Raw genomic sequence first — 230,217 nt, 5'->3', positions numbered from 1 at the left:
CACCACATGGTCGGCGCCGGCGTCGAGGTGTGCGGTCACCGAGGCGGCGGCCTGCTCGACCGATCCCATGCCGACGATCGCGCGGGCCAATCGATCCGAGCCGCCGCGCACCAGATCCGATTCGTCGAATCCCTGACGCAACCAGGAATTCCGGTAGTTCGGCAGCCCGCTGTATACGTCGAGGTGTTGGTGCGCGCGACGCAGCTGGTCGGCGTCGTCGCCGCCGATCGCGACCGCCTGCTCGGAGACGATCCACTTGTCCGGCCCGAGGATCTGACGTGTGGTGCGGGTCTGCCCGGGCGTGACGAGGTACGGATGGGCACCGTCGGCGTAGGTCCCGGACAGCTCGATCATCTTCGGGCCCAAGGCCGCGAGCAGCCGGACCGGCCGCGGCGCACCGGGTTCGATCGCCTCGGACACCGCGGCCATCCGCTCGAGATAGGTGCGCATGGTCGCGAGCGGTTTCGCGTACGTCCCGCCCATCGCGTGTTCGACCAGCGGAGCGTGGCTCACTCCGAGCCCGAGCACGAAGCGGTTCGGGTGCAGCGCGCCCAGCGTGCGCCCCCCGGTCTCCGCCGCCGAGGGCAGCCGAACGTGGATGTTGGCGATGCCGGTACCGACTACCAGCCGGTCGGTGGCCGCCAGGAACGCCGCCGACTGCGTCAGGCACTCCTTGCCCGCCACCTCGGGGATGAACAGTGAGCCGAAGCCGAGCGCCTCGATCTCCCTTGCGACGTCCTGCGCGTCGGTGATCGACCACGTCTCACTGGCCCACCAGACACCGATGCGGGCGGGGAATTCGACGATCGACTTGCTGGGATCACCCACTGCCCCAACCGTACGGTGCGGGCTCAGGTGGTCGGGTGGGCGGCGAACCACTCCAGCAGCAGGCCCGCGAGTTCGTCGGGCCGTTCCTCGGGGATCCAGTGCGAGGCCCCGGACATGATCTCGAACCGGTACTTCCCCGACACGTAGCGCGCGGTGTCGTAGGCGCCCTTGGCCAGCAGCGCGGGATCCTCGTCGCTCCACACGAACATCGTCGGCACGGTGATCTTGCCGCCGGTGGCGCGCGGATCCATCAACGGCATCCCGCGGTACCAGTTGATGCCTGCGGTCAGGGCTCCCGGTTCCAGCATGGCGGCGACGTCGCGCTCGGCGGCGGCTTGGGTCTGTCCCATGCGGCGCAGCGCCCCCGTCGCCAACGCGCCCCGTCGCCGGGTCAGCAGTAGTTCGGGCACATAGGGCAGCTGGAAGAAATACATGTACCAGGACGCCAGGCCCTGCCTGCTGGTCGCGAGCGCCTTGAGGAACGCTCCCGGATGCGGCACCGACACCGGGACCACCGTGGCGAGCCGCTCGGGCATCTCCGCGGCGACGCTCCACGCGACCGCCGCACCCCAGTCGTGGCCGACGACGTGCACGCGCTGCGCGCCGCTGGCGTCGATCAGCGCGCCGACGTCGGCGACCAGTTCCGCCATGCGGTAGTCACGGCGGCGCCGCGGCCGCGCGCCGGGCGAATATCCCCGCTGGTTCGGCGCCAGGCAGCGGTAGCCCTGCGCGGTGAGCCGCTCGATGATCGCGTCCCAGCTGCTGTTGCGCTGGGGGAATCCGTGCAGCAGCACCACAACCGGGCCGTCCGCCGGTCCCTCGTCACGCACATCGAACACCAGGCCGTCGCGCCGGTACTGATCCATACCGCTCAGCATGGCACCTCGGGAAAGTTCACGGAACGGGTGTCCAGCACATCTCTCACGCTCGCCAAACCAGGCGTCCTGAGCGGACGCTCAGTGCGGTGGTCGGCCGGCCTCCAGCGCGCGGATCAGGCTGGCCGCATCCCACGGCCCCTTGTGGCGCTTCCCGTTGACGAAGAACGTGGGCGTGGAGTTGAGGTCCATCACCTCGGCGTCCTGCGCGTCGTCGCGCACCCGGTGCAGCACCTTCGAGGGGTGGACCCGGACATCCTGGTCGAACTGTTCGATGTCCAGCCCGATCGCGACCGCGTAGCGGTACATGTCCGACCAGTCCAGGTCGTCCTGGTGGGCGAACAACTCGCGGCCCATGTCGAAGAACTTGCCCTGCAGCGCGGCGCCTTCGCTGGCGCGGGCGGCGTCGAACGACCGCGGGTGCGCACGTTGCAGCGGGAAGTGGCGCCACACGTACAGCAGGTCGTCGCCGAAGTGAGCGCGCACCTCGTCGATGGCGCCGGTCGCGCGGCCGCAGAACGGGCATTCGTAGTCGCCGTACTCGACGAGGATGAGCGGCGCGTCCGGATGGCCCCGGATGTGGTCGCGCTGCGGGTCGACGGCACGCACCAGGGTCAGGCCGACGGGTTCGGGTGGGCTGACCCGGTCGGTGAGCCGGAACAGCGCCCAGCTCAACGTGAACGCCAGCAGCGAAGCGATCAACACGCCGACGCGGGCCAGGTCCTGACGGGCCGGGTCCTCGATCGCGACGTCGACGATGAACAGCGAGATCGTGAAACCGATCCCCGACAGGGCCGCTCCGCCCGCCACCCGCCGCAGCGAGAGCCCGGGCGCCAGTCGGCCCCACCCGGTGGCACTCATCAGTGCGGTGGCCGCGGTGATCCCGACGAACTTCCCGATCACCAACCCGGCCACCACGCCCCAGGTCAGCGTCGAACTCATGGCGGCGGCGACGGTCTCCTCGTCGAGGTGCACACCGGCGTTGGCGAGGGCGAAGATGGGCAGCACCAGGAACGACACATACGGACCGACGGCCGTCTGCAGCCGCTCGTTGATCGAGACCGATTCGCGCAAGCCGCGTGTCACCGCCCTGGCGTACTGCGGATTGGGTGACTGACGGAACGCCCGCACGAGGCCGAGGGTCTGCTCGACCTGCTTGCGGTCCGGAGTGAATACCGGGATCAGCACGGCCACAGCCACACCCGCCAGTGTCGGGTGCACGTGCGCGAGGTACAGCGCGATCCACAGGGCGAAACCGAGTACGGCGTAGGCGGGTCCGCGAAGAGAGGGCAGTTTGCGCACGCCCGCCAGCGCGGCGATGAGCAGTGCCGCGACCGCCAGCGGTGCCGGGATCAGATCGTCTGTGTAGAACAGCGCGATCGCGCCCAGTGCGCCGACATCGTCGACGACGGCCAGCGTCAACAGGAAGATCCGCAGGCGGGCCGGGAATTTGGGTTTGATCACCGCCAGGGCGCCGACCAGGAATGCCGTGTCGGTGGAGATCACCACACCCCAGGCCTGTGCGTCCTGTCCCGAGGGGTTGAACACGAGGAAGATGACGGCGGGCACGATCAGCCCGGCGACGGCGGCGACGACGGGCACCGCAGCCCGCGACCGGTCGGTCAATTCACCGATCACGAACTCGGCCTTGACTTCCAGCCCGACGATGAAGAAGAAGAAGGCCATCAGGCCGTCGTTGACGAGGTGTTTGACCGACAACTCGGCGCGGTACTCACCGAAGCTCACCGCGACGTCGGTGTCCCAGAACGTCGAATAGGTTTGCGCCCAGGGCGAGTTGGCCCACAGCACCGCCAGCACGGTGAAGGCAAGCAGCAGTGCGGCGGCTCGGTTGTCGGTCGAGCTCGGGGTCTTCGGATCCCGGTTGAAACGGCTCGGCAGCGATCTGAGCGTGCGGGCGGACGCCTCGGTCATGTTCCGGCGGGACCTGGTTCGGTGGGCCGTGACTCGGTGGATCCCGCGCCGGAGGGCTGAGCGCTCACCGCGTGTGCGGCCTCCATGAGCGTCCATCCCGACAGTTGCACCGACAGATCCCGTTCCGGGATCTCCGAGGCGTTGACCGCACCCTCGACGGATTCAGCCTGCCGGCCGGCGGCGGTGGGCAGTTCGGCGGCGCGTTCCCAGAACGCCCCGAAGAGCGGGAGCCCGCCCCCGTCAACGCCGACGGTCTGCCGGTTCTCCCAGGCCGCCTCGGCGGAGTCGAGTACGAGCCGTCGCGCGGTGTCGCGGGCAGCGATGTCCTCGGCGGTGTCTCCCGGAAGCGTGGTGGCGACCACGGCGAGGTAGCGCGCGAGGATGCCGTTGAACAGGCCGCCGTCGCCGCCGCCGGCTCCTTTGATGACGCCGTCAGGGGCCATGTGTTCGGCGACGGCCCGAACCAGTCGGTGCACCCGCAGGGCGTGCTCACCGGCGCCGATGCGCACGGCCAGTTCGGTTTCCAGCCCGAGCACCACGCCCTGGCAGTAGGTGTACTGCGCGCGCACCAGCGATCCGCCCTTGACCCCGTCGAACACCAGCTTGGTGTCCGGGTCGATCAGCACCTCGTCGATCCAGTCGGCCATCTGCTGAGCCCGTCGCAGCCGGTCGTCATAACGGACCAGGAAGATCCCGGCCGGGCCGTTGGCCGGTGCGTTGAAGAACTGGTCCTGTTTGCGCCATGGGATGCCGCCACCGTCCTCCGGCACCCAGGCGTTGACAAGCTGTTCACACAGTGTGTGGAGCGCGCGGGGCTTCGCCACACCGGTGAGCCGGCCGGCGCGTTCCAGGGCGAGCGCCAGCCACGCCATGTCGTCGTAGTAGTCGTTGGTCCACCGGCCTATGTTGCGGAGGAGATGTGCTCGGATCTGCCGAGCAATGCGTCGCTGACGCTCCGGATCCGGCTCGCGCAACTGCGCGTCGACGAGGCAGTCCAGCAGGTGGGCCTGCCACCAGTAGTGCCAGGTGCGCAAACGCTTGTGCGGTCCGGCCGCCGGCCAGGCCACCACGCCGAGCTGTGTACCCGGCAACCCCCACAGGCGTCGAAGGTGCCGTTGGGTGATCGCCGCCTCGGCGCTTGCCGCCCGGTTGGCCCACAGCTGATCCATGGGTCGATCCTGCCTCACCGGCCGGGCCGCTGATACCGTTCCCGGGCTGCGGGCGGCTCGTTGATGGCGGCCCTCGACGACCTGGCGATCTCCGAACTACTACCAGGCCTTGCTGAGGTCGGCATGCTGGACGATCCAGGTGTGCATGGCGATGCCGGCGGCGACGGCCGCGTTGATGCTCCGTGTCGAGCCGAACGAGGCAATTGACACCGTCAGCCGTGCACCGGCTTTCGCGTCGTCGGTGATACCGGGGCCCTCCTGACCGAAGATCAGCAGGCAGTCCCGCGGGAGATCGGTGTGTTCCAGCGGCACCGCACCGGGGATGTTGTCGACTGCGACGGCGGTCAGGCCCGCTGTGGCCGCGAAGTCGAGCAGTTCGGCGGTGCCGTCGTGATGGCGGAGGCGCTGGTAGCGGTCGGTGACCATGGCGCCGCGGCGATTCCAGCGGCGCCGGCCGACGATGTGCACGGTGTCGACCGCGAAGGCGTTGGCGGTGCGCACCACCGCGCCGATGTTGGCGTCGTTGCCGAAGTTCTCGATCGCGATGTGCAGCGGGTGTCTGCGCCCGTCGATGTCGGCGACGATCGCCTCGCGGGCCCAGTAGCGGTAGCCGTCGACGACGTTGCGGGTGTCGCCGTCACGCAGCAGGTCCGGATCGTAGCGCGGATCGTCGGGCGGGTCACCGGCTCTCTCTACGGACCACGGCCCGACGCCAGGGCCCTCACCCCATTCGGTGGGACCCGGTTCCTCAGTCATCGGTGCTCCACAGCGCGCGTCGGCGCGGCGTAGGTGTCGGTCGATCCTCGGCAGTCCGAGCAGCCGGTGACCGCGACGAGCGGAACCGTCACGGCGACGGCGGTGAGCGCGCCCACGGCGATCAGGTTCGGCCGCGACCGCGGCCAACGGTCCTGGTCATGGCGCGGACGAGGTGCCGCGGGACCAGCCGGCTGACGGTCGTCATGACCTTGTACTGCACACCGGGCACGATGACGACCTTGTCCTTGGCGACGTCGGAGAGGCAGTCGCCGACGACGTCGTCGACGTCGAGCCACATCCACGAAGGCGTACCGGACATCTCGATGCCGGCCCGCTGGTGGAATTCGGTGCGGACGAAGCCGGGACACAGGGCGTGCACCCCGACCCCGGTCCCACCGAGCCCGTTGGCCAGCCCTTCGGAGAACGCGATCACCCACGCCTTGGACGCCGAGTACGTCGACCCGCGACCGGGAAGCAGACCCGACACGCTCGCGACGTTGATGACGGTGCCGGCGTGCGCGTCGAGCATCGGGGGGAGAGCTGCGTGGGTGAGCTGCATGACCGCGGTGACGTTGACGTCCAGCTGGGATTGCAGTAGCGGGTAGTCGGCGGTCCAGAACTCTCCGGAGGTGCCGAATCCGGCGTTGTTGACCAGCACCCGGACGCCTTGGGACAACCGCTCGGCGACTTTTGTGCGGTCGTCGGCCTCGGCCAGGTCGGCGGGCAGCAGCTCGACGCCGGCGCCGGCCTTGCGGAGCTCCCCCGCGAGCGCGCCGAGACGGGCTTGGTCACGGGCGACGAGGACGAGGTCGTAGCCGTCGGCGGCGTAGCGACGCGCAAAGCCCTCACCGAGGCCGGAAGTCGGTCCGGTGATCAGCGCAACGGGGCGGGGCATTGCGGGTGGGCGCGCTCAGCGCTGGAAGTTGGGCGACTGGTGCCCGTTGCGCGCCGGCGGGGTCCGGGGCGCGGTGTCCGGCCGCGCTGCGGGCGGACGGTCGGGACGGCCGGCGTCGGGACGTTGCCCATACGGACGGGCCGGGGCGGCCAAGCCGGGACGGCCGGCGTCGGGGCGGCCCTGCGGCGGTTCGGGCTGCCGATGCGGCGCGGGAGTGGTGGGCCGGCTGGGTGAACCGCTACGCCGGGCCACCGCTTGCACGGAGTCGGTCTGCGGGATCGGCGGCAGCACGCGCAGCAGGTCGTTGAACTGCCGCACGGTACGAAGACCCTCGTCCCACTGGGCCCGCGTGCTGTTGACCGGCATGCTGATCAGCGTCCAATGCTGCTCGTTCCACATGATCTCGGCGCAGTCTGGGGCGGTGTGGGCGAAGGTGACCATGCGCCGGTCACAGGCGCGGCGGGCCGCGTCGAGGTTGGTGGAGTACACCATGCGGGGACCGATCGCCCCGAGCAGCCAGATGTCGTTCTCGCGGGGCTCTTTGATGCCCTTGAGCCGCATGTCCACGACGACGTTGGTGCCGACCTTGCGGTGCAGCGCGATCACGGTGGCGACATCCTCGAGGTCGAAGATGAACACCGCCTCGCCGCGGATCTGACCGAGCACGACGTTCTTGGCGGTGACGTCGCCGACAGTGGACATCACGCCGCGTTTCCAGCGTTTGAGGATGTCGGCGGATTCGTGTTCGTAGTCGAAGCCGTGCGACTTGGCCCACGACTTCCGGCGTCGGCCGAGCCCGCGTCGACGGTCGATGTCGACGTAGAGAAGCACGGCTGCGCCCACGAAGCAGAGCGCAGACAGCGTGAACCAGAGCGGGACCATCGGACCCAGCCTACTTGCTGGTACCGCTTTCGCCCGAACTCAAGTTGGTCACAACCCCGTTTCGGGCGTTGTCCGCGCCTCTCGAGTCACACACGCCACTGCACTGACGTTGACTCTGCGAAGAGGGCGAGGAAGTGCGTGTGCGCACCGCCCTCCGCGCAGAGTCAACGGTCAGCTGCAACTCATCCCGCGCAAGCGCTCATCCCAGCACTAGGGTCTTCGCGCAAGCGCTCATCCCAGCACTAGGGTCTCGCCGTCCGGGGTGACATTGACCGCTACGACGTCGCCGTCGTGGACCTCGCCGGCCAACAGCATCTTGGCCAACTGGTCGCCGATGGCCTGCTGAACCAACCGGCGCAGCGGCCGGGCGCCGTATTGCGGGTCGAACCCGCGCTGAGCCAGCCACTTCTTCGCCGGCAGCGACACCTCCAGCGTCAACCGGCGCTGCGCGAGCCGCTTGGCCAGCTGCTGCAGCTGGATGTCGACGATGTGGACCAGCTCCTCGGGATTGAGCCCGTCGAAGACGATGACGTCATCGAGCCGGTTGATGAATTCCGGCTTGAACGCCGAGCGCACCGCAGCCATCACCATCTCCTCGGTACCGCCGGCGCCCAGGTTGGACGTCAGGATGAGGATGGTGTTGCGGAAGTCGACCGTGCGGCCCTGACCGTCGGTCAACCGGCCCTCGTCGAGCACCTGCAGCAGCACGTCGAACACGTCCGGGTGGGCCTTCTCGATCTCGTCGAACAGCACCACCGTGTACGGCCGACGGCGCACCGCCTCGGTCAGCTGACCACCCTGGTCATACCCGACGTATCCCGGAGGTGCACCGACCAGTCGAGCGACGGAGTGCTTCTCGCCGTACTCGCTCATGTCGATGCGGACCATCGCTCGCTCGTCGTCGAAGAGGAACTCCGCCAGAGCCTTGGCCAGCTCCGTCTTACCCACACCGGTCGGGCCCAGGAACATGAAGGATCCGGTCGGCCGGTTCGGGTCGGCGACCCCGGCGCGGGAGCGCCGCACCGCATCGGACACGGCCACCACGGCCTTGCGCTGGCCGACGACGCGCTTGCCCAGCTCGTCTTCCATGCGCAGCAGTTTGGCGGTCTCACCCTCGAGCATGCGGCCCGCCGGGATACCGGTCCACGCCGACACCACTTCGGCGATGTCGTCGGGTCCGACCTCCTCCTTGAGCATGACGTCCTCGCGCGCCTCGGCCTGTGGCACCGCCGCGTCGAGCTTCTTCTCGACTTCGGGGATGCGGCCGTAGCGCAGCTCGGCAGCCTTCTCCAGATTGCCGTCGCGTTCGGCCCGGTCGGCCTCGCCACGCAGCGCCTCCAGCTGCTCCTTCAGTTCCCGCACGGTGTCGATGGCGTTCTTCTCGTTCTGCCACCTGGTGGTGAGCTCCGCGAGCTTCTCCTTGTAGTCGGCCAGCTCACCGCGCAGCTTCTCCAGCCTGTCGACGGACGCTTCATCTGTTTCTTTGGCCAGCGCCATCTCCTCGATCTCGAGGCGACGGACCAGCCGCTCTACCTCGTCGATCTCGACGGGCCGGGAGTCGATTTCCATGCGCAGCCGGGAGGCCGCCTCGTCGACCAGGTCGATGGCCTTGTCCGGCAGGAAGCGGGCGGTGATGTAGCGATCAGAGAGTGTCGCAGCGGAGACGAGTGCGGAGTCGGTGATGCGCACGCCGTGGTGCACCTCGTAACGCTCCTTGAGGCCACGCAGGATGCCGATGGTGTCCTCCACCGAGGGTTCGCCGACGTAGACCTGCTGGAATCGGCGCTCTAGCGCGGCGTCCTTCTCGATGTACTTGCGGTACTCGTCGAGCGTGGTGGCACCGACCAGCCGCAACTCGCCGCGCGCGAGCATCGGCTTGATCATGTTGCCGGCGTCCATGGAGGAATCGCCGGTCGAACCGGCGCCGACGATGGTGTGCAGCTCGTCGATGAAGGTGATGATCTGACCTGCCGAGTTCTTGATGTCGTCCAGGACGGCCTTGAGCCGTTCCTCGAACTCACCTCGGTACTTGGAGCCGGCCACCATCGAGCCCAGGTCCAAGGAGACGACCGTCTTGTCGCGCAGGCTCTCGGGCACGTCACCGGCCACGATCCGCTGGGCCAGGCCCTCGACGATCGCGGTCTTGCCGACGCCCGGCTCGCCGATCAGCACCGGGTTGTTCTTGGTACGACGGGAGAGCACCTGCACGACGCGGCGGATCTCGGTGTCCCGGCCGATTACCGGGTCGAGCTTGCCTTCACGTGCGCGCGCGGTGAGGTCGGTGGAGTACTTCTCCAGCGCCTGGTAGCTGCCCTCGGGATCGGGGCTGGTGACCCGGGCGCTGCCACGGACCTTGACGAACGCCTCGCGCAGGGCCTGCGGCGATGCGCCGTGGCCGGTCAGCAACTTGGCGACGTCCGCGTCGCCGGTGGCCAGGCCGACCATCAGGTGCTCGGTGGAGACGTACTCGTCGTCCATCTCGGTCGCGAGCTGCTGAGCGGCGGTGATCGCCGCCAGCGACTCCCGGGACAGCTGCGGCTGGCTGCTGGCGCCGCTGGCGCTGGGCAGCCGGTCGATGAGGCGCTGCGTCTCGGTGCGAACGGTCGCGGGTTCGACGCCGACGGCCTCGAGCAGGGGTGCGGCAATGCCGTCGTTCTGGGTCAGCAATGCCATCAACAAATGGGCGGGCGCGACCTGCGGATTGCCGGCGGCACTGGCCGCCTGCAACGCCGAAGTCAGCGCCGCCTGGGTTTTGGTCGTCGGGTTGAACGAGTCCACGACACCTCCGATCGTCTGGTTGGAATGCTTCTCGCCTTACTCAACGCGGTCAATATTGAGTCTGTTCCGCTCAAGTATGACAAATTCCGGGGAGTTGCGGAACGGAGCGAAGGCTCAGGACTCCCAGGTCGGCCGCGAAAGCCAGCGCCCTACGGCGCCGAGGAATCCCCCGCCGGCCAGCCTGTCATAGAGCGAGTAGGTGAAAGCGGTGGTCAACAGCAGTGTGGGCAGCGGCTCACCAGTCGGTTGTAGGCAATCCAACTTGTACACGAACGAGCTGTCTGCCCTGCCGGTGTATCGCCCCTGTCGCTCGACCGTGGCGATCACAGATCCAGCGGCGTCGCGGATCGGCGTCCGGACGTCTGCATACCGGTTACGCGAAGGATCAATAGTCAGATCTGCACCGGCGAATATTCTTTGGCCGGATTCGAGCACGATCGCCATCCGGGCTGTCCGGAACGCCTGTCCGGAGGCGTTCGTCTGACGCACCTGACCGATGATGACGCCCGCGGGATCGCAAACCTCCAGTCGGTGGTGTGGTTCAGCGAAACGCGTAACGGACAGTATCGGCGCACCGTCGGGGCCGATCATCTGGAAATGGAGAGTGCGGGGCGACCTGCCGACGCGAGTTGCAACGGCCGAGCGCGACACGAGCAGAGCGACCTGATTCCCAACCTCATCGCCAACCCACCAGGACACATGCTGTTCACGACGGTCGTCCGAGGACCGCAGAAAAAGCGCGGGCCGGCCCAGCGGGAAGCCACCGTGCGCTGCGCCGAACGCGGCCGCCATCTGCGCCGATCCATCGGCGGTATCGCCGGTCCACTGCCGACCATCGAAGAATCTGAATTGCGATGGATCCCAGGGATCGGCGAACCACCCGGGCGGTGTGCCCGGATGCGCGTCATCTCCGATGACTCACCTCCATCGAGCGGGACGCCGTAGCGTCGGCCGTTGGATCGTACCGAGCAAAGGCGAAATTGGCGCGTACCGTACCCATAGCGCACTGCTACGGTGGATTCGGGCGGAGAGGCGGTACCGATTCGATGGGGCTGTTCGACGACTACGGCGAAGTGCTGCAGAAGGTCGGAAGTGCGATGAGAACGTTCGACCCCTTCGGCCCGATAGGTGCTGCGGGCGAGATGCTTTCGGGAGTATCCGAGACTGCCCGGCTCATCGATCAGAACGGCGTCGACACGCTGTGGAATCTAGCTGGAAACGCAGCGGAGATGGCCAGCGTCGCGCAGAGCATGCTGCCGCTGGCGAAGCAAACCCTGATCATTCAAGGGGGCCTGAAAGCCGTACTGGCAATGCAGTACGAATGCGGGTTCACCAATGAACCGAATCGAGGAGATGGCTACAGCACGGGCGCGCAACGCTTCAATGACATCGCCGATACACTGTCGGTCGCGGCTCCCGACGAAAGATGGACCGGTGCGGCGGCCGAAGCGTACGCCGCCGCGAACGACCGTCAGAAGCTGCGCGCCAAGAAGATGGTCGATGCCGATCTCGACGTACGGATGGCGTTATCAGCGGAGGCCGGCGAGGTTGAGACAACGCGACGCATCCTCAACAACGCTGCGATGATGATGGGCAATGCGATCGCGCCTGCCCTCGCAGCGCGAGCGCTAGGCAAGCACGGCAAAGCGCTCTCCCTGTCGATCGAGACCTCGGTGGTCGGCACATCGATACCCACCTGCATCTGGTACATGAACCAGCTGGCAGACGTCTCCTCCAGATCCGCAGCGAGTATCGAAGCAGCCACCCGCCTGTACCAGGAAGTGGCAGATGATTGTTATCCGACGAGGATGTAGGGATTCTCTGAAATGACCGAAGGCCCGGGTCAGCTGCGACTGTCTCCCGCCCATCTACGGGAGCTGTCGGACAAACAGAACCATGCGGCGAATCAGATCTCCGCGGCGGCCACACTGACTGTGGGAGTCGCCGCCGACGTCGAACGCACACACGGCCAGGTCTGCGCACCCGCATTCGCGGCGGCGGCAGCCGCCGAAGAGGCACGCGCCGAGGCATGTGCCGCAGTGCAGTCGGTGTCAGAGGCGTTCGCGGGCAACCTCGAGCGCGCGCTGATGCACTACAAGAAGACTGACATGGATGGGCGCGCAGAACTCGACGGCGCCATGCGACCCGGACCATGACGGACAGTGACGAACTCGGTGACGACGAGTTAGCCGCTCTCGGATCCTCCTCACCGCGATACGACGACGACACCGACAGCGACCTCGACGCTCTGGGTCTTTACAGTCCGACCGATCCCGGCAACGGTGGCGGCGACCCCGCGGAGGATCTGGTGTTCACCGCGGCCAACCCCCCGGGGACCGTCGCGGTGACCGCCCTCTTGAGTGGCGAATGCAAACGAATCGACCTGGCGCCCGCGGTGGCAGCGCTTACCGAGACGGACCTGGCTGCGGAGATCGTGGCCGTCGCGAAAGTGGCGGCACATAAGGCAGGTGCGGGGGCATATGAACTTATCTCCGAGTTGTTCCGGAGACAGGGTCAGAACCCTGCTTCGGTCCACGATTTACTGCAACACCAGCTGCACCTTCCCACCCCGGGACAGGCGGTGTCCTCCGCAGCCGAACTAGCCGCCCGCTACTGGTAGTCGCAGACTGCGACCAGGTCTCGGCGGCGAATACGACGAAAGTCATGACGTAAAGCGCTGCCACCACCGACGTCACCCAGTTCTCCGCCGCCCGCTGACTCCCCGCTCGGAGGTCGAGCACCCGATTACTCCGGCGACGCGCTGAGGCGCCGCATAGCCGGACCCCGGCCGTGTGGCGACTACGTTTAGTGCGACAACCGAATCGGAGGTGCGCACATGTCGGGCAGTTGGGGCTCTGTGTTGACAGAACTGATCCCGTTGGCGCTGGTGATCACCTTGTCGCCGCTGTCCATCATCCCCGCTGTGTTGATGCTGCAGACGCCGCAGCCGCGCCCAACCGCGCTGGCCTTCATGGCGGGCTGGCTGCTCGGCCTCGGCGTGCTGACGGCGGTGTTCGTGGCGGTCTCCGGCACGATCGGAGGTTTCGAGAAGCCGCCGAGCTGGGCGTCCTGGCTGCGGATCGTGATCGGCGCTGCGCTGATCGTGTTCGGCGTCGTTCGGTTCGTGCGCCGGAAATCCTCAGGACACCAACCGGAGTGGTTGCGCAACCTGACCACCCTGAGCCCGCCGAAGGCAGCCGTCACCGCCGCCGCGCTGACCGTCGTCAACCTGAAGGTGCTGTTCCTCTGCGTCGCAGCAGGTCTGGTGATCGGCTCGGCCGGCCTGGGCACCGCGGTGTGGGCCGCGGTGGTGTACTTCGCCGCGATCGCGGGGTGCAGCGTCGCACTGCCGATCCTCGCCTATGCGGTATCCGGCGATCGACTGGACGATCCGCTCGCGCGGCTCAAGGATTGGATGGAGCGCAACCACGCCACCTTGATGGCGGCGATTCTCGTCGTCATCGGACTTCTGGTGTTTTACAAAGGGGTTCACGGACTCTGAGCGGGCAGCCCTAGCTCTCCGGCGTCGGCGGTGAGGTAGCGGGTCACGGTCAGGGCGAGCAGGGCGATCGGTTCGTCGCCCGACAGCGTCGTCAGCGGCGCGATCTGCATGACGTAGCGCAGCATCGCGGTGCCGACCAACGTGGTGGCGGCCAGCATCGCTGTTGCGGGTGGCCGACTGCGGCATCACGACCATGCTGAACCCCTCTCGGGCGATTCCCACCACCTCCCGCGATACCGGTTGCGCGACGCCATCGCCGACCAGCGGGTCTACGGGGGCCTGTCCCTTCGGTCCGGACGGCCGCAAACTGCTCATCGCCAGCGGCTCCAACCCGGCGGTCGCGCAGGTGCTGACCCAACTCGGTACGGGCATGGCCGCGCTGCTGTACTACGTCCTCCGCTCGTTCGACCAGAGTTTCTGGAGTGTGACGGCCGGGTCTGACGCTCGGGCTGCTGGGTTGCGGCCTGCCCCATCCTCGGGCTGGGTTCCCTGTTCGGCAAGGTCGGTATGGGCTGTAGGGCGGTGTTGGCCCTGCTGGTCGGCAATCCGCTGTCCGGACTGCGCAGGGCACCTGAGATGCTGCCCGGTGGGTGCGCTGCGGCAACGGGCTCGCACAGCGGACTGACTTACACTGGCACGACGTGGGACTCGACGACCGTGACGCGCTGACAGTACTGCGCGACGCGGTCGATCCCCGGCGCGGTTCCGATCCGCTGATCGGCGACTTCTACACCCGCTGGTTCGCCGCCGACCTCTCGGTGCGCGACCTGTTTCCGCCGGACATGGCTAGGCAGCGGACCGCCTTCGCCGAAGCGATGACCTGGCTGTTCGGCGAGCTGATCGCCCAGCGCGCTGAGGAACCCGTGGCGTTCCTCGCCCAGCTCGGCCGCGACCACCGCAAATACGGCGTGACGCAACAGCATTACGACACCATGGGTCAGGCCCTGTACGCCGCGCTGCGCAATCGTCTCGCCGATCAGTGGTCGGACCGGCTCGCCCAGACCGCCCGCGACGCCGTCGCCCTGACCACCGGGGTAATGCGGGGAGCGGCCGAGGCCGAAGAAGGCCCGCCGTTCTGTGACGGCACGGTCATCGAACACGTCCGCGCCACCCGCGACGTGTCCGTGGTGCGGTTGAAACTGGACCAGCCGCTCGCCTACCACCCGGGCCAGTACGTCACCGTCCAGGTGCCCCAGTGGCCGCGGCGCTGGCGGTACCTGAGCCCGGCGATCCCCGCAGATCCGGACGGGTACGTCGAGTTCCACATCCGATCGGTGCCCGGCGGCATGGTGAGCACCGCGATCGTCAACGAGACCCGCGTCGGCGACCGATGGCGGATATCCAATCCGCACGGCGGACTGGCCGTCGACCGCGACGGCGGCGACGTTCTGATGGTGGCCGGCAGCACCGGCCTGGCGCCGTTGCGGACGCTGATCATGGACATGACCCGATTCGGGGCCAACCCGCGTGTCCACCTGTTCTTCGGGGGACGGTTCCCGTGCGATCTGTACGACCTCCTGACGCTGTGGCAGATCGCCTCGACCAACCCGTGGCTGTCGGTGACGCCGGTGTCGGAGTACAGCAGCGACCCACCGTGGGCGGCCGAGTATCCCGATCCGTCACCGCCGCGGGGGCTGCACGTCCGCCAGACCGGTCGGTTGGACGAGGTGGTCACCCGGTACGGCAACTGGGGCGACCGGCAGATCCTGATCTGTGGCGGGGTGGCGATGACCGCGGCCACCAAGGCCGCACTCACCGCCAAAGGTGCTCCCCAGGAACGCATCCAGCACGACCCGCTCACCACCTGAGCGGGCGTGCCACACTGGCGCCATGGCCGAACCCCAACCTGTCACTCTGCGCGACCCGTCGTCGTCGATGACGGCGACGTATGTGCCGTCCGCGGGGATGATCTGCACGTCGCTAGCCGATGACGGGGTCGAGTTCCTCGGCCAGCGCCGCGGCGTGCAGGCCTACATCACCAGCGGTAAGACGATGGGCATCCCGATCCTCTACCCGTGGGCGAACCGGCTGAGCGCCGCGAAGTACGCCATCGACGGTGGCGTGGTGACGCTGACCCCCGGTGTCGCCGGCGTGCGCACCGACGAGCACGGCGTGCCGATTCACGGGGTGCTGGGTGCGTATCCGGGGTGGCGGGTCACCGAGCAGTCCGCCAACACATTGGTGGCCGAGGTGAACTGGTCCGACAAACCGCGGCTGTTGGCGACGTTCCCGTTCCCGCATATCCTCACCATGGCGGTGACGCTGGCCGAGCGCACGCTGACTGTGGAGACCACGGTGACGCCGTCGGCCGCGGCTCCGGTTCCGCTCTGCTACGGCTATCACCCGTATCTCCAGATCCCGGGCGTCCCGCGGGCGCAGTGGCAGCTGCAGAGCCCACCGATGCGCCACCTCCCCGTCGACACATGGGGTCTGCCGACGGGGGCCACCGAGGAGTGGGCGGGCGGCAACATCACACTCGGCGACACCGAACTCGACCACGGGTTCGACGAGGTCGAGGAGGGCTCGGTGTTCACCCTCACCGATGGTGACCGGCGAGTGGAGTTGACGTTCGAAAAAGGTTACCGGGCAGCGCAACTCTTCGCGCCGCCGACCGACGAGCTCGTCGCCGTCGAACCGATGGCCGCGCCCACCGACGCGCTGCGCCGCGACAACCACCGGGTCGCGGCGGCTGGTGCACCCGATACCAGTCGGTTCTCCATCAGGGTCGGCTAGCGGCTGCGGCCCCGCCGCGGCTGCCAGACGACCAGCGCGGTGCTCTTCACCGGGACCGCGAGGTCGCGGCGCTGGCTGCTCCGCAAGTCCTCGACCTCACGGACCAGCTCCTTGACACGGGACTGCAACGCCTCCACCTGATTGGTCAGCTCGATGATGCGCTTGATCCCCGCCAGGTTGACGCCTTCGTCCTGTGACAGCCGTTGCACCTCGCGCAGCAGGTCGACGTCGCGCTCGGAGTACCGTCGGCCACCACCGGAACTGCGTTGTGGGCTGACCAGGCCGAGCCGGTCGTAGGTGCGCAGAGTCTGCGCATGCATACCGGCCAACTCGGCGGCCACCGAGATCAGGAAGGTCCGGGCTTCCTCGTTTCGTTCGGCCGCCATGATCAGTGCCCCCGGTTCTTCGCGCAAGCGCTCATCACGCCCCCGCCCAGCCGGCCCGCGGATCGAATCCGCTCGCGCGCTCAGCCTTGGCGTAGGCCTCGAGCGCCTCGGCGGCCTCGCCCTCGAGGTTGGGCGGAACCGCCACCTTCACGGTGACCAGCAGATCGCCGTGTCCGCCACCACGTTTGGGCACACCTCGCCCGCGCACCCGCAGGATGCGACCGTCCGAGGTGCCCTTGGGCACCCGCACACCCACCTTGCCTTCCAGCGTCGGGACGGAAAGTGTTGTGCCAAGCGCTAGCTCGTGGAAGCTGACCGGCACCGACACGGTGAGGTCGTCACCGTCGCGGCCGAACACTTTGTCGGGGCGCACGTGCACGGTCACGTACAGGTCGCCCGAGGGCGCCCCGCGTAATCCCGCCTCACCCTGACCGGCCAACCTAATCCGCTGACCGTCCTCCACACCAGGGGGGATCCGCACGTTGATGGTGCGGGTCCTGGTGGTCACGCCGGTGCCTCTGCACTCGGCACAGGGGTGTTCGATGATCGAGCCGCTGCCCTTGCATTCGGTGCACGGTTCGGAGAATCCGAACGCGCCCTGGTTGCGGTTGACGACTCCGGCGCCGTTGCAGTTCGGACACACCTTGGGGCTGGTGCCCGGACGTGCCCCGCTGCCATGGCAATTAGTGCACGGTGCGGGGCTGGTCAGCCGCAACGGCATCGCCACACCCTTGGTGGCCTCCAGGAACGACAGCTCAGTCTGGGTCTCGAGGTCGTTGCCGCGACGCGGCCGGCTGGGCCGCGGCGAGGCACCCCGCCCGAACAGTCCGCCGAACAGGTCGCCGATGTTGGCGCCGCCGGTCTGCCCGGCGGCGTCGAACAGATCGTTGAGGTTGAACTCGGCGCCCTCGGAACCGTAAGCGCCGCCGCCACCGAAACCGCCGCCGAATCCCCCACCGCCGCCGTTGAAGCGGCCACGGCCGAAACCGCCGCCGGCGAACAGCCGGCGGGTCTCGTCGTACTCCTTGCGCTTCGCCGGGTCCGACAGCACGCTGTGCGCCTCGGACACGGCCTTGAACCGCTCGGCGGCCGTGGGGTCCGGGTTGGTGTCGGGGTGGAGATCGCGGGCCAGCTTCCGGTAGGCCTTCTTGATCTCGTCCGCGTTGGCGTCAGAGGAGACGCCGAGCTCGGAGTAGAAGTCCTTCTCGACCCACTCGCGTTGGGCCATGCCGCGTCACCTCCTCACCTTTCTCTGGGTTTCTAGTTGTCTGATTCTGCGGCCTGGTGCGCCGCGGCGCTGGTGTTATCGGCCGTGTCGGCGGGTCCGGATCCTGGCGGCACGGTGTCCACGACGCCGACGAGTGCGTGGCGCACCACCTGTTCACCGACCTTGTAGCCACGGCGCATCACGGTGCCCACCACGGGGTGGGTGCCCTCGCCCTCGTGCTGGACGGCCTCGTGCAGTGCGGGGTCGAACTCGTCCCCCTCCGCGCCGAACGGCGTCAACCCGAGGTTCTCCAGTGCACCGGCCAGCTTGTCGGCTACCGACTTCAGTGGGCCGGACTCCAGGTCACCGTGGCTGCGGGCGCGGTCGAGGTCGTCGAGCACCCCCAGCAACTGGCTGACCACCGAGACTTTCGCGCGGTCGGCGATCATCTGCTGGTCGCGCAGCATGCGCTTGCGGTAGTTGTCGTACTCCGCCTTCACCCGCTGCAACGTGCTCTTGAGCTCGGCTACCTCATCGGTGTCCCCGCCCTCCGTGGGGCCGGCGGCCTGTCGGGCCGCCGGCGCGGCGTCCGGCGCCGGCCCACTGTGGCTGGACGTCGCCGCCTGAGCGGCTCCGGGGGCCGGGCCGGACGGATCGCGAACCTCACCGGTCACGGGATCGATGCGCCGTTTGTCGGTGACGGTCACCGGCTCGTGCGGATCGGTGTTGCTCACTTGTTCTCCCGGTCATCGTCGACGACCTCGGCATCCACGACGTCGTCATCGCTGCTGCTGGAGGCGCCGGCGGCGCCGGCGCTTGCGGCCTGTTCGGCCTGGGTGGCCTCGTAGATGGCCTGGCCGAGCCCCTGGCTCTCGGTGCCCAGCTTCTCCATCGCCGCCTTGATCGCGCCGATGTCGGTGCCGGCCAGCGCCGTCTTGGCCTCGGAGATCGCGCCGTCGACCTTGGTCAGCACATCCTCGGGGACCTTGCTGCCGCCCTCGGCTTCGCGCTGCTCGGAGACGAACTTCTCCGTCTGGTAGACCAGGGTCTCGGCCTGGTTGCGGACGTCGGCTTCCTCGCGCCGCTTGCGGTCCTCGTCGGCGTGCGCCTCGGCGTCCTTGATCATCCGGTCGATCTCTTCCTTGGACAGGCCGGAGCCTTCCTGGATACGGATCGTGTTCTCCTTGCCGGTGCCCTTGTCCTTGGCGGTGACGTGGACGATGCCGTTGGCGTCGATGTCGAAGGTCACCTCGATCTGGGGCACACCGCGCGGAGCCGGCGGGATACCGGTCAGCTCGAAGCTGCCGAGCAGCTTGTTGTGCGCGGCGATCTCGCGCTCGCCCTGGAACACCTGAATCTGCACCGACGGCTGGTTGTCGTCGGCGGTGGTGAACGTCTCCGACCGCTTCGTCGGGATCGTGGTGTTGCGCTCGATCAGCTTGGTCATCACGCCGCCCTTGGTCTCGATGCCGAGCGACAGCGGGGTGACGTCGAGCAGGAGGACGTCCTTCACCTCACCCTTGAGCACACCGGCCTGCAGGGCGGCGCCGACGGCGACGACCTCGTCCGGGTTGACGCCCTTATTGGGCTCCTTGCCGCCGGTCATCTCCTTGACCAGGTCGGACACCGCGGGCATACGGGTGGAGCCACCGACCAGCACGACGTGGTCGATGTCGGCGACCGAGATGCCGGCGTCCTTGATCACCTGCTGGAACGGCTTGCGGGTGCGGTCCAGCAGATCCTGGGTGATGCGCTGGAATTCGGCGCGGGTCAGCTGCTCGTCGAGGAACAGCGGGTTCTTGTCCGCGTCGACGGTGATGTAGGGCAGGTTGATCGAGGTGCTCTGGCTCGAACTCAGCTCGATCTTGGCCTTCTCGGCGGCCTCACGCAGCCGCTGCATGGCCATCTTGTCCTTGGTCAGGTCGATGCCGCTGGTGCCCTTGAACTTCTCGACCAGCCAGTCGACGATCCGCTGGTCCCAGTCGTCGCCACCGAGGTGGTTGTCACCGGAGGTGGCCCGCACCTCGACGACGCCCTCGCCGATCTCGAGCAGCGAGACGTCGAAGGTGCCGCCACCGAGGTCGAAGACCAGGATGGTCTGTTCCTTCTCACCCTTGTCGAGGCCGTAGGCCAGCGCCGCCGCCGTCGGTTCGTTGACGATGCGTAGCACGTTGAGGCCGGCGATCTGGCCGGCTTCCTTGGTGGCCTGTCGCTGGGCGTCGTTGAAGTAGGCGGGCACCGTGATGACCGCGTCGGTGATGTCCTCGCCGAGGTAGCTCTCCGCGTCGCGCTTCAGCTTCATGAGCGTGCGCGCGCTGATCTCCTGGGCGGTGTACTTCTTGCCGTCGATCTCGGTGCTCCAGTCAGTGCCCATGTGCCGCTTGACCGAACGAATGGTCCGGTCGACGTTGGTCACCGCCTGGTTCTTGGCGGGCTGTCCGACCAGCACCTCACCGTTGCGCGCGAACGCGACGACGGACGGCGTCGTTCGCGAGCCCTCGGAGTTGGCGACGACGACGGGGTCGCCACCTTCCAGCACTGCGACGACGGAGTTGGTGGTCCCGAGGTCGATTCCGACCGCACGAGCCATGGTGTGTCCTCCTTGTTACCGACTACTACGTTTGTGGGGTCTGAGCGGACCGCACTCAAGACTGCTCCGCCGGACACCCGGCTGTCAACCTCATACTTGAGCGAGCCATACTCAACTGTCGAAAGGCTCAACGGGCCGCCCGGCGGATTTGTTCCCCGGTGTCCATGTTGCCGTCCCGCAGGTCGTAGGGTTTGGCAATGCGGTCAGGGGTGGTGGTGGGTGCGCTCGCCGTCGGGGTGCTGCTCACCGGCTGCCAGAGCGACACGACCGGCACCGCAGTCCGCGGCCCCGACTCGCCGACCGAGCCGACAGTCCCGACGCCTCGGCCGTCGCGTACGTCGACCCCCGCGTCGCCGCCGCGCACGATCACCCCCGCTCCGCCCAGCGCAGTGCCGCCCGCAGCGGCCGAGGTTCTCGCACCACAGAACGGTTACGTGTTCGTCCAGACCCGATCCGGCAAGACGCGCTGCCAGCTCAGCGCCGAGGAGGTCGGCTGCGAGGCGCAGTTCGCCGACGCCCCCGATGTCGGCGGCCTGCCGGCCAACGGCGTGCGCCTGTCGGCGGACGGGCAGGTCGAGTGGGTCGTGGGCAACCTCGGCGACATCCCAGCCGTCACCCTGGACTACCGGCGGTACTCTGCGGTGGGCTGGACCATCGACGCCGGGAGCGACGGCACCCGCTTCAGCAACGACCGCACCCACCGCGGCATGTTCGTCTCCGTCGAACGGGTGGCGACTTTCTGACTCCGAAGCCGCCGGGGTCGCAGGAGCGGCCGACGGCGGTGCGGTTTCGTCGCAGCCCCGTATCGGGCGGTGGTCCCACGGGTACCGGTCGTCATGATCGTCAAACGACTCACTGTGATGTTGGGTTTGGTCGCGCTGGTGGTCGGTGTGGTGGGGCTGATGACACCCGTGTCCGTGTCTCCCGAGCGCCAGGTGGTCGACTGTGGGAGCGCCTTTGCCCCGGATCTGTCCACGGCCGAAGCACTCGATGACGGCAACGCGGCCAACATTCCGGCCGACGGCGGCCTCCTCGTCGACGTCGACTACACAGAGGTCTGCCGCGCGCAACTGCACGACCGCCGGGTCTGGACGGTCAGCCTGGGTGTCGCCGGGCTGGCCGTGATCGCGGTCGTGGCGCTCCTCGGTGTCCGGTCACGTCGACGCGACCGGCAGGACCGTTGACGTCGGGCCGGAACCGCGGGCGCGGCCAGGGCGCAGTGCGTAGCGAACTCGGCGCCGGGGTACTTCTGGGCCTGAGCCGACGTGCTCTCTCGACGGACCAGATGGAGGAACACCATGACCGCCGCCCAGCGGGAACGCGCCGCACTCGTCGACGCCATGCGCGCCATGGGGCCGGACGCCCCGACCCTGTGCGAGGGATGGAAGACCCGTGACCTGGCCGCTCACCTCTACATCCGGGAGTACCGGCCGGACGCGACGGCGGGGATCGCCGTCCCGGCACTGGCGAGGTACACCGAGAAAGTGCAGAACCGCGCCGCCGAGACGACCGAATGGAACGCGATGCTGGACAAGATCGCCGGCGGTCCGCCGCTGTACTCGCCGTTCAGGCTGCTCGACCCCATCGCCAACCTGGCCGAGATGTTCATCCACTGCGAAGACGTGCGACGGGCGCAGCCGGGCTGGGAACCTCGCACCCTCGACGACGCGACGGTCAAGGGGCTGACCCGCACGCTGTCGCTGATGGCGCGGCTCACGCTGGCGAAGGCGCCGGCGCGCACGGCCCTGCGCACACCGGAGGGCAAGACGCTGGTGACCGCAGGTAAGGGGGATTCGGTCATCGTGACGGGACGGCCCGAGGAGCTGTTGCTCTTCGCTGTCGGTCGCGAGGCACGCGTCGGGTTCGACGGTGACCCCGCCGCCGTGCAGGCACTGCGCGACGCACCCAAGGCTCTGTAGGTTGGCCGCCGTGGATTTTCGTGTTTTCGTCGAACCGCAGCAGGGTGCCCGCTACGCCGACCAGCTCGCCGTCGCCCGCGCCGCCGAGGACATGGCGTTCTCCGGGTTTTTTCGGTCCGACCACTACCTGGCGATGAGCGGTGACGGCCTGCCCGGGCCGACGGACTCATGGGTGACGCTCGCCGGCATCGCGCGAGAGACGTCGTCGATCCGGCTGGGCACCATGGTTACCTCGGCGACCTTCCGCCATCCCGGCCCGCTGGCCATCTCGGTGGCGCAGGTCGACGAGATGAGCGGTGGGCGCGTCGAGCTCGGACTGGGCGCAGGCTGGTTCGAAGCCGAACACAAGGCGTACGCAATCCCGTTCCCGCCGCTGGGTGAACGGTTCGACCGGTTGACCGAGCAGCTCGACATCCTCACCGGCATGTGGGCCACCCCGGTCGGCGAGACGTTCGACTACAGCGGCACCCACTACACCGTCGCGGATTCTCCCGCCCTGCCCAAACCGGTGCAGGCGGTCCCGCCGATTGTCATCGGCGGGACGGGAGCCAAGCGCACCCCTGCGCTGGCGGCGAAGTACGCCGGCGAGTTCAACGTGCCGTTCGTCCCGCTGGACACGGTGAACACCCAGTTCGACCGGGTGAGGGCGGCGGTCGCCGACGCCGGGCGCGAACCGGATTCCATGGTGTACTCGGCGGCCTTCGTGCTGTGCGCCGGGGCCGACGACACCGAGATCGCCCGACGCGCCGACGCCATCGGCCGCGAGGTCGACGAACTCCGCAGCAATTCGCCGATGGCCGGTACGCCCGCGGAGATCGTCGACAAGCTGGGGCCGTTCGCCCATGCCGGGGTGCAGCGGGTTTATCTCCAGATGCTGGACATGTCCGACCTCGACCACCTGGCGCTGGTCGCCGGTCAGGTCCTGCCCCAGCTGCGCTGACCCGACCCGCCGCCTGGTCGGGCTAGGATCGGTGCCCGTGACGGGCGCCCCCGACGACGACGAGCATTCCGGTCGACAGCCGGATGCGTCGACGCCTTGGCATCACTCGACCGGCAAAGTGCTCGGGGCCAGCATCGCCGGTATCGCCGCAATCGGGCTGGTCGTGGCCGGGGTGATGTACGCGTCGCGAGCCGGGGACTCCCCGCAGGCGCCGACGAACTTCGTCGACCCGAGCTTCTCGTCGATGACCTCCCGGTCCACCTCGGCGACTGCCTCCACCACCACCACACGCATCAGCCCGCCCCTGACCACGGACCTGGACCTCCCGCCGGAGTCGGCGCCTGCGCCACCTCCCCCGGTGTCGGAGACCTCGACCACGCGGGGGCGGTCCAGGACCCAGGAAGAGGAGTCGGAGGAGAGCGGGCAGGAGTCGTCGCCGCGAACGACGACGCGCAACCGGCCACGACTCAACGAGACACGCACGCTTTACCCACGTCCCTGAGCAAAGGACGCCTACTATCGGAGCCCGTGGCGCGACCTCCTGAAGATCCGAACCAGTCGGACGACGAGCCGACCCAGTACTCGAACGCCTACAGCGCCGAGCCGACCCAGTACGGCGATTACACCGGCGCGTACGACCAGCCGCCGCCCGAGGAACCCCAGCCGTGGTATCGCAAACCCGGCGCCCTGATCGGACTCGGGGCGCTTGCGGCCCTGCTGGTGGCGCTGATCATCTGGCTCATCGTGCAGTTGATGTCGGATGAATCCTCGTCCGAATCCACCACGACCACGACGACCACGACCACGACGGCGGAGGCGCCCGCGGTGGTTCCGCCGCAGACGGTGACCGAGTCGCCAGCGGAGACCACCGTAGCGCCGGAGGCGACCTCTGCGCCGGAGACCACCACGGCGCCGACTACCACGACGACAACCACGACGACGCCGAGCACCACGACCACCACCACGACGCCTCCGCCCACCACCGTGGAGACGAGCACCAGCACGGTGACGATCACGGTGCCGAGACTGGATCGGCCGGGCCGCTGACCTGCTAGCAGACGGTTCCGGCCTCCGGCATGCATTCCGGCTGCGGTTCGGCCGACGACGCCGGCTGCGCCTCGGCTGCCGGTTCCGGCGCGGGCGGGGGTTGCTGCGTCGGCGCAGGATCTTGCACCCGCGGAGGCGTGGCTTGCGGCTCGGATTCCGGCTCGGGCATCGGTGACGGGGCTGGCCGCGATGGCGGCGGTGACGGCTGTGTCGGTGACGGCTGTGTCGGTGACGGCTGTGTCGGTGACGGCTGTGTCGGGGCCGGCGTCGAGGCCGGCGGCGGAGTGGGCCGCGGCAACGTGAACGCAGGCACCGGAATCCGGGGCAGACCCATCGACGGCGCAGCGGCAGGTGCGGCGGCGGGGGCAGGCGCGAAGGCGGGGGCAGGCGCGGCGGCGGGGGCAGGCGCGGCGGCGGGCGCAGGCGCGGGTGCTACCCGACCCGGTGCCACCTGTTTCGACGCCACCCGCCGCTCGGCCGGGGTGTTCGGTCGCTGCTGCGCCGGCGCTTGAACGGCCCTCGGCGCAGGTGCGGGTGCGCCGGCCACCGCCCGCTCGCTGACGACCGGGGCCGGCGCCGCCTCGGGAGCTGGGTCGGGTTGCTCCATCGGCTGCGTCGCGACCGGAGCGGTGATCGCCGACGAGCCCGCCTGCACTGCATCCGCGTCGCCGGTGTGCGAGGCGAGGATCAGACCCGTCGCCGCCAAGGCCGCCAGACAGGCGGCGCCGGCGAACATCGCCCCCCGCTTGCGGTACCACGGCGAGCCGCCCGCACAATCCCCGACCGGCACCTGGTCGAAGCGGATCCCGGGCCGCGCCATCGCGGCGTCGTAGACGGGCAACGCATACTGTGTCGCCGCGTCGGAGTCCACCGTCTCGGCGGACCAGGCCAGTGGTACCGCGGCCTCGGTCGCCGGCGCGTCGCTCACCGAGGAGGCGGACACCGGGGTGATCGTGGTGACCGCATCCAGTTCTCCGCCACGGGACGCGATCAGGTCCGCACCGGCCGCCGCGGCGACCTGCGCATAGGGGCCGGTGACCACCGGCATCCGCAGCGCCTCCGAAATGCCTTGCGTGACAAGCGGTATCCGTGCCCCACCACCGACTGTCGCGACCGCGGCGAGCTGCGCGGGGGCCACCCGGTTGCGCTGCAGCACGTCGACGAGGGTGTCGACAAGCCCGGCGAGCGGCCCGGCGAGCAGTGACTCGAGTTCGGGCCGGGTCAGCCGCACGCTGGTGTGCGAGCTATTCGGCCCGGTCAGCGCCGTCGCGGTGTGCACCGACAGTCGCTCCTTGGCAGCCCGCGACTCATCGCGCAACACGGCCAGCGACGCCACCGCCGACGTACCACTCGGATCGGCCTCGAGATCGGCGAGCACATGGCGCAGCACCACCTGGTCGATCAGGTCTCCGGAGAAGTCTTCGTAGCGCACCGTCTCACCGATCACACGGAACCCGTCGCCCGCATCGGCGAGCGTGATACTGGTTCCGGTCGCCCCGAAGTCACACAGCACGACGACTCCCCGCGCGGGCAGCCCGGGATTGGCCTGCAGCGCGGTGAGCGCCGCGACGGCATCCGAGACGACGGTCAACTGCGGCACAACCGCGCGCAACGCCGCCACCGCCGTCGGCGACCAGTGCGCGGGCACGGCGACCGCCGCGGCATCGGGCCGTCGGTAGGGGTGGGCGGCGTGGGTCAGCGCCTCGATCGCGGCGGCGGCCAGCTGACCGCCGTAGTGTGCCGATCCGTCGGGCGCGACCAGCGGCACGGGGTCACCCACCCGGTCGACGAAACCGGTGATCCTCGCCCCGCCGAGCGTCAGTGCCGCGGGCCGGATGATCGGGCGTCCCTCGGCGACAGCGACCAGGTTGGCCGCGCCAAGGGATACGCCCACAGAATTGCGCATACCTGTTTGTCGTCGCCGCGCGCTCAAACGTTAGGCGAACGTTAGCGGGATCCGCTGCCCTTCGCCGCATAGGCGGCGACCAGCGCTTCGGCACTGCGAACCGCCGCCCGGCAGGCCCTCGCGGTGAACGGATCGTTGAGCGGATGCTCGGCGCGCCGGCGCCACCGCTGAGCCGCGGCGAACGCCGCGCGCGGCCCGTCGCACGGGTCCTCGGGCTGCAGTCCCAGCCGGCTCGTCGCGTCGGTGCCGGAGCCGCCGATCAGCCGCCGCAGCGAGGCCATCTCGTCGTCGGTCAAGGTGGTCGGGCGCGAACGGAGTTGGCTCAGCAACCGCAGCTCCTCGAACGCGTGGGTGTCGGCGAGCAGCGGATCGATGTCGGCGATGATGTACGGCGTCGCGAAGATCGGATGGACCTGGACGAACTGCCGCAGCGACAGCAGCGCCGTATGTGCCTTCAACAGGTCCGATCGCTGTGCGAATTGCTGGTCGATCACATCGCGCAACACCACCAGCCCGCTGCGTTCGAGCAGTTCGTCGGCCAGTGCCACCGAATCCTTCACCCCGGCCCGCAGCAGGGCGATCGAGATGCGGACCCCGAACATGCCGAACCGGTCCAGCAGCGCGGCTCGGGCCGCCGCGTCGACGGGCAACGGGCTGTCCTCGCGTATGAACCGGTCCACCGAGAGCATGGCCTTGGCCAACTCGGCGGGATCCACGCCGGCGAGCTTCTCCAGCGCGACGAACTCGCTCTGCCGCAGGGTCCGCGCGGTCAGCGCGAGCAGGCCCGACACCGGTACGACCGCCTGGCAGATGCCGGTGCGGTCCATTTCCTCGGTGAATCGGGTGGCGACGTCCTTGGCCGACAACATTGCGTCGATGCGCCCGGCGCCGATCTCGTCGGCGCGCGAGGCCACCCCGATCACCCCGAGCGCCCCCGACGACCCGCCGACCAGCTCACCGATCTGCTTGAGCAGCGCGATGTCGGCGGCGTTGAGCGTGCGCAGCAGGAACACCACCGCGTCGACCCGGGGCACCCCGTCGTCGGGCACCAGCAGCCGCAGCGTGCGCGCCGACACGTCACGCGACAGTGACGACGTGCCGGGGGTGTCGATGATCGTCGCGTCGACCAGTTCGGTGGCCGGCCACTCCACGTCGAGGTCGAGCACGTCTTCGGGATCGAGCCTGGCGAGGTCGAAGGTCAGGCCCCGTTCGCGGGGGTCGCGGGCGATCGGCACGTTGGACCGTCGGCCCCCGCGGTGGTTGGCAGTCACCTTCGGGGTGGGTCCGTGGCGGAACCACGTGACGAGTCGGGTGGCCTCGGTCGCGTCGGTCGGGGCGATCTCTTCGCCCACCAACGCGTTGACCAGTGTCGACTTACCGGCCTTGAGCGTGCCGGCCAGCGCGATCCGGACCGGCTGGTTGAGCCGGGCACCGATGCGCTCGAGTTCGTTGTGCACGTCGGGGCGCTGGCGGTACGCCGGATCCTCCCGGTAGGCCGCGATGGTGCCGCCCAGGATCGCGCGCACTTGGTCGCTTGTGCTCAGTGTTTGCCCGGTCCGTTCCAGTTACCCGACTGCTGACCCCTTGAGCTTGCCAGACGGCGCCCGAGGATCAGGGCGCGGAGACCGGCGCAGCGGCCGTGGAGCCGAGTTTCTCGGCGTGTTCGACGACCTGCCGCAGGATGTTGAGCTGCCGTTGCAGCTCCTTGGTGCGGGCGTTGCGCTCGGACTCCTGGAGTTTCGCGGCGGCGATCGTGGCCTGCAGCGACTCGTTGAGTGAGCGGGTCGTCTGATTGGCGATCTCACGGTAGTGGTCGCGGAGTTGGCGCTGGATGCCCTTGAGCCGGTCGCGTGATTCCTTGCCGACCACGAACGCCACGTCGTCGACGAACCGGCGCACGTTGGTCTTAGCCTCACTGCGCACCCGCAGCATCCGGTTCTCCATGTCCTCCTTGTAGGCCTTGCGGCCGAGGACGAAGCCGGCACCCAGCGACAGCGGGTTGAACATGCCGAGCCCCGCGAACGAGGTCAGCATGCCGAACATCAGCACGCCGCCGTACGAGCCGCGCATCCCGGTCACGATCTTGTGACCGATCTTGAGCGGTTTGGCCTCGAGGTGAGCGAGGGAACGGAACTCGCCGAACTCCGCCCCCATCTCGCTGGCGTCGATCGCGGGCATCCGCACCGCGTCAAGACCGGCCTCCATGAACGTGCGGGCCACCTCGGCGGCCAGCGCCTCGGCCCGCTGGTAGGCCCACACGAAATTGTCGCCGACGGCGGTCGCCACGGCCTCTTCGAGTTCCGCGCCGATCTCGGCCCAGTGCAGCGTCGGGTCGCCGGAGTCGATGACCCGTTCGGTGTGGAAGGTGATGTTGCGGAAGCGCTGCCGCAGGTCGTGGTCGACGTCGGCGGTGAGGTCGGCGGTGCCGTCGTTGAGCACCTGCTGCCACAGCGCGGTCTGCTGCAGCGCCTCCTCCGCCTCCTTCCTGCGGCGCTGCAGGTCGGCGGTCAGGTTGGCACCCGACTGAGGGTCGTTGAGCGCGGACAGCTCCGACTGCACCGCCATCGTGAGATGTTCGGCCGCCGCGCGGACCTCACCGACCACTTGGTCGCGCACGCGGTCGTTGTTGCGGGAGAGCACCTGCTCGGAGAGGAACTTCACGATCGCCGGGAAGTTGGACTCGTCGTTGAGTTCCTTGTCGTTGAGCTGCACGGCGTGGCCGCGCAGCGTCGAGGAGGCGGGGATCATCGGGATGGTGATGCCGGCGCGGTGCAGGTGGGCGGCGTCGGTGTCGACCACCTGGCGCCAGTGCGGGTACAGGTCCGTCTTGGTCGCGACGATCGCGGCGACCGGGCAGATCTCCAGCGCCTGCCGGATGAACGTCATCTCCGGTTCGGTGAACTCCTGGCTGGTGTCGCTGATCATCAGCATCGCGTCGGCGTCGGGCAGCAGGCCCAGCGTCGCGGACAGATGGGGTTGTCCGTGACCGCCCACGCCCGGGGTGTCGACGAACGCCAGGCCGCCCTTGAGCAGCGGGCTGGGTACCGTCACCTCGACGCGCAACACCTCACGTCCGCCGGCCTGCGGCGCGCGCCGCAGATCCTTGCCAAGGTCGGTGGTCGGGATCTCGACGAGTTCGGGTTCCTCCCCGTCGGGCCGCGCCACCACCAGCCGCGCCGACGGCTGTTCGGCGTACGACACGACGGTGGCCAGGACCGTCGACTCGTCGTCGCCGACCCTGGCCACCGGCATGTTGAGCAGCGAGTTGAGCAGCAGGCTCTTGCCCTGTTTGAGCTGTCCGGCGATCACCACCCGGATCTGCGGGTCACCGATGCGTCTGCGGGCGCGCGCCAGCCGTGCCACCAGGTCGCCGCGGCCGTTGTCCTCGGCGATCTTGGTGGTGTGCTCGATGAGCTCGGTGACCACCTTGCGCGTGTCGGAGATCGACTTGGCGGGGCCACTCGGTTGGGTCATGTCGCCTCCTCTCACCCAGGATTGTCCTCACGGTAAGCGCGCGAACTGGCGGCGACCATGTCGGTCCCCGCCAGTTGCGTTGTTTCGATTCTCGATCAGAAGACGTCCAGCTCAGTCTTGGTGTTGTTGTTCGACGCGACGTCGGTCTCGATACCGGTATTGGTCTCGAATTCGGTGTCGTTGCCGGAGAACAGATCGGTGTCGGTCTGGTTGCCCGATCCGATCGCGGTGTCGTTGCCGGAGCCGATGTTCGACTCGTAGCTCGAGGAGTTGTCCTCGAACGAGCTCTCGGTCGAGGTGGAGGTGTTGGCCTCCACCGAGGTGTTGACCGAGTTGTCCTCGACATTGTCGCTGCCGTAGTCGCCGTCGATCTGCGTACCGGCGTTGACGTCGTTGTCGGTGATGATGATGCCGCCGCCGTCGCCGCCGTCGCCGCCGACCGCGTTGCCGCCGCCGATCCCGATCAGGCTGCCACCGCCGTCCGCACCGCCGCCGTTGCCGCCGCTGGTGTCGACGTCGTTGAGCACCGGAGCGTCGTTGTCGGCGATGAGGTCCCCGCCGGCGGTCTGCGAGTTGTCCTCGACCTCGTTGTCCTTGCCGACGACCACGTTGGAGCCGGAGCCGGCGAGGATGTCGCCGTTGTTCATCGTGTTGCCGTCGCCGAGCGCGGCGCCGTCACCGCTGACGATGTCGCCGTCGTTGTCACCGGCGACCACCACGCCGCCGTCGGTGGCGGTGTTGGAGGTCTTGTCGCCGAGGGTGATGTCACCGAATCCCAGGTTGAAGGCACCGTTCTGGGCGTTGGCGCCGGCGTCCTGGATCGGGCTGGCGACCGGGACATTGTTCCCGCTGAGCAGGTCGGTGTCGTTGCGGCTGGCGAACTCGGTCGTCGGCGCGAACGAGGTCTGCGGCGAGAACGGCGAGGCGAAGTTCGAGGCGAGCTGGTGGTGGTCGGCGACCGCCCGCTGCAGGCCGACGATCGGGTCGCCGCCGCCGAGCGCGTAGCCGGCGGGTGCGGCCGTGGCGGCCACCGACGCCAGCTGCGCGGCGGTCACGTTCGGCAGGCCCGCGTCGCGCAGTGCACCGTCCGGGTCGACGACGAAGTAGGCCGCCGAGCCCGGGTTGCGGAACAGGTCGAGGATGAAGTCGATGATGTTCATGTGACTGCCTTTCGTATCTTCCCGGTGTCCCGGGGAGGTTGTCTCGCCGGCCCTCCGGCGATCTGGACACCACGTTATGGAGTTCGCGACACCCGGCAAACGGGGTTGCCACCCCTGCCTCGGCGATCCGCATAGGGGGCGTGCGTTTAGGTCCGTTAGGGGATTAGGGGATCTACGGGGGAGCCGGGGGAAAGGCGGAATAGTCGCAGTTCACGCACCAAAAACCCGCGCGGGAAATCCGCGCGGGTTCGGTTATCGGGAGAGGTCAGTCGAACGGATCGAACCCGGGGGTGTGGTCGGCCGACCGGGCGTCGTCGAGGGCTTCTCCCCACACGTCGTCGAGATCGGTCCCGGCCGTCGTCGCGTCGTCGAGCGCCGGGTCCGCGAACTGCGGCGATGCCGTGTCCACCAACGCGTCCGGTGCCGTGAGCGCGTCGACGGACCGGTCGAACTCATCGGTGGTGTCGATAACGGCGGAGGCAGTGTCGATGACGGCGAATGTGGGCGCCGGGTCGGCGAACGCATCGAAGGCGGCGGTGGCGGCGCCGCTGGACCACACGTTGCTGGACCACACGTTGCCGGCGGCCTCGGCCCCGAAGGGGTCCGGGCCGATCGACGGCGCGGCCATCGGCATCGATTCCGTCACCACCGGGATGAGGTTGTCGACATCGACGCTGGTCACACCGGTCAGCTGAGCGTCGGCGATGGCAGCGGCCGGGTCGGCCGCGTAGCGTGCGGCGGCGTCGGGGTCCCGCACCAGCGACAGCACGAAGTCGAGTAGCGAGTTAGCCATCGGGCACCTTTCCCATTTACGATCCGAAGACGGTTCGTGTCCATGCGGGTCGGCACTCCAGTCCCCCGAACCGCTTGTCAGTCCCCCGATCCGCTTGTCACGATGCTATGCACGCCGGACGTCGGCCGGATCGGTGCGCAGCCCACATCCGGCCCCGCACTGTTAGGGGCTTTGCCGTTAGGGGCTTTGCGCCACTAGGGGGATTTCCCGAGGATGTGGGGATTCCGGCGTTATGGTGGTGGCCGGTCCAGACAGGAGACATGCCACCATGACCGAACCCTTGGGGTTGTCGATCGGGATGACGAACCTGGTGGCGGCCCGCGTTGGCCGGCCGCCGGTGATCCGACGAGCCATCCTCACCCTCTTCGCCGACCGGGCGCCCGAGGTCGGCGTACCCGCCGAGAATCCCAACCTCGACCGACCCGGCCTCGTGCTGCGCGGTTTCGTCGACCGGGTCGGTGACCCGGTTCCGCTCGTCGCCGCCGACGGTTCGGCGCACCGCGGTGAACTGGTGCTCGCCGAGGCGCTCGACGCGATGGCCCGCACGGTCGACGGCGGCTCGCCGATCGCCATCGCGGTGCCCTCGCACTGGGGTCCTGGCACGGTCGGGGCGCTTCGCGGCGCGCTGCGTGCCCGTCCGAATCTCGCCCCGCACGGCGTGCCCGCCGCGCTGATCCCCGATTCGACCGCCGCGTTCGCCGCGCTGCAGGCCGCCCCGGGACTGCCCGACCAGGGCGTGGTCGTCCTGGTCGACCTCGGCGGCAGCGGCAGCAGCATCTCGCTGGCCGACGCGGGCGCCAACCTCGACGCCGTCGGCCAGACCATGCGGTACCCGGAGTTCTCCGGCGACGGGATCGACCAGGCCCTGCTCAACCACGTGCTGGCCGGTATCGCCGATTCCGGGGCCGCTGATCCAGCGAGCACCGCCGCGGTCGGATCGCTCGCTCGCCTGCGCGAGGAATGCCGCCGGGCCAAGGAGCGCCTGTCCGCCGAGACCGCGACCGCGGTGCCGGTCGAACTGCCCGGTGTGCAGTCGGACATCCGGGTGACACGTCCCGAACTCGAACAGCTGATCTCCGGACCACTCGGCGGACTGCTGAACGCGATCGACGACACGTTGCGGCGCAACGAGATTCCGGTGGCGAACGTGACCGCGGTCGCCACGGTCGGCGGAGGGGCGGCCATTCCGCTGGTCACCCAGCGGTTCTCCGAGCAGCTGCGGGCCCCGGTTGTCACGACCCCGGAGTCTGGCCTCAACGTCGCGGCCGGCGCGGCGCTGGTGGCCAACCAGAGCGCGGACTCCGACGCTCCCACCGGCATGGCCGCGGCCGCCGACGCCGCGACGAGCATGGGGCCTGCGGCCTGGGCCGCGGGCGCGGCCGGCCTCGCCGCCGGGGCCGCTGCGGCGGACGGGGCCTCCTCGGCGACCTTCCGCGCGCTGGCCTGGTCGCAGGACGACGAGCCCGCCGGTGAACCCGTGCCGTACGCCGGTGAGGATTACGACCCGGCGGTGACCGGTGCGCGTTCGCCGATCGCGTTCGCACCCGACGACGCCGGTAACGCGGACGGTGACGAGCAGGAGCCTCGGCCGCTGCCCTGGTACAAACGCCCGCCGGTGCTGTTCGGTACCGCCGCCGCGGCGGCGCTGCTGGCGCTCGGCGGGTTGGCGGCCACGTTGACCGGCGCCGAAGGCGACTCGACACCGGTGACCGAGACCTCGACGAGGGTGTCGATGGAGCCGTCGCCTCAGGCCCCGCCGCCTCCGGTGACCACCGTCACGATCGGCCCCGACGGCGCGGCGACGACCAGCGTCAGCCAGCCGCCGCCACCTGGGCCCACGACGACGCAGGGCACGACGACCACCACGCAGCCGACCACCACGACCGCGACGACCACCACCGCGACGACCACGACCACCCAGCCGACCACGACCACCACCCGCCCGACCACCACGCAGCCGACCACCACGCAGCCGACCACGACGCAGCCACCGCCGACCACGACGGTCCAACCGCCGCCGACAACGGTCGATCCGCCGGACCCACCGACGACGGTGCCCGTCCCCGACGGCGGCGCCTGACCACCCACGATGGCAAACCCGGCGCCGCACCGTCAGTCGGAGTTCCCGGCCGCTGCGCGCGAGGCCGTCGCGGCGATCGAGGCGGATCCCGCCGCGCCCATGAAGATGCTGGTCACCGGCGGCATCGGGACAGGCAAATCGACCGTGCTCGCCGCGGTGCGCACGGTTCTGCGGTCGGGCGGCCGTCCGGTGCTGTCCCGCCCGCCGCGCCCCGAGGATCCCGCCGACGCCGCAGTCGTCGTCGACGATGCGCACCTACTGGAGATCGTCGACCTCGAACGGCTCACCGACCTGGTGGCCGATTCTGCGTCGACGGTCGTGATCGCCACCCAACCGCTGGCCCACCACGCCGCGCTGCGGGGACTGGTCACCGCGCTCGAGCGGGAGAACCCCGCTGTCGCAGTGGGGTCCGTCACGGCAGTGGAGGTGGGCCGTGCCATGGCCGCGACGCACGCCGCCGCCCCGGCACCCGAGGTGGTCCGGCTGCTGATGACAGTCACCGCCGGTCTGCCGTTCCTCCTGCGGCCCGCGCTCGCCGCGGTCGGTGACGGCGCGGCGGCGATACGGCAGACTGCGCGCATCGCGCTGATCGAACGGTTGCGCCGACTCGACGAACCGCTGCTCGACACACTTCTGGTGGCGTCGCTGAGCCCGGAAATGGGGCCCGATGACGTCGCCGCGGCGCTGCACATGCCGTCGGACGCCGCGCTGGCCGTGGTCGACCGCGCACGGGCCAGTGGGCTGCTCGAACCGAGCTATCACCACAGCTTCCTGCGCACGGTGCACGACGGGCTCGCCCAGATCGTCGGCGCCGCGCGCCACCACGACATCGAGGTGTCACTGCTCTGTTCGCAGCTCGAACTTTCCACTCTGACAGCCGACCTCGCGCTACGGATGGCTGAGCATGGCTTACGCGACGAGCGGCTTGCCGCCGCGCTTGCCGACCTGGCAGCCCACACCGGCAACGAAGCCGCCGGCGCGGCACGGCTGTACCGGGCTGCCGCCGACGCCGGCGCCACCGCATTGAGCGCGCAACTGGCCGACGCACTCGCGCTGACGGGAGACTGCGCGACAGCGGGCCGGATCGCCGATGAACTGCTCACCTCGCAGGACCCCGAGGAGCGGGCCGCGGCGGTGCGGATCTCGGCCAGCATCGCGATGCACGACGGCAGCGCCACGCAGGCACTCGACCTCTTCCGCTGGCTGGGCCCGTCGCCGGACGCGCTGCTGAGCGCAGCGGGTACCGTCGCCGCACTCGCCGCGGGCGACGGGAGCACCGCCAAGGCGCTCGGGCAGACCCCGGCCGCCGGGCCGCCGACGTCGATCGCGCGGGCGGCCCGCAGCCTCGCCGAAGGACTCCTGCTGTCCCTCGACGAGCCCTATCCGATCGCGGCGGCACGGCTGGGACAGTCGCTGAACACCGACCACGGCCGGGGCGGCGTCACCCCGGACACCCCGGCCGCGGTCGTGACACTGGCCGCCCTCCACGGCGGCGACCCGGTACGCGCCCGCAGTGTGGTCAGCCGGGCGGTCCGCGTCGGACGCGACAACGGATCCGGCGATGCGATCTTCGTGACGCACCGGCACCGGCTACTGCTGGGCTGGACGCATATGCAGGACGGGAAGTTACCGGCCGCGGCCGCCGCGGTTCCGGGGCCGGGCACCGACCTGCACCGCCGCGACGCGCTGTGGGCGGCCGCGCTCCAGACGGCGATCGCGCGTCGCAGCGGTGACAGCGGCGCGATGCAGATGCACTGGTACTCCGCGATGGAGGTGCTGGCCGAATACTCCGTCGACCTGTTCACGCTGCTCCCGCTCGGCGAGCTGTGGGTGGCCGCGGCGCGGTTGCGGCAGGTGGATCGGCTGAAGCACCCCCTCGACGAGGCGTTCTCCCTGCTCGCGGCGCTGGGCGATCCGGTGTTGTGGTCGGTGCCGCTGCACTGGGCCGGTGTGCACGCCGGCATCTTGGCGAATTCCCCGGAGGCCGTCGCGCCGCACGGGCAGGCGCTGACCGCCGCCAGCCGCGACGAGCAGGCTCAGAGCGCATTCGCGAAAGCGCTGGCCACGGCCGGTCGCACCTGGTTGCGGGTGCTCGCCAACCACATCGACGTCGGCGAGGTGACGACCGCTGCCCGCGGGCTGGCCCAGTTCGGCCACACCTGGGACGGCACACGGCTGGCCGGTCAGGCGGCTCTGCAGACCTCGGACGGCCGGGTGTCGCAGGCGATGCTGCAGCTCGCGCGCGACCTCAAGCAGAGCGTGGCCGGTGCCGAAGTCCCGGCGGAGACCGCCGCGCCGACTTCGACGTCAGCGCCGTGCCCCACGTCGGCGGCACGCCCCACCGCCTCGGCGCAGCTCTCGCAGCGCGAACGTGAGGTGGCCGAGCTCCTACTGCTGGGGATGCCGTACCGAGACATCGGCGCGCAACTGTTCATCTCAGCGAAGACGGTCGAACACCATGTGGCTCGGATCCGCCGCCGGCTCGGGGCGGAATCGCGGTCGGAAATGCTGTCGATGCTGCGCGCACTTGTGGCCCCGTCGAGTTAGCCGAACGGCGGGTTAGGGCAGCCTTCGTAGCGGCCTTCATGCCGGTGGTGTCACTATGAACAGGATCGAGCCTAAGTTACCGAGGGGTAACTTAGTCTAAGTTACTCTTGGGTAACTTCACACCGGGAGGCCGCGCGTGGATACGCAGATTATGATCCGACTCGTCGTCGGGTTGCTGATGACCGGCATCGTGGTCGCGCTCGCCGCAAAACGCGTGCTGTGGCTGACGAAGCTGATCCGGTCCGGCGCGCCGACCAGCGAGGCCAACAACCGCAAGGACAACCTCGGCAAGCGCATCACCACGCAATTCGAAGAGGTCTTCGGCCAGACCCGGCTGCTGCGCTGGTCGATCCCCGGCATCGCGCACTTCTTCACGATGTGGGGCTTCTTCATCCTCGCGACGGTCTACCTGGAGGCCTACGGCCTGCTGTTCGACCACGACTTCCACCTCCCGATCATCGGCACGTGGGACGCGCTCGGCTTTCTGCAGGACTTCTTCGCCGTCGCGGTCCTGCTCGGCATCATCACCTTCGCGATCATCCGGGTGAGGCAGGAGCCCAAGCAGCACGGCCGCGACTCGCGGTTCTACGGATCGCACACCGGCGGCGCCTGGCTGATCCTGTTCATGATCTTCAACGTCATCTGGACCTACGCCCTGGTCCGCGGCGCCGCCGCCGACCTCGGCAACCTTCCCTACGGCAACGGCGCGTTCTTCTCCCACTTCATGGGATGGGTGCTCAGCCCACTCGGTCACGACGTCAACGAGTGGGTCGAGACCATCGCGCTGCTGCTGCACATCGGGGTCATGCTGATCTTCCTGCTGATCGTGCTGCACTCCAAGCACCTGCACATCGGCCTTGCGCCCATCAACGTCACCTTCAAGCGGCTGCCCGACGCCCTCGGCCCGTTGCTGCCCATCGAGTACAAGGGCGAGCTGATCGACTTCGAGGATCCCCCCGAGGACGCACAACTGGGCCGCGGCAAGATCGAAGACTTCACCTGGAAGGCCTACCTCGACTTCACCACGTGCACCGAATGCGGGCGTTGCCAATCGCAGTGCCCGGCGTGGAACACCGGCAAGCCGCTGTCGCCCAAGCTCGTGATCATGAACCTGCGCGACCACCTGTTCGCCAAGGCGCCGTACATCCTCGGCGACAAGGAGTCGCCGCTGGAGAACACCCCCGCGGGCGGTCTCGGCGAAGAGGCCCGCGGCGAGAAGCACTCCGAAAAGCAGTCTCACGACCATGTCCCCGAATCGGGCTTCGAGCGCATCCTCGGCTCCGGCCCGGAGCAGGCCACCCGCCCGCTGGTGGGCACCGAAGAGCAAGGCGGTGTCATCGATCCCGACGTGCTGTGGTCGTGCACCACCTGCGGCGCCTGCGTCGAGCAATGCCCGGTGGACATCGAGCACATCGACCACATCGTCGACATGCGGCGCTACCAGGTGATGATGGAATCCGAGTTCCCCGGTGAGCTCGGCGTCCTGTTCAAGAACCTGGAGACCAAGGGCAACCCGTGGGGTCAGAACGCCAAGGACCGCACCAACTGGATCGACGAGGTGGACTTCGACGTTCCGGTGTTCGGCAAGGACGTCGAGTCCTTCGAGGGCTACGAGTACCTGTTCTGGGTGGGCTGCGCCGGCGCCTACGAGGACCGTGCGAAGAAGACCACGAAGGCGGTGGCCGAACTCTTGGCGATCGCCGGCGTCAAGTACCTGGTGCTCGGCGAGGGCGAGACCTGCAACGGCGACTCGGCCCGCCGCTCCGGCAACGAGTTCCTGTTCCAGCAGCTCGCCGCGCAGAATGTCGAGACGCTCAACGACCTATTCGAGGGTGTCGAGCGGGTCGATCGCAAGGTCGTCGTCACCTGCCCGCACTGTTTCAACACCCTGGGTCGCGAATACCCACAGGTGGGCGGCAACTACACCGTGCTGCACCACACCCAACTGCTCAACCGGCTGATCCGGGACAAGAAGTTGGTGCCGGTCACCCCCGTCGGCGGCGACGGCGCGAACGGGCCGGACATCACCTACCACGACCCCTGCTACCTGGGCCGGCACAACAAGGTCTACGAAGCTCCGCGCGAGCTGATCGGCGCCTCCGGAGCGACGCTGACCGAGATGCCGCGCCACGCCGACCGCGGCCTGTGCTGTGGTGCCGGCGGTGCACGGATGTGGATGGAAGAGCACATCGGCAAGCGCGTCAACACCGAACGCACCGAAGAGGCGATCGACACCGGCGCGTCACGGATCGCGACCGGCTGCCCGTTCTGCCGCGTGATGATGACCGACGGTGTCGACGAGGTCGCCGCCGCCAGGGACATCGAGAAGGTCGAGGTGCTCGACGTCGCGCAGCTGCTGCTCGGGTCGCTCGACACGAGCACCGTCACACTGCCCGAGAAGGGCACCGCAGCCAAGGAGGCCGAGGAACGCGCGGCCAAGGCCGCGGCGGCCGCACCGGCAACGGCGCCCGAGAAGGCGCCCGCCGAGGAGTCGAAAGCGCCGGCCCAGGCAGAATCGCCGGCCCAGCCGGCCCAGCCGGCACAGCCGGCCCAGGCAGAATCGCCGGCCCAGCCGGGCGCCAAACCCGTCACCGGACTGGGACTCGCGGGTGGCGCCAAGCGTCCCGGTGCGAAGAAGACCGCGGCAGCGCCGGCGCAAGCCAAGGCTGGGACCACCGAGGCCAAGGCCGAAACCACCGAGGCGCCCGCCGCAGCACCGGCGAAGGGACTGGGGATCGCCGCCGGCGCTCGACGTCCGGGCGCGAAGAAGGCACCCGCCGAGGCGTCGCCGAACGAGGGCGCTGGAACGGTCGTCCAGCCGCCGAACGTGGACCCGGACAAGGCAGCGGCCGGCACGGAGGCCGCGGACAGCGCCGATTCGGATCTGGGCCTGGCGAGCAAGCCGGAGCCAGAGGTCAAGGGATTGGGCATCGCCTCCGGCGCGCGCCGTCCGGGTGCGAAGAAGAAGGCGCCCGCACCGGCGGCGAAGCCAGCCGATGAGCCCACCACGGAATCAGCGCCCGAGGCCGAGGCCGAGCGGCCGGCACAGCCGGAGTCCGCAGCCGGCACCGGCGACGCCCGTGTCGTGGGCGACGAACCGCCGGTGAAGGGTCTGGGCATCGCCAAGGGCGCCCGCCGCCCAGGGAAGCGCTGACCCGGGGCGCCATGTCGAGATCGTGTTGAGCCCGACGATTTCGGCGACGAACGGCCCGAGCTCATGAACCTCTCGGTGAGTCGTGCGTAGCCGCTCCCTGCGTGGATTTCAAAATGAGTGGACGGCAATGCCACCATGGATGACGTGACCATGCCTCAGACCCCTGCCGAGCGGACTTGGCACGCCCAGAGCCATCAGCAGCGGCCCCGCACGTTCACGCAGTCGTCGAAACTGCAGGACGTCCTCTACGAGATCCGCGGCCCGGTACACGAGCACGCGTCCCGGCTGGAGGCCGAGGGCCACCGCATCCTCAAGCTGAACATCGGAAATCCGGCGCCGTTCGGCTTCGAGGCGCCCGACGTCATCATGCGCGACATCATCCAGGCGTTGCCGTATGCGCAGGGCTACTCCGACTCCAAGGGCATCATGCCCGCGCGCCGCGCGGTCTTCACCCGCTACGAACTCGTCGACGGCTTCCCGCGGTTCGACGTCGACGACGTGTACCTCGGCAACGGCGTCTCGGAACTGATCACGATGACGCTGCAGGCGCTGCTGGACAACGGCGATCAGGTGCTGATCCCGGCGCCGGACTATCCGCTGTGGACGGCGTCGTGCTCGCTGGCGGGCGGCACCCCGGTGCACTACCTGTGCGACGAGACGCAGGGGTGGCAGCCCGACATCGCCGACCTCGAGTCCAAGATCACCGACCGCACCAAGGCGCTGGTCGTGATCAACCCGAACAACCCGACGGGCGCCGTCTACAGCCGCGAGGTGCTCGAGCAGATTGCCGAGCTGGCGCGCAAGCACCAGCTGTTGCTGTTGGCCGACGAGATCTACGACAAGATCCTCTACGACGACGCCGAACACATCGCGATGGCCTCGGTCGCGCCCGACGTGCTCACGTTGACGTTCAACGGGCTGTCGAAGGCCTACCGGGTGGCGGGTTACCGGTCGGGCTGGCTGGTCATCACCGGCCCCAAGGAGCACGCGAGCAGTTTCATCGAGGGCATCAGCCTGCTGGCCAACATGCGGCTGTGCCCGAACGTCCCCGCGCAGCATGCCATTCAGGTCGCGCTCGGTGGACACCAGAGCATCGACGATCTGGTCCTGCCCGGCGGCCGGCTGCTCGAGCAGCGCGACGTGGCATGGGCGAAGCTCAACGAGATCCCCGGTGTCTCGTGCGTGAAACCGCAGGGCGCGCTGTACGCGTTCCCCCGGCTGGACCCCGAGGTCTACGACATCCACGACGACGAACAACTGGTGCTCGACCTGCTGCTGCAGGAGAAGATCCTGGTCACCCAGGGCACCGGCTTCAACTGGGCCACACCGGATCACCTGCGCATCGTGACGTTGCCGTGGGCCCGTGACCTGGCCAACGCCATCGAACGTCTCGGCAACTTCCTGGTCAGCTACCGGCAGTAGCGGGTGTCCCACTCCCACGCGCATTCACACTCGCTGAGCGGCCCGTCGCCGCTGGGCCCGCTCGCCGCCAGGATCGTCGTCGGGTTGCTGGTGCTGATCGGTATCGCGGTGTCGGTCGGCGCGGTGCTGCTGTGGCCCAGCCAGCAGAAGGCCGACATCCCGCTGCCGTTCCAGAACGCCGAGGGCGGTGCGGTGACGACCGAAGCCGGGCAGGTGCGCGCCACCAGCCTGGCGTCCTGCGGCAGTCCGTCGGCGGGCCAGGTGCTCACCGTCGACCCGGCGCCGACGCCCAGCGACGGGTCCCAATGTGTGCAGGTGCTGGTCGCGATCGACTCGGGGCCCAACAAGGGCGCCAACACGCTGCTGGAGTTCAGCGGCGGTCCCGGCCAGCCGCAGCTGGCCGCCGGTGACGACATCCGGCTCAGCCGTCAGGTGAGCCAGGGCGGTGCCACCACCTACACGTTCTACGACTACGCGCGCGGGTGGCCGCTTTCCCTGTTGGCCGCCGCCTTCGCGGTCGTGGTCGTGGCGGTTGCACGCTGGCGGGGTCTGCGGGCGCTGGTGGGGATCGTGGTCGCATTCGCGGTGCTGGTCGTGTTCCTGCTGCCCGCCCTGCGCGACGGCGCGTCGGCCGTCCCGGTCGCACTGGTGGCGTCCGCGATGATCCTCTACGCGGTGATCTATCTGGCGCACGGTGTCAGCCTGCGCACCAGCGCGGCCCTGCTCGGCACGCTGACCTCGCTGCTGCTGGCGGCCGTCCTGTCCTGGGGCTCGATCGGGATCGCCCATCTCACCGGGCTGTCGGAGGATCAGAACAACGAGGTCGCGGCGTATCTGGGTAACGTGTCGATCACCGGTCTACTGCTGGCCGGGTTCATCATCGGCTCGCTCGGTGTGCTCAACGACGTGACGGTCACGCAGGCCTCGACGGCGTTCGAACTGGCCGAACTCGAGGGCAGTTCGCGGCGGGCGGTGTTCGTCGGCGCGATGCGGGTGGGGCGGGACCACATCGCGAGCACGGTGTACACGCTGGTGCTCGCCTACGCCGGCAGCGCGTTGCCGCTGCTGCTGTTGTTCAGCGTCGCCAACCGCGCGCTGGTCGACGTGCTCACCAGTGAGAGCGTGGCCATCGAGATCGCGCGGTCTGCGGTCGGCGGTATCGCGCTGGCGCTGTCGGTTCCGCTGACGACGGGGATCGCTGCGGTGCTGGCGACGCCACGGGCCGACCGTCACTAGCCCACCGGTCATCGTGGCGACCTCTACCGGCGCCGCGGCGTACACCTTCGAGCAACCGGTCGACGATCCCGGTGCTCGCCGGGCTGCCCTGATCAGCGGTCGAGCAGTTCCAGCAGATACGCGCCGTACCCGGACTTGAGCAGCGTCTGCCCGCGGGCGGCCAACTGCGCGTCGTCGATGAACCCCACGCGCCAGGCCACCTCCTCGGGCACCGAGATCTTCAGCCCTTGGCGGCGTTCGATGGTGCGCACGTAGTCGCTGGCGTCGAGCAGCGAGTCGAACGTGCCGGTGTCGAGCCAGGCGGTCCCGCGCGCCAGGACCTCCACGCTGAGCCGTCCGCGGTCCAGGTAACGCTGGTTGATCTCGGTGATCTCGTACTCGCCACGCGCGGACTTCTGCAGCGACCGGGCGATCTCGACGACGTCGTTGTCGTAGAAGTACAGCCCGGGCACCGCGTAGTGCGATTTCGGTGTCGCGGGTTTCTCCTCGAGCGACAGGGCGGTGCCGTCGGCGCCGAAGTCCACCACCCCGTAGGCCGACGGGTTGGCCACCCAGTACGCGAAGATGGCGCCGCCGCTGACGTCGTGGAAGCGGCGCAGGCTGGTGCCGAGGCCGGGGCCGTAGAAGATGTTGTCCCCCAATACCAGTGCGACGGAGTCGGTGCCGATGTGGTCGGCGCCGATCACGAAAGCCTGCGCGAGCCCGTCGGGCTGGTCCTGGACGGCGTAGGTCAGGTTGACGCCGAAATGCGAACCGTCACCGAGCAATCGGTGAAACGCCGGGGCGTCGGCGGCGGTGGTGATCACCTGGATGTCTCGGATGCCGGCCATGATGAGCGTGGACAGCGGATAGTAGATGAGCGGTTTGTCGTACACGGGCAGCAGCTGCTTGCTGGCCCCGAGCGTGATCGGGTACAGCCGGGTCCCGGACCCGCCCGCCAGGATGATCCCCCGCATCAGCCGGTCAGGTCGTCTTCGCCGAGTTCGGTGGCGGCCAGCGCGGACGCCAGGTCGGAATGCCGAAACACCGACGTCACCTTGTCGTGGACGACACGGAAGGCGGAGGCGGCGGTACCGATCTCCCCGGTCACCGAGGTGATTTGCTGTTCGACGACGACCACCCCGTCACGGACGTACAGCCGGCCGGGTTCGGCGTTGACGTCGAGCGCGCGGGCCCAATCCTGCAGTGCCGCATGCCCTTGCGCCGCCCCGTGGGCGTCGCCGATCTCGATGTCGTCACTGGACAGTTCGAGCAGCGTGTCGAGGTCGCGGGCGTTGAGTGCGTCGTGCCAGGCGAGCACGGTCGCCTTCTCCGATGTGGTCATGTTCGTGAAGGTACGCCACTCTAAAAGGGAGTCTGTTCCAGCCACCGGTCCCAGATCTCGGTCGCCCCGAACGCCTCGAGACCGCTGTCGGCCAGCGCCCGGCGCCGCGTCACGGCCAGCAGCAGGTCCTTGACGGGGCCTCGGACGGCGACGTCTCCCTTGCCGTGTTCGTGGGTCCAGTCGATGCCCTCTTCGGTGCTGGTGATCATCCACTCCCCCACACCGCCGAGGCTGTCGTCGGTCGCGTGCAGGTGCAGGGTGCGGCCCCGTTCGATGGGCAGGCCATGTCGGCCGGCCTGCACGGCCGCCAGCTCGATCCATTCGCTGAGTGCGTCGGCGGCGAGTTCGGGCGGCAGGTCGAACGGCTGCCCGAGTGCCAGCGCCGCGTCCGCGCGGTGGAGGGCCATCTCGTGTACGCGGCGACGGACCCACCATCCGGCTGCGCGCGGGCCGAGGAACGTCCACACCTTGGTGCCCGCTCCCACCCCGTCCACGGCGTTGAGGAGCAACTGCGCGCCACCGCGCAACCAGTCCAGGGCGGCGGCCTGATCTTCGGGTGGCCGGCCGTCGCGCACCTCGCGCGGGTCGAGGGGTTCGTGACGCCGTTCGGCGACGATCTGGGCGGCCCAGCGGTTTCCGCGGCCGACGTGGCGGAACAGCTGTTTGAGGGTCCAGTCCCCGCATGTGGTCACCGGCGTGGCGGGATCTCCCGCCGCGATCAGTTCGCCGAAGCTGTTGGTCTGCTCGAGCAGCGCCGCCCGGAAGTCCACGTCACGAACCTAGCGCGGCGCGGGCCGTTCCGAGTGCGATCGGCAGAGTCGACCACCCGCGCAACACCCTGGTGTCGCGACGGCTGCCCGCCCCGGCCGGCGCGGCGTCGGGGAACCGGTCGAAGAAGGTGCGCAACCCCACTTCCCCTTCGGCGCGCGCGAGTGCGGCACCCAGGCAGAAGTGCCTGCCTGCGGAGAACGACAGGTGCTTGCCGGCGTTGTGGCGTTCGACGTCGAAGCGGTGCGGATCGTCGAATACCTTGGGGTCACGGTTGGCGCCCGCGAGGTGGATGATGATCAGCTCGCCGCGGCGCACCGGCATACCGGCCACCTCGACGTCCGCCTTGGCCACCCGGGCGGTCATCTGCACCGGGGAATCCAGCCGCAGGATCTCCTCGACGGCGGTGGGCCACAGTTCCGGGTGTTCACGCAGCTTCGCCAATTGTTCCGGGTGGTCGAGCAGCATCTTGATGCCGTTGCCGAGCAGGTTGACGGTGGTCTCGAAGCCGGCCGCCAGTACCAGACCCGCGGTCGCCTGCAGTTCCCGTTCGCTCAGACCGGCACCGTCTTCGGTGGCCGAGACCAGTTGGCTCAGCAGGTCGTCGCCGGGGTGGCGGCGCAGGGTCGCGAGGTGGTTGGTCAGCCAGGCGGTGAACCCGACGAGGCCGGTGTGCACCCGCAGGTACTGCGGCCAGCTCAAACCGATGTCGAGGCTGGGCGCGGCGAGTTCGCCGTAGCGCAGGATCTCGGCGCGGTCGGCGTCGGGCACCCCGAGCACGTCGCTGATCACCGACACCGGCAGCAGCGAGCAGTACCGCGCCACGATGTCGACGGGCGTGCTGCCAGTGACGTCGTGTTCGAGGTCGTCGAGCAGCTTCGCCGCGGTGGCCTCGACCCCGTCGCGCAATGCGGTGACGGCGCGGGTGGTGAACACCGACGACACCAGTTTGCGGCAGCGGGTGTGGTCCGGTGGCTCGATGGACAGCAGCGACGGCGGTTCGATCGGGTGCAGCAGGCCGGTGTCGGTGCGATCGATGACCCGGCGCAACCGTTTGGGCAGTTCACCGCCCAGCGACGACACCCGGAAGTCGTCCGAGCGCAGCAATTCGCCCGCGACGGCGTGGTCGAAGGTGATCAGGGCGACACGCCCGCGGATCAGCGGCCCCTTCGCGCGGTGTTCGTCGGCGAAGGCGGCCGGGTCCGCACGGACCGTCGGATCGGCGATGAGACGCGCCTGCGGGTCGCCCCGGCGCATCCCGATCCGGGACACACCGCGTACGAATCCGTGCAGCGCCAGCCACCGGACCCGCTGTCGAACCGTCGACCGCCAGGAGTCGTGCACCATCACTCGAGCTTAAGGAGGGGGCGTAGATCGTCCAAGCGGTCGAACAAATGCCAGACGTAGGCCGACGAACCGTCCTCGCGGTGCGGGTGCAGGTCGGCCAAGTCGGGGTCGTTGCGGTAGCTGTCGAACGCGTCCTTCGACTCCCACTCGACGAGGATCAGCACCTGACGGGGCTCGATGTCGCCGGTGACCGACTCGCGGAACTTGCCGAGGGCGACGACGCGACCGCCGTGGGCGGCTACCGCGGCGGGTGAGCGACGCGCATAGGCCAGGTATTCGTCGCGGTCGGCGACGTCGAACAGGTTGAGCGCATATACCGGCGACATAGCCGAAAACGCTACGCGGCCCGGACGCGTGGGCGCTCAGTCGCCGCGGCCGAAGGGCGGGACCGGCCACATCGAGTCCTCCGCGCCCGACGACGAGCCGCCGCCGTCGTAGGAGCCGCGGGAGCCGGACCCGTAGTCGCCGCTACTCGACCCCGCACCCGACCCGGACCCGGAACCACTCGAAGGCGGGTAGTACGGATTCGACGGCGCCTGCGGGACCGACGGCACGTAGGGCACCCGGGGTGGCTGCTGAACAGGAGGAACGTACGGACGCGTCGCCTGCGACGGTGCCTGAGGCACCACCGTGCGCGTCGGCTGCTGCGGCAGTGGCCACCCGCTGTCCGGCGGGTCCTGCTGCGGCTGGGGCTGCCAAGGATTGGGCCACGACTGGCGGTCGGGCTCGTCGTCGTCACGGAGGATCGACGGCAGTAGCGGACGCGGCAGCCGGATCACCGGAGGCGGCAACACCACCGGCGGCCGCAACGCCGGCGCCGGAAGGACCGGGACCGGCGCTGGCACGGGGACCGGTGCCGCCGGCACAGGCGCAGGGGGCACGGCGGGAACCGGCGCAGGGGGCACGGCGGGAACCGGCGCAGGGGGCGCCGCGGGCACGGGCGCCGGGGCGGGTCGCGCCGGCACGGGAGCTTTCTCGACGTACACCGTGCGCGGCGCCGCAGGGGCCGGCGCCTGCTTCACGACGGGCACCGGAGCCTTGATGGTCTCGGCCCGCGGGGCGGGCGGCGCCACCACCGGCTGAGCCTCCGGCACCGGCACCGGCGCCGGGCGGGGTGCCTGCACGCTCGGCACGATGGCCGCCTCGGCGGGGCTCGGCCGCTGGTCTGCGGTGGGACGGATGTTGACGGCCAACGAGATGACCAGGGCCACCACGCCGACCACGAAGATCGACGACAACGCGCTGCCCACCAACAGGAATGGCTTGCCGTTCTCGTCGTCGGCGGACGCGGGGACAGCTTCGGGCTCGGCGAACACCATCGCCGGGGCCGCCACGGGGCCGCCGACCGGGGCCATTTGCGTGGCGGCGGCACCAAAGGCGGCGTAGGCGCTGCCCGCGGTGGTTCCGTCGTCGGGATCCTGCGAGTAGGCCAGCCCGACGGTCGAGGCCTCGAAGGCCGGAGCGTGCGCGGACGCCAGCGCGGCCCCGCGGGCCAGCGCGAGTTCGGGATCTTCGGGCGCGCTGATCGGCAGCGACAGCAGACGCCCGAGATGCGCCTTCACCTCGCTGACGTCGACGCCGGAGCCGACGACGAACATGCCCTGCGACGGCGAGTCCTGCGCGTCGACGGCCGCGGCCATCTCGGTCAGCACAGCCATCGCGTCAGTGCTGTGCAGGCTGCGGGTGAGCACCTTGGTCACTGAGCCGTCGTCGGTCTGCACGACCGACAGGGTCGCGGTATCGCGGTCGATGAGCAACAGTGCCGTCGAGGTATATCCAACGGCGCGGCCGACCGCTTGGGCCAGCGATGCGGCGGCGTGCCCCTCCGACACGAGCATGACGTCTTCGATGCCACGTGCGGTGAGCGTGTCGCGCAGCGCGGACGCCGAGGCGTGATCACTCCACGCCACACCGACCGACTTGAGGTGGTGACCGCCGGCGGCGGCGCTCTCCTGCGTGCCGAGCACCGCGGCGACGACCTGATCTGCCGCGCTCGACGTTGCTGAACCTTCCACAGCGTTGATGTCGAAGACGTCGTGGTCGACAGTCACACCGTCGGCCTTCTCGCCTTCCGCCAGCACCATGCGGACCGTCGTCGGTGTCATCGAGACACCAAGTACGATGTCCACCAAGCCCTCCAACAATTTGCTATATCGATTAAATGGCCGCGGCGCGCCCGAACCGAACGAGCCCACAACTAGAAGCTTCATCGGCGTGACCTGCCGAGTCGTTACAGGCAACGGCGTTAGCTGGTCCCGTCTAAGAAAACCCTACTCCGGACAACGACAAGCGGCCCTCGTAGGTTCGATTTTCCTGCCCTCTTTCGGCGTCAGCTCAGCTTGATGAAGTTCTGATAAGACCGCGAGGGTGTCGGCCCGCGCTGGCCCTGGTACTTGGAGCCGACCTTGGCACTGCCGTAGGGATGCTCGGCCGGACTCGTGAGGCGCAGCAGGCACAGCTGGCCGATCTTCATGCCGGGCCACAGCGTGATCGGCAGGTTGGCCACGTTCGAGAGCTCGAGGGTGATGTGGCCAGTGAAACCCGGGTCGATGAAGCCGGCCGTGGAGTGGGTGAGCAGGCCAAGGCGCCCGAGCGACGACTTGCCTTCGAGCCGGCCGGCCAGGTCGTCGGGCAGGGTGCATGTCTCGAGGGTCGAGCCGAGGACGAACTCGCCGGGGTGCAGGACGAAAGGCTCGCCGGGTGGCGGTTCGACCAGGGACGTCAGCTCGTCCTGCTGCTTGGCCGGGTCGATGTGGGTGTAACGGGTGTTGTTGAAGACCCGGAACAGGGTGTCGAGGCGGACGTCGAGGCTCGACGGCTGCACCAAACTATCCTCGAACGGATCGATGCCCAGCCGCCCGGCGTCGATCTCGGCCCGGATGTCACGATCGGAGAGCAGCACCCGACGAGCGTATCGGCTCTGGGTGATAATCTGCGTGATCACCAGCGTCAGCTGGTAAGGCCGATGTAGTTCAATGGCAGAACATCAGCTTCCCAAGCTGAATACGCGGGTTCGATTCCCGTCATCGGCTCCACGTTGAAATGCGACAACGCAGTTCGATCTGTTCGAATCCCGCTCTCGGTGTCACGACGTTGTCACAACCCGGTTGAAAGTGTCACCGGCAGCCTTCAAAGCGTCGTCCTGAGAGTGGGCATAGAGGCGCATGGTCAGCGACGCGTCCTTATGGCCGATCCACGCCGCGATCACCGCGACCGGCACGCCGGCGAGGTGCATGGCCGTCGCCGCCGTATGTCGGGCCGCGTGCAACTTGATCGGCCGTAGGCCTGCCGCCTCCACCGCAGCACGCCAATACCGGGACAGGACCTGCGGGTGATAGGGCTCGCCTGCCTCGTTGCTCACGACGTAATCCCACGAGGCACCGTCGGAACCGAGGGCCAGCCGCTCGGCGGCCTGGCGAGCCCTCGCCGCACGCAGTACCGACACCAGCCGATCGGGCAGCGGAAGCGTTCGACGCGACATAGCCGACTTAGGGTCATTTTCCACTGCCGTACCGCCGGCGTCCACCCGGTTGTTCGTGACTGACAGCGCCTTGCCGCGGAGGTCGACGTCGGCCCACCGCAGACCGGCTATCTCGCCGCGCCGCAGACCACATAGCGCGAGCTCCCACGCGTGCCCGAGCCGATCATCAGCGATCGACGCCAACAGCGTCGCAACCTCCGTCTCGGTGTAGGTGTCGACGCTGCGATGCCCTCCGGCCACCGGATCGACATGCTCGGCGACGTTGCGCGGGACGAGGCCTTGGCGTTGCGCACCGGCCAAAACCATCGCAACGGTTTGCGTGAACTTGTTGACCGCGACCGCACTCCACGACCGACGAGTTCGACCCTTGCCTGTCTTGGTGCCGCCGGCCAGCAGATCGAACACCGACGCATCGACGTGCGCCTTGGTCAATCGCTGCACGGGCTCGTCGCCGTGCCGTTCGATCAACGGTTGTAAGTCATAACTCAGCTTCGCCTTCGAGGTGGCCCGCAGCCTGTGCCGGCCCGCGACGTAGTCGTCACACACCTCGCGCACAGTGATGGCCCGACGCGGCACAAACGTGCCCCGCACCGCGGCCTCGGTGACGTCTGCAAGCGCAGCACGTGCCTCACGTTCGGTCTCATATCGTCGCCGCACCTGCTGACGTTTGCCTGTCTCGGGATTGATCCCGGCGTCGACTGTGACCTGATAGCGCACAACGTTTTTGCCTGTCTTGCGCTCCGTCACCTCTATCTTCTTGATCTGCGGAGGAAGCTGCCGCCTACTCATCAGCAGGCCCTTTACTGTCGGTTTCGCCCCATAACTCGCGCTTCTTGCGCGCCACGTCGTCGCGGAGTGTCTGCACTGTGCGCTCTGAATACTTAATGTCGCTCGTCAATAGCTTGCGATGTTCCGACGTGGTGTCTGGCGAAGCCGCTATCTCCCTCAAATGGGACAACCGCCTCTCGCCCTCCTCGGCGAGCGCCTGCGCCTCGATGAGTTCGGCCCCCAAACCAGAGAACAACTTGACGGCCTGCCGGCTATCTACGGTATGCCCCGGCTGGGCTTCTACGTGGCCTTCGTTTGGAAAGCCCGGTGCCAGCAGCAGCACCGGCGCAATGTCGAGCGCAGCCGCGAGGATAAGAACCTCGGCGATGTCGAGCTTTCCGGCCCTGCTATTGCCCTCAATCTTGGAAATCGCAACGCGTGTAATCGGATAACCGAGCTCGGCGGTCCGTTCCGCGAGTTGTACTCCTGTCCATCCCAGGGCCTTGCGCCGCTTCTGGACCGCATCGCCGACAGTCTTGGCCAGAGTCAATTCCCACGCCTTCGCGCCCTTGTCAATTTTCGGCAATGCAACATCCTGCGACATGTTCGTACGCATGTACGAACATCTGTGTAAGGTTCATAGCAGCACTATAGACCATCCTTGTGTCGCATTCCAGAAACCATGGAGGACCAGTGGCGGATACCGCCGAACACACAGCCAGGCTTCACCCCGTCGAGACAGTCATGGAAAGGCTCGGAGTTGGCCGATCCACGGTTTTCGCGCTGATGGCGAGCGGCGCGCTACGAAGTTGCAAGGTCGGACGCCGGCGGCTCGTACCGGAGTCAGCGATCGTCGAGTTCATCGAGAACCTCGAACAGGCCACCCGCAACGGCGCATGACGCACCCGTATCGGCACCCCAAGAGCAGCGGGACCGACGGCGTTTTCGGCCAGGCGATGCGCTGATGGGCCACCCCATTCACGTAGTCGGCGGCCGCCCGCGGGACGGCTACTTCTACCTGTGCGATGACCTGGTGCGCACAGGAGTGCGCGAGCTCGGTTCCGACGGGTTTGTGTTGCTCGCGTATCTGCTCTCCCGTGCCGGGAACAGCAAGGGCAAGCCGTTCGAGACCTCGCCGGTTCGCGTCTCCGGTGACCTCGGGTGGGGCCGCAATCGGGAGCGAGTTCGGCGTGCCCTCGCGATCGCCGCCAAGGAACACCGCCTCGTGATCCGCCGGTTTGAGCGTGACGGCCGCGAGTTGGCGACGCGGTGGGCCTACGTGGTGGCGGCCGGCGGTCGCAAGTTCACCGACTGGGAGTTGACCGAGTACGGCCAGCCGATCGTGTTGCGTCCCAGGATGAGTCCCGAGGGCGGCTCCTGACCGCGCGCGCACTGCACGGTTTCCGTGCACCACAGCAGCTTTCACACTGCACGGAATCCGTGCATCTCGTCTGCTTCCAAACTGCACGGAATCGGTGCACGTTGCGAGTGCTTGAATTGCACGGTTTTTTGTGCAGTTTAACGGCTCTCAGACCGCACACCTGCCGTGCAGTTCGACTGCACCCCCGTTGGTGCACCAAAGGAAAACACACAAGTAAAACCCATTCCCGTCCTGCACTGACGTGCAGAACGGACGTGTCTCCCTGGTTGCTCCAAGCGGGTGGTTACCAACACCAAACCGGACCCGAAGGTGACCAACCGACCGCGCGCGCGGATCAGGAGGTGCAACCGTGATCGGCCGACCCATCACCGAGGCCTACCGCGACGCACTCAGTTCCCCGTGCCCGACGTGTGGCTGAGCCGGGCGAGTTCTGCCTCGTCGACGACGACCGCCGCGGCCCGCCTCTGCGGCACGTTCCATGCGTGCGGCGCTGCCCACCAACCCCCGCACCCGAACCGCCGCCGGATCACCCGGCCCGATCGTTTTCCGAGCCGCTACACAACCCGACCGACACCGAGGAGTGACCCCCATGACCGACGAGACCGCCGATGACCGACTCGCGGACGCGCGCCGCGACTACCACGCGTTGCTGTACGACGTCGCGTTGCTCACCGGCGACAAACGGCTTGAGGGTGACGTCTACCGGCGGCTCGTCGGCACCGGTGAACGCCACGTCGTCACCGCCCTGATCGTCCGCGCCTTGCACGTGCTCGTCGAAAACCTGACCGACGAGCAGCGCGAGCCCGTCGTCGACGTGCTGCGAGCGCGGGCCGCGCGGTTGGTCGCGCGGTTCGGCGAACGCCTCGACACCGACGACGGCCCGGCGCTCGACGATGATGAACTTGACGGCGCGCTTATGCGATTCCTCGACGACGACGCTGACGGTGCGCCGTGATTACGCCAGTGAGCGGCGTGCTGCTAGACGCCGAGGAGGCCGATTACGTCGCACGCGCCCTCGACCTGCTCGCCAGGCTGCTTGCCGGGCAGCGATCGCACCCGGCCGCGCGGCTCGCTGCGGTGACCGCGAAACTGCGGAAATCGACAGATAAAACTGGCGATTCGACGCAAAGCGTGAGTGAAAGCGCCAGAGAGTTTGCGGCACAACGCGACTCGATGCACGATCCCGCCTATGCGACCATGGGCACCGGCGACGCCGCGCGGATACTCGGCATCACGCCGAACGGGGCGCGTGACCTCGCCCGCCGCCGTCGGATACCGGCTCGGCGCACCGGAACGCGGTGGCTATTCGATGCGGCAGCCGTCATCGTCGAGGCCGAGCGACGTGCCTCGAAACAGGGGTGAGCGCCGTGCCCGTTGACGTTCGCACCATCCGCGGCGTGGAGCTCGTACATGCCGGCACCTGGCAGATCAGCAACGGAGACTGGACCGTGAGCGCCGATGACCTAGCGGCCGCCGTCGATGCACACCGCGCCAGGGTCCTGCGTAAGCCGGTGGTCAAGCTCGGTCACGTCGGACCGATGGGCGACGCATCACCGGCACTCGGCTACGTCGACAACCTGCGAATCGTCAACGGCGGCAGGACCTTGGTGGGCGACCTCGTGAACGTGCCCACTGCCGTCGCGACGCTCCTGCCGCACGCCTACCCCGACCGCAGCGTCGAGGCGCTCACGGACTACGAGGCCCCCGACGGCCGCGTGTGGCCCCTCGTGCTGACCGGCCTCGCGCTGCTCGGCGCATCCGCACCCGGCGTCGACACCCTCGCCTCGCTGCAAGACGTTGCCAACCTGTACGGCGTGGCGGCCGCGCGGCGAGTCACCGTCGCCGCCAGTACGTTTCACCCAGCCGGCCACGCCGCCGCCGAGCGGCGACGCGCCGTGCAAGTAGCCGCCGCCCGCCGGCGGCGAACCAACCGCATCACGATTGGAGTCTGACATGTCGACAACCATCGCCAGCCCGTCGGTGTACGACCCCGGTGCTGACCTCACCGCCGAGGCGACCGGGGCGGTAACCGCCAAGCGTTTCGTCAAGATCGCCGGTAATCGCACCAGCGGCGGCAACATCGCCGTGAGCCCGGCCGCCGCGGGTGAGCGTCCATGCGCCGTGGCCGGCAACGACGCCGCCGGCGGCGGGCTCGTGCGCGTGGTACGCGGAAACTCCCGCGTCGTGCGGGTGACCGCCTCGGGCGCGATCGCCGCCAACGCCGAGGTCCAGGTCGGCGCGAACGGCACCGCGCAAACCAAGGCCGCCGGTCTCGCCGTCGGCTACGCGGTCACCGACGCAGCAGACGCGACCGACGCCGAAATCAGCCTCTACTAGAGAAGGTTCGACGCTCATGCCCAACGCACTCATTCCCGAGCTCAACGGTCGCCGGCTCACCGTCGACGTCGCGCTCAAACAGCCCACAATCCTGCGCAGCCGCATCGCCGAACTCGCCGACGATCAGGTATTGCTGCCTAACCTATTTCATCCGCTCGGCGCGAAGGTCGAGGCCGGTGGCCTGCTCTACTCGGTCGTACAGGCGTCTGACTTCTTCACCACCAGCATCGAGAAGCGCACGCCCGGAGCGGAATACAAGGTCGTCGAGGGCGTCGACCCCGAGCCCAAGCTCGCCGTCGTCGAGGATTGGGGCGGCAAGTTCCAGATCACCGACGAGCAACGCGCCCGCAATGACGTGTCGTGGCTGGACCAGCAGACAACGCAGCTCGCAAACACCATCACACGCAAGCTCGACGTCGCGACGATGGCCGCGATTGCCGCCGCCGGCGTGGGCACCGTCATCCCGGCGGCCAACTGGGAAGAGCTCGTTTTCGTCGGCCCGCTCGACGCGATCACGCCCAGCGCCGACCGGCCCACCGCCCACATCGCAGAGGCGCAGGAACTCGCCGACCTCGAGGAGCTCGGCGTCACTCACGACCTGCTCATCGTTCACCCGACACAGGCCCGGCAGCTTCGCACCGCCTACGCCGAGGGCCTCGACGACATGCTCAAGTCGGCCGGCCTCGAAATGTTCGCCAACCCGCGCATCCCCGAGGGGGAAGCCTACGTCGTCGAAAAGGCCATGGTCGGCACAGTCGGATTCGAAGCACCGCTGACCGTCGAGGTGTACGACGACCGCTCAACTCGCTCGACATGGGTGCAGGCCTACGCCGTGCCGGCGTTCGCGGTCGACCGCCCGTATGCCGCCAAGCGCATCGTCCTACCCGCGTAAGAGGAGACAAACCGATGGCACTCACATTCGATGACGACCAGGCCGCTCCGCTGCTCGAATCGCTCGGCCTGCCCGCCGACGCGACCGACGTTGACCTGATACTCGACACCGCCAAGGACCTCGCCGCACAGGCCGCGGGCCTCAACCCCGAAAAGCCGTCCACAGTGGCCGCTGCCGCCAAGCGTGCGGGCCTTGAGGTCATCGACACAGAGACGCTCGCCACGCTGCGCCACGACGCGCAGGAGGGCCGAAAGATCGCGGCCGCCGCTGCACAGCAGAAGGTCGAGGCATCCGTCGACGACGCGATCACAAAGGGCAAGATCACGCCAGCGCGCCGCAAGCATTGGGTCACGCTGATCGCGGCCGATCCCGGCATGGCCGAGGTGCTCGCGTCGGTGCCCAACGAGACAGCCATCCCCTTAACGGAAATCGGGCACTCGGTGGAGGCAAGCACCGAGGACCTCGCCGAGGCCGGTCGCTGGTTCTACTAATCAACCGAGCACCCACGACCGTCGTAGCTGCGGCCCTGACACCGCAAGCGCGACCGCGGGTGGGCCGGGCGTGCTGGCATTCGCGGCCGGCTCAGCCGACTGAGGGCTGTTCCCGGTTGATAGCGGCAATCAATCCATTCTCGGCCTCGCCGATCGCGTCCCACGTTTCCTGTGTGAACGTCCCCACGTGCGCCAGGAGCGCATCGAACACAGCCTGCACCGCCTTACGGCCCGCTGGATCGAGCGCCATTCGCAGCGCGGAAAGCGTGCGGTTCACCTCGCGCGTCTCTTCCTGCGTGAGGTCCGAGTAGTCGGCACCGTCAGGGATAGCGTCGCGACTCTCGCCTCCGAGCACCCAGACGGCTGAAAGGAATTCGGCACCGAGCTTTCGGCGGAGATCAAGGAGCCGTGACTCGCGCTCGAACTCTCGGTTTGCCTTTGCGATACCGTCCTGTCGGGCGTCGGCCCGCCGCTGCGTGTAGATGACGCCGCCAACGCCAACGAGTGCGACTAGAAGCGAGGGGATACCGCCGATCAGCACACCGGCGAGGGTTACATCGGGCATGGGGACGATCGTCCCAGACCGCCCACCCCGCCCCTGCATTTCTTGAGGGGGTGGGGGTTACTGACTGCCAGCGGTAGTCAGGATTTTTTTTCGCGCACCCGAATGGCGAGAATCAGCAGCAAGGCAGCGCCCGAGCTGGACGGCGACAGACCGCAATCGCGTATCCCCCTGCGCTGTTGACCAGTGAGGGAAGACGCTCCGCGGCGCATACCGCGGTCAAGCCTCGATATCGACAAACTTCGGAAAATACCGATACAACTTGGCGTATGTATCGGCGTCATCGATCGGAATTCCAATCTCGTCGAGCCCTTCATATCCTCCGGCAGCGGGGAGCTGTGCGTCCAAGTGTCGCATTTCCTTCAATGTCAGTTTGGGAACCGTGATGGTGTACGGCTGATCGCCACTACGGTAAAAGTCAAAATCATTGAAGGCGCAGCCTGCATAAAGCCCCTCTTGGCCCGCGTCATAAAATACGCCTCCGACGGTCAGCATTCGAGCACCGTCCGAATAGTGAAAGTTAAATAGTTGTTGGTAATGGATCTGTGCAGCCGCCGACTGGCCAGCGTTGCGTTCACTAAGAGATACTTTCACTTGTTCACTAATAACCTCGCGGTACATAGTGGCAGTCCCCCAGGCGCCGAGGGACTCGTTTGAGGCTGTGCGAGGCACTGCATTACCCAAATCTTCTTTTGCCTTCTCGAGCCGCTTATCCAGATCGGCAGAGGGATGCGCATTGACCGACACAATCATGACGCTGCCGGTGGGCAGATTTCGTGCGAGGTAATCGATATCCTCCAATTTGACATCGTCGAGTCGACCGTCGTAATCGAGCCAGACGATCGAGCGTTGCGCCCATGTGAGTTCAGGCAGCACTTCGCTCGCCTCTCCAAATTGGAGATCAATGGTTGCGAACGGTGCATTGAAGCGAAACCGTGCCTCATGATCATTTGCATGCTCGATCGAGACCATATCGCCGATCCCGAGCGCGCGATGCATGAGTGCGAAGTCCGAGAAGTACGGCGATCCGAAGCCGACATAACGGTAATGCGAAAGCGCCGCGGATCGATCCAGTCGTCGAAGCAGATCAATCATCATCTTCCGCTCGATCGCCTTCGCCGGACGCAAGCTGTAGTCAATCTTTCTATAGCTCGGATCGCTAGTCATCGTTCGAGCATTCGCGCTTGTAGAAGTAGTCGAAGGTCCCCTCCCCGACCTGTCGCGCGGAAGTCGCTCTAAGCTTCCGTTTGACAGCGTTGATCTGCGCTTTCGGCCGTGCGTATTGAATAGATTGCGTCTCAGGCCGTTTGGGCGCCTGCTGCCGACGCGGCGACGTGAAGGTACTTGAGTCGGTGATGTCCCCGAGAGACGCCGGGGACTTTTCAGCCTCCGTTACGTAGGACTCAAGGGGCGCGCCCGACGACGGATTATCCCTCTCTGCATCGAGTGCGTTAAGAAATGCAATTACCGGCTTCATTGCGTCGGTCATCCGGGGTTGAAGTGCACGATATGCCCAGTGACCCATGTCCACACCCTGCTTCGTCGTGGTCCAAGGCAGTTTGTCAACACTCGCGCTTTCGAAGAAAAGATAGCCGCGAAATCGCGCGTACTGATTGTGATACTGAGGAACGCCTTTGGAGGTACCCCACCCCGTCACGGCGGTCCTATCCGGACCTAGAACCAAGCGCCCATTGCAGTACACATACCAACCGGCATCAGTGGGCGACGACTCAGATATACCCGTATACATCGTGACATAGACAGGTGCGTCCGTGGTCTCATCGAGTACGTCGTCGAGATGGCCGGGCCTGAGTTCTTCCGAGCTGAGCAGTGTCAAAATGTCGACGTTGACGGGTATGCCGTTCAGCGAAAGAGCTAGTCCTTCGTTCATGCTCTTTTGGTGCCGCATTGATAGCTCGTCCGAGAGTTCAGACTCGAAGCGGCTAAGCGCAAAAGACTCGCTAACCGATTCGTGGAGATCGGTTACACGGATAATCGTGCCAATCTCGTCATCCCCGTGCGAAGAAGAATTATGGCGGACATCCGTGAAATCCCATGACTCCGAATTCCGCCATTCGCGGACATTCACGGCGAGGTCGAAATCTTCTAGGGACGTGATTGACCGCACTGTAAACGCATTTCCGAGTTTGAACAGCGCGCGTTTCATGCCAATACCGAACTGGCCGATCGAGCCAGGTGTCGCCGGCGCACTAGGCGGACGACCGAAGCGAAACGCATATGACTTGGCCGTTTCCCAGGTAATACCACCGCAGTTGTCCGCGATCTCGAAAGCATCGGGAGAGATTCGGATGGCGACGTACAGGCCGTCGAAGCGCCTGGCTTGATCGGACACATCACCGTTCGTCGGACGAACGCGACGGGCGCCATCCACTGAGTTGTCAACCAAGTCAACGATGGCCGGAATCAGCCCGATGTCGCGGACGAGCATCGAGATGAAGAACTCCTTGGTTGGCTCACCCCTGACAACGAGTTCGTCGTCAACCTTTTCCGACATCGTCCCCCTCTATGACTTAGGCGCCCCGGGCCAGGCTATGCGTTGGGCACTTCGAGAGTATGAGACACACCGACGTTGTCAGGCCTGTTGTCGGTCGTGCCGGATATGGTGACTCGAAGGAGTCACGGGCGGTCGCAGACCGGGAGGACGGAGGCGTGGCTGTGCCGAGGAAAAGTCCGGTGGCAGCCTACCGCCCTATAGCAATCGATTTGTACGCTGGCGCGGGTGGTCTCTCGCTTGGAATGGAACAGGCCGGTTTCGATGTTGTCGCCGCCGTAGAGATGGATCCGATTCACGCGCTTACCCATCGATTCAATCTTCCCCATACGTCTGTAGTCACCCGCGACCTGAGTGAGGGCTCGGTCCGGGCGGTCGCGACACACGTGGTAGACGCAGCAAGAACGAATTGGCAGGCGCGGCATCCCCTAGGAGAGTTCCCAGGCGTCGACGCAGTGGTGGGCGGCCCTCCGTGCCAAGGGTTTTCAATTGGCGGCATACGCGATGCTCAGGACGAGCGCAACGGTCAGCTCCTGCGGTTCGTCGATCTTGTGGTTGAGATTCAGCCGAGGGTTTTCTGCTTGGAGAACGTTGCCGGATTGCTCCAACCTCGGTTCGAAGCCTTGCGCAAAGAGGTTTTAAGGAGGCTTGAGGTCGACGGTGGCTACGACGTAACCGGCTTGAACATGCCAGTTAATGCAGCGTCGTTCGGCGTGCCGCAGAATCGACGGCGAGTATTGATCTTGGGTTCCCGGGCAGGCGACGTACCAGTCCTCACACCTCCCGATGTCAGTCCAGTTACGGTGCGGGAAGCGCTGGAGGGATTGCCTGATCTCACAAGTTACCGACGGCTACTCTCCTCTGACGAGGTCGAGCTGACTTCCGAAGACCTCAGGCAGTTGCTGAGCGTTCGTTCCGAGTACGCTAGGCGACTCGTGGGCGTCGAATCTGACCCGAGCGACCGCAGTTGGCAACGAATCCATCACCCCGCCCGCCTGACAAACTCGCTTCGAACTGTTCACAGGCCCAAAACGGTCCAGCGTTTCTCGCGGACTCGTCACGGCAAAGTTGACGGGGTAAGTCACCTCTTCCGCCTAGATCCCGACGGACAATCTCGGACGCTTCGCGCTGGTACAGGCACCGACCGAGGTTCGCATACGTCACCCCGACCGATCCACCCGCATAAGAATCGGGTGATCACCGTCCGTGAAGCTGCGCGGCTGCATGGCTATCCCGATTGGTTCCGTTTCCATGGCACTAACTGGCATGGTCACCGTCAAGTGGGCAACAGCGTTCCCCCGCCGCTTGCCGCAGCCGCCGGCCGCGCGCTTTTGCAGGCCCTGCGTGTATCCGTTAGCAAACGGCCCATGAAACAAGTTGCGCTCGGCGACCCGGATTGGCTCTGGTACGGCCAGTTGGAGGCCTCTGAGGCCATGCGTAGTTAGTTCAACCCGAGGTGGTCCGAGAGTAGCGACCGGTGGACTTTCCATGCGATCCGCGAAATGGGACTCTTGGCGCATGCCCGAGACCACTTCGTGGGCGAGCAGCCCCACATCCCGGAAGGTGATGCAAGGGAATCGGTCTCGAGATACCAAACCCGAGCTGGCGGTCCGGAAGCTGCTCCACGCCATGGGCCTTCGCTACCGCGTCGGGATTCGGCCGGAGCCCGCGCTTAGGCGAACTGCCGACATCGTGTTCACCCGGCAGCGAATTGCGGTGTTCATCGATGGGTGCTTCTGGCACGGCTGCGTTCAGCATCGACCCACGCCGGCCAAGGCGAACTCGGAGTATTGGAGTAGGAAACTCGCCGGGAATATCCAGCGAGACGCAGACACAACTGCGCGTCTTGAGAGTTCGGGCTGGCGCGTAATGCGCTTCTGGGAGCATGATCCACCCGAGTCTGTGGCCGACCAGGTGATCGCGGCAGTCCGAGGTCATGAGCTTTCCAAAGCAGTCCCGAACCGGCGGTCAGACTAGTCCTCTTCCCCTGCCTGAGATCGGGGCGCCAGTGTCTCTCGTTGTCACGACGTTGTCACAACTCGCGGTCAACTTCTAGCGATCCGAGTGAGTCCACCCCGGTTCGCGTAGATCTATCCAGCTGGTCAGGGCTCCTATTACGTGCGCTGGTGGACGCACGTGGACCCGCGTATACGCAACGAATCGACTTCCCAAGCTGAATACGCGGGTTCGATTCCCGTCATCGGCTCGACCACCAGCGAGCGCCATCTGAGGGCAGCGCTTCGACGTACGGCCTCATCGACGGATGGTCGCTCTCGAACGCCGACTGCGCCCTGGCGGACGCCGGCTAATCCGCATACGCCAGTTCCCACGTTGCCCGACGCACCGGTCACCACTACTCGCGAAGGTCTTGATGGGCACGTGGATCGACGTCCGCCCAGATCGGTTGACGCCACTTACTTGTGTGGTTCAGCAGACCCTCGGGCGATAGACCGCGGAACCGCTGGCGGAGCCGTCACTGTCACCGTCGTCGTGCTGGTGACGGTGCTGGTCGACGGACTGGGCTCGACCGTCGTGGGAGGCGGCGGTGTGCTGGTCTCGGTGATCGTCACCGTCTCGGTCTGCGTCTCCACCGCCGGCGAACATCACCGCCGGTGAGCAGTACCACGGGACGGGCTCCGGCCGTGGGCCGTAGTTCGACATGGGACTCCGTTGCTGTTTCGGAGCGAAAGCTAGAATACGCGGATCCAGTCGACGAGCATATCCGCCGGATAGTTGCCTCCGGCGGGTTCGCGACCGCCGGAGCCGCCGACGGCGATGTTGAACACCGGCGCCATCGTGTAGCCCGGGTCGTTGAACGGCCACTCGGGCAGCGAATTCGACAGCACCGTGAAGAAGGGCTCCATTCCGGGCACGTAGTCCTTCCAGAAGTACATGCCTTCCGGCTTCCACGTCATGCGCCAGGTGTGCCAGTCACCGTCGACCGGGTGCTTGTATGTCTGGAACTGCGTGCCGTCCAACCGCGCGTGCACCGTGGTGCCCGACGGCCAGTCTCGGTTGCCGTACCACTCCACGAGGTCGACTTCACCGCCGCGAACCGGGTTGTCGTTGACCAACCAGAACGCCGGCCATGCGCCGTCGGTCAGGCAGTTGAGCTTGATGCGCGCCTCCCACGTCGTCCCCACGCCGCCGCGCCAGTTACCGATGATCTTGGCGCTGGCGTACCTCTCCTGGATGTTGGCGCCCGGACCGCGGGTGGCTCGGATGACCAGGTTGCCCATCCCGTCCTGGAAGACGTGTTCCTGGTCGGTGACGTAGCGGCCCATGTTGTAGGGCTTGTCCCATTCGACGGGATTTCGAATGGTCTCACGCACCGGAACGATGAACCAGGACGCGGGGTTCGGCGGCGAGCCGGCCGGCCCGTTGAACTCGTCGGCGAACAGTAGCCCCGGCCCTGGCGCGGCGGCGGCTACGGGAGCGCCCGGCCCGCCGGGTCCCGGAGGTGGACCGGGCGGCACATCGCCGATCACGGGTTGGGCCCCTGCCTTCGCAACCGGTAGTGCGGCAGCCGCCACACCGACCCCCAACATCAACATTGCGCTACGGCGATCCATATTCGGCACCCCCAAACCGTAAACGGAGTGCGTGTTTCTTCGGGCACCAACCCGCGATGTCCAGTGAATGGGCCAGTGGCCGTGTTCAGGATCGACCGGTCCGGCGCGAATTGCCGTCAGCGGAAGTATGTCTCCGAGCCGGTGGGATAGCCGCCACCGGTTGTCGTGATGTGCACGTGGTCGAAATGCCCGTTATCGAAGCCTCGCGGACCGTTGGGCGTGTAATAGACGCCCCGCCAGATGGCATCCTGCATACCGAACCGCTCGGCGTTCTTGATCACGTACGCGACGATCTGATTGCCCAGTGCGATACCCTCCGCGCTAGCCGGGTTGGGGATCATCACGTCCAGTGCCAGACCGTCGGGGTGCCATCTGAGGGCATCCGGGCGTACGCCGCCGATCTGCTGGATCTCGGGGAATACCGCACTGATCGCGCGGGCGGCCAGGATGGTCTTCACCTGCAACCCCTGCTCCGGCGCCACCCCGACCGGCAATGCGCGGTACGAGGCCCGATTGGCCACCTTCCAGTTCGCGACGGACACGGTCTCGTTCGGCGCGACCTTGAGGTCCACGGGGCCTCCGACCGCCCCCGCCGCCACGATCTCCAGGTCAATCTCCAGGTCGGACGGCGGCAGTTCGGCGGGCGGCAGTGGGGTGGGGGCGGGTGCGGCGACGGTTTCAGATTCTCGGTGCACATCGGCGCCGGCGGCGAGCACCACAGCCGCAGGGGCGGCGAGCATCGCCAACACAAGCGACGACGACGGAATCCGCCGATGCCCGCTGGGCTTCGAGTGCCTACCCACCCGAGCACTGTACGAAAAAACCTACGTCATGTCACGGGTCGGTCACGGAACGGTGACGAACCAGGCGTCACATGCCAGTCGAGCTCGAAAAGCGATCGCTCTACCGGCCGCAGTTCCCATGTGCCCATGTGCCCGGCGGGCCTACCCTCGGACCCATGCGGCCTACCACTGCGCTGGGCATCGTCTCGGTGATCCTCACCGTGAAGGCTGTGCTGATCGGGTGGGTCACCTGGGGACGCGCGCAGATGCTCGGCATCGAGTCGTCGGCGGGTCAGGCCGGGCTCACCGTCGCCACTGTCGCGCTGACGGTCGGCTTGCTGTGTGGCGTCGCCGGAGTGGTGCTGCGGCGCCGTGACCGCGGCGAGGACGCCTAGCTACGGGTACTGCGGTTGGTGGAAGCGGTTGATGATCGGCAGCCGGTCGATGATCCGGTCGCGTAACCGTGGCTGTTGCGGGGCGACGGGCGGAACGTATCCCGCCTGCGGCGGTGTGAACGCCGGAGCCACGGGTGCCGGCGGGACGTAGGCCGGTGCGGGCGGCGCGTACACCGGTGGGTCCGGCGGCACGTAGACCGGCGCCGGCGGCGGCGCCACCTCGGGTGCGGCGTACACCGGCTCGATGACCGGGGCGACCTCCGGTTCCGGGGCCGGCGCGGCGGGGGCCGTGTCCACCGCCGGGACGGCCGCCTCGGGCGGCGGTGCCGGCGGCGCCTGAGGTGGAGGCGGCGGCGCGGCCGGTTTCGGCGCCTTCTGGAGCGCCGCGGGACCGGGTGCGCTGATCGCGGCCTTGCCCTGATCGGAGGCACTGGCCACCTGGCGGGTCGCCGCGTCGTCGGACCGGATCTGCGGCGTCAACTCCAGGCCCAGCGCGACGGACACCGACACGACAAATGTGACGAGCGCTGCGCCCAGCACGGAGGTGAGTGCGGGGATCCGCCAGGCCAGCCACGGCCTCGGGTCGTAGGTGGTCACCTGAGCCAGCGGAAGCGGGGCGTGGGCGTGGACCCCGACAGACCCTTGAGCCGACGCCAAAGCCGCACCCCGCGCCAATGCTAGGTCGGCCTCTGCGGCAGACAGCACCGGAGCCGTAACCCGGCCGGCGAGCGCGGTGACCACCGCGTCGACATCGTCGGCCGAGCCCAGGACGTAGACCGCCTCGGGGTACCCCTCGGCCGAGTCGGCCGCCTCCTGCACCAGGCGAGCGAGCGGTCCGGCGCCGTCGCGGGCGACTTGGTCGACATGCACGGTGTCGGCGGTGACGAGCGCGACGAGCGCGACGTCGGGTTCGGCGACGCACACTGCGACTTCGGTGTGCGCGGCAAGGTCACCCAGTCCGGCGGCCAGCGCGGCGGCGGACTCCGCCGGAGAGAGCGCGACGACATTTTGCGCCCCTCTCGCGGTCAGGGCGGCCATCAGGGTGCTCGCCTGTTTGGCCATGCCGTCGGTCCAGGTCACCCCGACGGCCAACGGCAGCTGTCCCGGCGCCGCCGCGTACGGGCCCTCACCGGATACCGCCCTGACCAGTGCGTCGAGGCTGTCACCGGGAGCCGGCATGGCAAGCGTTCCACTGTCGACGGTGGCGCCGTCACCTGCCGCTCCTTCGACGAGCACGAAGCGAAGCGCCGCCGATGTCACCGACACGCCGAGTACTAGGTCCACTGATCGTTCCTCTGGTTGCACAATTGGGACTGACCATACCGCTGTGCGAGCGCGATTCAAGTTCGCCCCGGCAACGGTCCTGCGACCAGGGCTCAGCCGGCCTGCCAGAGACAGTTGCCGCTGAGATGGATCGTGAACATCACCGGCAGCACCTCGAATCGCAGCGGTTGTCCCGGCTCACCCTCGGCGACCTGCGGTTGCCCCACCTTCCCGGCGCTCACGACGGCAGCCTGCTCGGCACGGCACCGGGCGGCGGGATCCTGCGGGATCCCCGTCCACGGCCCCGACATCATCTCGGGGTGGCGCATCCCCTGCCCGTGCAGGTCGAGACCGTCGCCACCGGAGAACCAGCGGTTGCTCGACGGGTACGGTCCCCCTTGGACCTCCCAGCGGCTCGCGGTGCACTGCACGACGGTGTCGTCGGCGGTGTGCGACAACGCACCTTCCACCGCAGGTGGGCAGTCCGCTCCCGGCTGCGGGGTCGGCGGAGCGGCGTGCGCGGCGGCCGTGGCCGGCAGGCCCAGTACGGCAGCGCTGAGGGCCAGCGTGGCGAGCGTCCTTCGCTTCATCTCCCGATTGTCTCCGCGGCGGCCGTGGCGCTACACCTTCGTCAGATCGGTGCGCATGAGTTTGACCTGGTAGTCGCCCCACGTGGACAGGTTCCAGTAGAGGTACTTCTGGTCCTCGGCGCTGACGTTGTCCGTCGAGGACCACGGATGGATCATCGGCGCGTACAGCCCCGGCATCTTCGACGCCGACACCAGCGTGATCGGTGCCGACCACGGCCCCTCGGGTGAATCCGCCTTGCGCATCACGATGTTGTTGTTCTTGTCGCCGTACACCATGACGTACGTCGTCTCGTAGCTGTTGTACTGCACCGACATCTCACTGACCGTGGGATAGGTGGTGGTCTTGACCAGTCCGAAGAACCTCGTCGTGGTCGACGACGGCAGGATCGGCTTGGCGGCCGCCGGGTTGCCCGGCGTCCACGACGTCCCGTTCCAGTACTCGTATTTCGTCTTGTCGAGGATGTCGACTTCGGCGACCCGGGACACGTACGCCGTGCCCGCGCGTCCCGCCGGAGTGCCGTACGAGTAGATGTAGCCGTCGGTGATTTCCTGTCCCACCGTGTCTTTCAACGGCTTACCGGTGACGGGGTCCACCGTGTACTTGCGGACGTAGGCTCCCTGCTGGAAGTTCTGATCGCCGTTGACGAACGGCAGAACCGTGCGACCGGCGGCGGACGGACGTACCGACGACTCCGGCACCACGGTCCAGTTCTGGCCGTTGTCGTCGGAATACGCGATGGCCGAGTAATTGGTCGTCCAGCGGCCGGGCGTATCCCAGGACTTCACGGCCATGTAGTTGATGTACTGCCGCGTCGTGCCGTCCTTGCCGGCACCGGGCACCGAGATCGCCGCCGTCGGGATCATCGTCACTTCCGGTCCGACGCCGTAGTGGTAGTTTCCGATGATCTCGCGCGAGAAGTTCGGGTCAGTCATCGGGGAGCCGCTGTACATGCCGGGGTCGTGCGGTATGCCGTCGGGGATGTACATGCCGTTGGACAGCATCGTGTCGGTGCTGCGCAACAGCGCGTTCATCCGCCACACGCCGGTGCGGACCGGCGTTCGGTTGCTGAACGTGTCGCCGAACGCGATGAGCACCTGATGTTCGTTGACCGCGGTGGTCGGGTTGTCGGGAATCCCGTTGTCCCACATGATGCCCAGGTCCGTACCGCCGATCCCGAAGCGGGTGGTGGTGTTGTTCAGGCCGCCGGGACCGGTAACGTTCGTGATCCGCACGGTGTTCCCGCTGACGGTGACCGGGGTGACCTTGTAGTCCTTGGCCGGGTCGTACGGAGCCGTGGCGGCCAGGGACACGGTGGGGGCGCTCGTCGAGACGGAACTCGTCGCCAGTGACCGGTCGAGTTCGCGTCGCGAGCCCAGCGCCAGCAAGGCGCTCAGCGCCCATGCCGGGCTGGGTACTGACGGCAGGTTGCGCAACGAACCGAGGCCGAATGCGGCGAGCAACCGGTTGATGACCGGAGCGGGGTCGCGTGCCGCGGTGGGTGTGGTGATCGCCGTGATGGTCGCCGTGGCCTGCGGCACCACCGACTGCACCACCTCCTCGACGTTGTCGACGAGCACCGTCCGCGCCGCTGCGGCGGGATGTTCGGTGGCCTTCTGCGCCGCCGCATCGACGACGGTACGGTCGACACCCACTGTCTTGGAGAGGGTTACGGGCTCCTCGGGTTTTGACGACTTCGCGGCTTCCAGCGCGTCGCCCGCACGATCGCGCGACTGACGCTTCAGGGCGACTGGATCGACGGCCGCAAGTTTCGCGTCGGAATCCGTGCCCTTGGCCCCCTTCTCGTCCACGACCGGTTCCTCGCCGACCGGTTCCTCGCCGACCGGTTCCTCCACGACCGGTTCCTCGCCGTCGTCGTCACGCTTCTCCAGATCGGCGGGCCCGTCGTTCTCGGCCTCGTCGTTCTCGGCCTCGTCGTTCTCGGCCTCGTCGGTATCGGCCTCGTCGGTATCGGCGGCGTCCGACTGCTGCATCGAATCACCATGTTCCGCAGCAGGTTTCGGTCCGTCGTCGGATGGAGCCTGCGACGACGACTCTCCCCCGGTTCCGGCGATCGCCGTTCCCGGGGGCCCGATCATCACTGCGGCGCCCACCCCCAGTGCCACCGCCAAGCCGCCGACACGGCCTATGTACGCCGAAGCATCCATCGCTTTTCCCCTTGAAGATGCATCCCCCGACGCCATCCGAATCACCACGGCACTGCTTCCGTGGTCCACTGACGATAGCGGCAAATTTGCTTGAAGTCGCAATTTCCGCCAGAGATTTTCGTTTCCCCACTTGCGGATTGCTGATCACCGCTCGGACGCGCCAGGCGCGACACCCATTGATCGCTGTCCGCACAATGAAGCCGACCTGTCGCTGCGGCGCACAGATTCTGCCATCTGACCGCCTCCGGATAGTCCGACCACCACCTCACGCAGTGCGACTGCGGACCAGCGTCCAGTGGTTGCCCTCGCTATCACGGCGGTACGACAGCTCGTCGAGCACCCGGTGCGCGATGGCCAGGCCACGCCCACGATCGGACAACTCCTCGGGCATGCTGACCTCCTCGAGGTCGACCGGCGAGGGGTGGCCATCGTCGAAGAAGGTGGTGCGCACTGCGTCCACGTCGAGCGTCACCTCCATACGCATCCGGACGGGGTCACCCCCGCCTGAATGCTCGATGATGTTGGCCGCGATCTCGCCGACCGCGAGATCGACATGGATGCGCACCATGTCTTCTACGTCGTGTTCGGCCCACAGCGTGTCGAGTGTGCGCTGAACGGCGTCGAGGGTGTCCGGCCCCGTCGTGGTCTCAAGTACCACCGACGAATCAGGCGTCGCCATCGAAGGCGCCGTCAGCCGAATCATAGGTACTGAGAACGCGATTCAGATTGGTCAGTTCCAACACCGTGGTCACCTGCTTGGTCGGCGAGGCGATCCGGAGGTCGCCGCCGGCCTGCCTGGCTACCTTGAGGCCGGAGATCAGCGCGCCGAGGCCCGAGCTGTCGATGAATTCGGTCGTGCTGAGGTCGACGACGACACGGGTACTGCCGCCGTCGACGAGCTCGTGGATCTGCTTGCGCAGCGCCGGTGCGGCCACCATGTTCAAGCGCCCCTCCGGCCGGATCACCAGAACACCGGAATCGGTCGTCCGGGTCGCGTAGTTGCTCATCACACTCCTTGGTCCCGGCGCCCGCGGTAACGCACCGCCTGGAACACCACGCTCAGAATCAACAGGTCGAACAGCACCCAGAAGAGGTTCACTCCCACACCCAGTACGGAGATCGCGCCGAAGTACAGCTGCACGATGCCGATGACCGACGCGATCACCAGCATCGCTATGGCGGCCAGCTGCCACTTCACCAGATGCCACGGGATTGCCGTAGCCTCCTGCCGTGTCTTCGGGGTGACCGCGAAACCCAGCGGTCGACCGAACACCACGTTGAGGAAGGCCGTGTAACACGCCCGAATCCACACCGGGAACAGCGCGAGGCTGTACTGCTGACCCCGCCAGGTGGGTGTGCCGCGGCTGATGATGATGAACATCAACTGGTTGAGCACCAGGAACGGGATCAGCCGGCCGAAGAAGTCCCAACTGTAGGCGGTCACCGGCATGATGCCGAAGATCAGGTAGATCGCGGGCGCGGCGATGTAGGCCAGCGCGGCGAAGCCGGCCAGGTAGCTGTACATCGTCGCCCAGTACATGAGTTTCTGTCCGATGGAGAGCCCCTTCTGGACGAACGGGTTCTCCCGGAGCATCACCTGGACGGTTCCCTGTGCCCAGCGCAGCCGCTGCGTCAGCATGGTGCGCACGTCGTCGGGCGCCAGGCCGCGGGCGAGGACTTCGTGGTGGTAGACCGATTTCCAGCCCAGTGCGTGCAATCTCATACACGTCGCCATGTCCTCGGTGACCGAGATGGTCGCCATCGGCAGCATGGGTTGGGCCTCGTCGTCGCGCCCAACGTCGACGGCGCGGATCATCGCACCGATCGATTCGATGGCACCGAGCGGTGACCACTCCCGGCCGGCCAGCGACTCCAGCGCTTCGTCGTCGAACACCACTGTCGTCGCGGTATTCTGGGGGCTCGCGCTGAGCGCGGTGATGACCTCCAGATCGGCGCGGATGGCGGTGACGTCGGCGTCGACCACCGTGCGCGCCGCCGCGTCGACACGCTGCTGGAAGCCGAACGTGATGTCGGCCAGGGCACGCTTCTCGCGCAGCTGGCCGCGCGCGTCGCGTACCGCCTTTACCACCGACTCCAGCGCCTTCTGGACCTCGGGTTGGTCACCGCCGGGCTGTTTGCGCGCCGACTTGATCATCTTGCCGGCCGCGTAGAGCGTCCGACGGACACCTTCTTCGACGGCCCGAACATACCCGCGAACCCCAAGGCGCATCAACGCTTCCCGGCGCAGCACCGCGTTTGACCCGCAGAAGTAGGCGGCGTTCCATCCGTCCTTGCCCTGCTGAATCGGCCCGTAGAACAGCGGCGCCTGGCTTCCCAGCGGGTCACTGAACGGCACGTTGTGGAAATACTGCGGTGTCTGCACCAGCGCCATGTAGGGGTCGCGGAAATACCCGAGCGTCTTGTCGAGGATGTCCGGTTCGGGCACCTGATCGGCGTCGAGTACGAGGATGTACTCGCCGTGTGTCTGGAACAGCGCATTGTTGAGATTGCCGGCCTTGGCATGCCGCGGCTTGTCCGACGTCCAACTCGACGATCGGGTGAGGTAACCGATGCCGCGCTCGGCCGCCGCTTCGGCCAGGTCGTGGCGGTCGCCGTCGTCCAGGATCCACGTCGAGTGCGGGAAGCGGATCCGCTCGGCGGCCTCGGCCGTCTCCAGCACCATGTCGATCGGTTCGTTGTAGGTGGTGATGAAGACGTCGACGGTCGCGTCGTCGGGCGGCGGCGGCGGCGGGTTGCGATGCAACATCTTCCACATCGTCATCCCGAACAGCAGCGAGTCGATGACGCTGTAGGTCTCGGCGATCACCAGCGGCACCGCGATCCACCAGGCCGCCCAGTTGATCGACTCGAGCCAGCGCCAGACGATGTAGTTGACGCCCAGCAGCGCGGTGCAGAGGATCAGCAACCGCAACCATGGCGACGGGTACGTGCCGGTACGGGTGTCGGGCAGCTGGTGCCTCACGTGGTCGGCTCTCGGCGCACTGCCACGAGCGTGACGTCGTCCAGCGGTGATTTCTCGGCGACCAGCGCGCGGGCGCGGCCGCACAGGTCGGCGGGTTCGGCGTGGTGGGCGACGAAGCGCAGCGCCGGCAGCACATCGCTGCCGTCGCCGACCAGGTCGAGCACACCGTCGGATGCCACGATCAGGGTGTCGCCCTCGCCGAGTGTCGTCTCGCCGCACGCCCATGTCTCCTCGGGTAGCACACCGAGCGGGAGGCCGGCGCTGTCGAGTCCGTCGACGCGGCCGTCGGCGCGCACTACCACCGCGAACCCATGGCCGGCGTCGACGTAGCGCACAGTTCCGGTCGCGGTGTCGAGGTGGCAGTGGAACAGCGTGACGAAGGTGTCGGTGCTGCCGAGGTCTTCGGCCAACTGTAGGGCGACGGAGTTGACGACGTCGTCGGGAGACAGCGTGCATTCGGCGCGGTCGACCGCGCGGGCCGCGCCGCGCAGCGCGGAGCGGACACTGGCGGCCAGGATCGCGGCGCCCAGACCCTTGCCCATCACGTCGGCCACGGTGAACACCGCGCCGCCCTCGATCCGGTAGTGATCGTAGAAGTCACCGCCGACAGCGTTGGCGGGCAGGCACATTGCGCACACCGAATAGCCGGGCAGATCGCCGAGCGCGCGTGGCAGCAGGTGTCGCTGAACCTCGGCGGCGCGTTCGATGTCGTCGCCTTGTTCGATTTCGCTTTGCGCCCAGGAGGCGAGCCCGGTGAACGTCGACAGCTCCGCTTCGCTCAGCGCTCGCGGTTCGGTGTCGTAGATGCAGAAGGTGCCGACGGGGTGCCCGCCGGGTCCGTAGAGCGGGTAACCGGCGTAGAACCGGATGCCGCCCGGACCTCCGATTCCTGGAATCATCGCGAACTCCGGTCTGGCGGCGGCATCTTCGATGATCAGCGCCGGACTGTCCGGTTGCTCGTAGCTGCGGGCGATGGTCGCCTGACAGATCGTCCTGCCACGCGGCTTGGATCCCATGCCGAGGCCGTCGGCCTGTTTGAACCACTGCCGGTCCCGGTCGACGAGGGCGACAGCCGCCATCGGGATACCGAAGACGTAGCGCGCCATGCGGGTGATCCGGGCGAAGCGTTCCTCGGGCGGGGTGTCGAGCAGGTGCAACTGAGCCAGGGAGCGGACGCGTTCGTCCTCCACCTCCGGCGGCAGGGCATACGGCGACTCCACCGGCTCGACGGTCACGGCGTCACCACCCGCAGCGCGTCGGCCATCGCCCGCAAAGCGTCGGCCATCGCCGCCGTCGCCGCCGGTGTGCTGGTGATCCGCCAGTCGGTCTCCTTGTCGTGGTCGAACCAGACGACGGCGTCGATGTCGCGCTGTGCGCCAGCCCATTCGACGAACGCACAGATCCAGTCGGCCTTGTCGCCGCCGTCTTCAGCACAGCCGACCTCGGCGATCATCATGGGGCGGTCGGTCAGCGCACGGACCTCGGTGACAGCGGGTTCGAAGAGCTCGACAGGAGGCGTCCACCGACTCCATGGACGTGTCGTTCCCCAGTTGTAGCCGTCTATGCCGACGATGTCGACGTGGTCGTCGCCGGGGAACCATGCCCGCAGAGGCACATCACCGCGGGCGGTCGCATCCGGCGACCACACCCACTGCACGTTCGTCGCGCCGGCGCGGCAGAACAGGTCGTGAGTGTGCCGCCAGGCGGCCACATAGGTGTCCGGTGTCGTACCGTGGCGGGGCGTCCACGGGTACCAGTCGCCATTGAACTCGTGCGCGAACCGGAGATGCACCGGTGTGCCGATGCCGCCGAGTGCGGCCGCCCAGGCGAACAGGTAGTCGTCGTGCCGGCCCCCCGCGATCTCGGACACCGTTGGCGTACCGGACCCCGTCACGTCGGTACGCCACAGCCACGGCTCCCAGGTGATCACCGCGGTGGCGCCGGTGGCATCAACCTTCGCCACCCCGCTCACCGGCGGGGGGGCCGCGAAGTCCTCGTACCAGAGGACCAGATCCGCATGGCGGCCGACGGCGGCGCCGGTGGCGGCGACCTCGTCGAGACCGAACACTCCCGCAGGAGTGCTCAGCCCCAGCAGCACACGCGCATCCATACCCACCCCGCCGCTCACCGAACCCCGGTCAACCTTAAGCGAAATCGTGAACCGCTGTCGGACAATCGCCAGGAAGGTGGATCAGCGTTCGGTGGGTGCGCCGGGATGGTGGTCTGAACGGCCGGCGGCAGATGACCTGGCAACCTCAGACTCCCGGGCCGGCTTGTCGTTTTCGGCCAGGAGGCTGCCGGCGGGCGTCAGTTGCCGGGCACCCGGATCGGTATCGGGATCGGGAGGAACGGCACGGTCACATACGTCGTCGTCAACGTCGGCTCGGTGGTCCCGGGTCGCGCGGTGGTGGTCGTCCGCGGCCGGGTCGTCGTCGTGGTCGGGGTCGTTGTCGGCCGGGTCGTTGTCGGCCGGGTCGTCGTGGTCGGGGTCGTCGTGGTCTGGGTCGTCGTGGTCTGGGTCGCCGTGGTCTGGGTCGCCGCCGTCGTAGTGGTGGTCGTGGTCGTGGTGGTCGTGGTCGTGGGGGGCGGCGTGGTTGTGGTGGTGGTCGAAGTCTGGGATGGCGGCGGTGGCGCCGGCGCAACGGCCGACGGCGGTGGTGGTGGTGCTGGCGGCGCGGTGGTGACCGAGACAACGGGGGGTGGCGGCGCGGCCGACGCCTCCGGCAGGGGTGGGCTCGCGGGCAGGCGCTTGGTCTCGAACTCGGTGACCGGTGTGCTGTCGGTCGAGGTCCCGGTCAGTGCGTAGGCGACACCGCCGACGGCGATCGCCGCGACCACCGCCGCGGCGCCGAATGCCAACTGCGGTAGATGCCAACCGCGCCGGCGTTCCTCTGGCTCGGCGGCAGGCAGGTACTGCACGCCGGGCCGGGCGCCGGTGGCCACGGGCCCATAGGGGTTGTAGGGCTCGTAGGTGTCGTCACCGGTGTAGGGCACCGGTTCATCGGACGTCGTGTCGTCCTGCGACCAGGCCAGTGCGCCGAAGGTCCCCGACCCCGGTGCGTCGTTGATCATCGCGGTGACGGGTGCAGCGGCCGCCATCCCCGTCGGCGCCTCCGCCGCCGTTGTGTACACGGCGAACAACGCAGCACCGACCGCCGCGTCCAGGGCCGGCTGCCGCGTGCTCACCACGGGAACGCGGGTGTGCGCCGAGAGTTGCTGGGTGACCAGCGGGATACTCGCCCCGCCTCCGATGGTGACGACCGCCGACACGCCGGCCCATCCGATGCGGGTGCGCTCGAGTGCCGCGTCGAGCGCGGTCAGCACCCCGGCCAGCGGTTGCTGCAGCATCTCCTCGAGTTCGGTTCGGGTGATCCGGATCGTGGCGCGGAAGCCGGGCAGCTCGGCGGCCAGGTCGGCGGCGGTCACCGCCGACAGCCGCTCCTTGGCGTCGCGGCACTGTTCGCGCAGCCGGGTCAGCGATCCGACCGCCGCGGTGCGCGCCGGGTCCACACCGCCGGCGTCGGTGATCCCTGTCAGCACGTGGGTGAGCAGCGCCTGATCGATCAGGTCACCGGAGAACTCGGCGAACCGGGTGGTCTCGTCGACCGGCGCGAAACCCGCCGCGGCGTCCGCGAGCGTGATGCTGGTGCCGCTGCCGCCGAAGTCCAGCAGCGCCACCACACCGTCGGTCGGCAGTCCTGGGTTGGCGTGCAACGCGGTCAGCGAGGCGACCGCGTCGGAGACCAAGCGGGCGGGGCTGCCGTTCGGGGTGAAGACGGGATTGGTACGCAGAGCGTTGCGCAGTGCGTAGACCGTGGCGGTACCCCAGTGCGCGGGCACGGCGATGGCGATGTCACCGGTGCCCGTCACGCCGCTGGCCGTCGCATCGGCGGCCTCGGTCATCGCGTCGAGCGCCTCGACGAGCAGCGTCTCGGCGCGGTAGGAGGTGCCGTCGGCGGCCACCAGAGGCACCGGGTCGCCGACTCGCTCGACGAAGCCGTCGAGGACCACGCCCGGTCCGCCCGGCACGCCGACCTGCGGCGTGCGATCGCCGAACAGGCTCAGCGTCGAACGCCGTATGACGGGGGGGCTGCCGACTCGGGCCGCGACCAGGTTCGTGGTCCCGATCGACAAGCCCAACGGGTCGCTCATCAGGTCACCACCCTAGTGCCACCGACACCCCGTGACCGGCAACCCCTCGTTTCGGCCGGTTCGCCCGGGGGAAAACCGTCGCATGACGTCACTCTGGCTGGCGGGCCGTGCTGAACCGGCCCTTCCGCCCAACCCTCTCGACGAAACCAACCGCTCCGCCGACGTGGTGGTGGTCGGCGCCGGGCTCACCGGATTGATCACCGCCGTCCTGCTGGCCCGCGCCGGCCGCGACGTGATGGTGCTCGAAGCGTTCCGCCCCGGCGCGGGCGCGACGGGCAACACCACCGCGAAGATCAGCCTGCTGCAGGGCACGAAGATGTCGAAGATCGTCGGCAAGCACGGCGCGGGCATCGCGAGGAAGTACGTCGAGGGCAACCTCGAAGGCCAGGAGTGGCTGATCCATCGTTGCGAGGCGCACGGCATCTCGGTGCAACGCGAAGACGCCTTCACCTTTGCACAGTCGGAGAAGGGGCTGCCCGGGGCACGAGCGGAGCTGGAGGCTTGTCAGGCAGCCGGTCTGGGCGCCGAATGGGTCGACCACGCCGACGTGCCCTTCGCATTCAAAGGCGGTGTCCGGCTGGCCGATCAGGCTCAGTTCGACCCGATGCCGTTGTTGGACAGCCTGATCGTCGAACTCGACGAGCGGGGCGGCCGACTCGCCCAGGGCGCGCGGGTGCAGCGGGTCTCGGGTACCGATGACGGTCTCACGCTGCACGTGCGAACTTCTGAGGGCCACGAGTTCGACGTCGACTCACGGCAGTGCGTACTCACCACGGGCATCCCGATCCTCGACCGGGGCGGGTTCTTCGCCCGCCTCAAACCGTCTCGGTCCTACTGCATGGCCTACAAGGTCCCCGGCACCATCACCCGCGGCATGTACCTGTCCACCGACTCCCCCACCCGGTCGGTCCGTTACGCGCCGACCCCCGACGGTGATCGGCTGATCGTCGGCGGCGCCGGTCATCCGGTCGGCCGCGAGAAACATCCGTCGTCCTCGGTGCAGGAACTCGATTCGTGGGCCAAACAGCACTATCCGGGTGCGATGCAGACGAACTACTGGTCCGCACAGGATTACACGCCGGTCGACGAGTTGCCCTACGTCGGCCCGATTCTGCCGGGACAGGACAAGATCTACGTAGCAACGGGTTTCGACAAATGGGGCATGACCAACGGCACGGCCGCGGCGCTCGCCCTTGCCGGCAGTATCCTTGGCGGCCGGATGGACTGGGCCGATGCGTTCGCCAGTTGGAGCCCGCACGAGCTGTCGGGCATCCCGAAGGCGGTGCAGGCCAACGTCGAGGTGGGGATCAACCTGGCCAAGGGATGGATCACGCCGGTGACGCGGATCGTCAACCACACGCCCGACTCCGGTGGCGTGGTCAGCGGACCGCCGTGGGCGCTGGAGGCGCGCAGTGTCGTCGACGGGGTGGAACGCCGGCTCTCACCGGTGTGCCCGCACCTCGGCGGCATCGTCAACTGGAACGACTCCGACGAGTCATGGGAATGCCCGCTGCACGGGTCGCGTTTCGCGCCGGACGGGACCCTACTCGAGGGTCCCGCGACGCGTGACCTCACGAGATATCTCTGACTACGACGGCATGGCAACCTTCGCCAGTTCGTCGGGGAAACCTTGCCCCCCGGCGAATATCAGAGCGCCGATGGGCACGATGCACCTGAGCCAGGAGTCGTGGTTGCCACCAAGGATCGCAGCTGGCATCTGCTCAGGCTCTGAGCGTCACTTCGAGATCGCGATCAGTGCGCCGGGCCGCAACCACCGCATGAGCTCGACGAGCCTGCCGTCGTCGATAGCCACGCATCCGGCGGTCGGTCCACCGCCGGTGGTGTGCACGAAGAAGGCGCCGCCGTTGCCGGGGACGCGAGCCTTGTTCACGCCCATCACCACCGCGTGCCGGTACTGCGGGATGTCGAGGTTCTCGGTGCCTGCGCTCAGCGATGTGTCGAAGCGACACTGCTGCTTCTTGCACACCTGCATGGTGTTGTAGGTCGGGCTCTTCATGTCGCCGTCCCACCAATGGTCAGGCCCCACCTGGACGTAGGGCAGTCCGCCGCCCGGGTTGGGTTCGGTGCCGAATGCGAAGTCGAGCGTGAACACCCCCATCGGTGTCATCATCTCGCCGTCGTGGGTCTGCGGCGCCATCCCTTTGGCGCCGATGAATGCGGGGATTCCGACCGCGATCGGCTGCCAGCCCGCTGCTGTGCGCTGGTACACATCCATCTTGGCCGAGGAACCACCCACGCCGACAACAGAAATCACCTGAGTGGCCGCCCCGACGGACGAGGCGAACCACGGGGCAGCGGCAGGCGCTGCCGGCGCCCCGGCAACCAGGCACACCGCGGCAGCGCACAACAGGGTCAACAGGCGGCGCATCCACCCATCGTCGGCGGGCGGGCTTTCGGTCACGTCAACGTTCGGACACGATCGGGTCGCGACCGAGGACTGAGACCAGCCACCGCGACCACAATGCTGTCGCCACGCCAGGCCGTCGTCACCCTTGACAACGAAGTTTTGCCAAGGACGCGGACGGCTACGTTGGCTCGTATGGACCTGCGTACCCGACGCCGCGGTAGTGGCCTCCGACAGATCGGCAAGGGCCTCGGCAGCCTCGACCGGGAGGTCTTCGAAGCCGTCGCCGAGTCGCCCAGCCCGCTGCTCGATGCGACGATGCCGGGACTGACCAGGGCGGCCGACCACTCGATGCTCTGGTTCGCGATCGCCGCCGGCCTGCTCACCGTCGGCGGGCCGAGGACCCGCAGGGGCGTCACCCGAGGGTTGGTGAGTCTCGCCGTCACCAGCCTCGTCGCCAATCAGGGCGCCAAGCGGGTCTGGAAACGCGCCCGCCCCAGTTATCTGCCCGTGCCGCTGGCCCGGCGGAGCCGGCGCTTCCCGACGTCGAACTCACTGCCATCGGGCCATTCGGCAAGCGCTGCGGCCTTCGCGGTCGGTGTTGGATTGGAAAGCCCGCCGATCGGTTTGGGCTTGGCACTGCTGGCCGGGCTGGTCGGACTGTCCCGGGTGGCAACGGGCGCGCACTATCCCGGTGACGTGTTCGCCGGCTTCGGCCTCGGTGCGGGCGTCGCGGTACTCGGTGGCCGGGTGGTGCCCCCGACCACCCCGACGAAGTTGCCCACGGCCCGACCGCTGCGGGTTCCGACACCGCCCCGGCCCGACGGAGCCGGTGTGGTGTTGGTGATCAACCCGGCATCGGGAGGCGGTAAAGGCGCCCGCGTGGTGGACGAGGTGCGGGACGCGCTGCCTCGCACCGAGATCGTCGAACTGGGCGAAGGGGATGACCTGCGGGAGGTGCTGCGCGAGGCGGCCGGTCGCGCCGAGGTCCTGGCGGTCGGTGGTGGCGACGGCACGGTGGCGACCGCGGCAGGTATCGCCAAACAAGCCGGATTACCGCTCGCGGTGTTCCCCGGCGGGACGTTCAACCACTTCGCGAAAGACATCGGGTGCGACTCGGTCACCCGCACTGTCGATGCGATTCGCCGCGGCAGCGTGGCCTGCGTCGATCTGGTGTGCCTCAACGAGGAACACATGGTGATCAACACGGCAAGCATCGGTGCCTATCCGCAGTTCGTGCAGACAAGGGAGAAGCTGGAGCACAAGATCGGCAAACCGCTTGCCGGGCTGTACGCGATGTTTCACACGCTGCGCCGGGGTCAGCCGGTCCGCATCCGCTACGACAACCAGACGCTGCAGACGTCGCTGTTCTTCCTGGGCAATTCCACCTATCTGCCCTCGGGGTTCGCACCGGCGCAGCGTCACCGGATCGACGACGGTCTGCTCGATGTCCGGATACTCGAGACGGGGCGGCGGTTCAGTCGGACACGGATCCTGACCGCGCTGATGCTGGGGCGGTTGGAGCGCAGCCCGCTCTACCACGAGATGCGGGTGCCGCAGTTCGCCTTCACCGCAGTCGACGGGCCGACCGTGCTGGCGTGTGACGGGGAAGTGGGGATCGCCTGCCAGCACGCCAGTTTCAGCGCCGAGTACCGGGTACTGCCGGTGTTTCGTCCGTTGGACTGACCCGCGGCGGATACAGCAACCAGCACACCACGAAGTAGGCGTATCCGAGCGCCCAACCGGCCACTACGTCGGAGGGGTGATGGACGTTGAGCACCACACGGCCAGCTCCGATCGTCGCGATGAGGACCACGCCGAGCGCGATCGCCCAGCGCCGTGCCGCGGGACTCAGCTGCGGCAGGGCGACGGTCAGCGCCGCAAGCACGATGACCATCAGACCCAGCGCGTGGCCCGAGGGAAACGACGTCGACGGCGCGGTCACCAGTGCGGTGGCAGGACGCTGACGTCCGGCAACCGCCTTGGCGATCACCAGCAGCAGCCCCGACAACTCGACGGTGAGCACCAGAAACAGCGCGCATCGGAAACGGCGCCGGATCACCGCGACGGCGATGAGTACCACACCGGCGAGCCGCAGCACCGTCGGCCCCAGCACGATGCAGTAGATGTGCCACCCGGTCACCCAGGCGGGGTGGGCGGTACCGAAGCGGTCGAGCGGTTCGAGGGCGGCTGCATCCGCGGCGGCCAGCCACGGCCAGTGCTGCGCGTACCCGATCCACATCGACGCGAAGACCGCCACGGCAACCAAGGCCGAACCGATCAACCAGTTACGGTTGGGCATCACGCCTGTTTACCAGTCACGCCGATGCCCTTTAGGCTGCCTGCACATGGCCGTCTTTCTGCGCAAGTTGCTCCGGATCGGCAAGTTGCCCCACGAGATGCGCGCTGCTGCCGAGGCCGAGGGGATCCTGCGCCTCGCCGAGTTCGTGCCGGTGACCCGCCGATTCACCGGGTCGATTCCCGGCAAGCGGGTGTCGGGAAGCGTCTCCGGATACACCGGGGCACTGGTGCTGACCCGCGAGCGGGTCCTGGCCACCCTGACGACCGTGCCGGGTTTGGCCGGCCGGACCATCGACCAGCGCTGGGACGCCCCCGCCGACGGCCCAGTCAGCGCCGAAGTCGCACCGGACGGCCTGCACCTCGAGGTCGACGTCAGCCGGGTCGACCCGCGCTCACGCGGACAGCTGTCCCTGCACTACAAGAGCGACATCCCCGACGACGTGCTCGCCGAGCTGCCGACCCGGTCGCTGGCGTTCGGCGTTGCCCCCGAGTGGGTGTACCGCGCGGTGGGCGTGCCCTACCGTCCCTGATGTCCGGATCGTCAGCCGGTCGCGTCGGGTTTCCACGAATGCAGCTGCCGCAGAAGGGCGTTCTTCTTGTAGTGATGTTCGTCCATCCTGCCCAGGATGTCGTCGAGCACCGCGATCGCATCGGCGATATGCGGCCCTTTGTTGAGCATGACGCATTCAGCGCGCTCCGCCATCGCCGCATCGCTGATCTCGGCGCGCGAGGGGAGCCCACTCTTAGCCAACTGCTCGAGCACCTGGGTCGCCCAGATCACCGGTAGGTGCGCCGCCTCGCAGAGCCAGAGGATCTCCTCCTGCACCTCCGCCAACCGTTCGTAACCCACCTCGACGGCGAGATCACCGCGCGCAATCATCACACCGACACCGGGCCGCCGCATCGCGGTGAGCAGCAGTTGGGGCAACCGTTCGAACGCCCGCCTGGTCTCGATCTTCAGCACCACCCCCAACCCGTCACCACCGAGCCGGTGCAGCTCCTGATGCAGCCGCTCGATGTCGGAGGGCCGCTGCACGAACGACATCTGCACGATGTCGGCGATGTCGACGACCGTCGCAAGGTCGGCCACGTCCTTGTCGGTCAGGGCCGCCACCGGAAGATGGGTGTCGGGCACGTTGATGCCCTTGCCCTCACGGAGCTTCGAGCCGCCGAACCCAGCATGATCGATACGCACACGCAGGCTGTCGCGCTCCACCGCGATGACCTCACCGCCGATCCGGCCGTCGTCGAACCGGATTGCTTGGCCGACAAGGACGTTGTCGAAGACCTCCGGAAGCGTGCAACCGATCCATGGTGCGCCGCCGTAGTCGGCGGGCGCCGGCGAGAGGTCCCTCGTCACGGTCAACACGTCGCCCCGATTCAACACCAGGCTCTGCTCTCGAGCTGGCAGCAGACCGACCGGGCAGGGATCGTGGATGCCGTCGACGTGCAGAACGGTACCGCTGGTGAGGTAGGTCGTCTTGACACCGGTTGCCAGTACACCCTCGGCAGTCGCGGTGGGTTCGGTCAACACGAATGCGCGCTTGGCGCCACGGCTGTCGCGTAGCCGGACCACATCGCCGTCCTGTCGCCGCGCCAGCCACCCACCGTCGACGGGGACGGTGACCAGTCCGGGTTCCGGTACGGGTGAGGGGTTCTCAGCGCTCGTGAGCCAGGCCCGCGCAGGTGCCAGCACTTGGCCGAGCGCATCGCGAGTAGGGCGGATCTTGACGACCCGCGGCCCGGGCTGAAGCGGCCCAGTGCGCAGCTTCGGGCCGGCCAGATCCATCGCTATGAGGCATGGGAGGCCGGTGACCTCGCTCGCGCTGCGGACATGCGCGGCCATTGCCGACCACGCGGCGGGGCCGTCGTGGGCACAGTTGATGCGCGCCAGGTTCATGCCCCGTTCGACGAGTTCGCGGACCAGTCCGGAGTCCGTCGCCGCCGCCGATGGGAGAGTCACCATGATGCGGGTCCGGCGGTCCGCGGGTGGCGACCCCAGCAGTTCGACGGCGCGGGACCGCAACAGTTCCCGTCCTCGTTCGAGGTCGACGTCGCCGCTTTCCGGCCGGTGCCATGGATCACCGCCCATCGCGGCAGCCGCCGCGCGGACGAGCCGCAGCGTCCCCTCCACATGCGGTTCACTGCGCCCCAATGACGACAGGCCGAAGGATGCCAGCCGGGACTGCATTCGCCGGAGGTCGCGTTGCCGAAGGGCCCAGTAGTGGACCATGTTCCGCGCACTGAAACGGTATTCCGGACTCACCTCCTGCAGCCATTCCGACCATGCTGTCTCCGCGGGAAGCAAGTGGCCGATCAGCTCGTCCAACTCCTCGATCAGCACGCCGGGCGCGCCATCGGGGGACGTCCGGGATTCGGTCACTGGGGCCGGGTGAGACGACACGAATTGGCACTCCTGGTTCACTGTCGGACGGCTCCCACAGAGTATGGGCCGACGGTTACCTCGGGGTGAACAGAGCGCACCGACCGGACGAGGGGTCACCATGGCTGGAGTGCCGTCCACAGAGCGACGTAGCAGGCAAGCAGCGGCGAATCACCCACGGTGCCTCGTCGACGCAATGGGTTCCGCATGCACCGTGGCCACCGGAGGCGGTCCCCGAATTGGTGACGGCGCTCACACCTTGGTCGCGGTGACCAGTCGTATTGCGCTGGTCATCGCGCGGGCCTCGGGGTCGTCGAGGTCAGCCGGTCGCCCCAGACGCGGGAGATAGTCGGACAGCGTCGTGGGTTCTGCATTCCATCCCCGCTCGGCGAACCACTCTTCGGCCGGGGCATGCCGTTCGTTGTACACAAGTGTGAAGAAGGTCCCGTCGTCGCCGGCCGCCCGCTCCTCATCGCGCTTGAACCCGAACAGCTCGGCGGGCATCGGCACCGACTCCTCGACGGCAGCGCAGCTGTTCGCGGCCGACATCGCGTCGATCCCGCCAAACAGCGCCTCCTGCGCGGTGGCGGGTAGGTAGACCAGCAGCCCTTCGGCGAGCCACGCCGAGGGTCGGGCCGGGTCGAACCCGGCCGCGGTCAGCGCACCGGCCCAGTCGTCGCGCAGGTCGACCGCCACCTCGCGGCGCTGTGCCGCCGGCGTCTCACCGCGGTCGGCAAGCACCTCCCGCTTGAACTCGAGGACCCGCGGCTGGTCGAGTTCGTACACGACGGTGCCGTCGGGCCACGGCAGGCGGTAGGCACGCGAGTCCAGGCCCGCCGCCAGCAGCACGACCTGCTGCACACCCGCCGCCGACGCCGCAGCGAAGTAGGCGTCGAAGTACTTCGTGCGGGCGCCCTGGAAGTTGACGAACTGCTTGCCGAAAGGCGAATGCAGGATGTGGTCGGGCGCCGCGCCGTCGAACAGATCGGCCCATGCACCACCGACGGCTCGGCAGAAGACCTCCGCGTACGGGTCGACGGCGAGCGGGTCCGGCTTACGGGCCTCCAGGGCCCGCGACGCCGCTACGAACAGCGCCGTGGATCCGACGCCGGTGGTGATGTCCCATGAATCGTTGTCATTGCGCACGTCTCGGTTATACGCGTCAGATCAGTGGGCGCCCTGTGCGGATGCGACGGTCGAGATCCCTGAGCAGCACATTGAACGGGAACTGCCGGATGAACCTGGGCAGCGCGTGGTTGACGGTGCGCAGCACGCCGATGAGCCGGTCGAAACGTCGCTGCCGCTCGGCGTCCCACGGCAACCGCATCTCGTCGCGGAAGCGCTGCGGCAAGAAGCCGGTGGTGATGAGCAGCGCGAGTTCTTCGTTGCGCCGCTGCAGTGGCGGCGGCAGCCTCAGTCCGCGCAGACGCGACGCCGCGATCGGATAGAGGTAATCGCGGACGGTGTCGTCGATGTGCACCTTCTCCAGCGATTCCTGCCAGTACTCGTCGAACGCCGCCCGGTCGGCGGGCCACATCTGCGGCGGCACCTGAAGCGTGGTGCCCATCGTCATGCTGTCGCGGTAGTGCTCTTCGGCGGTCTGGTCGTCCATTTCGCCGACGAAGAGCCGGAACACCTCTACCGCGCCCTGGTAGAGACAGGCCGCGACCCACAACTGCAGGTCCTTGTCGAAGGCGTGGTACTTCACGGGGCTCTCGTCGGTGGAGTACACCTGCGCGTGCGCCTTGTTCACGGCCCGGCGAAACGCCGCCTTCTGCGCGGCACTCCCGCGGGTGGCGACGGCCAGGTACGTGAATGTGGTCCGGGCGCGTTTGATCGGATGCAGGTCCAGGCGGCCGCTCTCCACGCGGCTCTCCAGCACTCCGTAACCGACGCCGGGACGGGCCAACTGCATGATCACGTTCGCCGGTCCGGCCAGCAGCGCGACGCCCATCAGACCGTCCTGCATGCTGGCGGAGCGCCGGGCCGGCGCGGGAATCAGCGCGCCGGGTTGGGTCGGTGCATTGACCGAACGCTCGACCTCTGGAACCGGTTCGCTGACCATCATCGGCCACCCCCTGAATGCCGGAGAACGGATGCTCCTGATTCTGTCTGCCACATCGACGGGTGTCGAGATGGGTGCACCGGAGAGGTCCCGCCCGCCCGGGGCGCGGGGTAACCTAGCTCCCGACCAAGCGGTTAATAGGGAAGGCAACGAAGCTATGCCCATCGCCATCATCGAAGAGCACAACGACCTCGCCGACTCGGTGCGTTCCCTGGTCGCGCGGGTGGCGCCCTCGGAAGTGCTCCATGACGCACTCGAGAATCCGATCCCCAACCCTCCTGCGTTCTGGAAGGCGGCGGCGGAGCAGGGGCTCCACGGTGTGCACCTGCCCGAGTCCGCAGGCGGACAAGGCTTCGGCATCCTCGAACTCGCGATCGTGCTCGCGGAATTCGGTTACGGCGCGGTCCCCGGACCGTTCGTGCCGTCAGCCATCGCCAGCGCGCTGATCGCCGCCCACGATCCGGATGCCAAGATGCTCGGCGCCCTGGCCTCGGGTGAGGTCATCGCCGCCTACGCGATCGACTCTGGGCTGACCGCGACCCGGCATGCCGACGGGCTGGTGATCCGGGGCGAGGTGCGGGCCGTCCCCGCCGCCGCCCAGGCTTCCGTGCTCGTGCTGCCGGTCGCCGGTCTCGACGACGAGAGCAGCGGCGCCGAGTGGGTGGTCTTCGACGCCGACCAACTCGAGATCGAACCCGTGGCGGGCATCGACCCGCTGCGACCCGTCGCGCATGTGCGGGCGAACGCCGTGGAGATCGGTGACGACCGGGTGCTGCGCACCCTGACCCGCCCGATGGCGCGGGCCCTGATCGTCACGCTGCTGTCCGCCGAGGCCATCGGGGTGGCGCGGTGGGCGACCGACACCGCGTCCGGGTACGCGAAGATCCGCGAACAGTTCGGCAGGCCGATCGGTCAGTTCCAGGCCATCAAGCACAAGTGCGCCGACATGATCGCCCAGACCGAGCGGGCCACCGCCGCGGTGTGGGATGCCGCCCGCGCACTCGACGATGTTCGCTCAAACGCGACGGGAGAACCACACTTCGAATTCGCTGCCGCCGTCGCCGCCACATTGGCGCCGACCGCCGCGCAGCACTGCGTCCAGGAGTGCATCCAGGTGCACGGTGGGATCGGCTTCACCTGGGAGCATGACACCAACGTCTACTACCGCCGCGCGCTGGCGCTCGCCGCGGCGTTCGGCCGGCGCGCCGACTATCCGCAGTACGTCGTCGACACCGCCACCGCCACGGGGATGCGTCCGATCAACATCGACCTCGATCCCGACACCGAGAAGCTGCGCGAGGAAATCCGCGCCGAGGTCGCCGCGCTCAAGGCGCTACCGCGGCAGGAGCGGACCGTCGCGATCGCCGAGGGGGGTTGGGTGGTGCCGCACCTTCCCGCCCCGTGGGGTCGTGGGGCCGGCCCGGTCGAGCAGATCATCATCGCCCAGGAGTTCACCTCCGGCCGGGTCAAGCGCCCCCAGATGGGGATCGCCGCGTGGCTGATCCCGTCGATCGTCGCGTTCGGCACCGACGAACAGAAGCAGCGCTTCCTGCCGCCCACCTTCCGCGGCGAGATGATCTGGTGCCAGCTGTTCTCCGAACCGGGCGCCGGATCGGATCTGGCCAGCCTGACCACCAAGGCCACCAAGGTCGACGGCGGCTGGCGGATCACCGGCCAGAAAATCTGGACCACCGGGGCACAGTTCTCCCAGTGGGGCGCGCTGCTTGCCCGGACGGATCCGAGCGCGCCCAAACACAACGGCATCACCTACTTCCTGCTCGACATGAACAGCGAAGGCGTCGAGGTGAAACCGCTACGCGAACTGACCGGCAACGCGATGTTCAACACCGTGTTCATCGACGACGTGTTCGTCCCCGACGACCTGGTGCTCGGCGAGGTCAACCGCGGCTGGGAGGTCAGCCGCAACACCCTGACCAACGAGCGGGTGTCGATCGGCAGCAGTGAGCCGCCGTTCTTGGCCACGCTCGACGGTTTCGTCGAATTCATCCGCGACGGGCACTTCGACCAGGTCGGACAGAACAAAGCCGGCCAGCTGATCGCCGAAGGCCACGCCGCCAAACTGCTGAATCTTCGTTCGACGCTGCTGACGCTCGCCGGCGGCGACGCCATGCCGTCGGCCGCAATCTCCAAGCTGCTGTCGATGAAGACCGGTCAAGGGTACGCGGAGTTCGCGGTGTCGTCGTTCGGCACCGACGGCGTGCTCGCGGAACCGGGGTCGCTCGAGCTCAAATGGGCGGAATACCTGCTGGGCAGCCGCGCCACGACGATCTACGGCGGCACGTCGGAGGTCCAGCTCAACATCATCGCCGAACGGCTGCTCGGGTTGCCGCGCGATCCGTAACCAGCTGAAGTGTTTGGCGAGTCGGTGGACGGGAACATTGGGCGATCAGCGTCCGTTGAGTGCTCTGCAGTACCCGCCGACAACCTAAGAGGCAGCCATCATGACCGTTGACTACGACGCCCCTCGCCGTAAGCAAGACGACCTGGAATCCGACTCGCTCGACGAACTGCCAGTGGGGCGTGCCGACGCCCGCACGACGGTTCTCGACCTCGAGGATTCCGACCCGATCGACTCCATCGACCTGCCCGGCGCCGACCTCTCCGGTGAAGAGCTCACCGTGCGGGTCGTCCCCAAGCAGGCCGACGAGTTCACCTGCAGCAGCTGTTTCCTCGTGTTCCACCGCAGCCGGCTGGCTCGCGACACGAACGGAACGACGATCTGCGCCGACTGCGCCTGACGTGACGGGGCGGCGCCGGCCAGTGTCGGTTCGCTCAGCGCGGCGATCGGGCGTATATCGGTCACCAAAGGTTCGTGGTCAGGTCCGTGCCCGACCACCCGGCCGGTCAGTACCCACGGGAACCGGCCGGGTTCGTGTCATTGCGCGTACTGCCTGATGCGCCGGGCGATCCAGTCCTGCGCGGGCCGTGGCCATCACGGCTCCGGCGCGATGGCGCTGACCGACAGACCCGGCATCAGCACTTCGGCCTCGTAATCGCAGTCGCGGCCTGGTGTTGGCCGGTGCCGGGTCCGCTGAATACCGCAGGTAGACGTCGGGCTGTCGGATCACCAGATCCACGAGTTCGTCGAGTGAGTCGATCGGCAGCGGCTTCGGCGCAGTGTGCATCGTCATGGCGCCTCCACTCCGAAGTGATCCAAAAGTGGTGCGTTCATGATCTTTTCCTTCGGCGAGACGTTGCCCGGAGCCCGCCGCTCACCGGTGGACCAACCGCTCAAACATTCACCCAGTCTCAAACACTCACCCAGTGGGGTTTGCGCCGTGGGCTGCGGGGTAGTGCGGCCGCATCCACCCCAACGTAGGAAACCCAACGTAGAAAACCCAACGTAGAAAAGGAGACGACATGGCCACCGGAGAGACCGGCTTCGACGACGTGACATTTGACCTGATCTCGGTTCAGTACCACTCGCTCAAGGCCGGACACGACTACGGGCAGTACGTTCGCGACGCCCGCAACGCCGGACTCGACGACGTCGCGTCGTTCTTCGAACAGGTGATGTCCGAGGATTCCGAGCGTGCCCGGCGTTGCCATCAGTTCCTGGGCCGACTACAGGGATCGAAGGCAGCGGGGCCGGCCACCAACTGACTCACCCGGTCGACAACCGGAGTGCCGACAGCGCCCCACTGAGGCCGTCGAGTGTGGCGCTGTCGGGCAGTTCGGCGCGGTCAAGCCACGGGATGTCGGGGGCTCGCGGAGCGCGGCCGCCGAGGATCCCACCCACGATCGCCGCGGTGGTGTCGGTGTCGCCGCCCAGGGACACCGCATAGCGCAGTGCGTCGGCGGTCGGCAGTCGGCGCGTGAGGGCGTGCCGAACCGCGTGCACCACGGCGGCCACCGCATCGACGGCCTCCAGCGACACCCCGTTCACGCCCGGCCGCCACCGGCCCTCGACGGCGGCTCGTACGGGCCTCAGGTCCACCAGGGTGTATTTCCTGGTGGCCCAATCAATCTCGATGTCGGCCGCATCCAACGGTGACGCGCCGTCGACTGCCGCCGACGCCATGGCCGACGCGATGCACGCGACGGCGACGGCCGGCGCGGCGCCGTGGGTGGTTTGCGACAGGCCCGTGGTGACCGTGCGGCGCAGATCGTCGTCGGCGATCGCCCACCCGATCGGCAGCACACGCATCGCGGCACCGTTCGTGTCACCGGACTCGGCGCGCAGCGCCCCGCCGGCACGGAAACGCTCGACCGCCGCGGAGGTGCTGGGCCCGATCCCGCGAATGTGTGGTGCGGCGGCGGCCAGACGGGTCAGGAAGTCCGCCTCGTCCACCACCGGCCCGCGATCGCGCAGGTACTCGGCGACCAGCAGGGTCAACGCAGTGTCGTCAGAGGTGGCGCCGGGCGGCCAGTCCCCACGGCGCGGCAGTTCGTCGATGCCGGTGCGGGGAACCTCCGCGCAACCCTCCCACGGCACGCCGGCCGCATCCCCCGCCGCGTAGGACACCAGTGCTGCCCGGATCCGGGACTGTATCGCTGCGATCCCCACCTGTGGCTCCCTTCGCCGATGCCTCATCGCCGTTTCCCCGCGTGAGCGCCGGGAAACCGGTGCCCATGACCAATGATGTGGAGAAGCGGTGGCGCAACCCGCAGATGTTGCGCGCGGCCGTCAAGTACGTCATCGCGGTGGTCGCGGTCGCAGGGCTCTGCTTCGCGTTCTACGCGATCTCCGCCGACCATTCGCTCGTCGCCGCGGTCCTCGTCCCCCTGGTGTTCTTCGCCGGTGGTCTCGGCGCCTTCATCCAGCGCTGCTTCTGGGCGGTGGCGTGCTTCAACAAAGGGTGCCGACGGATAACGGCGGATCGCTATTGCGCCTTCGCTTGGCCGCCGCCCGAGTGGTCCACGAACATTTCGCGCAGTTGGCGTTTGAGGATCTTCCCGGTCGGGTTGCGGGGTAGCTCGTCGATGAACAGCACCTCGCGGGGCACCTTGTACCGCGCCAGGTGTTCCTTGACGTAGCGCTTGATGCCCTCCTCGTCGACCGACGCGTTCTCGGCCTTCACGACAAACGCCCGCAGCCGGTGGCCCCACTCCCTGTCCTCGACACCGAGCGCGGTGGCCTCCACCACCTCCGGGTGGCCGCTGATGAGGTCCTCCACCTCGGCGGGGAACACGTTCTCGCCGCCGGAGACGATCATCTCGTCGTCGCGGCCGGAGACGTAGAGCAATCCGTGCTCGTCGAAGTATCCGACGTCACCCGAAGACATCAACCCGTCGATGATCTGCTTGTGGCCGCCGCCGGTGTAGCCCTCGAACGGGAAGGTGGTCCCGACGAATATGCGGCCCACCTCACCGCGAGGCACCTCCTTGCCGTTCTCGTCGAACAGCTTGACGCGCACACCCTTGACGACTGGGCCCACCGTCGCCGGGTTCTTCTGCAGATCCTGCGGGCGGGCGATGCTGGCCAATGCGATCTCGGTCGAGCCGTACAGGTTGTAGACGACCGGGCCCAGGTACTTCGTCGCCCTGACCGCCAGTTCGGACCCCAACTGCGAACCCGAGACGAACACGATCCGCAGCGACGACAGATCCGGTTTGCTGTCCATCTTCTCGATGTGGTCGAGGATCCGCGACAGCATGACCGGCACGACCACGATCGCAGACGCCCTGTGCTTCTCGATGTCAGCGAGCACGGTGGCCGGTTTGAACCTGCGCCGCAGCACAAGTGTCGACCCGAGTACGAGGCCGATCGTGGCGTGCAGGTAGCCCAGCGCGTGGAACATCGGTGCGGGAAGCACGGTCACCTCACCGGATTTGAACGGGACATGCGACAGCACGCCACCGATCGGCGCCAGCGACAGCGGCGGTTTCCGTTTGGCACCCTTTGGCGTACCGGTGGTGCCACTGGTGAGGATGACGACCGACGAATGTCTGGCCGCCTTCGGCGCGGGTGTCTTGTCCCCTTTCGCGACGATGTCGGCGAGCGTCTCGGCGTCACTCTCCGACGGCTCGTCACTGTCGGGGTTGGTGCCGAGCGCCCGCAGGTACCCGCATTCGGGCTGTGCCCGCGACACCGCCTTGGAGTACTCGTCGTCGTGGATGATCAGTTTGGCGCCCTCGCGTTCGGACACCTCCTTGATCTGCGGGCCGGAGAACTCGCTGTTGAGCAGGATGATCCGCGCGCCCGTGCGGGCGGCGCCGTACACGGCGACCAGGAACCAGCGGTGGTTGCGCGCAAGGATGGCCACACCGTCGCCACCCTTGATTCCCTTGGCCAGCAGTGCGTGCGCGACGGCGTGCGCGGCCTGGTCGAGTTCGGCGTACGTCATCTCTCCTTCGTCGTCGATGACGGCACGACGCGCCGGGGTGCGACGGGCATTGAGCGCAGGGATCATCCCGAATTCACCCCAGCGGCGCATGTCGGCGACGACCGCAACCACGTTCTGTGGCGGCTCCAACTGTAATGCGCCTGCCTCCATCATCTTCCGGGCGTAGTGCAATTCGGCGGCGCCACGGTCCAGATACAGCTTGGTCTTTGTGGCAACCTGCGACGTCTTTGTGGCAACCTGCGACGTCTTTGTGGCAACCTGCGACGGAAGTTCAGTGAGGTTCGGCATGACACCACAATATGTGACCTATGTCATGTGACCTAGGTCGCAGCCGAGACGGGGACCAAACAGTCCCTACCATGGCTGACATGGCCGGATCCCGGGCGCCGGGTTTGACGCTGGACATCGCCGGTCGCTCGCTGAGCGTGACCCACCCCGACAAAGTCGTCTTCGAGGCGCACGACGGCCTGCCGGCGATCACCAAACTGGACCTGATCGAGTACTACCTCGCCGTGGCCGACGGCGCCCTGCGCGGTGTCGCAGACCGGCCGATGATCCTCAAACGCTTCGTCAAAGGAATCACCGAGGAGGCGGTGTTCCAGAAGCGCGCGCCGGCCAAGCGCCCACATTATGTCGATGTCGCGGAGTTGAAGTACGCGTCGGGCACCTCGGCGAAGGAGGCGGTGATCCATGACGCCGCGGGGCTGGCATGGGCGGTCAACATCGGCTGCGTCGACCTGAACCCGCACCCGACCCGCGCGGGCGACCTCGCCCATCCCGACGAACTACGGGTGGACCTCGATCCGATGCCCGGTGTCAACTGGGAGCAGATCGTCAGCGTTGCGTTGGTGGCGCGCGACGTGCTCGAGGACCACGGGCTCACGGCATGGCCCAAGACGTCGGGTTCGCGCGGCTTCCACATCTATGCCCGCATCGAACCGCGCTGGCCGTTCACGTTCGTCCGACTGGCCGCCCAGACGGTGGCGCGCGAGGTGGAGCGGCGCGCACCTGATCTGGCGACCAGCCGATGGTGGAAGGAGGAACGGGAAGGGGTGTTCGTCGACTTCAACCAGAACGCGTTCGACCGCACCGTCGCGTCGGCGTATTCGGTGCGCGCTACCCCCGACGCCCGGGTGTCCACACCGCTGCGCTGGGAGGAGGTGCCGGGATGCCGCCCGGAGGCGTTCACCGTCGCAACCGTGCCCGCCCGTTACGCCGAGACGGGTGATCCGTGGGAGTCGATGGACGACCATCCCGGCCGGTTGGACGCGCTGCTCGGACTCGCCGACCGGTTGGGGCCGGCGGAGAAGGCGCCCCGTGGCGCCAAACGCCCGGGCGGTGGCGGCACGGGCCGGCGACAGTCGGTGATGCCGCTCATCGAGATCGCCCGCACCAAAACCAAGGACGAGGCGCTGGCCGCGCTCGACATGTGGCGCCGGCGCCACCCGGCCGCGGCGGACCGCCTGCAGCCACCCGACGTGCTGGTCGACGGAATGCGCGGTCCGAGTTCCATCTGGTACCGGATCCGGATCAATCTCCAGCACGTTCCCGAGGAACAGCGTCCACCGCAGGAACCCCTACTGGCCGATTACAGCCCCTGGGAGAACTACACCGGGCCGCAGTCCGCCTCGCCGTGACGGCACCAGGCGGACACCGACCGATAACGATCGCATCACGACTCTCGCAAATAGCAACTCTTACCAAAGTATTAGCGGTAGCTCCCAGCCGCCTTAAATTCACCGCATAGCTTTGGGGTCACGTTGAGGTGGCAAAACAACGAAGCCATTGCAGCGAAACGCCGACGGGAGTCCGCTCATGACACTCACGAGCACATCCACTGGTTCGCACCCCGCCTTTCACTACGGCAACCCGTCGTTCGACCGCGACCGCGTCCGGATGCGGGCTCGTTGCCGTCAACTCGCAACGGTGGTCTCGATCACGGGCGACATCGACGGCGACAACCTGTCGTGCGTCGCGGAGTACGCAAGGCGCTTCGTCCTTGCCGAGAAGCCGTTCATCCTCGATCTCAGTAGTGTGAGTTCCTTTGGTGCAGAAGGCCTCTCACTGTTCTATGAAATCGACGGCCGGTGCGCCGATGCCGACGTCGAATGGTCGGTCATCGGGAGCCAGCCGGTTCTGCAGGTGCTGCGCGCCTCGGGCACTCTCGACGACATGCCGGTGACTGCATCGGTTCCGGAGGCTTTGCATCATTTCGGCGAAGGCATCCTCGCGCGGCGCCGCCTGCTCCCCCTCTTGACCAAGACAGCCTGACACCGAAAGGAACACCACATGCTCATCGACGTTCGTTGGCTGACATTCCTGCTCAAGCGCAGGCACCACATCCACCACGTGGATTCTGCCGCCTGACCCGACATCTTCCCGCCCGCGCCGCCGCCCGGTGACAACCGTGACGGCAGCGCGGGCCACGAGACTCCTCTGTCAGACAACTCCTCTGTCAGACAACGGGACATCCGCGCATACCCTGGGTTCTGCACCATAAGCGGCTGACTAACCGGCGGACTGCGCCATGCCGTTGCCCTTGATCCAGCGCCACTGGCCAGGCGTCCACTCGCCGGCGTCCGGCAGCCTGTCGCGGACCGCGGACACCACCCCCGGCCACCATTGCGGGTGGTAGTCGTCACCCGACAACCAGCCACCGGAACGGACTTTCGGCACCCACGCCGCAATGTCGGCGCACACGCTCTCATAGTCGTGCCGGGCATCGATGTGTACCCACGCCAGGGATTCGTCGTCGAACATCCGAGCCGCCGACACCGAGTCGGTGATCAGTAGAGTAACGGTGTCCGCGAAGCCACAGGCGATGACGTTGCGGTGCAGCAGCCCCGCGAACGTGCCTCCGCCGAATTCGACGGCGGGCCCGTGCGCGTTGATCTCACCGGTGCCCTCCGGACCGCTCCCCCGGCAGGTGTCGACGCCGACCACGTCGATCCGCCGACCAGACTGTTGCACCACCTCGGCCAGCGAGCAGAGGCTCCGGCCGAGATAGCTTCCCACCTCGACGAAACGGGGGGCGACGAAACTGGGGCCGTCGGTAAAGTGCGCGACGGCTTCCTCCTGGGCCTGCCGCCAGCCGAACCAGCCCGGAATGTCCTCCCACCGTCGGACGGGAGCGTCGAAGGAGGGCGGCGCCATGGTCACACCGGCCAAGCCTCGCGGCGGTGCGCCGCGTCGAAGAACATCCACTCATACCTCGACGTCGTGACGAAGTGAGCGCGGGCGACAGATTCCTCCACCGGTGTCAGCGTCGGACCCGTGCGATCGGTGAGTTCGACGACCTGCGCGACGGTGGCGGCGAACTCCTCACCCCCGTAACTGTCGATCCATCGTTGATAGCGGGCGTCGGGGGAGCCACGGCCGATCAACTCCTCACCCACCCGCGCATAGATCCAGTAGCACGGCAGGACCGCGGCGAGGCCGTCGGCGAAGCTGCCGCCGCAGACCGTGGCGAGCAGGTAGCTGGTATAGGCGCGGGTGGTGGGTGCCACCGGCACGCAATCCAATTCCGCAGCGTCCAAGCCCAGTTCGGGCAGCAGCGTGTGGTGCAACGACAACTCCACATCGAGGATGTCGGCGGCGTGGCGGGCGAACATCGCGGTCTGGGCCAGGGTCGGCGCCTTGGCGCCGACCGCCGCTAGCGCCCGCGCGTAGTCGCGCAGATAGTGGACGTCCTGGGCGACGTAGTGCGCGAAGGCCCCGGATTCCAGCGTGCCGTCGGTCAGGCCGGATATGAAGGGATGGGCCATGATCGCCGAGAAGATCGGCTCGATCTCGTTCCACAGCCGCAGCGACCAGGTATTCGTCGACTCCTCAGGCGTGTCCATCGCGGTCAACTTATCAGCAGCATGCGCTCCGGTCGTCGGGCCGGAAAGCCCGTCCGGGGTGTGGTCAACCGCCCCAACGTAGGAATTCCTGCGTGCACCATGGTCCATTCGCCGTGTACGGCGGTGCACCTTAGGGTCGTCACATGAATCGCCTCGATCGCTTCTTCGAGATCTCGGCACGCGGGTCCACACTCGGCGCCGAGGTCCGCGGCGGCCTCGTCACGTTCATCGCGATGGCCTACATCATCGTGCTCAACCCGATCATCCTGTCGAGTCCGGCCGACGTCGAGGGCAACTCACTGCAGTTCGCGCAGGTGTCGGCGACGACGGCGCTCGCTGCGGGTGTCATGACGATCGTGTTCGGTCTGATCGCGCGGCTGCCGTTCGCCTTCGCCGCCGGGTTGGGCATCAACTCCTTCCTGGCCACGACGGTGGTCGGTGAGGTCACGTGGCCCGAGGCGATGGGCCTGGTCGTCATCAACGGCTTCATCATCGTGCTGCTGGCGGTGAGCGGGCTGCGCAGACTGGTGTTCGACGCGGTGCCAATGCAGCTGAAGCTGGCCATCACCGCGGGCATCGGGTTGTTCATCCTGTTCATCGGTCTCGTCGACGCCGGATTCGTCAGCTCCACCGGATTGGCCTCGCCGCCGGTCGGTTTGGGTGCCGGCGGAATGGGCTCGATCAGCACCGTTCCGACGGTCGCCTTCGTGGTCACGCTGCTGCTCACCGGTGTGCTGGTGGCCCGGCGGGTCCGCGGCGGCATCCTGATCGGGCTGGTGGCCGGCACCGTCGTCGCGGTCGTCGTCGAGGCGATCTGGGATCTGGGGTCGGCTCAGGACAGGGCCGGGGGCTGGAGCTTGTCGGTGCCACAGTTTTCAGGTTCGCCGTTCGCATTCCCGGACCTCTCGCTGGTCGGCGAGTTCAGCCTGACCGGAAGCTTCTCCCGGATCGGAATCCTCGCGGCGGTGATGCTCGTATTCACGCTCGTTTTCGCGAACTTCTTCGACGCCATGGGCACCTTCACCGGGCTGTCGCGAGAGGCGGGCCTCTCCGACGAGAAGGGCACGTTCCCGCGGTTGCGCTCGGCGCTGATCGTCGAGGGTGCGGGCGCCGCGGTCGGCGGTGCGTCCTCGGCATCGTCCAACACGGTGTTCATCGAATCCGGTGCCGGCATCGAGGAGGGCGCGCGAACCGGGCTGGCGAACCTCGTCACCGGTGCTTTGTTCCTCGCGGCGATGTTTGTCTCCCCGCTGGCGTCGATCGTGCCGACCGAGGTGGCCGCGGCCGCCCTGGTCGTCGTCGGAGCGCTGATGGTGTCGCAAGTGCGGCACATCGAGCTGTCGGAGTTCTCAGTGGTGTTGCCGGTCGTCCTCACCGTGGCCACGATGCCGTTCACGTACTCCATCGCCAACGGGATCGGCGTCGGCTTCATCTCGTGGGTGGTGGTTCGCTCCGGCGCCGGTAAGGCCCGCGAGATCAGCCCGCTGCTGTGGATCGTCGCCGCCGGCTTTGTCGTCTACTTCGCCCGCAGCTGGATCGAGAACCTGATGGCCGTCTGAGCGGCCGGCTTGGAATGTCACCGCCACATGCTGGAAGCCCTTGACCCGCTCGGCTTTCGCCTTGCGGGCGTAGGTGCGGCGATCGGCGGGGGTAAGCCTCACCGAATCGGTGAACGGGGTGAGCAGGGCGCGCGGGTAGAGCCGGTCCACCCACACCACGTTGAGCTCCGCGCACAGCACCAGGCTGACCGAGACGAGGTAGAGGAATGCCAGCAGCCCCAGGACCAGCCCGAAAACGGTGTTGGTGGCACTGGCCGAACTGACCATCCGCGCGACGTAGCCGGCGCCGAACCACTGCAGGAACTGCCAGACCAACGCCCCGGCGAGGGCGCCTGGCAGCACCTGGCGGTAGGTCAGCTCGCGGCTCGTCGTCGTTCGGAACGCCACCAACAGAATGCCGGTGTTGATCGCGACGGTCACCACCAGGACGCCGGCCGTGCCGAGCACACCCAGATCGTCGACGGCCCGCCCCACGGCGGACAGCACGGTCGCCGCGATCGCCGCCGAGCCCAGCACCAGCAGGAGCAGCAGGCTGCGAATGCGCGAACGGATCGGATCCGGGCGGACGTTGCGGGGCACCGCCCACACCGAGTTCATCGCGTTCTGAACCGCCTGCCCGACACCGGACCCGCCGTAGAGCGCGCCCAGGATGCCGACCACCACGGCGACTGCGCCACCGCTGAGCTGCTCGGGTTGTGCCAGCTGCTCGCCGATGAGTGGGAACTGGCTGACGGTCGACTCCACGATCTGGCGCTGCAGATCCGGTCGGCCGACGAGGACCACCCCCAGGGCGGTGGTCAGCAGAAGCAGCAACGGGAACAACGAAACGAACGCGTAGTAGGTGATCAGCGCCGCGAGGTAACCGCCCTGGTCGTCGACGTACTTGTAGATCACCGCGATGACGTAGCCCATGGCGCGGCTGCGCTGTTGCAGCCTGTCGAGCCAACCGATCATCCCCGCCACCTTTCACGCAATGCGCCCGGGCATACCCCCGCCCAACGGTGAAAACACTCGAGGCGTCCGCGAACCGCCTAGCCGTCGGTGAACTGGGCGGCTTCCACGGTGGCCAATTGGTCGATGCCGCTGATCCGCAGCACCGGGATCAAGTACGGGTTGGCGACCAGACGCATCTGCGGCACCTGGTCGGCGTGCACGGACAGGGCGCCGATCGCGGCGCTGTCCAGGTATTCGACCGCGCTCAGATCCACCGTCACCGTTGCACCGACGCCGTCGGCCGCCGCGATCACCGTGGTCAGTGCCCGAGTGAAGGTGTCGACGTTGCTCAAATCGATCTCGCCGGAAGCGACCAGCAGCGGTGTGCCGTCCGCGTGGCGGTCGGCGTTGACGGTGAGCGGCGTGACCATCAGATGATCCTCGCGTCGAGGTGGACCGCGGTGCCGTCGTCTCCAGGATCGATCGACACGTCGTCCATCAGGCCCTCCATCAGGGCGACACCGCGGCCGCGGCGGCTGTCGACCTCAGTACGCGGCGTCTTCCACGAGCCCGTGTCGAGCACCGACACCTGCAGCCGGTCGACCAGCGCAGTCGCCCGCAGGGTGACGAATCCGTCGGGCCGGTCGCGGTGCCCGTGCTCGATCGCGTTCGCGACCGCCTCACCAGCCGCGATCAGCACGTTCATCACCTGGTCCGGTCCCACGCCGGCCTGTGTCAGCCAAGACCGGAGTGCGGTGCGGGAACTCGCGAGGTACTCGTTGCGCGCCGGGAAAACCATGTCGAGCGGGGCGGGTTGGCGGTAGAGCAGCAGCGCGACGTCGTCCTGGTAACCGTCGTCGGGTGCGAGGCGGGACATCAGCTGGTCGGCGACCGCGTCGAGGGCGTCGGATCGCCCTTCGGCGACCAGGGCCGCGGCGCGGCCGATGCCGGTCTCCAACGAGGCACGACGCCGCTCCACCAGCCCGTCGGTGTAGAGGAGCAGCGTGGTCCGCGCCGACAGCGTCACCCGGGCTTCCGGCCGGTCCTGGTGCGATCGCAGCGCCAGCGCGAAGCCGCGGGCATCGTCGAGCAGGCGGATGCCGCCGTCCGAGCCGACGAGTACGGGTGGCGGGTGACCGGCGCTGGAGTACACCAGCTCACCGGTATGAGGTGACAGCACGGCACACCACACGGTCGTGAAGCGTGCCCCCGGCAGCCGTGCCGCGAATCGGTCGAGGCTGGCCAGCGCGGCTCCGGGGCTCGGCTGGTCGAGCAGCAGCGCCCGACACGCGCTGCGCAGTTGGCCCATGACCGTGGCCGCCTCCAGGTCATGCCCGACACAGTCGCCCACGACGAGCCCGATGCATCCGCCGCCGAGGTCCACCACGTCGTACCAGTCGCCGCCGACCTGGAGGGGCCGAGACGCCGGGTGGTAACGGACCGCGAAGCCGCCGGGCAGGTTGGCCGGGCCCAGGATGGCGTGCTGCAGGGTCAGCGCGGTTTCCCGCTGCTGGTCGAGCCGGTGCACCCGCTGCAGCCCCTGGCCGAGGCGGCCGGCGAGAACGGTGAGCAGCGTGTGGTCCTCCGAGGTGAACGGGCGTTGTTCGAGCAGTTCGATCCACAGGACGAGCACGCCACGGGGATGTTGGAGGGTGATACCCGCCGTGCCGTACTCCTCGGTATCCGCGGTGAGCACGTCGGCGCTGCGCAGCGCCGTGATCGCAGCACGCTGCCGTTTCGCAAGATCCGACCACTGCACGGGTTCGCCGGCGCAGATCACGTCCGGGGCGGTGTCCCTTTCCACGCCGGGGAAGGTCACCGCCAGCACGCGCCGCGCCTGCCACAGCCGGTGCAGTTCCCCGACAGCGGCGCGCAGTGCCCCGTCGAGGGTGTCGGCTTCCGCCAGTTGGACGTTGAGCGCTGCCAACGCCGTCTCCCGCTGGACCCGGTAGTGCTCGGCGGTGACGTCCCGGAACGTGCCGACCGTGACGTGGGCGCCGGTGTCGGGATCACGGGCGGGGTTGATACTCGCGCTGACCCACAGCCGGTGCCCGTCGCGGTGCACGACCGGGAGGGTGAAGTCCCCGCAACTCTCACCCAGCACGCCACCGAAGACCTGGCTGGCCTGCCGGTAGCCGTCGGGATCGGTCTCCGGGTCGGGCCACCACGGCTGCACCGGCTCGTACGGCAGGCCTTCGGGCCCGTAGCCGAGGATGTCGGTGAACGCGGTGTTGGTCTCGACGATCGCCCCGTGTTCGTCACAGACGAAGAACGCCTCCTGCAGCGAGTCGATCAGCGCGGTACGCCAGCGGCTGTGGTGGCTGCGTAACCGCGCCAGCGCCACGTTGGCACGTACCCGAGCCATGAAGTCTGCTGCGACAAAGGGTTTCACCAGGTAGTCGTCGGCGCCGGCCTGAAGTCCCTCGATCGAGGACTCCTGCCCCGCCCGCGCCGACAACAGCAACACCGGAAGCGCGGCGGTGCGGGATTCCGACCGCAGCGCCGCCAGCAGCTCCAGCCCGTCGAGGCCGGGCATCATGACGTCGCTGACCACGAGGTCGGGCAGGTTCGCCCGGATGGACTCCAGCGCCTGACTGCCGTCGGACACCGCGGTGACCTGGTAGCCGGCACCTTGCAGCAGACCGGTGAGGTAGGACCGCATGTCGGCGTTGTCGTCGGCGACCAGGATCCGGGCCGGCACGGCAGTTCCGCCGGCCGACGGCACCGTCGCGGTGACCGCTTGCCCACCGTGCGGTTCGGTGTCCGACGCCGGTACCCAGCGCAGCGCCTCCTGCAGGTAGGGGTCTGCCGTGGTGGAGACGCCGGAGCTTCGCCCTGGCGGCGCGATGTCCTCCGACGAGAGATGCCCTGCACCGAACGGTATCCGGATGGTAAAGGTGGTGCCGCGACCCTCCTCGCTCTCGGCACTGATGGCGCCTCCGTGCAGGCCGATCAATTCCTTGACCAGTGCCAGGCCGATGCCGCTGCCCTCGGTCGAGCGGGCGTAACCCGACTCGACCCGATGGAACCGTTCGAACAGCCGGGGCATCTCCTCGGCGGCGATCCCCACTCCGGTGTCAGCCACGGTGACCACCGCGCCGCCGTCGTCGTGGGTGACCCGCACCGTGACGGCGCCGTCGAGGGTGAACTTCAGGGCGTTGGAGAGAAGGTTGAGCACCACCTTCTCCCACATGTCGCGGTCCACGTAGACCGGTTCGGTCAGCGGAGGGCAGTCGACGGCGAACTCCAGCCCCGCCCGTTCGACGGCGGAGCGGAACACGCTCGCCAGCTCGGCAGTGACGGTGGCCAGGTCGACGGGTTCGAACCTGGCCTTCATGCGGCCGGCCTGGATGCGCGAGAAGTCGAGCAATGTGTTGACCAACTTCGCCAGCCGTAACCCGTTGCGGTGCACCAACTCGAGCTCTTCACGCGTCCCCGCGTCGAGGTGGGCGTTGCGGCGCAGCTCGGCCAGCGGCCCGAGGATCAACGTGAGCGGTGTGCGAAACTCATGACTGATGTTGGAGAAGAAAGTGGTCTTGGCCAGGTCCAGCTCGGCCAGCTCCTCGGCACGCCGCTGCTGGGCCCGGTAGCTTCGGGCGCTGCCGATCCCTGCCGCGATGTGCCCGGCGACCAGCTCGACGAACCCACGGTAGGGCCCGTCCAGGCGACGGTGACAGTTCAGCGCCGCCACCAGGAGCCCGACCGGCTCCGCACCCTGCTGCAGCAGCGGGACCACCAGCGCCTGCGCGGGCGGGTCGGGCCAGACCCCGCGCGGCAGGTTCAGCGACTGGCCGTCGACGTCGATCAGTACGGTCTCCGCGTTGGCGGGCAGCTTCACCGGCCACACCGACATTCCGTCGGCCGACAGCACCTCCGGTGCCGCCGGATGTCCCGACGCGATCCCACTGGTCGCGGCGAGGTGCGCGTCACCGTCGTCGCTGAACAGATAGATGAGCGTGAACGGCAGGTCCTGGAGGTTGCGGCCGAGCTGCTCAACGGCGAAGTCCAGCATCTGCCGTTCGGTGCGGACGACACTCGGGTCAGAGCCCAGGTCGCGCAGCGTCGCCATCCGGCGCTCGGCGATCACTCGCTCGGTGTCTTCGCTGACCACGCACAGCATGCCGACGACCTGACCATCGTCGTCACGCAGCGGGCTGTAGGAGAAGGTGTGGTAGGTCTCCTCGGAGTAACCGGACCGTTCCAGGAAGAGCGGCAGCGCCGAATCCCAGGTGGCGCGGCCGGTCGACATCACGGAGTCGATTCGAGGACCGATGTCGGGCCAGATCTCCGCCCAGACCTCGCTGGCCGGCCGGCCCAACGCCCATGGGTACTTGCGGCCCAACGTGTCCCGGCGGTATGCGGCATTGCAGAAGAAGGTCAGTTCCGGACCCCACGCCATCCACATCGGGAACCGGGAGGACAGCAGGATGTTGACGGCGGTGCGCAGGCTCTGCGGCCAGGTGGCTGGCGGACCGAGTGCGGTGGCCTCCCAGTGGACCGAGGCAAGGTGTCGCCCGACGTCGGCGTCCGCGCCGAACAGTGAACCTGGAGGGGAGGTCAACGAAGCGTCCCCGACTTCCTCAACGCCCAACCGACATCCTCTCAGTGCCGCGGACCGACCCGCGAAGGCGTCGATCCGCCAAGCCGCACGGCCGCGCCCGACGTGACCTCGCCTCAGGGTCGAACGCCGCGGTCGCGGCGCCGTATGTCCCGGAGTCATCCGTGAAGTGCAGGCTGCCCAAAGCGGAGTGAAGTGAAACCTGATTGCCCTCCGCAGCGGACTACCGTCCCGGGGCAGCCCACGGGCGCGGCCCGACGCTTCCCCGAACACTCAATTCTTCGCGCCGAGCGTACGGTTGTTGCACGCATCGCCCGAGTAGCGCGTCAACAACCGTACTTTCGGCGCACGAGGAGAATCATGACGCTCACCAACGAGACCACCCTGCCCAACGGCCTGTCGATCGACGAGGCCCGGGCCCAAGCCGCCCGCGCCTACGAACTCGACCGCGCGCATGTCTTCCACTCCTGGTCGGCGCAGGCCGAGGTTTCGCCGATGACGATCACCGCTGCGCAGGGCAGCTACCTCTGGGACGGCGAGGGCCGGCGCCTGCTGGACTTCTCCTGCCAACTGGTCAACACCAACATCGGCCATCAACACCCGAAGGTCGTCACCGCCATCCAAGCGCAGGCCGCCAAGTTGTGCACCGTCGCGCCGCAGCATGCCAACGACGCCCGTTCGGAGGCCGCCCGGCTGATCGCCGAACGCACGCCCGGTGAGCTGAACCGGATCTTCTTCACCAACGGCGGCGCCGATGCCGTCGAACACGCGGTGCGGATGGCGCGGCTGCACACCGGTCGCTACAAGGTGCTGAGCCGCTACCGCGCCTACCACGGCGGCACCGAGACGGCGATCAACCTAACCGGCGACCCCCGCCGGTGGCCCAACGACCACGGCAACGCCGGCGTCGTGCACTTCTTCGGCCCATTCCTGTACCGGTCCCGGTTTCACGCCACCACAGAGGCCGAGGAGTCCGAGCGCGCGCTGGGCTACCTCGACGAGCTCGTCCGGCTCGAGGGCCCGACCACCATCGCCGCGATCATCCTGGAGTCGATCCCCGGCACCGCGGGCATCATGGTGCCGCCGCCCGGCTACCTGGCCGGCGTCCGCGAGATTTGCGACCGCTACGGCATCGTGATGATCGCCGACGAGGTGATGGCCGGCTTCGGCCGGAGCGGTAAGTGGTTCTCGGTCGACCACTTCGGCGTCACCCCCGATCTGCTGACCTTCGCCAAGGGCGTCAACTCCGGATACGTACCCCTCGGCGGCGTGGCGATCTGCCCTGCCGTCGCCGAGACATTCGCGCATCGCCCCTACCCCGGCGGGCTCACCTACTCCGGGCACCCGCTCGCGACGGCGGCGGCGGTCGCCACCATCACCGCGATGGAGGACGAGGACATCGTCGGCAACGCCGCCCGGATCGGTACCGAGGTGCTCGGTCCCGGCCTCGCCGACCTCGCGGCCCGCCATCCCAGCGTCGGGGAGATCCGCGGCACCGGTGTCTTCTGGGCCATCGAACTGGTCGCGAACCCGCAGACCCGGGAACCGCTGGCACCCTACGGCTCGAGCAGTGCGGCGATGAACGCCGTGGTGGCTGCCTGCAAGGAAAACGGTTTGCTGCCGTTCGCTAACTTCAACCGGATCCACGCCGTGCCGCCGTGCACGGTGACCGCCGATGAAGCTCGCGAAGGTCTCGCGATCCTCGACCAGGCCCTCGCCGTCGCCGACTCGCACCTGTAACGGTCGCCGACGACCCCTCACCCGAACGCGCCGGCGCCTCGACATCCGTAGGGTTGGTGTCGAAGACGTCCGGCACATGCGCAACGACGCGCCGTTTCGGCATTGCGGCGGCGTGGAACTATTTCCCGAACGTCGAACCACCGGCAACCAGTTCGTGAAGGGGATGCATGTCTGAGGCGCCAGAGTCGGATTTCGACGACCAGGCCGGGTCGGGCACCGACGATCAGACGAACGAACCCAGCGAGATCACCTACGACGAACATCTGCACCCGGCGCGTCCGCGGTCGTTGCGGTTCCGTCCCCGCGTGAAGTCGCCGTTCACCCGCCGCTCGGTGGCCCAGGACGGCCCGGCGCGCGCGGACAACCCGGCCTACATGTCGTGGCTGCTGTCGCAGTCGATGCTGGCCGACGCCAACGAGATCAGCCAGCAGTTCTCCGGGCAGGGCTCGATGTGGCAGAACCCGTTCGCCACCCCTAGCCCGCGCGGCGCGGTGGAGACCGCGTCGGTGTGGTTCACCGCTTATCCGCTGTCGCTGATCACGCGGCCCGATGAATCGTTCCTCAAGGCGCTCGCCGACGACGACATGTGGAAAGCGTTCGCAGACATCGGTATCGAGGCCATCCACACCGGTCCGGTCAAACGCGCCGGCGGCATCTCCGGGTGGCAGACGACGCCCAGCGTCGACGGCCACTTCGACCGCATCAGCACCGAGATCGATCCGGCGTTCGGCACCGAAGAGGAGTTCCGCAAGATGTGCGGGACGGCCAACTGGTACGGCGGCACCGTCATCGACGACATCGTTCCCGGCCACACCGGCAAGGGATCCGACTTCCGGCTGGCCGAGATGAAGTACGCCGACTACCCGGGCATCTACCACATGGTGGAGGTCGATCCCCGCGACTGGGAGCACCTGCCCCAGGTGCCCCACGGCGCCGACTCCGTCAACATCGACCCGGCCACCGAGGAGTGGCTCGACAAGGCCGGCTACATCATCGGCCGACTGCAGCGGGTGATCTTCTACGCCGAAGGCATCAAGGAGACCAACTGGAGCGTCACCCGGCCGGTGCTCGGCGTCGACGGTGTCGAGCGCCGCTGGGTGTACCTGCACTATTTCAAGGACGGTCAGCCGTCGATCAACTGGCTGGACCCGTCCTTCGCCGGGATGCGGCTCGTGATCGGCGACGCCCTACACTCGCTGGCGGATCTGGGCACCGGCGGACTCCGCTTGGACGCCAACGGGTTTCTCGGCGCCGAGAAGACCACCGCCGAAGACAGCGCCGGTTGGTCGGAGGGCCACCCCCTGTCGGAAGCGGCCAACCACCTGATCGCCAGCATGGTCCGCAAGGTCGGCGGCTTCACCTTCCAGGAACTCAACCTCACCATCGACGACATCCGTGAGATCGGTGAGGCGGGCGCCGACCTGTCCTACGACTTCATCAACCGGCCCGCCTACCACCATGCGCTCGCCACGGCGGACACCGAGTTCCTGCGGCTGACGCTGCGGACCACGCTGCAACTCGGCGTCGAACCGGCATCATTGATCCATGCCCTGCAGAACCACGACGAGTTGACCTACGAACTCGTGCACTGGTCGCACGGCCACCGCGACGACGTCTACACCTACAAGGGACAGGAGATTACCGGGGAGGTGCTCGGCGAGACGATCCGTCAGGACCTCACCGAACACCTCACGGGCGAAAATGCGCCCTACAACCTGGTTTTCACCACCAACGGGATCGCCTGCACCACCGCCACAGTCATCGCCGCCACCCTGGGCATCCAAGATCTGGATCAGATCGAGCCCGATTCGCCCGAACTCGACGAGATCCGCCGCGCACACCTGCTGCTGGCGATGTTCAACGCGCTCCAACCGGGCGTGTTCGCCCTGTCCGGGTGGGATCTGTGCGGCATGCTCACCCTTCCCGCCATCCAGGTCGCCGAACTGCTGCGTGGGGGTGACACGCGCTGGATTCATCGCGCCGCCCACGACCTGATGGGTGTGAATCCCGCTGCCACACAGTCGTCGGCGGGGATGCCGCGAGGACGCAGCCTCTACGGTTCGATCCCCGACCAGCTCGACGACGAGACCAGCTTCCTGCGCCAGCTACAGGCCATCCTGAGGGTGCGATCGCACTACGGCATCGCCACCAGCCGCCAGGTCGACATCCCGGAGGTGTCACACCGGGGGATGCTCGTGCTGGTGCACGAACTGGCCGAACCGGGCCGCTACCAGCTGACCGTGCTGAACTTCGCCAACGAGGAGGTGGCCGGCACCGTGCGCTCCGCGGTGCTGCCCCCCGGGGCCGAGGTCTCGGACATGTTCAGCGCACACGCCTTCGCCACGGTCGACGATCTACACAGTTTCACCGTGGAGATGCCCGCCCACTACGGGATGTCGCTGCTGGTCGAACTCACATCACGGCAGGTCGGATCCTTACCCCGCGCGGAGCACGAGCAGACATGACCGCTGCTGAGCCGAACCACGGGTGTCGACGTTGGCGTTCCAGCGGCTCACCGGTACGGCGGTCAGCCGGTCGCGTTGGGTTTCATCGGCGGGCAGATGCCGTCGGCGTCCGCGGTCAATTCGTAGTGCCACAGCTCGTTGGCGTACACCTGACACAGCCCGAACCGGGGACCGTTGCGCGACATCCACGCTGCGGCGTCCGGTCCGCCGACGTCGACTGCCCGTCCGACCACATGCATCGAGGTCTGCGGCGATGCGACAAACTGCCGGGCGATCTCCACGCTGCCGTAGGTGCGCACCCCGTCCTGGAACAGCCGCTCTTGGAACCCGATCGAACGCCATCCGGAGTTGATCCCAACCTCGACACCGTCCGCGGCCGCCGCCCGGGCGGCCTCCTGCACCGCCGTCAGCAACGCCGGATCGAGTCTGCCGACGATCGGGTTCTCGACGTCGAAGGCGGTCAGCGTTCCCGACTCGGGCAAGTATCCGCCGAACGTGTCCGTGGCCGCCGGACCGACGCCGAACGGTTCGCCAGAGGGCTGGGTCCCGGTAGCCGACGGCCCGACCAGGGTGCCGCCGCCGGGCTCGGCGGGGTCCGCGTGAGAGGGCGCGGCGCCGAACATCACACCACAGGCGCAGCCGAGGGCCACGCTGACCGTCCACACCGTCCGCCGCACACTCACCCCGCCACCATGCCAGCTCCTGGCCGCACCGCGCGACCCCATTACGATCTGTTCCATGCCGCCGGGACCACAGCAGATCGGTGCCGCCCGCTCACCGTCCACGGCGCTGTCCGCTCTCGCCTGCCTCATCGCCACCGCCGCGCTGGTCGTGTCGGTGTGGACGTGGTGGCAGGCCCGCCCGCCGAGGTATGACGAGGCCACGCAGGCGGCCGCCGCGGACGCGGCGTGTGCGGCGTACACCCAGGTGCGCGCGGGAGTCGAGACCAACACGCATCTGGCGCCGCCCGGCGGCGACAGTGACGTCACCGGAGTGCTCGCGGTGGCCGCCAACGCCAGGGTGGCCCTGACGGGCGGCGGCCAGTACCTGCTCGACATCCTGGACCCGGCCACGCCGCCCGAACTCGCCGCCCCGATACGGCAGTTCGGCACGAAGCTGATGCAGTTCGGGACCGCGGCCACCGCGGGCGCCCCGGACGGCGACCCCGGACAGCAGGCCCTCAAGCGTGACCTCGACGTGCTCGACGCCACCATCGACAGGCTCTGCCATTGAGTCACCGCCTGTTGCGGTGGGTGCTGCAATCGCTGCAGCCCAACGTCGAATTGCTCTGTGTCGCAGCGTTGGCCACCGTGGCGACCACCGTGGAGTCCCACACCTTCGATGGGATTCCGCACGACGGGCTCGTCGAGGCAATCGCCGAACTGCTCGAGCGCGACTGACGCGGAGGCGTTTGCGATCACCTTTGCGATCACCTTTGCGATCACCTTTGCGTCGCAAAGCTATTCGGGTTCGTCGTCGCCGTTGCCGTTGCCGTTGCCGTTGCCGTCGCCGTTGCCGTTGCTGAGGTAGCGGTGGGGATGGAAGTGGTGGTTGAGGCGGGGTTGGCCGGTGTCGTGGTGTTTTGGTGGGTTCCAGTGGGTGCGGCCGTTGCCGGGGCGGTGGGTGGTCCAGCCGGTTGGGCTGCCCTGCGTTTTCCGGACTGCGGATTTCGCATCCATTTACGCTGCGAGCTGTGAATTCATGTACTCGATGCGGACCTCGTGCGGTGTCCGATAGCCGAGTGCGGAATGAATTCTGCGTCGATTGTAGAACAATTCGATGTAGCGTGCAATATCTTCCTTCGCCGCCTTCCGGGTCGGGTACACCATGTGGTGGACCCGCTCATTCTTCAAACTCGCGAAAACGATTCCGCGAGCGCATTATCCCAACATACCCCGGTGCGGCCCACCGATTGCCGCAGCCCGAACTCCTTAAGCGTGGCGGAATACTCGGCAGACATATATTGGGTGCCGCGATCGGAATGCATAATGCAATCTTGCTCCAGCTGGTGGTTGCGGGCCGCCATATCCAGCGCGTCGGTGACCAGCTCAGTGCGCATGTGCTCGGCCATGGCATAGCCGATCACCTCTTTGTTGAAGCAGTCGATGACTGTCGCCACATACAGCCAGCCTTCCCACGTCTTGATGTAGGTGATGTCGCCGACGCACTTAACCCCCGGCTTATCGGCGGTGAAATCGCGGGCCACCAGGTCGGCCACCGCCTGCTCGGGCTTACCCGGGATTGTGGTGCGTTTGTACGGTTTCGGTTGCACCGCAACAAGGTTCAGCTCACGCATCAGCTTTCGCACCAACTCTTCCCCGACGTGTTCGCCGGCGCGGACCAACTCGGCGTGGATGCGCCGATACCCATAGGCGCCGTCGAATGAGTCGAACAACGTGGCGATCTTGATCTTGAGTTCCTCCCGGCGCTTCTCGGCCGTACTGGGCGGGCGCGCGGCCCTCGTAATAGCCGCTCTTGGACACGCCCAGCCAGCGGGTCATCTGGGCGACGGTGGGAGCCTCGGCGACGTGCGCGGCGGCGTGCTCCGCGGCGATGAGCGCGTATTTCTCGCTCACCGCTGCTCCCTCGCGAAGTACGCTGCCGCTTTTTTCAGGAAGGCGAGTTCCATCGCCATTTCCCGGTTCTCTCGTTCCAACTCGCGTAGCCGCGCGCGTTCTGACAATTGCAGCGGCGGCTCGTCCCCGGCGCGCTCCTCTCGGTATTTGCGCACCCAATTGCCGACAGTCGTCTCACTCAGCCCATGTTCACGAGCGACCTTAGCGATAGGCTGTTGCCCCTCCACCACGAGTTTGACGACTTCCTCACGAAACTCTGGAGAGAATTTCTGGTATTTCTTCGCCAATTCCCTTCATTCCTTTCCGGCTCGGACCCTATTTGGTCCGCAGTCCGGAAAGTGGGAGGCACGCCAGGTTTTGTCGATCATGAGGTTGGCGGGTTGGCAGGCCAGGGTGAGGTTGTCGATGTCGGTGCGCCCGCCGGTGCGGTAGTCGTGGGCGTGGTGGGCTTGGGTCCAGTAGAACGGCGCGGTGCAGTGCGGGTGGGTGCAGCCTTTGTCTCTGGCGAACAGGGCGAGGCGTTGGGCGGTGGTGGCGGTGCGTTTGGCGCGGCCGAGGTAGAGGATTTCTTCGGTGTGGTCGTCGAACACCGCCAGGTAGTGCCGGGAGGTGGCGGCCATGCGGATCAGGTCGCGGAGGGGCAGGCGGTTGCCGCCGCCGGTGTGGGCCCATCCGGCGGCGCGTTCGAGTTCGCCGAGGGTGGTGCTGGCGACGATGGTGGCGGGCACGCCGGCGACCTGACCGAGCCGGCCTGAGGCCACGGTGTCGCGCAGGACGGTTTTGATGGCGTCGTGGTGGCGTTGGCCGGCGGTGCGGTGGTCGCGGCCGGTGCGGGCGGCGTCGTGGGTGTCGTCGTGGGTGTCGTCGTGGGCGGCATCGTGGGTGTCGTGGTAGGTGTCGTGGTGGGGCAGGTTGGCGCCGGGGGCGGCGTGTTTGGCCAGCACCACATCGAGGAAGGCCCGGAATTCGGGGTCGATCCAGCCGTCGAGGTGGCTCATCCCGTCGGCCTGCTGGCGGCCTACCGTGACGGTGCGGCGGCGTTGTTGGGTGGGGTAGTCGGGTTCGGCGCCGTCCTGGTCGATGTGGGCCAGCAAGGTCTCGGCGACTTTGCGGAAGTCCTCGGGCACCAACGTCTGCGCGTGGGTGACGAGGTCGCGTTCGTAGTCGTCGCGGCGGGCGAACGACACCCATGTCGGCAGTCTTTTCACGAAGTCCTGGATGATCCGCACATGGGCGACGCCGATCACGCCGCGAGACAACGCGTCGGCAGTATGGGGCAGATCGGACTGCAGTCGTTCGCCGGTGAGGGTGTACTTCGGCCCCAATTGGCGGGCGTCGGTGAGGCGGTCACCGGCATCGGCGTCGGTGATTCGGAGCCGCTCGGTGAGCAGCTTCTTGATCGACGTGGCGCCCATCTCATGGGGATCGGCTTGGTCGATGAGGCGGGCGGTCAGGGCGTGGTCGATCGCCAGGTCGCGGCGATGCCCGCGTTCACGCATCTGCAAGACGGTCAGCGTCTGGGCGGCGGTCAGCGACTCCACGGATAAGCCGGCGAGCGCCTCGCGAGCTGCCTCGAATCCGGCAAACGCCGCGAGCACCGCTTCCCCATCCATACCTCGAACAGTAGTTCGATGGTACGACAAGTGGACAGTGCCGATGCATTCCACGAGAACAAGTCGACCGACGCCATGATCGCCCATGAACGATCGGTTCCTTCGCCCCCCTGATCGGTCGAACGGGGTGATAGAAGGGCGCCACGCCTTTCACGCTGCCGCACCGGCGGTGAAAGTGAAGGACGAATACCCCGGCTACCCACCACCGGTGACGAGGATCCGCCGCCCGTCGCGCGTCATCTCCACCGTCACCGTCGATCGGCTTCTGCGTCCTGCGCCCGCGTCACCATCACCGGAACCTGGCTGTGATGCAGCAGGTTCATGCTGGTCGATCCCAAAACCAGCCCAGCCAAGGCATTTCTTCCCCGGCTGCCGACCACTACCAGTTGCGCGTCGGCGGCGTGGAGCAGCAGCGCCCGAGCCGGGGACATCATCTCCACAACACATTCCGCGTCGACGCCCGGATGGCGCTCACGGCAGCCGTCCACGAGTTCCCTGAGCGCCGCCCACTCGGCGACTTCCAGTGCTTCCCAGTCGACCAAGAAGGGAATGGTGACGTCACCGGCTGGCGCACGGGCCGTCCAGGACCGCACGACGACGAGCTTTGCCTTCAGGGCATCCGCGAAGTCGAACGCCGTCGCCAGGACGCCGGCGCCGGCAGGGGTGCTGTCCACACCGACGACGATCGGCTTGTCGGACAAGCTGACCTCGTCGCCACGGAAGGCGACGACGGGGCACGCGGCGTGGGTCGCGACCCGCAGCGTCGTCGATCCCAGCACCACCGCAGCCGCCCCGGTGACGTCCTGACCGCCGAGCACGATCAGCCGGGCAGTACGGCTGGCGTCGATGATCGCCTCGTCCACCGGCGTCTCGCTGGCCTCGGTGGTGACAGTGAGGTTGGGGCGGTCCGCGTGGACCGCCTCCTCCGCCGCCCGCAGGAAGGTCAGCGCGGAGTCCCGCTGATAGGACATGATCGCGGCCTGAATGGCCACCGTTGTCTCGGTCAGATTGCGTCCGAGGCTTGGCATGGCGTGCAGGATGTGCAGTGGCGCACCGCTGGCAGCGGCCACCGCACCGGCCCACCGGGCGGCCTGCAGGGCGCTGTCACTGCCGTCGATCCCGACGACCACAGCACAGGTGTGCTCAGACATTGAGGTCCTCCCGCCGTCACCCGTGAAAGGATGGTTCCCACGATGCTCCCTCATCGCAGCGTCCTGCGGTAGCGGCCCTCCGGCCCCAGCCGAAGGACGGAAGTCCCTTCCGCTCAGCGATGACCCGGGTGATGTTTCGTGCGGCGGCGTGGATGTGAAGGAGGCTGCCCGCACGTCTATCTCGACACCGTCGTCCTGCTCGGGCCCTAGCCAACCAGCGCCGCGACGACCACTGGCTCTTCGGCATCGGGGCTGTCACGGCGAGCGCCGTGTGGTTCACCGGTCTCGGGTACGCCGCGCGACGCCTCGCCGGCTTGTTCTCGACACCGACGACGTGGCGGGTTCTCGACGCGTTGATCGCCGCCACGATGATCGTTCTGGGGATAGCGGTGGCACTCGGCTGAAGATGCCGACTCCCCGCTGACGATTCTCGGGAATCCGTTCGTCGGCGAATTTGGGGCGTAGCCTGGAAAGCGGCCTGGGGCTCTCCTGACGGTTGTTCTCCCTAGCGCCGCGAAAGGGGAGTTCCAGGCCATTCTTGCCCTTTTCGCGTGCACCGCGGCGCCCCCTGCGTCACATCAGTCACTTTTGCCCAGTCACTTTTGCCGTGGGTCGCGTCAGCTTACGGCAAATAATGACGCGCACAGTACCGCAGACGGCAAATCGGATTATGGCGCCTGCCAGTGGCGTCACGGTGAGCACGGCGGTGTTCAGCAGCTTCGAGGTGAGTCAGCGGTTACGCTCGCCGCGTGTCATCCGCCTGGTCGCGCCGCATGTTCCTGGCCATGACAGCCGCGCTCGCCGGTTCGACGGCACTCGCCGGCTGCGGAGATGACGAGCCTGGCACCGTCGCGAAGGACGGCTCCGTCACCGTCGCCCACGCCTTCGGCGAGACCCGCATCCCCGGGCCTCCCCACCGTGTCGTCAGCGCCGGACTCACCGAACAGGACGACCTGCTGGCCGTCGGCGTGGTGCCGATCGCCGTCACCGACTGGTTCGGCGGTGAACCGTTCGGCGTATGGCCCTGGGCGCGAAGCCATCTCGGTGCGTCACAGCCGACCGTGCTCAGCCTCGCCGACGGTATCCAGGTCGAGGCGATCCGCGGGCTGAACCCCGACCTGATCGTCGCCACCAACGCCGGCGTCGACGCCGACACGTACACGACGCTGTCGCAGATCGCCCCGACAGTGGCCCAGAGGGGGTCAGCCGCCTTCTTCGAACCGTGGAAGGAGCAGGCCACCGTGATCGGCCAGGCGGTGTTCAAGGCGGGCGAGATGCAGGCGCTCATCGCGCGCGTCGAGGAGCGGTTCACCGATGCCGCCACGGCCAACCCGCAGTTTGCCGGTAAGAAAGCGCTCCTACTGCGCGGCCCGCTCCACCGCGACAGCGTGCCGGCCGTGCTCCCCGGTTGGCGCACTGACTTCCTCAACCAGATGGGTTTCACCGTCGTCGATCCTGGGGGCCCGCTGATCCCGCGCAACCGGATAGCCGCCGTCCTCGACACCGCCGACGTCCTGATCTGGACCACCGAGAACGAACAGGAGCAGGGCGCGCTTCTCGCCGACCCGACCATCGCGGGGTTGAAGGCCGTCGCGGGTGGGCGCACCATCTTCACCGACAAGGAGCTGGCCGGGGCCATCGCGTTCGCCTCCCCGCTGTCCTACCCCCTGGTGGCCAACCGGCTGCCGCCCCTGCTCGCGCAGGTCCTGGCCTGAGTCGACCGGCCCGCAACAAGGGCTGCGAGAATGACGCGGTGACCGAGCCCGCCCACCGAGGTTCCGCAGCGGTGGGTTCCGCCTATTACCCGACTCTGGTCGCCGTCTTCACCGGCCTGGTGCTGATCTCGAACGTCGCAGCCACCAAGGGCGTGGCGTTCGGGCCACTGCTGACCGACGGCGGCTTCCTGGTCTTCCCGCTCACCTACGTCATCGGTGACGTGCTCAGCGAGGTGTACGGCTTCCGTGCCGCGCGACGGGCGGTATTCATCGGCTTCGCCATGCAGGCGCTGGCGGTGGTGGTGCTGTGGACGACGGTGCGCCTGCCCGGCGCCCCCGACTACGCCAACCAGGAGGCGCTGGCCACCACGGTGGCGGCGATCACCGGGCTGGCGATCGCGGGGCTGTCCGGCTTTCTCGTCGGCCAGCTCGTCAATGCCTGGGTGGTGGTGCGGATCAAACAGTGCACCAAGGAACAGCACCTGTGGGCGCGATTGCTCGGATCGACCGTGGTGGGGCAGTTCGCCGACACGCTGGTGTTCTGTGCGATAGCCGCACCGATCATCGGTTTCGGCAACATGGGCGCGTTCGCGCTGTACGCGGCACTCGGCTGGGTCTACAAGACGGTGATCGAAGCGGCGATGCTGCCGGTGACCTACCGGGTGATCGCCACGATCAAGCGTCGAGAACCGACCTACGAACCCGTGGGCTGAGCGCTCTGTGAAACCCGCTGTCAATACTTCCCAGGACGCTTCCCAGGACGCGGACGCCGACATTGCCGGCGGTAGCTTTGGGTATGACCGCAGCGCCGGATGTGGTGGGATGCCGGATGTGGTGGGATGCCGGGGCTGGCCGGCGAGTTCAGCGGGGTGTATCCCGGTGAATCGCCCGGTGGATGGCAGTTGATCGGGCGCACCGACGCCGTTCTGTGTGGGACGTGGAACCCGACAACCCGGCATTGCTCACCCCGGGTATGTGGGTCGAGTTCCGCGCCGTCGGGTGAGGAGGCGACGATGACGGCGCTGGAGATTCTCAGCAGCGGACCGCTGGCGCTTGTCGAAGATATCGGCCGTCCGGAGCTCGCGCACCTCGGCGTCGCCCGCTCGGGCGCGGCGGACCGCCGCGCGCACGGGCTGATGGTCCCCGGGCCGCGTGACGACTGGTTCGTCGACCCGGACATCCTGGTACGCACAAACCGGCAGGTCACCACCCGCAGCGACCGCGTCGGCACCCGCTTGGTCGGCATGCCGCTGGACTACCGGTGGCCCGACCGCCAGCTGCCCAGCGAAGGTGCGACTCGCGGCGCGATCCGCTGCCCCCCAACGGATTGCCGGTCATCCTGGGTCCGGGCCATCCGGCCACAGGAGGATATCGTCATCGGTGTCGTGGCCGACCACGACGTCGACAGGGCCTCACAGGCCCCGGCCAGAGTGTGCGGCTGCACTGGTCGAGGCCGCGCAGACGTTTCGGTTAGGGCCTTGGAGCCCTGCCACCGGTGGCGACGATGCGGCCGTTGATCGGATTCTGGTCGATCACGTGATTGGGCGTTGTGAGCGACGCACCGCGCTGGTACAACCAAGCTGTGCTGCCGCAGCTTGTCAATGACAATCGCGCTCACGGGGTGGTCCACACCGCGCGGCTCGTGCACACCGCGGATCTGGACAAGCAGACCCGCGAAGGCGCCCGGCGTATGGTCACCGACGCCTTCGGCGGTGAGTTCACCGACGACGACTGGGAGCACGCACTCGGCGGTATGCATGCGCTGATCTGCAGCCACAGCGCGCTGATCGCCCACGCCGCGGTGGTGCAGCGCCGGCTCCTCTACGGTGCCGCGGCACTGCGGTGCGGCTACATCGAAGCCGTGGCCGTGCGCGAAGACTGCCGCGGGCAAGGGCTGGGCAGCGCCGTGATGGACGCCTGCGAACAGGTGATCCGCGGCGCCTACCAACTGGGCGCGCTGTCGACCTCCACCATCGCCGAGCCGATGTACCGGGCGCGCGGGTGGAAACCGTGGCAGGGGCCGACATCGGTGCTGTCCCCCGGTGGACGCGCGCGGACCCCCGGTGACGACGGATCCGTGTTCGTCTACCCGGTCGCCTCGGCTCTGGAGTTCACCGACCTCGACACCACCGCCGAACTGACCTGCGACTGGCGCCACGGCGACGTCTGGTGATCTCACACCGCTTCGCCGACCGAGGTGAGCGGAATTTCACGGCGGGGTCATCGCCGGCAGCGCCGGGGTAACGAACGCTTCCTACCGTTGCTGCCATGTCGCACCGCATCACCGACTGGGACCCCGAGGACACGGCCGCCTGGGAAGCCGGCAACAAGCACATCGCCCGCCGCAACCTGATCTGGTCGGTGGCCGCCGAGCACGTCGGCTTCTCCGTGTGGTCGATCTGGTCGGTCATGGTGTTGTTCATGCCCGAGGCCGTCTACGGGTTCTCGGCGGGCGACAAGTTCCTGCTCGGCGCTACCGCCACCCTCGTCGGGGGCTGCCTTCGGATCCCCTACACGCTGGCCACCGCGAAGTTCGGCGGGCGAAACTGGACGGTCTTCTCCGCGTTCGTGCTGCTGATCCCGACGGTCGGCACGATGGTGTTGCTCGCCAATCCGGGTCTGCCCCTGTGGCCGTACCTGGTGTGCGCGGCGCTGGCCGGCTTCGGTGGCGGCAACTTCGCCTCCTCGATGACGAACATCAACGCCTTCTACCCGCAGCGCCTCAAGGGCTGGGCACTGGGCCTCAACGCCGGTGGCGGCAACATCGGGGTGCCGGCGATCCAGCTGGTCGGTCTCCTCGTCATCGCCACGGCGGGCAACCGGCAGCCGTACTGGGTGTGCGCGGTCTACCTGGTCGCCCTGGCCGTCGCCGGTATCGGCGCGGCGCTGTACATGGACAACCTCGAACAACACAAGATCGACTTCACCGCGATGAAAAACGTTCTGCGCGAACGCGACACGTGGGTGATCTCGCTCCTCTACATCGGCACGTTCGGCTCCTTCATCGGGTTCGCCTTCGCGTTCGGCCAGGTCCTGCAGATCAACTTCGCCGCCCGCGGGCAAAGCCCCGCCGAGGCGTCGCTGCACGCCGCGCAGATCGCGTTCGTCGGCCCGCTGCTGGGCTCGTTGTCGCGGGTGTACGGCGGCAAACTGGCCGACCGCACCGGCGGCGGCCGGGTCACCCTGGCGGTGTTCGCCGGCATGATCCTGGCAGCCGGGGTGCTGGTGACCGTCAGCACCTTCGACGACGGCAGCCCCGGTGCGGGCACCGCGGCCACGATGACCGGCTACATCGTCGGGTTCATCGCGCTGTTCCTGCTGTCGGGTATCGGCAACGGGTCGGTGTACAAGATGATCCCCTCGATCTTCGAGGTGCGCAGTCGGTCACTGGACGCGGATCCGGAGCAGCGCGCCGCGTGGTCACGTGCCATGTCCGGGGCGCTCATCGGCTTCGCCGGCGCCATCGGCGCGCTCGGCGGGGTAGGCATCAACCTCGCGCTCCGGCAGTCCTACCTGTCGAGCGGTTCGGCCACCGCCGCCTTCTGGGTCTTCGCGGTGTTCTACGTGGCGGCGTCCGCGGTCACCTGGGTGATGTACGTGCGCCGCCCGAGCGGCGACGCCTCGGTCGACCGCGCGTCGCGGCCAGCTCTGGCACGGACGTGACCACCGGATCCGTGGACAGGACGACAATGGTGTCGGCCTGTCCACACCGGCAGCGACGGCAATGGCCCGGAAATGGCTCGGCAATGGCTCGGCAATGGCTCGGCAATGGCTCGGAAACAGATGCGTAACACGACCTGCATACACAGGACCCATGAGTGAGCCTGAGTGGGCACCGCTCACCGGATTCCGGGTGGCGGTGACCTCTGCCCGCCGCGCCGAGGAGCTGAGCGCACTGCTGCGCCGCCGCGGTGCCACTGTCTCGAGCGCGGCGGCGATCGCGATGGTGCCGCTACCCGACGACGACGAATTGCGCGCCCACACCCAGTCGCTGATCGACACACCGCCCGACATCGTGATCGCGACCACCGGTATCGGGATGCGCGGCTGGATCGCCGCCGCGGACGGCTGGGGCGTGGCCGCCGAACTGACCGCGGCGCTGCAACGGGCCCGCATCGTCTCCCGCGGGCCGAAGGCGACGGGTGCGCTGCGAGCTGCCGGCCTGCCCGAAGAGTGGTCACCGGATTCCGAGTCGTCCCGGGAGGTGCTGCGGTACCTGCTCGACGGGGGCATCGCCGGGCAGCGGATCGCGGTACAGCTGCACGGCGCAACCGACGACTGGGACCCCTTCCCCGAGTTCCTCGACGAACTGCGCGCTGTGGGCGCCGAAGTTGTGCCGATCCGCGTGTACCGCTGGCGGCCGGCTCCCCGCAACGGTGAGTTCGACCAGTTGGTGGCCGGCATCGCCGACGAGAAGTTCGACGCCGTCAGCTTCACGTCGGCACCCGCGGTGGCGTCGGTGCTCATGCGGGCCTCCGAGTTGGGTGTGGCGGACCGCGTGCTGACTGCGCTGCGCACCAATGTCCACGCGATGTGCGTCGGCCCGGTCACCGCGCGTCCACTGGTCCGGGTCGGGGTTCCGACGTCGGCCCCGGAGCGGATGCGGTTGGGCGCGCTGGCCCGCCACATCACCGACGAACTCCCGCTGTTGCAGTCACGCACCGTGCGCGTCGCCGGGCACCTGCTCGAAATCCGCGGCACCTGCGTGCTGGTGGACGGTGTGGTGAAATCGCTGGCCCCGGCGGGGATGGCCACCATCCGTGCACTCGCCCACCGGCCGGGGGCGGTGGTGTCGCGCACCGACTTGCTCGGCGCCCTGCCCGGTAGCGGTACCGACACCCATGCCGTGGAGACCGCGGTGCTGCGACTGCGAACCACTTTGGGCGACAAGCAGATCGTGTCCACTGTCGTCAAGCGTGGCTACCGGCTCGCCGTCGACGAGGAGCCGGCAGACGCACTGTGAGGAGCCCTGTGAGACGCATTCTCGTCGCCCACGGCACCCGGAAACCCTGTGGCGTGGCGCTGATCGGTGAGATCGCCGACCGCGTCGGCGCCACCCTCGGGTCGCCGGTCGGCATCGCCTTCGTCGACGTGCTTGGCCCGACCCCCACCGATGTCCTCCGCGCGACGGGCGACCGCCCAACCGTCTTGGTGCCCGCGTTCCTCTCCCGCGGCTACCACGTCGGCAGCGATATCCCGGCCCATGTCGCCGCCAGCGGGCACCCGGACGTCACGGTGGCCGACCCGCTGGGGCCCGACCCGCAGCTGGTGCGGGTGCTGGGCGACCGACTTGTCCAATCCGGTTGGACACCGGGCGATTCGGTTGTTCTCGCCGCGGCGGGCACCTCGGATTCGCTCGCTCTGCGTGATCTGCACACGACCGCCGCATCGTTGTCGGCGCTCACCGGTGCCCGAGTCGACCTGGCGTTCGCCGCCACCGGCCGGCCGCGCATCGACGAAGCCGTCACCGTGGCCCGCCGGCGCGGCGCCCACCGTGTGGTGGTGGCGTCATACCTGTTGTCCGAAGGCCTGTTCCAGGACCGGCTACGGGCCAGCGGCGCCGACATCGTCACCGACCCGCTGGGCACTCACCCGGGACTCGTACGGCTTATCGCCAGCCGGTTCCGCCGGGCCCGGATCCCCGTCGCGGCCTAGGCTCTGCCCGACAGAAGTTCGCGGGCTACCGCCTCGATGGAATCGTTCTGCTGCTTGGCAAGCTTCACCAGCAGCGCGAAGGCCTGCGCAACGTCGATGCTGAACCGCCTCATCAGCAGGTTCTTCGCCTCGTTGATGGCGTCGGTGCGGGCGGAACGGACCGACTTGCCACGGCCCTGCCCCGCCGTCAGGGTCTCCGCGATCCGAGCAGCGATCATGGCACCGGCATCCTGCACGCGGGAATCGAACATCCCCGGGCGGTCGGCGTAGAGATTGAGCGCGGCGTAGGTGTCGCCGCGGTCGAAGACCGGGAATGCCAGCAGCGCACGCACCGGCGTGCTGGCGACCGCCTTGGCGGTGAATCGCGGCCACCGTCTCTCGGCCTGGAGGTCGGCGATACCGAAGATCTGCCGGCTGGTGGCCGCGTCCAGGCACGGGCCCTGACCGCAGCCACGCTGGATGTTGTCCAGCACGAGCGGGTGCCCGTCGGTGGCGGCCAGGCACCGGACGATGCCGCCCTCGGTCACCAGCGTCACGCCGGCGTGGTCGACGGCAGGCACCTGCTCCACGGCCAGCGCAGTCAGCGCCGCAAGGGCCGACGTCATATCCGCCCGCGCTCGGCGGGCATAGCGTCGGACGTACTCCTCGATCGCCTCCTCGAGACGGCCGTCGTGCACGATCATCTCGCCGCATTACCCCTGCACGCAGTCCCCAAACCCGGTTCGACCGACGCTCGGGGGGTATCTCACCCGCATGAACATCCATCGCATCCTCGCTCGAGTCGAAGAAGTGGAGTCGCTGGACGCACCGGCCGACGCCAGCGCACGCGTCGCGAGCCGTTTCGTCGACGGCGCCCGCCTCGGCCGCATCCTGCGGGGCTCCTGGCTGGGCCACCCCGTCCATCCGCTGTTGGTCACGTTGCCCATCGGCACGTGGATGACGTCGGTGGTCTTCGACGTCGTGTTCGACGACGTCGCCACCGCACGCAGGCTCGTCGGCGTCGGACTGGCGGCGACACCGCCCACCGTTTTGGCCGGATGGGCCGACTACGCGCTGCTCAACAAGCGTCAGCAGCGGGTCGGTCTGGTCCATGCGACGTCGAACGGGCTCGGCGCGACGTTCTTCGGCCTGGCCTACCGCGCCTACCGCAAGGACAGAGTCCGCGCCGCCCGGATGTACAGCCTGCTCGGTCTGGGTGCCATCAGCGTCGGCGGTGCGCTCGGCGGACACCTGTCCTATGCGCAGGGTGCCGGGATGTTCCGCTGGCAGCCCGTGCGGGCGGTCACCCACCGCAGCCCGGTGGAGTACCGGCGCGCCGCCTGAGCGCTACGTCTCGATCTCGACGAAACCGTCGACGGTTCGCCGCGTCCGGTACACCGGGAGCGACGCCGACGGATCGTCGAGGCAGCTGCCGTCGTCGAAGGCGAACGCCTGCTTCTTGATCGGTGACTGCACCATCGCCCGGCCGCCCCGGTCGCCGGTGATGCCGCGCGATATCACCGCCGCGCCGGAGAAGGGATCGATGTTGCCGACCGCGTGCAGGCTCCCGTCGTCGAGGCGGAACAACGCCACCTGGGTGCCGTCGGACAGCAGAACCCCGACGCCGCGGCACGGGATCAAGTGATCGTAGCGGCACGCGACGGTCCATCCCCTGGCCGGCGGCCCGTCGCGCTCGTCGCGGTCATCGAGCAGCGTCACAGTGTCTCCTCAATCGGGGTCTCCTCAATCGGGGTCTCCTCAATCGGGGCCTCCTCAATGGGGCGGACGGTGGGCATTCCCATCTGAACCGGCACCTTGCGGCCGGCGTGCTCGGTGAAGGCGACGGTGGGGTCGGGCACATCAGGCGCGTTGACGAAGGACACGAATCGCGACAGCTTGTCCGGGTCTTCGAGCACCCCCTTCCACTCGCACGCGTAGCCCTCGACGTGACTTGCCATCGCCGTCTCGAATTCTCTTGCCAGACCGAGGGAGTCCTCGCAGACGACTTCGCGCAGGTGGTCCAGTCCCAGTTGTTCCACCCACGGAGCGGTGCGCTGCAGGCGATCCGCGGTGCGGATGTAGAACATCAGGAACCGGTCGATGTAGCGGATCAGGGTCTCGTCGTCGAGGTTGCCGGCGAGCAGCTGAGCGTGCTTGGGGGTCATTCCGCCGTTGCCGCCTACGTACAGATTCCAGCCGTGCTCGGTGGCGATGACGCCGACGTCCTTGGCCCGCGCCTCCGCGCATTCGCGGGCGCACCCCGAGACACCCATCTTGATCTTGTGCGGGGCACGCAGGCCCCGGTAGCGCAGTTCCAGGTTGATCGCCATCTGGACCGAATCCTGTTGGCCGTACCGGCACCAGTCGCTGCCCACGCAGCTCTTCACGGTGCGCAGCGCCTTGCCGTAGGCGTGGCCCGACTCCATCCCACCCTCGACGAGCCGGCGCCAGATCTCCGGCAGCTGCTCCACACGGGCACCGAACAGGTCGATCCGCTGGCCGCCGGTGATCTTCGTGTACAGGTCGAAGTCGCGGGCGATCTCGCCGATCAGAATCAGTTGTTCGGCAGTGATGTCGCCGCCCGGCACCCGCGGCACCACCGAATAGCTGCCGTTGCGTTGGATATTGGCCAGGAAGTGGTCGTTGGAGTCCTGTAGCGCGGCCTGTTCGCCGTCGAGGATGTGCTCGGAGCTGGTCGATGCGAGGATCGATGCGACGGTGGGTTTACAGATGTCGCAACCCTTCCCGGTGCCGAAGCGCTCGAGTAGTCCGGAGAACGTGCGGATCGCCGTGGCAGAGACGATCTCGAACAGTTCCGCGCGCGAGTGAGCGAAGTGCTCGCACAACGCCTTCGACTGCTCGACGCCCTCGGCCTCGAGCAGTTGTTTGAGCAGCGGGACACACGATCCGCACGACGTGCCTGCCTTGGTGCACGCTTTGAGCCCGGCGACGTCGCAGCAGCCGTCGGCGATAGCGTCCGTGACGTCACCCTTGGTGACGTTGTTGCACGAGCAGATCTGCGCGGCCGCGGGCAGTGCGCCGACGCCCAGCCCGCCGTCGGTGCCGCCCGAACCGGCGGGCGCGATCAGCGCCATGGGGTCACCCGGCAGTTGCTCGCCGATCATCGGCCGTAGCACGCCGTACGCCGAAGCGTCGCCGACCAGCACTCCGCCGAGCAGCGTCTTGGCGTCGTCGGAGAGCACCAGCTTGGCGTACGTCTGGTTGACCGCGTCGTTGACCACCACCTCGAGGCAGTCCGGGGTCTGCCCCATCGCGTCGCCGAAGCTCGCCACGTCGACGCCGAGCAACTTGAGCTTGGTCGACATGTCGGGCTCGGGGAACTCCGCGGCCCCACCCAGCAGCCGGTCGGCCACCACTTCGGCGCTCGTGTAGCCCGGACCCACCAGCCCGTAGCAATGGCCCTCGATCGCGGCGACCTCGCCCACCGCATAGATGTTGGGATCGCTGGTGCGGCAGCCCAGGTCGGTGAGCACGCCGCCGCGCTCGGCGGTCTGCAGCCCCGCGTCACGGGCGAGCTCGTCGCGCGGTCTGACCCCGGCAGCGAAGACCACGACGCCCGCGTCGATGAACGACCCGTCGCCCAGAATCACCCGTAGCGAGTCGTCCTCTCGGGAACGCCGCAGTGGCCGGTTGCGCTGCGCCGGTGCGATCGCCTCGGTGCTGACGTCGAGGTGGACCTCGATGCCAAGATCGGCGATCATCCTGCTCAGCAGCGCACCGCCCGCGTCGTCGAGTTGTTGGCACATCAGGCGCGGCGACCGCTCCACGACATGGGCGGTAAGCCCGAACCCACGCAACGCGTTCGCGGCCTCCAGGCCGAGCAGACCACCACCGATGACGACGCCAACCGGTGCGCGGTTTCTCTCGTGTGCGCGGGCTGCGTCGGCACGGATCGCGTCGAGGTCGTCGAACGTGCGGTAGACGTGACAGGCGGGTAGGTCGCGCCCGGGCACCGGCGGCACGAAGGCGTACGAACCGGTCGCCAGCACCAGCGCGTCGTAGCCGACCGTCGTCCCGTCGGCAGTCGTCACGGTGCCGGCGTCTCGGTCGATCGAGGTGACCCGCTGCCCCAGGCGCAGGTCGACCAGGTCGTCGCCGGCGTAGTCGTTGCCGGCGAGCGCCAGCAGCGCGCGGTCCCAGTGCTCGGTGTACCCGGTCAGACCCACCCGGTCGTAGGCGGCGTCGGTTTCCTCGGCGAGCACGGTGACCCGCCAGGCACCCGCGTCGTCGCGCGCACGCAGCGCTTCGACGAACCGGTGCCCGACCATGCCGTGGCCGACGACCACGACGTTCTTCGTTGACAGCATGGGGACCAGGCTAGGAAGCGGATATTGCCGCGATGTCGCCTCGTGTGAAGGCCCCATCACGGTGTGCTCACCTGGCTGCCGACGTAGCTGTGAGACCGCTCCGGGTGTTCGCCGGAGGCGAACACGTCGCCGGAACATGAGCGGGGCCGACTCAAGTTCATACGGGCAGAAGACCGGCGCAGGGCCGGTCTCCACGAGTCGAGGAGAGCAGCATATGAGCAACGTGGCCTTGCGGGTGCGACCAGCGTGGGATCTGGATCGTTGGGTTCGTGACTTCTTCGGTCCGGCGGCGGCCGACGACTGGTTCGCCGGTGCGGCTGCGGGCTTCAATCCCGCCGCCGAGATTGCCCGGGACGGTGACGACGCGGTCGTCCGAGTGGAACTGCCCGGCGTCGACGTCGACAAGGACGTCACCGTGGAGGTCGACAGTGGCCAACTCGTCATCCACGGTGAGCGCCGCGACGAACGCAGCGAGGAGAATGACGGCCGGACGCTTCGCGAAATGCGGTACGGATCCTTCCGCAGGTCGTTCCGGCTTCCGCAGCACGTCACCGGCGACGCCATCTCGGCGTCGTATGACGCCGGTGTGCTGACCGTCCGAGTGGCCGGCGCCTACGCCGGGGCTCAGCCGCAGCGCATCGCGATCGAGAACAAGTAACCCCTCGGCGCAGCCCTCTGGCGCGCAGAACGAAGTCAGGGTCGTGAATCCTCGTGGTTCACGACCCTGACTGCTCTTTGGGCAACACTCGGTTCGGGCCTTGGTCAGCCATGCGCCTCGTACGTGATCTGTCTCACTCTCAACCGAGCGATATGACTAGCATCGGTTGCGTACTGTGATTCACGACACCCTTCAGCCCAAGGAGGTCACTTGTCCACCACGACCGGTTTCGCCGAACTGCACGAGCTCATCGGCGGCCTGCGACGCTGCGTCACCGCGCTGGCGTCCCAATACGGCGACTCCCCGGCGATGCGCCGCATCGTCAACGATGCCGAACGCATCGTCAACGACATCGACCGTCTCGACATCGATGCCGAAGAACTCGAACTCGGCCGCGGATTGAACAGACATCACCATGTCGGCGAGAAGATCCCGATCCCCGACACCCAGTACGACACCGAGTTCTGGCGCGGTGTCGACGACGAGGGCCTCGGCGGCACCCGCTGACCGCTAGCGAGCGGCCCGCCGCCCGCACCAACCGCCGGCGTGGAAGCGTCGGTTGAGGGTAACCGCATGTCCGCCGCACCGATTTCGAAAGGCAACCGTGAGCGCACCGACCGCAGACCGTGAGGGCACCGGCGTCTACTCCGCCGGGCGCGCCGAGATCGCGCAACGAACCTTGCGCACCGACCGCTGGTGGATGCCGTCGCTGTTGACCGACCTCGGGCTCGCCGCCTTCGTCCTCTACGCGACGGTCCGCGCGTTCTGGGGCAGCGCCTACTGGGTGGCCGACTACCACTACCTGACGCCGTTCTACTCACCGTGCGTGAGCAAGGGCTGCATCCCTGAGGCCAGCCACTTCGGCCAGGTCCTGCCCGACGTCTGGTGGTTGCCGTACGCGGCGTTCTCGCTGCCGTTCCTGCTGCTGTTCCGGCTCACCTGCTACTACTACCGCAAGGCCTACTACCGATCGGTGTGGCAATCCCCACCGGCATGCGCTGTGGCAGAACCGCATTCGAAGTACACCGGTGAGACCAAACTGCCCCTGATCATGCAGAACCTGCACCGCTACTTCTTCTACGTCGCGGTGCTCATCTCGTTGATCAACACCTGGGACGCGATCCTGGCGTTCCACTCCCCCAGCGGGTTCGGATTCGGCCTCGGGAACGTGATCCTCGTCGTCAACGTGGTCCTGCTGTGGGCCTACACGATCTCGTGCCACTCCTGCCGCCATGTCACCGGCGGCCGTCTCAAGCACTTCTCCAAACACCCCATCCGCTATTGGATGTGGACCCAGATCAGCAAGCTCAACACCCGGCACATGCAGTTCGCCTGGATCACGCTCGCAACACTGGTGCTGACCGACTTCTACATCATGCTGGTGGCCAGCGGCGCCATCTCCGACCTCAGATTCATCGGCTGACAAGACAACTCCAATACCGAACAGGTCCAATACCGAACAGGCAGTCCCATCCAGAACACGCAAGTGAGGACCCACATAGATGACTGAGCTCGATGCTCTTCGCGCAAGCGGCTCGTCGCCGCTCGAACGGCACCAGTACGACGTGGTCGTGATCGGTGCCGGCGGTGCGGGTCTGCGAGCGGTGATCGAGGCGCGTGAGCGGGGCCTGAAGGTCGCCGTGGTGTGCAAATCGCTGTTCGGCAAGGCGCACACGGTGATGGCCGAGGGGGGTTGCGCCGCGTCGATGGGCAACACCAACCCGAAGGACAGCTGGCAGGTGCACTTCGGCGACACCATGCGCGGCGGCAAGTTCCTCAACAACTGGCGGATGGCCGAGCTGCACGCCAAGGAGGCACCCGACCGGGTGTGGGAACTCGAGACCTACGGTGCACTGTTCGACCGCACGAAAGACGGCCGGATCAGCCAGCGCAACTTCGGTGGGCACACCTACTCGCGGCTGGCCCACGTCGGTGACCGCACCGGCCTGGAGCTCATCCGCACCATGCAGCAGAAGATCGTCTCACTGCAGCAGGAGGACAAGGAGGAGCTCGGCGACTACGAGGCCCGCATCAGGGTGTTCGCCGAGTGCACGGTCACCGACCTGATCTTGGATAAGGGGGCGAGCGGAGCGACGGGAGCAGGACCGGGGGCGAGCGGAGCGACGGGGGCAGGACCGGGGGCGAGCGGAGCGACGGGGGAAGGACCGGGTCGGATCGCGGGCGCGTTCGGCTACTGGCGCGAGAGCGGCAACTTCATCCTCTTCGACGCACCGGCGATCGTGCTCGCCACGGGCGGGATCGGCAAGGCGTACAAGGTCACGTCGAACTCGTGGGAGTACACCGGTGACGGGCACGCCCTGGCGTTGCGCGCCGGCGCCACGCTGATCAACATGGAGTTCATCCAGTTCCACCCCACCGGAATGGTGTGGCCGCCCAGCGTAAAAGGCATTCTCGTCACCGAGGGTGTGCGCGGTGACGGCGGGGTGCTGAAGAACTCCGACGGCAAGCGGTTCATGTTCGACTACATCCCCGACGTGTTCAAGGGCCAGTACGCCGAGTCCGAGGACGAGGCCGACCAGTGGCTCAAGGACAACGACTCCGCGCGCCGCACCCCTGACCTGCTGCCCCGCGACGAGGTGGCCCGCGCCATCAACACCGAGGTGAAGGAGGGTCGCGGCACCCCGCACGGTGGCGTCTACCTCGACATCGCGTCGCGGATGAGTTCCGAGGAGATCAAGCGCCGGCTGCCGTCGATGTACCACCAGTTCATGGAGCTCGCCGAGGTCGACATCACCACCGACGAGATGGAGGTCGGTCCCACCTGCCACTACGTGATGGGGGGGATCGAGGTGGACCCGGACACCGGCGCCGCCAAGACCCCCGGGTTGTTCGCCGCCGGCGAGTGCGCGGGCGGTATGCACGGGTCGAACCGGCTGGGTGGCAATTCGCTGTCGGACCTTCTGGTATTCGGTCGCCGCGCCGGGCTGGGCGCCTCGGACTACGTGCGGGCGCTCGGCGACCGGCCGGCGGTGTCGGACGAGGCGGTCGATGAGGCCAGGGGGCTCGCGCTGGCCCCGTTCGACGGGCCGAGCGACGGCGAACCGGAAAACCCCTACACGTTGCAGCTCGACCTGCAGGACACCATGAACGAGCTGGTCGGGATCATCCGCAAGGCCGACGAGATCACCGAGGCCCAGAGCAAACTCGATGAACTGCGGCAACGGTTCAAGCGTATGAAGGTCGAGGGCAACCGGCACTTCAACCCCGGCTGGCACCTGGCCATCGACCTGCGCAACATGCTGCTGGTCAGCGAGTGCGTGGCCAAGGCGGCGCTGGAGCGCACCGAAAGCCGCGGCGGCCACACCCGCGACGACTACCCGGCGATGGCGGCGGGCTGGCGCAAGACGCTGCTGGTGTGCCGGGCCGAGGACGACGACATAGTCATACCGAGCGTCACCGTCACCAAAGAAGACCAGGTCCCGATGCGAGACGACCTGCTCGAGCTGCTGGACATCGAAGAACTCGAAAAGTACTTCACCGACGAGGAGCTCGCCAACCACCCGGCAAGGAGGGGCTCGTGAGCTACCAGGCGAAGTTGCGGGTGTGGCGCGGCGACGAGGAGGGCGGCGCCCTGCAGGACTACACCGTCGACGTGAACGAGGGTGAGGTCGTCCTCGACATCATCCACCGTCTGCAGCAGACCCAGACCGGCGACCTGGCGGTGCGGTGGAACTGCAAGGCCGGGAAGTGCGGCTCCTGTTCGGCGGAGATCAACGGCCGCCCCCGCCTGCTGTGCATGACCCGGATGTCGACCTTCGGCGAGAGCGAGACCGTCACGGTGACGCCGCTGCGCGCGTTCCCGGTGATCCGAGATCTGGTCACCGACGTGTCGTTCAACTACGAGAAGGCCAGGGAGATTCCGTCATTCAGCCCGCCCAAGGACCTGCAGCCCGGTGAGTACCGGATGGCTCAGGAGGATGTGAACCGGTCGCAGGAGTTCCGCAAGTGCATCGAATGCTTCCTGTGCCAGAACGTCTGCCACGTCGTTCGTGACCACGAGGAGAACAAGAAGGCGTTCGCGGGTCCGCGCTACCTGATGCGGATGGCCGAACTGGACATGCACCCTCTTGACGTCCACGACCGCCGCGCCGAGGATGCACAGGAGGTTCACGGGCTCGGCTACTGCAACATCACCAAATGTTGCACCGAGGTGTGCCCGGAACACATCAAGATCACCGACAACGCGTTGATCCCCATGAAGGAGCGCGCCGCCGACCGCAAGTACGACCCGGTGGTGTGGTTGGGCAACAAGTTGTTCCGACGGAAGTGAGCCGCCTCGAACGTCGGGTACCCTCGGGTCAAGCAGCCAATCAACGACGAAAGGCGGCCTGATGACCCTCGGTCACACGCAGAGCCTAAACGACATCCGCACGGCGATCCGAGAGCTGTCCGTGCGCGCCGACCTGGCCCGAAAAGAGGGCCGAAGCAGTGATGCCGCCCAGATCGAGCGGCGGATCCAGGGTTATCGCGAGGAACTCGCAACGCGTCCCTGACCGCGTCGCGTCAGCCGTCGAGACGGCGGAATGTGCTGCGGTGGAATACGATCGGCGCGACGTCGGGGTGCACGGTGATGTCCTCGACCCGCAGGATGACGATGGTGTGATCACCGGCCTCGACGAGGTCGTGGATCGAGCTGTCCAACCACACGCTAGTGCCGTTGACGAACACGGCGCCTTCGGCGGTCGAGGTCGTCTCCAGCCCGGAGAACCGGTCACCGGCCTTGGCCGCCAGTGTGCGCGCGGCGGCGTCGTGTGACTCCCCCAGCACGCTGATGCCCAGGCGGGGCAGGTCCTTGAGCTTCGGCCACGTCGTCGAGGTGTTCTGCACACAGAACGACACCAGCGGCGGGTCGAGGGACACCGGGACGAACGTGCTGGCGGCCAAGCCGACGCGGACGCCGTCGACCTCCGCCGCGATCGCGATGACGCCCGTGGGGAAGTGTCCGAACGCCTCGCGCAGCGTGGCCGGGTTCAGATCAGTTGCGCTCATCACTGTCCATCTTCACACGGGCGGTGGATGGCAGCCACGGCCCCGATCCGGGTGAGGTGATGGCCGTCGCGGTCACCCTTTGGCAGTTCCGGTACGGACGACGGCCGGGCGGGGTCGCTACTCCTGCGGCGGGGTCCGGGTCAGCTCCTCGAGGACGCGGCGCGCGATGTGTCGAAGCTTCACGTTCTCGCGCTGCGACCGTTCGACCAAAAGCGCGAATGCCTTGTCGGCGGTGCACGCGTTCACCACCCGCAGCGCGCCCTTGGCTTGTTCGATGTCGGCACGTGCGGTCATCGCCTCCTCAAGCCGGGCGACGGTGTCCCGCATGTACTGCCAGCGGCGGGCACTGCTGATCGCCTGGCCGGCCGCGTCGGTGTAGAGGGCCAACAGCGCCTCGTCGACGAGATCGAATTCGCCGGTGGTGGTGCTGTACGCGTTGAGGGAACCGACCAGTTCGTGGTCGGGTCCGCCCGTCGGCGAGGCGATGATCAGTGGTATCGACAACGTGGCGCGCACACCTCCGTCACGGGCGGCAGCGACGAACTCGGGCCACCGCTGCTGGTGAGAGGCCATGGCGGCGCGCACGGCTTGCCGTGTGTCGGCCGCTTCCAGGCAAGGTCCTCGGCGTGAGGTGTACTGCTTCTCGTCCAGCGGAAGCAGTTTCTCGTCGGTGTAGGCGACGGTGCGGGCTACCGGAGGTTCCAGCACGGTGATCGACACCGCGTCCGCGTCCGCCACGGCGGCCACCGCGCCGTCGGCCACCCACGACAGGACCTTATCGAGCGACTCTTCAGCGGCCGAGATGGCTTTCAGCGACGCCACCGCGTCGAAAGCCGTGCTGATGCGCGCGACCACCTCCGGGGCTCCGCTCCCCGGTTGGTCGAGCGTGTTTCGTGCCGCCACGCTCTGAGTTTTGCCAGATCTGACGCGGACGAAACCCGACGGAGGTGGACCTCACCGAAGTCGACTCAACGTCTTTCCCAACCGGGCGCTCTTGCGTCGGGGCCCCTTGCACCGCGAAGTGATGAGCGTCACGTGCCGATATATAGCCAGCTCAGACGGCTAATTCGGCCGGGTGGCCGGCCTCGGCCAACCGCCCGGTTGATGAGCCGGTGGAAATTGCTCGGCACCGCTTGGCGTTGAAGTTACCGAGCGGTATAGTCGGTGCAGTTACTGGTGGGTAACTTAACCCAAGTACCCAACCGCAGGTGGCATTTCTCATCGAGGAGGCAACGTGAGCCACTACAAGAGCAACGTCCGTGATCAAGAGTTCGCCCTGTTCGAAGTCTTGGGAGTCGACAAGGCGCTCGGCACCGGCGAGTTCAGCGATCTGGACGCCGACACCGCTCGCGAGATGCTGTCCGAGATGGCCCGGCTGGCCGAGGGCCCGATCGCCGAAAGCTTCACCGACGGCGACCGCAATCCCCCGATCTTCGACCCCGCGACGCATTCGGTGACGCTGCCCGAGTCGTTCAAGAAGTCGGTGCGCGCATGCATCGAGGGCGGTTGGGACAAGGTGGGTCTCGACGAGGATCTCGGCGGCGTGCCGGCGCCGAAGGCGCTGCTGTGGGCGCTCAACGAGCACATCCTCGGAGCCAACCCCGCCGTGTGGATGTACGCGGGCGGCGCTGCGTTCGCCCAGATCTTCGCGCACAACGCGACCGAGGAGCAGAAGAAGTGGGCCGTGCTGGCCGCCGAGCGTGGTTGGGGCGCCACGATGGTGCTCACCGAGCCCGACGCCGGCTCCGACGTCGGCGCCGGCCGCACCAAGGCCGTCAAGCAGGAGGACGGCTCCTGGCACATCGACGGTGTGAAGCGATTCATCACCTCGGCGGACTCCGACGACCTGTTCGAGAACATCTTCCACCTGGTGCTGGCCCGTCCCCAGGGTGCAGTACCGGGCACCAAGGGTCTGTCGCTGTTCTTCGTGCCGAAATTCCTGTTCGACTTCGAGACCGGCGAGCTGGGCGAGCGCAACGGCGTATTCGTCACCAACGTGGAGCACAAGATGGGCCTCAAGGTCTCGGCCACCTGTGAGCTGTCGTTCGGTCAGCATGATGTGCCGGCCAAGGGCTGGCTGGTCGGCGAGGTGCACAACGGCATCGCGCAGATGTTCGACGTCATCGAGCAGGCCCGGATGATGGTCGGAACCAAGGCCATCGCCACCCTGTCGACCGGTTATCTCAACGCGCTGGAGTACGCCAAGAGCCGCGTACAGGGCGCCGACATGACCCAGATGACCGACAAGACTGCGCCGCGCGTGACCATCACACACCACCCAGACGTGCGTCGGTCGCTGATGACCCAGAAGGCCTACGCCGAGGGTCTGCGCGCGTTGTACCTCTACACCGCCACCTTCCAGGACTCGGCGGTCGCCGAGGCGGTGCACGGTGTCGACTCCACTCTCGCAGTCAAGGTCAACGACCTGCTGCTGCCGGTGGTCAAGGGTGTCGGCTCCGAGCAGGCGTACGCCAAGCTCACCGAGAGCCTGCAGACCTTGGGCGGATCGGGGTTCCTGCAGGACTACCCGATCGAGCAATACATTCGCGACGCCAAGATCGACTCGCTGTACGAGGGCACCACCGCGATCCAGGCGCAGGACTTCTTCTTCCGCAAGATCGTGCGGGACAAGGGCCAGGCGCTGACGTACCTTGCGGGTCAGATCGAGCAGTTCGTCAAGAGCGAGTCGGGTAACGGCCGGCTCAAGACCGAACGTGCGCTGCTGGCGACCGCGCTGGAGGATGTCCAGGCCATGGCCGCCTCGCTGACCGGCTACCTGATGGCGGCGCAGGAGGAGCCGACCGAGCTGTACAAGGTCGGCCTCGGCTCGGTGCGCTTCCTGATGAGCGTCGGCGATCTGGTTCTCGGTTGGCTGCTTCAGCAGCAGGCCGCGGTGGCCATCGGCGCGCTCGACCAGGGTGCCAGCGGTGACGACCGCGCATTCTACGAGGGCAAGGTCGTCGTCGCGTCGTTCTTTGCGAAGAACTTCCTGCCGCTGCTGACCAGCACCCGCCAGGTCGTCGAAAATCTCGACAACGAGATCATGGAGCTCGACGAAGCCGCGTTCTGATCGTTCCAACGCTGAAGGCCCTCGCCACGGCGAGGGCCTTCTGTGTTGGCGGGTCAGAGGAATCAGGGCGCCGGGAGGAGATCGAGGGCGTCTTCGCTGTGTCTCGCGTCGCGTCCGCTCGTACGCGTCTGGTTCCCCTCGTCGACCGGAGGTGCCAGCGGTCGACCGCAAGACAGTGGCCCCGTGTTGCCGTCGGGTCGGGGGGTCAGACGGCAACACGGAGCTATCAGGTGTATCGGCGCGGTCCGAGGCCGCGTTACACGGTTCCGGACAACCTTCTCAGGCCTCGAGGATCGCGGCCACACCCTGCCCACCCGCCGCGCAGATGGAGATGAGCCCGCGGACCGGCTGACCGGTCTGCTTGCGCTTCTCGGCGAGCTGCTTGGCCAACTGCGCCACGATGCGGCCACCGGTCGCGGCGAACGGATGCCCCGCGGCGATCGAGGAGCCGTTGACGTTGAGCTTCGACCGGTCGATCGGCCCAAGCGCACTGTCCAGGCCGAGACGTTCCTTGCAGTACTCCTCGGACTCCCACGCCTGCAGGTGCGCCAGCACCACCGACGCGAACGCCTCGTGGATCTCGTAGAAGTCGAAGTCCTGCAGCATCAGACCGTTGCGGGCGAGCAGGCGCGGCACCGCGTAAGTCGGCGCCATCAACAGCCCGTCGCGGCCGTTGACGTAGTCCACAGCCGCGGTCTCCCCGTCGACGTAGTACGCCAGCGGCTCGATGCCGTGCTGCTGCGCCCATTGCTCACCGGCCAGCAGCGCGACGGAGGCCCCGTCGGTCAACGGCGTGGAGTTGCCCGCCGTCATCGTGGCGTCGCCCTGCCGGATGCCGAACACCGGCTTGAGTTTGGCCAGCTTCTCGGCCGACGAATCCGCGCGCAGGTTGTTGTCCCGGTACACACCCAGGAACGGCGTGACGAGGTCGTCGAAGAAGCCCCGGTCGTAGGCCGCCACCATGTTGCGGTGGCTGGCCGCGGCCAGCTCGTCCTGGTCGACGCGCTTGACGCCCATCTCCTTGGCGGTGATGGCGGCGTGCTCACCCATGGACATGCCGGTCCGCGGTTCGCTGTTGACCGGGATCTCGATGCCTACGGCCGCAGGCAGCTTGCCGACGAGTTTGAGGCGGTCGACGTTCGACTTGGCGCGACGCAGCCCCAGCAGCGTCTTGCGCAGGTCGTCGCCGAAGGCGATCGGGGGGTCCGAGGTGGTGTCCACGCCACCTGCCGCGGCGGATTCGTACCGTCCGGCGGCGATACCGTCAGCCGCGGCGATGGCGGCTTGCAGGCCGGTGCCGCAGGCCTGCTGGATGTCGAAGGCGGGCGTGTACGACGACAGCGCGCTGCCGAGTACGCATTCCCGCATGAGATTGAAGTCGCGGCTGTGTTTGAGCACCGCGCCGCCGATGACTGCGCCGAGCTTCTCGCCCTGCAGCTGGTACCGCTCGACGAGCCCGCCCAGGGCCGCGGTAAACATGTCCCGGTTGGACGCGTTCGCGTAGGCGCCGTCGGAACGGGCGAACGGTATCCGGTTGCCACCGAGGACGGCGACCCGCCGCATGCTTCTGCTCTCGGCCACGTTTGCCTCCACTGTCGTTCCGGTTATCTACTCCCCGATGTTACCCCCGTACTTACTCTGAAGTAAGTTCGTGGTGGATCCCCACTCCGCAGACGAAAGGCAGCTGAAGTGGCCTCCGACATCTATACCCAAATCGTCCACTCGGGCCCTGGTTCGTTTCTGGCCAAACAACTGGGAATCCCCCAGCCCGAGACGCTGCGCCGTTACCGGCCGGGCGAACCGCCGTTGCCCGGTGCGCTGCTGATCGCCGGCGAGGGCCGCGTGGTCGAACCCCTGCGGGCCGCGCTGGCAGAGGACTACGACGTCGTCGCCAACAACATCGGAGGTCGCTGGGCCGACAAGTTCGGCGGCCTGGTGTACGACGCGACCGGCATCACCGAGCCGGAGGGGCTCAAGGGCCTTTACGAGTTCTTCACCCCGCTGCTGCGCAACCTGACGCCGAACGCGCGCCTGGTCGTCGTGGGCACCGCTCCCGATGAGACGTCGAGCCCGCATCAGCAAATCGTGCAGCGCGCGCTCGAGGGCTTCACCCGCTCGCTGGCCAAGGAGATGCGGCGCGGAGCGACGGTGTCGCTGGTATACCTGTCGGCCGATGCAAAACCGGCGGCGACCGGTCTGGAGTCGACGATGCGGTTCATCCTGTCCGGCAAGTCGGCCTACGTCGACGGTCAGGTCTACCGGGTGGGCGCCGACGACGCCGCACCGCCAGCGGACTGGGACAAGCCGCTGACGGGCAAGGTGGCCGTGGTGACCGGCGCCGCGCGCGGCATCGGCGCCACCATCGCCGAAGTGTTCGCCCGCGACGGCGCCTCCGTCGTCGCCGTCGACGTGCAAGGCGCCGCCGAGGATCTTGCCAAGGTAGCCGAGAAGGTCGGTGGCACCGCGCTGACCATCGACGTGACCGCCCCCGATGCCGTCGACCGCATCGCACAGCACGTCCGTGAGCATCACGGCGGCAAGCTCGACATCCTGGTCAACAACGCGGGCATCACCCGCGACAAGCTCCTGGCCAACATGGACGAGGACCGCTGGGACGCCGTGATTGCCGTCAACCTGCTGGCGCCGCTGCGGCTCACCGAGGGCCTGGTGGACCGCGGGGTCCTCGGCGAGGGCGGCCGGGTGATCGGCCTGTCGTCGATGGCCGGGATCGCCGGCAACCGCGGGCAGACCAATTACGCCACCACCAAGGCCGGGATGATCGGCCTCACCGACGCGCTGGCGGAGAAGCTGCACGACAAGGGCGTCACGATCAACGCCGTCGCGCCCGGGTTCATCGAAACGAAGATGACCGAGGCGATCCCGTTCGCCACCCGCGAGGTGGGCCGCCGGCTCAACTCGCTGTATCAGGGCGGCCAGCCGATCGACGTCGCCGAGACCATCGCCTACTTCGCCAACCCGGCGTCGAACGCCGTGACCGGCAACACCATTCGGGTGTGCGGCCAAGCCCTGCTGGGAGCCTGACATGAGCGGACAATTCAGCGGAGCACGAAACGTGCTACGGGCCGCAGCCGGTGCGTTGCCGTTCGTCCCGCGCGGTGAAACGCTGCCCGAACGCACACTGACCGCCGACGATTTGTCCATCGACCCGGCGAACGTCGCCGCGTACGCCGATGTGACTGGACTTCGGTTCGGCAACACCGTTCCGCTGACCTACCCGTTCACCCTGACGTTCCCCACCGTCATGGCGTTGCTGACCGGGTTCGACTTCCCCTTCGCCGCAATGGGTTCGGTGCACATCGAGAACCACATCACACAGCACCGGCCGATCTCGGTCAGCGACACGGTCTCCGCGGCGGTGCACGCCGAGAACCTGCGTGAGCACCGCCGGGGTCTGCTGGTCGACGTGGTGACCGACGTGAAGGTCGGCTACGAACTGGCGTGGCATCAGGTGACGACGTTCCTGCACCAGCAACGGACCAGCCTGTCCGATGAACCGAAGCCGCCGCCACAGAAGCAGCCGAAACTGCGCCCGCCGAACGCGTTGTTGAACATCACCGCCGGCCAGATCCGCCGGTACGCATCGGTCGGCGGCGATCACAACCCGATCCACACCAACCCCCTCGCGGCCAAACTGTTCGGCTTCCCGACCGTGATCGCCCACGGGATGTTCTCGGCCGCAGCCATATTGGCCAACATCGAGGGGCAACTGCCCCCAGCGGTGCAGTATTCGGTCCGCTTCGCCAAACCGGTGGTGCTGCCTGCCAAAGCAGGGCTCTACGTCGAACGCACCGCGGACGGCGGCTGGGACCTAGCGCTGCGCAACACGAAGGGTGAACCGCACCTGACGGCCACCATCCGAGCGCTGTAGCCGAACGTGCCGGATTTGTCCGGGGCGCGGGCTTTTTTGACCGCCCAGTCTGATCGAAGGCAAGGCGGTCTAGTTCGAGGCGACCGCAGCCTCCTTGGCCATCCCCGGATCGCTGCGCTCGTGGCCGCCGCCGTCGGATGGAGTGCCTTTCAGGCCGCGCCAGAACAGGTTGATCATCAGCTCGGCGGCCTCCTCGACGTCGGCGTCACCGGTGCTGACCCGGGCGGCGATCGCCTCGCCCGCGCCGACCAGCGCGACGGCCATCATCTCGAAATCGGTGTCCGGTTCGGGGTTGCGGGTACCCTCGCGCAGGAGTCTGCTGACCAGCTCGATGATCCGCTGGCGGCCCTCCCGGACCATGTGGGCGAATGCCTGCGAACTGGTCGCCTGGGTGTAGAGGACCATCCATGAGGCGCGATTGGTGTCGATGTAGGTCAGAAACGACAGCACCGCATTGCGCAGTAGGTCACGCGCACCCTGGCTGAAGTCAATCTTGCTGCGTACCTCGTCGACGAACCGGCTGAGCTCACGGTTCAGGCACGCGCCGAACAGCTCCTCTTTCGAGCCGTAGTACAGGTAGAGCATCGGCTTGGAGATCTGCGCCTCAGCGGCGATCGCGTCCATCGAGGTCTCGTGGTAGCCGTTCACCGAGAACATCTGCACGGCCGCGTCGAGCATCTGCTGCTCGCGCACCGCGCGGGGCAAACGCTTCGTTCCACCGGCCATCGTTCGAGGATAAGCAATCGTGCGCGCCGGAGCCGAGTCAGGACGCGGCCGCTGCTGCACAATCGCCTGAGAAGCCGAGGCCGGAGGGGGCACATGCGATGGCGGTAGGGGGACGCACGGACGTGTTCGCCGGCCTGCGGCCGGAGGTACCCGACGCCTTGGCCCGGCATCTGCACGACGTCGATCTGATCGACCACCACGTCCACGGTGCGTTCACCGTCGGGATCGACCGGGCCGGCTTCGAAGCTGCGCTCAACGAGGGGTCCACCGACCCTGTCCCGGCGTTCATGTCACAGTTCGACTCGCCGCTCGGGCTGGCCGTCCGCCGCTGGTGCGCTCCGGTGCTGGGCCTGCAGCCACTGGCGAGCGCCGACGAATACTGGTTACGGCGCGCTGAACTGCGGCCAGCCGACCTCTCCGAACGCTTCCTGCGTGCGGCCGGTGTGGCGCGCTGGGTCGTCGACACCGGATTCCTGGGCGACCGGATCACCACACCGGAGGAGATGACGTCGCTCAGCGGTGTCGCGTCGTCGTCGATCCTGCGGCTGGAACGCCTGACCGAGGACCTGATCGAGGCCGGCGCGTCGCCGAAGGACTATCCGGAGGCGTTGCGGGCAGCACTCGACGACGCCGTGGCGGACCCCCACACCGTCGGCGTGAAGACCATCGCGGCCTATCGCACCGGCTTCGACGTCGACTGGTCGCGACCGGCCGACACCGCTGTGGTCCAGTCCGCGGCCCGGCAGGGCCAGCGGCCCGCACGCGTCGACGATCCGGTGCTGATCGCGTTCGGGGTGCACGAGGCGACCGCGCGTGGGTTGCCCCTTCAGATCCATGTCGGCTTCGGCGACCGCGACTTGGACCTGCACCGCACCGATCCGCTGCTGTTGCTGCCGCTGCTGCGGGCGATGGCTCCCGTGCCCGTTCTACTGCTGCACTGCTATCCGTTTCAGCGGCAGGCCGGCTACCTCGCGCAGGCCTTCGACAACGTCAACTTCGATGTCGGGCTGGCGATCAACTTCCTGGGCCCTCGGTCGCCGTCGCTGGTCGCCGAGGCGCTCGAGACCGCGCCGTTCGCCAAGCAGCTGTATTCGTCGGACGCGTTCGGACCGCCGGAACTGCACCTGCTCGGCTCGGTGCTGTGGCGGCGCGCGATGGGCCTGGTGCTGGGCGAGTGGGTCCGCTGTGGCGACTGCACCGAAGCCGACGCGATCCGCATCGTCGACATGATCGGTGTACGCAACGCCGAACGGGTGTACGGGCTGTAGGACCCGCTCAGCCGCCGCAGCGCGGGTTCGGGCCCTTCATCGCCGCGACCCTCAGCACGGACTGGTCGACGCGCGGCATCGTCAGCTCACCGGCGCCGAGCGCCTGCTCCAAGCGGTCGAGCACCGCAGGCACCTCGGCCGTCGTCACCCACAGCGCGGTGTCGGCGCCGGCCTGCAGGGCGCGCAGCGCCGCGTCGGCCACCCCGTAGCGATCGGTGATCGCCCTCATGCCGGAGATGTCGTCGGTGAACACCGGGCCGTTGAAGCCCGGGCCGCCATAGCCACCCGACCGCAGCAGCTGGTACGCGGCGGGGCTCAGGCTCGCGGGATCGCTGCCGGTCAGCTCCGGCACCTCCATGTGCCCGACCATCACCCCGACCGGCGGCTGCGCGGTCAGCGTGCGGTACGGCACCAGGTCCGACGTCTGCAGCTCGGACAGCGGCGGGGTGCGGACACCCTCGGTGTGCGAGTCTCCGGAGGCATTGCCGTGGCCCGGGAAGTGTTTGAGCACCGGCAGCACACCGGCGTCGCGCAGGCCGCGGGCGTACGCCCCGGCGTATTCGGTGACCGTCGCCGGGTCGTCGCCGAAGGACCGGTCACCGATGGCGGCACTGGCCCCGGTGACGTCGACCACCGGCGCGAAGTTGATCGTGACGCCGAGCCCGCGCATCGCGCGGCCCCGCTCGAGCGCGATGCCGTAGACCTGCTCTGGGGTCGAGCTCTGTGCCAGCGCACGCGCCGACGGCTGGCTGCCGATCAGCGAGGCCAGCCTGGAGACACCGCCGCCTTCCTCGTCGACGCTGACGGCCAGCGGCAGCGGACCCGCCGAGGCGGCGATGTCGGCCAGCGGGGCACCCATCATCGACAGGTCGGTCCAGCTGCCGATCATGATGCCGCCGATGTGATGGTCGTCGACCACCGCGCGGGCGTCCGCGGCGTCGGAGACCCCCACCATCAGCAGCTGGGCCAGCTTGTCGCGGGTCGACATCTCCGAAATCACCGCGGCGCCCTGACTGCACGCCGGGGCCCCGGGCGCCAGCGGCACGGGTGCCTTCGCCGGAACCGCTGGGGCGGCCGAAACCGGTGCCGCGGTCACCGCCGGATCGGCCGGTGCGGCCGCGGACTGCTGCTTCGGCGACGAGCATGCCAGCAGCATCCCCGACGTCGCGACCAGTGCACATAGTCCTCGGATCCAAGCCATGAGCCCTGACACTAACGGCTCCGACGCGCGCGGGTCGATGCCGTCGGGTCGAGGGACACCACGGGAGGTGTGCTGACCGCCGAAGCCGACGCCTCGGCCACCGAACCGTGCACTACGCCGGGCGGGCGCTGCGTCACGGACACCGTCCGTGCTCAATCGTGCCGCCCGGCCGCTGAGCGGCCGCATGCTAGTTTTGGCGCCATGGATCGGTTCATCGTCCCCTCCGCGGCCAGCATCGTCGTGGGCCTGCTGCTCGGGGCGGCGGCCGTGTTCGGGGTGACGTTGATGGTGCAGGAGGACAGCAAACCTCCCCTGCAGGCGGGCGATCCGGCGTCATCGGTGCTCAACAGGGTCGAGTACGGCGACAGAAGTTAGTACCCGGGTCGCGGCTGACGCGTCCGTAGCCGCGCACGCCGCGCAACCGCTGTCGCGGCGGTGGATGTGGGTGGCCGCGGTTGCGGCGATCGTCCTGACTTTCGCCCAGTCGCCCGGACAGATCTCCCCCGACACCAAACTGGACCTCACCGCGAATCCACTGCGGTTCCTCGCGCGCGCGGCCAACCTGTGGAACAGCGACCTGCCGTTCGGCCAGGCCCAGAACCAGGCGTACGGCTACCTGTTCCCGCATGGCACCTTCTTCCTCGCCGGTGACCTGCTCGGCGTGCCGGGCTGGGTGACGCAGCGGCTGTGGTGGGCACTGCTGCTGACCGTCGGCTTCTGGGGTGTGGTGCGGGTCGCCGAGGCGCTCGGCATCGGCAGCCCTTCTTCCCGCGTCATCGGCGCCATCGCCTATACGCTGTCGCCTCGGGTGCTGACGACGCTGGGCGCACTGTCGTCGGAGACGCTGCCGATGATGCTGGCGCCGTGGGTGTTGCTGCCCGTGATCCTCGGGCTGCGCGGCCAAGGGTCGACCCGCGTCCTGGCGGCCCGGTCGGCGGGCGCGATCGCGTTGATGGGAGCGGTCAACGCGGCTGCCACGCTGACCGGCTGCCTGGCCGCGGTGCTGTGGTGGGCGTGTCACCGGCCCAACCGGCTATGGCTGAGGTTCACTGCGTGGTGGTTCGGCTGTGCGGCGCTCGCGGTGCTGTGGTGGGTGATCCCGCTGTTGCTGCTCGGACGAATCAGCCCCCCGTTCCTCGACTTCATCGAATCCTCCGGCGTCACCACGCAGTGGATGTCGCTGACGGAGATGCTGCGCGGCACCGGCAGTTGGACACCGTTCGTGGCGCCCGGCGCGACGGCCGGTTCCACGCTGGTCACCGGGAGCCTCGCCGTGCTGGCGACGACGCTGGTGGCCGCGGCGGGACTGGCCGGGCTGGCGCTGGGCTCGATGCCGGCCCGCGGCCGGTTGATCACCATGCTGCTCGTCGGGGTCGCGCTGCTCGCGGCGGGTTATGCGGGCGGGCTGGGCTCGCCGATCGCGACGGCGGTGCAGGCGTTCCTCGACGGCGCCGGCACCCCGCTGCGTAACCTGCAGAAGCTCGACCCGGTGCTGCGGTTGCCGCTGGCCCTGGGCGTGATCCACCTACTGGCCCGAATCCCGCTGCCCGGCAGCGCACCGCGGCCGGTGTGGCTGCGCGCGTTCGCCCATCCCGAACGGGACCGACGGGTGGCGGTGGGCATCGTCGTCCTCGCCGCGCTCACCGCAGGCACGTCACTGGCGTGGACGGGGCGCCTCACCCCGCCGGGAGCGTTCACCGCCATCCCCGACCACTGGCACGAGGCCGCGCAGTGGTTGGACGCCAACAACACCGGTGACCCGACGGCCGGTCGCGTGCTGGTCGCGCCCGGGGCGCCGTTCGCCACCCAGGTGTGGGGCACCAGCCGCGACGAACCCCTGCAGGTGCTCGGTGAGAGTCCTTGGGGGGTGCGCGATTCGATCCCGCTGACCCCGCCGGAGACGATCCGCGCCCTCGACTCGGTGCAGCGCCTCTTCGCGGCGGGCCGGCCCTCCGCCGGACTTGCCGACACCCTTGCCCGCCAAGGCATTTCATACGTGGTGGTGCGCAACGACCTGGACCCCGAATCGTCCCGTTCGGCGCGGCCGGTGCTGGTGCACCGCGCGATCGACGGGTCCGCCGGCCTGACCCGGGTCGCACAGTTCGGCGACCCGGTCGGCGCGGGCACCCTCGATGGCTTCGTCTCCGACAGCGGACTGCGGCCGCGTTATCCCGCCGTCGAGATCTACCGCGTCGAGCCGCATCAGAATCCGTCGGCGCCCTATCTGGTGGACGCCGATGCGATGGCACGGGTCGACGGCGGGCCCGAGGCGTTGCTTCGTCTCGACGAACGCCGCCGCCTGCTCGACCAGCCGGCGGCGGGCCCGATGCTGCTCACCTCGGACGCCGAACGCGCGGGGCTGGCCGCGCCGGTGGTGACCGTCACCGACACCCCGACGGCGCGCGAAACCGACTACGGCCGCGTCGACGACCACTCCTCGGCGATCCGCACCCCCGACGATCCGCGTAACACCTTCAACCGGGTGCCCGACTATCCGTCCGAGGGCGCCGACCTTGTCTACGGCCGGTGGATCGGCGGCCGGCTGTCGGCGTCGAGTTCGGCGGCCGATTCGACCGCGCTGCCCAACGTCGCCCCCGCAACCGGTCCGACGGCCGCCATCGACGCCGACACGTCGACGAGCTGGGTGTCCAACGCGCTGCAGGCCGCGCTCGGACAGTGGCTGCAGGTGGACTTCGACAAACCGGTCACCAACGCCACGATCACCGTCACACCCAGCGCCACCGCCGTCGGCGCGCAAGTGCGGCGGATCGAGGTCGCGACGGTCAACGGCACCAGTACGCTGCGCTTCGAGGAGGCCGGCAAACCGCTGACCGTCGCGCTGCCCTACGGGGAGACCCCGTGGGTGCGGATCACCGCGACCGGCACCGACGACGGGTCGGCCGGGGTGCAGTTCGGCATCACCGACCTGTCGGTGACCCAGTACGACGCCAACGGGTTCGCCACCCCGATCCGCTTGCGGCACACCGTGGAGGTCCCCGGCCCACCCGCCGGGTCCGCGGTCGGGCTCTGGGATCTGGGCTCCGAACTGCTGGGCCGGCCGGGGTGCGTGGACAGTCCCGACGGGGTCAAGTGTGCGGCCGCCATGGCAGTCTCACCCGAGGAGCCGGTGAACCTGAGCCGGACGCTGACGGTGCCCGAGCCGACGTCGGTCCAGCCGACAGTGTGGGTCCGGGCTCGGCAGGGTCCGCGGCTGGCCGAGCTGGTCCGCGAACCGGGCACCACCGTGGTCTCCGGCGACGCCGACGCCCCCGACGTACTCGGCTCGTCCTACGCCGCGGGCGACGGTGATCCGCGAACCGCGTGGACCGCACCGCAGCGCGTCGTCCAGCACCGCTCCCCGCCGACCTTGACGCTCACGCTGCCGGCTCCGGCGGAGGTCGCCGCCCTGCGGATCACGCCCAGCAACACCGAGCCACCCGCGCATCCGAGGATGGTGGCCGTGGACCTCGGCAACGGACCGCAGGCGCGCCGGCTCTCCGGCGGCGGCGACACCGAGACGATCGAGCTGGCACCGCACCGCACCGCCACCGTCGCGGTTTCCCTGCTCGACTGGAACGACATCATCGACCGCACATCGCTGGGGTTCGACCAGCTCAAACCGCCGGGCCTGGCAGAGGTGACCGCCCTGGACCGGCGGGGCAACCCCATCGGAGCCGCCGACGCAGGCGAGAACCACACCCGGACCATCGACGTCCCGTGCGGAGACGGGCCGATCATCGGCGTCGCCGGACAATTCGTGCCGACCACGGTCACCACCACCGTCGAGGCGCTGCTCGACGGTGACCCGGTGCCGGCACGCCCCTGCCGCCCCGGACCGATCGACCTACCCGCCGGTGAGCAGGAACTCCTGGTCAGTCCCGGCGCCACCTTCGTCGTCGACGGGGTGCAGCTGGCCGCCCCGACGGCTCGCGCCATCACCCCGGCGCCGACCACACCCGCCGACACCGGCGCGTGGAGCGCCAACCGCCGGGAGGTGACCGTCGAAACTGCGCAACGCAACCGTGTGCTCGTGGTGCCGGAGAGTGTCAACTCGGGCTGGCAGGCGCGTGGCCCCAGCGGTGACGTGCTGACCCCGGTCGTCGTCAACGGCTGGCAGCAGGGCTGGGTGGTGCCCGCGGACGCCGAGGGCACCGTCACGCTCTCATTCGGCTCGAACACGCTATACCGGGTGGGACTGATCGGCGGGCTCGCGTTGCTTCCGGTGCTCGCGCTGCTGGCCTGGCTACCAGTGCGGCGTCCTCGGGACGACGAGCCCGCACCGCCCTGGGGGGTGCCCGCCGCGCTGGCCGCGCTGGGCGCCCTCACAGTGGGGGCGGCCATCTCCGGGTGGGCCGGGATGGTCGTCGTCGGCGCTGCGCTCGCCATGCGCCACCTGCTACGGGATCGGCCGCGGCTACGCGACCGGCTCACCCTGGCCGTCGCCGCCGGCGGGCTGACCCTGGCCGGCGCCGTACTGTCGCAGCATCCGTGGCGTTCGGTGGACGGTTACGTCGGGCATTCGGCTCACGTGCAGCTGCTGACCCTGATGTCGGTGGCGGTGCTGGCCGCCTCCGCGGTGCCGTTCAGCGCTCGGTCCTCACGGCGATGAAGTGCCGCAACGTCGACTCGCCGTGGACGAACCGCGAGATTTCCTGCTCGAGCGCGTAGTCCAGGCCGGTCTGCCGGACCAGATGCTGGCGCAGGTGTTCGTCCCAGCTGCGCACGACGAAAAGCTCGACGAAGGTGTCCGCGGACTCACCGCTGCGGAAGATCCCCCACTGCATCGCCCCGGTCCGCTGCCGCGACCGCCGCACACGTTTCATCAAGCCAAGAAACCCGGCCTCGTCCTCGGGCGCCACCAGATAGGACTGCAGCACCACGACGGGTCCGTCCCGCGGGTCGGGTTCGAAGAGTAGCGCCGGTTCCCCCCAGTGCGCCGACGGCGTGACGTCGAGGGTCCCGGTGCCTGCGTGCAGCGGCCACCACAGCACCGAGGCGGCGCATCCGACCAGCAGCGCTGCGCTGATCAGCAACGCGGTCACAACGCTGGTGGCGCCCGCCACCAACCCCCACCCGAGCGAGCCGATGGCCTGCCCCCCCATGAAGACCAGCTGGTAGACCGACAGTCCACGTGCGCGCACCCAGGCAGGGAGACTCAGCTGCATCGACGCGTTGCACGTCGACAACGTCAACAGCCACGACACGCCGCCGAGCACCAGCGCACCCAGCACCACGGCGAGTACGTGAACCGTGGCCAGCACCGCCGTCGCGACGGCGAATCCGACGGCCGCCACGGCCAGCAGCTGGTTGAACCCGAAGGCCTTCTGCAGCCGGGAAAGCACCACCGCCCCGACCACCGCCCCGACACCCAGCGCGCCGAGCAACACCCCGTACCCCGACGACGACAGGTTCAGCTGATTCGCGGCGATCACCGCCAGCAGACCCCACAGCGCGCTGGCCGGCGCGATGAACAGCACCGACCGCAGCAGGATCCGCCGGATCACCGGTGAGCTGCGGATGAACCGCCCGCCGGCGCTCAGCGCCGACAATGGTCGCTCGACGGGCATCATCGATTCGGTGGGCGGCCGCCGCCACGCGAGCAGCACCGTCACGATCCCGATGAACGAGACGGCGTTGAGCGCGAACACCGTCGTGGGCCCCGACGCCGACACCAGGACGCCCGCGATCGCAGGGCCGATCGCCCTGGCACCGTTCATGCTCATGCTTGTCAGCGCCGCCGCGGCCGGGATCTGTTCGCGCGGGACGAGTTCGGGCTGAATGGCCTGCCAGGCGGGGGCCGTCAGCGCCTGACCGCAGCCGATCACGAACAGCAGGAGCAGCAGCACCGTGGGCGTCGCGAGCCCGAACCCGCTCAGCAGCGCCAGCGTGGCCACCCCGGATGCCATCGCGCCCTGGGTGGCGATCAGCAACCTGCGCCGGTCGACCAGATCGGCGATCACCCCGGACGGCAACGCGAGCAGCATGACGGGCAGGGTCGTCGCCGTCTGCACGAGTGGGACCAGCACCGCGGCACCGGGATCTCCGACCAGCATCCACTGCGCGCCCACGGTCTGCATCCACGTGCCGAGGTTCGAGATGGACTGTGCGATCCACAGCGCCCGGTAGATCGGAGACCTCAGCGGCGCCCACGAGGACACCGCCGGTGGCGGTTGCGGTGTGGCCATGTGGCGTTCCTCCCTGAGGTCGGTACCGGGTACCCACCGCGGCGACCGATAAGAAACCGCATCTCGGCGATCCCGTCAAACGCCGACACCCCGTCGACCGCAGCACTAGCATCGCGCTTGTGCCACAGTTGAATACCGCAGCGGGAGCCATCGATACCGGCGACCTCGGTGTCACGCTCATGCATGAGCACGTGTTCATCATGACCACGGAGATCCTGCTCAACTATCCGGAGGCGTGGGGTGACGAGGCCGAGCGCGAGGCGGATGCGATCGCCCGGCTCGACGAACTGAAGTCACGCGGGGTCGACACGATCGTCGACCTCACGGTGGTGGGGCTCGGTCGCTACATCCCCCGCATCGCCCGCATCGCGACGGCCACCGACCTCAACATCGTCGTGGCGACCGGTCTGTACACCTACAACGACGTGCCGTTCTTCTTCCACTACACGGGGCCGGGCACCCTGCTGGGAGGCCCCGAGGTGATGGTCGACATGTTCGTCCGCGACATCGAGCAGGGTATCGCCGACACCGGCGTGAAAGCCGCGATCCTCAAGTGCGCCACGGACGAACCCGGCGTCACCCCCGGTGTGGAGCGGGTGCTGCGTGCGGTCGCGCAGGCCCACCGCCAGACCGGGGCGCCCATCTCCACCCACACCCACGCCGCCACCCGCCGCGGGCTGGAACAGCAGCGCATCTTCGCCGAGGAGGGCGTCGACCTGTCGCGGGTGGTGATCGGGCACTCCGGCGACACCACCGACGTCGACTACCTCACAGAGCTGATGGACGCGGGTTCCTACATCGGCATGGACCGCTTCGGTGTCGACGCGTTCCTCGGATTCGAGGACCGGGTCGCGACCGTGGCAGCGCTGTGCGAGCGCGGCCACGCCGATCAGATGGTGCTGTCCCACGACGCGTCCTGCTACTTCGACGCGCTGCCGGAGGAGACGGTTCCCGCGGTCATGCCGAACTGGCACTATCTGCACATCCACAACGACGTACTGCCGGCGCTACGTGCCCGCGGGGTCACCGAGGCACAGCTCACCACCATGCTCGTCGACAATCCGCGGCGCGTCTTCGAGCACTCGGGCGGGTACTGAGTTGGTCGACGGCATGTCCGCGGCCGCAACGCGGTTCGCAGGTCTCCGCCGTGCGCGCCGACGTCATCGCGTGATCGGCTCGGGCAAGTCGCTGACCGCACTGTCCAGCGGCGGCACCTTATGCGCCCGAGTGACCTTGTGCGCCCGAGTGGCGCGGCGGAACTCCCAGCGCCGCAATGCTTCGCGGGCCGGGCTTTCGACCAGCGCGTAGCTCACCGCGGCGAGCGCGAAGCCGAACAGCAGGGTGAGCGCCAACACCAGCGGCATCTGCCCGTTGAACGCGAATTCCCCGACCATGGGGAAGACCATCGCCAGCGCGGCGAGATGCCAGACGAACAGCCCGTAGGACCAGCGGCCGAGCGCCACCATCACCCGGCTGCCCAGGATGCGGTGCCCGGTGTCCGGCCGGTCGAGCACCAGTGGCGCCAGCAGTGCCCCGGCCACCACCGCGCCCATCGCCGTCTTCAGGATGACCTGGCCGATGGTGCCCGGCTGCAGACCTTCCCGGCCGGCCAACGGCGAGGCGGCGACCGTGAAGGCAGCCACCGCGATCAGCGCCGTCAGCACGCGCCGGCGCGCCAACCGGTGGGCCCACCCGACCGGCTTGACGGCCAGCTCCGCGAGGACCATGCCGGCGGCGAACCACGAGAAGAAGGCCGGCGGCCAGTTCCACAGGTTGTGTCCGGAGTCGGGATCCGACGGAATGTAGACCCAGAACAAGCTCGCCACCGCGACGGCGACGATGACCGGGATACGCGCCCGGACAGTGACTCGTCGCGCCAGCAGCGCCAGCAGCGGCAGCACCAGATAGAAACTGACCTCGACCGACAGGCTCCACATCTGGGTCAGCCCCGCGCTGAGGGTGAGCGGGACGTAGATCTGCGTGAGGCTGAGGTTGGCCAGCCACACAGTGAGGTCCGGTTCGGTGTCGGGGAACAGCGTCAGGATGATCACCACCGCGACCAGGTAGCCGGGCATGATCCGCACGATGCGCGAGCGCAGGTAGTGAGCAGTCGGCGGGGTGGCCCGCAGTCCGCGCGCCGCGGCGGCGTGGCCGCGCCACAGCAGGAAGCCCGACAGCGCGAAGAACACCGCGACGGCGAGGTCGAACCGGCCGAAGAATCGGCCGTCGGCGCCGCTGGTGTGCCCGGTCTGAAACGCGACGTGGGTGACGACGACGCCGATGGCCGCGCAGGCGCGCATCCCTTCGACTGCGGGCAGGAACGAACGCGTCCCGCAGATCTGCTGGCTGCTCGTCACGGCGACCAGTGTGCCAGCGCGGCAAGGAGGTCAGGGCGGGACCGAGGGTCTCGTAGTAAGTTCCCGCCTTAATGTCTGCTGTTAGGGTCAGACGGGTTTTGCCGGCCCGAGCCGAAGGAGGCACGGTTTGAACCGCGCAGTGGCGTTGCGGATCGCGGCGTGCGGACTCATGGGGTTGGGCGCTGCCTTACTCATCGCCGCACTGTTGCTGTCCACCTATACCAAGGGCAAGATCTCGAAGGTCCCCCTTGACATCGACACCACGTTGGTCAGCGACGGAACCGGCACAGCGTTCGATCCCGCCTCGCTGCTGGGAGAGCGTTTCATCGTCGACCGTGACGTCCCGGTGGCCTTCCAGCAGCAGATCACCGTGGAGTCACCGTCGAACGCCGACGTGGTCACCCTGCAGGTCGGCAGTACGCTACGGCGCACCGACAAGCAGCAGGACAACGGTCTGCTGCTCGCGATGGTCGACACCGTGACCATGGACCGGTCGTCGGCGATGGCGGTGTCGAGCGAGAGCAACCCCGGTGGCGCGGTGCAGAAGCCGCGGGCCATCGAGGACGACCAGCCGCCGACGAACATCGCACTTCCGCACGACGGACTGACCTACCGGTTCCCGTTCGACACCGAGAAGAAGACCTACCCGCTGTTCGACCCGATCGCCCAGAAGGCCTACGACGCCAACTACGACGGCGAAGACGACGTCAACGGGCTGACCACCTTCAAGTTCAGCCAGAACGTCGGCTACGACTCCGAGGGCAAGCTCGTCGAACCGGTGAAGTATGCCTCGCTGTACGAAGACGACGCCGATGCGCAGGTCACCGCCCGCGCCGCCCTGTGGGGTGTGGAGGGCGACCCCGAAGAGCCGATCACGATGGGGCGCTACTACGCCGCCGAGCGCACCCTGTGGGTGGACCCGGTGTCCGGCACGATCGTCAAGTCGGACGAGCACGCGTACCACTACTACGCCCGGGACGCGCTCCGGCCAGAGGTGACGTTCGCGGACTACACGGTCACGACGAACGAGGAGTCGGTCGAGTCGCAGGTGGCCAGCGCCCGCAGTGAACGCGATCGCGTCGCGCTGTGGGGCCGCATCCTGCCGATCACGTTCACCGCGGTCGGTCTGGTGTTGCTCGTGGGCGGCGCCCTGCTCGGATCGTTCAGCCTGCGCGCGGAGTCGGCACTGATCGATCCCGGTCTCGACGAGGCCGACCACGGATTCTTCCAGCGCGACGACGCCGGTGAACCGGTGCCGGGCGCCGAAGCCAAGACCGAGAAGCTGCCGGCCCAGCGACCGACCGATCTACCGCCCGACAGACCGGTCTGATCTCCCGCTGTCTCCCGCCGGTCTACGCGCTGGCGCTGTCGCTGATCGTCACCGCGCCGCTGCTGCCGCCTGGTTATCTGCTCCTTCGCGACGCGGTGTCGACGCCGAGGTCATATCTGTCCGATGCGGCGCTGGGCCTCTCGGAGACCGCGCCGCGCGCGCTGCCGCAGGACTTCGCGCTGGCCCTGGCCTCACACGTGCTCGACGGCGGTGTGGCGGTCAAGGCGCTGCTGGTGACGGGTCTGTGGCTGGCTGGCTGGGGTGCGGCCCGATTGGCGGCGACGGTGGTGCCGGACGCAGGCGTTGCCGGGCAGTGTGTGGCGGTCACCGTGGCGGTGTGGAATCCGTACGTCGCCGAACGCCTGTTGCAGGGTCACTGGAGCCTGCTGGTCGGATACGGCTGCCTGCCCTGGGTCGCGGCCGCGGTGGTGCGGCTGCGCGACGGATCCGGCGGCTGGTGGCCGCTGCCGTTCTGGACAGCCCTCGCCGGGTTGACCCCGACCGGGTTGCTGCTGGCCGCATTGGTGGCGGTGGTTTCGGTGTGCGTGCCGGGCGAGGGCCGCCGTCGGGTTCCTGTGCTGGGAATGGCGGCCGGGGCGGCGGCGGTGTGTGCCCTGCCATGGCTGCTCGCCGCGGCGGTGTCGGGTTCGCTGGCCGTATCGCCGGCGGCGGGGCTGCCGGAGTTCGCGGCGCGGGCGGAGCCGGGTCTCGGGACCTTGGGCAGCCTGGCCGGGCTCGGCGGCATCTGGAACGCCGACGCGGTGCCGGCCTCGCGCACGACACTTTTCGCTGCCGTGGCGACGGCCGTGCTGCTCGTGGTGGTGCTGGCCGGGGTTGCGGTGGTGCGGCGGCAGGCTGCTGCCCTCCCTCTGCTGATCCTGGCCGCTACCGCTGTGGTCCTTCCCGCGGTGATGGCCACCGAGCCGGGGCTTGCGGCGCTCGAGCACACGGTAAGGGCGCTGCCGGGATTGGGTGTGCTGCGGGACGGGCAGAAGTGGGTGGCGCTGGCGCTGCCCGGTTATGCCGTCGCCGGTGCGGGTGCGGTGCTGGCGGTGCGGCGGGTGCCTCCGGTGGCTTTGGGCGCGGTGTGCTGCGCGGCATTGATCGCCGTGCTTCCGGATCTGGCGTTCGGAGTGGGCGGGCAGATGCGGGCCGTGCAGTATCCCCCGGGATGGGCGGCCGCCGCGGCGGTGGTCAACGCCGATCCTCGCCCGGTGGCGGTGCTGCCGCCGGACAGCATGCGTCAGTTCGACTGGGCAGGTGAGGCGCCGGTGCTCGATCCGCTGCCGCGCTGGGTGCGCGCCGACGTCCTCAGCACAGGTGATCTGGTGATCGGCGGGACGACGGTGCCCGGCGAGGGAGTGCGCGCGCGGGAGCTGCAGGCCCTGGTCACGCGGGGGGCGCCGGTGTCGGAGCTGAGCGATGCCGGGGTGGGGTGGGTGGTCGTCGAATCCGGCGGTTCGGTGCTGGATCTGCCGGTCGCGTATCGCGATGACGATCTCGCGGTGTACCGGGTCGGCGGCGACCGGCCGGGATCGCCGGACCGGGGCCTGCTGATCTGGGCGCACGCCGCGTGGTTGGCCGTGCTGTTCGGATCGTTGGCCGCAGGGGTGCTCGGCGTGCGCTCGCGGAACAGGGTGGACGCGCGACTTACGTAACGCTGCGGAGGTTCTCGGGCCGGATCACCGCAGTGGCGTTACCCGAGCGAGGCGAAAGCTCGACGACCCCGCTGACGTACCGGCCGCTGCGCATCGCATCGAAGACGCCGCGCATCGCCGCAGCGCTCTGCCGCCAGGAGAATTCGACGCTGCGCGCCTGGGCCTTCGCGCCGAGCTGCTCGCGCAGCACGCGATCGCCGAGCAGCTGCTTCAGCGCCTCGACGAGTTCATCGCGATCGTCCACCAGCAGACCCGTCACACCGTCGACGATCGAATCGGTCAGCCCGCCCGACGACCGGTAACCGATGGTGGGTACCGCGTGCTGTGCCGCCTCGGTCACTGCGAGCCCCCAACCTTCCTTGCGGGACGGCAACACGTGCACCCAACTCCGTTGGAGCACCTGGTGTTTGGTGAGGTCGTCGACATGCCCGTGGAAAGTGACCGCATCGGAGATCCCGGACAGCCGGGCATGGTCGACGAGCTTGCGCTGCCACCATCCGCCGCCGAGGACGTCGAGGTGCAGATCCGGCAGATGCGGGCGCAGCGCCGCAACCGCGTCGAGCGCGTCTTCGATCTGCTTGTGCGGTACCAGCCGCGACAGCACCGCGATCCGCGGCCTCTCCGAACGCGGCTCGGTGAGCGTCGACGCCGGCGCCTCGTCGAGCCCGTTGCGCACCACGGCGATCCGCCCGCCGTCGACCCCGAGTTCGGTCAGGTCGCGCGCGGACGGCAGCGACACCGTCACATACTGCGCCCGCCGGTGCACGCGGGGCGACACGACCGATTCGACGAACCATCCCAGCCGACTCAGCACCGGGCCGGCGACCGGCCACTGCTCGTGGTGGCAGTGGTGCACCAGCACTGCCACGCGGCTGCCGAAGATTAGCCTGGCCAGGAACGGCACCCCGTTCTGGGTGTCGACCACCACGTCGGGGCGCACTCCACGCAGCGGGCCGAAGCCGATACGAGCCAGTGCCATCACCAACAGCGCGCACGGATACACCGAGTACCTGCCGCCGCCACGGCTGACGTGCACACCGTCGAGCTCCTCATGCCGCGCGGCAGCGGCGTAGCGGGCGGTGCGCAGCGTGACCCGCACACCCGAGGCGGCCAGCTGCTCACCGATGCGCTGGAGGTACATCTCACTGCCGCCGCCCTGTGGGTGGCCGGTGTCCCGCCAGCACAGGAGCAGGACGGAACGAAGCGGGGGCGCAGGCGGCCGGGGACACATCGTCGGACAGCCTAATGGGAACCGGTCGGACAGCCTAACCGCTAACCGCTGCGTATGGTCGGTCGCGTGTCCGCTACCGAGCTGTTCGCCCGACACGCGACGCTGTGGCGATCGGTCCGGTTGCTCAGCGAATTCCGCTTCGAGCAGTCCGACCCGGCCCGATTCTACGGTGCGCTCGCCGAGGACACCGCCGCGATGGTGGCCGACCTGTGGCAGGGAGCGACCGCAACGACCCCGGGCCGCCGTACGGTGCTCGACGTCGGCGGCGGACCCGGTTTCTTCGGCACTGCCTTCACCCGCCGCGGCATGGACTACGTGGGCGTCGAACCGGACCCTCGCGAGATGCATGCGGGCCCGGCGGCCACCGCACACCCGGGCCGGTACGTGCGGGCTTCGGGCATGTCGTTGCCATTCGCTGATGGCTGCGTCGACGTCTGCTTGTCCTCCAACGTCGCCGAACACGTCCGCCATCCCTGGCGGCTGGGCAACGAGATGCTGCGCGTCACCCGGCCCGGCGGGCTCGCCGTGCTGTCGTACACCGTCTGGCTGGGCCCCTTCGGTGGGCACGAAATGGGGTTGACGCACTACCTCGGCGGCGCTCGGGCTGCCGAGCGGTACACCCGCAGACACGGACGTCGGCCGAAGAACGACTACGGTTCGTCACTGTTCGCGGTGTCCGTGCACGACGGCCTCCAGTGGGCGGAGAGCACCGGCGCTCTGATCGCCGCGTTCCCCCGCTACCACCCGCGGTGGGCATGGTGGACCAACACGGTGCCCGGTCTCCGGGAGTTCGTGGTGAGCAATCAGGTGCTGGTGCTGCAGCCTTGACTGCAACAGATTCTGGTTTGCCGTCCATCGGTGGTGTGAGTCCATGGCACAGACCGTGCTCACTACACTTCACCACCAGTGGGTGAATTCGAGGCGCTGTGCGCCAACGACGACGGCCTGGCGACGTTGCGGACGTCGATCCGGGAGTTCCTGGCCGCCGATCGCGCGGCGTACGGCTGGCAGCCGGCCGTCGACTGCTGGCTGGCGGCGTGGGATCCGGAGTTCAGCGTGCGGCTGGCCGAGGCCGGGTTCGTCGGCCTGACCATCCCCACCGAGTACGGCGGGCACGGGGTCGGGCATCTGCACCGCTACGTGGTGACCGAGGAACTGCTGGCACACGGCGCGCCCGTCGCCGCGCACTGGATCGCCGACCGGCAGGTGGCGCCCGGACTGCTGACGTACGGCAGCGAGGAACAGCGCCGTCGACTGCTGCCCCGCATCGCCGCGGGCCGGTTGTCCTCCGCGATCGGGATGAGCGAACACGGAGCCGGTTCGGACCTGGCGGCGGTTGCCACTCGCGCCACCGAGGTCCGCGGCGGCTGGCGGATCGACGGGACGAAGGTGTGGACCAGCGGAGCCCACGTCGCCGACCAGGTCGTGGTGCTGGCGCGCACGGCCCCCGTCGACCGTGACCACCGGCACGCCGGGTTGAGCCAATTCATCGTCCGGACCGACTCACCCGGGGTGACGATCAGCCCGATCGTGCTGATGAACGGCGAACACCACTTCAACGAGGTGCTGTTCGACGGGGTGTTCGTCCCGGACGCCGATGTGCTCGGTGAGATCGGGAACGGATGGCGCCAGGTGACGGCCGAACTTGGATTCGAGCGCAGCGGCCCGGAACGGATCCTGTCGACGGCGACGCTGGTGTTCGAGGCGCTGGCCGCCCTCGGGCGTGGCGACGTCGACGAGCGCACCACCGCCGAGGTGGGCGACCTGATGGCCCGAATGGTATCGCTGCGGCAGCTGTCGATCTCGGTGGCGCGTGAGCTCTCCGAAGGGCGTGACGCGAACACCAGGGCGGCGTTGGTGAAGGACCTGGGCACCAGATTCGAACAGGAGTCGGTGGAGATCGTCGCCGATCTGCTCACCTACCTCGACGAGCACGCGCCCGAGGCTGACCGGTTGCGCGGCTTGCTGGCCACGGGCCGCCTGCACTCCCCGTTGTTCACCCTGCGCGGCGGGACCAATGAGGTGTTACGAGACGTGGTGGCCCGCGGGCTGGGAGCGCGATGAGCGCTTGCGCGAAGAGCCGAGGGCACCGATGAGCGCTTGCGCGAACAGCCGACAACCCCGATGAGCGCTTGCGCGAAGAGCCGAGGGCACCGATGAGCGCTTGCGCGAAGAGCCGAGGACACCGATGAGCGCCGAATTACGCGTCCTGGTCGACAATCTGGCGCGCCGCTCGTATGACGCGCGGATGGGTCAGCGCACCCGCCCGGAAACCTTCGACGCCGCTCTGTGGCGCCACCTCGAGGAGACCGGTCTGAGCCGCTTGACCACCGGAGAGGGCGCCGGACCCGCCGAGTCGGCGGTCGTGCTGGCCGGCCTCGCGCGGCGCAGTGCCGCCGTGCCGGCGGCCGAGACCGATCTCCTGGCCGCATGGCTGGCCCGTCAGGCCGGCGTCGACGTACCCGCTTCCGGTCCGCTGACCGTGGCCGTGTGCGCGGGCACGGTCAGCGACGGGCGGGTCGTCGGTGCCGCACACCGGGTGCCGTGGCCGCGTGACGCGACGGTGGTGGCTGCCGTGCGCTCAGCCGAAGCCCTCTACGTTTCGGCGCTCGACGATCCGGTGATCGTCGACGGGATGGACCTGGCCGGTGAGCCACGGGGTGAGGTCACCGTCGACGTCGCCGAGAACGCCTGCGTCCGGCTAGATCCGGCGTTCACCGACGAGTTGATGCGGCGTGGCGCGTGGGCACGGTGCGTCCAGACCGTCGGCGCGTTCGACGCCGCCGCCGACCTGACCGCCACCCACACCCGTGATCGGGTCCAGTTCGGCCGGTCACTGAGCAAGTTCCAGGCCGTCCAGCATGCGCTCGCGGCCATGGCCGGCGAGGTCGAACGTGCACGCGCCACCACGGAGCTCGCCGTCGCGGCGGCCGCCCAGTACGGATTCGGCGCGCCCGCAACGCACTATGCGGTGACCGTTGCCAAAGTGACCGTCGGGCGCGCCGTCGAACCGGTCACCACGATCGCCCATCAGTTGCACGGGGCGATCGGCGTCACGGTCGAACACCCCCTGTGGCTGTCCACGATGCGAGCCCGCGGTTGGGTCGACGACTTCGGCCCCACCGCTCGGCACGCCCGCGAGCTGGGACGGCTCGCATTGTCCGCCGGCGACCCGTGGGATGTGCTTGTCGGGCCGTAGCTCCGCCGAGCACCTCGCTAGCTGTCGAGCACCTCGTCGATGCGCTGGGCGGCGGTGTCGAGCCGAATCTGCTCACTGCGCCCGGCGGCGGCGCACCGTGGGGAAGCGGCACCGTGGGGAGGGGCACCGTGGGGAGGGGCACCGTGGGGAGGGGCACCGTGGGGAGGCCGCACTGAGGTCGGCGATGCTGGTGAAGTCGACTCGGAACGGGTAGACCCCCTCTCGAGCGTCTCGACTACCGGGGCACCGAGATCCGAGGGTGATGACATGGGTGTCGGCGACAAGGCGAGGAACAAGATGCAGCAGATCCAGGGCCGCATGCGGGCTGCGACGGGCAGCGCGATCGACGACCCGAACATGCGGGCACGGGGTCGCAGTGACGAGCGGATCGCTCACCTCAAGCGAGCCGGCGAGAAGGTCAAGGACGCCTTCCGTTCCCGCCGGCGGCCCCGCGGGTACTGACCGGTCAACCCTCGGTGACAGATGAGACCGGCGCCGCCGGTGCGGTTCGCAGTGCGACGAACCAACGGGGCGCGCAGATCGCGGCCCGCGTCGGCTATCTGATCAACGGAATGCTGCATCTGCTGATCGCCTACATCATCTTTCGCATCGCGATCGGGTCGGGCAGCGGCGACGCGGACCAGTCCGGTGCACTGGCCACCCTCGCGCAGACCCACGGTGGGTTCCTGGCGCTGTGGGGGGTCGCGGTGGCGTTGGTGCCGCTGACGCTGTGGCGGCTGGCGGAAACCGTTCTCGGGCTGCATCCCACTGAGCACCACCAGCCCAACCCTAACCCCGACGACTTCCTGATGGTCAACCGGCTCAAGGCGCTCGGACTCGGGGTGCTGTACGCCGCGGTGGCGGCGATGGCCGTGCAGTTCGCGCTCGGCAGCCGCGATTCCAGCGCGCAGCGGACCGTCGGGCTGAGCACCTGGCTGATGCGCACGCCGGAGGGTAAGGCGGCGCTCGCCCTGATCGGCCTCGGCGTCACGGCGGTGGGCTGCTACTTCGCGTTCAAGGGTGCCTCGCGGCGGTTCCGCGACGACCTCAACATTTCCGGTGGGCGACTGCTCACGGTGCTCGGAGCCTCGGGTCACGTCGCGGAGGGTGTGGTGCTTGCGGTCGCCGGTGCGCTGGTGGTCGTCGCCTCTGTGCGGGCCGATCCGTCGAAGGCCACCGGGCTCGACGGCGCCGTCAAGGCGCTCGGGCAGATGCCGTTCGGACCGGTGCTGATAGGGATCGCCGCGGCGGGTTTCGCCGCCTACGGTCTGTACAGCTTCGCGCTCACCCGCTACGCGCGGATGTGAGCGCTCAACTCGGAACCATGCCCTGCCCGTCGTGTTCTGCGGCGGTCTCGACCCGATGCGCACCGGGCGACTCCGGCAGTTCGTGCCGTCCCCCGGCGGAACGCCTGCGCAGCAGCCACACCGCGCCGGCGACGGTGACCACCCCGGTGACGATCAGCGTCGGCCACATTGCGAGCTGCGCAAGCCACAGCCGCCTCTGCACCTTGAGGAGTCGCTGTTGGGCGTGCCGGAGCCGAGTCACCTTGTCCATGCCGACACTGTGCCCGCGAGCGGCGCTGGAAAAACATGTCGTCACGCGTCGATGATCATCGTGGTGAGCGCAACGAGCTACGGGTGGCCGCCGGGCCGCGACACCGGCGCTCACCGACGGTGGCCGAAATGGTTGCGGGGCGCCCAGATCCGTTTCCCGGTATCGGCCCGCCACCGCGGAGAGCCGGCGGGAGTCTTCCGCGGTTCCTCAGGGTTTCCCTCGCGTCGGCGTCTGGTACGCGACGCCGTGCCGCAGCGGCGTGTTCGACCGGGCCGCCGTCGACTCCTGGACCTGCGAGCCGCCCGGGGTCCCAGTCACGCCGGGGGCGTTGGACTGGTCACCGCCCGACGGCTCCGCACCGTCGTGCAGTTCCTGGAGCCGGGCGTGGAGGACCTCGAGCACCGGGATGCGGTTGCCGTGCTCGGTCTCGTGGTCGAACAGCGATCGCAACTGGGGTTCGTCGAGTGATCGGATGCGATGCCGCAGATCGGGCAGCGCCAGCTGGTCGTAGTCCCTCAGCGGGAGGTCGTCACGGTTAGCCATACGCCATGGGTGCCCACCGTGGCGGCACGGTAACCAGTCAGCGGTTGGTAAGCTCGGGCACGCTGGGTCGGGCCAGCGTTGCTTCGACCTCCTCGCCGATGCCGCCGCTGGCTCCGGTCACCAGTGCGGTGAATCCGGTGAGCTTCATCTTTCTTTCGTCATTGGTCCAACGTAACGACTTCGGGAAGCCGACCGTCGTATCGTCGGGCATATGGAAGGTCCCGAATTCCGGGTCCTCGACGCACACGGCTCAACGAGGAGCGCCACGGTGACCATCGACACGGAATCTCAGGCGACGCCAGCGCAGGCCGTCACGGCCTTCGACCAGGAGGTCGCCGACACTCAGCGCTATTTCGACAGCTCGCGCTTCGAGGGCATCACGCGGCTCTACACGGCCCGGCAGGTCGTCGAACAGCGCGGCACGATCCCCGTCGACTACACCGTGGCACGGGAGGCCGCGAAGGCGTTTTACCCGCGCCTTCGTGAACTGTTCGACCAGTCCAAGAGCATCACGACCTTCGGCCCCTACTCCCCCGGCCAGGCCGTGACCATGAAACGGGTCGGCATCGAGGGCATCTACCTCGGTGGTTGGGCCACCTCGGCCAAAGGGTCCACCGACGAGGATCCAGGTCCCGATCTGGCCAGCTACCCGCTGAGCCAGGTGCCCGACGAGGCCGCCGGTCTGGTGCGCGCACTGCTGACCGCCGACCGCAACCAGCACTACTTGCGATTGCGGATGAACAGCCAGCAACTGGCGGCAGCGGGGCCTCCCGTCGACTTCCGGCCGTTCATCATCGCCGACGCCGACACCGGTCACGGCGGTGATCCCCACATCCGCAACCTGATCCGGCGGTTCGTCGAGGCCGGGGTGCCCGGATACCACATCGAAGATCAGCGCCCGGGCACCAAGAAGTGCGGACATCAGGGCGGCAAGGTGCTGGTGCCGTCGGACGAACAGATCAAACGTCTCAACACCGCCCGGTTCCAGCTCGACATCATGGGCGTGCCGGGCATCGTCGTCGCCCGCACCGACGCCGAGGCCGCGAACCTGATCGACAGCCGCGCCGACGAACGCGACCAGCCGTTCCTGCTCGGCGCGACGAATCTGTCCATCCCGTCGTACAAGTCGTGCTTCCTGGCGATGATGCGCAGTTTCTACGACGCGGGAGTCTCCGCGCTCAACGGCCACCTGCTCTACTGGCTGCCCGACGGGGAATACGACACGGCGCGCGCCTGGCTGCAACGTCACGGCTTGGCCGACGTCATCGCCAAGGCGGCCGACCAGTGGCGGTCCGACGGCGACCCCGGCAACGACGCGCTCTACGACGACGTCGAATCGCAGTTCATCGCCGCGTGGGAAGAGGACGCCGGGCTCAAGACGTACGCCGAGGCGGTGGCCGCCCGGCTGCAGTTCGCCGAACGCGACGGCGAGGCGTACGGGATGGGCGTCGACGAGTGGCAGCATTTCGCCAAGCGGGCATCGCTGTACACCGCCGGGAAGAAGGCCCGCGAATTGGGAGTCGACGTCGAATGGGACTGTGAGCTCGCCAAGACGCCCGAGGGCTATTACCAACTCCGCGGGGGCATTCCGTACGCGATCGCCAAACAGCTGGCCGCCGCGCCGTTCGCCGACATCCTGTGGATGGAGACCAAGACCGCCGACCTCGCCGACGCCAGGGAGTTCGCCGAGGCGATCCACGCCGAGTTCCCCGACAAGATGCTGGCCTACAACCTGTCCCCGTCGTTCAACTGGGACACCACCGGTATGACCGACGACGACATGCGGGCGTTCCCCCAGGAACTGGGGAAGATGGGCTTCGTCTTCAACTTCATCACCTACGGCGGACACCAGGTCGACGGCGTCGCCGCCGAGGAGTTCGCCACCGCCCTGCGCCAGGACGGAATGCTCGCGCTGGCCCGTCTGCAGCGCAAGATGCGCCTGGTCGAGTCGCCCTACCGCACCCCGCAGACCCTGGTCGGCGGGCCCCGCAGCGATGCGGCGCTGCTCGCGTCGTCCGGCCGCACGGCCACCACCAAGGCGATGGGCAAGGGTTCCACCCAGCATCAGCACCTGGTGCAGACGGAGGTTCCCAAGAAACTGCTCGAGGAATGGCTCGCCCTGTGGAGCGAGCACTACCAGCTCGGCGAAAAGCTGCGGGTGCAGCTACGTCCCCGGCGGGCCGGCGGGGAGGTGCTCGAACTCGGCATCTACGGCGAACGCGAAGACGGCGAGGAGAAACTCGCCGACGTGCTGGTCGATCCGATCAAGGACCGGCACGGCCGCAGCATCCTGACGGTGCGCGACCAGAACACCTATGCCGAGAAACTGCGCCAGAAGCGGTTGATGACACTGATCCACCTGTGGCTCGTACACCGCTTCAAGGCCGACGCGGTGTACTACGTGACGCCGACGGAGGACAACGTCTACCAGACCGAGAAGATGAAGTCGCACGGCATCTTCAGCGATGTGCACAAGGACGTCGGAGAGATCATCGTCGCCGAGGTCAACCGCTCGCGCATCGAGGAGCTCCTGGCGTCGGACCGCGAGGCGCTCGGGCGGCTGATCCGCAAGGAGGACTGACGCCTCCGGGCTGACTGACACGCATCGAGGCTGAGCCGCCGCCCGAGCGGGTCTCGTGATGGACTTGATGGACGGACAGCGACGCGGACGCGCGGCCGGTCATCGAGGAGACGCCTATATGCAGTGGACAGCGACCGTGATAGGCATCGTGCTGGTGGCCCTCATCGTGCGGGATGTGTTTCACACGATGTTCCATCCGGTCGGCAACGGCAGCATCGCGCCGATGGTGATGAAGCTGAACTGGCGGCTGCTGGGTCAAATGCCCCCTCAGCGCCGAATGGCCGGGCTGACGGGGCCGTTCGGCATCGCCATGTTGGTACTTGCCTGGGGTGGGATCGCCGTACTCGGCTGGACCCTCATCTACTGGGCTCAGATGCCCGAAGGTTTCGCGTACGGCTCCGAGCTGGATCCGAATCAGCGCCATGCATTCCTCGACTCGCTGTATCTGTCGCTGGTCACCATCGCCACGCTGGGGTTCGGCGATGTCGTCCCGACGTCGGCGACACTGCGACTGGCCGCTCCCGTCGAAGCGCTCTTCGGCTTCATGCTGCTGACCGCGGCGGTCTCCTGGGTGCTCGAGATCTATCCGGCACTGCACCGCCGGCGCGTGCTGGCACTGCAACTGTCGACGCTCCGGCGGGCGCGTGAGGCCGATCCGGGGCTTTCGATCGACAGTGTCCCCGTCGATGTCCTGACGTCGCTGGCGGCCAGCATCGTGGAAGCCCGCAACGACTTCAACCAGTACAGCGCCACCTACTACTTCCGCGACCTGGAGGCCGACGCATCTCTGGCGGCGTCCCTGGTCTACGCCACCCAGCTCGCTGCCGAGGCCACCGCCAGCGACCAGGCACCGCTGCGGATGGCGGGACTTCTGATGACCACCGCCGTCGACAGCCTGGCCGAAGTGCTCGACCGCGAGTTCCTGCAACTCGGTGCCGACACCCACACCGTCGTACGGGCCTACGCCGTCGACCATCGCCACACCGGTTGAACCGGTCGGCCTCGACTGTGCTGCCGGGTCTACTCCGAGTGTGTCTGCTCGCGGTCAGAAGTGCAGGGCGGAGAACCTCCAATCGAGCACGGGCCGGTCCGCCTGCTCGTCGACGGCGTAGACCAGTGTCCGCAGATCGAGCACGCCACCCCGGCCGCCGGCAAGGGGCCTCGCGGCGTCGACGTGCAGGGTGCTGTAGAGCGTGTCGCCCTCGTACACCGGGCCGGTGTGATCACAGGACTCCCACGCCAGCACCGTCGCCAGGTCCGGCAGCAGACGTGTCGCCTGCGCCAGCGCCAACCCGATGGTGTGCCCGCCGTAAACCAGCCGCCTACCATCGGCGGTACGTGAGTCGACACGTGAGTCGTGGTGTGTGGCAGCGATGTTGAGGGTGAGCCGGGCCAGCTCGGGCGCGCTGCTGACCACGTCGGCGGTGCTGTGCAGCACCGCTCCGGCCAGCCCGGTGTCGAACGACGGCGACGGCACCCGGGTGCGGTAGGCCTGCGCATCCCAAGCCGCGGTTGGGTCGGGCACCGGGGTGTCGGGGCCGACGGTCGACAGCTCGTCGGCGTGTCCGGTGTCGGCGGCGCCGTCGCGCAACGGCAGCATCGCGCAGCGGTGGAAGTCCAGTACCCGCCGCCCAAGTTGGTCGACGGTGGTGATCCGCAACGCAGCCAGCCCGGTCGGGGCGCGGCCCGGTCTCGCCGAGTTTTGCTTCAGCCCGACCACCTCGGTGCGGGTGAACAAACTGTCGCCGAGAACGGGATAGCGGTGGAACGCCAGGCCCCGGTAGAACAGGTTGGCCTTGACCCGCTGGGTCGCCAGCGTCGACTGGCCGATCGCCACGTCGCACACCAGGCCGGGGTGGGCCAGCGGAGCAGTCGCACCCGTGACCGCGGCGGCGAGTTCGGCGTCGAGCGCCAAGCGCAGACGGTCGCCGAGAATGGACTGGTGCACGGCGGCGGCACCGGCCGACAGCGTCATCGTCGGCGCCGAGTCGAACACCTGCCCCACCGCGAGGTCGTCGAAGTAGGGGCCACCGGCGATATGGCCGTACAAAGTCACAGCCGCACATGCTGGCAGCGCCGGCTTAGCCATGTCAATATGGCCGTACATTTACAAGGGGAGTCATGCGCCAGTTGAACGACGAAGAGACCATGTTGGTCGACACCGTCCGCACGTTCGTGGACCGCGAGGTCAAGCCCACCGTGCGCGACGTCGAGCACGCCGACGAATACCCCGAGGCGTGGATCGAGCAGATGAAGCGCATCGGCATCTACGGGCTGGCGATCCCCGAGCAGTACGGCGGCTACCCGGTGTCGACCGCCTGCTACGTCGAGGTCACCCAGGAACTCTCGCGCGGGTGGATGAGCCTGGCGGGCGCGATGGGTGGACATACCGTCGTCGCCAAACTGCTCACCCTGTTCGGCACCGAGGAGCAGAAGCGGGCCTATCTTCCTGCGATGGCGAGCGGAGAGATCCGCGCGACCATGGCGTTGACCGAGCCGGGCGGCGGCTCCGATCTGCAGAACATGAGCACCACCGCGCTGGCCGCCAAGGGCGGTGGTCTGGTGATCAACGGATCGAAGACCTGGATCAGCAACGCCCGTCGATCAGGGTTGATCGCGCTGCTGTGCAAGACCGACCCGGCGGCCACGCCCCGGCACCGCGGGATCTCGGTGGTGCTCGTCGATCAGGGCATGACGGGGCTGTCGGTGTCGCGGGATCTGCCCAAGCTGGGCTACAAGGGCGTCGAGAGTTGCGAGCTTGTCTTCGACGACTGCCGGGTGCCGGCGACGGCGATTCTCGGCGGAGACCCCGGCCGGGGGTTTGCGCAGATGATGAAGGGACTCGAGACCGGGCGCATCCAGGTCGCCTCGCGGGCGTTGGGGGTGGCGACGGCCGCGCTCGAGGACGCGCTGCGCTACGCCCAGGAGCGCGAGAGCTTCGGACAACCCATCTGGAAACACCAGTCGATCGGGAACTACCTGGCGGACATGGCGACGAAGCTCACCGCGGCGCGGCAGCTGACTCGTTACGCCGCCGAACGGTACGACAGCGGTGAGCGCGCCGACATGGAGGCGGGCATGGCGAAGCTGTTCGCCTCCGAGGTCGCGATGGAGATCGCACTCAACGCCGTCCGCATCCACGGCGGCTACGGCTACTCCACCGAGTACGACGTGGAGCGCTACTTCCGCGACGCCCCGCTGATGATCGTCGGCGAGGGCACCAATGAGATCCAGCGCAACGTGATCGCGGCCCAGTTGGTCGCCCGGGGCGGGGTCTAGGAGCCCGCGATAAAGCCCGAGCCGGCCTACCAGCTGCTGCGCGACCAGCTGCGTGGCGAAATCGCCGCCGGCCGATACCGTGACGGCCTCCGGCTACCTACCGAATCCGAACTCGTTGCCCGACACGGGGTGTCGCGACAAACGGTGCGCCGGGCGTTCCAGGACCTGGTGGCCGAAGGGGTGGTATACCGGGTTCCCGGACGGGGCACCTATGCGCGGGAACCGGGACGCTACCTCCGGCAGCTGGGCTCCATCGAGGATCTGATTAGCCTGTCCCAGGATACGACGATGGAAGTGGTCCGCGGGTTGTCGCGCCGGGTCGACGTGGCCGCCGCGAGCCGGTTGCGCCTCGACGACGACGTGGTGCACACCGTGGTGTTCCGGCGGTTGCACGGGCCACCCGGGGGCGGGGTGCCGTTCGTGTCGACGACGGTTCACCTGCCGCCGTCGATCGCGCGGCACGTCGACGGAGACGCCGCGCTGCAAGCGGACGCGGTGAGCACGCACACCGTCATCGGAGTCCTCGAACGCCACCTGGGGGAACCGATCGCCGAAGCGGCACAGTCGATCACCGTCGCGCCCGCCGACGACGCGGTCGCCGCAGCGGTGGCGTGTCCGCGCGGGCATCCGATGCTGCGTGTCGACCGGCTGTACTCGGACAGCGCAGGCCGGCCCGTCGAGCTGTCGGTCAGTCACTTCCTGCCCGAGCAGTACACCTACCGGGTGACGTTGCGACGCTCGGGCTGACCGCCTCCCCGACCGACACGCACGCACCAGTTGTAGAGGTCAGGACTCTTCGGCCAGCCGGTGCTTGAGTGCGTCGAACTCGTCGCGAATGCCCGTGGGCAGCTTCTCGCCGACGAACTCGAACCACTCCTCGATGAGCGGCAGTTCCTCGCGCCACTCGTCGGGCCTGACCGCGAGCGCGGCGTCCACGTCCGCCGGATCGACGTCGAGGCCGTCGAGGTCGAGGTCCTGGGCTGTCGGCACGATGCCGATCGGCGTGGTGCGCCCGTCGGCCTTGTGCTCGATGCGCTCGATGGCCCACTTGAGTACGCGGCTGTTCTCACCGAAGCCCGGCCACAGGAAGCGGCCGTCGTCGCCACGGCGGAACCAGTTCACGAAGAACACCGCGGGCATCTTCGACTCGTCGGCGTTCTTGCCGATGTCGATCCAGTGCTGGAAATAGTCACCGACGTTGTAGCCGAGGAACGGCAGCATCGCCATCGGGTCTCGGCGCACCGTGCCGACCTCGCCCTCGGCGGCGGCCGTCTGCTCGGAGCCGAGGGTCGCGCCGATGAAGACACCGTGCTGCCAGTCGCGGGCCTGGGTGATCAGCGGAACCGTCGTCTTGCGGCGGCCGCCGAACAGGATGGCCGAGACCGGCACGCCCTGCGGATCGTCCCACTCCGGTGCGAGCGTCGGGCACTGTGAGATCGGCGTGCAGTAGCGGCTGTTCGGGTGTGCGGCCTTCTCCCCCGACTCGGGCGTCCAGTCGTTGCCCTTCCAGTCGATCAGATGCTGCGGATCTCCTTCCAGGCCCTCCCACCACACGTCGCCGTCGTCGGTCCGCGCGACGTTGGTGAACACGGTGTTACCCGCCGCGATCGTCTTCATCGCGTTCGGGTTCGACTTCCAGTTGGTTCCCGGTGCCACACCGAAGAAGCCGAACTCGGGGTTGGTGGCATAGAGCCGGCCGTCCTTGCCGAACCGCATCCAGGCGATGTCGTCGCCGACGGTCTCGGCGCGCCAGCCGGGGATGGTGGGCTGCAGCATGGCGAGGTTGGTCTTACCGCACGCCGAAGGGAACGCCGCCGCGATGTAGTACGCCTTGTTCTCCGGCGAGATCAGCTTGAGGATCAGCATGTGCTCGGCGAGCCAGCCCTCGTCGTGCGCCATCGCCGAGGCGATGCGCAGCGAGTAGCACTTCTTGCCCAGCAGCGCGTTGCCGCCGTACCCAGAGCCGAAGCTCCAGATTTCGCGGGTCTGGGGGAAGTGGGTGATGTACTTCGTGTCGTTGCACGGCCACGGCACGTCGGCCTGGCCGGGCTCCAGCGGCGCTCCGAGCGAATGCAGCGCCTTGACGAAGAAACCGTCGGTGCCCATCTTGTCCAGCGCGGCCCGGCCCATGCGGGTCATGGTCCGCATCGAGACGACGACGTACTCGGAGTCGGTGATCTCCACACCGAGCTTGGGGTCCTCGGCGTCGAGCGGACCCATGCAGAACGGGACGACGTACATGGTGCGGCCCCGCATGCAGCCGCGGTACAGGTCGATCATGATGCCGCGCATCTCGGCGGGGTCCATCCAGTTGTTGGTCGGACCGGCGTCGACCTCGCGTTCGGTACAGATGAAGGTGCGCGACTCCACTCGTGCGACGTCCTTGGGATCGGACAGCGCCAGGTAGGAGTTGGGCTTCCTCTCGTCGTTGAGCTTATGGAACGTCCCGGCCTCGACGAGCTGCTCGGTGAGTCGGGCGCACTCCTCGGCGGAACCGTCGACGAACACCACACGATCGGGTTGCGTCAGCTCGGCGACCTCCCGAACCCAGGCCAGCAGCCCCTCGTGTTTCGTCGGAGCGGTGTCCAGGCCCGGTATGGTGGCTGAAGTCATTTTGTGATTCTCCTGCATCTTCCCGCACTAGGTTCTCCCCAGGACGCAGGCCCACGATGACGCCGCCGATGACGAGATCAACGGCGATCACGGTCGTCCCTTGTTTCCGAGGTTAACGTGGGTGACGTACCCGAAGGAATTCGGATCTGTGTCCGTTGACTCACAAGAACGATTCAGAAAGCAACGATTCAGAAAGCAACGATTCAGAAAGCACAGAAGCCTCGTACGATCAGTGACCGTCTGTTCTCCCGGAACTCCGTTTGGGTGCATCGGTGAATTCGCCCGGTGAATCGGCGTACAACTCGACGCGGACGGCTTCAAGAGCGCGCTGCAAGCCCGGGAGTCGACGGTCGCGCAGCGCGGCGGCGCGCGCGGTGGCGGCCGCGTGTTCCCGCAGTTCGGCCTCGACCTCGGCGATCCTGGCGGCCGCGGCGGCCGCGGCGGCCTCTTCTTCGGCAGCCAGCGCAGCGGTCACGGCCGCCTCGGCGGCCAGCACGCGGGTGGCGACCGCCTCCTCCGCCGCCGATCGCAGCGTCGCGGTGACCTCGACGACCCAGCGGTCGAGTATGCCGCGGTCATGCAGCAGAGCGCGGATGCCGACCACCCACAGCGCCACCGCCAGTCCGGCGGCGCCCCCGGCGAGCACACCGGCGACCGCAAGGCCGGGGTCGAGGCCGGTGAACAGCCGGCTCACCGCAAGCGCGACACCGAGACCGAAGCCGGCCCCGAGCAGCATCATCAGCCGCGTCTCGAGCCGCTGGGACCGCAGCGGAGGTCCGGCGAAGTCGGGGACCCTCACCGGCGGCGAAGACGGCAGCTCGGCGTCCAGGCGCAGGTCGGCCTGGACGGCGGCGAGGTGGGTGGTGACGCCTTCGTCGACCTCGGTCATCACCTGGGCGGCACGGCCCCGCACCGTCTGCTCGAAGGCGGCGAGCCGGCGTCGGCCTAATTCGGCGATGTCCTCCTGCAGTTCGCCACGCACCGACGCACACCTGTTGCGCGCGAAGTACGCCAGCTGCACGCGGGCTTGCTGGGTTTGAGAGCGCAAGGCGATCGCGCGCTGCGACTTCTCCAGCCGCCGTTCTCGCCGGATCTCCTCCCGCTGGGAACACAACAGCGACACCCGTGCCTGCCGATCGGCGCCGTCACCGTCTGCGCAACAGCGCGCGATCACCTTTTCGAGTTGACGTTCCGACGCGCGCAACCGGTTCCGCCGCATCACCTCCGGGTCGCCGACGGTGTCGTGCAGCAGGTCGGCCAGCTCGTCGACCGCTGGATCGCCTTCTTCGGGGGCCGCCGCCACACCGACCCATGGCAGTCCGGCGAAGCGCCGACGGCGCGCGCCGAGCAGTTCGCGGTCGGCGGCCATCACCTCGCGCCAGTCGAGATGGACGTCGACTTTGGTGACGACGCCGATGACGCAGTCGGTGTGATCGGCCGCCAGATCGAGCAGTTCGCAGTCGGAGTCGGCAAGCGGAGACACCGCCGAGACTGCGAACACCACGGCGGCGGGTGCGGTGCCGACGGGTAGTTCGTCTGCCTCGACGAACGACATCTCGGGCAGCCGGGCGCGCAGGACCGCGACCAGGCTGGTGACGCCGGCCAGCCATGGACCGGTGACGAGGACGGCATCGCTGCGGCGCACCCCCGGCGAGCTGAGCGCGGCCAGGGCGGCGGCCGCGACCGGGTCGGGGGCAGCGATCGGATCGGGGGCAGCAGTCACCGGCGACGCTCGAACAGTCGCAGCGAGCCGCGGGCGATGTCGGCGGCGCACGCGCGATGCAGCGGACTCACCGGCCCGCGGCCGTAGCCGCGCCACCGCACCGCTCGGCGCAGGTGAGCGGCGGCGTCGTCACCCGGGTCGACCTCCATGCCGGCGGACTGTACGACGTCGACGGCCGCGGTCATCACCGCGAGCACCGCGTCGTCGCCGGCCAGGAACTCGGCGAGCCGGTCGTTGCCGGCGGCCAGGCCCTGCAGTTCGGTGAGCGCGTCGCGCACCCGGCGGTACCGCACCGGCGCGGCCAGTGCGTCGATGCGGTCGAGCACCCGATGGATCGCACTCAGCTCGCGCAGCAGCGCAGGCAGGTCGAAGGGGTCGGCACCGTCGCGCAGCAGACGCACGCTGTGCGCGATGCCGCGCCGGTCGAGGGCGCGCAGCAGCCGCAGGCGCACGTCACCGGGCAGCGGGTGGGCGGTATCGAGGAAGGCGTCCACGGACCGAAGGTCGGCCGGGTGCGCCGCCAGCGTCCGCAGTGCCGTGAGCATCTCGTGGTCGAGGTCGACGGCGGCGAGGACCGCGACCGCAGGCTCCACGGGTACGTCGGCGACCCGGCACCGCAACGCATCGGCCGGTACTCGGCCGGCGAGGTCGGCCTTGTTGCGCACGACCACGACCGGCACCCCGGCGTCGCGCCACGCCGCCACCGAGGACCGGTCCTCCGGTTTCGCCGCCTCGGCGATGACCACCACCGCGACGTCCGGTAGCCCCCCGAGGTCGTCACCAGCGAGAGCCGTCCGGATTCCGGCACCGGCCAACGCGCGGCTCAGCGTGGTGCGGCCCACCCCGGCGCGACCGCTGACGGCCACCAGCAGCGGCACCGCCAGCCGGGCGGCGACCGCCGACACCGCGGGGTCCCCGCATCCCTGCGCGAACCGTGTCAGCACGTTATGGAAATCGGGGACGGTGATCGCTGCGCCCTCCCTCCGTCGACCCGTCACGGCTTGCGGGTCCCGGGGAAATCGTGGCATTTGTCGGGGCGCTTCACACACACATGTTTTGCGCATGTTTTGGCATACCAGCCGAAGGCAACTGTTGGGTATCAATGTGTACCACGATGCGGGTACACCGGCAGCGATGAGACACCATGGACGGATGCACGCGCCCGAGTCCCACCCCGCCGGCGGGCCGGCGCTCGACCCCGCCGGCGGGCCGGCGCTCGACCCCGCCGGCGGGCCGGCGCTGGACTTCCCCTCAGCGCCGCGGCACCGCCGGGTGACGAGTTTCCGGTCGCGGCGTTCGGCGCTGTCCGGTGGGCAGCAGGACACCTGGGATCGGCTCTGGCCGGAGCTGGGCACCGAGGCCCGCGACCGCGACGGGCGGCCGGCGGCTCCCCCGGACACCGCGGCGTGGTTCGGTCGCGCCGCACCCCTGGTCCTGGAGATCGGTTCGGGTACCGGCACGTCGACGCTGGCAATGGCGCAGGACGAACCGGGCATCGACGTCATCGCGGTCGAGGTCTATCGGCGGGGCCTCGCCCAGCTGCTGACCGGCATCGACCGGGCCGGCGTTCGCAACATCAGGATGGTCCGCGGTGACGGCGTCGACGTGCTCGAGTACATGATCGCCAGCAACTCTCTGACCGGTGTGCGGGTGTTCTTCCCGGATCCGTGGCCGAAAGCCCGCCACCACAAGCGCCGGCTGCTGCAGCCGGCGACCGTCGCGCTGATCGCCGACCGGTTACGACCCGGCGGCGTCCTGCACGCGGCCACCGACCACCAGGGTTACGCCGAACACATCGCGGACGTCGGCGACGCCGAACCGCTCCTGCGCAGGGTCAGGATGACCGACGAGCTGCCGATCTCGGTGCAGCGCCCGGCGACGAAATACGAACGCAAGGCCCTGGCGGGCCCCGACGTCACCGAACTGCTCTGGGAGAAAACGCCATGAGCGTCACCGAGGACCTTCCGCAGCTCGCGCCCCCGCCACCGCCTGCGGGTCCGCCCGCGGGAACGCAGCGGGTGCTGCTGGTGTGGGACGCCCCGAACCTCGATATGGGGCTCGGCTCGATCATCGGTGGGAGGCCCACCGCGGCGCATAGACCCCGCTTCGACGCGCTTGGCCGCTGGTTGCTCACCCGCACCGCCGACCTGTCCACCGGACGCGAAGACGTCACGCTCGAACCCGAGGCGACGGTGTTCACCAACATCGCGCCCGGCAGCGCCGACGTCGTCAGGCCGTGGGTGGAGGCACTGCGCAACGTCGGTTTCGCCGTCTTCGCCAAACCCAAGATCGACGAGGACAGCGACGTCGACAGCGACATGCTGGACCACATCGCGCTGCGCCGTCGCGAGGGGCTGGCTGCCGTGCTGGTGGCCTCGGCGGACGGTCAGGCGTTCCGGTTGCCGCTGGAAGAGATCGCCCGCCAGGGGATTCCCGTGCAGGTGCTCGGATTTCGCGAACACGCGAGCTGGGCGCTAGCGTCGGATACCTTGGAGTTCGTCGATCTGGAAGACATTCCTGGTGTTTTCCGAGAGCCGTTGCCGCGGATCGGCCTCGATTCGCTGCCTGAGCAGGGAGCATGGTTGCAGCCGTTCCGGCCGCTGTCCGCGCTGCTGACCTCGCGTGTGTGACAACTGTGGCCACAGCGCGGTCGACATGAATTGGTAAGGAGCTCGCGTGTTCGCCTGGTGGGGTCGAAACGTATACCGATATCGGTACATCGTGATCGGTGTCATGGTGGCGCTGTGCGTCGGCGGCGGCATCTACGGGATCAGTCTCGGTAACAACGTCACGCAGAGCGGCTTCTACGACGAGGGCAGCCAGTCGGTGCAGGCGTCGGTCACCGGTGACGAGGTCTACGGCCGCGACCGGACCAGCCACGTCGTCGCGATCCTGACCCCGCCCGACGGCGAGACGGTCGACAACCGCCAATGGCAGCGGGAGGTCGTCGGCGAGCTCGACGCCCTCGTCGAGGATCACCCGGAGCAGGTGGTGAGCTGGGTGGGGTGGCTGCGGGCCCCCGACACCGCCAACGAGACCGTACAGCAGATGAAGACGGCCGATCTGTCCAAGACGTTCGTCAGCATCCCGCTCAAGGGCGACACCGACGACGAGATCCTGAAGAACTACCAGGCCGTCGAACCGTACCTACAGCAGATCAACGACGGCAACATCCAGCTCGCCGGCCTCAACCCGCTGGCCAGCGAGCTCACCGGCAGCATCGGCGAGGACCAGAGGCGCGCCGAGGTCGCCGCCATCCCGCTGGTCTGTGTGGTGCTGTTCTTCGTCTTCGGCGGGGTGATCGCCGCGGCGCTGCCCGGGGTCATCGGCGGCCTCACCATCGCCGGAGCGCTGGGCATCATGCGCCTGCTCGCGGAGTTCATGCCCGTGCACTTCTTCGCCCAGCCGGTGGTGACGCTCATGGGCCTGGGCATCGCCGTGGACTACGGCTTGTTCATGGTCAGCCGGTTCCGCGAGGAACTCGCCGAGGGCTACGACACCGAAGCGGCCGTCCGCCGCACGGTCATGACCTCCGGCCGCACGATCATGTTCTCCGCGGTCATCCTGGTCGCCTCCTCCGTGCCGCTGTTGTTGTTCCCGCAGGGCTTCCTCAAGTCCATCACCTACGCGATCATCGCCTCGGTGATGCTGGCGGCGCTCCTGTCCATCACCGTCCTCGCCGCAGCCCTGGCGATCCTCGGACCCCGGGTCGATGCGCTGGGCGTCAAGGCACTGATCAAGTTCGCGCAACCTGATCCGGTCGCGTCCGACCCGTCGGTCCAGAAGACCAACACGCTGGCGGTCGCCTCCATACCGCTGGGGCTGCTCGTACCGCCGGTGGGCATCGCGCTCGGCCACATCGCCCGCAAGCGCATCAAACAGACGGGTGAGCAGGGCGCCAACCTGGCGCTGATCGGTCTGGTCCTCGGGTACACCGCGCTGTACGGCGCCATGGCCTACGGCATCATCGCGCTGGAGGGCAACGGGACCATCGGCAGCGGCGTCTACTGGATGTTGCTCGGGATCGTGGCGTTCCTCGTGATCGTCACCTTCGGCCTCGCGTTGGCCCGGTACGTGCCGCTGGCGCGTCGCCCCATCGTGTGGTGGCTGCACTGGTTGGCCGAGAAGACCCAGAAAACCAAGACCCGCGCCGAGGTCGAGCAGGGCTTCTGGGGCAAGTTGGTCACACACGTGATGAAACGCCCGGGCACGTTCGCGTTCCCGATCATCGTCGTGATGATCCTGCTGATCATCCCGCTGGGCCAGCTGTCGCTCGGCGGCATCAGCGAGAAGTACCTGCCGCCGGACAACTCGGTCCGGCTGGCTCAGGAGGACTTCGACCGCAGCTTCCCCGGATTCCGCACAGAACCGCTGACCCTGGTGCTCAAGAGCGACAACGACGAGCCGGTCACCGATCAGCAGGTTGCCGACATGCGCGCCAAGGCGATGACGATCGACGGCTTCATCGACCCCGACAACGACCCGTCGAAGATGTGGCAGGAGCGGTCGGTCCAGGAGGGCGGATCGAAGGATCCGTCGGTGCGGGTGATCCAGAACGGTCTGGAGAACCGCAACGACGCCGCGACCAAGATCGAACAGTTGCGAGCGTTGTCCCCACCGCGCGGAGTCTCCGTGTGGGTCGGCGGTACGCCGGCCCTGGAGCAGGACAGTATCCACAGCCTGTTCGACCGGCTGCCGTTGATGGTGACGATCTTGATCGTCACGACGACGATCCTGATGTTCCTGGCGTTCGGGTCGCTGGTACTGCCGATCAAGGCGGCGTTGATGAGCGCCCTGACGTTGGGGTCGACGATGGGCATCCTGACGTGGATGTTCGTCGACGGACACGGGTCCGGGCTGATGAACTACACGCCCCAGCCGCTGATGGCACCGATGATCGGGCTGATCATCGCGGTCATCTGGGGTCTGTCGACCGACTACGAGGTTTTCCTGGTCTCCCGCATGGTGGAGGCGCGCGCCCGCGGGCTGTCCACGGCCGAGGCCATCCGGGTGGGCACGGCCACCACGGGACGGCTGATCACCGGTGCTGCGCTGGTGCTGGCCGTCGTCGCCGGTGCGTTCGTGTTCTCCGATCTGGTGATGATGAAGTACCTCGCGTTCGGCCTGCTGCTCGCGCTGCTGCTGGACGCAACGATCATTCGGATGTTTCTGGTGCCGGCGATCATGAAGATGCTCGGCGACGACTGCTGGTGGGCACCGCGCTGGATGAAACGGATCCAGGAGCGCCTCGGCCTCGGCGAAGCGGAGCTGCCCGACGAGCGCAAACGGCCGTTGGTGCGCGATCCGGCAGACGACCAGGCGCTCGTCGGCGCCGGTGCTCCGGTGCCACCGCGGCCACGTCCGCCGCACGATCCGACGCACCCCGGCATCGAGGGCCGTGTCGGCCCCACCCGCATTCCTCCCGGTCCGCCGCGGCTGAACGGCCCCTCGGCGGCGGGCACCAGCAGGATCCCGACGAACCGGCCCAACCCGGGGCAGGAACCGCCGACCACGCGGCTGTCGATGGCGAAGAACGCGGTGCGCGGTGCGGCGGCGCAGCGGGCTAAGCAGCCGAGCGGCCCGGCGCCGAAGCGCGAGGAGCGCGAGATCGAGTCGTGGCTCGGTGAACTGCGCGGTGCTCCCGGCGGGGGCCAGCCGCCGCGGCCGACCAGGCCGACGCAGCCGTCGGCCGAATCGACGACGGCCATGCGGGCCGGCGCACCGAAGCCCGAGCCCGAGCCCCAGCCCCAGCCCGAGCCCGAAGGTAACGAGCCCACGACGGCCATCCCGGTGCAGCGTCCGGCTCAGCCGGAGGAGAATGACGCCACGACGAAGATCCCGACACCGCAGGATCCGGACTCGACCGAGAAACTCGACACCCTGGAGGAGCGCAAGCGTCGCGGCGGAGGCATGAGCGCCGCCGATCTGCTGCGCCGCGAAGGCCGGATGTAGGAGCGCACTCCGCCGCGGCGAGTTCGCCGCGCGGGGATGACTCGGCGAGCGTGGCGAAAGCCGTAGTCGCGGTCGTGGTCAGTCGGCCTTCGCCTCGACGTCGTCTGGCTCCGCTTGGATCCGCGGCCCGCCGTCGGCCTCCAGGCTTTCCACCTCGGCCTCCTGGTCGCGGGCCAGCAGCACCCGGACGGCGCTGTTGAGGAACGCCACCGCGGGCACCGCGAGCAGCGCGCCGACGACACCGGCGAGCACGGCACCGCCCGCGATGGCCAGCACCACGGCCAGCGGATGGATGGACACCGCGCGGCCCATCACCAGCGGCTGCAGCACGTGTCCCTCGAGTTGCTGGACCGCCAGAATCAGGGCGAGGGTGATCAGTGCGTACACCACGCCCTTGGTCAGCAGCGCGACGATGACCGCGAGGAAGCCGGTGACCACGGCGCCGACCAGCGGGACGAATGCACCGAGGAACACCAGCGACGCCAACGGCAAGGCCAGCGGCACACCCATGATCGCCAAACCCGTACCGATGCCCACCGCGTCGACGAGTGCGACGAGGAACGTGGCGCGCACGTATCCGATCAACGAGTGGAACCCGGCGCGGCCCGCCCCGCGGACCCGGTCGCGCACGTCCGGAGGGAAGATCTTCGTGACGAATCCGAAGATGTTGCGGCCGCCGTGCAGCAGGAAGATCAGCGTGAACAGGACCAGCAGCGCACCGGTGAGGATCTCGGTGATGGTGCCCGCCGTGGACAGTGCGCCGCTGGTCAGCCGCTCCTGGTTGCTCTGCACCGCCTCGATCGCCGCGTTGCCGGCGTTGTCGATCTGCTCCCGGCTCAGGTTGAGCGGACCCGCGACGAGCCAGCGCCGCAGCTCGTCGATGCTGCGGGTGACCTGTTCGCCCAGCGCGGGCATACCTTCGATGAACTGACTGACGACGAAGGTGAGGATGCCGCCGACCACCGCGATACCGCTGAGCAGTACCAACGCCACCGCGCCGCTGCGTGGCGCGCCGCGGCGGTCGAGGAAGTCGACGGCCGGCATCAGCATCGCCGCGAGCATGGTGGCCAGTGCCACCGGCACGACGATGATCTCCAGCTGCCTCACCACCCACAGCGCCGTGACGAGCGCGCCGAAGATGATCAGCAGGCGCCACGACCAGGCGGCCGCCTTGCGGACGAGCGGCGAAACCGACCGGTCCTCCAGGAACACACCGTCTGACATGCGACGAGCGTAGCCGCCGTCACAGCCCGCGCCCCGGTGACGGCGCGCCCGTGTGAGCGGGCGGATCGATGCATGCGCACCGTTACTCTGTAGGGCGTGTCCCACGACGCGACGGCGGACGACGCCAAGCGAGGACGGGCCGAACCCGACGGATCCACCCGCGGTAAGTACTGGTGGGTCCGCTGGGCGATGATCGCCACCGCGGTCGCCGTGCTCAGCGTCGAAGTGGTGCTGGTCTGGGATCAGCTGGCCAAGGCGTGGAACAGCCTCGTCTCCGCGAACTGGTGGTGGGTGCTCGCCGCGGTCGTCGCGTCGCTCGCCTCCATGCACAGCTTCGCCCAGATCCAGCGCACCCTGCTGCGCTCGGCAGGCGTGCAGCTGCGGCAGTGGCGCTCGGAGGCGGCGTACTACGCGGGCAATGCGCTGAGCACCACCATGCCCGGCGGTCCGGTGCTGTCCGCGACGTTCCTCTACCGGCAGCAGCGGCTGTGGGGGGCGAGCCCCGTGGTGGCCTCATGGCAGCTGGTGATGTCGGGCGTGCTGCAGGGCGTCGGCCTGGCGCTGCTGGGCCTCGGGGGCGCATTCATGCTGGGCGCCAGCGAGAATCCGCTGTCGTTGATCTTCACGCTCGGTGGCTTCGCGACGCTGCTGGTACTCGCTCAGGCCGTCGCGAGCCGTCCGGAACTGATCGACGGCATCGGCGCGCGGCTGCTGGCGCGGTTCAACTCGGTGCGCAACAAACCCGTCGACACCGGCTTGGCGAAGTGGCGGGAGCTGTTGGCTCAGCTGGAGTCGGTGCAGTTGGGCCGCCGGGATCTCGGCATGGCGTTCGGGTGGTCGCTGTTCAACTGGATTGCCGACGTCGCCTGCCTGGCGTTCGCGTGTTACGCCGCGGGCGGTCAGCCGTCGCTGGCCGGTCTGACCGTGGCCTACGCGGCTGCCCGCGCGGTCGGCACCATCCCGCTGATGCCCGGCGGGCTGCTGGTGGTGGAGGCGGTGCTGGTCCCCGGCCTGGTGTCGAGCGGGATGACGCTCGCCGCCGCCATCTCGGCCATGCTCATCTACCGGCTCGTCAGCTGGATCTTCCTCGCCGCCATCGGCTGGGTGGTGTTCTTCTTCATGTTCCGCGCCGAGAAGGACATCGACCCCGACGTGCCGATCAGGGATGGGCGCGGCGCACCTGAGCCGCCCGGTACCGGGCCATCGCGGACTAGGCCATCGCCGACCAGGCCATCGCGGACCAGGCCATCGCGGACCAGCTGTGCGGACCCGGAGTGAAAACGATGCCAACCCGACACTTCTGGAAGTGTTGAGCTATGCCGACCGTCGACCGCCGCACCACCGCACTCGCACTGTTGGCCGATCTCGTCTGCGTCGTGGCGTTCTGCACGATCGGGCGACGCAGCCACGCCGAGGGCTTGACGGTGGCCGGCATCGCCGAGACCTCATGGCCGTTCCTCGCCGGCACCGCCGTCGGATGGCTGGCCGGGCGTGCATGGCGGCGGCCGCTGTCGCTGGCCCCGACGGGGGTGCTGGTGTGGGTGTGCACGGTCGCGGTCGGCATGGCGCTGCGCAGGCTGAGCGGCCAGGGCGTCGCGGTCAGCTTCGTCGTCGTGGCGTCACTGGTCACCGCGCTGCTGCTACTCGGCTGGCGAGGCGCCGCACAGCTGTTTGGGCACAAGCGGGTTCAGCGCAGCTGAGGTTCACCCTCCCCGGGTGACGTGGACACGGTCAGGGTGGCGCGCAACCCGCCGAGCGGGCTGTCGGACAGCTCGATCGTGCCGCCGTGCAATTCGGCCTGCTGTGCGACGAGCGCGAGCCCCAGACCCGACCCGCCGGGGGCTGCGGTACTACCGCGGCGGAACCTGCCCAGCACCGTCTGGTGTTCCTCGTCGGGCAGGCCGCGTCCGTCGTCGTCGACGACGATGGTCAGCCACCCGTTGGATCGCCGCGCGGTGAGCAGCACACGCCCGGCACCGCCGTGGGTGATCGCGTTGCGCACCAGGTTGTCGACGGCCAGGCGCAGACCGTCCGGCCACCCCCGCACTGTGCCCAGATCCTCGGCGTCGACCACGATGTCGACGCGCGGGGCCGAGCGCATGTTCTCCCGCGCGACGCGGTCCAGGGTGTCGGTGACGTCGATCGGTTCGCGGTCGGCGGCCTGGGCCAGTTGACCGGACGCCAGTTGTCCGAGCGCGGTGATGATCGCCTCGACCCGTCGCTGTGCCCGGGACAGGTCGGCGACCACCTCGTCGCGTTCGTCGGCGGGCAGATCGTGAATCCGCAGGGTATCCAGGTCGGCGCGCATCGCGGTCAGCGGCGTGCGCAGTTCGTGGGCGGCGTTGGCGGCGAAGTCCTGCGCGGCCTGCAGCGAGTTGGTGGTGGCCTGCTGTGCCGCCGCCAGTCGGCGCAGCATCGCCGACATCGCCTCGGAGAGTTCCTCGGCCTCCCGGACACCGCGCACTTCGGGCATCTCGTCGGTGCCCTTCCCGAGCTTGGAGGTCTGCTCGGTGAGCTTGCGCAACGGACGGATCGCAGGCCCGGCGAGCACCCAGCCCAGGCCACCGGCGATCAGCACGGTCACAGCGCCGACCAGCACGTACTGCGGGATGCGGCCGCGGCTGAGCAGGATGCTGTCGGCGCGGATGCCGATAGACACCAGCACCCCGGCCTCCTGGTCGACGACGAGGGTGCGCACCCGGTAGTCCACGCCGTTGACCTCGACGGTCTCGGTGCCGGGCGGTAGTGGCGGCAACTGAAACCCGCGCTGGAACACCACCTGCCCGGTGGAGCGGTCACGCCCCGTGGTGAGCACTCCGCGTCGGGGGTCCTGCAGCTGCTCCGGGTACATGCTGGCATCGACGATCGAATCGAGCCGGCGGTCGAGTTGAGCGGCGTCGTTGTTGGCCAGGACAACCGAGGTGAGGATCGTGAAGGCCGCTACGACGGCCGACGCCGCGGCTGCGGACGCCACGGCGACCCGGGTGCGCAGCGACGCCGAGCGGAAGACACGGGGCAGCCACACGACGTCAGGGCTCGTCCCGCAGCACGTATCCGATCCCGCGGACGGTGTGGATCACCCGTGGCAGACCATCGCGCTCCAGCTTGCGCCGAAGGTAAGAGATGAACACGTCGGCGACGTTGGTGTCGACGTCGAAGTCGTAACCCCAGACCAGTTCGAGCAGCCGCTGGCGCGAGAGCACCACACCGTTGTTCTCGGCGAGTACGGCGAGCAGGTCGAACTCGCGTTTGGTCAGGTCGACCCGCTCCCCGTCGACGAACACCAGGCGGCGCGCGGTGTCGATGGCCAGCGGCCCGATCGTCATGGTGTCCGACGGGCGGTCGGAGTGGTGAGCCCGACGCAGCAGCGCATGCAGCCGGGCCACCAACTCGCCGAGATCGAACGGTTTGGTGAGGTAGTCGTCGGCACCCGCCTCGAGCCCGGCGATGCGGTCGTTGACGGTGTCGCGCGCCGAGAGGACACAGATGGGGATGTCGTTACCGAGAGCACGCAGCGCGGTCACCACGGCGACACCGTCAAGCTCCGGCATCTGCACGTCGAGCACCAGGGCGTCGTGCGATTCGGCCGACAGCAGCCGCAGCGCTTCCTTACCGTTCGCGGCGACGCGTACGTCGAACCCCGAATGCCGCAGCCCGCGCGCGACGGACGTGCGGACATCGGGGTCGTCGTCGACCATCAGCACCGTACGACCGGGGGTGTCGTGCGCGGTGTGTTCGGGCTGCTCGGTGTGTTCGGGCTGCTCCCCGGATCCGGCCCGCACGCCGACTACGGGTTGTCGATGTCGTCTTCAGGCGGCGTCGCCGTGCCGCACCGGTTCTTCAGGTCCACCAGGGGCTGACGGATGCCGGTCAGCTCGGCCTTCACCTGTGGGTTGGCGTTGAGGTACTGCTCGACCTGGGGCCGGATCTGATCCCGCGGCTGGCCCTCGAGGCTGGTGAAGAAGTCGTTCACCGGCGGGTGGGTGAACAGGTACGCCGACGTGGACGCGGAAACTCCGGCGGCGACACCGGCCAGGTCGGCGGCGGTGCAGTTCGGCGGCCGCGGCGGCGGAGGCGCCGGCTGGGCCATCGCGGGGACCGCGCCGAACAACATCGCGGGGACCGCGCCGAACAACATCGCACCGGCAATCGCGCCGACGCCGGCCGCACCAGCTACCGCACGTCGTGCGGTACGGGCAGGAAGCAACATGGACATGCTCCTTCATCTATCTGAGAGCCGGAACCACGATGGTTGGCGGCACAGCACAGCTAATCAGAATCCGGGCCGAGTTTCCTGCCTACCCACAAAGAGCAGGAAAAAAGTCCGATTCGGCCGGGCGCGCGATCAGCGGTGGGTCCTTGCGGCGGCCGGCGATCCCGACACCGGTGACACCGCGGCCGGCGCCGCGCCGCTCTGCTGCGCGGCCGGCGCCGCGCCGCTCTGCTGCGCGGCCTGCGTCAGGCCGAGCACCTGCGGGATGGTGACCGGCAGCTTGCACCGCCCGGACAGGTTCGTCAGCGGCTGCTGCAGCTTCTGCAGGTCCGAACCGACCTTAGGGTTGGCATCGAGAAACACCTTGAGTGAGACGAGCGACGCCGGACCGGGCTGCTGCTGGGCGATGGTGGTCAGCGCCTGATCGGTCTCCGGATTGGCGGCAAGATAGTTGGAGGTGTTGGTGGCCACAGCCGCGACGGTCTTCGCCACCTGGCTGGCCGCACACGGATCCGGCGCCGCGGTCGCCGGTGTCGCGGGCATGGTCAACGCGGCGGTCGCGACACCGCCGGCGACGGTGACGGCGCATGCGGTGAAGACGCTTCGGCGCAGGGCGATCGATCGCATGGCACTCCTGAGAAGATTCCGACGTCGCTGTAGGTGGTCCGACGCTTCGGACAGTCGTCGGCCATCGTGCCATCCGCGTGACGGCACCCGCCAATCCGACCAGCCGCCCGAGCGGCCCGTGTAACACCGGGAAGGTGCGGCGCGAGATCGGTATCAGAGCAGGTCGAAGGCTTTGGTCACAGCTTGCTCGCAGCTGGGCTGAGGGCCGGTAGCCTACCGCACGCTGCGGTACGCTCTCGCTCAGCAGGCCGCGAACGCCGGGAAGATATTCGGGAGACACCATCCAGCAGTTCATGATGCGCTTGAGCGGCACCCTGCGCAGATTCCGCTGGGCGGTCTTCGGCGCCTGGGTGCTCCTGCTGGTGCCCTCGATCTACCTCGCGCTGAACCACTCGTCGAACCTGACCGGTGGTGGTTTCGAGGTCGAGGGGTCGCAGTCGCTGCACGTGCAGTACCAAATCGAGGACCACTTCCCTGACCAGGGCGCATCACCGCTGGCACTGGTGGCCGCACCGCGCGCCGACGCCTCGTACGACGACATGAACGCCGCCGTTGCGCACCTCGAACAGATCGCCACCGAAGTGCCCAGCGTCAAGATCTCCCCCACTCCCCAGCAACCGGCGCCGCAGCCCGACCGGCCGTACGTGATCACCCTGTCGCTGGACTTCGACAACACGGGCGCCACCGACGTCGCCAAAGACCTGCGCACTCGGGTCGGCATCGACGGCGAAGACCCGGGTGAGTTCCGCGACGGCAAGATCAAGATGTACGTGATCGGCCAGGGCGCGCTCGGCGCGGCGGCCTCAGAGGCGATCAAGACCGACATCGCCCAGGCCGAACAGTGGAACCTGCCGATCGTGCTGATCGTCCTGCTCGCCGTGTTCGGGTCGTTCGCGGCTGCGGCGATGCCGCTGCTGCTCGGCGTATGCACGGTGGCCGTGACGATGGGACTGGTCTACCTGCTGTCGACGATCACCACGATGTCGGTGTTCGTCGCCTCGACGGTGTCGATGTTCGGGATCGCACTGGCCGTCGACTACTCGTTGTTCATCTTGATGCGGTTCCGAGAGGAACTGCGCGCAGGCCGCGACGCCCAGCAGGCCGCAGATGCGGCGATGGCTACCTCGGGGTTGGCGGTGCTGCTGTCGGGTGTGACCGTGATCGCCTCGGTCACGGGCATCTACCTGATCAACACCCCCGTGCTGACGTCGATGGCGACCGGCGCGATCCTCGCGGTCGCGGTCGCGGTGCTCACCTCAACGACCCTGACCCCCGCGGTGCTGGCGACGTTCGGGCGGGCCGCCGCCAAACGCTCGTCGTACCTGCACTTCTCGCGTCGCCCCGACACCACCCAGTCCCGGTTCTGGACGCGCTGGACCGGGTCGGTGATGCGCAGGCCGTGGGTGGCGGCGGCGACGACGACGGTGGTCCTGCTGTGCATGGCCGCGCCGGCGTTCGCGATGGAGCTCGGCAACAGCATGCAGCGCCAGTTCGAGCCCACCCACGAGGTGCGCGGCGGCGTCAACGCCGCGGCGGAGGCGCTGGGCCCCGGTGCCCTCGGCCCGGTCCGGGTGTTGGTGACTTTCCCCGACGGCCCGGCCGAATCCGGCGCTGCATCGGCCGCGGCCAGAGAGCCCACGCTGGAGGCGGTGCGGGCCAGGATGTCCGAGGCACCCAACGTCGCCACGGTCTCGCCCGCCGGGTTCGGGGACGACTACCGCAGCGCGCTGCTGTCGGCAGTGCTGACCGTCGACCCCGAGGACGAGGGTGCCCGCGAGACCGTCGACTGGATGCGGGCCAACCTGCCGGCGACCGCCGGGCCGAACGTCTCGGTCGACGTCGGTGGGCCGACCGCGCTGATCAAGGACTTCGACGACCGGGTGTCGGCGACGCAGCCGCTGGTGTTCGGGTTCGTCGCGCTCATCGCGTTCCTGATGTTGCTGGTCTCGATCCGGTCGGTGGTCCTCGCCCTCAAGGGTGTGCTGATGACCGTGCTGTCGGTCGCCGCCGCCTACGGCAGCCTCGTTGCCGTGTTCCAGTGGGGATGGCTCGAAGCACTGGGCTTCGAACCCATCCCGTCGCTGGACAGCACGATCCCGCCGCTGGTGCTGGCGATGACGTTCGGCCTGTCGATGGACTATGAGATCTTCCTGCTGACCCGTATCCGGGAACGCTTCCTACAGACCGGCAACACCCGCGACGCGGTGGCCTACGGCGTGAGCACCAGCGCCCGCACCATCACCAGCGCCGCACTGATCATGATCGCGGTGTTCATCGGCTTCGCGTTCGCGGGGATGCCGCTGGTCGCCCAGCTCGGCGTGGCGTGCGCGGTGGCGATCGCCGTCGACGCCACGATCGTGCGGCTGGTTCTGGTGCCTGCGCTGATGGTGATGTTCGACCAGTGGAACTGGTGGCTGCCCAAGTGGCTGGACCGGCTGCTGCCGTCGGTGGATTTCGAGAAGCCGCTGCCCAAGGTGCAGATCGACGACCTGGTCGTCATTCCCGACGACCTCTCGGCGCTCGGACCGTCCGGCGCCGACCTGCGAGGCATGGTGAAATCGGCTGCGCGGATGAAGAATCTGGCGCCGAAGACCGTCACCGTGGCCGACCCGCTGGCCTTCAGCGGCTGCCAGCCGATCAAAGAGCCGATGGTGGCCCGCAACGGCGGGGACCAGACAGTCCGGTTGCGCACTCCCGGGCGCCGCAGCCGGAACGGCCACGCCGACGGTGTGATCGACACCAGCAGGGGCTCGACGGTGCGCTCGATGTTGCCGGTGCATCCGGTCACGCTGTGGCGCGGCCGGCTCTCGGTGGCGCTCGACGCGCTGGAGACCGAGGCCGAGACCGAGCAGGCTCCGGTGGAGCGGCAGAGCCCGGTGGAGACCACCAACGTCCAGTTGCCGACCGGTGACCGGCTGCAGATCCCGACGGGCGCGGAGACCCTGCGCTTGAAGAGCTACCTCATCATGTGCCGCAACAGCAGTCGCGACTACGCGGAGTTCGCCGATCTGGTGGAGTCGATGGAAACTCAAACGGCCGCAATAGTGCTGTCCGGGATGGACCGGTATTACTGTGGGCAGCAGCCGGAAAAGCAATGGGTGGCCACCCAGTTGGTGCGCCGCCTGGCCGATCCGCGGCCGTCCGATGAGCACGACGCCGCGATCTGGGACGCGGACGCGGAGTCCGACTGGGCACTGGTCAGGCAGCGATGCCTGTCGGTGGCCGTGGCGATGCTCGAGGAGGCGAGGTGACGTTGGCGAGCGACGCGCGGGGGACCCGTCGCGACGCTGCTTCCGCCGAGACCCGTCCGCTGACGGCGGCGTCCCGGCGGGCGTCGATCGACGACCGGCCCGTGGAGTTCTGGTCGACCGCGGCTATCCGCGACGCCCTCGAAACCGACGACCTCACGGTCTGGCAGCGCATCGTCACCGCGATCAAGCGGGACCCCTACGGCCGCACGGCACGCCAGGTCGAGGAGGTCCTCGCCAAGGCGAAGCCCTACGGAGTGTCCAAGGCGCTGGCGGAGGTGCTGGCGCAGACCCGAGACCAGCTGGCGGCCGCCGAGCGCACCGAAGTCGGCCACCACGTGCAACTGCTGCTCAACCGGTCCGGGCTGGGCGCCCCGGAGTTCGCATCGCGCATCGGTGTCGCCGTCGACGAATTCCAGAGCTACATCGACGGTGAGGTCAGCCCGTCGGCGTCGTTGATGATCCGGATGGGCCGGCTGTCGGAGCGCTTTGCCAAGATCCGCGCGCAACGCGCCGACAACCGCCGCTGACACACTGCGTCGGTGCGGCGACAACCGGGAATGCTCGAGGCATGACCGAGACCGCTGAGTGGACCGAACCGGAGCACGACGATTTGCGGCGCATCATGCGCGCGACCCGCACGGTCGCGGTGGTGGGCGCCTCCGCGAACCCGATGCGCCCGAGCTACGGGGTGTGGGACTACCTGCGCTCGGCCAGCCACTACCAGCTCTACCTGGTGAACCCGACGGTCAGCGAGATCGCCGGCACCCCGGTGTATCCGTCGCTGGCCGAGCTGCCCGTCGTCCCCGACATGGTGGACGTGTTCCGGCGCCAGAGCGAGTTGCCGTCAGTGCTGCGCGACGCCATCGCGGTCGGGGCGAAGACGCTGTGGCTGCAGCAGGGACTGTGGGACGAGCAGATCGCGCGTGACGGCGTCGCGGCCGGCCTGCAGGTGGTGATGGACCGCTGCCTGAAGGTGGACTACGCCCGGCTCCGGTAGCGATTTCGGGTCATCGGGCGTGGATCGGGGTGACGGCGTCGACCATCCAGCGCCCGTCGGTCTTCGCCAGCGTGACCCGCAGCGCGAGCACCGCATGGTCGACCGGCTGGCCCGGAAAGCTCTGCGTGGCGCGCAGCACCACCGCCACGCTGGCGGCCTGGGGCCCGATCGCTTCCACACCGGCCGACACCGTGCCGGCCTGTGCGGAGACGTTCTTGTTCGTCAACTCCTCGGCCGCCCCGGCGAACTCGTCCTTGAACGCCTGGACGCGCTCGGGCACCATCTGCGCCGCGGCGCGGTCGATGGAGGCGGTGGGGCTCTGCGGCGAGAACGTCGCCGTCGCCTCCGAGACGCTGCTGGCGATGCGCACCACCTCGGCGCTGTCCGCGGTGAACGCCCGGTCGGGCACCGTCCAACGCTGGTACCCCGCGACGACGGCGGCGACCACCGCCACCGTCACCAGACCCATCACCGCCAACCGCAGCCCGGGCCCGTCGTCGTCGGTGCCGACGGTGACGCCGTCGCGCCGCATCAGCACGACGTTGACGATCACACCCTGCACGATCAGCAGACACAGCACCGAACAGACCGACACCCACCACAGCGGCCAGCCGAGCGCGAGCCCGATGTACAGCAGGCCGGCGATCGCCGCGACGGGGGCCAGGACGTCGAAGACCAGCACGCGCAGCCGGTTCCTCATCGGATCCGCTCCAACCGGGAGATCATCAGTTTCCCGTCGACGTCGGAGACGCCGAGGCGAAGCGTCCAGCGCACCGTCTGCGGCTCCTCGTTGCCGACGTTCTCGCTGATCGACGTGGCGACCACCAGCACGGTGTCGGTGCGGGAGGCGAATGCGGACAGCTGCGGATCCGGTGGCGGCGCGAGCACCGGCCCACCGTCGGGGCCGGCCCGCGGCTGGTGCAGCGATTCGATGGACACCGAGTCGACCTGACCGGTCGTGCGGGTCTGCAGCCGCTGCACGAGCTGGCGGTACGGCTCGACGGCGGCGTCGAAATCGGCGTTGAGCTCACCGATCGTGTTCTCGTGCAACCGCTGCATGCTGGCGTCGACGGTGTCCTTGTTCATGTTGACCAGCACGCTGGTCCAGTCGGCGGCAGCCTGCAGCACACGGGTCTGGTAGGCCCGCTCCGCGGCGTCCTCGCGGTGCGCCGACCAGATCATGGCGGCCAGCGCGACGGCGGCCACCGTGAGGGCGGCGAGTATGGCCGAGGCGATACCGAATCCCGTGAACACCCGGTCGTGGTTGGATTCGGCTCCATCGGCACGCTCGTCGGTGAGCTCGTCGGCCATGGCCGTGAGGGTACCGGTGCGCGTCTGGCAGCATGTTGGGGTGACGGTAGAAGCAATCACATCGGGCATCGACCTCAGTTACCTCGACACCGCAGCCCGCCCGCAGGACGACCTGTTCGGGTATGTCAACGGCCGCTGGCTGACCGAGTACGAGATCCCGGCCGACCGAGCCGCCGACGGCGCCTTCCGCGCCCTCTACGACCGCGCCGAAGAGCAGATCCGCGACCTGATCACCGAGGCGGCCGAATCGAACGCCGAAGAGGGCACCGACGAGCAGCGCATCGGCGACCTGTACGCCAGCTTCCTCGACGAGGCGACGGTCGCGCGGATCGGACTCCGGCCGCTGCTCGACGAACTCGCGCGCGTCGACGCCGCCGACAGTCCCGACGCCCTCGCGGCCGTCCTCGGCGGCCTTCAGCGCACCGGCGTCGGCGGTGGCGCGGGCGTGTACGTGGACACCGACTCCAAGAACTCGACCCGCTACCTGCTGCACTTCAGCCAGTCCGGCATCGGGCTGCCCGACGAGTCGTACTTCCGCGACGAGCAGCACGCCGAGGTCCTCGCCGCCTACCCCAAGCACATCGCGGCGATGTTCACACTGGTGTACGGGGGCGACCACACGCAGACGGCCGAGCGGGTCGTCGCGCTGGAGAGCAAGCTCGCCGCCGCGCACTGGGACGTGGTGAAACGCCGTGACGCCGACCTGACGTACAACTTGCGCACGTTCGCCGACCTGTCCGCCGAATCGCCCGGCTTCGACTGGGCCGGGTGGGTCGCGGCGCTCGGCACGACGCCGGAGGCGGTGGCCGAGGTCGTGGTGCGCCAGCCCGACTACCTCACCGAGTTCGCGGCTGCCTGGTCGAGTGAACCGCTGGAGGATTGGAAGGACTGGCTGCGGTGGCGGGTGATCCACGCCCGCGCATTCCTGCTGACCGACGAACTGGTCAGGGAGGACTTCGCGTTCTACGGCCGCCTCCTGTCGGGCACCGAGCAGATCCGCGACCGCTGGAAGCGCGCGGTCTCGGTGGTGGAGAACCTGATGGGTGAGGCGCTCGGCAAACTTTACGTGCAGCGGCACTTCCCGCCGAATGCCAAGGCGCGCATAGACGAATTGGTCGCCAACCTGCGCGAGGCCTACCGGGTGAGCATCGAAGGGCTGGAGTGGATGACACCGGAGACCCGCGAGAAGGCGCTGGCCAAGCTGGACAAGTTCACCCCGAAGATCGGCTATCCGACGCGCTGGAAGGACTACTCGCAGCTGGTCATCCGCCGCGACGACCTCTACGGCAACTACCTGAGCGGCTATCGGTTGGCTTCGGACCGGGAGGTGCAGAAGCTCGGTGGTCCGGTGGACCGCGACGAATGGTTCATGACCCCTCAGACGGTCAACGCGTACTACAACCCGGGGATGAACGAGATCGTTTTCCCCGCGGCGATTCTGCAGCCGCCGTTCTTCGACGCCGACGCCGACGACGCCGCCAACTACGGGGGGATCGGCGCCGTCATCGGCCACGAGATCGGCCACGGTTTCGACGATCAGGGCGCCAAGTACGACGGGGACGGCAATCTGGTCGACTGGTGGACCGACGCCGACCGCACCGAGTTCGGCGCCCGCACCAAGGCGCTGATCGAACAGTACGAGCAGTACACGCCGCGCGAACTCAGCGGCCACCACGACGCGCACGTCAATGGGGCGTTCACGGTCGGCGAGAACATCGGCGACCTTGGCGGCCTGTCGATCGCGCTGTTGGCCTACGAACTGTCACTGAAGGGCCGGCCCGCACCGGTGATCGACGGGCTGACCGGCGTGCAGCGGGTGTTCTTCGGCTGGGCGCAGGTGTGGCGTACGAAATACCGCGCAGCAGAGGCGATTCGGCGGTTGGCCACCGATCCGCACTCACCACCGGAGTTCCGCTGCAACGGCGTCGTCCGCAACATCGACGCGTTCTACGAGGCGTTCGGGGTCGGCGCGGACGATGCGCTGTACCTGGAACCCGAGCGGCGTGTCCGCATCTGGAACTAGCGATTGCGAAACGGCCGCAACGTCAGCACGTAGCCGGCCAGCAGCGCGACCGGCGCCGCCAGCGGCAACCACGGGATGTCGGTCGGCAGCGCAACCACCGCCGTCGCGGTGATGGCGAACGCGACCGCCGCGACCATGGTCGGCGGGGTGGCGCGGCCGTCGTTGTGCCGCAGCACGAGATAGGCGGCCGCGGCCAAACCTGCCAGCGCGGTCGGCATCGGCGCACTGCGGGCGAGCACGACGGCCGCGACCGTGAGCAGCACAGCGATGACCGCCGCGGTCGGCCACCGCACCGACACCGCCACCGCCACCAGCGCCGCCGCCGCGGCCACGATCGCGGGTCCGTCGGCGCGATAGGCCACCGCCCCCACCATCACCACCCCGAACACCAGGGGCACCACCCCGAACACCAGGGGCGAAAACGTCTTCACCGTCGCGCCCTGGAGGATCGGGTGCGGGTCAGCGCCATCACCTGGTCCAGCGTGGCATCGGCGGGCCACGACACCACGTCCACGCGAATCGTCCCCATGTCGCGGTACATGAACGAGCGCTGCAACGCCCACATCCGGTCGATCAGCGGATCGTGCTCGCCGTCGAGGGGACTGCCGTCGAGGACGTCGACGGCGATCACGGTGTGCCCTCTTTTGCGGAGGTCGATCAGTGCGAGCGCGAACTCGGTCTCCAGCATCGTGGAGAACGCCACGACGATCGCCCCCGGCGGGACCGCCGCCTGCGGCGCGAGAGTGCCTGCGGTGACCGCGGTGTCCCCGGCCACCAGCAGGACGTCGAGGATGCGGTAGAACTGCCGCTGGCCGATGTCGGCGGCCAGCCATCGGGTCCGCCGACTGCCGAGGGTGACCAGTCCGGCGCGGTCGCCGTAGCGCAGCGCGCTCTGCACCACCTGAACCGCACCGCGGGCGATCCGCTCGGTCGCCGCGGTGGCCGGTCCGGGCGGCTGCGCGTAGGTGTCGGCGAGGACCACGACGTCGGCGGACCGGTCGGTCAACCGCTGCGTGACGTGCAGGCTGCGGCGCCGGGCGCTGACCGGCCAGTTCACCGTGCGCAACTGGTCTCCGGGCACGTATCCGCGGATGTCGGCGTATTCGACCCCGGGACCGAGGTGGCGGGTGAGGTGGGTGCCCAGCCGGTCGAGCAGGTCGGTGCGCGGGACGGTGACCGAGTGCGGTGGGGCGAGCGGGAACACGCACACGTGCGCGGCGTCGAGGGATCCCCTTCCCTCGAGCAGTCCGCCCCGGCCGGTCACGCGCACATGTGCGCGCACCGGATAGCGGCCCCACCGCGCAGCCGTCAGCGCCACCGTCAAACCGGTGCCGTCCGCCGTGGTGGCGAGGTCCGCCCCGTCGAGGGTGGACGGTGTCAGCGTGACGTCGCTGCCGTCGTCGGCCACAGCCCAGATCTGCACGGTGGACGGTTCGGACTCGAAGCACCGCTGCAGCGGTGAACTGCTGCCCACCCGGACGCCCGGCGGACGGGGTTGCCAGCCGACCGAACACAGCACGCCGAGCAGCGGGGCGGCGAACGCCACCAGCTCCCACCGCATGGTGAACAGCGCCGACGCCAGTCCGACCGCCGCGCACGTCGCCAGCGCCCGCGTCAACGACGATGCACGCCAGCGCAATTGCACCTCGCCGCTCACGGGGTGTTCCCGGTGCGCGGCACCGGCAGGCGGCGCAGGAGTTCGTCGATCACGTCGGCGCCCTGCACCCGCCGGACCCACATCTCCGGGCGCAGGCTGATCCGGTGTGCCAGTGCCGGGACGGCCAGCGACTTGACGTCCTCGGGGATCACGAAATCGCGTCCGGCCAGCAAGGCGCGGGCGCGGGCGAGCTGGACGAGGTCGAGTTCGGCGCGCGGACTCACCCCGACCGCGATCTGTGGGTGCTGCCGCGACGCCGTCGCCAGCGACACCACGTACTGGAGGACGTCCTGGTGAACCGTCACCTGTTCCACCGACTCCTGCATGGCCAGCAACTCGTCACCGTCGACCACGCGCTGCACCGTCGGCTCAGCCGAACCGCGGTCCAGCCGGCGCCGCAACATCGTCACCTCGTCGGGTCCGGACAGGTAGCGCAGTTCGAGGCGGACGGCGAAGCGGTCCAGTTGCGCCTCCGGAAGCGGGTAGGTCCCCTCGTATTCGATCGGATTGTCGGTGGCCAGCACCAGGAACGGTGCGGGCAGCGGATGGGTGATGCCGTCGATACTGACCTGCCGTTCGGCCATCGCCTCCAGCAGGGCGGCCTGGGTCTTCGGCGGTGTGCGGTTGATCTCGTCGGCGAGCAGTAGGTTGGTGAAGACCGGACCCTTGCGGAACTCGAAACGTCCCGAATGCATGTCGTAGATGGTCGAGCCGAGCAGATCGGCGGGCAGCAGGTCGGGGGTGAACTGCACCCGGGTGAACTGCAGGCCGAGTGCGGCGGCGAAGGACCTGGCGATCAGGGTCTTACCCAGCCCCGGCAGGTCCTCGATGAGGATGTGGCCGCGGGCCAGCACGGCGGTCAGGATCAGCGCGAGCGCGCGGCGCTTACCGACGACCACTGAGCCGATCGAGTCGAGGACCGATTCGCAGTGGGCCGTGGTCGTCGCCACCGGCATGTTCATGATCCTCCGTCACACCCGTTGCAGCCGTCGCAAGATCTCGTCGAGCGTCTCGCGGCCGGGCCCGGGTTCGTGCACCCCGGTGCGGGACACGTTCTCCGGATCCACCCACTGCCACAGCTGGGCCCCGAACAGCAGCTGACCCGTCGCGTGAAACGCCCCGGGGTCCCGCGCTTTGCGTTGACCGGTTGCCAGTTCGAACTGGCGTGCCAGCATCGGGCGCAGCCGTCGGTCCCAGTCCGCGCGGCTGGCCTCCGACCAGCTGACCATGGTCTCGGTCCGGTCCACCCACCGGCGCAGTGCCGCGGCTCGTTCGTCGGACTCGCTGGCGGGCGGGACCGGCGCGCGCTCCCCCGCCAGTGCGAATCGCGCGGCGATCAGCGCACCGGCCAGCACGACGCCGGAGACGGTCAGCACGTCGTCGCGGTCGAGCCGGGCGACGGAATAGATCTCCACGGCGACGAGCAGGACCAGCGCGGCGGCGACGGCGCGGGTCACGCCGCGTCCTGCAGTTCGCGCAGCACCAGACGCAACACCCGGACCGCGGCATCGCGGTGGTCCTCCCCCATCACGTGGGTGCTGAACCGGGCTTCCTCGAAGAGGTCGACGAGTTCGGCCGCGCTCTCGCCGTGCAGCAGGCGCCGGTCGACGGCGCGGGCCAACACCTCCGTCGGGGTGTCGGAGTCCTGGGGCATGGCGCCGGGCGACTTGCCGAGTTCGCGCTCCATCGCTGCGTAGCAGGCGATGATCGCCTCTCGTGGTTCTCGACTGAGATCGCCAATCTCGATCAGCCCGCGTTCGGCCGCCCGCGCCAACGACTCGGCCCTGCTCACCGGCGCCGCACCGTTGTCGTCGACCGCGGTGGTGACGGCCGCCGCAGGACGGCGCCGCGCCCTGCGGCCCGCCATCGCTCCGACCACCGACAGCACCACGAACAGCCCTGCTGCAGCGGCGAAGTAGCCCAGCACGGCGGTGGGGCCCGCCGGCTCGGCAGGCGGCGGCTGCTCGGCGTCGGCTCCGGCCGAAAAGCCCGGATCCGAGTCCGGTTCCGGTGCGGCCGGTTGGTCGACGGCCACGTCCAGCCAGCCGCTGATCCGCATCAACGTCAGCACCACCAGCAGCCACAGCAGCAGGGCGCCGACCAGCACGAGCGCCATCCGCCGCGTGAACTGCCCGCCCTCGCCGGCGCGGCGTCGGGCCAGATCCCCTGCAGCGCTCGGACGGCCGACCGGCTGGCGTGCCTTGCTGATCACCGAGACCGCGACGACCGCCGTCGCCATACCCAGCATGATCAGGACGGCGATCAGCGGTCCGGGACCGCCCTCGGTGGGTTCGTCAGCGTCGCGTTCCGCCCCGGGGAGATGCCCACGCAGTGCCACACCGGCGAGCAGCACCAGCACCATCACGGTGACCGCGCGTGCTGTCGCCTTGTCGGCACCCGGCATCGGCTAACCCTCGGCAGCTCACCGGCCGCCGGTGTGACGGCCGGCCGAGCTCATCCTGACACGGGCTGGCGGGCGGGCGGCGCCGAACGGGAGTCGGATCTCAGAACATCTGCCAGTCCGACGCACCGTCGGGCTGGGTGTAGAGGCCGGTCGAGTTCTTGATCACGACCGGATCGCCGCTGCCGAAGTTGTCGAAGAACCACTGCGCGTCCTCTGGGGCGAGGTTGATGCACCCGTGGCTGACGTTGCTGCTGCCCTGGGCGCCCACCGACCACGGCGCGCTGTGCACGAAGATCCCGCTGTTGTCGATGCGCACGGCGTCCTGCACCTTGAGTTTGTAGCCTTCGCCGGACGGGTCGTCGACCGGCACACCGTACGTGGAGGAGTCCATCACGATGTCGGGGAACTTCTCCAGCACGTAGTACGTGCCGTTCTTGGTCTCGAAGCCCTTCTTGCCCATCGAGATGGGAAAGGTCTTGACCAGCTCGCCGTCGCGCATGATCTCCATCTGCTTGGTGGCGTTGTCCACCGTGGCGACGAGCTGCTCGGGAACGGTGAAGCTCGACTTGGTGCCCGAGGCGTCGATGTTCACCACCGTGCCCGCCGGCCAGAAGTCCTGCGGACGCCACCGCACCTGGGTATCGCTGGTCCAGTAGAAGCGGCCCGGCACCGGCGGATTCGACGAGATGTGGATCGCGTCCTCGGCCAGCTGCCGGTTGGCAATCGGACGCTGGAAGTTGATGTAGATCGGCTTGGCGGCTCCGGCGATCGACCCGTCGACCGGGTTGAACGTCGGCGGGGCGAACACCGGCTGCCCGACGTACGGGGTCGGGTTCTGTCCGGCCGGGGTGCCTTCGGGGATGGGCAGCGGCTGCACGGTGGAGGACGACGAATCCTGCGCTGCCGAGGCCGGAAAGGAGAACGGGTTCGCCGGCGGGGGTGGCGGGGAGAACGGGTCGACCGGACCCGGCGGTGGCGGCGCCGGTTGTGCCAGCGCCGACGGGGCGCTCAGCACCACGCCTCCCAACAGTCCGGCCGCGAAGATCGCGGTGGTCAGCTTCAGCACGGTCCGCTGCGGCATGCGATACCTCCAGTCACAGGGTCAAGGTCCAGTGTGGCACAAGACGCCGGACGGCCACCCGCGCTCGGCGTGCGGACTCCGAACCGCGCACACTCGAGCGCCCCCGCACCGTCGCTGCGGGCTTCGCGTTCGCCGGAGCTTCGTCGCACACCTGGTCTCCACAACCGCACGTCGAGCAGAGCCACCGTGAGGCCCAGGACAGCATCCAGCGAGGTATGGATGCGTTGGCCCGCAAGCGGGCCGCTGCCGCTGTCCGGCTGACTGGCCGGTCTCGGCGACCAGGGCGGGAATCGGTAGGGCAACGCATCGCCACCGGCGCCGTGAACACGCCGACATCGGTCACCTCAGCAGTGTGTCAGGACCGCACCAGCCGCGCGATCGCCGCGGTCGCCTCGGCGAGTTTGGCCTCGGCCTGCTCACCGCCCTCGGCGACGGCCTGGCTGACGCAGTGGCCGAGGTGCTCGTCGAGCAGGCCGAGTGCGACGGACTGCAACGCACTGTTGACGGCGCTGATCTGCGTCAGGATGTCGATGCAGTACTTGTCGTCCTCGATCATCTTGGCGATGCCGCGGACCTGCCCCTCAATGCGGCGCAGCCGTTTGGCGTAGTTGTCCTTCTGTGGCGTATAACCATGCACGGCAACGTCTTCAGGGACATCTGTGGACACCGTCAACCCTCCAGCATCTGTTTCATCTGGGCGATCTCCGCCTCCTGGGCCGTGAGGATCGCCCCGGCGAGCGCCTTGGCGGCGTCGTCGTCTCCGTTGACGATCTCGGCCTTGGCCATCTCGACCGCACCCCGGTGGTGGGCGATCATCGATTCCAGCCACAGTGTGTCGAATTCCGCTCCGAGCAGCGACTCGAGGCGCATCAGGGTCGCGTCGTCGACCATGCCGGGCATCGCCAAGCCGTGGCCGCTGTGGTCCATCCCCGCTTCCGGGTCCTCTCCCCAGCTGCGCAGCATCTCCGTCAGCTGGTCCATTTCGGGGCCCTGGGACGCGGCGAGGACCGCGGCTAACAAGGCGAGCGGTCGGAGGTTTCGCGACGTCATGTCACCACCCTACCTAGGTACCCCGAGGGGGTATAGGGAAACGGTTTGGCCGGGGGAAATGCCGGAGGCATAATCGGTAGATGCCCTCAGCAAGTCCAGATACCGAAGCTACCCGTCGGCCCGAACCCGACATCAAACCGAGAAGCCGCGACGTCACCGACGGGCTCGAGAAGACCGCCGCCCGCGGGATGCTGCGGGCCGTCGGCATGGGCGACGACGACTGGGTCAAGCCGCAGATCGGTGTGGGCTCGTCGTGGAACGAGATCACTCCGTGCAACATGTCGCTGCAGCGGTTGGCGCAGGCGGTGAAGGGCGGCGTGCACGCCGGCGGCGGCTACCCGCTGGAGTTCGGCACGATCTCGGTCTCCGACGGCATCTCGATGGGTCACGAGGGCATGCATTTCTCGCTGGTCTCCCGTGAGGTGATCGCCGACAGCGTCGAGACCGTCGTGCAGGCCGAGCGCCTCGACGGCACCGTGCTGCTGGCCGGCTGCGACAAGTCGATTCCCGGCATGCTGATGGCCGCGGCCCGCCTCGATCTGGCCTCGGTGTTCCTGTACAACGGCTCGATCATGCCGGGCGTGGCGAAGCTCAGCGACGGTTCGGAGAAGGAAGTCACCATCATCGACGCCTTCGAGGCGGTCGGCGCGTGTGCGCGCGGGCTGATGTCACGCGAGGACGTCGACATCATCGAGCGCGCCATCTGTCCGGGCGAAGGGGCCTGCGGCGGTATGTACACCGCCAACACGATGGCGTCGGCAGCGGAGGCGCTCGGCATGTCGTTGCCGGGCAGCGCCTCTCCGGTGGCGATCGACAACCGGCGCGACGAGTACGCGCGCAAATCCGGTGAGGCCGTGGTTGAGATGCTGCGGCGCGGGATCACCGCCCGCGACGTCCTCACCAAAGAGGCCTTCGAGAACGCGATCGCCGTCGTCATGGCGTTCGGCGGGTCCACCAACGCCGTGCTCCACCTGTTGGCCATCGCGTGGGAGGCCAACGTCAAGCTGTCGCTGGAGGACTTCACGCGCGTCGGGCAGCGGGTCCCCCACCTCGCGGATGTGAAGCCGTTCGGCCGTCACGTCATGAAACACGTCGACGAGATCGGCGGTGTCCCCGTGGTGATGAAGGCGCTTCTCGACGCCGGCCTGATGCACGGCGACTGCCTGACCGTCACCGGCAGGACCATGGCCGAGAACCTGGCCCACATCGAGCCGCCGGATCCCGACGGCAAGGTGCTGCGGGCGATGAACAACCCGATCCATCCCACCGGCGGCATCACGATCCTGCACGGATCGCTGGCTCCCGAAGGCGCGGTCGTGAAGTCGGCGGGCTTCGACTCCGACGTGTTCGAGGGCACAGCGCGGGTTTTCGAGCGTGAGCGGGCCGCCTTGGATGCCCTCGAGGACGGCACGATCACCCATGGCGATGTCGTGGTGATCCGCTACGAGGGCCCCAAGGGCGGGCCCGGGATGCGAGAGATGCTCGCCATCACCGGTGCCATCAAGGGCGCCGGGCTCGGCAAGGACGTGCTGCTGATGACCGACGGCCGGTTCTCGGGCGGGACGACCGGCCTGTGCGTCGGGCACATAGCGCCCGAGGCAGTCGACGGCGGACCCATCGCATTCGTCCGCGACGGCGACCGGATCCGGCTCGACGTCGCCAACGGCACACTGAGTCTGCTGGTCGACGAGGACGAATTCGAGGCACGCAAGGCCGGATTCGAGCCGTTGCCTCCGGTGTACACGACCGGCGTACTGGCCAAGTACACGAAGCTGGTCGGGTCGGCGGCCCTCGGCGCGGTCTGCGGTTAGTCCGAAGTTACGGCGGGTTTGAGTAGGGTTTTGAGGTCTGATCTGCGGAGTTGACTGTTCGACACGTTCATTGTGTAGTCACTAATATTGTAGACTGCCTGATGGATGTGGCGTAGAATCTGTTCATGCCCAAGGGGACTGGCGCAGTTCACATCGCTACACAACGTCGTAAGTACACCGGGAAAGATGGTGTCGAACGGGTCTACGAGTCACAATTGCTGCGACGGTCCTTCCGCGAGGACGGACGGGTGCGCAACGAGACGCTGGCCAACCTCTCGGTGCTGCCACCGGAGGCGATCGCCGCGATCAGGGCGATCCTGGCCGGCAAGAGCCTGGTCGATCCCGCCGCGGTGTGCACCGTGACCCGCGCTCTACCGCACGGACATCTGGCCGCGGCGTCGGTCACCGCCAAGGCATTGGGCCCGGGCTGCTGGGCCCGACGTGCCGGCACCGTCAGGTCGCGATGGCGTTGATTCTGACCCGCACGGTGGCCCCGGCGTCGAAGTTGGCGACCATCTCCTGGTGGGCCGACACCACCCTGGCCACCGATCTGGACCTCGCCTCGGTGTCCACCGACGAGGTGTACGCGGCGATGGACTGGCTGCTGACCCGCCAAGAGGCCATCGAGAAGAAGCTCGCGGCACGCCATCTGGGCCCGGCGGTCAATCCGTCCCGGATCGCGATGTTCGACCTGTCCTCCTCGTGGGTGACCGGACGGCACTGCGACCTGGCTGCCCGCGGTTACTCCCGCGACGCGAAGAAGGGCTGCGAGCAGATCGAGTACGGGCTGCTCACCGATCCCGACGGGCGTCCCGTCGCGATCCGGGTGTTTCCCGGCAACACCGCCGACCCGACCGCGTTCACCCACGCGGTGACCGCGGTCCGCGACACCTTCGGGTTGCAGAACATGCTGATGGTCGGGGATCGCGGGATGATCACCTCCGCCCGCATCGTCGCCTTGAAGGACCTCGGCGGGATCGGCTGGCTGACCGCGCTACGCGCCCCGCAGATCGCTACGTTGGCCGCCGATGACGGACCGCTGCAAATGACGCTGTTCGATGAGCAGAACTTCGCCGAGATCACCCATCCCGACTACCCCGGCGAACGTCTCGTCGCGTGTCGCAACCCGCTGCTGGCCGCCGAACGGGCGCGTAAACGCGGTGAACTGCTCGCCGCCACCGAGGCCGCCCTGGCACCGATCATCGCCGCAGTCAGCGCGGGCCGGGTCGCCGGCGCCGGGCCGATCGGGGTGAAAGTCGGCAAAATCCTGGGAAAGTTCAAGATGGCCAAGCACTTTCATCTCAACATCACCGACACCACACAGACCATCAACCGCGACACCGACCGCATCGACGCCGAAGCCGCCCTCGACGGCATCTACGTCCTGCGTACCACCGCCACACCCACTGAATTCAGCACCGACGCGGTGATCGGGGCCTACAAGAACCTCGCCCAGGTGGAACGCGACTTCCGCAGCCTCAAAGCCATCGACCTGGACCTGCGCCCCATCCACCACCGCCTCGATGACCGCGTCAAAGCCCACGTCCTGATCTGCATGCTGGCCGCCTACCTGACCTGGCACATGCGTAAAGCGCTGGCCCCGTTGACCTTCACCGACGAGCATCCACCCGCACGCCAGGACCCCGTCGCCCCCGCCCGGCGCTCGGCCGCCGCCGCCACCAAAGCCGCCCGCAAAACCACCACCGACACCGCACTACCAGCCCGCAGCTACCAGGCCCTGCTCACACACCTGGGCACTCTGACCCGAAACGACCTGCGCTACGGCGACAATGGCCCCATCGTGCCCACCCTGACCGCACCCACCGGCGCGCATTCGACCTCCTGGGCGCCGCCGTCCCACTCACACTGACCTGACGTCGACAGAAAAAACCACCCCAAAACGACAAACCACCAGGTCCAAACCCGAAAACGCCGCCCTCAACGCCGTAACTTCGGGTTAGTCGGGCTTAGTTCGCGCTGACCATCCGGTCGATGCGCCGCAACCCGACGGCCAGTACCGGGAGATGCGCGCCGGCCCACACGCGGCGCCCAAGATTGCGGCTACGTCACGACGGCGACCGCGAACCCGTCCCAGTTCTTGGCCCCCACGGTCTGGATCGCCGCGGTGCTCAACCTGGGGTGGCTGCCCATCATCTCGAGCATCCCGCGCACGGCCTGCGCCTGGATGTCGTCGGGCGCCGGGTCGTAGACCCTGCCCATGCGGGTGACGTTGTCGACCACGATCACCATGCCCGGCCTGCCGAGCTTGATCGCCCATTCGACGTACGCGACGTTGTTCTCCTTGTCGGCGTCGATGAACGCCAGGTCGAACGGCTCGCTGTGCTGCAGGGTCGGCAGCGTGTCGAGCGCCGCCCCGACCAGGACCTCGACCCGGTCGGCGACACCGGCGCGGGCCAGGTTCACCCGGGCGACCTGGGCGTGGCGGGGGTCGAACTCCAGGGAGACCACGTGCCCGTCGGGCCCGACGCCGCGGGCGAGGTTGATCGTGCTGTAGCCGGCAAGTGTGCCGATCTCGAGTACCTGGCGCGCGCCGGTGGCCGCCGCCAGCAGTGACAACAGCCGGCCGTGCTGCGCGGACACCTCGATCTGCGGCATCCCGGCCGCCGCCGCAGACTCCCTGGCCGCAATCAGAGCGTCGTCCTCGGTGTGCAGCAGGCGGTCGAACAGTTGGTCGACGACCTGTGGATTCGGCTCGCTCACGTCGCACACGTTAACCCGTGGAACCGCCACCCTGCCGGACGCCCTCCTTGGCGTACACCACGCGCAGGACGTGAGCCACCTCCGGACCCATCACGGCCTCGGCGATGTCGCAGAACGTGGACACGAACGCGGGGCCGTGGGGCGGTTCCGCTTGGGACAGATGGTGCGCGATCTCGTGCAAGACCACCAGCTCACGCAGCGCCCAGGTGGTCTGTCGTTCGGGGACGGCGATGACGGCCCGGCCGTCCACGACCTCGTAGTGCGCGGCCGTCGCGCCTCGCCGGGCCCGTATCGTGAGCGGAGCGGCGCCGGGCCAGCCGCTGCGGATCCGCGGGTGGGCGAGGACGTCGTCGACGTAGGCCTGCACCGACGCCACCGACGCGAAGCGGGCCTCGGGCGGCAGCGTGAGCTGGGCGCCGAAGAACTCGACCACCTGATTACCCCGCTCGGCCGTCCGGTCGAACAGCGTCCGGACGAACTGCTCGGCCGCGTACACCTTCGTGCGCTGGCTGTCGCGGCCGCTCACCTCTCCAGAGCCGAGCGGGCACCGGACAGTTCCTGGCTCGGCCCGAGCCGGGCCCGCCGCCCGGCCCGGTCCCCGGCGCGGCGCGCCGCCGACGAATACCCGGCCGTCGCCCTGGTCGCACGCCAGGTCCCGCGCGCCTGCGAGGCCTGCCGGTAGAAATCGGTGAGTTCGAGGTCTTTGTCCCGCAACGCGACCGCGGTGCCGGGACGACTGCTGTCCCCCTTCGTCGCCGCGGCCATCTCCTGCTCGCGGGCCTCGCTGAGCCGCTCCCCGACGCGTGCACCGAACGCCAACTGGAAGTTCAGCCGCGCCGTGATGGTCGGGGCGGGCCGGTGCGCACCCGAGGCGACGTAGGCCTCCGATGCCTTGACCATCTGCATCACCAGGCTCGCGTACAGCGCGTGGCTGGCGTCGATGTCCTCGGCGAAACCGTAGGCGTGGACGAAGGTCGAATTGGAGGCGACGTCGCACTTGACGTCGTTGGCGGCGGCGATGACGACGAACAACTGCACGTACGTCCGCAGCCCACGGGTGCCCGCCTCGCCGATCGTGATGGTCCGCTGCACCGGCATCTGCGCCGTGGTGCGGCGATCGGTGTGCGAGCGAGCCACGGCGAGGTCGATCGACGTCGCCGTGGCCAGGCGCTGCGCGGCCGCCATGAACGCTTCGGCCTCGTGGGCGTTGTCGGTGCCTTCGGCCTGGCGCAGCAGCGCCGCGATGCGCGCCAGCATCTTGTCGTCATTCATACGCGGATCCGCTCCGCTCCTCGCTCGTATTCATAGGGCAAACCTAAGCGAGACACCCGACATCACTTGGTGACGAACCCGTCCAGCGCCGCTACCACCTGTGGAGAAAGTGGCGCCGGTTGAGCGTAGTTTGCGACGTTGTCGGTCGGGTCGTCGCGCAGCACGTGGTTCACGCCGTGGAGTTCCACGACGGTCAGCGCGGTGTGCCGCAGCGCGTCCATCAGCGGGCGTAGCGCATCGCACTCGGCCTGTCCGTCCGAGTCCGAACAGGTCAGCAGAACGGGGGTGCCCGCGGGCACCGTCGCGGCCAACGCGAGGGGATCCACGCGGTCGGCCTCGATGACCGCCCTGACGTTGCCTGGATTGACGATGGCGCCCAGCCCTTCGGGCAGCTGTGTGGGCACGGTGCCCTTGGTTCGGATCTCCTCGACGGCGGCCAGCCAGTTGGCCAGCACGGCCGGATCGGCTTCGGCGCGGACGCGTCCGGTGATGATGTCGAGGTAGCGTGCGGCCAGCGGTTGCAGCAGCGCCAGCGAGTGCACCGACGGGTCGTTGGCGGCGGCCAGCGACATGGCGTGTACGGTGCCCTCGCCGAGGGCGTAGACCGAGATCCGGTCGCCCGCGGTGGCCGGTTGCCCGGCGAGGAACCGCAGTGCGGCGGCGGCGCCGGCGGTGTACACCGCGGTGCCGACCTCGGCCGGGTTCGCCGCATACGGACCGAGGCCGGTCCGTCCGGTGCCCACCTTGTCGTAGCGCAGGCTGGCGACGTCGCGATCGGAGAGCAGCTCGGCGAGTTGACGCATGTTGCCGACTGGACCCGCCACCGCGTTGTCGCCGTTGCGATCGGTCTGACCGCTCTCGGAGATCAGCAGCGCGGCGGGGCCGGCGTCGTCGCGGTGGCGGTAGGTGCCGTGGATGGTCAGGCCGTCCGCGGTGAAGGTCACCTGGTCGTCGACCCAATCCGTTTGGGGCCCAGCGGTTGGCTCCGCGCTCTCCTCCGAGCCGCATCCGGCTGCCACCAGCACCGCCGCCGCCGCACACGTAACAACCCGCCGGACTACAGGTCTCACAAGCGCACCTCGATCCATGAGGTGACATCGTCGAGGACCAGCTCACGCTCCGGCTCGTTGAAGACCTCGTGGAACAGATCGGGATACACCTTGAGGGTCACGTCCTGGCTGCCGACGCACTCCACCAGCCGGTGGCTGCCCTCGACCGGGATCAGACCGTCCCGCCCACCGTGCACCACCAGCACCGGCGCGGTCACCGCGGCCGCGCGCTGCGGCATCGTCTCGCCCACGACGAACAGGCCTCGGGCGATCCCGGCGGGCAGCCTGCCGTGGTACACCATCGGATCGGCTTCGTAGGCGGCCACCACCTCCGGATCGCGGGACACCGCGCCGGCGTCGAGCTGTTCGACGGGCACACCTGGCGCAAATCGGCCCAGCAGCTTGGCGACGGTCACCAGCCACGGCTTGACCGCGGACTGCGCGTAGACCGCGGGCCCGGACAGCACCATCGCCGCGTAGTCCCCTGGGTGCTCGGCGCCATAAGCGAACACCACGCCGCCGCCCATGCTGTGTCCGAGGACGATCCGGGGTAGGTCGGGGTGCTCCCGGGCCGCGATGCCGACGAGGGTGTGGAAGTCACCGGTGTACTCGCCGATGTCGCGCAGGTAGACGCGCTTGCCGCCGGAGCGTCCGTGGCCGCGGTGGTCGAGGGCGTAGACGATCAGCCCGGCGTCGCCGAAGCGCTGGGCGACGTGGTCATAGCGGCGGGCGTGCTCGGCGTAGCCGTGGGAGAGCACGACCACGCCGCGTTCGGGCACGTCGGGAGTCCAGGTGTCGTAGACGATCCGTATCCCGCCGATGCCGCCGAAATGTCGCTCGCTGCGGGTGCTGGCCATGGCACGAAAGACTATCGGGCGTGGCCGGTGCGACGGGGTGCCGGATGTCGGCCATCGTGCGTAAGCTCGCCGTCGTGACTGTCCTGGCTCGCACTCTCGACAGCGCCACCTAGGCTGGCGCACGATCAGGGGAGTGACCATGACGACTGCCGAACGCATCGACATCCGCCGCGCCGACGAACGCGCGAAGACACGGATCTCCTGGCTGGACTCGAAACACTCCTTCTCCTTCGCCGACCACTACGACCCGGCCAACACCCACCACGGCCTGCTGCTGGTGAACAACGACGACATTGTCACGGCCGGGTCCGGATTCGAGACGCACCCGCACCGGGACATGGAGATCGTGACGTGGGTGCTGCGCGGATCGCTGGTGCACCAAGACTCGACAGGCCGCTCCGGGGTCATCTATCCCGGCCTGGCGCAACGAATGTCGGCCGGGCGCGGCATCCTTCACTCGGAGAAGAACGACTCGTGGACCCTCACCGGTGGCAACAGCCACAGCGAGCCCGTGCACTTCGTGCAGATGTGGGTGGTGCCCGACGAGCCCGGTGCCGGCCCGGGCTACCAGCAACTGGAGATCGACGCCGAACTCGTGTGCGGAAAGCTCGTCACCATCGCCTCGGGGATGCCCGCACATCGCGGCGACACCGCGATCACCATCCGCAACCGCTACGCGGCGCTACACGGAGCGCGGCTGCAGCCCGGCGACAGCGTCGAACTCCCCCAGGCGCCGTACCTACACCTGTTCGTGCCGCGCGGCCAGGTGTCCCTCGAGGGTGCCGGCGCTCTGCGCGAAGGTGACGCAGTGCGCTTCACATCCTCCGGTGGACAACGCCTGGTGGCCGTCGAACCGGCCGAGATCCTGGTCTGGGAGATGCATGCCAATCTCGCTGTGGCTTAGGGAATTCGGCGCCTGGCTCACGGCCACCGCAGTGCTCGCCGGATGCGCGGCGAGCACTCCGGACCAGCCTGCCCCCACACCGTCTGCACAGCCCTCGACGCCGACGGCGCCGCCTGCGACCGGCGTCACCTCGGTGACCGTCGCCGTCCCCGCGGGGTTGGACGCGGCACCGTTCGACCAGCCGCGCCGGGCGTCGGTCCCCGCGGGCTGGACGATGTCGGTGTGGGCGCGTGTGCCCGAGGCCCGGCTTGCGCGGTGGACGCCCGACGGGGCACTACTGATCTCCGTGCCCAGCACCGGCGAGATCGTCCGACTCGCGCCAAGCGATGGCGGTCCACGGCGCGCGCCGCTGCTCCAGGGGCTCACCCAGCCGCATGGGATGGCTTTCGCCGAGTCGACGCTCTACGTCGCCGAGAGCGACGAGATCTCCGCTTACGACTATGCGGACGGCCGGGCGACCAACCGGCGCACCGTCGCCGCGGGCCTGCCCGACGCCGAGAGCCCTGATCTGCGCGGCGCGTATGCGCACGCGCTCAAGAGCGTCACGGTCGGACCCGACGGTGCGGTGTACTTCTCGATTGGTTCCACAGGGAACATCTCTGCCGAGGACCGCGACGCCACCCCGCCGCGCGCCACCATCATGCGGGTCCCGCCGGGCGGTGGTCCGGCCGAACCGTTCGCCACCGGCGTCCGCAACGGCACCGGGCTGGCCATCGCCCCCGACGGTTCGGTGTGGACGGCGGTCAACGGCCGTGACAACGTCGCCGATCCCGCGACCGGAGAGGTCGACCCGCAATATGTCAACGACCATCCGCCCGAACAACTCGCGAAGCTCACACCGGGGCGCGAACTGGGGTGGCCGTACTGCAACATCGACGGCGGACCGGCCGACGTGCCGTTCATCCGGGACGTGCAGACCAACCCCGGCGGCGACAAGCTCGACTGCGCCGCGCTCCCGCCGGTCGAGCAGAGCTTCGGAGCACACTCCGCTCCGCTGGGGCTGAGCTTCGTCGACGGCGAACTGCCCGAACCGTATGCGCGCGGGGCACTCGTCGGCATCCACGGGTCGTGGAACCGACGGCCGCCGCGAGAACCCGAGGTGTCGTTCTATCCATGGGGCGACGGCGATCTGGGCAACCAGCAGACGCTGGTCGGCGGGTTCCAGGCCGAGGACGGATCCCGCTGGGGCCGGCCGGTGGACGCGGTGGCCGGACCGGACGGTGCGGTCTACATCACCGACGACGACGCCGGCGCCGTCTACCGGCTGGCGCCGCCGGGTCGATGATCCACCACGGACACGCAGAAGGGGGCGCGAGGCGCGAATGGCCCGAGCCCGGCTCCGGCGCGGTTGCTAGCGGACGGCGGTACCGGGGCGCGACCCGCGCCGACCGGTGATACCGAGGTAGATCGCGATAAGGACGATGGCGACGAGGATGCCGACGAGGAACGGGATCACCGCCCAGCCGCCACCTTCGTTCTGGTAGCCGAAAAGGTTGTAGCAGAGCCACGAACCGGCGAGCGACCCGAGCACGCCGAGCACGATCGTCATGATCACGCCGATGTTCTGCTTGCCGGGCATGACGAGTCTCGCCAACGCGCCGATGATCAGGCCGCCGATGACGGCCGAGATGATCGTCCAGAACATTGTTTCTCCTTGTGTCGTCGATTCCGTTCAGCACGGCCGGGAGACGGTCCCGACGCGACCATGTACTACCCCTGTTCCCGCCGGATCACGCCCACATGGCGAGAACGACCGCGAATGCGATCCCACCGTTGCGCGACCGCGACCAAGTCGTTACGAACCTGTCGGAGTGACTGCTGCGAATATGTTGGAGCGAGGTCCGACGATCACAAGTGCTCGTTGCGCGTCCTCTTCGCTGGGCGGGTGTGAGGCCTCGGCGGCAGGCATATTCGAGATCGGAGACGACGGTGCGTAAGCACCCTCTATCCTGATCCCGGAGCGGGATGTTGCTCGCTCGTCGAGGCTGCGATAGCGACGGGTGTTACATCGGCATTGACTCTCGTTGACTAAGAGCGGGTAACGGGTGGCCGATCACTTTCACCGTCCGAAGTGGCGTTACTGAACGGAGGTCTGTTGTGGCAGTTTTCAAAGACGAGGACGAGGTGTACACCTACCTTGCCGGCATCTTTCGGCGCGGATTGGAGAAGGAAGGCCTGGCGGACAAGCTGTCGACCTCAGGCGTGGTGTTGCGTGTGCACTACACCGATCCAGACGCGGTGGTAACGGTGGACATGCCGAACAAGACAGTGGAGACCGGGTCATCGAGCAGCGCGGTGCCCAACGTCGAGTTGTTCATGTCGGCGGACACCGGCAACAAATTCTGGCTGGGCAAGGTGAACCTCACGCTCGCAATGGCCAAGGGCTCGGTGCGGGCCAAGGGGCCGGTGCCGAAACTGATCAAACTGATACCCCAGGCAAAGGTTCTTTTCCCGGAGTACCGATCGATGCTCGAAAGCGAGAACCGACGAGATCTGCTCGACGCGTGATCGTCGCGAACACCGCGATCGGCACAGGGTGAAGAGTTATCGTAGGCAGAATTCGCGAGGAACGGGAACAGTGCTGAAATCGGCGATAATCTCGATCCTAGTTGGCGCAGCCTCTCCGAGCCGTTCGGCTGGACCGGCAGCAGCGCCGCGACCGCACGGCAAAATTGAGTAAGAAGGGAACATCGTGAAGACACGGGCTGCAGTGCTCTGGGGATTGGGGCAGAAGTGGGAGGTCGAAGAGGTCGAGTTGGATCCGCCCGGCGCCGACGAAGTTCTGGTGCAGTTGACAGCGAGCGGCTTGTGTCATTCCGATGAGCACCTGGTGACCGGCGATTTGCCCTTTCCGCTACCAGTCGTAGGCGGGCACGAAGGTGCAGGGACCGTAGTCGGCGTTGGCCCTGGAGTGGAGGATATCGCCGAGGGCGATTCGGTCATCCTGACGTTCTTGCCGGCCTGCGGACACTGCTCGTACTGTGCGCGCGGAATGGGCAATCTCTGCGACATGGGCGCTGCAATCATGATGGGACCCCAAATCGACGGTACCTATCGCTTCCACGCCCGCGGGGAGGACATCGGTCAGATGTGTCTGTTGGGCACATTTTCCGAGTACACCGTGGTACCCAAAGCCTCTTTGGTCAAGGTCGACAGTGGCACTCCACTCGACAAGGCAGCCCTGATCGGCTGCGGCGTAACGACCGGGTACGGATCTGCAGTCCGCACAGGTGAAGTAGCGGCCGGAGACACCGTAGTTGTCATAGGTGCAGGCGGTATCGGCATGAACGCGATTCAGGGTTCACGGATCGCCGGTGCGCTGAACATCGTTGCGGTGGACCCCGTGGACTTCAAGCGCGAAGAGGCCGGCCTCTTCGGCGCCACGCACGCCGTCGCGTCAGTTGCCGAGGCGTGGGAACTTGTCAGCGATATGACTCGCGGCAGACTTGCGGACGTATGCATATTGACCACCGGTGTCGCCGAAAGTTCCTACGTGGCAGAGGCCCTCTCGCTGGTGGGGAAACGTGGACGTGTCGTCGTCACCGCGATCGGACACCCCGAGGACACCTCGATGTCGGGCTCGCTGTTGGAAATGACGCTGTACGAGAAGCAGATCCGCGGCTCCCTGTACGGCTCCTCCAATGCTGCCCACGACATCCCCCGACTGGTTGAGCTCTACAACGCAGGACAGCTCAAACTCGACCAGTTGATCACCCGCGAATACAGTCTCGACCAGATCAACGAAGGCTACGACGACATGCGTTCTGGTCGAAACATCCGGGGCCTCATCCGCTACTGATGCCTTCGCTGTGAAGCGTACGGCTCCACGCCAACCACCTGTGCCGGTCAGTTCAGGTGGTTGGCGTGGCGTCGCGGTGGCCTTGATCGAGCTGCGGTGATGTCGATCCGCGTTAGCCGGACACGCCGCTGTGCAGCGCATCAGTGGTTGCCCACGCGGTGTACGGCGGCCGCTGGTCAGGTCGGCGACCGGATCGGCCAGGGTTTGCTGAGTTCACGCTGGCGACCAACCGCCCGTCGACCAGCAGTCGTGGTCGCCCAGGCAGCGGCCGCGGCTGACGACCAAACCCCCGACGCTATTGTGAATGCTCATTCGCTATTGTCGAGACATGCCAGTTAAGACTGTCCGCGCGGACATCGCCTCAGGCACCATCGAAGGATTGACCCGGGACGGCGTCAATCGTTGGCGTTCCATTCCTTACGCCAAGCCACCGGTCGGTGCCCTACGATTCAAGGCTCCCCAGCCGGTCGAGCCGTGGGTGGGCGTTCGACAATGTCACCAATTCCGCTACTGCGCTCCGCAGCCCCGCCGGTACACCATCGTCGGTCCGGGCAAGTTCCAGCCTATGAGCGAGGACTGCCTCACCCTCAACGTCGTTGCGCCCGAGGGCGGCTCGGACCGACCTCTGCCGGTGATGTTCTTCATTCACGGCGGGGCGTACTTCCTGGGCAGTTCCGCGACACCGATCTATGATGGTGCGTCGCTTGCCCGCAGCGGTTGCGTGTACGTATCGGCGAATTACCGCCTCGGCGCGCTAGGGGCTGTCGACCTGTCGTCGCTGTCCACCGCAGAGATCCGTATTGACGACAACCTCTACTTGCGCGACATCGTGGCGGCGCTCGGGTGGGTACGCGAAAACATCGCGGTATTCGGCGGCGATCCCGATGACGTGACGATATTCGGCGAGAGCGCGGGCGCGCATGCCGTTACCACATTGTTGGCTGTGCCAGCGGCTGAAGGCCTTTTCGCGCGGGCGATCTCACAAAGTCCGGCCGGCGCCCTATCCCGCTCCAAGGAGCTGGCCGCGGAGTTCGCCGTCAAGTTCGCATCCATTCTCGGCGCCGAGGAGCGGGAGCCCGCCCGCCTCCTGCTGGCGGCGCGTCCGGCTCAACTGGTGAAGGCATTCGATCGCTTGCTCACCACGAGTGCATCGGACCTCGCTGGCGGTTACCCGGTGGGATGCACCTTCGGAACCGACTATCTACCGCTCGAGCCCGTTCAAGCGATGCGCGAAGGCAAGGCGTACCGTGTGCCGCTGATCGTCGGCACGAACGCCGACGAGGGCCGGTTGTTCACTCGCTTCCTCAAACTCCTTCCGACGAACGAAGCGAAGATCGAAGCGTTACTCGCGGGAGCGGAACCCATCTATCGCGAGCGTATTACCGCTGCCTATCCCGAGTATCCAGCGCCCGATGCCTGTGTCCGACTGGGGGCCGACTTCACATTCGGATCGACACTGTGGCAGCTCGCGGACTCCCACAGTCGACACGCCCCCACTTACCTGTACCGCTATGACTTCGCCCCGCGCACTCTGCAATGGGCCGGGCTGGGTGCCACCCACGCGACGGAACTTCTTGCGGTGTTCGACGCCTACCGCACGCCCCTCGGTCGGCTTCTCAGCGCCGGGGCCGATCGCCGCTCGGCCATGCGCGTGACCGACGACATGCAAGGGCGCTGGCTTGCTTTCGCCCGCACCGGAGTTCCAGGAGACGGCTGGCCGCGCTACACCAGCGACACCCGTGCGGTGCTGGTCTTCGACCGCTCCTCGCGGGTGGAGTACGACCCCCATGCCGACCGGCGGCAAGCATGGGAAGGATTTCAAGTCCTCGCACGCTGACGAGCGGCGTCCACAAAGGTTCGCCCCTCTGAGTGTCAATGGACATCTGAGCCTTGGTCTTTGAATCGACGTCACCCAAGGCTAACTTGATGACATCGTTCCGTCGCCCGAGCAGCGCACCCAGGGAGCCGCACGTGCACTACGCCTTCGACGATGACCAAGAGGCCTTCCGGCGTGAGGTCGCTACCTTCGCTCAGCGCGTGCTCGCTCCCCACTACCAGGCCGACGACCGGGCCGCGCGGATGCGCCCGGAGTTACCTCGCCAGATGGCGGCGATGGGCTTGACGGGCCTGCGCATCCCGGAGAGATTCGGCGGCCAGGGGGCCGACGCCGTCACCACCGGCATAGCAGCCGAGGAGATCTCGCGGGCTGACATCAACGCCTGCTACATCCTGCTGATCGCCAGTCTCAACGCTGACATCCTGGTCGGCAACGCTAGCGATGAGCAACTGGCGCGATGGTTACCTCCGCTCGCAGCTGGCACCGCGCTGTCGGCGCTGGTGCTTACCGAGCCAGAGCACGGGTCCGACGCGGCCAACCTGTCGCTGCGCGCACAACCCGACGGGACAGGTTGGCGGCTGGTTGGCGAGAAGACTTCGATCTCAGTGGGGATGTCGGCAGACACCGGTGTGGTGTTCGCACGCACGGGAGGACCCGGGGCTCGCGGGGTGAGCGCGTTCTACGTCGACCTCAACGACGAGCGGGTCGCGCGAACCGCGCTCGACGATCACGGCGGCCGGGCCATCGGGCGCGCGTCGTTGCATTTCGACGGGGTGAAGGTGGGGCGCGACGAACTGATCGGGGAGGAGGGCGCCGGATTCGTGTCGGTGATGCAGGGGTTCGACTACTCGCGGGCGGTGATCGGCCTGATGTGCGTCGGCATCGCCCAGGCAGCACTCGACGATGCACTGCAGTACGCGCGCACGCGGCAGGCCTTCGGCGGTCCAATAGGTCGCCACCAAGGGGTGGCGTTTCCCCTCGTAGAGCAGGCCACCAGGTTGGCCGGGGCGCGTCACATCTGTTACGAGGCGCTGTGGCGAAAGGACCAAGGCTTGGATCACACGGTGGCTGCAAACATGGCGAAGTGGTTCGCCCCCAAGACCGCGGGCGAGGTCGTGCATCAGGCGTTGCTTACCTTTGGCCACGCTGGCTGGGGCAGAGACAGTGTGCAAGGGCAGCGGCTGCGCGACGTGTTGGCATTCGAAATCGCCGATGGAACCGCGCAGGTCGCCAAGCTCGTTGTCGCCCGCCACCTGCTTGGGCGAGAATTTGCTCCGTAGCGGCCTGAGACCTACATCGCCCCCAACCTCTCGCGAACCGCGGCGAGGCGCTCGTACTGCGCCAGTACGTCCTCAGCGGTCGGCAGCATCACGAATGACTCGGCGCCGGCGTCACGGTACTGCGCGAGCATGTCTGCCACCCGAGCCTCGCTTCCGATCACACACCATTTCTCGATTGCTTCGACCGGCATACCGTACTGACCTGCGACGAATCGTTGTAGCTCGGCACGACCGGCTTCCACGTCATCGGTGACGTGTACGAACGACAACATCACCGTCGTGCAGACCGGCCTGCGGAACTCTTCGGCATGCGCCCGCAGATCTTCCACCGCCGCACGCACGCGACGGGGACTCAGCCACACCGCGAGCCAGCCTTGGGCGAGCCGAGCCGCGCGCCGCACCGCGTGGGTGGACCGGCCGCCGACCACCAGCGGTGGGCGAGAGGATGGCACCGGCTCGAGCTGGGGTGAACGTACCGGAAGCAATGGACCCGGGTGGTCCACAGCCTCCCCGCGCAGTAGCGCGTCGAGGACGACCATGGCCTCGTCGAGCCGGCGGCCGCGCTGTGCGACGGGATACCCGGCGGCTTCGAACTCCGCTGGGTTCTCCCCACCTGCGCCGACACCCACGATCAGGCGTTCGGGCGCGAGCGCCGCGACCGTCCCGAGTTGCTTGGCCGTCCATACCGGATTGCGCATCGGTAGGAGCAGCACACCGGTGCCCAGCACCAGCCGTCGAGTGACGGCAGCGACGGCCGCGAGTGCCCCACACGGTTCCAGCACCGGCGGATGAAAGCTCAGATGATCACCTACCCAACCTGAGTCAAACCCGAGGTTTTCGGCGAGGCGGGCGGCCGCCAATAGCGGCGGAGCGCCAAGCCGGAAGGGATCGAAACTGGGCAACATCACGCCGAACCCGGCGTCTTTCACGGTCACCGGCGAATTCATGAGGCGCTCGCCATGTCGGTTCTCCAGCGATCGGCACGGCGCCCTAATCGATTCGCTGGCCGCTCACTGCGACGTGGCGACGACATCGAAGTCGGCCAGCGCAGGTGTACGCAGCAGTTCGCTGTGACGCTCGGGTGTCCACGGGAACAATTCCGGGAGCCCATCTTTGCCGAGGTACCAACTGTTGCAACCGGTAACCCAGATCGTCTGCGGCATTGCCGACTTCATGCTGTCGTTGTACTCCCTGGTGGCCAGCTCTGTGGGCGCGGCGGAGACGATGCTGCCCTCACGGATCCGGTTGATCCACCACATCACGTAATCGGCCTGGTCCTCGGCTATCGGTACCAGCGACTGGTTGCCGATCGGCGAATGCGGGCCCATCAGCATGAACAAGTTCGGGAATCCAGGAACCGCGACCGACCGGTACGCCGTGGGGCCATCTGCCCACGCCTCGTCCAGGGTGACCGCGTGCTCGCCGATCACCGTCAGCGGACGCACGTAGGCCCGGGCGTCGAACCCCGTGGCATAGACCAGCACGTCAAGTTCGTGCAATACACCGTCGGCGGTGACGACGCCGAGAGGCTCGATGTGGTCGATCGCCTCGGAGACAACTTCTACACCGGGTTGCTGGACAGCACGGTAGAAGCCCCACGCGATGATTTGTCGTTTGCACATCGGCTGGTAATTCGGGGTGAGTCTCGCGCGCAACTGTGGGTCGCGCACCGAAAGGCGCAAGTTCCATCGACATAACGTCTGAAACAGGCGGCGGTGAAGTCCAGGACGGATCGGCGCGCGACCGAACAGGTGGCGGACCACCAGGCCCCAGAACCGATAGCTCAGGCGGTTGAGGACCGGCGATCGCGTCAGAGCTGCTCGGATCACCGGTGAATAACGCGGATTGGGCAGCGGAAAGACCCACTGCGCAGTGCGCTGGAAGGCCGTCAACCGATTCACCTTGCCGCCGAGCGCGGCAATGATCTGTATACCTGTTGACCCCGTCCCGATGAGCCCGATCCGCTTGTCGGCCAACGAAACCGAGTGGTCCCATCTGGCGGAGTGGAACACCGGCCCGGCGAAGTCGGCTTTCCCCGGAATGTCCGGATAGCGTGGCACCCGCAGCACGCCGGTCGCGGTGACGAGCACGTCGAATGTCTCTTCGCCATCGGCGGTGGTGAGCAGCCAGCGCCCGTCGTCGTACCGCGCAGAGATCACTTCGGTGCCGAACTTGATGTGCCGCCGAATGCCCCGTTCGTCGGCGACCTGCTGAAAGTAGGCCTGAATCTCTGGGCCCGGCGGCAGCAAGTGGGACCAGTTCGGGTTGGGCCGAAACGAGTAGGAGTAGTACCGCGACGGGATGTCGCACGTCAGCCCCGGATAGGTGTTGTCGCGCCAGGTGCCCCCGACTTCCTCGGCTTTCTCGAAAATGGTGTACGAGTCGATGCCGGCGTCCTGCAGCTTGACGGCCATGCACAATCCAGACATGCCCGCACCGATGATTGCGACTTTCACCGGTCGTTGTTCGGTCATCGTGACCACCCAATCCGTAGTGCCACTCGTGCTATGCCCGGTCGATCACCGTGGCGACGCGACGCTGAGTGCGCCGACGGGTCCGTTTCTGCGGACATGACCCGAGGACGCTGGGGCCGAATTCGGCGGGGCTCGCGCACAAGCACCTATCGACCTCCGACGGTGCTGGGGAGATTTCCGCCGAAGCGTTCGCGGAGTTCCCGTTTCAGTACCTTTCCAGCCCCCGAGAGTGGTAGCGCATCGACGAACGAGACCGTACGGGGCGCCTTGTATCCCGCGATCAGGGTCTTGCAGAAATCCCGCAACTCCTCGGCGGTCGCCGAAGAACTCTCGGCCAAGACGACGACCGCGTGAACGCGTTCGCCCCAGGTCTCGTCCGGGACGCCGATGACCGCGCACGCCGACACCGCGGGGTGCTGGCAAAGCGCGTTCTCGACCTCAGTGGAGTAGACGTTCTCGCCACCCGAAATGATCATGTCCTTGATGCGGTCGACGAGGAACACGTAACCTAACGCGTCCATGTAACCGGCATCGCCGGTATGCATCCACCCATTCCGCAGCGCGTTCGCGGTCTCTTCAGGCTTATTCCAGTAACCGAGCATCACGTTACCGCCGCGCGCGACGATCTCGCCGGTATGTCCCGGCGGCACCTCTCGATCGTTGGCGTCGAAGATCTTGACTTCGGCACAGGGCGCCGCGCGGCCGGCCGAACGCAGCAATTCCGGATGATCGTGGTCCTCCGGGCGCAGGACCGTGGCCAGCGGGGACAGTTCTGTCATTCCGTAACCTTGCATGAACCGCGCCGAGCCCATGGTCTTCATCGCCCGCGACAGCACCGCCTCAGGGATCGGCGACGCGCCGTACATCACGGTTTGGAGGCTGGAAAGGTCGCGTTCTCCAACGGTCGGGTGGTCGATGACCATCTGCAGCATGGTAGGGATCAGCAGTGCGTCGGTGACCTGCTGGCCTTCGATGGTTTCAAGGATGGCAGTCGGATCGAACGTCGAGAGCATCACGTGGGTTCCGCCAAGGGTGGTCTGCCCCGCCCAGGCAGCCAGGTCCGCGAGATGGAACAGCGGCGCGACGTGAAGCAGCCGGCCCTCCGGACTGAGAAAGCTCCCCACGCTGAGCATTCCCAGCACCGACGTCATCAGGTTGGCGTGGCTGAGCATCACGCCTTTGGGTAGACCCGTGGTGCCGCCGGTATAGAACACACCGGCCAATTGATCGCCAGAGCGCCGCACGTCATCGACGACTTCACCGCTGGCGATGAGTTCCTCATAGGAACACATCCCCTCCGGCGTAGGGGCGTTTCCGCAGTGAACGACGGTGTGCAGGTCGGGATACGACGCCCGAAGCGCCGGCACAGCCGGACTGAAGGCGTCATCGACGAAGAGGACGTCGGTTTGGGAGTCACGTAGGGCGTACCCGATCTCCGCGGGGCTCCACCGGATGTTGATCGGGTTGAGTACGGCGTCGGCCCAAGGCACCGCTAGCAGGTATTCGTGATATCGGTCGGAGTTGAGCGCAAGCATGCCGACGCGGTCTCCCCGGTTCACCCCGATCTGCCGTAATGCGCTCGCCAACTTCGCGATTCGCTGCGCGGACGCCTCATAGGTCCGTGTCCGGTCCCCGTCGATGGTGGCGAGGCGGTCGGGATGGTGCTGCAACGCCCTGTGCAAGCCCTGAGTGAGATACATGGCACTTACTCCTCACCGTTGGCAGGTGCGAGCCTGCAATGACACACCGATGGCGGACACACCGATGGCGGACACACCGATGGCGCGGCGCCCGCGAGTTATCGGTTATTAACCTTACCGGCTCGATGGCGGGAGACAGTTGGTTTCGGGAGACAGTTGGTTAGAGAAACGACTGTGGTTTAGCGAAACGACTGAGAACCTCGGATCACTTCCGTCCAGAACGACTGCGCGAACGGGGTCCGCGCGGGCAATGCGTCGTCATCTGCGAGTATCTGGAATCAACGGCTCCCAGCGGAGTGCCTACGATACCGAAAGCTGTGTCCGGCTCTGCCCGCACCGTGGCTGAGCTGCTGTGCCTCATCCCGATCGTTTGCCGTGTCAGCGCCTCGACGAAAGGCCTCTCATGAACTCAGCCCACCTGTCCAGCTCCGAGGTGGAACCACTGGTTCGCGGCAGGACTTGGGAAGAAATGACGCCAGGTTTTCGCTTCAAGACCGCCAAGCGCACCGTTACTGAATCCGACCTTACGACGTTCGTCAACCTCGGCGGGTTCAACGAGCCGTTGTTCTACGACGCGTCGCACGCCGCCGCCGGCGGGTACCAAGGTCGGTTGGTCCCCGGCGCTCTGATCTACTGCATTGCAGAGGGGTTGATCGTGCAGTCCAACTTCCTCAACGGCACCGGCCTGGCCTTCATGCACATGGAACTGTGGGTCAAGCGACCGGTGTACGTCGGTGACACCCTCCTCGCCATCTGCACTGTCACGGAGTCGCGGCCGTCGAGCAAGCCGGGTCGGGGCGTCGTCACCGCGACGGTCAGCGTCCGCAACCAGCGCGACGAAGAGGTCCTGGTGTTCACTCCGGTTCGGCTGATCCGCGGCGCTGACTTCGTCGAGGCCGACAACTGAGACCGCCTCCACCGCACACTCTCTGCTACCGAACCGCGGCGTTGGAGGAACCCAATCATGAACCGCAATCAGCGCTGAGGCCGCCGCACCGTGATCCGACCACGGCCGGTCGGAAGGTTCGTTACCATTTCGAGGGCGCGATGAGAGAAGCCTCGCAGTCCTCGTCCGTGGCCGCTACATCCCACCGACGCGGAGTAGCCCTTCTTGACGATGCAAAGGAACACTCGATGATGAGCTACGACGACTTTCCCAGTCTGCGCTTCGAACCAGCCGCTGACGGTGTTCTCCACATCGTGCTGGACGCCCCCGGATTGAACTCCGTCAATCCCCAGATGCACCGCGACCTCGCCGACATGTGGCCCGCGATCGACAAGGACGACACCGTCCGCGCCGTGCTGGTCCGCGGCGAAGGGAAGGCGTTCTCGTCGGGCGGCAACTTCGACCTGCTCGACGACATGATCAACAGCTACCCCAGCCGGGTCCGAATCATGCGCGAGGCACGCGACCTGGTGATGAATATGGTGAGCTTCAGCAAGCCGGTGATTTCCGCGGTCCGCGGGCCCGCGGTGGGCGCCGGTCTGGTCGTCGCGATCCTGGCCGACATCTCCGTCGTCGGGCGCACCGCCAAGATCATCGACGGCCACACCCGTCTCGGGGTCGCCGCCGGTGACCACGCCGCCATCTGCTGGCCGTTGATGGCGGGTATGGCCAAGGCCAAGTACTACCTGCTTACCTGCGAGACGTTGCTCGGCGAGGAAGCCGAACGCATCGGCCTGGTGTCCAAGTGCGTCGACGACGACGACGTCCTGACCGAGGCGAGCCGCATCGCGACCAGCCTGGCCGCCGGCGCACCGACGGCGATCCGCTGGACCAAACACAGCCTCAACCAGTGGTTCCGGGTGTTCGGGCCGTCATTCGAGACGTCCCTCGGGTTGGAGTTCATCGGCTTCGGCGGTCCGGAGGTCCGGGAAGGCCTCGCCGCGCACCGCGAGAAGCGTGCGCCCGATTTCACCACCCCGGGCGCGATCACGGCTGAGTGACCCGTGGCCACCAGGATCGCCACCCGCGTCGCGGACGCGGTCGCCTGGGTTGAACTCGATGGCGCCGACCGGCTCAACGCCATCGGCACCCAGACCTACACCGATCTCGCCGACGCCCTGCGCACCCTGGAGTCGCAGAGATCAGTGCGTGCGGTGGTCATACACGGGGCCGGCCGGGCGTTCTGCGCGGGCGCCGACATCGAAGAGATCCAGGCCTTCGGTAGCCGCGACGATTTCGCTGACTTCCTCCATGGCTTCACCGACGCCCTCGACGTCCTCGTCGCCAGCCCGCTTCCGGTGATCGCCGCCATCCACGGCAGTGCGTTGGGCGGAGGGCTCGAACTCGCAATGGCATGCGACCTGAGGGTCGCCACACCCGAGGCCCGGCTCGGTCTGCCCGAGGCCAAACTCGGCGTGCTCCCTGGCGGGGGTGGTACGCAGCGGTTGCCACGGCTCATCCCCGTCGGGGTGGCCACCGAGATGCTGATGCTGGGTACCGTCATCGACGGCGAGCGGGCCCACAGCCTGGGGCTGGTGAATCGGCTTAGCGGCGCCGGCACGCTGCTCGAGACGGCAGGCGCCATCGGAGAGCAGCTGGCCACTGGCGCAGCCCAAGTCGCGTCGACGACCAAGTCCCTGCTGCTGCGGACGGCCAACGTGTCGACGTCCGACGGTGTCGAACACGAGCGCGACGCGGTGGCGGACCTCTTCGCCACTCCGGACGGCCGTGAAGGTTTCGGCGCCTTCACCGAGCGACGCGCCCCGACTTTCGGCGCAAGGTGACGGAAATGGACGCGCTTGGCGTGATCCACCGGTCGGCAAAGCGGCCACCGTCCCTCACGCTGTTCCGGCTGAGCCGTCCGGGCGCTCGTGCGGTAACGGTTCGGGGGGAATGCATGACGTGGCGCGCCGACCCCGTTGTCATCGGATGTTAGTAGCGGCTAACGTAACGTGTCAGCGATCGACGTCGATGTCACCTGGAGGAAAAGTTGGTTGACGTCCTGCCCGACCGGGTCGACACCCGTGCACCGGTATACCTCGAGAATCGCGAGGGACTCATCGCGCAGCTCGACACGATCGCCGAACAGCTGGCGCTGGCCAACGCGGGCGGCGGCGAGAAGTACGTCGCCCGGCACCGTAAGCGCGGAAAGATGCTGGCCCGCGAGCGCGTCGAGCTGCTGCTCGACCCCGACACCGCCTTCCTGGAACTGTGTCCGTTCGCGGCGTGGGGCACGAAGTTCCCCGTGGGCGGCAGCGTTGTGGTCGGCATCGGCATCGTCGAAGGCGTCGAGTCGATGATCATCGCGCACGACCCGACGGTGCGCGGCGGAGCCTCGAACCCCTACACCTTCCGCAAGGTGTTCCGGGGCATGGCGGTCGCCCGTGAGAACCGGCTGCCCATCATCAACGTCGTCGAGTCGGGCGGGGCTGACCTACCCACGCAGGCCGAGATCTTCGTGCCCGGCGGCCAGCTGTTCCACGATCTCACCCAGCACAGCGCGCTGGGCCTGCCGACACTCGCACTGGTGTTCGGTAACTCGACGGCAGGCGGCGCGTACATCCCCGGAATGTGTGATTACGTGGTGATGGTCCGTAACCGGTCCAAGGTGTTCCTCGGCGGTCCGCCGCTGGTGAAGATGGCCACCGGCGAAGTATCCGACGACGAGTCGCTCGGCGGCGCCGACATGCATGCCCGCACCTCCGGGCTGGCCGACTACATGGCCGAGGACGAGCAGGACGCCATCCGGATCGGGCGGCGGATCATGGCGAGACTGAACTGGCGCAAGCTGGGGCCGGGCCCGACACAGTCACCGACCCCCCCGCTGCGAGACCCCGACCAGCTCCTCGGGATCGCCTCGGTGGACCCCAAGGTTCCCTTCGACCCACGCGACGTCATCGCCCGCATCGTGGACGGATCGGCCTTCGACGAGTTCAAGCCGCTCTACGGCACCTCGCTGGTCACCGGTTGGGCCTCGATCCACGGATATCCGGTAGGGATCCTGGCCAACGCGCGCGGAATCCTGTTCAGCGAGGAGGCGGAGAAGGCCGCCCAGTTCATCCAGCTGGCGAACCAGATCGACACGCCACTGCTGTTCCTGCAGAACACCACCGGCTACATGGTCGGTGCGGAGTACGAGCAGGGCGGCATCATCAAGGACGGCGCGAAGATGATCAACGCCGTCTCCAACAGCACCGTCCCGCACCTGACGATCGTGATGGGCGCGTCCTACGGTGCGGGCAACTACGGGATGTGCGGGCGGTCCTACTCTCCCCGCTTCCTGTTCACCTGGCCCAACTCGCGTTCGGCCGTCATGGGCCCGGCCCAGCTCGCGGGCGTGCTGTCGATCGTGGCCCGGGAGTCGGCCGCCGACCGGGGCCTTCCGTTCGACGAGGAGGCCGACGCCCAGATGCGCGCTGCCGTCGAGAACCAGATCGAGCGTGAGTCGTTGGCGCTGGCCAATAGCGGCAGGCTCTACGACGACGGGATCATCGACCCACGCGACACCCGTACCGTTCTGGGGTTCTGCCTGTCCGTGGTGCACAACAACGAGGTCCGTGGCCAACGTGGCTACGGCGTGTTCCGGATGTGATGGCGGTGCCCGTGATCAACAAGCTGCTGGTGGCCAACCGGGGAGAGATCGCCCGGCGCGTGTTTCGCACCTGTCGCGAACTCGGCATCGCCACCGTCGCCGTGTACTCCGACGCCGACGCCGACGCCTGGCACGTCGACGACGCCGACGAGGCCGTCCGGCTGCCGGGTTCCTCGCCGGCGGAGACCTACCTCGACGGTGACCGGGTGATCGCCGCCGCCCTTCTCACCGGCGCCGACGCCGTGCATCCCGGCTACGGCTTCATGTCCGAGAACGCCGGCTTCGCGCGGGCCTGCGCCGACGCCGGGCTCGTGTTCGTCGGCCCGCCGCCGGACGCCATCGACGCGATGGGCTCCAAGCTGACGGCCAAGGCGATGATGGCCGATGCGGGGGTGCCGGTCCTCCCGGGCGGCGACGCCACCGGCCTGAACCCCGAGAAGCTGCGCAAGCTCGGCGCCGAGATCGGCTACCCCCTGCTGGTCAAGGCGAGCGCGGGTGGCGGCGGGCGCGGCATGCGCGTTGTCGAGTCGGCCGACGACCTCGACGAGGCCGTGGCCTCGGCCTCGCGCGAGGCGATGTCGGCGTTCTCCGACGGCACGGTGTTCCTCGAGCGGTACGTGCAGCGCCCCCGCCACGTTGAGATCCAGGTGATGGCCGACATGCACGGCACGGTCGTCTCGCTGTTCGAGCGGGAGTGCTCGGTGCAGCGCCGCCACCAGAAGGTCATCGAGGAGGCGCCCTCCCCCGTCGTCGACGACGACCTGCGCGCGCGGATGGGCGCGGCGGCGGTCGCGGCGGCACAGGCGGTGGGTTACGTCGGGGCCGGAACCGTCGAGTTCGTGCTCGACGCGAACGGCGGCGATAACGACGGGACGTTCGCCTTCCTGGAGATGAACACCCGGCTGCAGGTCGAGCACCCGGTCACCGAACTCGTCACCGGGCTGGACCTCGTGCGCCTGCAGTTGCTGGTGGCGATGGGCCGGCCACTGCCCGCCGAGGTGAGCGAGCCGCGGATCACCGGCCACGCGGTCGAGGCCCGGCTCTACGCCGAGGACCCCACGAAGGGATACCTGCCCCAGACCGGGACCCTGCGCACGATGCAGATCCCCGACCACGTCGGGGTCCGGGTGGACTCCGGCGTGCGCGACGGTTCGGTGGTCAGCCACCACTATGACGCCATGCTGGCCAAGGTGATCGCCTGGGCGCCCACCCGGGCCGAGGCGCTCGGCACGCTGTCCGCCGCGCTCGCCGGCGCCCGGATCCACGGACTCACCACCAACCGGGATCTGCTGGTTCGCGTCCTGCGCGACGGCGAGTTCGCCGGACGCGGCACCGACACCGGGTTCCTCGACCGCCACGACGTGGCCGATCTCGGTGGGCCCCTCATCGACAGCGACGGCGAGCGCATGCACGCCATCGCGGCGACATTCGCCCTGGTCGCGGCGCGCCGCGCCGCGGCCTCCGTCCAGCCGACGCTGCCTGCCGGGTGGCGCAACAACCCGTCCCAGCTGCAGTCCGCCGGATGGGTGAGCGCCGACGGCCGCGAGCGTCGGGTGGGCTATGGGTTGCTCCGCGACGGCGTCGAGGTGGAAGTCGACGGCAAGCCCGTCGAGGATGTCAGGGTGCTCGTGCAGCGGCCGGACCGGGTGGTCCTGGAGACCGGCGGAGTACGGCGCGGCTACGACGTCGTCCTCGACGGCGACATGGCCTATGTTGACAGCCCTGCGGGGTTCACTGCATTCACCCAGGTGCCACGGTTCCTGGACCCGAGCACGTTGAAACCGGCGGGCTCCCTGACGGCGCCCATGCCGGGTTCGGTGATCCGGCTGCCCGTCGCCGCGGGCGACGTCGTGACGGCCGGGCAAGCCTTGGTCGTGGTGGAAGCGATGAAGATGGAACACACCATCGCCAGCCCGATCGACGGGATCGTCGCCGAACTTTCCGTCGAGGTGGGTCAGCAGGTGTCCACCGGCGATGCCCTCGCGGTGGTCGGAGCGGCCGACGGTGCAGACCAGGATTGAGCACCACCCGACCTGTCACCGGCCCCGGTGGCGGGTGACTTCGAAGTAGGAGAGCGGTATGGAACTACACGAGACCGAGGAACGGCGAGCTCTTCGCAAGGCCGTGTCCGAGATCGCCAAGGACTTCGGGCACGACTACTACGTGGCCAAGTCGCTCGGCGGGGAGAAGAGCTCGGAACTCTGGCAGGCCGTGGGCAAGCAGGGGTTCCTCGGGGTCAACATCACCGAGCAGTACGGCGGCGGCGGCGGCGGCATCTACGACATGCAGATCGTCGGTGAGGAACTGGCCGCGGCAGGCTGCCCGCTGCTGATGACGGTGGTCTCCCCCACCATCTGCGGCACGATCATCCAGGCTTTCGGCAGCGACGAGCTCAAGGCGCGCTGGCTGCCGGGCATCGCCAGCGGCGAGATCATCATGTCGTTCGCCATCACCGAGCCGGATGCGGGCTCGAACTCCCACAACATCTCCACCCACGCCAAGCGCGTCGGTGGGGATTGGATACTCAACGGCACCAAGTACTACATTTCCGGCGTCGACGAGGCGGAGGCCATCCTGGTCGTCACCCGCACCGCGACAGACGACCGCGGCCGCGGACGGCTGAGCCTGCTCGTGGTCCCGACTGACGCGCCCGGGTTGACCAAGACCCTCATCCCGGTGCAGGCGGTGACACCGGAGAAGCAGTTCACTTTGTTCTTCGACGACGTGCGGGTGCCGGCCGAGAACCTGATCGGCGCGGAAAACGACGGTTTGCGTCAGGTGTTCATGGGCCTCAACCCCGAACGCATCATGGGCGCCGCCCTGGGCAACGGCATCGGTCGCTATGCGCTGGACAAGGCGTCTGCCTACGCGCGCGAGCGCAAGGTCTGGGACGTGCCGATCGGAGCCCACCAGGGCCTGTCCCACCCGCTGGCACACGCCAAGATCCAGCTGGAGCTGGCCCGGCTGATGACCCAGCGGGCGGCCTCACTGCACGACGCCGGCGACCCGGGTTCGGCTGAGGCGTCGAACATGGCCAAATACGCTGCGGCCGAGGCCGGCATCCTGGCCCTCGACCAGGCGATCCAGACCCACGGCGGCAACGGGTTGGCCACCGAGTACGGGCTGGCCACTCTCTGGGGCCCGGTGCGGCTGATGCGCACCGCGCCGATCAGCCGAGAGATGATCCTCAACTATGTGGCTCAGCACAGCCTGAACCTGCCACGATCGTACTGAGCTTTCTGCACTGCCTTCTTCACTGCTTTCTTCACTGCTTTCTTCACCCCGTTCCTGTCCGTTCCGGTGGACATGGGCGGACGGCAGCGACCGGGTGGCCGTCGGGCCCGGGCGCTGCCTCACCGAGCCATTCTCACCTACGAGAAGCCGCCGACGCTGCGGCGGAGGAGTACGCCATGGATCGCGGTATCGGTCAGTGGGTCACCAAACGGGCCTTCCTCAGCGGGCAACGCACGGCGTTCGTCTGCGGTGACACCAGCTTCACTTTCTCCCAGCTCGAACAGCGCACCAACCAGGTGGCCTCGAACCTGCTGCGCCTCGGCGTCCGCAAGGGGGACCGCGTGGCCGTGCTGCTGGTGAACTCCGTGGAGTTCATGGAGGTCCTACTCGGTTGCGCGAAGATCGGCGCCATCACCATCCCGATCAACGTCCGGCTCGCCGGCCCGGAGATCGGCTACATCCTCGCCGACTCCGGCGCCGACGTGCTGGTCTTCCACCACCCGCTCGCGGCGGCGGCGGTCAGCGCGCTGGCCGAGCCGGGGGTCCGGGTCCGGCACACCGTCCGGGCCGGGAGCGCCGCCGCGGACGGCGAGATGCCCTACGCCGACCTGCTCTCCGGCGGTGCCTCCGAGCCTCTCGACAACGACGTCGACGGCCGCGACCCGGCGTTCATCATGTACACCTCGGGCACCACCGGCCGCCCGAAGGGCGCCATCATCACCCACGACAACCTGCTGTGGAATGCCGTCAACGTGCTGGGCACCGACCAGGGCCTGCACGGCAGCGACGTGACCGTCGCCGTGGCCCCGATGTTCCACATCGGCGGGCTGGGAGTGCATACGCTGCCATTGCTCTACGTCGGCGGGACCAGCGTGATCCTCCCGTCCTTCGACCCGGTGGGCACGCTCAAGGCGATGGCCGAGAGCCGAGCGACCGTCCAGTTCATGGTGCCGGCGATGTGGTCGGCGGTGACCCAGGTGCCCGACTTCGACTCCTACGACCTCTCGGCCCTGCGGTTTGCCATGGGCGGCGGCGCGCCGGTGCCGTTGACCGTCATCGACTTCATGCAGCAACGCGGCGTGCCCTTCACCGAGGGATTCGGGATGACCGAGACTGCACCCATGGTCTCGGTCTTGGACGCCGCCAACATCACGACCCGGGCCGGTTCGATCGGCCGGGTCGCCATGCACGTCGATGCCCGCATCGTGGACGCCAACGACCGGGACGTCCCGGTCGACACCGTCGGCGAGCTCCTGGTGCGCGGACCCAACGTGTTCGTCGGGTATTGGATGAAGCCGGCGACCACTGCCGAGGCCTTCCGGGGCGGCTGGTTCCACACCGGTGACCTCGGCCGGATCGACGCTGACGGCTACATCACGCTCGTCGACCGCAAGAAGGACATGATCATCTCAGGCGGGGAGAATGTCTACCCCATCGAGGTGGAGCAGGTGTTGTTCCGTCACCCCGGTGTGCTGGACGCCGCGGTGGTCGGCGGTCCGGACGAGAAGTGGGGTGAGCGCGTCGTCGCGGTGGTGGTTGCCGACCCAGCCGCCGAGCAGCAACCCAGCGCCGACGAACTGATCGCGTGGTGCCGCGAACGGTTGGCGCATTTCAAGTGCCCGCGCGAGGTGCACTTCCTTCCCGAGCTGCCCCGCAATGCCACCGGCAAGCTCCTCAAGACCGAGCTGCGCAAGCGATTCACCGGTGTCGAGGGCGGCGTCGTCCAGCGCTGAGGCAGCGAGTGCGGTGCCCCCGGCATCGACGAGTCACCCGACATGGAGGGCAGGAAGGACGTCGCGACATGGACGTAGCGATCATCGGCACCGGCATCACTCGGTTCGGCATGTTCGTCGGCACCCGGCTGCGGGATCTGGCCGCCGAGGCTGCCGACGCGGCGCTCGCCGACGCCGGGGTGGAGCCGGACGCGATCGGGCTGGTGGTGTTCGGCAATGCCGCGGCCGGCGTCCTCACCGGGCAGGAGATGATCCGGGCCCACACGGCGCTGGGCGGATCGCGTGTCGCCGGACGCCCGATGGTGTCGGTCGAGAACGCCTGCGCGTCCAGCTCGAGCGCGTTCCACCTCGGAGCCATGGCCGTCTCCTCCGGCGCCTACGACCATGTCCTGGTGGTCGGCGCGGAGAAGATGACGAGCACCGACCGCACGCGCGCCGGGCGAGCGCTGGCCACCGCCATCGACGTCGAGCTGGCCGGGGAGCACGACGGGTGCCGCCCCGTGTTCATGGAGATCTACGCGGCCGAGGCGCGCGCCTACCTCGAACGGACCGGTGCGTCGGCCCGCGACCTGGCGCTGGTTGCGGCCAAGAGCCTGCACAACGGCAGCCTCAACCCGATCGCGCAGAACCGCACCGCGCTCACCGTCGAGGAGATCCTGGCTGCGCGCACGATCGTGGCCCCACTGACACGGCCGATGTGCTCCTCCATCGGTGACGGCGCGGCCGCCTGTGTGCTGACGCGGACCGACCTGGCCCGCCGACGCAACCTGCCGTCCGTGCAAGTGCTGGCCTCGGCGGTCGGGGCGGCACGGGTCGGCGACGGCGGGGACGTCGTCGGACGCACCGCCCGGACGGCCTTCGAGCAGGCCGGGGTTGGCCCGGACGGGATTGACCTGTTCGAGGTGCACGACGCCGCGTCGCCCGCCGAACTCGTGATCGCCGAGGAGATCGGCATCGCCCCGGCGGGCGAGGGCGCCAAGCTCGCCCGAGACGGCGCCACGGGTATCGGCGGCTCGACCCCGGTGAACGTGTCCGGCGGGCTGCTGGCGCGCGGCCACCCGATCGGGGCCACCGGGGCGGCCCAGCTCGTGGAAATCGCCGATCAGCTGCGCGGCCGCGGCGGCGCGCGCCAGGTGCAGAGAGCACGGATCGGCCTCGCCGAGAATGCCGGTGGCTCCCTGGGTGACGGGCCCGCTGCCTGTGTCGTCACGATCCTGGCGGCCCTCCGCTAGGCGGCGTGGCCGCTGACCAGCCCCCACATCGTCCGGTACGCTCACGCGACGGGGGCTGCAGCCTGATCCACCACGACGAGGAGTTCGCGCGTTCTCCAGCCGGACCGCACCATCGATGGAAAGGACGACCGTGGGCACATCGACCACCGACGTCACCGGTCTCGGGATGGCCTTCGGGACCCTTGAGGAGGGCCGGGCCTGGGCCGGTCGCACCTCGCCGCGTAAGCAGGCCTGGTTTCCGATCGACCGCTCGATGGTGCTTTACTACTGCTCACTGGTGGAGGACGGGAACCCCCGGTACTGGGAGGGCGACGAGTGCCCGCCGGGTTTGTTGATGACGCTGGGCTTCAACCCCCAATGGGCGCCCGAGCACCTCCACCGCGAGGACTCGCTGTTCGCGTTCAGCGTGCCGTTGCCAGGTCATCACATCATCAATGCCTCCACCACCACCGAGCTGGAACGCCGGCCACGGATCGGCGACCACGTGTGGACCGTCGACGAGATCGTCTCGGTCTCGCCGGAGAAGACCACCCGGCTCGGCACCGGGGTGTTCATCACCTCTCTGACCACCTACGGCGACCAGCACGACGAGGTCATCGCGCGCAACACCAACGTGCTGTTCCGGTACGACATCACCAACGGCGACGACATGGGCCGAACCGAGGAGCAGCCATGACCAGCACCCCGACGGCGGGACTCCGGTTCGACGACGTCGCGGTCGGCGACGAAATCACCCCGGTCTCGATCCCGGTCACTTACAAGCGGGTCTGCATGAATGCGGCGTCCACCTGGGACTGGTTCCCTGGTCACCACGACCCCGAGTACGCGCGCAGCCAGGGCCAGCGGACGATCTACCTGTCGACACTGTTCTTCCACGGCTTCATCGACCGCGGCCTCGGCGACTGGGCCGGTCCGGATGCGCTGCTGCGCCGTCGCAAGATCTCGATGATCAGGTCGATCTACCCGGGACAGACCGCGACCCTCACCGGGCACGTCATCGGCAAGCGGGAGGTGGACGGCACGGGCCTGATCGACCTGGAGCTCATGGTCTCCAGCGAGGAGGGGCCGTGCGTGCCTAGCGAGGCGACTCTGCAGCTCCCGACCGGATAGGTGTGCTCAGCAGAACTCGACGCGCAATGACGGACGTCGGTGATGGAGATGGTGGCGATCCCCGCGATTCACTGGCCGGCGATGTTAGTCACTGCTAACGTTTCGACCCATGCCAGCACCACTCGCGACGCTTGCCGGATTCTCGGAGGTCACCCCCGGCCGTCTTGACCGCCCCTTCCTGGACCTGCACCTCGAGTCGGCCGTCGCCGCCCTGGGCGATGCGGAGATGGAGGCCTCTGACGTCGACGGCCTGATCTGCGTGGGCTCGATGATGGGCGAGTCCATCGAGCACACGTTCCTGTCCGAGGAGATCCAGGACTCTCTCGGGCTCCACGAGCTCGGGTTGCAACTCGGTGTCCAGCTGGGCGGCGGGAGCCACCTCGCCATGCTCGGCGTCGCGACGCGGGCAATCCAGTCCGGCCAGTGTTCGGCAGTCCTGTGCGTGTCGGCCGGGGTATTCCCGCCGATCCGCGACGTCGGCAGGCGTCTGATGACGATGACCTGCCATCCGGATTACGAGCTTCCCTACGCGCCGTCCATTCCGACCCTCTACGGGTTGATCGCCCAGGCGTGGCTCGACGACGTCGGGCAGAGCCGCGAGGTGTTCGCCGAGGCCGTGGTCGCCCAGCAGGAATGGGCGTTGGCGCATCCGACTGCCATCGGCGCCGGAGCCGGGAGGTTCACCGTCGAGCAGGTGCTTGATGCGCGGCACATCGCCGGTCCGTTCGGCTACCTCGACTGCTCCATTCCGTGCGAGGGTGGCGGCGCCTTCGTCGTCGTCTCGCCGGATCGGGCCGCAAGCCTGCCGCACCGACCGGTTCACGTGGTCGGCATCGGGGAGGGCCATACACACGGGTTCCTCACCTCGATGCCCGATCTCTCGCGCACCGGCGCGGTGCGCTCCGGCGCCACCGCCTTCGCCCAGGCCGGCATTGCCCCCGCCGACATCCAGCTCGCGCAGCTCTACGACGCGTTCAGCTCCAACCCGCTGATGCTGCTCGAGGAGCTCGGCCTCGCCGATCGCGGCAAAGCCGTCGAGCTCTACCGGGAGGGCGCCACCCGTCCCGGCGGGCGGCTGCCGGTGAACACCAACGGCGGGCTGCTGCGTTTCGGCCACTCCGGGACGGCCTCGGGCATCTGCGGGATACTGGAGGCTTACCAGCAGATGACCGGCCGTGCCGCCGGCATCCAGGTCGAGCAGGCCGACCTCGGGGTGGTCCACGCCTACGGTTCCATGCTCTGCAGCCACGTCACCGTCATCCTGGAGGGATCATGACCACCGAGACAACCAACTTCGCGGAGACGGCGTCGTGACCGCTACCTACCTGGAGGGGTTGGCCGATCCGGCGGTACTACCCCGCATCGACGAGGTCAACCGCGGCCACTTCGAGGCCGCAGCCCGGGGCCGCCTCGCCGTCCGCGAGTGCACCGCGTGCGGGCTGCTGTTCCACTACCCGCGCCCGTTCTGTCCCCGCTGCCACTCCGCCGAGCTGACGTGGACCGAACTGTCCGGCAACGCGACCGTGCTCGTCGCCGCGCTCGTCAGCCGTCCCCCGTGGAACGACCTACCCCGATCGGCGCCCTACCCGGTCGTCGTGGTCCGCCTGGCCGAGGGCCCGCAGATGCTCTCCACCGTGGAGGACTGCGACCCCACCACAGTGGTGGCGGGGATGGCGGTGCGCGCGGCGTTCGAGCGTGTCGGTGACATCGGCATCGTTCGATTCGTCCCTGCCTGAGTGGTCCTGAACCGATCCGACGAGAGGACCGCCGTGCCCACGGATTACGACCTGGACGCCAACATCGTCACCCGGGTCAATGTCGGCGACATGCTGACCCGGGCGGCGTGGCGCCGACCGGACCACGAAGCCGTCATCGACGGCGCCCGCAGGTTCACCTACCGCGCGTTGAACGACGAAGTCAACCGCCTGTCCCATGCGCTGCTCGCGGCGGGTTACCAGCGCGGCGACGTCCTGGCCTTGGCCAGCGGCAACAGCGTCGAGTTCCTGACCACCTACTTCGCCTGCGCCAAGACCGGCGTCGTGTGCGTCCCGGTCAACCTGGCCTGGGGCCCTCGCGAGGTGAGCTATGTCCTGGAGCATTCACGGGCCCGCGGAGTGGTGGTAGAGAGCCAGCTCGCCGAGCTTGTCACCGCAGCCCTGATGCGGCTCGGCAATGCCACGGTGACCGACGTGATCGTGGCACCGGGCACCGACGCTTCGTGGGAGCCGGGGGCGACGGGCCGGTGGCAGGACCTCGCCTCCTTCGTCGGCGGCGCCGCGACCACTGAGCCCGAGTGTCTGGTGGGCGACCGCGATCCGATCAGCTACCTCTACACCAGCGGTACCACATCGGCCCCGAAGGGGGTGGTGAGCAGCCACGTCGCTGTCTACATCGAATCGCTGAACGGTCCACTTGTGCTCGGCATCAACGGCGACGAGCGCGCAGTCGCGATGATGCCGCTGTTCCACACCGCACAGCTCAACGGCTTCACCACCGGGCTGCTCTACATGGGCGGCACGCTGGTACTGATGCGGGCGTTCGACCCGGCCGCCCTGCTGGCAACGATCGAGACCGAGCGGATCACTCAAATTTTCGGGCTGCCGATGATGTACCGCGCGTTGATGGACCACCCCGACATCGACAAGCGCGATGTGTCCACGCTGCGGCTGGCGCTCTACGCGATGGCGCCGATGCCCGACACCGACCTGCGCCGGGCAATCGAGGCGTTCGGCTGTGACTTCGCGTTGGGCTTCGGCCAGACCGAAATGAGCCCGCTCACCACGGTGTTCCCACCGGAGTACCAGCTCAGCCACGCCGGGTCGGTCGGCCTGCCCGTGCCCAACGTCCAGGTCGGGATCATGGACGACGACGGCCACCTGCTGCCGACCGGGGAGACCGGCGAGATCGTCTACCGCGGCCCGCACGCCATGGAGGGATATCTGCGTGACCCGGAGGCCACGACAGAGGCGTTCGCGCACGGCTGGTTCCACTCCGGCGATGTGGGGCGTTTCGACGGTGACGGGCTGCTCTGGTTCGCTGACCGCAAGAAGGACGTGATCAAGTCCGGCGGTGAAAACGTCGCGTCCGTCGAGGTGGAGAAGGCACTCTACGAGGTGGAGCCACTAATCCAGGAGGTGGCGGTGATCGGGCTCCCCCACCAGCGGTGGTCGGAGGCGATCACCGCCATCGTGACACCGAAGCCGGGGGTCGTGCTGACCGAAGGGGACCTGATCGCCGCCGCCCGCACCCGGCTGTCGGGGTTCAAGGTACCCAAAGCCGTGCTGTTCACCGACGCCATGCCGCACACGGCCACCGGCAAGATCCAGAAGAACGTGCTTCGCGAGCGCTACCGCAGCCACTTCGAGAGCTGACGCACCGGTTACGGACGGCCACTTCGGCGTGCGCGGGCCTCGTCGTGGAAGACGTTGAGCATCGAGGTTGAGCATCGAGTAAGACCAGTCGACGCTCGTTTCTGGTCATCATGAGAACCTGCCGGGTAACGTACTGCGAGTGAACGAGCCCTCACATCGGGAGGGCGGGTGCCGATCAGGACGGGGATTGATGAGCGAGGAAGCGATCACCTACGAGGTCGTCGACGGGGTGGCCTGGTTGACGATCAATCGCCCCGAGGCGCGGAACGCGCTCAACGGGGCGGTCCGGCAGGGACTGTTCGACACCGTTCACCGCTTCAACGCCGACGACTCCGCCAAGGTTCTGGTGCTGACCGGGGCCGGCGACAAGGCCTTCTGCGCCGGCGGGGACCTCAAAGAGATGGCGGAGACCGCGCTCACGGTTCCGCCACCAGACTTCGCGCCGCAGTTCGGGCGCAACATCGAGGTGGTCAAGCCGACTATTGCCGCGGTGAACGGCGTCGCCTTCGCCGGCGGATTCCTGCTGGCCCAGCAGTGTGACCTCGTCGTCGCGGCCGAGCACGCCACGTTCGCGGTCAGCGAGGTCAAGGTAGGTCGCGGCTCGCCGTGGGCTGCACCGCTGTCGTGGCTGCTGCCGCCGCGGATTGCGCTGCAGATTTTGATGACCGGCGACCCGATCTCTGCCGAGCGCGCCCGCGAGGTCGGCATGGTGAACGAGGTCGTGCCCGCAGCCGAGCTTCGGGCACGAACGCAGCAGATCGCCCTGCGGATCGCTTCCAACGCACCGCTGTCCGTACTCGCGGCGAAGAAGACGGTGTACCTCTCCGCAGAGCACCCCCTGACGGAGGCCTACGACCTCGCCGACCAGATATGGGAGCCGGTGTACCTCAGCGCGGACGCGCAAGAGGGTCCCGCTGCCTTCCGCGAGAAGCGCACACCGGTCTGGAAGGGACGTTAGCCGTGGCCGTGACGATGGAGTCCTTGATCACCGATATCGAGGCGGAAACGGCCGAGCTGAGGTTGCTGATCGCCGAGCTGCCCGACGGCCCGGCCGGGTGGGACGCTCCGACCCCGGCGACAGGCTGGGCGGTCCGCGATCAGATCAGCCATCTTGCGTTCTTCGACGACGTCGCGGTGCGGTCAGCCACCGACCCCGAGGGGTTCACGGCCGAGATGCTGCCCATGCTGGCCGACGGCCAGATTTCCCCGGACACCATCGCCGAGCGCTACCGGTCGATGCCGGGAGCCGAGCTGCTGTCCTGGTTCGACCGCGCCCGCCGGGCCCTCGTCGCTGCCTTCGCCACGATCGACCCCTCAGTGCGGGTGCCGTGGTTCGGCCTCCCCATGAGCGCGGCATCCTCGCTGACCGCGCGGATCATGGAGACCTGGGCGCACGGTCAGGACGTCGCCGACGCGCTGGGAGTGACCCGTGTGCCCTCGGCCCGGTTGCGCCACGTCGCGCACATCGGCGTGGGAGCGCGGGCGTTCAGCTACCTGGCCAACGGCCTGCAGGTGCCCGAGGAGCCCGTCCGCGTCGAGCTCACCGCACCGGATGGCACGCTATGGACGTGGGGCCCCGACGGCGTGCCCAACCGGGTCACCGGCACAGCGCATGATTTCTGCCTGCTCGTCACCCAGCGCAGGCATCGCGACGACACCGCGCTGCAAGTCACCGGTCCGCTCGCCGACCAGTGGCTCTCCATCGCGCAGGCCTTCGCCGGACCACCCGGTGGCGGGCGCACCGCAGGACAGTTCGACGGAGGTGTTTTGTGAGGGACCCGGTACGCATCGGCAATTGCTCGGGCTTCTACGGCGACCGGATCGCCGCGGCGCGGGAGATGGTCGAGGGCGGAGCGGGCGAGAGCATCGACGTGCTCTGCGGCGACTACCTCGCTGAGCTGACGATGCTCATCCTGGCGAAGGCCCAGGCGAAGGATCCCGCGGGCGGCTACGCGCGCACGTTCCTGACCCAGATGGAGCAGGTGTTGGGCACCTGTTCCGACCGCGGTATCAAGATCGTCGCCAACGCCGGTGGGCTCAACCCCGCCGGGCTGGCCGTCAAATTGCGCGAGCTTGCGGACCGGCTCGGTATCACCGTCCGGATCGCCCACGTCGAGGGTGACGACCTGCGCGGGAACCTCGCCGCGATCACGCCTCCGCTCGGTGAGGTCAAGCCGGTCTCGGCCAACGCGTACCTCGGGGGCTGGGGTATCGCCGAAGCGCTGGGTGCGGGCGCCGACGTCGTCGTCACCGGACGTGTGACAGACGCCTCGCTGGTCGTCGGCCCGGCCGCCTGGTGGCACGGGTGGGAGCGCACCGACTGGGACCGGCTCGCCGGTGCCGTCGTGGCCGGACACGTCATCGAATGCGGACCACAGGCCACCGGCGGCAACTACGCCTTCCTCGACGAGATCACCGACCGGCGCTATCCAGGCTTCCCGATCGCGGAGGTCGCGGCCGACGGCTCGTCAGTGATCACCAAGCACGCCGACACCGGGGGGCTGGTGTCGGTGGGTACGGTCACCGCCCAGCTGCTCTACGAGATCGCCGAGCCCGCCTATCTGGGGCCCGACGTGGTCGCTCACTTCGACACAATCTCTCTGGCCCAGCAGGCCGAGCACCGGGTGGCGATCACGGGTGTCACCGGCAGCCCGCCACCGGAGACGCTCAAGGTGGCGCTGAACGAGGTCGGGGGCTACCGGAACACCATGACGATGGTGCTCACCGGCTTGGACATAGAGGCGAAGGCCGCGTTCGCGCAGCAGCAACTGTTCGACATCCTCGGCGGCCGGGACTCCTTCGCCGAGACGGACGTCCGGTTGTTGCGGTTCGACACACCGGACGCCCCCACCAACGATCAGGCGTGCGCGCACCTGCGGATCACGGTCAAGGACACCGACCCGCGCAAGGTCGGCCGGGCGTTCTCGAGCGCAATCATGGAGATCGCTCTGGCCGGGTACGCGGGCTTCCACACCACCACGCCACCCACGTCGGAGTCGGCGTTCGGCGTGTACCGCCCAGCGGCCGTGCCCCGGTCGAGCGTGACGCAGGTCGTGGTGCTGCCCGACGGTGAGCGCCGGACGATCGCCGATCCGCCGACCGGTAGCGTGCCGGCCGCGAAAGTGACGGGCAGCACGGCCGCCGCGCCGCCGACCGAGCCGACGTGCCGCGCGCCACTGGGCGCGGTGCTGGGCGCGCGGTCCGGCGACAAGGGCGGTAACGCCAACATCGGCCTCTGGGCCCGCGACGACGCCGGCTACGCCTGGGCGTGCGAGTGCCTCACCGTCGAGCGGCTGCGCGGGCTGCTCGGCCCGGAGGCTGCACAGCTGCGCATAGAGCGCTTCGAGCTGCCCAACCTGCGTGCGCTCAACGTGGTGGTGCACGGGCTGTTGGGAGAGGGCGTAGCATCCTCGACCCGGCCCGATCCCCAGGCGAAGGGCTTGGGCGAGTACCTGCGCTCTCGCATCGTCGACATCCCGCAATCCTTGCTCAGCGCGGGCTGAACAGGGCCGGTGACCCGGCGTTTGACCGATCTGCCGGTGGGCCGGCCACCCGCTGGTGTTGTAAGTCTCGGCGCCCGTTACCGCCGCACCACCACAGTTGGCAACACTGCGCCGGCATGTGTTGCGGCAATTGAGGGTGTAGAGCCGTTCACCCAGCCATCGTCAGGCCGCCGCTGACGCTGATCACCTGACCGGTGATGAACGACGCGGCCTCGGAGGCAAAGAAGACAATGGGCGCAGCCACCTCCTCTGGGCGCGCAAGCCGCCGAAACGGAATCGCCTTGATCAACGCATCTTTTAGCTTATCGGCCTGGGCATGGAATAACGGAGTATCGGTGGGCCCCGGGCACACACAGTTGACATTGATAGCGTGCCTGGCCATCTCGCGAGCAAGAGACTTGGTGAGCGCAA

Annotated in this window: 204 protein-coding genes, 1 tRNA gene and 8 pseudogenes (1 of these 213 only partly in view); 108 read left to right on the top strand and 105 right to left on the bottom strand. The window is 68.2% G+C overall.

The genetic code is table 11. From position 1 onward, the window contains the following. From G6N07_RS01055 to G6N07_RS20825, 10 genes and pseudogenes are all read right to left on the bottom strand, one after another. Positions 1-828, bottom strand: partial view of an LLM class F420-dependent oxidoreductase gene (locus G6N07_RS01055; protein ID WP_085189496.1) — the 5' portion only. 84 nt of this gene lie to the left of the window's left edge; 828 of the gene's 912 nt are visible here — the first part of the coding sequence; its start codon is at positions 826-828; its stop codon lies off the left edge, out of view. 23 nt (positions 829-851) lie between these two features. After that, entirely contained in the window at positions 852-1,694 is an 843-nt protein-coding gene (locus G6N07_RS01050; RefSeq protein WP_235849657.1) for an alpha/beta fold hydrolase, read from the bottom strand. Positions 1,695-1,784: 90 nt separating this feature from the next. Continuing rightward, complete coding sequence (gene nhaA, locus G6N07_RS01045; RefSeq protein WP_085189491.1) at positions 1,785-3,635, bottom strand: Na+/H+ antiporter NhaA; 1,851 nt, start codon at positions 3,633-3,635, stop codon at positions 1,785-1,787. Beyond that, positions 3,632-4,804: a glycoside hydrolase family 76 protein gene (locus G6N07_RS01040; RefSeq protein WP_085189489.1), complete on the bottom strand. Its 1,173-nt coding sequence runs from the start codon at positions 4,802-4,804 to the stop codon at positions 3,632-3,634. Before G6N07_RS01040 ends, nhaA begins: the two co-directional genes overlap by 4 nt. Positions 4,805-4,903: 99 nt before the next feature. Continuing rightward, the gene (locus G6N07_RS01035) at positions 4,904-5,560 is read right to left on the bottom strand and encodes a TrmH family RNA methyltransferase (RefSeq protein ID WP_085189487.1); all 657 of its coding nucleotides are present in this window, start codon (positions 5,558-5,560) and stop codon (positions 4,904-4,906) included. A 121-nt stretch (positions 5,561-5,681) separates the two neighbouring features. Next, entirely contained in the window at positions 5,682-6,455 is a 774-nt protein-coding gene (locus G6N07_RS01030) for an SDR family NAD(P)-dependent oxidoreductase (protein ID WP_085189485.1), read from the bottom strand. Between the two features lie 15 nt (positions 6,456-6,470). After that, positions 6,471-7,337 (bottom strand): trehalose monomycolate transport factor TtfA, encoded by an 867-nt coding sequence (gene ttfA, locus G6N07_RS01025; RefSeq protein WP_085189483.1) that lies wholly within the window; start codon positions 7,335-7,337, stop codon positions 6,471-6,473. Positions 7,338-7,568: 231 nt separating this feature from the next. Then, complete coding sequence (clpB, locus tag G6N07_RS01020) at positions 7,569-10,115, bottom strand: ATP-dependent chaperone ClpB (protein WP_085189481.1); 2,547 nt, start codon at positions 10,113-10,115, stop codon at positions 7,569-7,571. Between the two features lie 114 nt (positions 10,116-10,229). Continuing rightward, on the bottom strand, positions 10,230-10,907 hold the full coding sequence (locus G6N07_RS01015) for a hypothetical protein (protein ID WP_235849656.1): 678 nt from the start codon (positions 10,905-10,907) through the stop codon (positions 10,230-10,232). A gap of 12 nt (positions 10,908-10,919) precedes the next feature. Continuing rightward, a pseudogene (locus tag G6N07_RS20825) lies at positions 10,920-11,030 on the bottom strand (DUF2510 domain-containing protein); the annotation flags it as partial. A gap of 131 nt (positions 11,031-11,161) precedes the next feature. On the opposite strand from G6N07_RS20825, the gene G6N07_RS01005 reads away from it, so the two are divergent. The 4 genes from G6N07_RS01005 to G6N07_RS00990 all read left to right on the top strand — a co-directional run bounded on the left by G6N07_RS01005 (position 11,162) and on the right by G6N07_RS00990 (position 13,617). Then, positions 11,162-11,929, top strand: a complete 768-nt coding sequence (locus tag G6N07_RS01005; RefSeq protein ID WP_109749300.1) for an EspA/EspE family type VII secretion system effector — start codon at positions 11,162-11,164, stop codon at positions 11,927-11,929. 12 nt (positions 11,930-11,941) lie between these two features. Further along, entirely contained in the window at positions 11,942-12,271 is a 330-nt protein-coding gene (locus tag G6N07_RS01000; RefSeq protein WP_085189477.1) for a type VII secretion target, read from the top strand. Continuing rightward, positions 12,268-12,735: a hypothetical protein gene (locus G6N07_RS00995; protein WP_085189475.1), complete on the top strand. Its 468-nt coding sequence runs from the start codon at positions 12,268-12,270 to the stop codon at positions 12,733-12,735. Before G6N07_RS01000 ends, G6N07_RS00995 begins: the two co-directional genes overlap by 4 nt. 216 nt (positions 12,736-12,951) lie before the next feature. Beyond that, positions 12,952-13,617: a GAP family protein gene (locus G6N07_RS00990; protein ID WP_085189473.1), complete on the top strand. Its 666-nt coding sequence runs from the start codon at positions 12,952-12,954 to the stop codon at positions 13,615-13,617. On the opposite strand, the gene G6N07_RS00985 is transcribed toward G6N07_RS00990, so the two are convergent. Further along, a complete protein-coding gene (locus G6N07_RS00985; RefSeq protein ID WP_163784035.1) occupies positions 13,605-13,775 on the bottom strand; it encodes a TetR/AcrR family transcriptional regulator in 171 nt (56 codons plus the stop codon). The two genes, G6N07_RS00990 and G6N07_RS00985, sit on opposite strands and share 13 nt — an antisense overlap. Before the next feature lie 483 nt (positions 13,776-14,258). On the opposite strand from G6N07_RS00985, the gene G6N07_RS00975 reads away from it, so the two are divergent. Together G6N07_RS00975 and G6N07_RS00970 are read left to right on the top strand one after the other, a co-directional pair. After that, on the top strand, positions 14,259-15,425 hold the full coding sequence (locus G6N07_RS00975) for an FAD-binding oxidoreductase (protein WP_085189471.1): 1,167 nt from the start codon (positions 14,259-14,261) through the stop codon (positions 15,423-15,425). 22 nt (positions 15,426-15,447) lie between these two features. Next, on the top strand, positions 15,448-16,350 hold the full coding sequence (locus G6N07_RS00970) for an aldose 1-epimerase (protein ID WP_085189469.1): 903 nt from the start codon (positions 15,448-15,450) through the stop codon (positions 16,348-16,350). Here G6N07_RS00970 and G6N07_RS00965 read toward each other — a convergent pair. From G6N07_RS00965 to dnaK, 4 genes are read right to left on the bottom strand one after another with little or no spacing between them, the layout of a single operon-like run. Then, positions 16,347-16,736, bottom strand: a complete 390-nt coding sequence (locus G6N07_RS00965) for a heat shock protein transcriptional repressor HspR (protein WP_085189659.1) — start codon at positions 16,734-16,736, stop codon at positions 16,347-16,349. The two genes, G6N07_RS00970 and G6N07_RS00965, sit on opposite strands and share 4 nt — an antisense overlap. 34 nt (positions 16,737-16,770) lie before the next feature. Then, positions 16,771-17,964 carry a molecular chaperone DnaJ gene (gene dnaJ, locus G6N07_RS00960; RefSeq protein ID WP_085189467.1) on the bottom strand — a complete coding sequence of 398 codons (1,194 nt, stop codon included), beginning with the start codon at positions 17,962-17,964 and terminating at the stop codon, positions 16,771-16,773. 32 nt (positions 17,965-17,996) lie between these two features. Then, on the bottom strand, positions 17,997-18,677 hold the full coding sequence (gene grpE / locus G6N07_RS00955) for a nucleotide exchange factor GrpE (protein ID WP_085189465.1): 681 nt from the start codon (positions 18,675-18,677) through the stop codon (positions 17,997-17,999). Continuing rightward, the gene (gene dnaK / locus G6N07_RS00950; RefSeq protein ID WP_085189463.1) at positions 18,674-20,533 is read right to left on the bottom strand and encodes a molecular chaperone DnaK; all 1,860 of its coding nucleotides are present in this window, start codon (positions 20,531-20,533) and stop codon (positions 18,674-18,676) included. The genes grpE and dnaK overlap by 4 nt, the downstream gene beginning before the upstream one ends. 197 nt (positions 20,534-20,730) lie before the next feature. Between dnaK and G6N07_RS00945 the strand changes: the two genes are divergently transcribed. The 4 genes from G6N07_RS00945 to G6N07_RS00930 all read left to right on the top strand — a co-directional run bounded on the left by G6N07_RS00945 (position 20,731) and on the right by G6N07_RS00930 (position 23,392). Continuing rightward, complete coding sequence (locus G6N07_RS00945; protein ID WP_085189461.1) at positions 20,731-21,276, top strand: hypothetical protein; 546 nt, start codon at positions 20,731-20,733, stop codon at positions 21,274-21,276. A gap of 117 nt (positions 21,277-21,393) precedes the next feature. Then, entirely contained in the window at positions 21,394-21,717 is a 324-nt protein-coding gene (locus G6N07_RS00940) for a hypothetical protein (RefSeq protein ID WP_235849655.1), read from the top strand. Positions 21,718-21,831: 114 nt separating this feature from the next. Next, positions 21,832-22,452, top strand: a complete 621-nt coding sequence (locus G6N07_RS00935; protein ID WP_085189457.1) for a TIGR03085 family metal-binding protein — start codon at positions 21,832-21,834, stop codon at positions 22,450-22,452. Positions 22,453-22,462: 10 nt separating this feature from the next. Beyond that, entirely contained in the window at positions 22,463-23,392 is a 930-nt protein-coding gene (locus G6N07_RS00930) for an LLM class F420-dependent oxidoreductase (RefSeq protein WP_085189657.1), read from the top strand. A gap of 102 nt (positions 23,393-23,494) precedes the next feature. On the opposite strand, the gene G6N07_RS00925 is transcribed toward G6N07_RS00930, so the two are convergent. Then, positions 23,495-23,875, bottom strand: coding sequence for a hypothetical protein (locus tag G6N07_RS00925; RefSeq protein ID WP_163784033.1), 381 nt, complete (start codon positions 23,873-23,875; stop codon positions 23,495-23,497). 45 nt (positions 23,876-23,920) lie between these two features. On the opposite strand from G6N07_RS00925, the gene G6N07_RS20015 reads away from it, so the two are divergent. Further along, positions 23,921-24,439: a hypothetical protein gene (locus G6N07_RS20015; RefSeq protein ID WP_085189453.1), complete on the top strand. Its 519-nt coding sequence runs from the start codon at positions 23,921-23,923 to the stop codon at positions 24,437-24,439. Between the two features lie 4 nt (positions 24,440-24,443). Here the strand turns inward: G6N07_RS20015 and G6N07_RS00915 are convergent, their stop codons facing one another. The 5 genes from G6N07_RS00915 to G6N07_RS00895 form a co-directional block, all read right to left on the bottom strand. Further along, entirely contained in the window at positions 24,444-26,345 is a 1,902-nt protein-coding gene (locus G6N07_RS00915; RefSeq protein ID WP_163784030.1) for an Hsp70 family protein, read from the bottom strand. 41 nt (positions 26,346-26,386) lie between these two features. Next, positions 26,387-27,889, bottom strand: coding sequence for a dynamin family protein (locus G6N07_RS00910; RefSeq protein ID WP_099050177.1), 1,503 nt, complete (start codon positions 27,887-27,889; stop codon positions 26,387-26,389). 67 nt (positions 27,890-27,956) lie between these two features. Continuing rightward, positions 27,957-29,819: an isoniazid-induced dynamin-like GTPase IniA gene (gene iniA / locus G6N07_RS00905; protein WP_085189447.1), complete on the bottom strand. Its 1,863-nt coding sequence runs from the start codon at positions 29,817-29,819 to the stop codon at positions 27,957-27,959. 95 nt (positions 29,820-29,914) lie between these two features. Then, positions 29,915-30,979 carry an IniB N-terminal domain-containing protein gene (locus G6N07_RS00900; protein ID WP_085189445.1) on the bottom strand — a complete coding sequence of 355 codons (1,065 nt, stop codon included), beginning with the start codon at positions 30,977-30,979 and terminating at the stop codon, positions 29,915-29,917. A 265-nt stretch (positions 30,980-31,244) separates the two neighbouring features. After that, entirely contained in the window at positions 31,245-31,772 is a 528-nt protein-coding gene (locus tag G6N07_RS00895; RefSeq protein WP_085189443.1) for an Rv0340 family IniB-related protein, read from the bottom strand. A gap of 268 nt (positions 31,773-32,040) precedes the next feature. Here G6N07_RS00895 and G6N07_RS00890 point away from each other — a divergent pair, with 268 nt between their 5' ends. From G6N07_RS00890 to G6N07_RS00870, 5 genes are all read left to right on the top strand, one after another. Further along, on the top strand, positions 32,041-33,852 hold the full coding sequence (locus G6N07_RS00890) for an Hsp70 family protein (protein ID WP_085189441.1): 1,812 nt from the start codon (positions 32,041-32,043) through the stop codon (positions 33,850-33,852). 9 nt (positions 33,853-33,861) lie between these two features. After that, positions 33,862-36,399: an isoniazid response ATPase/transcriptional regulator IniR gene (gene iniR / locus G6N07_RS00885; protein ID WP_085189439.1), complete on the top strand. Its 2,538-nt coding sequence runs from the start codon at positions 33,862-33,864 to the stop codon at positions 36,397-36,399. A 136-nt stretch (positions 36,400-36,535) separates the two neighbouring features. Continuing rightward, a complete protein-coding gene (locus tag G6N07_RS00880; protein WP_085189437.1) occupies positions 36,536-39,553 on the top strand; it encodes a (Fe-S)-binding protein in 3,018 nt (1,005 codons plus the stop codon). Positions 39,554-39,688: 135 nt separating this feature from the next. Next, positions 39,689-40,975 (top strand): pyridoxal phosphate-dependent aminotransferase, encoded by a 1,287-nt coding sequence (locus G6N07_RS00875; protein ID WP_085189655.1) that lies wholly within the window; start codon positions 39,689-39,691, stop codon positions 40,973-40,975. A 3-nt stretch (positions 40,976-40,978) separates the two neighbouring features. Continuing rightward, a complete protein-coding gene (locus G6N07_RS00870; protein ID WP_085189435.1) occupies positions 40,979-42,211 on the top strand; it encodes a YibE/F family protein in 1,233 nt (410 codons plus the stop codon). Positions 42,212-42,303: 92 nt separating this feature from the next. Here G6N07_RS00870 and rfbA read toward each other — a convergent pair whose 3' ends face one another. The 7 genes from rfbA to dcd all read right to left on the bottom strand — a co-directional run bounded on the left by rfbA (position 42,304) and on the right by dcd (position 48,552). Further along, a complete protein-coding gene (gene rfbA / locus G6N07_RS00865; protein WP_085189433.1) occupies positions 42,304-43,167 on the bottom strand; it encodes a glucose-1-phosphate thymidylyltransferase RfbA in 864 nt (287 codons plus the stop codon). Further along, positions 43,167-43,535, bottom strand: coding sequence for a nuclear transport factor 2 family protein (locus G6N07_RS00860; RefSeq protein WP_085189432.1), 369 nt, complete (start codon positions 43,533-43,535; stop codon positions 43,167-43,169). The genes rfbA and G6N07_RS00860 overlap by 1 nt, the downstream gene beginning before the upstream one ends. A 20-nt stretch (positions 43,536-43,555) precedes the next feature. Next, a complete protein-coding gene (locus G6N07_RS00855) occupies positions 43,556-44,305 on the bottom strand; it encodes a maleylpyruvate isomerase family mycothiol-dependent enzyme (RefSeq protein WP_085189430.1) in 750 nt (249 codons plus the stop codon). A 1-nt stretch (position 44,306) separates the two neighbouring features. Then, a complete protein-coding gene (locus tag G6N07_RS00850; RefSeq protein WP_085189653.1) occupies positions 44,307-45,650 on the bottom strand; it encodes a cytochrome P450 in 1,344 nt (447 codons plus the stop codon). Beyond that, positions 45,650-45,976 (bottom strand): DUF1330 domain-containing protein, encoded by a 327-nt coding sequence (locus G6N07_RS00845; protein ID WP_085189428.1) that lies wholly within the window; start codon positions 45,974-45,976, stop codon positions 45,650-45,652. The genes G6N07_RS00850 and G6N07_RS00845 overlap by 1 nt, the downstream gene beginning before the upstream one ends. A 36-nt stretch (positions 45,977-46,012) precedes the next feature. Beyond that, positions 46,013-47,779: a DUF7159 family protein gene (locus tag G6N07_RS00840; protein WP_179959932.1), complete on the bottom strand. Its 1,767-nt coding sequence runs from the start codon at positions 47,777-47,779 to the stop codon at positions 46,013-46,015. 200 nt (positions 47,780-47,979) lie between these two features. Next, complete coding sequence (gene dcd, locus G6N07_RS00835; protein WP_085189651.1) at positions 47,980-48,552, bottom strand: dCTP deaminase; 573 nt, start codon at positions 48,550-48,552, stop codon at positions 47,980-47,982. Positions 48,553-48,611: 59 nt separating this feature from the next. Here dcd and G6N07_RS00830 point away from each other — a divergent pair. Beyond that, positions 48,612-48,685: transfer RNA gene (locus G6N07_RS00830), tRNA-Gly, on the top strand. Between the two features lie 50 nt (positions 48,686-48,735). Here the strand turns inward: G6N07_RS00830 and G6N07_RS00825 are convergent. Both G6N07_RS00825 and G6N07_RS00820 read right to left on the bottom strand, forming a co-directional pair. Next, a complete protein-coding gene (locus tag G6N07_RS00825; RefSeq protein ID WP_085189424.1) occupies positions 48,736-49,920 on the bottom strand; it encodes a tyrosine-type recombinase/integrase in 1,185 nt (394 codons plus the stop codon). Beyond that, on the bottom strand, positions 49,913-50,515 hold the full coding sequence (locus G6N07_RS00820; protein WP_085189422.1) for a helix-turn-helix domain-containing protein: 603 nt from the start codon (positions 50,513-50,515) through the stop codon (positions 49,913-49,915). The genes G6N07_RS00825 and G6N07_RS00820 overlap by 8 nt, the downstream gene beginning before the upstream one ends. A 128-nt stretch (positions 50,516-50,643) precedes the next feature. Between G6N07_RS00820 and G6N07_RS00815 the strand changes: the two genes are divergently transcribed. From G6N07_RS00815 to G6N07_RS00780, 8 genes are all read left to right on the top strand, one after another. Next, the gene (locus G6N07_RS00815) at positions 50,644-50,799 is read left to right on the top strand and encodes a helix-turn-helix domain-containing protein (RefSeq protein ID WP_085189420.1); all 156 of its coding nucleotides are present in this window, start codon (positions 50,644-50,646) and stop codon (positions 50,797-50,799) included. 64 nt (positions 50,800-50,863) lie between these two features. Continuing rightward, entirely contained in the window at positions 50,864-51,280 is a 417-nt protein-coding gene (locus tag G6N07_RS00810; protein ID WP_085189418.1) for a hypothetical protein, read from the top strand. 589 nt (positions 51,281-51,869) lie between these two features. Continuing rightward, positions 51,870-52,235, top strand: coding sequence for a hypothetical protein (locus tag G6N07_RS00805; protein WP_085189416.1), 366 nt, complete (start codon positions 51,870-51,872; stop codon positions 52,233-52,235). Between the two features lie 8 nt (positions 52,236-52,243). Next, the gene (locus G6N07_RS00800; RefSeq protein ID WP_235849654.1) at positions 52,244-52,642 is read left to right on the top strand and encodes a helix-turn-helix domain-containing protein; all 399 of its coding nucleotides are present in this window, start codon (positions 52,244-52,246) and stop codon (positions 52,640-52,642) included. Positions 52,643-52,677: 35 nt separating this feature from the next. Then, the gene (locus tag G6N07_RS00795) at positions 52,678-53,232 is read left to right on the top strand and encodes a hypothetical protein (protein WP_235849653.1); all 555 of its coding nucleotides are present in this window, start codon (positions 52,678-52,680) and stop codon (positions 53,230-53,232) included. A 1-nt stretch (position 53,233) separates the two neighbouring features. Continuing rightward, positions 53,234-53,617: a capsid cement protein gene (locus tag G6N07_RS00790; protein ID WP_085189412.1), complete on the top strand. Its 384-nt coding sequence runs from the start codon at positions 53,234-53,236 to the stop codon at positions 53,615-53,617. Between the two features lie 16 nt (positions 53,618-53,633). Further along, entirely contained in the window at positions 53,634-54,509 is an 876-nt protein-coding gene (locus G6N07_RS00785; protein ID WP_085189410.1) for a major capsid protein, read from the top strand. 14 nt (positions 54,510-54,523) lie between these two features. Beyond that, positions 54,524-55,000 (top strand): phage protease, encoded by a 477-nt coding sequence (locus tag G6N07_RS00780; protein WP_085189408.1) that lies wholly within the window; start codon positions 54,524-54,526, stop codon positions 54,998-55,000. A 91-nt stretch (positions 55,001-55,091) separates the two neighbouring features. Here G6N07_RS00780 and G6N07_RS00775 read toward each other — a convergent pair whose 3' ends face one another. From G6N07_RS00775 to G6N07_RS00765, 3 genes are all read right to left on the bottom strand, one after another. Next, positions 55,092-55,565, bottom strand: a complete 474-nt coding sequence (locus G6N07_RS00775) for a hypothetical protein (RefSeq protein WP_085189406.1) — start codon at positions 55,563-55,565, stop codon at positions 55,092-55,094. Positions 55,566-55,781: 216 nt separating this feature from the next. After that, entirely contained in the window at positions 55,782-56,729 is a 948-nt protein-coding gene (locus tag G6N07_RS00770; RefSeq protein ID WP_085189404.1) for an O-methyltransferase, read from the bottom strand. After that, positions 56,722-58,077 (bottom strand): ATP-binding protein, encoded by a 1,356-nt coding sequence (locus G6N07_RS00765; RefSeq protein ID WP_085189402.1) that lies wholly within the window; start codon positions 58,075-58,077, stop codon positions 56,722-56,724. Before G6N07_RS00765 ends, G6N07_RS00770 begins: the two co-directional genes overlap by 8 nt. A gap of 59 nt (positions 58,078-58,136) precedes the next feature. Between G6N07_RS00765 and G6N07_RS00760 the strand changes: the two genes are divergently transcribed. Both G6N07_RS00760 and G6N07_RS00755 read left to right on the top strand, forming a co-directional pair. Next, complete coding sequence (locus tag G6N07_RS00760) at positions 58,137-59,519, top strand: DNA cytosine methyltransferase (RefSeq protein WP_085189400.1); 1,383 nt, start codon at positions 58,137-58,139, stop codon at positions 59,517-59,519. 43 nt (positions 59,520-59,562) lie between these two features. Beyond that, positions 59,563-60,051, top strand: coding sequence for a very short patch repair endonuclease (locus G6N07_RS00755; protein ID WP_099050176.1), 489 nt, complete (start codon positions 59,563-59,565; stop codon positions 60,049-60,051). Positions 60,052-60,764: 713 nt separating this feature from the next. On the opposite strand, the gene G6N07_RS00750 is transcribed toward G6N07_RS00755, so the two are convergent. Together G6N07_RS00750 and G6N07_RS00745 are read right to left on the bottom strand one after the other, a co-directional pair. Further along, complete coding sequence (locus G6N07_RS00750; protein ID WP_085189396.1) at positions 60,765-61,646, bottom strand: glycoside hydrolase family 16 protein; 882 nt, start codon at positions 61,644-61,646, stop codon at positions 60,765-60,767. Between the two features lie 116 nt (positions 61,647-61,762). Then, positions 61,763-62,449, bottom strand: coding sequence for a VldE C-terminal domain-containing protein (locus tag G6N07_RS00745; RefSeq protein WP_179959931.1), 687 nt, complete (start codon positions 62,447-62,449; stop codon positions 61,763-61,765). Positions 62,450-62,604: 155 nt separating this feature from the next. Between G6N07_RS00745 and G6N07_RS00740 the strand changes: the two genes are divergently transcribed. Then, positions 62,605-62,823, top strand: a complete 219-nt coding sequence (locus tag G6N07_RS00740) for a hypothetical protein (protein WP_133055520.1) — start codon at positions 62,605-62,607, stop codon at positions 62,821-62,823. On the opposite strand, the gene G6N07_RS00735 is transcribed toward G6N07_RS00740, so the two are convergent. The 9 genes from G6N07_RS00735 to G6N07_RS00695 all read right to left on the bottom strand — a co-directional run bounded on the left by G6N07_RS00735 (position 62,824) and on the right by G6N07_RS00695 (position 73,977). Beyond that, complete coding sequence (locus G6N07_RS00735; protein WP_085189392.1) at positions 62,824-64,107, bottom strand: DUF7159 family protein; 1,284 nt, start codon at positions 64,105-64,107, stop codon at positions 62,824-62,826. 92 nt (positions 64,108-64,199) lie between these two features. Continuing rightward, positions 64,200-64,676: a hypothetical protein gene (locus G6N07_RS00730; protein ID WP_085189390.1), complete on the bottom strand. Its 477-nt coding sequence runs from the start codon at positions 64,674-64,676 to the stop codon at positions 64,200-64,202. Positions 64,677-64,706: 30 nt separating this feature from the next. Then, complete coding sequence (locus G6N07_RS00725; RefSeq protein WP_085189388.1) at positions 64,707-66,842, bottom strand: DUF4185 domain-containing protein; 2,136 nt, start codon at positions 66,840-66,842, stop codon at positions 64,707-64,709. Positions 66,843-67,107: 265 nt separating this feature from the next. Then, a complete protein-coding gene (locus tag G6N07_RS00720; protein WP_085189386.1) occupies positions 67,108-67,521 on the bottom strand; it encodes an ATP-binding protein in 414 nt (137 codons plus the stop codon). Continuing rightward, positions 67,508-67,849 carry an STAS domain-containing protein gene (locus G6N07_RS00715; RefSeq protein ID WP_085189384.1) on the bottom strand — a complete coding sequence of 114 codons (342 nt, stop codon included), beginning with the start codon at positions 67,847-67,849 and terminating at the stop codon, positions 67,508-67,510. The genes G6N07_RS00720 and G6N07_RS00715 overlap by 14 nt, the downstream gene beginning before the upstream one ends. Next, the gene (locus G6N07_RS00710; RefSeq protein WP_085189382.1) at positions 67,849-69,825 is read right to left on the bottom strand and encodes a glycosyltransferase family 2 protein; all 1,977 of its coding nucleotides are present in this window, start codon (positions 69,823-69,825) and stop codon (positions 67,849-67,851) included. The genes G6N07_RS00715 and G6N07_RS00710 overlap by 1 nt, the downstream gene beginning before the upstream one ends. Continuing rightward, positions 69,822-71,060, bottom strand: a complete 1,239-nt coding sequence (locus tag G6N07_RS00705) for a PP2C family protein-serine/threonine phosphatase (protein ID WP_085189380.1) — start codon at positions 71,058-71,060, stop codon at positions 69,822-69,824. Before G6N07_RS00705 ends, G6N07_RS00710 begins: the two co-directional genes overlap by 4 nt. Next, positions 71,057-71,953, bottom strand: a complete 897-nt coding sequence (locus tag G6N07_RS00700; protein WP_235849652.1) for a glycoside hydrolase family 26 protein — start codon at positions 71,951-71,953, stop codon at positions 71,057-71,059. The genes G6N07_RS00705 and G6N07_RS00700 overlap by 4 nt, the downstream gene beginning before the upstream one ends. Positions 71,954-72,132: 179 nt before the next feature. Then, the gene (locus G6N07_RS00695; RefSeq protein WP_085189377.1) at positions 72,133-73,977 is read right to left on the bottom strand and encodes an Hsp70 family protein; all 1,845 of its coding nucleotides are present in this window, start codon (positions 73,975-73,977) and stop codon (positions 72,133-72,135) included. Between the two features lie 82 nt (positions 73,978-74,059). Here G6N07_RS00695 and G6N07_RS00690 point away from each other — a divergent pair, with 82 nt between their 5' ends. Beyond that, positions 74,060-75,565, top strand: a complete 1,506-nt coding sequence (locus tag G6N07_RS00690; RefSeq protein ID WP_085189375.1) for an FAD-dependent oxidoreductase — start codon at positions 74,060-74,062, stop codon at positions 75,563-75,565. A gap of 147 nt (positions 75,566-75,712) precedes the next feature. Here the strand turns inward: G6N07_RS00690 and G6N07_RS00685 are convergent, their stop codons facing one another. Beyond that, entirely contained in the window at positions 75,713-76,366 is a 654-nt protein-coding gene (locus G6N07_RS00685; protein ID WP_085189643.1) for a L,D-transpeptidase family protein, read from the bottom strand. Between the two features lie 171 nt (positions 76,367-76,537). Here G6N07_RS00685 and G6N07_RS00680 point away from each other — a divergent pair, with 171 nt between their 5' ends. Beyond that, positions 76,538-78,028 carry a bifunctional phosphatase PAP2/diacylglycerol kinase family protein gene (locus G6N07_RS00680; protein ID WP_085189373.1) on the top strand — a complete coding sequence of 497 codons (1,491 nt, stop codon included), beginning with the start codon at positions 76,538-76,540 and terminating at the stop codon, positions 78,026-78,028. Here G6N07_RS00680 and G6N07_RS00675 read toward each other — a convergent pair. Continuing rightward, positions 77,982-78,644 carry a phosphatase PAP2 family protein gene (locus G6N07_RS00675; RefSeq protein WP_085189371.1) on the bottom strand — a complete coding sequence of 221 codons (663 nt, stop codon included), beginning with the start codon at positions 78,642-78,644 and terminating at the stop codon, positions 77,982-77,984. The genes G6N07_RS00680 and G6N07_RS00675 overlap by 47 nt on opposite strands. A gap of 46 nt (positions 78,645-78,690) precedes the next feature. Here G6N07_RS00675 and G6N07_RS00670 point away from each other — a divergent pair, with 46 nt between their 5' ends. Beyond that, positions 78,691-79,173: a hypothetical protein gene (locus G6N07_RS00670; RefSeq protein ID WP_085189369.1), complete on the top strand. Its 483-nt coding sequence runs from the start codon at positions 78,691-78,693 to the stop codon at positions 79,171-79,173. Positions 79,174-79,184: 11 nt separating this feature from the next. Here the strand turns inward: G6N07_RS00670 and G6N07_RS00665 are convergent, their stop codons facing one another. From G6N07_RS00665 to G6N07_RS00655, 3 genes are all read right to left on the bottom strand, one after another. Further along, the gene (locus G6N07_RS00665) at positions 79,185-81,026 is read right to left on the bottom strand and encodes a pyruvate kinase (RefSeq protein WP_235849650.1); all 1,842 of its coding nucleotides are present in this window, start codon (positions 81,024-81,026) and stop codon (positions 79,185-79,187) included. A 252-nt stretch (positions 81,027-81,278) separates the two neighbouring features. Next, the gene (locus G6N07_RS00660; RefSeq protein ID WP_085189365.1) at positions 81,279-82,172 is read right to left on the bottom strand and encodes a class I SAM-dependent methyltransferase; all 894 of its coding nucleotides are present in this window, start codon (positions 82,170-82,172) and stop codon (positions 81,279-81,281) included. A 16-nt stretch (positions 82,173-82,188) separates the two neighbouring features. Beyond that, positions 82,189-83,094, bottom strand: coding sequence for an oxygenase MpaB family protein (locus tag G6N07_RS00655; RefSeq protein ID WP_085189363.1), 906 nt, complete (start codon positions 83,092-83,094; stop codon positions 82,189-82,191). Between the two features lie 154 nt (positions 83,095-83,248). On the opposite strand from G6N07_RS00655, the gene G6N07_RS00650 reads away from it, so the two are divergent. After that, positions 83,249-85,453 carry an acyl-CoA dehydrogenase family protein gene (locus tag G6N07_RS00650; RefSeq protein ID WP_085189361.1) on the top strand — a complete coding sequence of 735 codons (2,205 nt, stop codon included), beginning with the start codon at positions 83,249-83,251 and terminating at the stop codon, positions 85,451-85,453. 100 nt (positions 85,454-85,553) lie between these two features. After that, the gene (locus tag G6N07_RS00645; protein ID WP_085189359.1) at positions 85,554-85,850 is read left to right on the top strand and encodes a DUF4193 domain-containing protein; all 297 of its coding nucleotides are present in this window, start codon (positions 85,554-85,556) and stop codon (positions 85,848-85,850) included. Positions 85,851-85,897: 47 nt separating this feature from the next. Here the strand turns inward: G6N07_RS00645 and G6N07_RS20010 are convergent. Beyond that, a pseudogene (locus G6N07_RS20010) lies at positions 85,898-85,948 on the bottom strand (DUF6098 family protein); the annotation flags it as partial. 524 nt (positions 85,949-86,472) lie between these two features. On the opposite strand from G6N07_RS20010, the gene G6N07_RS00640 reads away from it, so the two are divergent. After that, positions 86,473-86,715 carry an acyl carrier protein gene (locus G6N07_RS00640; RefSeq protein WP_085189357.1) on the top strand — a complete coding sequence of 81 codons (243 nt, stop codon included), beginning with the start codon at positions 86,473-86,475 and terminating at the stop codon, positions 86,713-86,715. Position 86,716: 1 nt separating this feature from the next. Here G6N07_RS00640 and G6N07_RS00635 read toward each other — a convergent pair whose 3' ends face one another. Both G6N07_RS00635 and fadD2 read right to left on the bottom strand, forming a co-directional pair. Beyond that, positions 86,717-87,619, bottom strand: a complete 903-nt coding sequence (locus G6N07_RS00635) for an ADP-ribosylglycohydrolase family protein (RefSeq protein ID WP_085189356.1) — start codon at positions 87,617-87,619, stop codon at positions 86,717-86,719. A 316-nt stretch (positions 87,620-87,935) separates the two neighbouring features. Beyond that, positions 87,936-89,687 (bottom strand): long-chain-fatty-acid--CoA ligase FadD2, encoded by a 1,752-nt coding sequence (gene fadD2 / locus G6N07_RS00630; RefSeq protein ID WP_085189354.1) that lies wholly within the window; start codon positions 89,685-89,687, stop codon positions 87,936-87,938. A gap of 71 nt (positions 89,688-89,758) precedes the next feature. Here fadD2 and G6N07_RS00625 point away from each other — a divergent pair, with 71 nt between their 5' ends. Continuing rightward, positions 89,759-91,036, top strand: coding sequence for a DNA polymerase domain-containing protein (locus tag G6N07_RS00625; RefSeq protein ID WP_085189352.1), 1,278 nt, complete (start codon positions 89,759-89,761; stop codon positions 91,034-91,036). Between the two features lie 178 nt (positions 91,037-91,214). Next, the gene (locus G6N07_RS00620; protein WP_085189350.1) at positions 91,215-91,670 is read left to right on the top strand and encodes an STAS domain-containing protein; all 456 of its coding nucleotides are present in this window, start codon (positions 91,215-91,217) and stop codon (positions 91,668-91,670) included. Between the two features lie 237 nt (positions 91,671-91,907). On the opposite strand, the gene G6N07_RS00615 is transcribed toward G6N07_RS00620, so the two are convergent. Both G6N07_RS00615 and tenA read right to left on the bottom strand, forming a co-directional pair. Then, positions 91,908-92,552, bottom strand: coding sequence for a class I SAM-dependent methyltransferase (locus G6N07_RS00615; RefSeq protein ID WP_085189641.1), 645 nt, complete (start codon positions 92,550-92,552; stop codon positions 91,908-91,910). A gap of 2 nt (positions 92,553-92,554) precedes the next feature. Next, positions 92,555-93,241: a thiaminase II gene (gene tenA / locus G6N07_RS00610; protein ID WP_085189349.1), complete on the bottom strand. Its 687-nt coding sequence runs from the start codon at positions 93,239-93,241 to the stop codon at positions 92,555-92,557. A gap of 143 nt (positions 93,242-93,384) precedes the next feature. Between tenA and G6N07_RS20005 the strand changes: the two are divergent. Then, a pseudogene (locus tag G6N07_RS20005) lies at positions 93,385-94,590 on the top strand (NCS2 family permease); the annotation flags it as partial. Here G6N07_RS20005 and G6N07_RS00600 read toward each other — a convergent pair. The 3 genes from G6N07_RS00600 to G6N07_RS00590 form a co-directional block, all read right to left on the bottom strand. Continuing rightward, positions 94,591-95,754 carry a YihY/virulence factor BrkB family protein gene (locus G6N07_RS00600; protein WP_179959930.1) on the bottom strand — a complete coding sequence of 388 codons (1,164 nt, stop codon included), beginning with the start codon at positions 95,752-95,754 and terminating at the stop codon, positions 94,591-94,593. Positions 95,755-95,831: 77 nt separating this feature from the next. Next, the gene (locus tag G6N07_RS00595) at positions 95,832-96,164 is read right to left on the bottom strand and encodes an STAS domain-containing protein (protein WP_085189345.1); all 333 of its coding nucleotides are present in this window, start codon (positions 96,162-96,164) and stop codon (positions 95,832-95,834) included. Then, complete coding sequence (locus G6N07_RS00590; RefSeq protein ID WP_085189343.1) at positions 96,164-100,324, bottom strand: SpoIIE family protein phosphatase; 4,161 nt, start codon at positions 100,322-100,324, stop codon at positions 96,164-96,166. Before G6N07_RS00590 ends, G6N07_RS00595 begins: the two co-directional genes overlap by 1 nt. Positions 100,325-100,651: 327 nt before the next feature. Between G6N07_RS00590 and G6N07_RS00585 the strand changes: the two genes are divergently transcribed. Both G6N07_RS00585 and treS read left to right on the top strand, forming a co-directional pair. Continuing rightward, positions 100,652-102,031, top strand: coding sequence for an aspartate aminotransferase family protein (locus G6N07_RS00585; protein WP_085189341.1), 1,380 nt, complete (start codon positions 100,652-100,654; stop codon positions 102,029-102,031). Positions 102,032-102,198: 167 nt separating this feature from the next. Next, complete coding sequence (gene treS / locus G6N07_RS00580) at positions 102,199-104,496, top strand: maltose alpha-D-glucosyltransferase (RefSeq protein WP_085189339.1); 2,298 nt, start codon at positions 102,199-102,201, stop codon at positions 104,494-104,496. Positions 104,497-104,558: 62 nt separating this feature from the next. Here the strand turns inward: treS and G6N07_RS00575 are convergent, their stop codons facing one another. Further along, complete coding sequence (locus G6N07_RS00575) at positions 104,559-105,179, bottom strand: M15 family metallopeptidase (protein WP_085189637.1); 621 nt, start codon at positions 105,177-105,179, stop codon at positions 104,559-104,561. A gap of 55 nt (positions 105,180-105,234) precedes the next feature. Between G6N07_RS00575 and G6N07_RS00570 the strand changes: the two genes are divergently transcribed. Together G6N07_RS00570 and G6N07_RS00565 are read left to right on the top strand one after the other, a co-directional pair. Further along, the gene (locus tag G6N07_RS00570; RefSeq protein WP_179959929.1) at positions 105,235-105,729 is read left to right on the top strand and encodes a hypothetical protein; all 495 of its coding nucleotides are present in this window, start codon (positions 105,235-105,237) and stop codon (positions 105,727-105,729) included. Then, positions 105,726-105,896, top strand: coding sequence for a hypothetical protein (locus tag G6N07_RS00565; protein ID WP_163784002.1), 171 nt, complete (start codon positions 105,726-105,728; stop codon positions 105,894-105,896). Before G6N07_RS00570 ends, G6N07_RS00565 begins: the two co-directional genes overlap by 4 nt. A 60-nt stretch (positions 105,897-105,956) precedes the next feature. Here the strand turns inward: G6N07_RS00565 and G6N07_RS00560 are convergent, their stop codons facing one another. The 4 genes and pseudogenes from G6N07_RS00560 to G6N07_RS00545 form a co-directional block, all read right to left on the bottom strand. Next, positions 105,957-106,175: a hypothetical protein gene (locus tag G6N07_RS00560; protein ID WP_085189337.1), complete on the bottom strand. Its 219-nt coding sequence runs from the start codon at positions 106,173-106,175 to the stop codon at positions 105,957-105,959. Then, positions 106,176-107,359, bottom strand: a pseudogene (locus G6N07_RS00555) (IS3 family transposase). It abuts the gene before it with no gap. 6 nt (positions 107,360-107,365) lie between these two features. Beyond that, the gene (locus G6N07_RS00550; protein ID WP_163784026.1) at positions 107,366-108,685 is read right to left on the bottom strand and encodes an HNH endonuclease signature motif containing protein; all 1,320 of its coding nucleotides are present in this window, start codon (positions 108,683-108,685) and stop codon (positions 107,366-107,368) included. A 248-nt stretch (positions 108,686-108,933) separates the two neighbouring features. Beyond that, positions 108,934-109,836 (bottom strand): universal stress protein, encoded by a 903-nt coding sequence (locus tag G6N07_RS00545; protein ID WP_085192727.1) that lies wholly within the window; start codon positions 109,834-109,836, stop codon positions 108,934-108,936. A gap of 168 nt (positions 109,837-110,004) precedes the next feature. Here G6N07_RS00545 and G6N07_RS00540 point away from each other — a divergent pair. The 9 genes and pseudogenes from G6N07_RS00540 to G6N07_RS00505 all read left to right on the top strand — a co-directional run. Beyond that, positions 110,005-110,240, top strand: a pseudogene (locus G6N07_RS00540) (LysE/ArgO family amino acid transporter); the annotation flags it as partial. A 345-nt stretch (positions 110,241-110,585) separates the two neighbouring features. After that, positions 110,586-111,551, top strand: a complete 966-nt coding sequence (locus tag G6N07_RS00535) for an ABC transporter substrate-binding protein (RefSeq protein ID WP_085192726.1) — start codon at positions 110,586-110,588, stop codon at positions 111,549-111,551. 38 nt (positions 111,552-111,589) lie between these two features. Continuing rightward, the gene (locus G6N07_RS00530) at positions 111,590-112,264 is read left to right on the top strand and encodes a queuosine precursor transporter (RefSeq protein ID WP_085192725.1); all 675 of its coding nucleotides are present in this window, start codon (positions 111,590-111,592) and stop codon (positions 112,262-112,264) included. Positions 112,265-112,387: 123 nt separating this feature from the next. Then, positions 112,388-112,554, top strand: a pseudogene (locus tag G6N07_RS19800) (carboxyltransferase domain-containing protein); the annotation flags it as partial. Between the two features lie 133 nt (positions 112,555-112,687). Then, positions 112,688-113,025, top strand: a pseudogene (locus G6N07_RS00525) (allophanate hydrolase subunit 2 family protein); the annotation flags it as partial. 108 nt (positions 113,026-113,133) lie between these two features. Further along, the gene (locus tag G6N07_RS00520; protein WP_109749330.1) at positions 113,134-113,724 is read left to right on the top strand and encodes a GNAT family N-acetyltransferase; all 591 of its coding nucleotides are present in this window, start codon (positions 113,134-113,136) and stop codon (positions 113,722-113,724) included. A gap of 95 nt (positions 113,725-113,819) precedes the next feature. After that, positions 113,820-115,214: a nitrate/nitrite transporter gene (locus G6N07_RS00515; protein WP_085192722.1), complete on the top strand. Its 1,395-nt coding sequence runs from the start codon at positions 113,820-113,822 to the stop codon at positions 115,212-115,214. Positions 115,215-115,365: 151 nt separating this feature from the next. Then, positions 115,366-116,514 carry a uroporphyrinogen-III synthase gene (locus tag G6N07_RS00510; RefSeq protein ID WP_085192721.1) on the top strand — a complete coding sequence of 383 codons (1,149 nt, stop codon included), beginning with the start codon at positions 115,366-115,368 and terminating at the stop codon, positions 116,512-116,514. Positions 116,515-116,522: 8 nt separating this feature from the next. Further along, a complete protein-coding gene (locus G6N07_RS00505; RefSeq protein WP_179959928.1) occupies positions 116,523-117,206 on the top strand; it encodes a sirohydrochlorin chelatase in 684 nt (227 codons plus the stop codon). Here the strand turns inward: G6N07_RS00505 and G6N07_RS00500 are convergent. Further along, positions 117,203-117,889, bottom strand: a complete 687-nt coding sequence (locus G6N07_RS00500) for a GAF and ANTAR domain-containing protein (protein ID WP_085192719.1) — start codon at positions 117,887-117,889, stop codon at positions 117,203-117,205. The two genes, G6N07_RS00505 and G6N07_RS00500, sit on opposite strands and share 4 nt — an antisense overlap. 70 nt (positions 117,890-117,959) lie before the next feature. Here G6N07_RS00500 and G6N07_RS00495 point away from each other — a divergent pair, with 70 nt between their 5' ends. Then, complete coding sequence (locus G6N07_RS00495; RefSeq protein ID WP_085192718.1) at positions 117,960-118,529, top strand: DUF2231 domain-containing protein; 570 nt, start codon at positions 117,960-117,962, stop codon at positions 118,527-118,529. A gap of 3 nt (positions 118,530-118,532) precedes the next feature. Here G6N07_RS00495 and nirD read toward each other — a convergent pair whose 3' ends face one another. Continuing rightward, entirely contained in the window at positions 118,533-118,904 is a 372-nt protein-coding gene (gene nirD / locus G6N07_RS00490; protein ID WP_085192717.1) for a nitrite reductase small subunit NirD, read from the bottom strand. After that, positions 118,901-121,513: a nitrite reductase large subunit NirB gene (gene nirB, locus G6N07_RS00485; RefSeq protein WP_085192716.1), complete on the bottom strand. Its 2,613-nt coding sequence runs from the start codon at positions 121,511-121,513 to the stop codon at positions 118,901-118,903. The genes nirD and nirB overlap by 4 nt, the downstream gene beginning before the upstream one ends. A 214-nt stretch (positions 121,514-121,727) precedes the next feature. Here nirB and G6N07_RS00480 point away from each other — a divergent pair, with 214 nt between their 5' ends. The 6 genes from G6N07_RS00480 to G6N07_RS19660 all read left to right on the top strand — a co-directional run bounded on the left by G6N07_RS00480 (position 121,728) and on the right by G6N07_RS19660 (position 126,685). Beyond that, positions 121,728-122,171: an Hsp20/alpha crystallin family protein gene (locus G6N07_RS00480; protein WP_085192715.1), complete on the top strand. Its 444-nt coding sequence runs from the start codon at positions 121,728-121,730 to the stop codon at positions 122,169-122,171. A gap of 210 nt (positions 122,172-122,381) precedes the next feature. Further along, a complete protein-coding gene (locus tag G6N07_RS00475) occupies positions 122,382-122,678 on the top strand; it encodes an Rv0250c family protein (RefSeq protein ID WP_085192714.1) in 297 nt (98 codons plus the stop codon). Between the two features lie 97 nt (positions 122,679-122,775). Continuing rightward, a complete protein-coding gene (locus G6N07_RS00470) occupies positions 122,776-123,594 on the top strand; it encodes a succinate dehydrogenase subunit SdhC (protein WP_085192713.1) in 819 nt (272 codons plus the stop codon). A 79-nt stretch (positions 123,595-123,673) separates the two neighbouring features. Further along, on the top strand, positions 123,674-125,713 hold the full coding sequence (locus G6N07_RS00465) for a fumarate reductase/succinate dehydrogenase flavoprotein subunit (protein ID WP_085192712.1): 2,040 nt from the start codon (positions 123,674-123,676) through the stop codon (positions 125,711-125,713). Continuing rightward, positions 125,710-126,462 carry a succinate dehydrogenase/fumarate reductase iron-sulfur subunit gene (locus tag G6N07_RS00460; RefSeq protein WP_085192711.1) on the top strand — a complete coding sequence of 251 codons (753 nt, stop codon included), beginning with the start codon at positions 125,710-125,712 and terminating at the stop codon, positions 126,460-126,462. Before G6N07_RS00465 ends, G6N07_RS00460 begins: the two co-directional genes overlap by 4 nt. Before the next feature lie 61 nt (positions 126,463-126,523). After that, a complete protein-coding gene (locus G6N07_RS19660; protein ID WP_099050301.1) occupies positions 126,524-126,685 on the top strand; it encodes a hypothetical protein in 162 nt (53 codons plus the stop codon). A 10-nt stretch (positions 126,686-126,695) separates the two neighbouring features. Here the strand turns inward: G6N07_RS19660 and G6N07_RS00455 are convergent, their stop codons facing one another. Both G6N07_RS00455 and G6N07_RS00450 read right to left on the bottom strand, forming a co-directional pair. Beyond that, complete coding sequence (locus tag G6N07_RS00455) at positions 126,696-127,181, bottom strand: flavin reductase family protein (protein ID WP_085192710.1); 486 nt, start codon at positions 127,179-127,181, stop codon at positions 126,696-126,698. Positions 127,182-127,298: 117 nt separating this feature from the next. Next, entirely contained in the window at positions 127,299-128,084 is a 786-nt protein-coding gene (locus tag G6N07_RS00450) for a GAF and ANTAR domain-containing protein (RefSeq protein WP_235849941.1), read from the bottom strand. A gap of 331 nt (positions 128,085-128,415) precedes the next feature. Here G6N07_RS00450 and G6N07_RS00445 point away from each other — a divergent pair, with 331 nt between their 5' ends. Then, positions 128,416-130,251: an acyl-CoA dehydrogenase gene (locus G6N07_RS00445; RefSeq protein ID WP_085192708.1), complete on the top strand. Its 1,836-nt coding sequence runs from the start codon at positions 128,416-128,418 to the stop codon at positions 130,249-130,251. A 279-nt stretch (positions 130,252-130,530) separates the two neighbouring features. On the opposite strand, the gene G6N07_RS00440 is transcribed toward G6N07_RS00445, so the two are convergent. Beyond that, positions 130,531-131,832 (bottom strand): acetyl-CoA C-acetyltransferase, encoded by a 1,302-nt coding sequence (locus tag G6N07_RS00440; protein ID WP_085192734.1) that lies wholly within the window; start codon positions 131,830-131,832, stop codon positions 130,531-130,533. 108 nt (positions 131,833-131,940) lie between these two features. Between G6N07_RS00440 and G6N07_RS00435 the strand changes: the two genes are divergently transcribed. Beyond that, on the top strand, positions 131,941-133,293 hold the full coding sequence (locus tag G6N07_RS00435; RefSeq protein ID WP_085192707.1) for a 3-oxoacyl-ACP reductase: 1,353 nt from the start codon (positions 131,941-131,943) through the stop codon (positions 133,291-133,293). A gap of 1 nt (position 133,294) precedes the next feature. Then, on the top strand, positions 133,295-134,140 hold the full coding sequence (locus G6N07_RS00430; protein WP_085192706.1) for a MaoC/PaaZ C-terminal domain-containing protein: 846 nt from the start codon (positions 133,295-133,297) through the stop codon (positions 134,138-134,140). Between the two features lie 69 nt (positions 134,141-134,209). Here G6N07_RS00430 and G6N07_RS00425 read toward each other — a convergent pair whose 3' ends face one another. Continuing rightward, a complete protein-coding gene (locus G6N07_RS00425; RefSeq protein ID WP_085192705.1) occupies positions 134,210-134,866 on the bottom strand; it encodes a TetR/AcrR family transcriptional regulator in 657 nt (218 codons plus the stop codon). A gap of 98 nt (positions 134,867-134,964) precedes the next feature. Here G6N07_RS00425 and G6N07_RS00420 point away from each other — a divergent pair, with 98 nt between their 5' ends. Next, a complete protein-coding gene (locus G6N07_RS00420) occupies positions 134,965-136,134 on the top strand; it encodes an amidohydrolase family protein (protein ID WP_085192704.1) in 1,170 nt (389 codons plus the stop codon). A 7-nt stretch (positions 136,135-136,141) separates the two neighbouring features. On the opposite strand, the gene G6N07_RS00415 is transcribed toward G6N07_RS00420, so the two are convergent. Beyond that, entirely contained in the window at positions 136,142-137,335 is a 1,194-nt protein-coding gene (locus G6N07_RS00415; RefSeq protein WP_165756784.1) for a glycoside hydrolase family 3 N-terminal domain-containing protein, read from the bottom strand. A gap of 201 nt (positions 137,336-137,536) precedes the next feature. On the opposite strand from G6N07_RS00415, the gene G6N07_RS00410 reads away from it, so the two are divergent. Next, positions 137,537-137,710 carry a DUF2613 domain-containing protein gene (locus tag G6N07_RS00410; RefSeq protein ID WP_085192702.1) on the top strand — a complete coding sequence of 58 codons (174 nt, stop codon included), beginning with the start codon at positions 137,537-137,539 and terminating at the stop codon, positions 137,708-137,710. A 64-nt stretch (positions 137,711-137,774) separates the two neighbouring features. Beyond that, on the top strand, positions 137,775-141,944 hold the full coding sequence (locus tag G6N07_RS00405) for an alpha-(1->3)-arabinofuranosyltransferase (protein WP_085192701.1): 4,170 nt from the start codon (positions 137,775-137,777) through the stop codon (positions 141,942-141,944). Here the strand turns inward: G6N07_RS00405 and G6N07_RS00400 are convergent. Beyond that, positions 141,919-143,520, bottom strand: coding sequence for an MFS transporter (locus tag G6N07_RS00400; protein ID WP_085192700.1), 1,602 nt, complete (start codon positions 143,518-143,520; stop codon positions 141,919-141,921). The genes G6N07_RS00405 and G6N07_RS00400 overlap by 26 nt on opposite strands. 119 nt (positions 143,521-143,639) lie before the next feature. Between G6N07_RS00400 and G6N07_RS00395 the strand changes: the two genes are divergently transcribed. Further along, the gene (locus G6N07_RS00395; protein WP_085192699.1) at positions 143,640-144,617 is read left to right on the top strand and encodes a phosphotriesterase family protein; all 978 of its coding nucleotides are present in this window, start codon (positions 143,640-143,642) and stop codon (positions 144,615-144,617) included. Positions 144,618-144,680: 63 nt separating this feature from the next. Here the strand turns inward: G6N07_RS00395 and G6N07_RS00390 are convergent, their stop codons facing one another. After that, positions 144,681-145,877, bottom strand: a complete 1,197-nt coding sequence (locus tag G6N07_RS00390) for an acyltransferase family protein (protein WP_085192698.1) — start codon at positions 145,875-145,877, stop codon at positions 144,681-144,683. 127 nt (positions 145,878-146,004) lie between these two features. Here G6N07_RS00390 and G6N07_RS00385 point away from each other — a divergent pair, with 127 nt between their 5' ends. Next, a complete protein-coding gene (locus G6N07_RS00385) occupies positions 146,005-147,207 on the top strand; it encodes a cell envelope lipid trafficking protein PgfA (protein WP_085192697.1) in 1,203 nt (400 codons plus the stop codon). Beyond that, entirely contained in the window at positions 147,204-148,865 is a 1,662-nt protein-coding gene (locus tag G6N07_RS00380; protein WP_179960010.1) for an MmpA family trehalose lipid delivery protein, read from the top strand. Before G6N07_RS00385 ends, G6N07_RS00380 begins: the two co-directional genes overlap by 4 nt. On the opposite strand, the gene G6N07_RS00375 is transcribed toward G6N07_RS00380, so the two are convergent. Further along, positions 148,858-150,096, bottom strand: a complete 1,239-nt coding sequence (locus tag G6N07_RS00375) for a glycosyltransferase family 4 protein (protein ID WP_235849940.1) — start codon at positions 150,094-150,096, stop codon at positions 148,858-148,860. The two genes, G6N07_RS00380 and G6N07_RS00375, sit on opposite strands and share 8 nt — an antisense overlap. A gap of 66 nt (positions 150,097-150,162) precedes the next feature. Between G6N07_RS00375 and G6N07_RS00370 the strand changes: the two genes are divergently transcribed. The 5 genes from G6N07_RS00370 (at position 150,163) to G6N07_RS00350 (ending at position 154,602) form a co-directional block, all read left to right on the top strand. Continuing rightward, positions 150,163-150,924 (top strand): class I SAM-dependent methyltransferase, encoded by a 762-nt coding sequence (locus G6N07_RS00370; protein WP_085192733.1) that lies wholly within the window; start codon positions 150,163-150,165, stop codon positions 150,922-150,924. A 78-nt stretch (positions 150,925-151,002) separates the two neighbouring features. After that, the gene (locus G6N07_RS00365; RefSeq protein WP_085192695.1) at positions 151,003-152,160 is read left to right on the top strand and encodes an acyl-CoA dehydrogenase family protein; all 1,158 of its coding nucleotides are present in this window, start codon (positions 151,003-151,005) and stop codon (positions 152,158-152,160) included. Between the two features lie 124 nt (positions 152,161-152,284). Next, positions 152,285-153,295 carry an acyl-CoA dehydrogenase family protein gene (locus G6N07_RS00360; protein WP_085192694.1) on the top strand — a complete coding sequence of 337 codons (1,011 nt, stop codon included), beginning with the start codon at positions 152,285-152,287 and terminating at the stop codon, positions 153,293-153,295. 267 nt (positions 153,296-153,562) lie between these two features. Then, entirely contained in the window at positions 153,563-153,757 is a 195-nt protein-coding gene (locus G6N07_RS00355; protein ID WP_085192693.1) for a CsbD family protein, read from the top strand. Positions 153,758-153,771: 14 nt separating this feature from the next. After that, complete coding sequence (locus G6N07_RS00350) at positions 153,772-154,602, top strand: DUF1206 domain-containing protein (RefSeq protein ID WP_085192692.1); 831 nt, start codon at positions 153,772-153,774, stop codon at positions 154,600-154,602. Positions 154,603-154,606: 4 nt separating this feature from the next. On the opposite strand, the gene G6N07_RS00345 is transcribed toward G6N07_RS00350, so the two are convergent. The 3 genes from G6N07_RS00345 to G6N07_RS00335 form a co-directional block, all read right to left on the bottom strand. Further along, positions 154,607-154,852 carry a hypothetical protein gene (locus G6N07_RS00345; RefSeq protein WP_085192691.1) on the bottom strand — a complete coding sequence of 82 codons (246 nt, stop codon included), beginning with the start codon at positions 154,850-154,852 and terminating at the stop codon, positions 154,607-154,609. A gap of 207 nt (positions 154,853-155,059) precedes the next feature. Further along, entirely contained in the window at positions 155,060-155,395 is a 336-nt protein-coding gene (locus G6N07_RS00340) for a DUF8129 domain-containing protein (protein ID WP_163784023.1), read from the bottom strand. Positions 155,396-155,432: 37 nt separating this feature from the next. Next, the gene (locus tag G6N07_RS00335; RefSeq protein ID WP_133055581.1) at positions 155,433-155,642 is read right to left on the bottom strand and encodes a hypothetical protein; all 210 of its coding nucleotides are present in this window, start codon (positions 155,640-155,642) and stop codon (positions 155,433-155,435) included. A 21-nt stretch (positions 155,643-155,663) separates the two neighbouring features. On the opposite strand from G6N07_RS00335, the gene aceA reads away from it, so the two are divergent. Then, complete coding sequence (gene aceA, locus G6N07_RS00330) at positions 155,664-157,976, top strand: isocitrate lyase ICL2 (protein ID WP_099050304.1); 2,313 nt, start codon at positions 155,664-155,666, stop codon at positions 157,974-157,976. 118 nt (positions 157,977-158,094) lie between these two features. Further along, positions 158,095-158,967 (top strand): potassium channel family protein, encoded by an 873-nt coding sequence (locus tag G6N07_RS00325; RefSeq protein ID WP_085192690.1) that lies wholly within the window; start codon positions 158,095-158,097, stop codon positions 158,965-158,967. Between the two features lie 54 nt (positions 158,968-159,021). On the opposite strand, the gene G6N07_RS00320 is transcribed toward G6N07_RS00325, so the two are convergent. Further along, positions 159,022-160,065, bottom strand: coding sequence for a hotdog family protein (locus G6N07_RS00320; RefSeq protein WP_085192689.1), 1,044 nt, complete (start codon positions 160,063-160,065; stop codon positions 159,022-159,024). Between the two features lie 32 nt (positions 160,066-160,097). Between G6N07_RS00320 and G6N07_RS00315 the strand changes: the two genes are divergently transcribed. Both G6N07_RS00315 and G6N07_RS00310 read left to right on the top strand, forming a co-directional pair. Continuing rightward, entirely contained in the window at positions 160,098-161,255 is a 1,158-nt protein-coding gene (locus tag G6N07_RS00315; RefSeq protein WP_085192688.1) for an acyl-CoA dehydrogenase family protein, read from the top strand. A gap of 9 nt (positions 161,256-161,264) precedes the next feature. Continuing rightward, positions 161,265-162,002, top strand: a complete 738-nt coding sequence (locus G6N07_RS00310) for a GntR family transcriptional regulator (protein ID WP_085192687.1) — start codon at positions 161,265-161,267, stop codon at positions 162,000-162,002. 39 nt (positions 162,003-162,041) lie between these two features. Here G6N07_RS00310 and G6N07_RS00305 read toward each other — a convergent pair whose 3' ends face one another. The 3 genes from G6N07_RS00305 to G6N07_RS00295 all read right to left on the bottom strand — a co-directional run bounded on the left by G6N07_RS00305 (position 162,042) and on the right by G6N07_RS00295 (position 166,619). After that, entirely contained in the window at positions 162,042-163,868 is a 1,827-nt protein-coding gene (locus tag G6N07_RS00305; protein WP_085192731.1) for a phosphoenolpyruvate carboxykinase (GTP), read from the bottom strand. Between the two features lie 229 nt (positions 163,869-164,097). Further along, entirely contained in the window at positions 164,098-165,591 is a 1,494-nt protein-coding gene (locus G6N07_RS00300) for a hypothetical protein (RefSeq protein ID WP_085192686.1), read from the bottom strand. Continuing rightward, complete coding sequence (locus tag G6N07_RS00295) at positions 165,588-166,619, bottom strand: hypothetical protein (RefSeq protein ID WP_085192685.1); 1,032 nt, start codon at positions 166,617-166,619, stop codon at positions 165,588-165,590. Before G6N07_RS00295 ends, G6N07_RS00300 begins: the two co-directional genes overlap by 4 nt. Before the next feature lie 106 nt (positions 166,620-166,725). Here G6N07_RS00295 and trmB point away from each other — a divergent pair, with 106 nt between their 5' ends. The 3 genes from trmB to G6N07_RS00280 are packed head-to-tail and all read left to right on the top strand — an operon-like array spanning position 166,726 to position 171,543. After that, entirely contained in the window at positions 166,726-167,538 is an 813-nt protein-coding gene (trmB, locus tag G6N07_RS00290) for a tRNA (guanosine(46)-N7)-methyltransferase TrmB (RefSeq protein ID WP_085192684.1), read from the top strand. Then, a complete protein-coding gene (locus tag G6N07_RS00285) occupies positions 167,535-168,221 on the top strand; it encodes an NYN domain-containing protein (protein ID WP_085192683.1) in 687 nt (228 codons plus the stop codon). The genes trmB and G6N07_RS00285 overlap by 4 nt, the downstream gene beginning before the upstream one ends. A 46-nt stretch (positions 168,222-168,267) precedes the next feature. After that, positions 168,268-171,543 carry an MMPL family transporter gene (locus tag G6N07_RS00280; RefSeq protein WP_085192682.1) on the top strand — a complete coding sequence of 1,092 codons (3,276 nt, stop codon included), beginning with the start codon at positions 168,268-168,270 and terminating at the stop codon, positions 171,541-171,543. Positions 171,544-171,621: 78 nt separating this feature from the next. Here G6N07_RS00280 and G6N07_RS00275 read toward each other — a convergent pair whose 3' ends face one another. Continuing rightward, a complete protein-coding gene (locus G6N07_RS00275) occupies positions 171,622-172,767 on the bottom strand; it encodes an AI-2E family transporter (protein ID WP_085192681.1) in 1,146 nt (381 codons plus the stop codon). Between the two features lie 96 nt (positions 172,768-172,863). Here G6N07_RS00275 and G6N07_RS00270 point away from each other — a divergent pair, with 96 nt between their 5' ends. Together G6N07_RS00270 and G6N07_RS00265 are read left to right on the top strand one after the other, a co-directional pair. Next, positions 172,864-174,045, top strand: coding sequence for a lysylphosphatidylglycerol synthase transmembrane domain-containing protein (locus G6N07_RS00270; protein WP_085192680.1), 1,182 nt, complete (start codon positions 172,864-172,866; stop codon positions 174,043-174,045). 38 nt (positions 174,046-174,083) lie between these two features. Then, positions 174,084-174,467, top strand: coding sequence for a DUF3054 domain-containing protein (locus tag G6N07_RS00265; protein ID WP_085192679.1), 384 nt, complete (start codon positions 174,084-174,086; stop codon positions 174,465-174,467). Here G6N07_RS00265 and G6N07_RS00260 read toward each other — a convergent pair. The 4 genes from G6N07_RS00260 to G6N07_RS00245 all read right to left on the bottom strand — a co-directional run bounded on the left by G6N07_RS00260 (position 174,455) and on the right by G6N07_RS00245 (position 177,607). Further along, on the bottom strand, positions 174,455-175,792 hold the full coding sequence (locus G6N07_RS00260) for a sensor histidine kinase (protein WP_085192678.1): 1,338 nt from the start codon (positions 175,790-175,792) through the stop codon (positions 174,455-174,457). The two genes, G6N07_RS00265 and G6N07_RS00260, sit on opposite strands and share 13 nt — an antisense overlap. A 4-nt stretch (positions 175,793-175,796) precedes the next feature. Further along, positions 175,797-176,465: a response regulator transcription factor gene (locus G6N07_RS00255; protein ID WP_179960009.1), complete on the bottom strand. Its 669-nt coding sequence runs from the start codon at positions 176,463-176,465 to the stop codon at positions 175,797-175,799. 89 nt (positions 176,466-176,554) lie between these two features. Further along, complete coding sequence (locus G6N07_RS00250) at positions 176,555-176,977, bottom strand: heme-binding protein (protein WP_085192730.1); 423 nt, start codon at positions 176,975-176,977, stop codon at positions 176,555-176,557. A 135-nt stretch (positions 176,978-177,112) separates the two neighbouring features. Continuing rightward, entirely contained in the window at positions 177,113-177,607 is a 495-nt protein-coding gene (locus tag G6N07_RS00245) for a hemophore (protein WP_085192676.1), read from the bottom strand. A 293-nt stretch (positions 177,608-177,900) separates the two neighbouring features. On the opposite strand from G6N07_RS00245, the gene G6N07_RS00240 reads away from it, so the two are divergent. From G6N07_RS00240 to G6N07_RS00230, 3 genes are read left to right on the top strand one after another with little or no spacing between them, the layout of a single operon-like run. After that, the gene (locus G6N07_RS00240) at positions 177,901-180,858 is read left to right on the top strand and encodes an MMPL family transporter (RefSeq protein WP_085192675.1); all 2,958 of its coding nucleotides are present in this window, start codon (positions 177,901-177,903) and stop codon (positions 180,856-180,858) included. Then, positions 180,855-181,385 (top strand): transcriptional regulator, encoded by a 531-nt coding sequence (locus G6N07_RS00235; protein ID WP_085192674.1) that lies wholly within the window; start codon positions 180,855-180,857, stop codon positions 181,383-181,385. The genes G6N07_RS00240 and G6N07_RS00235 overlap by 4 nt, the downstream gene beginning before the upstream one ends. A 41-nt stretch (positions 181,386-181,426) precedes the next feature. Then, positions 181,427-181,855, top strand: coding sequence for a CoA-binding protein (locus tag G6N07_RS00230; protein ID WP_085192673.1), 429 nt, complete (start codon positions 181,427-181,429; stop codon positions 181,853-181,855). 10 nt (positions 181,856-181,865) lie between these two features. On the opposite strand, the gene G6N07_RS00225 is transcribed toward G6N07_RS00230, so the two are convergent. Both G6N07_RS00225 and G6N07_RS00220 read right to left on the bottom strand, forming a co-directional pair. Continuing rightward, on the bottom strand, positions 181,866-182,555 hold the full coding sequence (locus G6N07_RS00225) for a hypothetical protein (RefSeq protein ID WP_085192672.1): 690 nt from the start codon (positions 182,553-182,555) through the stop codon (positions 181,866-181,868). Further along, positions 182,552-183,166, bottom strand: coding sequence for an Rv1363c family protein (locus G6N07_RS00220; protein WP_085192671.1), 615 nt, complete (start codon positions 183,164-183,166; stop codon positions 182,552-182,554). The genes G6N07_RS00225 and G6N07_RS00220 overlap by 4 nt, the downstream gene beginning before the upstream one ends. Before the next feature lie 40 nt (positions 183,167-183,206). On the opposite strand from G6N07_RS00220, the gene G6N07_RS00215 reads away from it, so the two are divergent. Continuing rightward, positions 183,207-185,189, top strand: coding sequence for a M13 family metallopeptidase (locus G6N07_RS00215; RefSeq protein ID WP_085192729.1), 1,983 nt, complete (start codon positions 183,207-183,209; stop codon positions 185,187-185,189). Here the strand turns inward: G6N07_RS00215 and G6N07_RS00210 are convergent. The 8 genes from G6N07_RS00210 to G6N07_RS00175 all read right to left on the bottom strand — a co-directional run bounded on the left by G6N07_RS00210 (position 185,186) and on the right by G6N07_RS00175 (position 191,381). Next, on the bottom strand, positions 185,186-185,563 hold the full coding sequence (locus tag G6N07_RS00210) for a hypothetical protein (protein WP_085192728.1): 378 nt from the start codon (positions 185,561-185,563) through the stop codon (positions 185,186-185,188). The two genes, G6N07_RS00215 and G6N07_RS00210, sit on opposite strands and share 4 nt — an antisense overlap. A gap of 53 nt (positions 185,564-185,616) precedes the next feature. Then, a complete protein-coding gene (locus G6N07_RS00205) occupies positions 185,617-186,846 on the bottom strand; it encodes a DUF58 domain-containing protein (protein WP_085192670.1) in 1,230 nt (409 codons plus the stop codon). Continuing rightward, on the bottom strand, positions 186,843-187,808 hold the full coding sequence (locus tag G6N07_RS00200) for an AAA family ATPase (RefSeq protein ID WP_085192669.1): 966 nt from the start codon (positions 187,806-187,808) through the stop codon (positions 186,843-186,845). Before G6N07_RS00200 ends, G6N07_RS00205 begins: the two co-directional genes overlap by 4 nt. 9 nt (positions 187,809-187,817) lie before the next feature. Beyond that, the gene (locus tag G6N07_RS00195) at positions 187,818-188,303 is read right to left on the bottom strand and encodes a hypothetical protein (protein WP_085192668.1); all 486 of its coding nucleotides are present in this window, start codon (positions 188,301-188,303) and stop codon (positions 187,818-187,820) included. Beyond that, entirely contained in the window at positions 188,300-189,250 is a 951-nt protein-coding gene (locus tag G6N07_RS00190) for a DUF4129 domain-containing protein (protein WP_085192667.1), read from the bottom strand. Before G6N07_RS00190 ends, G6N07_RS00195 begins: the two co-directional genes overlap by 4 nt. A 100-nt stretch (positions 189,251-189,350) precedes the next feature. Then, the gene (locus G6N07_RS00185; RefSeq protein WP_085192666.1) at positions 189,351-190,331 is read right to left on the bottom strand and encodes a L,D-transpeptidase; all 981 of its coding nucleotides are present in this window, start codon (positions 190,329-190,331) and stop codon (positions 189,351-189,353) included. Between the two features lie 355 nt (positions 190,332-190,686). Then, positions 190,687-190,998 carry a copper-sensing transcriptional repressor RicR gene (locus G6N07_RS00180; protein WP_085192665.1) on the bottom strand — a complete coding sequence of 104 codons (312 nt, stop codon included), beginning with the start codon at positions 190,996-190,998 and terminating at the stop codon, positions 190,687-190,689. Positions 190,999-191,000: 2 nt separating this feature from the next. Beyond that, a complete protein-coding gene (locus G6N07_RS00175; protein WP_085192664.1) occupies positions 191,001-191,381 on the bottom strand; it encodes a DUF305 domain-containing protein in 381 nt (126 codons plus the stop codon). 80 nt (positions 191,382-191,461) lie between these two features. Between G6N07_RS00175 and ilvD the strand changes: the two genes are divergently transcribed. After that, entirely contained in the window at positions 191,462-193,192 is a 1,731-nt protein-coding gene (ilvD, locus tag G6N07_RS00170; protein WP_085192663.1) for a dihydroxy-acid dehydratase, read from the top strand. Positions 193,193-193,317: 125 nt separating this feature from the next. Then, positions 193,318-195,067 (top strand): annotated as a pseudogene (locus G6N07_RS00165) (IS1634 family transposase). A gap of 186 nt (positions 195,068-195,253) precedes the next feature. On the opposite strand, the gene G6N07_RS00160 reads toward G6N07_RS00165, so the two are convergent. The 5 genes from G6N07_RS00160 to G6N07_RS00140 form a co-directional block, all read right to left on the bottom strand. Further along, positions 195,254-195,913, bottom strand: coding sequence for an O-methyltransferase (locus G6N07_RS00160; RefSeq protein WP_085190701.1), 660 nt, complete (start codon positions 195,911-195,913; stop codon positions 195,254-195,256). 10 nt (positions 195,914-195,923) lie between these two features. Then, positions 195,924-196,439: a TIGR04338 family metallohydrolase gene (locus G6N07_RS00155; RefSeq protein WP_085190486.1), complete on the bottom strand. Its 516-nt coding sequence runs from the start codon at positions 196,437-196,439 to the stop codon at positions 195,924-195,926. Then, complete coding sequence (locus G6N07_RS00150; protein WP_085190488.1) at positions 196,436-197,185, bottom strand: DUF2786 domain-containing protein; 750 nt, start codon at positions 197,183-197,185, stop codon at positions 196,436-196,438. Before G6N07_RS00150 ends, G6N07_RS00155 begins: the two co-directional genes overlap by 4 nt. A gap of 62 nt (positions 197,186-197,247) precedes the next feature. Further along, positions 197,248-198,255 carry an alpha/beta fold hydrolase gene (locus G6N07_RS00145; protein ID WP_085190490.1) on the bottom strand — a complete coding sequence of 336 codons (1,008 nt, stop codon included), beginning with the start codon at positions 198,253-198,255 and terminating at the stop codon, positions 197,248-197,250. After that, positions 198,252-199,091: an alpha/beta hydrolase gene (locus G6N07_RS00140; protein WP_085190492.1), complete on the bottom strand. Its 840-nt coding sequence runs from the start codon at positions 199,089-199,091 to the stop codon at positions 198,252-198,254. Before G6N07_RS00140 ends, G6N07_RS00145 begins: the two co-directional genes overlap by 4 nt. 139 nt (positions 199,092-199,230) lie before the next feature. On the opposite strand from G6N07_RS00140, the gene G6N07_RS00135 reads away from it, so the two are divergent. Together G6N07_RS00135 and G6N07_RS00130 are read left to right on the top strand one after the other, a co-directional pair. Next, positions 199,231-199,995, top strand: a complete 765-nt coding sequence (locus G6N07_RS00135) for a pirin family protein (RefSeq protein ID WP_085190703.1) — start codon at positions 199,231-199,233, stop codon at positions 199,993-199,995. Next, entirely contained in the window at positions 199,973-201,280 is a 1,308-nt protein-coding gene (locus G6N07_RS00130) for a PQQ-dependent sugar dehydrogenase (RefSeq protein ID WP_085190493.1), read from the top strand. Before G6N07_RS00135 ends, G6N07_RS00130 begins: the two co-directional genes overlap by 23 nt. A gap of 66 nt (positions 201,281-201,346) precedes the next feature. Here the strand turns inward: G6N07_RS00130 and G6N07_RS00125 are convergent, their stop codons facing one another. Next, positions 201,347-201,640, bottom strand: a complete 294-nt coding sequence (locus G6N07_RS00125; RefSeq protein WP_085190495.1) for a GlsB/YeaQ/YmgE family stress response membrane protein — start codon at positions 201,638-201,640, stop codon at positions 201,347-201,349. A 452-nt stretch (positions 201,641-202,092) separates the two neighbouring features. On the opposite strand from G6N07_RS00125, the gene G6N07_RS00120 reads away from it, so the two are divergent. From G6N07_RS00120 to G6N07_RS00105, 4 genes are all read left to right on the top strand, one after another. Beyond that, positions 202,093-202,503, top strand: a complete 411-nt coding sequence (locus G6N07_RS00120; RefSeq protein WP_085190497.1) for an SCP2 sterol-binding domain-containing protein — start codon at positions 202,093-202,095, stop codon at positions 202,501-202,503. Positions 202,504-202,687: 184 nt separating this feature from the next. Next, positions 202,688-203,794 (top strand): NDMA-dependent alcohol dehydrogenase, encoded by a 1,107-nt coding sequence (locus G6N07_RS00115; RefSeq protein WP_085190499.1) that lies wholly within the window; start codon positions 202,688-202,690, stop codon positions 203,792-203,794. Positions 203,795-204,122: 328 nt separating this feature from the next. Beyond that, the gene (locus G6N07_RS00110; RefSeq protein ID WP_085190501.1) at positions 204,123-205,631 is read left to right on the top strand and encodes a carboxylesterase/lipase family protein; all 1,509 of its coding nucleotides are present in this window, start codon (positions 204,123-204,125) and stop codon (positions 205,629-205,631) included. A 134-nt stretch (positions 205,632-205,765) separates the two neighbouring features. Continuing rightward, on the top strand, positions 205,766-206,911 hold the full coding sequence (locus tag G6N07_RS00105) for an acyl-CoA dehydrogenase family protein (RefSeq protein ID WP_085190503.1): 1,146 nt from the start codon (positions 205,766-205,768) through the stop codon (positions 206,909-206,911). A gap of 11 nt (positions 206,912-206,922) precedes the next feature. Here the strand turns inward: G6N07_RS00105 and G6N07_RS00100 are convergent, their stop codons facing one another. From G6N07_RS00100 to G6N07_RS00090, 3 genes are all read right to left on the bottom strand, one after another. Next, positions 206,923-207,846, bottom strand: a complete 924-nt coding sequence (locus G6N07_RS00100; protein WP_163784021.1) for an LLM class flavin-dependent oxidoreductase — start codon at positions 207,844-207,846, stop codon at positions 206,923-206,925. Between the two features lie 75 nt (positions 207,847-207,921). After that, positions 207,922-209,385, bottom strand: coding sequence for a flavin-containing monooxygenase (locus G6N07_RS00095; protein ID WP_085190705.1), 1,464 nt, complete (start codon positions 209,383-209,385; stop codon positions 207,922-207,924). A gap of 146 nt (positions 209,386-209,531) precedes the next feature. Beyond that, on the bottom strand, positions 209,532-211,085 hold the full coding sequence (locus G6N07_RS00090; RefSeq protein WP_085190507.1) for an acyl-CoA synthetase: 1,554 nt from the start codon (positions 211,083-211,085) through the stop codon (positions 209,532-209,534). Positions 211,086-211,554: 469 nt separating this feature from the next. On the opposite strand from G6N07_RS00090, the gene G6N07_RS00085 reads away from it, so the two are divergent. The 16 genes from G6N07_RS00085 to G6N07_RS00010 all read left to right on the top strand — a co-directional run bounded on the left by G6N07_RS00085 (position 211,555) and on the right by G6N07_RS00010 (position 229,806). After that, positions 211,555-211,992 (top strand): MaoC family dehydratase, encoded by a 438-nt coding sequence (locus G6N07_RS00085; protein WP_235849734.1) that lies wholly within the window; start codon positions 211,555-211,557, stop codon positions 211,990-211,992. Positions 211,993-212,219: 227 nt separating this feature from the next. After that, the gene (locus G6N07_RS00080; protein ID WP_235849736.1) at positions 212,220-213,032 is read left to right on the top strand and encodes an enoyl-CoA hydratase/isomerase family protein; all 813 of its coding nucleotides are present in this window, start codon (positions 212,220-212,222) and stop codon (positions 213,030-213,032) included. Between the two features lie 3 nt (positions 213,033-213,035). Next, positions 213,036-213,815, top strand: coding sequence for an enoyl-CoA hydratase/isomerase family protein (locus G6N07_RS00075; RefSeq protein ID WP_085190511.1), 780 nt, complete (start codon positions 213,036-213,038; stop codon positions 213,813-213,815). A gap of 206 nt (positions 213,816-214,021) precedes the next feature. Beyond that, positions 214,022-215,623 carry an acyl-CoA carboxylase subunit beta gene (locus G6N07_RS00070; protein WP_085190513.1) on the top strand — a complete coding sequence of 534 codons (1,602 nt, stop codon included), beginning with the start codon at positions 214,022-214,024 and terminating at the stop codon, positions 215,621-215,623. Continuing rightward, positions 215,623-217,644: an ATP-binding protein gene (locus G6N07_RS00065; RefSeq protein ID WP_085190515.1), complete on the top strand. Its 2,022-nt coding sequence runs from the start codon at positions 215,623-215,625 to the stop codon at positions 217,642-217,644. The genes G6N07_RS00070 and G6N07_RS00065 overlap by 1 nt, the downstream gene beginning before the upstream one ends. 58 nt (positions 217,645-217,702) lie before the next feature. Continuing rightward, positions 217,703-218,857: an acyl-CoA dehydrogenase family protein gene (locus tag G6N07_RS00060; RefSeq protein ID WP_085190517.1), complete on the top strand. Its 1,155-nt coding sequence runs from the start codon at positions 217,703-217,705 to the stop codon at positions 218,855-218,857. Between the two features lie 176 nt (positions 218,858-219,033). After that, the gene (locus G6N07_RS00055; RefSeq protein ID WP_085190519.1) at positions 219,034-220,590 is read left to right on the top strand and encodes an acyl-CoA synthetase; all 1,557 of its coding nucleotides are present in this window, start codon (positions 219,034-219,036) and stop codon (positions 220,588-220,590) included. 68 nt (positions 220,591-220,658) lie between these two features. Next, positions 220,659-221,822 carry a thiolase family protein gene (locus G6N07_RS00050; protein ID WP_085190521.1) on the top strand — a complete coding sequence of 388 codons (1,164 nt, stop codon included), beginning with the start codon at positions 220,659-220,661 and terminating at the stop codon, positions 221,820-221,822. A 166-nt stretch (positions 221,823-221,988) separates the two neighbouring features. Further along, positions 221,989-222,498, top strand: a complete 510-nt coding sequence (locus G6N07_RS00045; protein WP_085190709.1) for an FAS1-like dehydratase domain-containing protein — start codon at positions 221,989-221,991, stop codon at positions 222,496-222,498. Next, complete coding sequence (locus tag G6N07_RS00040; protein ID WP_085190523.1) at positions 222,495-222,932, top strand: hotdog family protein; 438 nt, start codon at positions 222,495-222,497, stop codon at positions 222,930-222,932. The genes G6N07_RS00045 and G6N07_RS00040 overlap by 4 nt, the downstream gene beginning before the upstream one ends. 109 nt (positions 222,933-223,041) lie before the next feature. Further along, positions 223,042-224,208, top strand: coding sequence for a thiolase family protein (locus G6N07_RS00035; RefSeq protein ID WP_085190525.1), 1,167 nt, complete (start codon positions 223,042-223,044; stop codon positions 224,206-224,208). A 34-nt stretch (positions 224,209-224,242) separates the two neighbouring features. Further along, entirely contained in the window at positions 224,243-224,668 is a 426-nt protein-coding gene (locus G6N07_RS00030; protein ID WP_085190527.1) for a Zn-ribbon domain-containing OB-fold protein, read from the top strand. Positions 224,669-224,701: 33 nt separating this feature from the next. After that, the gene (locus G6N07_RS00025) at positions 224,702-226,303 is read left to right on the top strand and encodes an AMP-binding protein (protein WP_235849737.1); all 1,602 of its coding nucleotides are present in this window, start codon (positions 224,702-224,704) and stop codon (positions 226,301-226,303) included. A 190-nt stretch (positions 226,304-226,493) separates the two neighbouring features. Further along, a complete protein-coding gene (locus G6N07_RS00020) occupies positions 226,494-227,261 on the top strand; it encodes an enoyl-CoA hydratase/isomerase family protein (protein ID WP_085190529.1) in 768 nt (255 codons plus the stop codon). A gap of 2 nt (positions 227,262-227,263) precedes the next feature. Beyond that, positions 227,264-228,076, top strand: a complete 813-nt coding sequence (locus tag G6N07_RS00015) for a TIGR03084 family metal-binding protein (protein WP_085190531.1) — start codon at positions 227,264-227,266, stop codon at positions 228,074-228,076. Next, positions 228,073-229,806, top strand: coding sequence for an acyclic terpene utilization AtuA family protein (locus G6N07_RS00010; RefSeq protein ID WP_085190533.1), 1,734 nt, complete (start codon positions 228,073-228,075; stop codon positions 229,804-229,806). The genes G6N07_RS00015 and G6N07_RS00010 overlap by 4 nt, the downstream gene beginning before the upstream one ends. 148 nt (positions 229,807-229,954) lie before the next feature. Here G6N07_RS00010 and G6N07_RS00005 read toward each other — a convergent pair. Then, positions 229,955-230,217: SDR family NAD(P)-dependent oxidoreductase (locus G6N07_RS00005; RefSeq protein ID WP_163784019.1), on the bottom strand; the 263-nt coding region annotated here is incomplete at its 5' end.

Source organism: Mycolicibacterium doricum, from assembly GCF_010728155.1.
GTDB lineage: Bacteria > Actinomycetota > Actinomycetes > Mycobacteriales > Mycobacteriaceae > Mycobacterium > Mycobacterium doricum.
Note: the sequence above shows the minus strand (reverse complement) of the source record. Positions and strands in the feature narration are given on the sequence as shown.

What these genes read in the sequence shown, in the direction of transcription:
- G6N07_RS01050 (WP_235849657.1), bottom strand. Translation starts at nt 1,694, where the DNA reads ATGGATCAGTACCGGCGCGACGGCCTGGTGTTCGATGTGCGTGACGAG.
- nhaA (WP_085189491.1), bottom strand. Translation starts at nt 3,635, where the DNA reads ATGACCGAGGCGTCCGCCCGCACGCTCAGATCGCTGCCGAGCCGTTTC.
- G6N07_RS01040 (WP_085189489.1), bottom strand. Translation starts at nt 4,804, where the DNA reads ATGGATCAGCTGTGGGCCAACCGGGCGGCAAGCGCCGAGGCGGCGATC.
- G6N07_RS01035 (WP_085189487.1), bottom strand. Translation starts at nt 5,560, where the DNA reads ATGACTGAGGAACCGGGTCCCACCGAATGGGGTGAGGGCCCTGGCGTC.
- G6N07_RS01030 (WP_085189485.1), bottom strand. Translation starts at nt 6,455, where the DNA reads ATGCCCCGCCCCGTTGCGCTGATCACCGGACCGACTTCCGGCCTCGGT.
- ttfA (WP_085189483.1), bottom strand. Translation starts at nt 7,337, where the DNA reads ATGGTCCCGCTCTGGTTCACGCTGTCTGCGCTCTGCTTCGTGGGCGCA.
- G6N07_RS01015 (WP_235849656.1), bottom strand. Translation starts at nt 10,907, where the DNA reads ATGGCGGCCGCGTTCGGCGCAGCGCACGGTGGCTTCCCGCTGGGCCGG.
- G6N07_RS01005 (WP_109749300.1), top strand. Translation starts at nt 11,162, where the DNA reads ATGGGGCTGTTCGACGACTACGGCGAAGTGCTGCAGAAGGTCGGAAGT.
- G6N07_RS01000 (WP_085189477.1), top strand. Translation starts at nt 11,942, where the DNA reads ATGACCGAAGGCCCGGGTCAGCTGCGACTGTCTCCCGCCCATCTACGG.
- G6N07_RS00995 (WP_085189475.1), top strand. Translation starts at nt 12,268, where the DNA reads ATGACGGACAGTGACGAACTCGGTGACGACGAGTTAGCCGCTCTCGGA.
- G6N07_RS00990 (WP_085189473.1), top strand. Translation starts at nt 12,952, where the DNA reads ATGTCGGGCAGTTGGGGCTCTGTGTTGACAGAACTGATCCCGTTGGCG.
- G6N07_RS00985 (WP_163784035.1), bottom strand. Translation starts at nt 13,775, where the DNA reads ATGCTGGCCGCCACCACGTTGGTCGGCACCGCGATGCTGCGCTACGTC.
- G6N07_RS00970 (WP_085189469.1), top strand. Translation starts at nt 15,448, where the DNA reads ATGGCCGAACCCCAACCTGTCACTCTGCGCGACCCGTCGTCGTCGATG.
- G6N07_RS00965 (WP_085189659.1), bottom strand. Translation starts at nt 16,736, where the DNA reads ATGGCGGCCGAACGAAACGAGGAAGCCCGGACCTTCCTGATCTCGGTG.
- dnaJ (WP_085189467.1), bottom strand. Translation starts at nt 17,964, where the DNA reads ATGGCCCAACGCGAGTGGGTCGAGAAGGACTTCTACTCCGAGCTCGGC.
- dnaK (WP_085189463.1), bottom strand. Translation starts at nt 20,533, where the DNA reads ATGGCTCGTGCGGTCGGAATCGACCTCGGGACCACCAACTCCGTCGTC.
- G6N07_RS00945 (WP_085189461.1), top strand. Translation starts at nt 20,731, where the DNA reads ATGCGGTCAGGGGTGGTGGTGGGTGCGCTCGCCGTCGGGGTGCTGCTC.
- G6N07_RS00940 (WP_235849655.1), top strand. Translation starts at nt 21,394, where the DNA reads ATGTTGGGTTTGGTCGCGCTGGTGGTCGGTGTGGTGGGGCTGATGACA.
- G6N07_RS00935 (WP_085189457.1), top strand. Translation starts at nt 21,832, where the DNA reads ATGACCGCCGCCCAGCGGGAACGCGCCGCACTCGTCGACGCCATGCGC.
- G6N07_RS00915 (WP_163784030.1), bottom strand. Translation starts at nt 26,345, where the DNA reads ATGCGCAATTCTGTGGGCGTATCCCTTGGCGCGGCCAACCTGGTCGCT.
- iniA (WP_085189447.1), bottom strand. Translation starts at nt 29,819, where the DNA reads ATGACCCAACCGAGTGGCCCCGCCAAGTCGATCTCCGACACGCGCAAG.
- G6N07_RS00900 (WP_085189445.1), bottom strand. Translation starts at nt 30,979, where the DNA reads ATGAACATCATCGACTTCATCCTCGACCTGTTCCGCAACCCGGGCTCG.
- G6N07_RS00895 (WP_085189443.1), bottom strand. Translation starts at nt 31,772, where the DNA reads ATGGCTAACTCGCTACTCGACTTCGTGCTGTCGCTGGTGCGGGACCCC.
- G6N07_RS00890 (WP_085189441.1), top strand. Translation starts at nt 32,041, where the DNA reads ATGACCGAACCCTTGGGGTTGTCGATCGGGATGACGAACCTGGTGGCG.
- iniR (WP_085189439.1), top strand. Translation starts at nt 33,862, where the DNA reads ATGGCAAACCCGGCGCCGCACCGTCAGTCGGAGTTCCCGGCCGCTGCG.
- G6N07_RS00875 (WP_085189655.1), top strand. Translation starts at nt 39,689, where the DNA reads ATGGATGACGTGACCATGCCTCAGACCCCTGCCGAGCGGACTTGGCAC.
- rfbA (WP_085189433.1), bottom strand. Translation starts at nt 43,167, where the DNA reads ATGCGGGGGATCATCCTGGCGGGCGGGTCCGGGACCCGGCTGTACCCG.
- G6N07_RS00860 (WP_085189432.1), bottom strand. Translation starts at nt 43,535, where the DNA reads ATGACCACATCGGAGAAGGCGACCGTGCTCGCCTGGCACGACGCACTC.
- G6N07_RS00850 (WP_085189653.1), bottom strand. Translation starts at nt 45,650, where the DNA reads ATGGTGCACGACTCCTGGCGGTCGACGGTTCGACAGCGGGTCCGGTGG.
- G6N07_RS00845 (WP_085189428.1), bottom strand. Translation starts at nt 45,976, where the DNA reads ATGTCGCCGGTATATGCGCTCAACCTGTTCGACGTCGCCGACCGCGAC.
- G6N07_RS00825 (WP_085189424.1), bottom strand. Translation starts at nt 49,920, where the DNA reads ATGAGTAGGCGGCAGCTTCCTCCGCAGATCAAGAAGATAGAGGTGACG.
- G6N07_RS00820 (WP_085189422.1), bottom strand. Translation starts at nt 50,515, where the DNA reads ATGCGTACGAACATGTCGCAGGATGTTGCATTGCCGAAAATTGACAAG.
- G6N07_RS00815 (WP_085189420.1), top strand. Translation starts at nt 50,644, where the DNA reads ATGGAAAGGCTCGGAGTTGGCCGATCCACGGTTTTCGCGCTGATGGCG.
- G6N07_RS00810 (WP_085189418.1), top strand. Translation starts at nt 50,864, where the DNA reads ATGGGCCACCCCATTCACGTAGTCGGCGGCCGCCCGCGGGACGGCTAC.
- G6N07_RS00805 (WP_085189416.1), top strand. Translation starts at nt 51,870, where the DNA reads ATGACCGACGAGACCGCCGATGACCGACTCGCGGACGCGCGCCGCGAC.
- G6N07_RS00790 (WP_085189412.1), top strand. Translation starts at nt 53,234, where the DNA reads ATGTCGACAACCATCGCCAGCCCGTCGGTGTACGACCCCGGTGCTGAC.
- G6N07_RS00785 (WP_085189410.1), top strand. Translation starts at nt 53,634, where the DNA reads ATGCCCAACGCACTCATTCCCGAGCTCAACGGTCGCCGGCTCACCGTC.
- G6N07_RS00780 (WP_085189408.1), top strand. Translation starts at nt 54,524, where the DNA reads ATGGCACTCACATTCGATGACGACCAGGCCGCTCCGCTGCTCGAATCG.
- G6N07_RS00775 (WP_085189406.1), bottom strand. Translation starts at nt 55,565, where the DNA reads ATGCCCGATGTAACCCTCGCCGGTGTGCTGATCGGCGGTATCCCCTCG.
- G6N07_RS00770 (WP_085189404.1), bottom strand. Translation starts at nt 56,729, where the DNA reads ATGACTAGCGATCCGAGCTATAGAAAGATTGACTACAGCTTGCGTCCG.
- G6N07_RS00765 (WP_085189402.1), bottom strand. Translation starts at nt 58,077, where the DNA reads ATGTCGGAAAAGGTTGACGACGAACTCGTTGTCAGGGGTGAGCCAACC.
- G6N07_RS00760 (WP_085189400.1), top strand. Translation starts at nt 58,137, where the DNA reads ATGAGACACACCGACGTTGTCAGGCCTGTTGTCGGTCGTGCCGGATAT.
- G6N07_RS00755 (WP_099050176.1), top strand. Translation starts at nt 59,563, where the DNA reads ATGCGATCCGCGAAATGGGACTCTTGGCGCATGCCCGAGACCACTTCG.
- G6N07_RS00750 (WP_085189396.1), bottom strand. Translation starts at nt 61,646, where the DNA reads ATGGATCGCCGTAGCGCAATGTTGATGTTGGGGGTCGGTGTGGCGGCT.
- G6N07_RS00740 (WP_133055520.1), top strand. Translation starts at nt 62,605, where the DNA reads ATGCGGCCTACCACTGCGCTGGGCATCGTCTCGGTGATCCTCACCGTG.
- G6N07_RS00730 (WP_085189390.1), bottom strand. Translation starts at nt 64,676, where the DNA reads ATGAAGCGAAGGACGCTCGCCACGCTGGCCCTCAGCGCTGCCGTACTG.
- G6N07_RS00725 (WP_085189388.1), bottom strand. Translation starts at nt 66,842, where the DNA reads ATGGATGCTTCGGCGTACATAGGCCGTGTCGGCGGCTTGGCGGTGGCA.
- G6N07_RS00720 (WP_085189386.1), bottom strand. Translation starts at nt 67,521, where the DNA reads ATGGCGACGCCTGATTCGTCGGTGGTACTTGAGACCACGACGGGGCCG.
- G6N07_RS00715 (WP_085189384.1), bottom strand. Translation starts at nt 67,849, where the DNA reads ATGAGCAACTACGCGACCCGGACGACCGATTCCGGTGTTCTGGTGATC.
- G6N07_RS00695 (WP_085189377.1), bottom strand. Translation starts at nt 73,977, where the DNA reads ATGAGCGACCCGTTGGGCTTGTCGATCGGGACCACGAACCTGGTCGCG.
- G6N07_RS00690 (WP_085189375.1), top strand. Translation starts at nt 74,060, where the DNA reads ATGACGTCACTCTGGCTGGCGGGCCGTGCTGAACCGGCCCTTCCGCCC.
- G6N07_RS00685 (WP_085189643.1), bottom strand. Translation starts at nt 76,366, where the DNA reads ATGCGCCGCCTGTTGACCCTGTTGTGCGCTGCCGCGGTGTGCCTGGTT.
- G6N07_RS00680 (WP_085189373.1), top strand. Translation starts at nt 76,538, where the DNA reads ATGGACCTGCGTACCCGACGCCGCGGTAGTGGCCTCCGACAGATCGGC.
- G6N07_RS00675 (WP_085189371.1), bottom strand. Translation starts at nt 78,644, where the DNA reads ATGCCCAACCGTAACTGGTTGATCGGTTCGGCCTTGGTTGCCGTGGCG.
- G6N07_RS00670 (WP_085189369.1), top strand. Translation starts at nt 78,691, where the DNA reads ATGGCCGTCTTTCTGCGCAAGTTGCTCCGGATCGGCAAGTTGCCCCAC.
- G6N07_RS00655 (WP_085189363.1), bottom strand. Translation starts at nt 83,094, where the DNA reads ATGATGGTCAGCGAACCGGTTCCAGAGGTCGAGCGTTCGGTCAATGCA.
- G6N07_RS00650 (WP_085189361.1), top strand. Translation starts at nt 83,249, where the DNA reads ATGCCCATCGCCATCATCGAAGAGCACAACGACCTCGCCGACTCGGTG.
- G6N07_RS00645 (WP_085189359.1), top strand. Translation starts at nt 85,554, where the DNA reads ATGACCGTTGACTACGACGCCCCTCGCCGTAAGCAAGACGACCTGGAA.
- G6N07_RS00640 (WP_085189357.1), top strand. Translation starts at nt 86,473, where the DNA reads ATGGCCACCGGAGAGACCGGCTTCGACGACGTGACATTTGACCTGATC.
- fadD2 (WP_085189354.1), bottom strand. Translation starts at nt 89,687, where the DNA reads ATGCCGAACCTCACTGAACTTCCGTCGCAGGTTGCCACAAAGACGTCG.
- G6N07_RS00625 (WP_085189352.1), top strand. Translation starts at nt 89,759, where the DNA reads ATGGCTGACATGGCCGGATCCCGGGCGCCGGGTTTGACGCTGGACATC.
- G6N07_RS00620 (WP_085189350.1), top strand. Translation starts at nt 91,215, where the DNA reads ATGACACTCACGAGCACATCCACTGGTTCGCACCCCGCCTTTCACTAC.
- G6N07_RS00615 (WP_085189641.1), bottom strand. Translation starts at nt 92,552, where the DNA reads ATGGCGCCGCCCTCCTTCGACGCTCCCGTCCGACGGTGGGAGGACATT.
- tenA (WP_085189349.1), bottom strand. Translation starts at nt 93,241, where the DNA reads ATGGACACGCCTGAGGAGTCGACGAATACCTGGTCGCTGCGGCTGTGG.
- G6N07_RS00600 (WP_179959930.1), bottom strand. Translation starts at nt 95,754, where the DNA reads ATGATCGGTTGGCTCGACAGGCTGCAACAGCGCAGCCGCGCCATGGGC.
- G6N07_RS00595 (WP_085189345.1), bottom strand. Translation starts at nt 96,164, where the DNA reads ATGGTCACGCCGCTCACCGTCAACGCCGACCGCCACGCGGACGGCACA.
- G6N07_RS00585 (WP_085189341.1), top strand. Translation starts at nt 100,652, where the DNA reads ATGACGCTCACCAACGAGACCACCCTGCCCAACGGCCTGTCGATCGAC.
- treS (WP_085189339.1), top strand. Translation starts at nt 102,199, where the DNA reads ATGTCTGAGGCGCCAGAGTCGGATTTCGACGACCAGGCCGGGTCGGGC.
- G6N07_RS00570 (WP_179959929.1), top strand. Translation starts at nt 105,235, where the DNA reads ATGCCGCCGGGACCACAGCAGATCGGTGCCGCCCGCTCACCGTCCACG.
- G6N07_RS00560 (WP_085189337.1), bottom strand. Translation starts at nt 106,175, where the DNA reads ATGGATGCGAAATCCGCAGTCCGGAAAACGCAGGGCAGCCCAACCGGC.
- G6N07_RS00550 (WP_163784026.1), bottom strand. Translation starts at nt 108,685, where the DNA reads ATGGATGGGGAAGCGGTGCTCGCGGCGTTTGCCGGATTCGAGGCAGCT.
- G6N07_RS00545 (WP_085192727.1), bottom strand. Translation starts at nt 109,836, where the DNA reads ATGTCTGAGCACACCTGTGCTGTGGTCGTCGGGATCGACGGCAGTGAC.
- G6N07_RS00515 (WP_085192722.1), top strand. Translation starts at nt 113,820, where the DNA reads ATGTCGCACCGCATCACCGACTGGGACCCCGAGGACACGGCCGCCTGG.
- G6N07_RS00510 (WP_085192721.1), top strand. Translation starts at nt 115,366, where the DNA reads ATGAGTGAGCCTGAGTGGGCACCGCTCACCGGATTCCGGGTGGCGGTG.
- G6N07_RS00500 (WP_085192719.1), bottom strand. Translation starts at nt 117,889, where the DNA reads ATGATCGTGCACGACGGCCGTCTCGAGGAGGCGATCGAGGAGTACGTC.
- G6N07_RS00495 (WP_085192718.1), top strand. Translation starts at nt 117,960, where the DNA reads ATGAACATCCATCGCATCCTCGCTCGAGTCGAAGAAGTGGAGTCGCTG.
- nirB (WP_085192716.1), bottom strand. Translation starts at nt 121,513, where the DNA reads ATGCTGTCAACGAAGAACGTCGTGGTCGTCGGCCACGGCATGGTCGGG.
- G6N07_RS00480 (WP_085192715.1), top strand. Translation starts at nt 121,728, where the DNA reads ATGAGCAACGTGGCCTTGCGGGTGCGACCAGCGTGGGATCTGGATCGT.
- G6N07_RS00465 (WP_085192712.1), top strand. Translation starts at nt 123,674, where the DNA reads ATGACTGAGCTCGATGCTCTTCGCGCAAGCGGCTCGTCGCCGCTCGAA.
- G6N07_RS19660 (WP_099050301.1), top strand. Translation starts at nt 126,524, where the DNA reads ATGACCCTCGGTCACACGCAGAGCCTAAACGACATCCGCACGGCGATC.
- G6N07_RS00455 (WP_085192710.1), bottom strand. Translation starts at nt 127,181, where the DNA reads ATGAGCGCAACTGATCTGAACCCGGCCACGCTGCGCGAGGCGTTCGGA.
- G6N07_RS00430 (WP_085192706.1), top strand. Translation starts at nt 133,295, where the DNA reads ATGAGCGGACAATTCAGCGGAGCACGAAACGTGCTACGGGCCGCAGCC.
- G6N07_RS00425 (WP_085192705.1), bottom strand. Translation starts at nt 134,866, where the DNA reads ATGGCCGGTGGAACGAAGCGTTTGCCCCGCGCGGTGCGCGAGCAGCAG.
- G6N07_RS00420 (WP_085192704.1), top strand. Translation starts at nt 134,965, where the DNA reads ATGGCGGTAGGGGGACGCACGGACGTGTTCGCCGGCCTGCGGCCGGAG.
- G6N07_RS00415 (WP_165756784.1), bottom strand. Translation starts at nt 137,335, where the DNA reads ATGGCTTGGATCCGAGGACTATGTGCACTGGTCGCGACGTCGGGGATG.
- G6N07_RS00410 (WP_085192702.1), top strand. Translation starts at nt 137,537, where the DNA reads ATGGATCGGTTCATCGTCCCCTCCGCGGCCAGCATCGTCGTGGGCCTG.
- G6N07_RS00405 (WP_085192701.1), top strand. Translation starts at nt 137,775, where the DNA reads ATGTGGGTGGCCGCGGTTGCGGCGATCGTCCTGACTTTCGCCCAGTCG.
- G6N07_RS00400 (WP_085192700.1), bottom strand. Translation starts at nt 143,520, where the DNA reads ATGGCCACACCGCAACCGCCACCGGCGGTGTCCTCGTGGGCGCCGCTG.
- G6N07_RS00375 (WP_235849940.1), bottom strand. Translation starts at nt 150,096, where the DNA reads ATGTGTCCCCGGCCGCCTGCGCCCCCGCTTCGTTCCGTCCTGCTCCTG.
- G6N07_RS00360 (WP_085192694.1), top strand. Translation starts at nt 152,285, where the DNA reads ATGAGCGCCGAATTACGCGTCCTGGTCGACAATCTGGCGCGCCGCTCG.
- G6N07_RS00355 (WP_085192693.1), top strand. Translation starts at nt 153,563, where the DNA reads ATGGGTGTCGGCGACAAGGCGAGGAACAAGATGCAGCAGATCCAGGGC.
- G6N07_RS00345 (WP_085192691.1), bottom strand. Translation starts at nt 154,852, where the DNA reads ATGGACAAGGTGACTCGGCTCCGGCACGCCCAACAGCGACTCCTCAAG.
- G6N07_RS00340 (WP_163784023.1), bottom strand. Translation starts at nt 155,395, where the DNA reads ATGGCTAACCGTGACGACCTCCCGCTGAGGGACTACGACCAGCTGGCG.
- G6N07_RS00325 (WP_085192690.1), top strand. Translation starts at nt 158,095, where the DNA reads ATGCAGTGGACAGCGACCGTGATAGGCATCGTGCTGGTGGCCCTCATC.
- G6N07_RS00320 (WP_085192689.1), bottom strand. Translation starts at nt 160,065, where the DNA reads ATGGCTAAGCCGGCGCTGCCAGCATGTGCGGCTGTGACTTTGTACGGC.
- G6N07_RS00315 (WP_085192688.1), top strand. Translation starts at nt 160,098, where the DNA reads ATGCGCCAGTTGAACGACGAAGAGACCATGTTGGTCGACACCGTCCGC.
- G6N07_RS00305 (WP_085192731.1), bottom strand. Translation starts at nt 163,868, where the DNA reads ATGACTTCAGCCACCATACCGGGCCTGGACACCGCTCCGACGAAACAC.
- G6N07_RS00295 (WP_085192685.1), bottom strand. Translation starts at nt 166,619, where the DNA reads ATGCCACGATTTCCCCGGGACCCGCAAGCCGTGACGGGTCGACGGAGG.
- trmB (WP_085192684.1), top strand. Translation starts at nt 166,726, where the DNA reads ATGAGACACCATGGACGGATGCACGCGCCCGAGTCCCACCCCGCCGGC.
- G6N07_RS00285 (WP_085192683.1), top strand. Translation starts at nt 167,535, where the DNA reads ATGAGCGTCACCGAGGACCTTCCGCAGCTCGCGCCCCCGCCACCGCCT.
- G6N07_RS00275 (WP_085192681.1), bottom strand. Translation starts at nt 172,767, where the DNA reads ATGTCAGACGGTGTGTTCCTGGAGGACCGGTCGGTTTCGCCGCTCGTC.
- G6N07_RS00265 (WP_085192679.1), top strand. Translation starts at nt 174,084, where the DNA reads ATGCCGACCGTCGACCGCCGCACCACCGCACTCGCACTGTTGGCCGAT.
- G6N07_RS00255 (WP_179960009.1), bottom strand. Translation starts at nt 176,465, where the DNA reads ATGGTCGACGACGACCCCGATGTCCGCACGTCCGTCGCGCGCGGGCTG.
- G6N07_RS00250 (WP_085192730.1), bottom strand. Translation starts at nt 176,977, where the DNA reads ATGTTGCTTCCTGCCCGTACCGCACGACGTGCGGTAGCTGGTGCGGCC.
- G6N07_RS00245 (WP_085192676.1), bottom strand. Translation starts at nt 177,607, where the DNA reads ATGCGATCGATCGCCCTGCGCCGAAGCGTCTTCACCGCATGCGCCGTC.
- G6N07_RS00240 (WP_085192675.1), top strand. Translation starts at nt 177,901, where the DNA reads ATGATGCGCTTGAGCGGCACCCTGCGCAGATTCCGCTGGGCGGTCTTC.
- G6N07_RS00230 (WP_085192673.1), top strand. Translation starts at nt 181,427, where the DNA reads ATGACCGAGACCGCTGAGTGGACCGAACCGGAGCACGACGATTTGCGG.
- G6N07_RS00225 (WP_085192672.1), bottom strand. Translation starts at nt 182,555, where the DNA reads ATGAGGAACCGGCTGCGCGTGCTGGTCTTCGACGTCCTGGCCCCCGTC.
- G6N07_RS00220 (WP_085192671.1), bottom strand. Translation starts at nt 183,166, where the DNA reads ATGGCCGACGAGCTCACCGACGAGCGTGCCGATGGAGCCGAATCCAAC.
- G6N07_RS00210 (WP_085192728.1), bottom strand. Translation starts at nt 185,563, where the DNA reads ATGGTGGGGGCGGTGGCCTATCGCGCCGACGGACCCGCGATCGTGGCC.
- G6N07_RS00200 (WP_085192669.1), bottom strand. Translation starts at nt 187,808, where the DNA reads ATGAACATGCCGGTGGCGACGACCACGGCCCACTGCGAATCGGTCCTC.
- G6N07_RS00190 (WP_085192667.1), bottom strand. Translation starts at nt 189,250, where the DNA reads ATGCCGGGTGCCGACAAGGCGACAGCACGCGCGGTCACCGTGATGGTG.
- G6N07_RS00185 (WP_085192666.1), bottom strand. Translation starts at nt 190,331, where the DNA reads ATGCCGCAGCGGACCGTGCTGAAGCTGACCACCGCGATCTTCGCGGCC.
- G6N07_RS00175 (WP_085192664.1), bottom strand. Translation starts at nt 191,381, where the DNA reads ATGACGTCGCGAAACCTCCGACCGCTCGCCTTGTTAGCCGCGGTCCTC.
- ilvD (WP_085192663.1), top strand. Translation starts at nt 191,462, where the DNA reads ATGCCCTCAGCAAGTCCAGATACCGAAGCTACCCGTCGGCCCGAACCC.
- G6N07_RS00150 (WP_085190488.1), bottom strand. Translation starts at nt 197,185, where the DNA reads ATGAATGACGACAAGATGCTGGCGCGCATCGCGGCGCTGCTGCGCCAG.
- G6N07_RS00140 (WP_085190492.1), bottom strand. Translation starts at nt 199,091, where the DNA reads ATGGCCAGCACCCGCAGCGAGCGACATTTCGGCGGCATCGGCGGGATA.
- G6N07_RS00135 (WP_085190703.1), top strand. Translation starts at nt 199,231, where the DNA reads ATGACGACTGCCGAACGCATCGACATCCGCCGCGCCGACGAACGCGCG.
- G6N07_RS00130 (WP_085190493.1), top strand. Translation starts at nt 199,973, where the DNA reads ATGCCAATCTCGCTGTGGCTTAGGGAATTCGGCGCCTGGCTCACGGCC.
- G6N07_RS00125 (WP_085190495.1), bottom strand. Translation starts at nt 201,640, where the DNA reads ATGTTCTGGACGATCATCTCGGCCGTCATCGGCGGCCTGATCATCGGC.
- G6N07_RS00110 (WP_085190501.1), top strand. Translation starts at nt 204,123, where the DNA reads ATGCCAGTTAAGACTGTCCGCGCGGACATCGCCTCAGGCACCATCGAA.
- G6N07_RS00095 (WP_085190705.1), bottom strand. Translation starts at nt 209,385, where the DNA reads ATGACCGAACAACGACCGGTGAAAGTCGCAATCATCGGTGCGGGCATG.
- G6N07_RS00090 (WP_085190507.1), bottom strand. Translation starts at nt 211,085, where the DNA reads ATGTATCTCACTCAGGGCTTGCACAGGGCGTTGCAGCACCATCCCGAC.
- G6N07_RS00085 (WP_235849734.1), top strand. Translation starts at nt 211,555, where the DNA reads ATGACGCCAGGTTTTCGCTTCAAGACCGCCAAGCGCACCGTTACTGAA.
- G6N07_RS00080 (WP_235849736.1), top strand. Translation starts at nt 212,220, where the DNA reads ATGATGAGCTACGACGACTTTCCCAGTCTGCGCTTCGAACCAGCCGCT.
- G6N07_RS00065 (WP_085190515.1), top strand. Translation starts at nt 215,623, where the DNA reads ATGGCGGTGCCCGTGATCAACAAGCTGCTGGTGGCCAACCGGGGAGAG.
- G6N07_RS00060 (WP_085190517.1), top strand. Translation starts at nt 217,703, where the DNA reads ATGGAACTACACGAGACCGAGGAACGGCGAGCTCTTCGCAAGGCCGTG.
- G6N07_RS00055 (WP_085190519.1), top strand. Translation starts at nt 219,034, where the DNA reads ATGGATCGCGGTATCGGTCAGTGGGTCACCAAACGGGCCTTCCTCAGC.
- G6N07_RS00050 (WP_085190521.1), top strand. Translation starts at nt 220,659, where the DNA reads ATGGACGTAGCGATCATCGGCACCGGCATCACTCGGTTCGGCATGTTC.
- G6N07_RS00045 (WP_085190709.1), top strand. Translation starts at nt 221,989, where the DNA reads ATGGCCTTCGGGACCCTTGAGGAGGGCCGGGCCTGGGCCGGTCGCACC.
- G6N07_RS00040 (WP_085190523.1), top strand. Translation starts at nt 222,495, where the DNA reads ATGACCAGCACCCCGACGGCGGGACTCCGGTTCGACGACGTCGCGGTC.
- G6N07_RS00035 (WP_085190525.1), top strand. Translation starts at nt 223,042, where the DNA reads ATGCCAGCACCACTCGCGACGCTTGCCGGATTCTCGGAGGTCACCCCC.
- G6N07_RS00020 (WP_085190529.1), top strand. Translation starts at nt 226,494, where the DNA reads ATGAGCGAGGAAGCGATCACCTACGAGGTCGTCGACGGGGTGGCCTGG.